The 179,432-nt window shown below is 44.2% G+C and carries 174 protein-coding genes, 10 tRNA genes, 7 pseudogenes, 1 riboswitch and 1 other annotated feature; of the genes and pseudogenes, 166 read left to right on the top strand and 25 right to left on the bottom strand.

Annotated features, from left to right (window positions below):
- The first annotated feature begins 211 nt into the window (after window positions 1-211).
- The gene (locus tag WBS51_RS05565; RefSeq protein WP_302702705.1) at window positions 212-1,138 is read left to right on the top strand and encodes an AraC family transcriptional regulator; all 927 of its coding nucleotides are present in this window, start codon (window positions 212-214) and stop codon (window positions 1,136-1,138) included.
- Between the two features lie 14 nt (window positions 1,139-1,152).
- Here the strand turns inward: WBS51_RS05565 and WBS51_RS05560 are convergent, their stop codons facing one another.
- Window positions 1,153-1,485: an antibiotic biosynthesis monooxygenase family protein gene (locus tag WBS51_RS05560; RefSeq protein WP_173748145.1), complete on the bottom strand. Its 333-nt coding sequence runs from the start codon at window positions 1,483-1,485 to the stop codon at window positions 1,153-1,155.
- Between the two features lie 241 nt (window positions 1,486-1,726).
- Between WBS51_RS05560 and WBS51_RS05555 the strand changes: the two genes are divergently transcribed.
- From WBS51_RS05555 to WBS51_RS05505, 11 genes are all read left to right on the top strand, one after another.
- Window positions 1,727-3,586 (top strand): sialate O-acetylesterase, encoded by a 1,860-nt coding sequence (locus WBS51_RS05555; RefSeq protein ID WP_173748147.1) that lies wholly within the window; start codon window positions 1,727-1,729, stop codon window positions 3,584-3,586.
- A gap of 4 nt (window positions 3,587-3,590) precedes the next feature.
- Entirely contained in the window at window positions 3,591-7,022 is a 3,432-nt protein-coding gene (locus WBS51_RS05550; protein WP_173748149.1) for a glycoside hydrolase family 2 TIM barrel-domain containing protein, read from the top strand.
- Window positions 7,023-7,214: 192 nt separating this feature from the next.
- Entirely contained in the window at window positions 7,215-9,197 is a 1,983-nt protein-coding gene (locus WBS51_RS05545; RefSeq protein WP_294460676.1) for an alpha-glucuronidase family glycosyl hydrolase, read from the top strand.
- A gap of 28 nt (window positions 9,198-9,225) precedes the next feature.
- Complete coding sequence (locus WBS51_RS05540; protein WP_173748153.1) at window positions 9,226-10,176, top strand: ABC transporter permease; 951 nt, start codon at window positions 9,226-9,228, stop codon at window positions 10,174-10,176.
- Between the two features lie 14 nt (window positions 10,177-10,190).
- Entirely contained in the window at window positions 10,191-11,066 is an 876-nt protein-coding gene (locus tag WBS51_RS05535) for a carbohydrate ABC transporter permease (protein ID WP_180211090.1), read from the top strand.
- A gap of 48 nt (window positions 11,067-11,114) precedes the next feature.
- Window positions 11,115-12,803, top strand: a complete 1,689-nt coding sequence (locus tag WBS51_RS05530; RefSeq protein WP_294460672.1) for an extracellular solute-binding protein — start codon at window positions 11,115-11,117, stop codon at window positions 12,801-12,803.
- Between the two features lie 99 nt (window positions 12,804-12,902).
- Window positions 12,903-15,797 (top strand): glycosyl hydrolase 115 family protein, encoded by a 2,895-nt coding sequence (locus WBS51_RS05525; RefSeq protein ID WP_294460668.1) that lies wholly within the window; start codon window positions 12,903-12,905, stop codon window positions 15,795-15,797.
- A gap of 100 nt (window positions 15,798-15,897) precedes the next feature.
- Window positions 15,898-16,905: an aspartate--ammonia ligase gene (asnA, locus tag WBS51_RS05520; protein ID WP_294460665.1), complete on the top strand. Its 1,008-nt coding sequence runs from the start codon at window positions 15,898-15,900 to the stop codon at window positions 16,903-16,905.
- A gap of 47 nt (window positions 16,906-16,952) precedes the next feature.
- A riboswitch (cobalamin riboswitch) is annotated at window positions 16,953-17,144 on the top strand.
- Window positions 17,145-17,278: 134 nt separating this feature from the next.
- Window positions 17,279-18,385: an ABC transporter substrate-binding protein gene (locus WBS51_RS05515; protein ID WP_294460662.1), complete on the top strand. Its 1,107-nt coding sequence runs from the start codon at window positions 17,279-17,281 to the stop codon at window positions 18,383-18,385.
- A gap of 13 nt (window positions 18,386-18,398) precedes the next feature.
- A complete protein-coding gene (locus WBS51_RS05510; RefSeq protein ID WP_294460659.1) occupies window positions 18,399-19,463 on the top strand; it encodes a FecCD family ABC transporter permease in 1,065 nt (354 codons plus the stop codon).
- Window positions 19,460-20,218 (top strand): ABC transporter ATP-binding protein, encoded by a 759-nt coding sequence (locus tag WBS51_RS05505; RefSeq protein WP_294460654.1) that lies wholly within the window; start codon window positions 19,460-19,462, stop codon window positions 20,216-20,218. Before WBS51_RS05510 ends, WBS51_RS05505 begins: the two co-directional genes overlap by 4 nt.
- Window positions 20,219-20,300: 82 nt before the next feature.
- Here WBS51_RS05505 and WBS51_RS05500 read toward each other — a convergent pair whose 3' ends face one another.
- The gene (locus tag WBS51_RS05500; RefSeq protein WP_173748161.1) at window positions 20,301-20,951 is read right to left on the bottom strand and encodes an SH3 domain-containing protein; all 651 of its coding nucleotides are present in this window, start codon (window positions 20,949-20,951) and stop codon (window positions 20,301-20,303) included.
- Window positions 20,952-21,049: 98 nt separating this feature from the next.
- The gene (locus WBS51_RS05495) at window positions 21,050-22,420 is read right to left on the bottom strand and encodes an MATE family efflux transporter (RefSeq protein WP_294460651.1); all 1,371 of its coding nucleotides are present in this window, start codon (window positions 22,418-22,420) and stop codon (window positions 21,050-21,052) included.
- A 158-nt stretch (window positions 22,421-22,578) separates the two neighbouring features.
- Here WBS51_RS05495 and WBS51_RS05490 point away from each other — a divergent pair, with 158 nt between their 5' ends.
- The 5 genes from WBS51_RS05490 (at window position 22,579) to WBS51_RS05470 (ending at window position 29,021) form a co-directional block, all read left to right on the top strand.
- The gene (locus WBS51_RS05490) at window positions 22,579-23,400 is read left to right on the top strand and encodes an FAD binding domain-containing protein (RefSeq protein ID WP_294460648.1); all 822 of its coding nucleotides are present in this window, start codon (window positions 22,579-22,581) and stop codon (window positions 23,398-23,400) included.
- Window positions 23,390-23,860 (top strand): (2Fe-2S)-binding protein, encoded by a 471-nt coding sequence (locus WBS51_RS05485; protein ID WP_173748166.1) that lies wholly within the window; start codon window positions 23,390-23,392, stop codon window positions 23,858-23,860. Before WBS51_RS05490 ends, WBS51_RS05485 begins: the two co-directional genes overlap by 11 nt.
- Window positions 23,857-26,145 (top strand): xanthine dehydrogenase family protein molybdopterin-binding subunit, encoded by a 2,289-nt coding sequence (locus WBS51_RS05480; RefSeq protein WP_291682537.1) that lies wholly within the window; start codon window positions 23,857-23,859, stop codon window positions 26,143-26,145. The genes WBS51_RS05485 and WBS51_RS05480 overlap by 4 nt, the downstream gene beginning before the upstream one ends.
- 145 nt (window positions 26,146-26,290) lie before the next feature.
- On the top strand, window positions 26,291-27,697 hold the full coding sequence (locus WBS51_RS05475) for an APC family permease (RefSeq protein ID WP_173748170.1): 1,407 nt from the start codon (window positions 26,291-26,293) through the stop codon (window positions 27,695-27,697).
- Between the two features lie 55 nt (window positions 27,698-27,752).
- Window positions 27,753-29,021 (top strand): M18 family aminopeptidase, encoded by a 1,269-nt coding sequence (locus tag WBS51_RS05470; protein WP_291682539.1) that lies wholly within the window; start codon window positions 27,753-27,755, stop codon window positions 29,019-29,021.
- 33 nt (window positions 29,022-29,054) lie between these two features.
- Here the strand turns inward: WBS51_RS05470 and WBS51_RS05465 are convergent, their stop codons facing one another.
- Window positions 29,055-30,113: an endonuclease/exonuclease/phosphatase family protein gene (locus WBS51_RS05465; protein ID WP_173748174.1), complete on the bottom strand. Its 1,059-nt coding sequence runs from the start codon at window positions 30,111-30,113 to the stop codon at window positions 29,055-29,057.
- Between the two features lie 179 nt (window positions 30,114-30,292).
- Window positions 30,293-30,531: a binding site (T-box leader), on the top strand.
- An 88-nt stretch (window positions 30,532-30,619) separates the two neighbouring features.
- Between WBS51_RS05465 and WBS51_RS05460 the strand changes: the two genes are divergently transcribed.
- The 42 genes from WBS51_RS05460 (at window position 30,620) to WBS51_RS05255 (ending at window position 68,937) form a co-directional block, all read left to right on the top strand.
- Window positions 30,620-33,268, top strand: coding sequence for a valine--tRNA ligase (locus WBS51_RS05460; RefSeq protein WP_294460639.1), 2,649 nt, complete (start codon window positions 30,620-30,622; stop codon window positions 33,266-33,268).
- 17 nt (window positions 33,269-33,285) lie between these two features.
- Window positions 33,286-35,367 carry an LTA synthase family protein gene (locus WBS51_RS05455; protein ID WP_294542425.1) on the top strand — a complete coding sequence of 694 codons (2,082 nt, stop codon included), beginning with the start codon at window positions 33,286-33,288 and terminating at the stop codon, window positions 35,365-35,367.
- Window positions 35,368-35,515: 148 nt separating this feature from the next.
- Window positions 35,516-36,823: a bifunctional folylpolyglutamate synthase/dihydrofolate synthase gene (locus tag WBS51_RS05450; protein WP_291682551.1), complete on the top strand. Its 1,308-nt coding sequence runs from the start codon at window positions 35,516-35,518 to the stop codon at window positions 36,821-36,823.
- On the top strand, window positions 36,810-36,959 hold the full coding sequence (locus WBS51_RS05445; protein ID WP_173748188.1) for a hypothetical protein: 150 nt from the start codon (window positions 36,810-36,812) through the stop codon (window positions 36,957-36,959). Before WBS51_RS05450 ends, WBS51_RS05445 begins: the two co-directional genes overlap by 14 nt.
- A 9-nt stretch (window positions 36,960-36,968) precedes the next feature.
- Window positions 36,969-38,441, top strand: coding sequence for a tetratricopeptide repeat protein (locus WBS51_RS05440; RefSeq protein ID WP_294460632.1), 1,473 nt, complete (start codon window positions 36,969-36,971; stop codon window positions 38,439-38,441).
- A gap of 124 nt (window positions 38,442-38,565) precedes the next feature.
- Window positions 38,566-38,901 carry an STAS domain-containing protein gene (locus WBS51_RS05435; protein WP_173748204.1) on the top strand — a complete coding sequence of 112 codons (336 nt, stop codon included), beginning with the start codon at window positions 38,566-38,568 and terminating at the stop codon, window positions 38,899-38,901.
- Window positions 38,902-38,913: 12 nt separating this feature from the next.
- Window positions 38,914-39,357 carry an anti-sigma F factor gene (spoIIAB, locus tag WBS51_RS05430; protein ID WP_173748206.1) on the top strand — a complete coding sequence of 148 codons (444 nt, stop codon included), beginning with the start codon at window positions 38,914-38,916 and terminating at the stop codon, window positions 39,355-39,357.
- Between the two features lie 8 nt (window positions 39,358-39,365).
- Window positions 39,366-40,079 (top strand): SigF/SigG family RNA polymerase sporulation sigma factor, encoded by a 714-nt coding sequence (locus tag WBS51_RS05425; RefSeq protein ID WP_173748208.1) that lies wholly within the window; start codon window positions 39,366-39,368, stop codon window positions 40,077-40,079.
- Between the two features lie 70 nt (window positions 40,080-40,149).
- Window positions 40,150-40,764 carry a stage V sporulation protein AA gene (locus tag WBS51_RS05420; RefSeq protein ID WP_173748210.1) on the top strand — a complete coding sequence of 205 codons (615 nt, stop codon included), beginning with the start codon at window positions 40,150-40,152 and terminating at the stop codon, window positions 40,762-40,764.
- Window positions 40,764-41,180, top strand: a complete 417-nt coding sequence (locus WBS51_RS05415) for a stage V sporulation protein AB (protein ID WP_173748212.1) — start codon at window positions 40,764-40,766, stop codon at window positions 41,178-41,180. Before WBS51_RS05420 ends, WBS51_RS05415 begins: the two co-directional genes overlap by 1 nt.
- Window positions 41,181-41,300: 120 nt before the next feature.
- Window positions 41,301-41,777, top strand: a complete 477-nt coding sequence (locus tag WBS51_RS05410; RefSeq protein ID WP_173748214.1) for a SpoVA/SpoVAEb family sporulation membrane protein — start codon at window positions 41,301-41,303, stop codon at window positions 41,775-41,777.
- Complete coding sequence (locus WBS51_RS05405; protein ID WP_294460625.1) at window positions 41,777-42,790, top strand: stage V sporulation protein AD; 1,014 nt, start codon at window positions 41,777-41,779, stop codon at window positions 42,788-42,790. The genes WBS51_RS05410 and WBS51_RS05405 overlap by 1 nt, the downstream gene beginning before the upstream one ends.
- Before the next feature lie 12 nt (window positions 42,791-42,802).
- Window positions 42,803-43,159, top strand: coding sequence for a SpoVA/SpoVAEb family sporulation membrane protein (locus tag WBS51_RS05400; protein ID WP_173748218.1), 357 nt, complete (start codon window positions 42,803-42,805; stop codon window positions 43,157-43,159).
- Window positions 43,160-43,482: 323 nt separating this feature from the next.
- Window positions 43,483-44,619 (top strand): 1-propanol dehydrogenase PduQ, encoded by a 1,137-nt coding sequence (locus tag WBS51_RS05395; protein ID WP_226853499.1) that lies wholly within the window; start codon window positions 43,483-43,485, stop codon window positions 44,617-44,619.
- 16 nt (window positions 44,620-44,635) lie between these two features.
- Window positions 44,636-44,983 carry an ethanolamine utilization microcompartment protein EutS gene (eutS, locus tag WBS51_RS05390; protein ID WP_173748220.1) on the top strand — a complete coding sequence of 116 codons (348 nt, stop codon included), beginning with the start codon at window positions 44,636-44,638 and terminating at the stop codon, window positions 44,981-44,983.
- 25 nt (window positions 44,984-45,008) lie between these two features.
- Window positions 45,009-45,464: a EutP/PduV family microcompartment system protein gene (locus WBS51_RS05385; protein WP_173748222.1), complete on the top strand. Its 456-nt coding sequence runs from the start codon at window positions 45,009-45,011 to the stop codon at window positions 45,462-45,464.
- Between the two features lie 24 nt (window positions 45,465-45,488).
- Window positions 45,489-46,058: an ANTAR domain-containing response regulator gene (locus WBS51_RS05380; protein ID WP_173748224.1), complete on the top strand. Its 570-nt coding sequence runs from the start codon at window positions 45,489-45,491 to the stop codon at window positions 46,056-46,058.
- Between the two features lies 1 nt (window position 46,059).
- Window positions 46,060-47,472 carry a sensor histidine kinase gene (locus WBS51_RS05375; RefSeq protein WP_173748226.1) on the top strand — a complete coding sequence of 471 codons (1,413 nt, stop codon included), beginning with the start codon at window positions 46,060-46,062 and terminating at the stop codon, window positions 47,470-47,472.
- 22 nt (window positions 47,473-47,494) lie between these two features.
- Window positions 47,495-48,922, top strand: coding sequence for an ethanolamine ammonia-lyase reactivating factor EutA (gene eutA, locus WBS51_RS05370; RefSeq protein ID WP_173748228.1), 1,428 nt, complete (start codon window positions 47,495-47,497; stop codon window positions 48,920-48,922).
- 60 nt (window positions 48,923-48,982) lie between these two features.
- Window positions 48,983-50,350 (top strand): ethanolamine ammonia-lyase subunit EutB, encoded by a 1,368-nt coding sequence (locus WBS51_RS05365; RefSeq protein ID WP_173748230.1) that lies wholly within the window; start codon window positions 48,983-48,985, stop codon window positions 50,348-50,350.
- Between the two features lie 13 nt (window positions 50,351-50,363).
- Entirely contained in the window at window positions 50,364-51,260 is an 897-nt protein-coding gene (eutC, locus tag WBS51_RS05360) for an ethanolamine ammonia-lyase subunit EutC (RefSeq protein WP_330489604.1), read from the top strand.
- A gap of 50 nt (window positions 51,261-51,310) precedes the next feature.
- Window positions 51,311-51,961, top strand: coding sequence for an ethanolamine utilization microcompartment protein EutL (eutL, locus tag WBS51_RS05355; protein WP_173748233.1), 651 nt, complete (start codon window positions 51,311-51,313; stop codon window positions 51,959-51,961).
- 53 nt (window positions 51,962-52,014) lie between these two features.
- A complete protein-coding gene (locus tag WBS51_RS15220; protein WP_173748235.1) occupies window positions 52,015-52,596 on the top strand; it encodes a BMC domain-containing protein in 582 nt (193 codons plus the stop codon).
- 3 nt (window positions 52,597-52,599) lie between these two features.
- Window positions 52,600-54,075, top strand: a complete 1,476-nt coding sequence (locus WBS51_RS05345; RefSeq protein WP_173748237.1) for an acetaldehyde dehydrogenase (acetylating) — start codon at window positions 52,600-52,602, stop codon at window positions 54,073-54,075.
- Between the two features lie 30 nt (window positions 54,076-54,105).
- A complete protein-coding gene (gene eutM / locus WBS51_RS05340) occupies window positions 54,106-54,390 on the top strand; it encodes an ethanolamine utilization microcompartment protein EutM (RefSeq protein ID WP_173748239.1) in 285 nt (94 codons plus the stop codon).
- 30 nt (window positions 54,391-54,420) lie between these two features.
- The gene (gene eutM / locus WBS51_RS05335; protein ID WP_173748241.1) at window positions 54,421-54,705 is read left to right on the top strand and encodes an ethanolamine utilization microcompartment protein EutM; all 285 of its coding nucleotides are present in this window, start codon (window positions 54,421-54,423) and stop codon (window positions 54,703-54,705) included.
- A gap of 61 nt (window positions 54,706-54,766) precedes the next feature.
- A complete protein-coding gene (locus WBS51_RS05330; RefSeq protein WP_173748243.1) occupies window positions 54,767-55,582 on the top strand; it encodes an ATP-binding protein in 816 nt (271 codons plus the stop codon).
- A gap of 2 nt (window positions 55,583-55,584) precedes the next feature.
- On the top strand, window positions 55,585-56,202 hold the full coding sequence (gene pduL, locus WBS51_RS05325; RefSeq protein ID WP_294460609.1) for a phosphate propanoyltransferase: 618 nt from the start codon (window positions 55,585-55,587) through the stop codon (window positions 56,200-56,202).
- A 15-nt stretch (window positions 56,203-56,217) separates the two neighbouring features.
- Window positions 56,218-57,033, top strand: coding sequence for an ethanolamine utilization protein EutJ (gene eutJ, locus WBS51_RS05320; RefSeq protein WP_173748247.1), 816 nt, complete (start codon window positions 56,218-56,220; stop codon window positions 57,031-57,033).
- Window positions 57,034-57,068: 35 nt separating this feature from the next.
- Window positions 57,069-57,824 (top strand): hypothetical protein, encoded by a 756-nt coding sequence (locus WBS51_RS05315; RefSeq protein ID WP_173748249.1) that lies wholly within the window; start codon window positions 57,069-57,071, stop codon window positions 57,822-57,824.
- A complete protein-coding gene (locus WBS51_RS05310; RefSeq protein WP_173748251.1) occupies window positions 57,821-58,102 on the top strand; it encodes a EutN/CcmL family microcompartment protein in 282 nt (93 codons plus the stop codon). The genes WBS51_RS05315 and WBS51_RS05310 overlap by 4 nt, the downstream gene beginning before the upstream one ends.
- Window positions 58,103-58,120: 18 nt before the next feature.
- The gene (locus tag WBS51_RS05305) at window positions 58,121-59,470 is read left to right on the top strand and encodes a 4Fe-4S dicluster domain-containing protein (protein WP_294460601.1); all 1,350 of its coding nucleotides are present in this window, start codon (window positions 58,121-58,123) and stop codon (window positions 59,468-59,470) included.
- A 3-nt stretch (window positions 59,471-59,473) separates the two neighbouring features.
- Entirely contained in the window at window positions 59,474-60,013 is a 540-nt protein-coding gene (locus WBS51_RS05300; protein WP_294460599.1) for a BMC domain-containing protein, read from the top strand.
- A gap of 58 nt (window positions 60,014-60,071) precedes the next feature.
- Window positions 60,072-61,298, top strand: a complete 1,227-nt coding sequence (locus WBS51_RS05295; protein ID WP_294460596.1) for an ethanolamine utilization protein EutH — start codon at window positions 60,072-60,074, stop codon at window positions 61,296-61,298.
- Between the two features lie 44 nt (window positions 61,299-61,342).
- On the top strand, window positions 61,343-61,777 hold the full coding sequence (locus WBS51_RS05290) for a cupin domain-containing protein (protein WP_173748259.1): 435 nt from the start codon (window positions 61,343-61,345) through the stop codon (window positions 61,775-61,777).
- Window positions 61,778-61,792: 15 nt separating this feature from the next.
- A complete protein-coding gene (locus WBS51_RS05285; RefSeq protein ID WP_291683185.1) occupies window positions 61,793-63,025 on the top strand; it encodes a GNAT family N-acetyltransferase in 1,233 nt (410 codons plus the stop codon).
- 130 nt (window positions 63,026-63,155) lie between these two features.
- Window positions 63,156-65,081 (top strand): DUF5107 domain-containing protein, encoded by a 1,926-nt coding sequence (locus WBS51_RS05280; RefSeq protein WP_294460587.1) that lies wholly within the window; start codon window positions 63,156-63,158, stop codon window positions 65,079-65,081.
- A gap of 107 nt (window positions 65,082-65,188) precedes the next feature.
- Window positions 65,189-65,914, top strand: a complete 726-nt coding sequence (locus WBS51_RS05275) for a tRNA threonylcarbamoyladenosine dehydratase (protein ID WP_173748262.1) — start codon at window positions 65,189-65,191, stop codon at window positions 65,912-65,914.
- A 17-nt stretch (window positions 65,915-65,931) separates the two neighbouring features.
- Window positions 65,932-66,843, top strand: coding sequence for a UDP-N-acetylmuramate dehydrogenase (gene murB / locus WBS51_RS05270; RefSeq protein ID WP_291683183.1), 912 nt, complete (start codon window positions 65,932-65,934; stop codon window positions 66,841-66,843).
- A gap of 8 nt (window positions 66,844-66,851) precedes the next feature.
- The gene (rapZ, locus tag WBS51_RS05265) at window positions 66,852-67,742 is read left to right on the top strand and encodes an RNase adapter RapZ (protein ID WP_173748266.1); all 891 of its coding nucleotides are present in this window, start codon (window positions 66,852-66,854) and stop codon (window positions 67,740-67,742) included.
- Window positions 67,721-68,680, top strand: coding sequence for a DNA-binding protein WhiA (gene whiA / locus WBS51_RS05260; RefSeq protein ID WP_294460584.1), 960 nt, complete (start codon window positions 67,721-67,723; stop codon window positions 68,678-68,680). The genes rapZ and whiA overlap by 22 nt, the downstream gene beginning before the upstream one ends.
- The gene (locus tag WBS51_RS05255) at window positions 68,677-68,937 is read left to right on the top strand and encodes an HPr family phosphocarrier protein (RefSeq protein WP_173748271.1); all 261 of its coding nucleotides are present in this window, start codon (window positions 68,677-68,679) and stop codon (window positions 68,935-68,937) included. Before whiA ends, WBS51_RS05255 begins: the two co-directional genes overlap by 4 nt.
- Window positions 68,938-69,024: 87 nt before the next feature.
- Here WBS51_RS05255 and WBS51_RS05250 read toward each other — a convergent pair whose 3' ends face one another.
- Window positions 69,025-69,822: a GNAT family N-acetyltransferase gene (locus WBS51_RS05250; protein ID WP_173748273.1), complete on the bottom strand. Its 798-nt coding sequence runs from the start codon at window positions 69,820-69,822 to the stop codon at window positions 69,025-69,027.
- Between the two features lie 155 nt (window positions 69,823-69,977).
- Here WBS51_RS05250 and WBS51_RS05245 point away from each other — a divergent pair, with 155 nt between their 5' ends.
- The 28 genes from WBS51_RS05245 (at window position 69,978) to infA (ending at window position 86,196) form a co-directional block, all read left to right on the top strand.
- Window positions 69,978-71,357, top strand: a complete 1,380-nt coding sequence (locus WBS51_RS05245; protein WP_294460577.1) for an aminopeptidase — start codon at window positions 69,978-69,980, stop codon at window positions 71,355-71,357.
- A gap of 92 nt (window positions 71,358-71,449) precedes the next feature.
- Window positions 71,450-72,562, top strand: a complete 1,113-nt coding sequence (locus WBS51_RS05240) for a hypothetical protein (RefSeq protein ID WP_294460575.1) — start codon at window positions 71,450-71,452, stop codon at window positions 72,560-72,562.
- A 403-nt stretch (window positions 72,563-72,965) separates the two neighbouring features.
- On the top strand, window positions 72,966-73,283 hold the full coding sequence (gene rpsJ / locus WBS51_RS05235) for a 30S ribosomal protein S10 (protein ID WP_003022820.1): 318 nt from the start codon (window positions 72,966-72,968) through the stop codon (window positions 73,281-73,283).
- A 141-nt stretch (window positions 73,284-73,424) separates the two neighbouring features.
- On the top strand, window positions 73,425-74,054 hold the full coding sequence (gene rplC, locus WBS51_RS05230) for a 50S ribosomal protein L3 (protein ID WP_173748279.1): 630 nt from the start codon (window positions 73,425-73,427) through the stop codon (window positions 74,052-74,054).
- 29 nt (window positions 74,055-74,083) lie between these two features.
- Entirely contained in the window at window positions 74,084-74,704 is a 621-nt protein-coding gene (gene rplD, locus WBS51_RS05225; RefSeq protein ID WP_173748281.1) for a 50S ribosomal protein L4, read from the top strand.
- Window positions 74,704-75,003, top strand: coding sequence for a 50S ribosomal protein L23 (rplW, locus tag WBS51_RS05220; RefSeq protein ID WP_111918166.1), 300 nt, complete (start codon window positions 74,704-74,706; stop codon window positions 75,001-75,003). The genes rplD and rplW overlap by 1 nt, the downstream gene beginning before the upstream one ends.
- A 128-nt stretch (window positions 75,004-75,131) precedes the next feature.
- A complete protein-coding gene (rplB, locus tag WBS51_RS05215) occupies window positions 75,132-75,977 on the top strand; it encodes a 50S ribosomal protein L2 (protein ID WP_173748283.1) in 846 nt (281 codons plus the stop codon).
- Window positions 75,978-75,991: 14 nt separating this feature from the next.
- Window positions 75,992-76,273 carry a 30S ribosomal protein S19 gene (rpsS, locus tag WBS51_RS05210; protein WP_003022807.1) on the top strand — a complete coding sequence of 94 codons (282 nt, stop codon included), beginning with the start codon at window positions 75,992-75,994 and terminating at the stop codon, window positions 76,271-76,273.
- A 22-nt stretch (window positions 76,274-76,295) separates the two neighbouring features.
- The gene (gene rplV, locus WBS51_RS05205) at window positions 76,296-76,682 is read left to right on the top strand and encodes a 50S ribosomal protein L22 (protein WP_003022804.1); all 387 of its coding nucleotides are present in this window, start codon (window positions 76,296-76,298) and stop codon (window positions 76,680-76,682) included.
- Window positions 76,683-76,693: 11 nt separating this feature from the next.
- Window positions 76,694-77,350, top strand: a complete 657-nt coding sequence (gene rpsC, locus WBS51_RS05200; RefSeq protein WP_173748285.1) for a 30S ribosomal protein S3 — start codon at window positions 76,694-76,696, stop codon at window positions 77,348-77,350.
- A 2-nt stretch (window positions 77,351-77,352) separates the two neighbouring features.
- Window positions 77,353-77,790 carry a 50S ribosomal protein L16 gene (rplP, locus tag WBS51_RS05195; RefSeq protein ID WP_003022799.1) on the top strand — a complete coding sequence of 146 codons (438 nt, stop codon included), beginning with the start codon at window positions 77,353-77,355 and terminating at the stop codon, window positions 77,788-77,790.
- The gene (gene rpmC, locus WBS51_RS05190) at window positions 77,780-77,983 is read left to right on the top strand and encodes a 50S ribosomal protein L29 (RefSeq protein WP_003022797.1); all 204 of its coding nucleotides are present in this window, start codon (window positions 77,780-77,782) and stop codon (window positions 77,981-77,983) included. The genes rplP and rpmC overlap by 11 nt, the downstream gene beginning before the upstream one ends.
- A gap of 38 nt (window positions 77,984-78,021) precedes the next feature.
- Entirely contained in the window at window positions 78,022-78,276 is a 255-nt protein-coding gene (gene rpsQ, locus WBS51_RS05185; protein ID WP_291683089.1) for a 30S ribosomal protein S17, read from the top strand.
- Between the two features lie 21 nt (window positions 78,277-78,297).
- Entirely contained in the window at window positions 78,298-78,666 is a 369-nt protein-coding gene (rplN, locus tag WBS51_RS05180) for a 50S ribosomal protein L14 (protein WP_022303899.1), read from the top strand.
- 12 nt (window positions 78,667-78,678) lie between these two features.
- Window positions 78,679-78,984: a 50S ribosomal protein L24 gene (rplX, locus tag WBS51_RS05175; protein ID WP_111918173.1), complete on the top strand. Its 306-nt coding sequence runs from the start codon at window positions 78,679-78,681 to the stop codon at window positions 78,982-78,984.
- A gap of 20 nt (window positions 78,985-79,004) precedes the next feature.
- A complete protein-coding gene (rplE, locus tag WBS51_RS05170) occupies window positions 79,005-79,544 on the top strand; it encodes a 50S ribosomal protein L5 (protein WP_111918175.1) in 540 nt (179 codons plus the stop codon).
- Window positions 79,545-79,566: 22 nt separating this feature from the next.
- A complete protein-coding gene (locus WBS51_RS05165; RefSeq protein ID WP_003022786.1) occupies window positions 79,567-79,752 on the top strand; it encodes a type Z 30S ribosomal protein S14 in 186 nt (61 codons plus the stop codon).
- Between the two features lie 294 nt (window positions 79,753-80,046).
- Complete coding sequence (gene rpsH, locus WBS51_RS05160) at window positions 80,047-80,448, top strand: 30S ribosomal protein S8 (RefSeq protein ID WP_111918177.1); 402 nt, start codon at window positions 80,047-80,049, stop codon at window positions 80,446-80,448.
- 252 nt (window positions 80,449-80,700) lie between these two features.
- Window positions 80,701-81,240, top strand: a complete 540-nt coding sequence (gene rplF / locus WBS51_RS05155; RefSeq protein WP_173748287.1) for a 50S ribosomal protein L6 — start codon at window positions 80,701-80,703, stop codon at window positions 81,238-81,240.
- 17 nt (window positions 81,241-81,257) lie between these two features.
- Window positions 81,258-81,626 (top strand): 50S ribosomal protein L18, encoded by a 369-nt coding sequence (gene rplR / locus WBS51_RS05150; protein ID WP_173748289.1) that lies wholly within the window; start codon window positions 81,258-81,260, stop codon window positions 81,624-81,626.
- Window positions 81,627-81,645: 19 nt separating this feature from the next.
- Window positions 81,646-82,155, top strand: coding sequence for a 30S ribosomal protein S5 (rpsE, locus tag WBS51_RS05145; protein WP_173748291.1), 510 nt, complete (start codon window positions 81,646-81,648; stop codon window positions 82,153-82,155).
- Window positions 82,156-82,168: 13 nt separating this feature from the next.
- Window positions 82,169-82,351, top strand: coding sequence for a 50S ribosomal protein L30 (rpmD, locus tag WBS51_RS05140; protein ID WP_087271709.1), 183 nt, complete (start codon window positions 82,169-82,171; stop codon window positions 82,349-82,351).
- Window positions 82,352-82,376: 25 nt separating this feature from the next.
- Window positions 82,377-82,817, top strand: coding sequence for a 50S ribosomal protein L15 (gene rplO, locus WBS51_RS05135; RefSeq protein ID WP_173748293.1), 441 nt, complete (start codon window positions 82,377-82,379; stop codon window positions 82,815-82,817).
- On the top strand, window positions 82,817-84,133 hold the full coding sequence (secY, locus tag WBS51_RS05130; protein WP_173748295.1) for a preprotein translocase subunit SecY: 1,317 nt from the start codon (window positions 82,817-82,819) through the stop codon (window positions 84,131-84,133). Before rplO ends, secY begins: the two co-directional genes overlap by 1 nt.
- Window positions 84,134-84,281: 148 nt before the next feature.
- On the top strand, window positions 84,282-84,926 hold the full coding sequence (locus WBS51_RS05125; protein ID WP_173748297.1) for an adenylate kinase: 645 nt from the start codon (window positions 84,282-84,284) through the stop codon (window positions 84,924-84,926).
- Between the two features lie 3 nt (window positions 84,927-84,929).
- A complete protein-coding gene (gene map / locus WBS51_RS05120) occupies window positions 84,930-85,685 on the top strand; it encodes a type I methionyl aminopeptidase (RefSeq protein ID WP_173748299.1) in 756 nt (251 codons plus the stop codon).
- A 10-nt stretch (window positions 85,686-85,695) separates the two neighbouring features.
- Entirely contained in the window at window positions 85,696-85,974 is a 279-nt protein-coding gene (locus WBS51_RS05115; RefSeq protein WP_173748301.1) for a KOW domain-containing RNA-binding protein, read from the top strand.
- Between the two features lie 3 nt (window positions 85,975-85,977).
- Window positions 85,978-86,196, top strand: a complete 219-nt coding sequence (gene infA, locus WBS51_RS05110) for a translation initiation factor IF-1 (RefSeq protein ID WP_003022750.1) — start codon at window positions 85,978-85,980, stop codon at window positions 86,194-86,196.
- Between the two features lie 88 nt (window positions 86,197-86,284).
- Here infA and WBS51_RS05105 read toward each other — a convergent pair whose 3' ends face one another.
- The gene (locus WBS51_RS05105; RefSeq protein WP_173748303.1) at window positions 86,285-86,689 is read right to left on the bottom strand and encodes a phosphate-starvation-inducible PsiE family protein; all 405 of its coding nucleotides are present in this window, start codon (window positions 86,687-86,689) and stop codon (window positions 86,285-86,287) included.
- A gap of 381 nt (window positions 86,690-87,070) precedes the next feature.
- Between WBS51_RS05105 and WBS51_RS05100 the strand changes: the two genes are divergently transcribed.
- The 7 genes from WBS51_RS05100 (at window position 87,071) to WBS51_RS05070 (ending at window position 94,251) form a co-directional block, all read left to right on the top strand.
- Window positions 87,071-88,450: a C40 family peptidase gene (locus WBS51_RS05100; RefSeq protein ID WP_173748305.1), complete on the top strand. Its 1,380-nt coding sequence runs from the start codon at window positions 87,071-87,073 to the stop codon at window positions 88,448-88,450.
- A 98-nt stretch (window positions 88,451-88,548) separates the two neighbouring features.
- Window positions 88,549-89,799, top strand: a complete 1,251-nt coding sequence (locus WBS51_RS05095; RefSeq protein WP_173748307.1) for a redoxin family protein — start codon at window positions 88,549-88,551, stop codon at window positions 89,797-89,799.
- A 107-nt stretch (window positions 89,800-89,906) separates the two neighbouring features.
- Window positions 89,907-90,620: a lantibiotic protection ABC transporter ATP-binding protein gene (locus WBS51_RS05090; RefSeq protein ID WP_291683006.1), complete on the top strand. Its 714-nt coding sequence runs from the start codon at window positions 89,907-89,909 to the stop codon at window positions 90,618-90,620.
- Complete coding sequence (locus WBS51_RS05085; RefSeq protein ID WP_173748311.1) at window positions 90,607-91,386, top strand: lantibiotic immunity ABC transporter MutE/EpiE family permease subunit; 780 nt, start codon at window positions 90,607-90,609, stop codon at window positions 91,384-91,386. The genes WBS51_RS05090 and WBS51_RS05085 overlap by 14 nt, the downstream gene beginning before the upstream one ends.
- Entirely contained in the window at window positions 91,383-92,144 is a 762-nt protein-coding gene (locus tag WBS51_RS05080; RefSeq protein ID WP_173748313.1) for a lantibiotic immunity ABC transporter MutG family permease subunit, read from the top strand. Before WBS51_RS05085 ends, WBS51_RS05080 begins: the two co-directional genes overlap by 4 nt.
- Window positions 92,141-92,827, top strand: a complete 687-nt coding sequence (locus tag WBS51_RS05075) for a response regulator transcription factor (protein ID WP_173748315.1) — start codon at window positions 92,141-92,143, stop codon at window positions 92,825-92,827. The genes WBS51_RS05080 and WBS51_RS05075 overlap by 4 nt, the downstream gene beginning before the upstream one ends.
- Window positions 92,818-94,251 carry a HAMP domain-containing sensor histidine kinase gene (locus WBS51_RS05070; RefSeq protein ID WP_294462858.1) on the top strand — a complete coding sequence of 478 codons (1,434 nt, stop codon included), beginning with the start codon at window positions 92,818-92,820 and terminating at the stop codon, window positions 94,249-94,251. The genes WBS51_RS05075 and WBS51_RS05070 overlap by 10 nt, the downstream gene beginning before the upstream one ends.
- 72 nt (window positions 94,252-94,323) lie before the next feature.
- On the opposite strand, the gene WBS51_RS05065 is transcribed toward WBS51_RS05070, so the two are convergent.
- The 4 genes from WBS51_RS05065 to WBS51_RS05050 all read right to left on the bottom strand — a co-directional run bounded on the left by WBS51_RS05065 (window position 94,324) and on the right by WBS51_RS05050 (window position 96,737).
- Window positions 94,324-94,396, bottom strand: a tRNA-Gly gene (locus tag WBS51_RS05065).
- Between the two features lie 3 nt (window positions 94,397-94,399).
- Window positions 94,400-94,470 (bottom strand) — tRNA-Gly (locus WBS51_RS05060).
- A 207-nt stretch (window positions 94,471-94,677) separates the two neighbouring features.
- Window positions 94,678-95,400 (bottom strand): type 1 glutamine amidotransferase, encoded by a 723-nt coding sequence (locus WBS51_RS05055; RefSeq protein WP_173748319.1) that lies wholly within the window; start codon window positions 95,398-95,400, stop codon window positions 94,678-94,680.
- Window positions 95,397-96,737: a MurT ligase domain-containing protein gene (locus WBS51_RS05050; RefSeq protein WP_173748321.1), complete on the bottom strand. Its 1,341-nt coding sequence runs from the start codon at window positions 96,735-96,737 to the stop codon at window positions 95,397-95,399. The genes WBS51_RS05055 and WBS51_RS05050 overlap by 4 nt, the downstream gene beginning before the upstream one ends.
- Window positions 96,738-96,982: 245 nt before the next feature.
- Here WBS51_RS05050 and WBS51_RS05045 point away from each other — a divergent pair.
- Window positions 96,983-97,055 (top strand) — tRNA-Phe (locus tag WBS51_RS05045).
- An 85-nt stretch (window positions 97,056-97,140) separates the two neighbouring features.
- Window positions 97,141-98,379: a serine hydroxymethyltransferase gene (gene glyA, locus WBS51_RS05040; RefSeq protein ID WP_173748323.1), complete on the top strand. Its 1,239-nt coding sequence runs from the start codon at window positions 97,141-97,143 to the stop codon at window positions 98,377-98,379.
- Between the two features lie 46 nt (window positions 98,380-98,425).
- On the opposite strand, the gene trxB is transcribed toward glyA, so the two are convergent.
- Window positions 98,426-99,358, bottom strand: coding sequence for a thioredoxin-disulfide reductase (gene trxB, locus WBS51_RS05035; RefSeq protein ID WP_226853496.1), 933 nt, complete (start codon window positions 99,356-99,358; stop codon window positions 98,426-98,428).
- 15 nt (window positions 99,359-99,373) lie between these two features.
- Window positions 99,374-99,688 carry a thioredoxin gene (gene trxA, locus WBS51_RS05030; protein ID WP_173748325.1) on the bottom strand — a complete coding sequence of 105 codons (315 nt, stop codon included), beginning with the start codon at window positions 99,686-99,688 and terminating at the stop codon, window positions 99,374-99,376.
- A gap of 240 nt (window positions 99,689-99,928) precedes the next feature.
- On the opposite strand from trxA, the gene WBS51_RS05025 reads away from it, so the two are divergent.
- From WBS51_RS05025 to WBS51_RS04845, 37 genes and pseudogenes are all read left to right on the top strand, one after another.
- The gene (locus tag WBS51_RS05025; protein WP_173748327.1) at window positions 99,929-100,903 is read left to right on the top strand and encodes a GTP pyrophosphokinase; all 975 of its coding nucleotides are present in this window, start codon (window positions 99,929-99,931) and stop codon (window positions 100,901-100,903) included.
- 133 nt (window positions 100,904-101,036) lie between these two features.
- Complete coding sequence (gene rplM / locus WBS51_RS05020; protein ID WP_173748329.1) at window positions 101,037-101,465, top strand: 50S ribosomal protein L13; 429 nt, start codon at window positions 101,037-101,039, stop codon at window positions 101,463-101,465.
- A gap of 16 nt (window positions 101,466-101,481) precedes the next feature.
- Window positions 101,482-101,874, top strand: coding sequence for a 30S ribosomal protein S9 (gene rpsI, locus WBS51_RS05015; protein WP_173748331.1), 393 nt, complete (start codon window positions 101,482-101,484; stop codon window positions 101,872-101,874).
- Window positions 101,875-102,350: 476 nt separating this feature from the next.
- Window positions 102,351-102,740, top strand: a pseudogene (locus tag WBS51_RS05010) (ParA family protein); the annotation flags it as partial.
- Between the two features lie 111 nt (window positions 102,741-102,851).
- A pseudogene (locus WBS51_RS05005) lies at window positions 102,852-103,892 on the top strand (PDDEXK nuclease domain-containing protein).
- On the top strand, window positions 103,885-104,313 hold the full coding sequence (locus WBS51_RS05000) for a hypothetical protein (RefSeq protein WP_173748368.1): 429 nt from the start codon (window positions 103,885-103,887) through the stop codon (window positions 104,311-104,313). The pseudogene WBS51_RS05005 and the gene WBS51_RS05000 overlap by 8 nt, the downstream one beginning before the upstream one ends.
- A gap of 57 nt (window positions 104,314-104,370) precedes the next feature.
- Window positions 104,371-105,220: pseudogene (locus WBS51_RS04995) on the top strand (hypothetical protein); the annotation flags it as partial.
- Between the two features lie 285 nt (window positions 105,221-105,505).
- Window positions 105,506-105,694: a helix-turn-helix domain-containing protein gene (locus WBS51_RS04990; RefSeq protein ID WP_173748370.1), complete on the top strand. Its 189-nt coding sequence runs from the start codon at window positions 105,506-105,508 to the stop codon at window positions 105,692-105,694.
- Window positions 105,687-106,373 (top strand): response regulator transcription factor, encoded by a 687-nt coding sequence (locus tag WBS51_RS04985; protein WP_173748372.1) that lies wholly within the window; start codon window positions 105,687-105,689, stop codon window positions 106,371-106,373. Before WBS51_RS04990 ends, WBS51_RS04985 begins: the two co-directional genes overlap by 8 nt.
- 8 nt (window positions 106,374-106,381) lie before the next feature.
- On the top strand, window positions 106,382-107,419 hold the full coding sequence (locus WBS51_RS04980) for a sensor histidine kinase (RefSeq protein WP_173748374.1): 1,038 nt from the start codon (window positions 106,382-106,384) through the stop codon (window positions 107,417-107,419).
- A gap of 109 nt (window positions 107,420-107,528) precedes the next feature.
- The gene (locus WBS51_RS04975; protein WP_173748376.1) at window positions 107,529-108,212 is read left to right on the top strand and encodes an ABC transporter ATP-binding protein; all 684 of its coding nucleotides are present in this window, start codon (window positions 107,529-107,531) and stop codon (window positions 108,210-108,212) included.
- Window positions 108,209-110,542, top strand: coding sequence for an ABC transporter permease (locus WBS51_RS04970; RefSeq protein WP_294462997.1), 2,334 nt, complete (start codon window positions 108,209-108,211; stop codon window positions 110,540-110,542). Before WBS51_RS04975 ends, WBS51_RS04970 begins: the two co-directional genes overlap by 4 nt.
- A gap of 298 nt (window positions 110,543-110,840) precedes the next feature.
- The gene (locus WBS51_RS04965) at window positions 110,841-111,200 is read left to right on the top strand and encodes a sigma-70 family RNA polymerase sigma factor (protein WP_173748380.1); all 360 of its coding nucleotides are present in this window, start codon (window positions 110,841-110,843) and stop codon (window positions 111,198-111,200) included.
- A gap of 151 nt (window positions 111,201-111,351) precedes the next feature.
- A complete protein-coding gene (locus WBS51_RS04960) occupies window positions 111,352-111,582 on the top strand; it encodes a MerR family transcriptional regulator (protein WP_173748382.1) in 231 nt (76 codons plus the stop codon).
- A pseudogene (locus tag WBS51_RS04955) lies at window positions 111,536-111,961 on the top strand (tyrosine-type recombinase/integrase); the annotation flags it as partial. The gene WBS51_RS04960 and the pseudogene WBS51_RS04955, both read left to right, overlap by 47 nt.
- Before the next feature lie 79 nt (window positions 111,962-112,040).
- Entirely contained in the window at window positions 112,041-113,114 is a 1,074-nt protein-coding gene (locus WBS51_RS04950; protein ID WP_173748384.1) for a PDDEXK nuclease domain-containing protein, read from the top strand.
- A 358-nt stretch (window positions 113,115-113,472) separates the two neighbouring features.
- The gene (locus WBS51_RS04945) at window positions 113,473-113,619 is read left to right on the top strand and encodes a DUF1016 N-terminal domain-containing protein (RefSeq protein ID WP_226853509.1); all 147 of its coding nucleotides are present in this window, start codon (window positions 113,473-113,475) and stop codon (window positions 113,617-113,619) included.
- A 74-nt stretch (window positions 113,620-113,693) separates the two neighbouring features.
- Entirely contained in the window at window positions 113,694-114,434 is a 741-nt protein-coding gene (locus WBS51_RS04940; protein ID WP_294462991.1) for an IS1096 element passenger TnpR family protein, read from the top strand.
- 759 nt (window positions 114,435-115,193) lie between these two features.
- Complete coding sequence (locus tag WBS51_RS04935; protein WP_173748388.1) at window positions 115,194-115,814, top strand: TetR/AcrR family transcriptional regulator; 621 nt, start codon at window positions 115,194-115,196, stop codon at window positions 115,812-115,814.
- A 30-nt stretch (window positions 115,815-115,844) separates the two neighbouring features.
- Complete coding sequence (locus WBS51_RS04930) at window positions 115,845-117,107, top strand: cation:proton antiporter (RefSeq protein WP_294462988.1); 1,263 nt, start codon at window positions 115,845-115,847, stop codon at window positions 117,105-117,107.
- A 119-nt stretch (window positions 117,108-117,226) separates the two neighbouring features.
- Window positions 117,227-118,960, top strand: coding sequence for an ABC transporter ATP-binding protein (locus WBS51_RS04925; RefSeq protein WP_173748392.1), 1,734 nt, complete (start codon window positions 117,227-117,229; stop codon window positions 118,958-118,960).
- Between the two features lie 99 nt (window positions 118,961-119,059).
- Window positions 119,060-120,241: a pyridoxal phosphate-dependent aminotransferase gene (locus tag WBS51_RS04920; protein WP_294462986.1), complete on the top strand. Its 1,182-nt coding sequence runs from the start codon at window positions 119,060-119,062 to the stop codon at window positions 120,239-120,241.
- 100 nt (window positions 120,242-120,341) lie between these two features.
- Entirely contained in the window at window positions 120,342-120,782 is a 441-nt protein-coding gene (locus WBS51_RS04915; protein ID WP_291683525.1) for a DUF1700 domain-containing protein, read from the top strand.
- 294 nt (window positions 120,783-121,076) lie between these two features.
- Entirely contained in the window at window positions 121,077-121,229 is a 153-nt protein-coding gene (locus WBS51_RS04910) for a hypothetical protein (protein ID WP_173748399.1), read from the top strand.
- Window positions 121,230-121,397: 168 nt separating this feature from the next.
- Window positions 121,398-121,730 carry a rhodanese-like domain-containing protein gene (locus tag WBS51_RS04905; protein ID WP_173748401.1) on the top strand — a complete coding sequence of 111 codons (333 nt, stop codon included), beginning with the start codon at window positions 121,398-121,400 and terminating at the stop codon, window positions 121,728-121,730.
- 45 nt (window positions 121,731-121,775) lie between these two features.
- Window positions 121,776-122,318, top strand: a complete 543-nt coding sequence (yfcE, locus tag WBS51_RS04900; RefSeq protein ID WP_173748403.1) for a phosphodiesterase — start codon at window positions 121,776-121,778, stop codon at window positions 122,316-122,318.
- The gene (locus WBS51_RS04895) at window positions 122,318-123,496 is read left to right on the top strand and encodes a THUMP domain-containing class I SAM-dependent RNA methyltransferase (RefSeq protein WP_173748405.1); all 1,179 of its coding nucleotides are present in this window, start codon (window positions 122,318-122,320) and stop codon (window positions 123,494-123,496) included. Before yfcE ends, WBS51_RS04895 begins: the two co-directional genes overlap by 1 nt.
- Window positions 123,493-124,092, top strand: a complete 600-nt coding sequence (locus WBS51_RS04890) for an XTP/dITP diphosphatase (RefSeq protein ID WP_291683524.1) — start codon at window positions 123,493-123,495, stop codon at window positions 124,090-124,092. The genes WBS51_RS04895 and WBS51_RS04890 overlap by 4 nt, the downstream gene beginning before the upstream one ends.
- A 40-nt stretch (window positions 124,093-124,132) precedes the next feature.
- A complete protein-coding gene (locus WBS51_RS04885) occupies window positions 124,133-124,612 on the top strand; it encodes a metallophosphoesterase family protein (RefSeq protein ID WP_173748409.1) in 480 nt (159 codons plus the stop codon).
- A 220-nt stretch (window positions 124,613-124,832) separates the two neighbouring features.
- Window positions 124,833-124,907: transfer RNA gene (locus tag WBS51_RS04880), tRNA-Pro, on the top strand.
- A 31-nt stretch (window positions 124,908-124,938) separates the two neighbouring features.
- A tRNA-Gly gene (locus tag WBS51_RS04875) sits at window positions 124,939-125,009 on the top strand.
- A 26-nt stretch (window positions 125,010-125,035) separates the two neighbouring features.
- Window positions 125,036-125,109, top strand: a tRNA-Arg gene (locus WBS51_RS04870).
- A 22-nt stretch (window positions 125,110-125,131) separates the two neighbouring features.
- Window positions 125,132-125,205: transfer RNA gene (locus WBS51_RS04865), tRNA-His, on the top strand.
- Between the two features lie 19 nt (window positions 125,206-125,224).
- Window positions 125,225-125,296, top strand: a tRNA-Gln gene (locus tag WBS51_RS04860).
- A 15-nt stretch (window positions 125,297-125,311) separates the two neighbouring features.
- Window positions 125,312-125,384: transfer RNA gene (locus WBS51_RS04855), tRNA-Lys, on the top strand.
- Between the two features lie 62 nt (window positions 125,385-125,446).
- A tRNA-Leu gene (locus tag WBS51_RS04850) sits at window positions 125,447-125,527 on the top strand.
- 115 nt (window positions 125,528-125,642) lie between these two features.
- Window positions 125,643-127,790, top strand: coding sequence for a putative bifunctional diguanylate cyclase/phosphodiesterase (locus WBS51_RS04845; RefSeq protein WP_342694051.1), 2,148 nt, complete (start codon window positions 125,643-125,645; stop codon window positions 127,788-127,790).
- A 90-nt stretch (window positions 127,791-127,880) separates the two neighbouring features.
- Here WBS51_RS04845 and WBS51_RS04840 read toward each other — a convergent pair whose 3' ends face one another.
- From WBS51_RS04840 to WBS51_RS04825, 4 genes are all read right to left on the bottom strand, one after another.
- Window positions 127,881-128,903 carry a DUF4179 domain-containing protein gene (locus WBS51_RS04840; RefSeq protein ID WP_173748413.1) on the bottom strand — a complete coding sequence of 341 codons (1,023 nt, stop codon included), beginning with the start codon at window positions 128,901-128,903 and terminating at the stop codon, window positions 127,881-127,883.
- Window positions 128,900-129,493 (bottom strand): sigma-70 family RNA polymerase sigma factor, encoded by a 594-nt coding sequence (locus WBS51_RS04835; RefSeq protein WP_294462035.1) that lies wholly within the window; start codon window positions 129,491-129,493, stop codon window positions 128,900-128,902. Before WBS51_RS04835 ends, WBS51_RS04840 begins: the two co-directional genes overlap by 4 nt.
- A gap of 71 nt (window positions 129,494-129,564) precedes the next feature.
- Entirely contained in the window at window positions 129,565-130,329 is a 765-nt protein-coding gene (locus WBS51_RS04830) for a polysaccharide deacetylase family protein (RefSeq protein ID WP_173748415.1), read from the bottom strand.
- Between the two features lie 138 nt (window positions 130,330-130,467).
- A complete protein-coding gene (locus WBS51_RS04825) occupies window positions 130,468-130,860 on the bottom strand; it encodes a DUF3783 domain-containing protein (protein ID WP_173748418.1) in 393 nt (130 codons plus the stop codon).
- A 179-nt stretch (window positions 130,861-131,039) separates the two neighbouring features.
- Between WBS51_RS04825 and WBS51_RS04820 the strand changes: the two genes are divergently transcribed.
- The 16 genes from WBS51_RS04820 (at window position 131,040) to WBS51_RS04745 (ending at window position 151,327) form a co-directional block, all read left to right on the top strand.
- Complete coding sequence (locus tag WBS51_RS04820) at window positions 131,040-133,910, top strand: BTAD domain-containing putative transcriptional regulator (protein WP_291683313.1); 2,871 nt, start codon at window positions 131,040-131,042, stop codon at window positions 133,908-133,910.
- 189 nt (window positions 133,911-134,099) lie between these two features.
- Complete coding sequence (hutH, locus tag WBS51_RS04815) at window positions 134,100-135,635, top strand: histidine ammonia-lyase (RefSeq protein ID WP_173748422.1); 1,536 nt, start codon at window positions 134,100-134,102, stop codon at window positions 135,633-135,635.
- Between the two features lie 92 nt (window positions 135,636-135,727).
- A complete protein-coding gene (locus WBS51_RS04810) occupies window positions 135,728-137,062 on the top strand; it encodes a Na+/H+ antiporter family protein (protein WP_173748424.1) in 1,335 nt (444 codons plus the stop codon).
- A gap of 532 nt (window positions 137,063-137,594) precedes the next feature.
- Window positions 137,595-138,377: a reverse transcriptase domain-containing protein gene (locus WBS51_RS04805; RefSeq protein ID WP_330489627.1), complete on the top strand. Its 783-nt coding sequence runs from the start codon at window positions 137,595-137,597 to the stop codon at window positions 138,375-138,377.
- A 119-nt stretch (window positions 138,378-138,496) separates the two neighbouring features.
- A complete protein-coding gene (locus WBS51_RS04800; RefSeq protein ID WP_330660239.1) occupies window positions 138,497-138,880 on the top strand; it encodes a group II intron maturase-specific domain-containing protein in 384 nt (127 codons plus the stop codon).
- 211 nt (window positions 138,881-139,091) lie between these two features.
- Window positions 139,092-139,253 (top strand): rubredoxin, encoded by a 162-nt coding sequence (gene rd / locus WBS51_RS04795; RefSeq protein WP_173748425.1) that lies wholly within the window; start codon window positions 139,092-139,094, stop codon window positions 139,251-139,253.
- A gap of 162 nt (window positions 139,254-139,415) precedes the next feature.
- Window positions 139,416-140,309, top strand: coding sequence for an aldose 1-epimerase family protein (locus WBS51_RS04790; protein ID WP_173748427.1), 894 nt, complete (start codon window positions 139,416-139,418; stop codon window positions 140,307-140,309).
- Between the two features lie 23 nt (window positions 140,310-140,332).
- On the top strand, window positions 140,333-141,166 hold the full coding sequence (dapF, locus tag WBS51_RS04785; protein ID WP_173748429.1) for a diaminopimelate epimerase: 834 nt from the start codon (window positions 140,333-140,335) through the stop codon (window positions 141,164-141,166).
- A gap of 48 nt (window positions 141,167-141,214) precedes the next feature.
- The gene (locus tag WBS51_RS04780) at window positions 141,215-142,561 is read left to right on the top strand and encodes an MATE family efflux transporter (protein WP_331520322.1); all 1,347 of its coding nucleotides are present in this window, start codon (window positions 141,215-141,217) and stop codon (window positions 142,559-142,561) included.
- A gap of 339 nt (window positions 142,562-142,900) precedes the next feature.
- Window positions 142,901-145,036: an anaerobic ribonucleoside-triphosphate reductase gene (nrdD, locus tag WBS51_RS04775; RefSeq protein WP_294462046.1), complete on the top strand. Its 2,136-nt coding sequence runs from the start codon at window positions 142,901-142,903 to the stop codon at window positions 145,034-145,036.
- Window positions 145,037-145,221: 185 nt separating this feature from the next.
- Window positions 145,222-146,508, top strand: a complete 1,287-nt coding sequence (locus tag WBS51_RS04770; RefSeq protein WP_173748435.1) for a cation:proton antiporter — start codon at window positions 145,222-145,224, stop codon at window positions 146,506-146,508.
- Window positions 146,509-146,573: 65 nt separating this feature from the next.
- A complete protein-coding gene (locus WBS51_RS04765) occupies window positions 146,574-148,337 on the top strand; it encodes a B12-binding domain-containing radical SAM protein (protein ID WP_173748437.1) in 1,764 nt (587 codons plus the stop codon).
- Window positions 148,334-148,987: an endonuclease III gene (gene nth / locus WBS51_RS04760; protein ID WP_173748439.1), complete on the top strand. Its 654-nt coding sequence runs from the start codon at window positions 148,334-148,336 to the stop codon at window positions 148,985-148,987. Before WBS51_RS04765 ends, nth begins: the two co-directional genes overlap by 4 nt.
- Window positions 148,984-149,694, top strand: a complete 711-nt coding sequence (locus WBS51_RS04755; RefSeq protein ID WP_173748441.1) for a 3'-5' exonuclease — start codon at window positions 148,984-148,986, stop codon at window positions 149,692-149,694. Before nth ends, WBS51_RS04755 begins: the two co-directional genes overlap by 4 nt.
- 129 nt (window positions 149,695-149,823) lie before the next feature.
- A complete protein-coding gene (locus WBS51_RS04750; protein WP_173748443.1) occupies window positions 149,824-150,816 on the top strand; it encodes an AIR synthase family protein in 993 nt (330 codons plus the stop codon).
- A 10-nt stretch (window positions 150,817-150,826) separates the two neighbouring features.
- On the top strand, window positions 150,827-151,327 hold the full coding sequence (locus WBS51_RS04745; protein WP_173748445.1) for a tRNA (cytidine(34)-2'-O)-methyltransferase: 501 nt from the start codon (window positions 150,827-150,829) through the stop codon (window positions 151,325-151,327).
- Between the two features lie 28 nt (window positions 151,328-151,355).
- Here the strand turns inward: WBS51_RS04745 and WBS51_RS04740 are convergent, their stop codons facing one another.
- From WBS51_RS04740 to WBS51_RS04730, 3 genes are read right to left on the bottom strand one after another with little or no spacing between them, the layout of a single operon-like run.
- Window positions 151,356-152,777, bottom strand: coding sequence for a sensor histidine kinase (locus WBS51_RS04740; RefSeq protein ID WP_173748447.1), 1,422 nt, complete (start codon window positions 152,775-152,777; stop codon window positions 151,356-151,358).
- A complete protein-coding gene (locus WBS51_RS04735; RefSeq protein ID WP_173748449.1) occupies window positions 152,774-153,478 on the bottom strand; it encodes a response regulator transcription factor in 705 nt (234 codons plus the stop codon). The genes WBS51_RS04740 and WBS51_RS04735 overlap by 4 nt, the downstream gene beginning before the upstream one ends.
- A gap of 14 nt (window positions 153,479-153,492) precedes the next feature.
- The gene (locus WBS51_RS04730; RefSeq protein WP_294462055.1) at window positions 153,493-155,871 is read right to left on the bottom strand and encodes an endonuclease MutS2; all 2,379 of its coding nucleotides are present in this window, start codon (window positions 155,869-155,871) and stop codon (window positions 153,493-153,495) included.
- Window positions 155,872-156,055: 184 nt separating this feature from the next.
- Here WBS51_RS04730 and WBS51_RS04725 point away from each other — a divergent pair, with 184 nt between their 5' ends.
- The 5 genes from WBS51_RS04725 to WBS51_RS04705 all read left to right on the top strand — a co-directional run bounded on the left by WBS51_RS04725 (window position 156,056) and on the right by WBS51_RS04705 (window position 162,034).
- Window positions 156,056-157,384, top strand: coding sequence for a S1C family serine protease (locus WBS51_RS04725; protein WP_173748453.1), 1,329 nt, complete (start codon window positions 156,056-156,058; stop codon window positions 157,382-157,384).
- Window positions 157,385-157,397: 13 nt separating this feature from the next.
- Window positions 157,398-158,369 (top strand): 3'-5' exoribonuclease YhaM family protein, encoded by a 972-nt coding sequence (locus WBS51_RS04720; RefSeq protein WP_291683306.1) that lies wholly within the window; start codon window positions 157,398-157,400, stop codon window positions 158,367-158,369.
- Entirely contained in the window at window positions 158,359-159,996 is a 1,638-nt protein-coding gene (gene rlmD, locus WBS51_RS04715; RefSeq protein ID WP_302702877.1) for a 23S rRNA (uracil(1939)-C(5))-methyltransferase RlmD, read from the top strand. Before WBS51_RS04720 ends, rlmD begins: the two co-directional genes overlap by 11 nt.
- A gap of 31 nt (window positions 159,997-160,027) precedes the next feature.
- Window positions 160,028-160,399: a TnpV protein gene (locus WBS51_RS04710; RefSeq protein ID WP_294580949.1), complete on the top strand. Its 372-nt coding sequence runs from the start codon at window positions 160,028-160,030 to the stop codon at window positions 160,397-160,399.
- Window positions 160,400-160,567: 168 nt separating this feature from the next.
- Complete coding sequence (locus WBS51_RS04705) at window positions 160,568-162,034, top strand: caspase family protein (protein WP_006859000.1); 1,467 nt, start codon at window positions 160,568-160,570, stop codon at window positions 162,032-162,034.
- A gap of 131 nt (window positions 162,035-162,165) precedes the next feature.
- Here WBS51_RS04705 and WBS51_RS04700 read toward each other — a convergent pair.
- Window positions 162,166-163,011, bottom strand: a pseudogene (locus WBS51_RS04700) (MobQ family relaxase); the annotation flags it as partial.
- 207 nt (window positions 163,012-163,218) lie between these two features.
- On the opposite strand from WBS51_RS04700, the gene WBS51_RS04695 reads away from it, so the two are divergent.
- On the top strand, window positions 163,219-163,674 hold the full coding sequence (locus WBS51_RS04695; RefSeq protein WP_118750212.1) for an Hsp20/alpha crystallin family protein: 456 nt from the start codon (window positions 163,219-163,221) through the stop codon (window positions 163,672-163,674).
- Window positions 163,675-163,749: 75 nt separating this feature from the next.
- Here WBS51_RS04695 and WBS51_RS04690 read toward each other — a convergent pair whose 3' ends face one another.
- The gene (locus tag WBS51_RS04690) at window positions 163,750-164,778 is read right to left on the bottom strand and encodes a LacI family DNA-binding transcriptional regulator (RefSeq protein WP_173750286.1); all 1,029 of its coding nucleotides are present in this window, start codon (window positions 164,776-164,778) and stop codon (window positions 163,750-163,752) included.
- Window positions 164,779-164,918: 140 nt separating this feature from the next.
- Between WBS51_RS04690 and WBS51_RS04685 the strand changes: the two genes are divergently transcribed.
- The 6 genes from WBS51_RS04685 to WBS51_RS04660 all read left to right on the top strand — a co-directional run bounded on the left by WBS51_RS04685 (window position 164,919) and on the right by WBS51_RS04660 (window position 171,155).
- Window positions 164,919-165,134 carry a hypothetical protein gene (locus tag WBS51_RS04685; RefSeq protein ID WP_342694052.1) on the top strand — a complete coding sequence of 72 codons (216 nt, stop codon included), beginning with the start codon at window positions 164,919-164,921 and terminating at the stop codon, window positions 165,132-165,134.
- On the top strand, window positions 165,058-165,939 hold the full coding sequence (locus WBS51_RS04680; RefSeq protein ID WP_330426800.1) for an ABC transporter permease: 882 nt from the start codon (window positions 165,058-165,060) through the stop codon (window positions 165,937-165,939). Before WBS51_RS04685 ends, WBS51_RS04680 begins: the two co-directional genes overlap by 77 nt.
- A 16-nt stretch (window positions 165,940-165,955) precedes the next feature.
- Window positions 165,956-166,849 carry a carbohydrate ABC transporter permease gene (locus WBS51_RS04675; RefSeq protein ID WP_118697337.1) on the top strand — a complete coding sequence of 298 codons (894 nt, stop codon included), beginning with the start codon at window positions 165,956-165,958 and terminating at the stop codon, window positions 166,847-166,849.
- A gap of 21 nt (window positions 166,850-166,870) precedes the next feature.
- On the top strand, window positions 166,871-168,550 hold the full coding sequence (locus WBS51_RS04670) for a type 2 periplasmic-binding domain-containing protein (RefSeq protein WP_294580926.1): 1,680 nt from the start codon (window positions 166,871-166,873) through the stop codon (window positions 168,548-168,550).
- Between the two features lie 25 nt (window positions 168,551-168,575).
- Entirely contained in the window at window positions 168,576-170,060 is a 1,485-nt protein-coding gene (locus tag WBS51_RS04665) for a glycoside hydrolase family 32 protein (RefSeq protein WP_173750285.1), read from the top strand.
- A 135-nt stretch (window positions 170,061-170,195) separates the two neighbouring features.
- Entirely contained in the window at window positions 170,196-171,155 is a 960-nt protein-coding gene (locus tag WBS51_RS04660) for a carbohydrate kinase family protein (RefSeq protein WP_118697282.1), read from the top strand.
- A gap of 153 nt (window positions 171,156-171,308) precedes the next feature.
- Here WBS51_RS04660 and WBS51_RS04655 read toward each other — a convergent pair whose 3' ends face one another.
- A complete protein-coding gene (locus WBS51_RS04655; RefSeq protein WP_294580956.1) occupies window positions 171,309-171,671 on the bottom strand; it encodes a DegV family protein in 363 nt (120 codons plus the stop codon).
- 119 nt (window positions 171,672-171,790) lie between these two features.
- Here WBS51_RS04655 and WBS51_RS04650 point away from each other — a divergent pair, with 119 nt between their 5' ends.
- Genes WBS51_RS04650 through WBS51_RS04640 form a run of 3 tightly spaced genes read left to right on the top strand, consistent with a single transcriptional unit; the run spans window position 171,791 to window position 173,919 of the window.
- Window positions 171,791-172,090, top strand: a complete 300-nt coding sequence (locus WBS51_RS04650) for a 6TM ABC transporter family protein (protein ID WP_302702874.1) — start codon at window positions 171,791-171,793, stop codon at window positions 172,088-172,090.
- Complete coding sequence (locus WBS51_RS04645) at window positions 172,074-173,612, top strand: glycoside hydrolase family 3 N-terminal domain-containing protein (RefSeq protein WP_294580922.1); 1,539 nt, start codon at window positions 172,074-172,076, stop codon at window positions 173,610-173,612. The genes WBS51_RS04650 and WBS51_RS04645 overlap by 17 nt, the downstream gene beginning before the upstream one ends.
- Window positions 173,613-173,640: 28 nt before the next feature.
- Complete coding sequence (locus WBS51_RS04640) at window positions 173,641-173,919, top strand: hypothetical protein (protein ID WP_226853748.1); 279 nt, start codon at window positions 173,641-173,643, stop codon at window positions 173,917-173,919.
- On the opposite strand, the pseudogene WBS51_RS04635 reads toward WBS51_RS04640, so the two are convergent.
- Together WBS51_RS04635 and WBS51_RS04630 are read right to left on the bottom strand one after the other, a co-directional pair.
- A pseudogene (locus WBS51_RS04635) lies at window positions 173,891-174,865 on the bottom strand (IS1380-like element ISRgn3 family transposase); the annotation flags it as partial. The gene WBS51_RS04640 and the pseudogene WBS51_RS04635 sit on opposite strands and share 29 nt — an antisense overlap.
- Window positions 174,866-175,106: 241 nt before the next feature.
- The gene (locus WBS51_RS04630; protein ID WP_173750064.1) at window positions 175,107-175,382 is read right to left on the bottom strand and encodes a DUF3892 domain-containing protein; all 276 of its coding nucleotides are present in this window, start codon (window positions 175,380-175,382) and stop codon (window positions 175,107-175,109) included.
- A gap of 316 nt (window positions 175,383-175,698) precedes the next feature.
- Between WBS51_RS04630 and WBS51_RS04625 the strand changes: the two genes are divergently transcribed.
- Together WBS51_RS04625 and WBS51_RS04620 are read left to right on the top strand one after the other, a co-directional pair.
- On the top strand, window positions 175,699-176,745 hold the full coding sequence (locus tag WBS51_RS04625; RefSeq protein WP_342694050.1) for an ATP-binding protein: 1,047 nt from the start codon (window positions 175,699-175,701) through the stop codon (window positions 176,743-176,745).
- The gene (locus WBS51_RS04620) at window positions 176,738-178,984 is read left to right on the top strand and encodes a S8 family peptidase (RefSeq protein ID WP_342694049.1); all 2,247 of its coding nucleotides are present in this window, start codon (window positions 176,738-176,740) and stop codon (window positions 178,982-178,984) included. Before WBS51_RS04625 ends, WBS51_RS04620 begins: the two co-directional genes overlap by 8 nt.
- Window positions 178,985-179,172: 188 nt before the next feature.
- Here the strand turns inward: WBS51_RS04620 and WBS51_RS04615 are convergent.
- Window positions 179,173-179,432: pseudogene (locus tag WBS51_RS04615) on the bottom strand (IS481 family transposase); the annotation flags it as partial.

Genomic DNA, 179,432 nt, shown 5'->3' with positions numbered 1-179,432 from the left:
AAGGATGTGTAAACAGAATTCCCATAGCCGAAAGAGAAAGCCAGCGCCTTGAGACGCTGGCCTAGTAACAAGGGCTTATAGCCCTAGAGCAAACCACCCGTTGGACGGGTGGTCATGATTAGGTAAATCTGTGAGATTTCATTATCCGGGCACAAAGGTACAGGAACTAAAAGCCTATTTGCAATAATATGTTGGTACAACATAAGAAAGTATGTTACAATCATGGCAGCAGAAAAAGGTGGTGGAAGAAACGATGATAGAAATATTAGACGGAATGTATGAAACCATTAACTACGGAGATTCTCTGGGAATCCGGCTGTTTCATAATGATGAATATGAGGATTATCCTGAACACTGGCACACCGGGATTGAGATGATTATGCCTGTGGAAAATGGTTATACGGTCTGCGCAGGCAAGGAAAATTATGAACTTAGAGAAAATGATGTAATTATTATTAATACCGGAGTACTCCACAGTCTGAAAGCACCGGAAACAGGCAAAAGAATTATCCTGCAGTTCAGTGCTTCTTTGCTGTATTCAGTAAAGGAAATGGAGACCCTGCTGGCTTTGCTGCCTCCCATTGTGTATATTCCTTATGATGCAAAGGACGAAAAACTGTATGAATTTGTGCGGAGCAGAATGGACAGGATTGTGACGGAATATGATGAGAAGAAGACGTTTCGGGAATCCCTTATCTATGCCCAGCTGATTGAAATGTTTGTGACTTTGGGCAGAGTGGTTATGGAAGGGCTGTATGAGAAAAATGAGATTGTGTCGGACGGTCAGGCGACGAAGCATAAGGAGTATATGGAGACTGTTATGGGAGCCTGTAATTACATCAACCAGCACTATCAGGAAAATATTACGCTGGAAGAGGTGGCGTCTGTCAGTGGGTTTTCCAAATTCCATTTCACCAGAATTTTCAAACAGTGTATGGATATGACGTTCTATGAATATCTGAACGAGAGACGGATTACTAAAGCGGAGGAGCTGCTCTATACCACTGTGCTCAGTGTGACGGACATTGCCATGCAGTCAGGCTTTTCCTCTATCAGCGCCTTTAACCGGACATTTAAGACCATGAAAGGATGTTCGCCCAGCGAATACAGAAATAAGCTGTTTGTTTCTAAAGAGTAATCTTTCCCGAAAGATTACTCTTTTATAAAAGCCTTATCTGCCTCCGGAATACCGGATTCCTCAGATATATAACGTTCTACTTTCATATGTAAGTCGTATTTTTCCCGAAGTTCTGCAATTTTTGTCATCATAGGGGAGCCATGATGAACATCTAATGCATGCTGGTCTTTCCAACTGTCAATTAAAAGCACGGTTTCCTTATCCTTCATGGGAAAAAAATATTCATATCGAAGATTTCCTTCTTCTGCACAAATAGCATCCACCACTCCGTTTGCAATCATTTCTTCTGCAAATTTTTTCGCATTTCCATTTTTTCCGCTGTAATAAATATTCACTGTAATAGCCATTTTTTTACCTCCGTTTGTTTCTGTCTGTTATTTATTTTACCATAAGGCAGGATAATCGTCTACTTTGCCGTTTTGCACAAAAACTAAATATATTTCAGCAGAAAAAAGCAAGAAATGCACAGAAAGAGGCAAGATTTCAGCGGTGTATCAGACAGAAACAGGATATGATAGAGAAAATGGAAAAACTATGCCGGAAAGGGAAAAGGTAAGACAAAGAAGAGGTTAAAGGAGTGTGGAATATATGAGTACATATGGAATCAGGCTTCCGAAATTGCTGCAGAAGGGCTGTGTCCTGCAGCGGGGAGAGAAAACCAGAGTCTGGGGCTGGTGTGACCCGGGACAGGAGGTGCAGATTCAGTTACAGGGAAAGAATGGAAGCGCTTTGGCAGACGCGCAGGGACGCTTTGAAGCATACCTGGAAAATCTGCTGCCGGGCGGTCCGTTTACATTAAAGCTGCAGGCAGGCACAGAAATGCAGGAAGTGACACCGGTGTATGTAGGAGATGTGTTTGTCTGCGCAGGACAGTCCAATATGGAACTGCCTATGAACCGGGTACAGGAGCGCTATCCGGAGGAATTTGCAAAAGGAGGATGTCCGGGGATTTTCGTTTATAAGGCTGTGGAAGACGCAGAGTTTACTGCGCCGCTTGAGGACCACCGGGAAGGGGCCTGGCATACCTGCATGGGAGAAGAATTACAGGATGTTTCTGCCTTTTCCTACTTTTTCGGAAAATTTGTGAAAGAAAAATATAAGATACCGGTAGGAATCATCAATACCAGTCTGGGAGGAACTCCGGCAGAGGCCTGGACAAGCAGAGAGGGGCTGCAGGATTACCCGGAGCTTTTGGCAAAGACCGCGTATTACCGGGACAAAGGCTTTCGGGAACAGTATCAGAAAGGACAGGACGAGCGGGAGAAGCAGTGGCACGAGGCTCTTGCAGAGCAGGAAACAAAGACGGCAGAGGCGCCCTGGCAGAAACTGCAGGTTCCGGGGATTTTCGCAGACCAGGGACTGGATCATTTTTCCGGTCTGGTATGGCTGAAAAGAGAGTTTGAGATAGCGGAAGGCGCAGGTGAGGCCGGGCTTTTGCGTCTGGGGACTTTGACAGAAAGCGATAAGACTTATATCAACGGAGTAATGGTAGGTGAGACAGGCTACCGCTATCCGCCCCGCCGCTACCAGATTCCCGAAGGACTTTTGAAAAAGGGAAAAAATGAAATTGCAATCCGCCTTGTGGTGCGGGAAGGAAATGGCAGGGTAACGCCGGAAAAGGCCTATGAACTTGTGACAAAGACGGGAGTGCGCATTCCTCTGGAAGGAACCTGGGACTGCCAGATTCGGGCGGTATCCCAGCCGGGACAGGAACTGATTTTCTTCAGCCGTATACCTTCGGTCATGTTTCAGGGAATGACGGCCCCCTGTCTGCCCTATACGGTAAAAGGTGCGGTCTGGTATCAGGGAGAATCCAATGACGTGGCGCCGGATTCTTATGAAGCACTTTTAAAAAACATGATAAGGGACTGGAGAGCGCACTGGAAACAGGAAAAGCTGCCCTTTATCATTATCCAGCTTCCAAACTGTGATGTGGATATTGCGCCGGGAGAGGCCTGGCCGAAAATCCGGCAGGCACAGAGCCGGGCAGGAGAACTTTGTGACACGGCGGTGACCGTGAATCTGGATTTGGGAGAAGATTATGACCTGCACCCATTGAATAAAGAAGGGGTGGCCCGAAGAGCCTTTCTGGCGGCGCAGAGCTTGATTTATAAAGAAAATGTGGTATGGGAAGGCCCTGTACTGGAGGAGATAAAACAGCAGGAAAGAGATTGGATACTACAGTTTGATACCAGAGACGGGAATGCGTTGGAGCCTCAGGGAAAGACGCTGGAACAGGTTTTTGAAATCATGGATGAAAAAGGAAACATACAGAGCGTACCGGGACTGGTTTGCGAAAACCGGGTGATACTGAAATGTCAAGATACAGAAACGGTAAAAGCAGTGCGGTATGCATGGAAATCCGCGCCGGGAAAAGAACTTCTGTACAACCGGGCGGGACTGCCGGCAGGGCCGTTTTGCAGAGAAACAGAAAGAAGGGAGCGTTAGGCATATGAGATTATTTAACGATAACTGGGAGTTCAGCAAGCAGCCGCTGCATACTTCTTTAGAGGAAATGGAAACACGCAAAGAGGATTTTCAGCCTGTGGGAATTCCCCATGACTGGCTGATTTATCAGGCACAGGACTTGTATGAGGACGGAACTGGCTGGTACAGAAAGCAGTTTTCCTGGGAAAAGAAAGAAGGGGAGCAGGTAGTTCTGCGCTTTGACGGTATTTACATGGACAGTACCCTTTATGTAAACAAAAAAGAAGTTTGTCAGTGGAAATACGGATATTCCACGTTTGAGGTGGAAATTACAGAATTTCTGCAGAATGGAGAAAATGAACTTCTGGTATCCGCAAACTTCCAGGCGCCCAACAGCCGCTGGTACTCCGGGGCAGGGATTTACCGTGATGTATGGCTGAAAACCAGAGGCAGGGAACATCTTGTGTCTGACGGTATCTATTTCAGTGGAAAACTTCTGGAAAACAACTGCTGGAATGTGGAAATCGAGACGGAAATTGTGGGCAGAAATCTTACGCTGGACTATGCGCTGCGGCGAAAGGGCACAGAAGCGTGGAGCATGCTCACGGGAAATGAAAAAAGTACAGAAGCAGACAAAGAGAGCAAAGTTCTCTTTCAGTGTACGGTACAAGACCCGGCTGTCTGGGACATTGCACATCCCCACTGCTATGAACTGCGGGTAAGGCTGAAAAGAGACGAAGAAATCCTGGACAGCCAGATACAGACGGTAGGCTTTCGTACCCTTGGGTTTAACCCGGACAAAGGATTTCTTTTAAACGGCAGAAAGGTGAAACTGCAGGGTGTTTGTGAACATCACGATTTGGGCTGTCTGGGAGCAGCTTACCACAGCCAGGCCATGAGAAGAAAGTTTGAAATTTTAAAGGACATGGGGGTCAATGCAGTGCGGACTTCCCACAATATGCCCGCTCCTGACCTTATGGAAATGGCAGATGAGATGGGAATTTTAATCGTATCGGAATCCTTTGATATGTGGGAATCTTCCAAGACACCTTATGATTACGCCCGTTTTTTCCCGCAGTGGTATGAACGGGACATAAAATCCTGGGTGAAGAGAGACCGGAATCACCCAAGTCTGATTCTCTGGAGTATCGGAAATGAGATTTATGATACCCATATCAGTGAAAAGGGCCAGGAGTGGACCAGAATACTGATGGACGAAGTAGAGAAATATGACCCGAAAAAGAATGCAGCCATTACCATTGGTTCTAATTATATGCCCTGGGAAAATGCGCAGAAGTGTGCAGATATTGTAAAAATTGCAGGCTATAATTATGGAGAAAAATATTACGACAAACACCATGCAGAACATCCGGACTGGATTCTTTACGGCAGCGAGACGGGGTCCATTGTACAGAGCCGTGGAATTTACCATTTCCCTTACCAGCAGTCTGTGCTGGCCGATGAAGATGAGCAGTGTTCTTCTTTGGGAAACTCCACCACAAGCTGGGGAGCAGAGTCTACGGAAGCCTGCCTGCTGGCAGAAAGAGACCACGAATTTTCCTGCGGGCAATTTGTGTGGACCGGGTTTGATTATATCGGAGAGCCTACGCCGTATCACACCAGAAATTCTTACTTTGGTCAGATAGATACTGCAGGATTTCCAAAAGATGCCTATTATATTTATCAGGCGGGCTGGACGGATTACCGGGAAAACCCCATGGTACATATTTTCCCGTACTGGGATTTCAACGAAGGGCAGTTTATTGACCTGCGGGTATGCTCCAATGCCCCGGTTGTGGAGGTTTTCTTCAACGGAAAGACCCAGGGAACCTTTTCTATTGACCATGAACACGGCACAGACCTTACAGGCCACTGGCAGCTTCCTTATAAGGAAGGAGAAATCTGTGCTATTGCCTGTGATGAGACCGGAAAAATCATTGCAAAGGAAGTGCGGTATTCTTTTGGAGAAGGCACAGAGCTCTGTGTGAAATGCGACCGTGAGGAGCTGAAGGCAAATGGAGAGGATTTGCTGTTTGCAGAGATCTCCGTAAAAGATAAAAACGGTTATCCTGTGGAAAATGCCAACAACCGGGTGCATATTTCTGTGGAAGGTGCAGGCGCACTGGCTGGTACGGACAATGGCGACAGCACGGATACCGATGGATATAAAGATTACAGCCGACGTCTGTTTTCCGGAAAACTGCTGGCTGTGTGCAAGGCAGGATGTGAGCCGGGAGTATTGAAGCTGACGGTTACTGCGCCGGGACTGAAACCTGCGGTGGTATCCATACCTGTGGTACAGGCAGAGGTCAGAGAAGGTATCAGTCCTCTGGCTTATCTGGCAGGGGAAGATTTGACAAAAGAAAAACCGGTTCCTATAGAAGAAATTCCTGTGCGCAATATCCGCATGGTGAGCAGCAATGGTCTGCATTTGTATGCAGAAAATCTGGAAACGGAGGTACAGGCTTATCTCTGCCCGGAAAATGCCACAGACCGGGAAGTGTTCTGGAGTGTGGTGGATGACGGAGGTATTCCGCTGAAAATCGCAGAAATTGAGCCGGATGGACGGAAAGTGAAGGTGCGGGCCAAGAGTGACGGCTCCTTCCGTCTGCGCTGTATGTCCAAATGCGGAACCGATAAGATACGAATTATTTCTCAGCTGGAGTTTATGATAAGCGGACTGGGAACGGCTTTTACCAATCCCTATGAGTTTGTCAGCGCCGGACTTTACAACTACAGCAAAGGCGATATCGGAAACGGCAATGAGCACGGGGTTGCCACAGCCAGAGACGGGGAGAGCCAGGTAGGCTTTCGGGATATTGATTTTGGCCCTTACGGTTCAGACGAAATTATCCTTCCTATTTTTGCTCTTACGGATGACCCTTATGAAATTCAGATTTATGAGGGGATTCCGGAAGAAGGCGGAGAGCTGATTGCGGATGTGATTTATCAGAAGCCAAAGATGTGGAATGTGTACCAGGAGGCAGTCTATAAGCTGAACAAACGGTTGAAAGGCGTTACGGGAATCTGCTTTGTGGTAAAAGAGAAGCTTCATATAAAAGGATTCCGGTTTAAGAAGTACAACCGGGCATGGCAGCAGGTGCCGGTGACAGAGTGCGACCGGATTTACGGGGATAGTTTTGAAAGACAGGAGGAGGCTATCTGCAAAATCGGAAATAATGTAACCATAGAATTTGAAAATCTGGAATTCGGAGACCAAGGGGCAGGAAAACTGATTCTGTGCGGCTCCACACCTCTGGAGAAAAATACCATCATTGTGCGGTTTATCAGTGATGGAAAGGAAGAACGGCAGATGCTGGAATTTGCAGGAGGACAGGAAACACAGGAGTTTGTCTTAAAACCGGTATATGGGACAAAAACCGTCAGTTTTGTCTTTCTTCCGGGCAGCAGCTTTGATTTCCGCTGGTTTTGCTTTAAAAAACAGGGCGAAAAGTAAATAATCTGCACAATATTTGCGCAGTACCTCAAAACATCACGCAATATCTGCATAAATTTTGGCAATAATAGGTGAGTGCCAGAGAAAAATATCACCTATAATATATCTTAGAAAAGCAAAAAAGTGTACAACATAACAGGAAAAATGAAATAAATCCGTGAAAGTTGAACAAAAGCAGCAGGAGGAAAAGAGATGGGATATGAAAGTGCATGGCTGTCTTATAAAGAAAACCATACGTTGAAAATACCCTGGAATGGCAGCAAGATTTATGCAGATACATGGGGAAAGACCATAGAAGCCGCTGTGACAGAACTGCAAAGAGCAGTGAAAGAAATCTGCGGTATGGATATGGGAATCACCGGACAGGAAGAGGAAGCAGGAATTCTTCTGAAAAAGGAGCAGGATAATGCTCTGGGAGAAGAGGGGTATAAAATACAGTGCCGGGACGGCAGACTGACTGTGACTTCCCAAGGGGAAAAGGGACTGCTTTACGGCAGCTTCGCCTGTATCCGTATGCTGCAGACCCAAGAAGAGTTTTCAGCGGAAGAAAAAACAGAGAAGCCTTCCGCTCCCCTCCGAATGTTGAATCACTGGGACAACATGGACGGTTCCATTGAAAGAGGGTATTCGGGAAACTCGTTTTTCTTTGAAGACAATAAAATTCTGGTAAATGAAAGAACCAGAGAATATGCCAGACTGGCAGCTTCTGTGGGAATCAACGGAGTGGTGATTAACAATGTGAACGTGAAAGACCGGGCAACCTGGCTGATTGATGAGGTTTACCAGAAGGAACTGCAGCAGATGAGCGAAATCTTTGAGACTTACGGAATTCAGCTGTTTTTGAGTCTGAACTTTGCAGCGCCTATGGAATTGGGAAATCTGGACAGCGCAGATCCCTGTAAGGAAGCGGTGCAGCAGTGGTGGAACGATAAAATGCAGGAGCTCTATACCAGACTTCCCAACCTGGGCGGCTTTTTGGTAAAGGCTGACTCCGAGGGAAGACCGGGGCCTTTCACTTACGGAAGAACCCATGCAGACGGAGCCAACATGCTGGCTGATGCCGTGGCTCCCTATCATGGAAAGATTATTTGGCGGTGTTTTGTTTACAACTGTCAGCAGGACTGGAGAGACCGGAAAACAGACCGTGCCAGGTCAGGATATGACAACTTCAGGCCTCTGGACGGACAGTTTAGGGAAAATGTTATCCTGCAGGTGAAAAACGGGCCTATGGATTTCCAGGTAAGAGAGCCGGTATCCCCGCTTTTCGGAGGTATGGAAAAGACCAATGAAATGCTGGAAGTACAGATTGCACAGGAGTATACAGGGCAGCAGAGACATGTCTGTTACCTCATTCCCATGTTTCAGGAAGTGTTAAAGTTCCGTACTTACTGTCAGGAAGACAGGGATACGGTGGAAGACATTGTGACAGGAAAAACCATGGGAAACACCAATTGCGGAATCGCAGCAGTGGTCAACACCGGAAATGACGAGAACTGGACAGGGCATGATTTGGCGGCAGCCAATTTCTTCGGATTCGGCAGACTGTGTTTCAACACCTCCCTTTCCGCAGAAGAGATAGCGAAAGAATGGATTGTCTGTACCTTTGGTCATGACAGGGAAGTACAGGAAAAGATCTTGCAAATGCTGATGATGTCCTGGAAGACTTATGAAAAGTATACCTCTCCTTTGGGAATCGGCTGGATGGTAAACCCCAATTACCACTATGGTCCCAATGTAGACGGCTACGAATATGACCGATGGGGCACTTACCACCGGGCCGACCACCTGGGGATGGGAGTTTGCCGGGGTAAAAAAGGAACCGGTTACGCACAGCAGTATCGGGAGCCAAATGCTTCCATGTATGAAAATGTGCAGACCTGTCCGGAAGAACTTCTGCTGTTTTTCCACTATGTTCCGTACACCTATCAGCTGAAGACAGGGAAGACCATGATTCAGCATATTTACGACACACATTTTGAAGGCGCCGAAGAGGCGGCCTATATGGCAGACCTCTGGGATTCCCTGGAAGGAAAAATAGAAACAAAAGTTTTTGAGCGAGTGCAGAAACGTCTGGCACATCAGAAAGAGCATGCAAAGGAATGGCGGGACCAGATTAATTCCTATTTTTACCGCAAGAGCATGATTCCGGATGAGAAGCACAGAACGATTTATTAAGAGAAGAGGAAGGAGACGTGGTGCTGATATGACAAAAACAAAAGAAAAAAAGCAGCCTAAAGTCAAATACAAGGAACATTCCCTGTTGAGACATGTAAGAAAAGAATGGAAACTGTATTCCTTTCTGGTAATTCCCATTCTTTACTATGTAATTTTTAAGTACATACCTGTAATCGGAAACATCATTGCCTTTCGCCGTTACCGGGGCGGTTCCAATATCTTAGGTGATTACTGGGTGGGATTCCGTTATTTTGAACAGTTTCTCACAGACCCGGATTTCTGGCAGGCTTTCTGGAACACCCTGCGGTTAAGTATCGGATACCTTCTGGTACGTTTCCCGGCAACCCTGATTTTTGCCCTGCTTTTAAATGAAATCAGAAAGAAATGGTGGAAAAAGACGGTACAGACGGTTTCCTACCTGCCTCACTTTATTTCTCTTGTTGTGCTGTGCGGTATGGTGAAAGAACTTCTGGCTTCTAACGGTCCCATTAACCAGCTCATTGCTTCTTTAGGCGGAGACAAAATCGCATTTATGTCAGAACCCGGATGGTTCGATGCCATTTATATCCTTTCCGGTGTATGGCAGGCGCTTGGCTGGGGCACCATTCTTTACCTGACAGCCATGACCGGTATTAATACCGAACTTTATGAGGCAGCCTCCATGGACGGGGCCAACAAATTCAAGCAGGCTCTTCACGTTACCATACCGGGAATCCTGCCAACCATTATGACGCTTTTGATTATGGATATCGGAGGCATTGTAACCTCAGGAAATATGCAGAAAATCTTGCTTTTGTACAATCCAATGACACAGAGCAGAGCCGACATCATCGGTACTTTGGTATACCGAATGGGTATCAGCCAGGGAAGCTTCAGTTATGCGTCTGCAGTAGGTTTGTTTGAAGGTCTTCTGGGGCTGATACTGGTTAGTATAGCCAACTTCCTGTCCAAGAAACTTACAGAAACATCCCTGTGGTAGAAAGGAGTGTAAACATGAATAGTATAAAACCATCAAAATCTTACAGAGTTTTTCAGGTATTTAATACAGTTCTTATGATTCTTATACTGTTTATTACCTTATATCCATTTGTATATCTGGTTGCACAGTCCTTCAGCAGCGATGCGGCAGTAAGCGCAGGCCAGGTTACCTTCTTTCCGGTAGATTTTACACTGGATACTTACAAGTACCTTTTAAAAGATGATTCTTTCTTTAAATATTACGGAAATACCATTCTTTATACTGTGGTAGGAACGCTTATTTCGGTTATCGGTACCGCGCTGCTGGCTTATCCGCTGTCCAAACCAAGACTGCGGCTGAATAAGTTTTTTACACCGTTTGTGGTATTCACTATGTATTTTACAGGCGGTATTATTCCGAACTATATTTTGGTAACACAGTGGCTGGGGCTGCAGGACAGTATGCTTGCTATTATTCTTCCGGGCGCTATCAGCACTTTCAACCTTCTGGTTATGAAGTCCTTCTTCGCAGGGCTGCCGGAAGAATTGGAGGAAGCGGCTTCCATTGATGGTATGGGCGTGTACGGTATTTTTGTAAAGATTATTCTTCCGTTGTCCAAACCGATTCTGGCAACTATGGCTCTGTTCTATATGGTAGGTATGTGGAACGAATGGTTTGCACCTATGATGTACCTGGATTCCAGAGATAAATGGCCCATTGCTCTTTGGGTAAGACAGCTGGTAGAAGGGGCAAACAATACGGAAATCGGAAGTTCTGCAGAGGCCAGCAGTGTACAGGCGACTTTAAAATCAGCAACCATGGTGCTGACATCCATTCCGATTATCTGTGTCTACCCATTTGTACAGAAATATTTTGTACAGGGTATGACAATCGGTGCAGTAAAAGGTTAATGAAACGGGCAGGACAGTCCGTTGAAAAATAAGAGGAGGAAAGAGTAAATGAAAAAAAGAGTGATTGCATTGACACTGAGTCTGCTTATGGCAGGCACTACACTTGCAGGCTGCGGCGGAAACAGCAGCTCTAAGGGAGAAGATGGCCCTACAATGTCCGCAGAAGAAGCCGACAAGGATTTGGACTACACCTACGGAGAGGGAGAAACCTTCCATTCTGACGAACCGGTGACATATTCTATGATGTTTTCTGACCATGAAAACTATCCAATGCAGGACGACTGGCTGCTCTGGAGCGCAATTGAAGAGAAGACAAACGTAACCTTTGACTTGACTACGGTTGCAAGAACAGACTACAACGATAAGGTATCCGCGTCTGTAAATAGTGGAAACGCACCGTATATTGTACCCAAAATCTATGATTCCAAGGCATACGAAGACAGTGGACAGGTTGTGGCTATCAGTGACTGGGTACAGTATATGCCGAACTACCAGAAATGTGTGGAAGAATGGGGCCTGGAAGATGACCTGAAACAGATTCTGGCCTCTGACGGAAAATATTACAGACTTCCGGGTATGTGGGAGACCACAGCAGGCGGCTATTCTTTCCTTATCCGTAAGGATGTTTTCGAGGCAGCAGGTGTGGACATGTCTACAGAGCCTACCTGGACCTGGGAAGAGTTTTATCAGGCATTAAAGAAAGTAAAAGAGTATACAGGCAGCGATTATGTATGGTCTGACCAGTATCAGTTTGGCTGTACCATGAACCTGGCAGCAAGCGTGTATGGTGTAACCGGCGGTAATTCCCAGGACGGCGGTGACTGGGGATTAAAGGACGGTATGAAATTTGACTTTGACAAGAATGAATTTTACTTTGCAGATACCACAGACGAGTACAAAGAATATCTGACACTGTTTAACAAAATGTATGAAGAAGGAATTTTAGACCCGGAGACCTTTACACAGGACAGTGCACAGGCACAGGCGAAATTCTACAGAGGCGAATCCTATGTGCTGACAGTAAACTATCAGCAGGTTGCAGATATTCAGTCTCAGAACAAGATGCAGGTAGACGGCGCTGATTTATACTTTATGACAACACCGGGAGGTCCGGAAGGACAGATGAAATTATCCAGTTATGCAGGACGTCTTGAGAATGGTATTATGATTACTACCAATGCGCTGGAAGAACTGGGCGAAAAAGAATTCATTAAAATGCTGCGTTTCATTGACTGGCTGTGGTACTCTGACGAAGGTCAGACACTCTGTCTGTGGGGTGTAGAAGGAGAAACTTATACCAAAGATGCAAACGGTACCATTACACTGAATCCGGATATTTACTTTAACGGCATTAATCCAGGTGCGGAAAAACAGTTAAACGTAGACTACGGTTTCGGCGGCGGTGTGTTCGCATACGGCGGTTCCAAGGAGTTACAGTACTCCAAATTCTCAGAAGGTGAGAAAGAGTGGAACGAAAGAATTGACGCCAATAAGGAAAATGCAAAACTGATGCCTCCGGTACTGGCTGATGAGCTGGAGAAAGAAGAGATGAACCTGATTAAGGTGTCTCTCATGGACTATGTCAATACCGCAGCACTGGAATTCATTTCCGGCAAGAGAGATTTAGACAAAGACTGGGATGCTTATGTGGCAGATTGTGAGAGCAAGGGAAGCACCAAATATGTAGACCAGGCAAATGAAATCTTTGAAAGAACAAAAGATACATTAGGTTATTAAGAAAGAGCAATACGCAGAGTAAGGGGCTGCCGCATAAGAATCAGGAGAACTTGAGGGTTATGCGCGGCCCTCTTTCTGTATACGGGAGGATGTAGGAGCATGGTAGAATTTTCCAGAGAAAAAGAAATGGTTTTTTGTATTCCGGCTGAAAAGGAGAAGGGAATTGTAAGAATTGCAGAGAAGGTGGCAAAAGATGTGGAAACGGTGGCTGGCTGCTGTCCGCTGGTTACAGGGGAGAGAGGGCTCTATGAGCAGGGGATTCTTGCGCTTTCTGCAGACAAAGGGGAGGTTTCCCTATGGCTGGAGAAGCAGTTTCCTGCCCTGGCAAAGGTCAGAGGAAAGCGAGAGGTATATGGCTTTTTTCTCGCAGACAGGCCGGTTCTGGGCATAGAAAATTGTCTGGTCATATATGGAAGTGACCGCCTGGGAACCATATACGGGCTGTTTCATCTGTCAGAGATTTTGGGAGTGTCTCCCTGCCATTACTGGGGAGATGTGAAAGCCCCTTCTTATGAAAAAGTATTTTTATGCAGTACAGAAGACGAAGAGAAATTACAGAATAAGGAAAAGCAGTTGTGTCTGTCAGTGCCGGAACAACCTCGGATTTCCAAAGAGCCGTCTGTGAAATACAGAGGATTTTTTATTAACGATGAATGGCCCTGTTTTGGGAATTGGACGTTTTCGCATTTCGGCGGCTTTACAGCAGAGATGTATGACAAGGTGTTTGAATATCTTCTGCGCATGAAGGGAAATTACCTGTGGCCGGCCATGTGGACGTCTTCTTTCCTGGTGGACGGGCCGGGAATGCAGTCTATGGAACTGGCAGATTCCTATGGAATTTATATCGGCATGTCCCACCATGAGCCGTGTATGCGTTCCAGTGAGGAATGGGACATGGTAAAAGGAGAGAAATACGGCAGGGACTGGAGTTATCTAAGTAACCGGGAAGGGCTTTTGGAATACTGGAAAGACGGGCTTCTGCGCAGCAGGGGACATCATGTATTTCCCACCATTGGCATGAGAGGAGAAAGAGACAGCAAGATGATGGGAGAGGCTTCTGTGGCGGACAATATCCGGGTGCTGAAGGACATTCTGACGGACCAGAGAACTCTGATTCGGGAATATCTGCAGGAGGAAGAAGAGATTCCACAGCTCTTTGCTGTGTATAAGGAAGTGGAAGATTATTATTTCGGGGACAACCAGGCAGAAGGACTGGAACACTTTGAAGAATTGGAGGGTGTTACTTTGCTGCTCTGCGAAGATAATTTCGGCAATATGCGCGCTCTGCCAAAAGAGGAGGAGAGAAGCCGCAAGGGCGGCTTTGGCATGTATTATCATCTGGATTACCATGGCGGTCCGGTTTCCTATGAGTGGGTGGCGTCAGTGCCTCTTACAAAAATCTGGGAGCAGATGACAGAGGCCTATGCATATGGCGTCCGGGAACTCTGGATTGTCAATGTGGGAGATTTGAAGTTTCAGGAATACCCGCTGAACTATTTTATGGAAATGGCCTATGACTTTGATACCTGGGGCAGCGCCCATCCGGAAAGCCCTAAGGCTTATACGGAAAAATGGGTTCAGCAGCAGTTTGGCCCGGAAACCTCTCCTGAAGAACGAAACAGCATAAAAAATGTGGTGGAGGAATATATCCGGTTGAATCATCTGCGCCGTCCGGAATCCTGCAGCAGTGAAGTCTATCATCCGGTACATTACCGGGAAGGCAGCCGTATGCGGAAACGGTGTGAGGAATTAGAGGAAACCAATGAAAGGCTGAGAGAAGCGCTGAAAGGAAGACGCTGTGAAGAGGCTTATTACAGTATGGTTTACTATCCGGCGGCGGCTTCTGCGAATTTGCTGCAGATGCATTTATATGCAGGATTTAACCATCTTTATGCGCGTCAGGGAAAAGCCATTGCCAATCTGATGGGAGAGAAAATGGAGCAGTGCATAGAGCGGGATGAAGCGCTGGCACAGGAGATGGCCGCATTTGCAGAAGGAAAATGGGCAGGTATGGAAATGGCGCTGCACATCGGGTTTACCAACTGGAACAGTGAGGACTGGAGATATCCGGTGCGCCACGTCCTGCGCCTGCCCCAGACACCCAGACTGGTGGTATCCCGCTGGGATGAAGAAGCACATTTTACCAATCAGTATTTTCCCACTCCTCTGGTTATTGAGGATTTTCTGGAGGAGAACAGCAAAGAAGTGGGACTGGAGATTGCCAATGGAGGACAGGGGGAAATCTGCTGGGAAATAAAAGAAACCTGCGACTGGCTTTTGTTTTCTGAAAAAGAGGGAAAAACAGCTTTACAGGACTGTGTTCTCCTGACTGTGGACAGGGAAAAACTGTCTGGCGAGGAAAAGACTTGTACTTTTTATGTGGTGGCAGGGGAAGAAAAGGTTCCGGTGTGTGTAAGGGCGAAAAGAGAGGAACTGCCTGCTCTGCCTGGGCATACAGCCATAAGCAGGAAAGGGATTTTTGCCATAGACGCGGTAAATTATGCGGAGAAAAAGGCCGGGGACTATAAGGGCGAAGCCGCTGAATATGGTTTGCTGACGGATTTTGGGAAATATGGAAGCGGTATGAAGGTATTTCCTGTGACAGCTGCCTTTGATGGAGATTTGCACGCGCCTTCTCTGACCTATGAGCTTTGGAGCAGGAGCGCAGGGAAAGGCAGGCTGCGCCTTTTTACATCTCCGGCTAATCCGCTGATGTACGGAGGAGAGCTGCGGGTGGGCATTTCCTGCAATGCCGGCGAGATACAAAAGCTTGTGCTTACAGACAGCAGGTATAAAGGCGGAGATAACGACTGCGCTGCCTGGGAGCGCGCTGTGCTGAACCAGGAGCATGTGGCAGAGATGGAAATTTCATTACAAGAAGGCCTCAACCGTATTACCGTGTACGCGGGGGAAGCGGGGATTGTGCTGGAAAGGCTTGTGGTGCTGGAAGGAGATGCGGAAATGGAGGACAGCTATCTGGGGATAGAAAAGTAATTATGGAAAAATTCCATATTTACATCTCCTGATTTTTGTATTAAACTAAGCATAGTATTTTAATGCTATAAAAACGTAAAATCTTACAGGAGGAAAGCACATGGGAAAAGTAATCATACCGGAAAATTATCAGTCCTGTTTATCCAGATACGAAACGCAGGAAGCAATCGGTGCCATTAAAAATCTTATGCAGAAAAAGCTGTGTATGGCACTGAAATTAAAGAGGGTGACTGCGCCGCTGTTTGTAGACCCGGCTTCTGGTCTGAACGACGACTTAAATGGCGTGGAACGCCCGGTTACCTTTGATATTCCGGACGCAGGAGTAAATGCACAGGTGGTACATTCTCTGGCGAAATGGAAACGTATGGCGCTGTACCGTTACGATTTTCATGTAGGTAAGGGACTTCTCACCGACATGAACGCAGTACGCAGGGATGAAGAACTGGATAATCTGCATTCTGTTTATGTAGACCAGTGGGACTGGGAAAAAATCATTACCAGAGAAGACCGGAATCCGGAATACCTGAAAAATACAGTGAATCGTATTGTGGGTGCCATCTGTAATGCCCTGGATGAAATTAAATACCAGTATGAGCATTTGGACACAGAGCTTTCCAGAGAAGTTTCTTTTATTACCACACAGGAACTGGAAGATTTATACCCTGATTTCACACCAAAGGAAAGGGAAAATGCCTATACAAAAGAGCATAAAACCGTGTGCATTATGCAGATTGGAGATGTGCTGGCCTCAGGGCAGAAACATGACGGAAGAGCGCCGGATTATGACGACTGGAAATTAAATTGTGATATTCTCTTCTGGCACGAACCTCTGCAGTGTGCGCTGGAGATTTCTTCCATGGGAATTCGTGTGGACGAAAAAGCCCTGGATGAGCAGCTTACCAAAGCAGGCTGTGATGACAGAAGAAATCTTCCTTTCCACAAAATGCTGCTGGAGGGAAAACTGCCTCTGACCATTGGCGGCGGTATCGGACAGTCCCGGATTTGTATGCTGCTTCTGAAAAAAGCCCATGTGGGAGAGGTACAGGCCTCTCTTTGGGATGAAGAGACATTGAAAGCCTGTGAAAAGGCGGGAATCGAAATTCTTTAACTTTCTTGCAACTTTTGCCGGAATGTGTTAGATTAAGGATGTTTAAACAAAGAATGGTTCTGTTGAGTGAATAATTTTGCGAAATTATCTGAAAAGGGAACGAAGTGAGAATCTTCGACGGTCCGGCCACTGTAAACAGGGAGTCTGCTTCAGAGACGCCATTGCATACAAATATGTGAGAAGGCAGAAGCAGATGAGGAGCTGTAAGTCAGGAGACCTGCTTGGCAGAAAAAGATGAAACTTCCGGGTAAAAGTGCACATCTATAAAACCGCAGGCGAGGGATTTGCGGAAGAAAAGGTCTGTTTTTCTTTTTACAGGAAAGGCAGGCCTTTTCGTTTACGCGGATGGAAAGGCGAAAGGAGCAGTACGACAATGAAGAAAAAAGCAGTATGCAGCAAAGTGACCGCCATTTTACTGGCCGCAGGTATGACAATGGGAATGACTGCCTGCCAGGGAAACAGCAGCGACAGTACAGAGGAACAGAGAAGAAGCGCGGAAAGTATTAAAGAAGACAACCAGGCAGAGAACAGTGCTTCCGCAAAAGAGGAAGACCCACAGACAGAAAATACGAAAAAGACGGAATATCCGCTGACGATTACCACTTACGGTAAAGATGGAAAGGAATACTCCACAACTTACGAAAAAGCGCCTGAAAAAGTGCTGGCTGTGTATCAGGGCTGTATAGAAACCATGCTGGAGCTGGGGCTGGAAGACCATCTTGCGGCCACGGCAGGTCTGGACAATGAGGTTCCCGAAGCACAGAAATCCGCTTTTTCCAAGGTGAAATATTTAGATGAATTTACACCCTCTAAGGAAACCGTTACCATGCTGGAGCCGGATATGATTTTTTCCTGGAGTTCTCTTTTCGGAGACAAAACACTGGGAGACGCACAGGAATGGATTGACAAGGGAACGAATGTATACATCAGCAGCAACACGGCAGTGGCAGAAAAATCTCTGGAGAATGAATATACGGATATTCTGAACATGGGAAAGATTTTCGATGTACAGGATAAGGCGGAAGGAATTGTAAATGAAATGAAGGATACCATAGCAACCGTGAAAGAGGAGACAAAGGGAGAGACGGAAAAGCCTTCCGTGCTGGTACTGGAATCAGGAAAGGACGGATTTACCAATTATGGACAGGACTCTCTTGCGGGAGATATGGTAACACAGCTTGGGGGAACACTGGCGAATCCGGATGGTTCTTCTCTCGGAAAAGAAGATGTGATTACCGCCAATCCGGATGTGATTTTTGTAGTATATATGCCATATTCCGGAGATGACCCGGAAACGGTGAAGCAGGAAAAGCTGAATGTACTCCTGGAGGACGAGACTTATGCAAGTCTGGATGCAGTGAAAAATCAGAGAGTGGTACCCATTATGCTCAGCGAAATGTATGCCAGTGCAACAAGGACACAGGACGGTATTGAAACCATTGCAAAAGGACTTTATCCGGATTTGAAATTAGGAGAATAGAGGTGCAGGTGCTGTGACAAAGAAGGGCTTAAAAACTTCTGCTTATAGGGTGGCTGTCCTTGCATTGGTGGCGGGGCTGGTATTTTCAATACTGGCCTCCATTACGTTTGGAAATGCAGATATTTCTATAAAAGAAGTGTATCGCGTTATTTTTTACGAAATTTTTCATATAGATGCTCTGTCCGAGTATTCCGGGGGAGCTGTGCATGATGTGGTATGGCTCATACGGTTTCCCAGAGTTCTTTTGGCTGCTGCGGTAGGAATGGCACTTTCCATTTGCGGTGTTGTTATGCAGGCTGTGGTGAAAAATCCGCTGGCAGACCCTTATGTACTGGGGGTATCTTCCGGGGCTTATCTGGGAGCGGCGCTGGCCATTATGCTGGGAGTTGGTTCCGCTCTTGGTGACAATGCGGTAGGTATTCTGGCCTTTGCAGGGGCTGTGCTGGCTTCTTTTGCAGTTTTGTTTATATCCGGCATGGGAGGCCGGTCAAATGCCGGAAAACTGATTCTGGCAGGTATGGCTGTGAGTTCGGTCTGCGCGGCTTTTGCCAACTTCATTATCTATATTGCCCAGGATAAAAACGCTACGGCAGAAATTACATACTGGAGTATGGGAAGTCTGGCTTCTGCAGACTGGGACAATATCCGGATACTGCTGCCCATGATACTGGTTATCTCTGCTGTGTTCTGGAGTCAGTACCGGAAGCTGAACCTTATGCTGTTAGGCGATGAAACGGCCATTACGCTGGGAACGGATTTGCATACAACCAGAATTTTTTGTATGCTGCTGTCTGCGCTTATGGTAGGCTTTACGGTATGTGCGGCAGGTATGATAGGTTTTGTAGGGCTGGTGATTCCCCATGCCATGCGTATGCTCTTTGGAACAGACCACAAAAGGCTGATTCCCTTAAGCGCTCTTTCCGGGGCGGTGTTTCTTATCTGGGCAGATGTAGTGTGCAGAATTATCCTGAAAAACGCAGAACTTCCGGTGAGTATTCTGATTTCTCTGATTGGAGCGCCCTGCTTTATTTACCTTATGGCAAGGAAATCCTATGGATTCGGAGGTGGACGGGAATGAATCTTTCAACGGAAAATATCCGCTTGTCTTATGGGGCACAGGAGATTTTAAAAGGGGTCAGCATAAACGGAAACACCGGAGAATTTATTGGAATCATAGGGCCAAACGGAAGTGGAAAATCCACGCTTTTAAAGTGTATTTACCGCATTTTAAAGCCTCATGCAGGACAGGTTTTTCTGGACGGAGAAGAACTTTCCGGTATCAGTATCCGGAATTCAGCAAAAAAAATGGCTGTGGTGGCACAGCACAATTATTACAATTTTGATTTTTCCGTTATGGAAGTGGTGCTTATGGGAAGAGCGCCTCACAAAAAGACCATGGAAAGAGACAATGCCAAAGATTTTCAGATAGCCCAAAAGGCCCTTGAGACCGTGGAAATGGAAGGTTTTGCGAACCGGAGTTTTTCTACTTTGTCGGGAGGAGAGCAGCAAAGAGTGATTCTGGCAAGAGCCCTGGCACAGCAGACGCCCTGTCTGATACTGGATGAACCTACCAATCATTTGGACATTACCCATCAGATACAGTTGATGAAGATTGTGAAAAATCTGAAGGTTACGGTGATTTCCGCTGTTCATGATTTAAATATAGCTGCCATGTTCTGTGACCGGCTGTATGTGCTTCAGGACGGGGAAATCGTGGGGCAGGGAACTCCCCAGGAAGTATTGACTGCAGAATTTATCAAAAAGATTTACCGTGTGGAAACGGAAATTGTATACGACAGTGCGGGACAGCTTCACGTACTGTTTCAGAAATAGTAAAGAAAAAGAGGCTGCCGCATTCAGTGTATAGCAAGAAGATTTCGGATTGCTGTACACTGCATGCGGCAGCCTCTTTTCGTCAATAGGAAATGTAATCCTGCCATACATATCCTGTCTGATTTTCATAAATAATCCGATACCAGCCATTCTCGCAGATACCCGTAACTCTTACAGAAGCTCCTCCGTCTAACTGTCCCAGAATTTCAGAACCGCTCTGCGCATCGGCCCGGACGTTTACACTGCTGACAATGGTGCCGGTGCCGCTGGTCTGTTCTACGGATACGCCGCTTGCCGGTTCGTCCTGTCCTTCGTCTTCGCTGGTAATAGCAGAGCCGCTGATACCGGTCAGGTTTTCCTCTGCCTTTTCAGCCAGGTTCAGGACACCGGAATTGTCATCTGTAGAGATAATTTTCCGTACCTTTGCCTTGCTGGCATCCCCGTCGGTTACTGCGCCCACATAGACAATGGTAACGCTGTTGCCGGGAATAATGCCGTTTTCCAGTTCCAGGCTGGCGTCAGAGCAGTTGTCAAAAGTCAGTTTTTCTCCCTTATCTGTTTTCAGAGAAAGTTCAGAGCCCGTGAAGCTGGTTAATGTACCGCTTACAGAAGCGGATACTGCATCCAGCTCCGCTTCCTCCTGGGCCTCTTTATCCTTGCCGCAGGCGGACAAAAAGAGAAATCCCATGGTGAAAAGCAGCAGGGCATATTTTTTTGAGAACTGTTTTGCCATAAACAAGACCTCCTGTTTGGTAGAATTTGAAAATAATATACAGCAAAATAATATATCAGTCAAATAACAAAATTATGACGCAAGGAAAAGAGAAACACTCAAGGCTGTGCTTCCCATTTTTCCAGATGTTTCCGAAAAATCAACAGAAACGCAATGGTGGACATGACAGCGCCGATACCGTCTGCAAGAGGCTGGGCATAAAAGGCGCTTTTGGCTCCAAAGAAGATGGGAAGTACAATGGTAAAAAGCATGTAATCTCCCTTTCGCCAGAGGGAAAGTACCAGGGCTGTTTTGCTTCTTCCAAGAGCGGTAAACCCATCCACAAAGACGTACTGGAAGCTGAGGGGGATAATCATCAGGGTGAAAACACCGATTCCCCAAGTGCAAAGCTGCAGCTGCAGGGCATCTTTGGTGAAAATCCGTATAAAGTATTCCGGCACGATTCTGGAAAGCAGGAACATCAGCGTGGTAAAGCACAGGCAGAGAATTAAGACATATTTTTCCGCTTTCTTTACACGTTTTATGTTTCTGGCTCCGTAATTGTAGCTTAAAATGGCCTGGGTGCCGCTGGAAATTCCCAGCATGGGACCGGTAATCAGCATCATGTAGCTTTGGACAATGGTGGCGCAGGTAATGAGAATATCGCCCTCTTTAGGGCCGCCGTATTTCTGAAGAACGGTATTCAGTACAATGATAATCACGCTGTCCGTAGCCAGAATCAGAAACGGGGAAATTCCCAGACCAATAATTTTTTTCACAATCAGGGGAGAAAATGTCTTCTTCCGAAGCCGCGTAATCTTTATGGGAATTTTCTTCCCTGTGAGGAAACAAAAAGCAAAGGCGCAGGAGGCAAACTGCGCGATAACGGTGGCAATGGCTGCTCCGGCAACTTTCATATCCAGAACGAAGATAAAAACCGGATCCAGAATGATATTGGTAACGGCTCCGATAAGAACGGTTATCATGCCTATGGCCGGAAAGCCCTGGCAGGTAATAAAATAATTCAGCCCGATGGCCAGCAGGGCAAAAAAGGTTCCTGCCGTATAAATCGTCAGGTAGGAGTCAGCATAGGGAAAGGTTGCAGGGCTTGCCCCGAACCAGTTTAGCAAATACCGTTTACTGACCAGAAACAGTACGGTCAGCACCGCAGAAAAAACCACCAGCAGGGCGAAGCTGTGAGCCAGTATGGACTCCGCCTGTTTTTTCCTTCCGGCACCCATGCGCATGGTCATGAGGATAGAACCGCCCAGGCCAATGAGCGTGCCAAAAGAAGTCAGTAAAGTGACAATAGGGCCGCAGACCCCTACGCCGGCCAGCGCAGCGTCCCCGATTTTCGGAATATTTCCGATAAACATACGGTCAATAATGCTGTACAAAACCGTAACAAACTGGGCAATCATGGAGGGAATGGCCAGTTTCAGAACCAGAATGGGAATTCTGTCTTTTCCCAAATCAGTAGTATGTGACATGTTCAAAATCTCCTTCTTTTCCTCTGTATCTGCAAAAAACAGACATAGACTGTATTCATTTTAATACGACTTTCGCAAAAAGGAAAGAGAAAATACTTGCCACTTCTAAAATCTCTGTATTATACTGGAGTTAAATGTAAAATCAGAGAGGAAAACCAATGTTAAAGATTAAAGAGTATGTAAAGGTAAAAGACCTGGAAGAGGCATATCTGTTAAATCAGAAGAAAACCGCCTGCGTACTTGGTGGTATGGTCTGGCTGAAAATGGGAAACCGCAATATCAGTACAGCCATTGACCTGTCCGGACTGGACCTGGATATGATAGAAGAAACAGAAGAGGAGTTCCGTATCGGAGCCATGACATCTTTGAGAACCCTGGAAACCCATAAAGGGCTGGAAGGGTACACACAGGGAGCCGTGAAAGAGAGTCTGCGCCATATTGTGGGAGTGCAGTTTCGCAACTGTGCCACTGTGGGGGGCAGCATTTTTGGCAGATATGGATTTTCTGATGTGCTGACCATGTTCCTGGCTATGGATTCTTACGTGGAACTGTATAAAGGCGGAATTGTGCCTTTGGAAGATTTCGCAAAGAAAAAGCCGGACAGAGATATTCTGGTTCGGGTGATTGTGAAGAAAAGACCGATAAAAACGGTTTATCTCAGCCAGCGAAACAGCAGTACGGATTTCCCGGTGCTGACTTGCTGTGTGGGACTTTTTGCAGACGGGGAAGCACGGGCAGTTGTGGGAGCCTGTCCCCAAAGAGCCGGACTGGTTCAGGATGAACAGGGGATTTTAAAAGATTTTTGCAGCAAAGATTTAAAAGCGCAGGAGCAGGCCGCAGTTTCTTTTGCACAGTATGCAAAGGAAAGGGTGAAAACAGGAGGCAATATGCGCGCTTCTAAGGAATACAGAAGCCATCTGGTGGGCGTTTTGGTGAAACGGGCGCTGTTGGCAGCAGGAGGTATGGACAATGGAAATTAAATTCTGGCTGAATGGCGAAAAAACACAGATACAGGCAGAGCCGGATGCGCTGCTTTTAGATGTGCTGCGGAGTTTAGGCTGCTATAGCGTAAAGCGCGGCTGTGAGACGGCAAACTGTGGGCTGTGTACGGTATTAATGGAAGAAAGGCCGGTTCTTTCCTGCAGTATGCTGGCAGCAAGAGCAGAAGGAAAGCATGTGGTAACGCTGGAAGGCATGCAGGAAGAAGCGAAAGAATTTGGGGATTTTCTTGCAGGGGAGGGCGCAGAACAGTGCGGCTTTTGCAATCCCGGTTTTATTATGAATGTGTTTGCCATGCTGAAAGAACTGGAAGACCCTTCTGAGGAAGAGATTCACGAATATCTGGCAGGAAATCTGTGCCGCTGCTCCGGCTTTATGGGACAGACCAGAAGTATTTTGAAGTTTTTGCAGTATAAAAAGGAAGGAGGCGCGCAGAAATGAGTTATGTAAATCAGCCTGTGAAAAAGAAAGACGCAGAGGCTCTGGTAACGGGACAACCGGTGTATACCGATGACCTGGCTCCAAAGGACTGTCTGATTGTAAAGGTTTTAAGAAGTCCCCATGCCCATGCCATGATTGAAGAAATCCGCACGGAGGCGGCAAAAAAAGTGCCGGGCATTGCCTGTATTCTTACTTATGAAGACGTGCCTCAGGAGAGATTTACCTTTGCCGGACAGACTTATCCCGAACTGAGCCCTTATGACCGTCTGATTCTGGACCGTCATATCCGGTTTGTGGGAGATGCGGTGGCCATTGTGGCAGGTGAAACAGAAAAAGCAGTAGACAAGGCCATGAAAATCATCAAAGTGCGCTATGAACTTCTGGAGCCCGTACTGGATTTTCATAAGGCGAAAGATAATCCGGTGCTGCTGCACCCGGAAGAAAACTGGGAATCCAAGGTGCCTGTGGGGGCGGACAATAAGAGGAATCTCTGTGCATCTAAGGTGGAAACGCTGGGAGATGTGGATGCTGTGCTAAAAGAATGTAAATATGTGGTGGAGAAAACCTATCATACAAAAGCCAATCAGCAGGCCATGATGGAGACTTTCCGCGCCTATACGTATCTGGATTATTTCGGCAGACTGAATGTGGTGGCTTCCACTCAGGTGCCTTTTCATATCCGGAGAATTTTGGGACGTGCCCTGGGTATCGGCGCTTCTAATGTAAGAGTTATTAAGCCCAGAATCGGCGGAGGCTTCGGAGCCAAGCAGACTTCGGTAGCAGAAGTGTATCCGGCTCTTGTAACCTTGAAAACAAAACGTCCGGCAAAAATGATTTTTTCCAGATATGAGTCCCAGATTTGTTCTTCCCCTCGTCATGAAATGGAAGTGTCTGTGCGTCTGGGCGCTGATGAGCAGGGGATTTTAAAAGCGATTGATATTTATACGTTATCCAATACCGGTGCGTATGGAGAGCACGGTCCTACAACGGTAGGGCTGTCCGGGCACAAGCCTCTTGGCATGTACGGAAATACAGAAGCATACCGTTTTGCTTATGACGTGGTGTATACGAACCATATGTCTGCAGGCGCTTACCGGGGTTACGGGGCGACCCAGGGAATCTTTGCTGTGGAATCGGCCGTGGATGAACTGGCAGAGCAGATGAATATGGATCCCGTGCGTTTCCGGGAAATCAATATGTCAAAAGAAGGCGGAAAATTTATCGGATACGACGGAAGTCCATGGGTAACCAGCTGTACGCTGGATCAATGTATGGAAAAGGCAAAAGCCATGATGGGATGGGACGAAAAATATCCCCGCCGGGATATGGGCAATGGAAAAGTCCGCGGTGTAGGGGTTGCTCTGGCCATGCAGGGTTCTGCCATTGCAGGCGTGGATGTAGGCGGCGCAACCATCAAGCTGGGGGAGGACGGCTCCTATACGCTGAGTCTTGGCGCTACGGATATGGGAACCGGCTGTGATACGATTTTGGCCCAGATGGCAGCAGATGTGTTGGAAACGGAACTGGAAAATATTGTAGTGTTTGGTGTGGATACGGATATTTCTCCCTATGATTCAGGTTCCTATGCTTCTGCAACCACTTATGTAACGGGAATGGCTGTGTCAGATGCCTGCGGACAGTTGAGAGAAAAAATTAAGGGGCTGGGAGCGGAAATGCTGGAATTGGCAGCAAAAGATGTGGATTTTGACGGAAAGAGAGTTTATGCACTGGATGGGGAAAGAGAAGTCTCTCTGCAGGACATTGCCGTAAGGGGAACCTGCGGAAACAATGAATCTCTCCATGTGACAGTGAACCGTTCTTCTAAAATTTCCCCGCCGCCTTTTATGGTAGGTATGGCAGAAGTGGAAGTGGATAAGGAAACCGGAAGTGTGGAACTACTGGACTATGTGGCAGTGGTGGATTGCGGAACCCCGATTAATCCAAATCTGGCAAGAGTGCAGACCGAGGGTGGTCTGGCTCAGGGAATCGGTATGGCCTTGTACGAGGATATCCAATATAATGAAAAGGGACAGCTGCGGAACAATTCCTTTATGCAGTATAAGATTCCCAGTCGTACGGATATTCGGAAAATCCGGGTGGATTTTGCCCCGAGTTATGAGAAATCCCACCCCTTTGGCGCAAAGTCTATCGGAGAAATCGTTATCAACACCCCTTGTCCGGCCATTGCCAACGCTGTGTATCATGCCGTAGGTGTCCGCGTACAGGAAATGCCCATAAAACCGGAAAAAATTGCCATGGCGTTAGCTGAAAATGCAAAGTGTTAAAGCGTGAAAATGCCGAAAAATACGGAGTGAGAAAGAAGCAGAAAGTGAAAAATGCCGAATGGCAGTTAAAATTTGACTATAATTAGACGCTTTTTTGAGTATAATCACAAAGCGTCAAAAAAATCATAGTTAAGGAGAAAAAGTGATGAGTAACCACGAAAGTGAAAAGAAGATTATGTGGTACAGTCTTGCTTTTATGGCCTTTTCCACTGTGTGGGGATTCGGAAATGTCATAAATGGGTTTTCTGAATACGGCGGCTTAAAAGCAATCGTTTCATGGGCACTTATTTTTGCGGTGTATTTTGTACCATATGCGTTAATGGTAGGCGAAATGGGAAGCGCATTTAAAGATGCCGGCGGCGGTGTCAGCTCATGGATTCTGGAAACAATCGGACCGAGAATGGCTTATCTGGCAGGATGGACTTACTGGATTGTGCATATGCCTTATATTTCACAGAAGCCGAATGGTTCTGTTATTGCGGCAAGCTGGGCTATTTTCAGAGATGCCAGAGTCAGCCAGATGAACGTCAGAGTTCTGGCTGTTATCTGTCTGGTATTGTTCCTGTTTGCAGTATGGGTAGCATCAAGAGGTATCGGAGTACTGAAGAAACTTACTTCTTTAGCAGGTTCTACCATGTTTGTTATGTCTCTGCTGTTTATCGTGATGATGATTGCAGCACCGGCTATTACAGGGGCAGATGTCAGAAATATTGACTGGTCCATCAAAACCTTTATGCCGACCTTTGACAGCAAGTTCTTCTTAAACCTGTCTATTCTGGTATTTGCCGTAGGCGGATGTGAGAAGATTTCACCTTATGTAAACAAGATGAAAAATCCTTCTAAGGATTTCTCAAAAGGTATGATTACCCTGGCCATTATGGTTACTGTGTGTGCTGTTCTGGGAACCATTGCCCTGGGCATGATGTTCGATTCCAACAACATTCCGGAAGACCTGATGACAAACGGTGCTTATTATGCATTCCAGACTCTGGGCGAATATTATCATGTAGGCGATTTCTTTGTAGTGGTATATGCCATTACAAACTTAATCGGACAGTTTGCAGTTTTGATTCTGTCTATTGATGCGCCTCTTCGTATGCTTCTGGACAGCGCAGATGAAAGATATATTCCAAAGGCTCTGTTCAAACAGAATAAATACGGTACTTATACAAACGGACACAAAATGGTTACCGTGATTGTATCCATTCTCATTGTCGTTCCGGCTTTTGGTATTGAAAGCGTAGACGTACTGGTAAAATGGCTGGTAAAAGTAAACTCTGTATGTATGCCTCTGCGTTATCTGTGGGTATTTGCCGCATACATTGCTCTGAAGAAAGCGGGAGACAAATTCCATGCAGAATACCGCTTTGTAAAGAATAAGACAGTCGGTATTGTCTTTGGTGTATGGTGCTTTGCCTTTACAGCAATCGCATGTATTCTGGGTATCTATTCCGAAGATACCTTCCAGCTGGTACTGAATATTGTAACACCGTTCGTACTTATCGGACTGGGCTTTATTATGCCGGTTATTGCAAAACGTACAAATAAATAAAAATTACAGGGGGATTGCGGCAGCAGTCCCCTGCTGTGTTTCAGGAGGTAGAAAGATGTATAAAGAAACAGCAAAAGAATTGATTCAGTTTATTGAGAAAAGCCCGACCTGCTTTCATGCAGTAGCGGTCATGAAGGAAGAACTGGAAAAGGCAGGCTATGTGGAATTAAAGGAAACGGATAAATGGACAGTACAAAAGGGTGGAAAATATTTTGTTACCAGAAATGACTCTTCGCTCATTGCCCTGGCTGTACCCGAAGGAGAGATGAAAGGCTTCCGCATTATGGCAAGTCACAGCGATTCTCCCAGCTTTAAAATGAAAGAAAATCCGGAAATGACTGTGGACAACAAGTATGTAAAGCTGAATGTGGAGCGGTATGGCGGTATGATTTGCGCCCCATGGTTTGACAGACCGTTGTCTGTGGCAGGACGTATTATTGTGAAAGAAAACGGAAAACTGGTGACAAGACTGGTAGACGTAGACAGAGATTTACTCATGATTCCAAACCTGGCGATTCATATGAACCGGGAAGTGAATGATGGATACAAGTACAATGCACAGAAGGATTTACTGCCTCTTTTCGGTGATATTGCGGCAAAGGATACGTTTATGAAGACGGTAGCCGAAGCAGCGGGTGTAAAAGCAGAGGATATTCTGGGACATGATTTGTTCCTGTATAACAGAGAAAAGGGAAGTATCTGGGGAGCAAATGAGGAATATGTTTCCATAGGACGACTGGATGATTTGCAGTGTGCCTTTTCTTCCTTAAAGGGATTCCTGGCAGGAGAGAAGCAGGAATATATGGGGGTACACTGTGTACTGGACAATGAGGAAGTAGGAAGCGGTACGAAGCAGGGGGCAGCGTCTACCTTCCTGTATGATGTGCTGGTGCGCGTTAACCGGGCTCTGGGAGGGGATTATGAGGATTACCTCAGATATCTGGCAGGCAGCTTTATGGTATCTGCGGACAATGCCCATGCAGTTCATCCAAATTATACAGAAAAGGCGGACCCGGTAAACCGCCCGTACTTAAACGAAGGTATTGTTATCAAATACAGCGCAAACCAGAAATACTGCACAGACGGCGTTTCAGCAGCCATGTTTAAGGATTTGTGCCAGCAGGCGGAAGTTCCCTGTCAGACCTTTACCAACCGTTCTGATATTTTGGGCGGTTCCACACTGGGAAATATTTCTAACACGAAAGTGGCATTGAATGCAGTAGATATTGGCTTGCCGCAGCTTGCTATGCACTCTCCTTATGAAACAGTAGGGGTGAAAGACACGGAATATCTGATTCAGGTGGCAGAGAAATTATTTGCATAAAAAATTAAAGAGAGACGAAAAGAAGTGGAGTTCCTATTGGAACTCCACTTCCAGCATAACAGGCTGATGGTCTGTGTAGGCGAAATCCGTATTGACAACAGAAACATCAGAAACGTTTAAATTATCAGACACAATAAAGCCGTCCAGAACATACACCTGAGAAGTTTCGTAAGAGCCGGTATAGGGGGCGTTTAACAGGCGGCAGGTAGGATAGCTGTCATCGGTGGCAAAAGAAAAATGTTCCGGAAGGTCGTCCTGACCGATAGTGCCGGGAACCCAGCTTTCGCTGTTGTGTATGGGATAGGTATCCATGCCTTCAAACGTCTGGTTAAAGTCGCCTCCTGCAATGACATAATTTCCCGCAGCGTATTCCTGAGCCAGTTTTTCTGCCAGCATTTTGCTCTGGGCTGCTTTGCCCTCCCCACTGTCATAGGCTTCCAGGTGGAAATTAATCAGAACCAGTTCAGCCTCGGTACCCTTTAAAGGAATACGGGTCTCCAGCATACACCGTTTCAGATTGCAGGTTTTCACCGGCCAGGAGAAGGATTCCGGCAGAGAGATTCTGGAAGCGGAAGAAGTATGTAAATCCGTAAGCGTTAAAATTCCGCTGTTTACCTTTCCGATAGGTGGCAGGGGATAGGGAACAAAATCGCATTTAAAGTTGTAAGCCAGCACACCGTCCATGTCCAGGATATTTTCGTAATACGTTTCTTCATTCAGATGATAAGAGCGTTTGGAATCGGTGTCTACTTCCTGCAGAAAATAGGCATCTGCAGGATTGGCAGAGAGAATTTCCCCAATGCCCTTTAAGTTGTCCTCTACCTGTTCCTGACTGTCCGGCTGTACTTCATGACCGCCGTCCATGAAGAAATCTTCGGTTTTATCCAGTCCTGCGTACCCTGTGTTAAAGGTCATCACGCGGAAGGTATCTTCATTGGAAATCGTACGGACGCCGGAAGGGGGAGTCAGCGTTTCCACGGCTTTTGGACGGTATTCCCGAATGGTCAGCCAGACAATGCCGATAATCAGCAGAATTACTGCAAATAAAAGCAGAATCCCCACGGCTTTCAGGATTTTTTTTGTTTTGCTCATATGGTTACCTCCTGAATATAAAGTAAAAGCACTTTATATAGATTTTATTTTTCTCCGCTCATTGTAACACAATGCACAGAAATTGAACATGGAAAGTAAGAAGAAAGCAGGAAGATTAGAAAGATTTTAGAATTTCCCGTCTTGACAAAGACGGGCTTTGTGCTTATGATATTTTTCAGAAAAAGGTGATGAGAAAGAGGAGTACGTCTTGGAAACCGGCAGAGAGGACAATTCACCGGCTGAAAGATTGTCTGGGAGGGAAGAGACGGAAGGTAGCTTTTGAACCGGGGAACTGAAGAATCGGCTTGATACAGAAAAAAGTAGAGAAAAGGGTTTGGTAGGTTTCCACGCGTCGTCTGCGTTAAGGGACTTCAGAGTGATAAATAAAGGTGGTACCGCGATGACAGTCGCCCTTTGTAACTATTTTTTGAAAGATGGTTATGGAGGGGCTTTTTGTTTGCAGAAAATTCCAAAGCAGTCTCCAATAACCGCAAAGAGGAGGAACTATGAGCAAAGAACTTGCAAAAACTTATGACCCGAAAGGGCTGGAAGACCGTATTTACCAGAAATGGCTGGACAACAAATACTTCCATGCCCAGGTAAACAGAGACAAAAAACCATTTACCATTGTTATGCCCCCGCCAAACGTTACGGGACAGCTGCACATGGGACATGCCCTGGATGAAACCATGCAGGATATTCTCATCCGTTTTAAGAGAATGCAGGGATACGAAGCCCTCTGGCAGCCGGGAACCGACCATGCAGCTATTGCCACTGAGGTAAAGGTAATCGAGAAGCTGAAAGAGCAGGGCATTGACAAGAACGAAATCGGAAGAGAAGAATTTTTAAAACATGCCTGGGAATGGAAAGAAGAGTACGGCGGAAAAATTATCAACCAGCTGAAGAAACTGGGTGCTTCCGCAGACTGGGACAGAGAGCGTTTTACCATGGACGAGGGCTGTTCCAAAGCGGTGCAGGAAGTTTTCATCAAACTGTACGAAAAAGGCTATATTTACAAAGGCTCCAGAATCATCAACTGGTGTCCGGTATGTCAGACCTCTATTTCTGACGCAGAGGTAGAGCATGAGGACCAGGACGGATTTTTCTGGCACATCAATTATCCGGTAGTGGGCGAAGAAGGAAAATTCGTAGAAATCGCAACCACACGTCCGGAAACCCTTTTAGGAGATACTGCAGTCGCGGTAAATCCGGAAGACGAGCGTTACAAAGACCTGGTAGGCAAAATGCTGAAGCTGCCGCTGACAGAGAGAGAAATTCCGGTTGTGGCAGACGAATATGTAGACAAAGAATTCGGAACCGGCTGTGTGAAGATTACTCCGGCCCATGACCCCAATGACTTTGAGGTAGGAAAGAGACACAACCTTCCGGAAATCAATATCATGAACGATGACGCTACCATCAATGAACTGGGCGGCAAATACGCAGGTATGGACCGCTACGAAGCCAGAAAGGCCATGGTAGAGGACTTAAAGGAGCTGGGACTTCTGGTGAAAGTAGTTCCTCATTCCCATAGCGTAGGAACCCATGACCGCTGTAAGACTACGGTAGAACCTATGATTAAACCGCAGTGGTTTGTCCGCATGAAGGAAATGGGCGAAGCGGCTATTCAGACTTTACAGGACGGTAATCTGAAATTTGTGCCGGAGCGTTTTGACAAGATTTATATGCACTGGCTGGAAAATATCAGAGACTGGTGTATTTCCCGTCAGCTCTGGTGGGGACACAGAATCCCGGCCTACTACTGCGAGGAATGCGGGGAGACTGTTGTGGCAGGAGAAATGCCGGAAAAATGCCCAAAATGCGGCTGCACCCACCTGCATCAGGACGAGGATACCCTGGATACCTGGTTCTCCTCTGCACTGTGGCCCTTCTCTACCCTTGGCTGGCCGGAAAACACAGAGGAACTGGATTACTTCTATCCGACAGACGTACTGGTAACCGGATATGATATTATTTTCTTCTGGGTTATCCGTATGGTATTCTCCGGTCTGGAACAGACAGGAAAGACACCGTTCCATCATGTGCTGATTCATGGTCTGGTAAGAGATTCCCAGGGACGCAAGATGAGCAAATCCCTTGGAAACGGCATTGACCCGCTGGAAGTCATCGACAAATACGGCGCCGACGCCCTGCGTCTGACTCTGATGACAGGAAATGCGCCTGGAAATGACATGCGTTTCTACTGGGAGAGGGTCGAAGCCAGCAGAAACTTTGCCAATAAGGTATGGAATGCCTCCAGATTTATTATGATGAACCTGGAAAAAGCAGAGGTTCCGGCAGACATTGATTTATCTGTACTGACCGGCGCAGACAAGTGGATTCTCTCCAAAGTCAATACACTGGCCAAAGATGTGACAGAGAATCTGGACAAATACGAACTGGGTATTGCCGTACAGAAGGTTTACGACTTCATCTGGGAGGAATTCTGTGACTGGTATATTGAAATGGTGAAACCCCGTCTTTACAGCGAAGAAGACACCACAAAAGCCGCGGCTCTGTGGACTTTGAAGACGGTTCTGGCCAATGCATTAAAACTGCTGCACCCATACATGCCGTTTATCACAGAGGAAATTTTCTGCACTTTGTGTCCGGAAGAAGATTCCATTATGATTTCTTCCTGGCCGGAATTTACAGAAGCATGGAATTTCACAGCAGACGAAGAAGCTGTGGAAATGATGAAAGAGGCGGTAAGAAGTATCCGTAATGTCCGCACAGGCATGAATGTACCGCCAAGCAAGAAAGCAAAAGTTTATGTAGTGTCTGAAAACGAAGGGGTAAGAGAAGTATTTGAAAACGGAAAAGTTTTCTTTGCCTCTCTTGGTTATGCCAGCGAAGTGCTGGTACAGGCAGACAAGACAGGCATTGCAGACGACGCGGTGTCCGCAGTGACCTCAGAAGCTGTGATTTACATGCCTTTTGCCGAACTGGTGGATATTGAGAAGGAAATCGAAAGACTGAAAAAAGAAGAGGAAAAACTGGAAAAAGAGCTTGCGCGCGTAAATGGTATGCTGAAGAATGAACGTTTCATCAGTAAGGCACCGGAAAGCAAGGTAGCCGAAGAACGCGAGAAATTAGAGCGTTATACCAATATGATGGAACAGGTGAAGTTAAGACTTGCACAGCTTCAGCCCTGATTAAGGAGAAGAACGCTATGAAAGAAATCAGAAAGATATTAAGTATTAAGTATCTTAATATGTTTTCCGTTCCGCTGCAGATGCTGGCCGTCTGCATCGGATACTTCTTTATCGAGGCAATTTCCAGACATTCCCTCTGGAAAGCCGTGGATTTTATGAAGGAACGCCCTCTGGTGTTCCTTTATAATGCCTTTTTAATTTTTACAACAACGCTGATTGTGTACCTGTTCAGAAGAAGAGTATTCTGGAGAACCATTCTTTTTATCTTCTGGATGGGGCTGGGGATTATTAACGGTGTACTGTTGAGCAACCGTGTAACTCCGTTTACGGGGCCGGATTTGCATTTGATTACCGATGCGTTTCAGATTGCGGACAGATATCTGTCCCCTTTCTTTTTCGTGGTAGTGGTCATTGTGGCAGTGCTGGCAGTTATCGGGCTCATTATCCTGTTTTTCAAAGGACCCAGATATCAGGGGAAAATGCGTTATAAGCTGAATATTCCTCTGATTGCCGTGGGAATTGCTGCTTTTGCAGGTACTACGAAGCTGGCGCTGGAAAAAAGGGTGTTATCGAATTATTTCGGAAATATCGCCTTTGCTTATGAAGATTATGGATATCCGTACTGTCTGGCTACTACAGTTTTCAATACAGGGATTGGGCTTCCAAGAGATTATTCAGAAGAAGCTGTGGAAAACATTGTGAAAAGCGAGGAAAGTCTGCCGGAAACGGGAGAGAAAAGACCCAATATTCTGTTTTTGCAGTTGGAATCCTTTTTTGACCCGGAACTGGTGGAGTATCTGAATATTTCCGAAGATCCTATTCCTAATTTCCGCAAACTTATGCAGGAATATTCTTCGGGGTATTTTAAGGTTCCTTCCGTAGGAGCCGGTACGGCAAATACGGAGTTTGAATCCATTACCGGCATGAGTATGCGCTATTTCGGACCAGGAGAATATCCCTACAAGAGTATTTTGAAGGAAACCACCTGTGAGAGCGCAGCGTACGTGCTGAAAAGTCTGGGATATGGAACCCATGCCATTCATAATAATGAGGCGAACTTCTACGGAAGAAAAAATGTATTTGCCAATCTTGGCTTTGACAGTTTTACGTCTGAGGAGTATATGTCAGAACAGGACGATACGAATCCCAATGACTGGGTGAGAGACCATAACCTGACCAAGTATATCCTGCAGGCCATGGAGTCTACAGAAGGGCCGGATTACGTGTATACCATTTCTGTGCAGGGACATGGGGATTATCCGGAAGAACCTGTGTTGGAAAATCCCAAGATTACGGTCAGCGGCGCCAGCAGTCAGGCAGAAAATTATAAATGGGAGTATTACTGCAACCAGATTTATGAAATGGACCAGTTTATAAAAGAACTGACCGATGAACTGTCCAAGCTGGACGAAGATGTGGTGCTGGTTATGTACGGCGACCATCTGCCCACCATGGGACTGACCGTTACGGATGTGAAGAATAAATACCTTTTCCAGACCGAGTATGTTATCTGGGATAACATGGGGCTGGAGAAGCAAGATAAAAACCTGGCCGCTTATCAGATGGCCGCAGAGGTCATGGACCGGGTAGGCATTCACGAGGGCAATGTATTCCGCTTCCATCAAGCCAGAAGAAATACTAAGAATTATCAGGTGGATTTGGAAATGCTGCAGTATGACATTCTGTATGGAGAGAAGTATGTCTACGGAGGCAAAAATCCTTTTGAACGGGTGAAAATGCATCTGGGTGTGGAAGATGCACAGCTTGACAGCATAGAGAAAATTTCCGACGGACAGTATTATATCAAGGGTAAAAACCTGACCCAGTCGGCCTTTTTGGAGGTCAACGGCGAACTGGTGGCAGCCAACTTTGTAGATGAGAATACGCTGCTGCTTCTGGATACAGAACTGAAGGAAAACGATACGGTGGATATTGCCATCCGAAGCAACAGTTCCACCCACAGAGTTCTCACGAGAACAGAGAAATATATTTATCATGAGCCCGCAGAGGGCAGTAACCAGGCTGTCCTGGAACCCATCCGCACCGAAGAGCCGGAGACGGAAGTGACAGAAGAGAGCCAGACGGAAAAGGAAGAATAAAGCGAAAAACTTTTTAGCAAACCGACATAATTTGCTTGCATATTGTCACCACTTCATTATAATGGTAAGTGACCGTACCGAAGGGTATGGCGCTCCATTACAGTGAAGTGGTACTTTGCATTAGAGGCAAAAGACAGGAGGAACTATCTTGTTTACATACGAAGAAGCAGTGGCTTATATTGAGAATATACCGAAATTTACAACGAAAAATAAATTAGAGCACACCAGGAAATGTCTGGACCTTCTGGGCAGTCCTGATAAAGATAGAAAAATTATTCATGTAGCGGGAACCAACGGAAAGGGAAGCGTCTGTGCTTTTCTGTCCTCCATGCTGGAACAGGGAGGATTTCGCTGCGGCCTTTTTACCTCCCCTCATCTGGTGAAAATCAATGAACGGTTTCAGATTAATGAAGTCATGATTTCAGACCAGAGATTTACAGAGGCATTTACGGAAGTAAAGAATCTGGCTGACCGTCTGGTAGAGGAGGGGGATTATCACCCCACCTATTTTGAATTTCTGTTTCTGATGGGAATGATTGTGTTTAAACAGGAGGATGTGGATTACATTGTTCTGGAAACCGGACTGGGCGGAAGGCTGGATGCCACCAATTCCGTGCTTTCTCCCATGGCCTGCGTGATTACATCCATCAGTCTGGACCATGTGGAATATCTGGGCGACACCATTGAGAAAATTGCAGGAGAGAAAGCGGGTATTATGAAAAAAGGAGTACCTGTCATTTTTGACGGCAACCGGAAAGAGGCGGCAGAGGTGATAAAAGCCAGAGCGGAAGAACTGGGCTGTCCCTGGTATGAGGTGAAGGAAAGCCGGCAGAAGCTGCTGAATTACACACCGGAGGGAATTCGCTTTTTGTCTGCTTCCGGGGTTTATGGCGAAACAGAGCTTTTCGTTCCATTTATTGCCAGATACCAGATGATGAATGCGGCACTGGCACTGGAAACCATGGGCGTGCTGAGAGAGGAGCATGGTCTGGAAAAAGAAACTCTGATAAAAGGCATTGGCGGCGCAAAATGGCAGGGGCGCATGGAGACCATTCTTCCGGGCGTCATTGTAGACGGCGCACATAACGAAGACGGTATCGCCAGATTTGTGGAAACCGTGTCTTATTTCCAGAAGGAGTATCCGATTACTCTGTTATTTTCTACTGTGGCGGACAAGGAATTTCCCGATATGATAAAGAGAGTCTGCAAAGGCCTGCAGTTTGCCAATGTGGTAACTACGGAAATCTGGGGCAGCAGAAAGCAGTCTGCAAAGGAACTGGCAGAACTGTTCCGCTTAAACGGCTGCAGTCAGGTGTTTGTAGAGCCAAATCCGGGGAAAGCCTTCGAACTGGCTTATGAAAAGAAGGGAGACGGCCTGTTGTTTGTGGCAGGTTCACTGTATCTGGCGGGGGAGATTAAGGATTATGTAAGGAGGAATATACATGATAAATTATGAGGAAGAACTGAAGAAATTCCAGCCCTGTCTTGATGTGGACGACGCAGAAGGGGCCATTTACCAACAGGATTTGACAGACGTCATAGATGTTCTGAAAGAAATGCTGAAAGAGAACGAAAGCACTTCGGATAAATAGGAGAAGATTATGAATTGTATTGTATGTCATGCACAACTGACGGCTTCGGACTATTGCCCAAAGTGCGGGTGCAATGTGAAGGCCTTGAAAAAGGTCTATGCCCTGTCCGGTCTGTATTATAATCAGGGGTTGGAAAAAGCCCAGATTCGGGATTTGTCAGGAGCCATTACCTGTCTGAAGCGAAGTCTGAAAATGAATAAGCTGAATATTCAGGCCAGAAATCTGCTGGGACTGGTTTATTTTGAAACAGGGGAAGTAGTGGCAGCTTTAAGCCAGTGGGTTATCAGCAAAAATATGATGCCTGAGGGAAATCCTGCTTCCGGGTATATTGATAAACTGCAGAAGAACGCCAACCGTCTGGATATGATTAACACCAGTATTAAAAAGTATAATCAGTGTCTGGAATACTGCAGAGATGACAATCCCGATATGGCGAAGATACAGCTGAAAAAAGTGCTTTCCAACAACCCCAAGCTGATTAAGGGGTACCACCTTTTGGCGTTGATTTACATGAAGGAAGGGGAGTACGAAAAGGCAAGAAAGCGATTAAAAGCTGCAGCCCGCATTGATAAAACCAATACCACCACCCTGCGGTTTTTAAGAGAAATCGAGGAACAGACCGGCCGTGCAACCAATCTGGATTCCAGATTTAAGATGAAGGAAAAGGAAGTGGAAAAGCAGGATGGAAGTGTGGTTTACCGTTCGGGAAATGATACCATTATCCAGCCTCCGGAGTACCGGGAAAAGTCGATTACCAATACTCTGGTAAATCTGGTTCTGGGACTCCTGGTAGGAGCCGCAGCCCTGTGGTTTCTGGTGGTGCCGGCCAAAACCCAGAAAATCAATCAGGAAGCCAACAAAAAGGTGGTGGAATATAGCGATAAAATGGCAACTTTGTCTGCGGAGTTAGACCGCATGCAGGAAGAGATGGACGCTTCTACAGATTCTGTCAGCACAGCGCAAAGCCAGATTGAGCAGGCAAATACAAAGGCTTCCGGCTACGAAAACCTTATAAAAGCATGGCAGGCTTACCGGGAGGGCAGCTACAGCACAGCAGCCAACGCCATAGAGGGTGTCAATGCAGAGTCGCTTTCCGTAGAGGCGAAAAGTATGTATGACAGTATGATGAGCGAAATCGGCAGTACCGTGAAGTCTAATTATGAAAATGAAGCGGCTTCTGCTATGGAATCCGGGGATTATGATACAGCAATTTCCAATCTGGAAAAGGCTTTGAACATCGGAGAACAGGATAGCGATACCATGTTTAACCTGGCTCAGGCTTATGACAAGAAAGGCGATACGGAAAATGCCAACAAATGGTATCAGAAAATCATAGACGAGTATCCGGGAACCGATACCGCCCAGGACGCTGCAGACTATATGCAGGCCAACGGCGGTCAGACGGCAGGAAACTCCGGGGATGATGACGCCAAGTCCGGGCAGAGCACAGGAGAACCTGTAACTCAGGACGGCGAAGAATAGAAAACAACAGAGAAACCTTGAAGAAAAGGGCGCATACGAAAGAGTATGCGTCCTTTTCTTCTTAACTACAAAGACAGACCTATTGGCACAGCAGGGAAAGTGATTGCAGAAAGGGGAAGAAAGAATGGAAGAAAACATGGTAAAACGGGGAAATCGGCTGATTGTCTATGTGCCCAGAGAACTGGATCATCATTTTGCAGAGCAGATAACAGAGACATTGGATCAGGAGCTGGAAAAGGGGATTGTCCGCCAGCTGGTCTTTGATTTCTCTGCCACAACCTTTATGGACAGTTCGGGAATCGGTATGATTATGGGAAGAAAGCGGCTTTTAAGCTGCTGCGGAGGCACAGTAAGCGCCATTCATGTCAACGATAGAATCTGGCGCATTATGCAGCTTTCCGGGATTTATAAACACATTGAAATCAGCCAGGAAGCGGTATGGAACCGCAAGATGCGATAGGAGGGGAGAAGAATGGAACATAAAAACAAAATGGTGCTGGAAGTGGAGAGCCGTTCCTGCAATGAAGGGCTGGCCAGAATAGCTGTGGCGGCCTTTGCCACTCAACTGAATCCTACTTTGGAGGAGGTGGCGGATATTAAAACCGCAGTGTCTGAGGCCATTACCAATTGTATTGTCCATGCATACGAGAAAGAAACAGAGCTTATCCGCATTGAGTGCTTCTGTCAGAATAAAGAACTGACAGTCATTATCCGGGATACGGGAAAAGGCATCGAGGATGTGAAAAGGGCCATGGAACCTCTTTTTACCACGAAGCCGGAACAGGACCGCTCCGGTATGGGGTTTGCCTTTATGGAGGCCTTTATGGACCGAGTATCGGTGGAATCCTGTCCGGGCAGGGGCACATCCGTAACCATGAAAAAAATCATCGGAAGGCAGAATTCGGTTTTTGAGTAGGAGGTTATATGGATGAGATTCTTGCCCTTATCGGGCGCGCGCACCAGGGAGATAAGAGAGCAAGAGAGATACTGACAGAAAACAATATGGGACTGGTTCACAGCATTGCCAGAAGGTTCCAGAACCGGGGCGTGGAGATGGAGGATTTGATACAGATTGGATGTATCGGTCTTTTAAAGGCCATTGACAAATTTGATACTTCCTATGATGTGCGGTTTTCCACATATGCCGTGCCTATGATAACCGGAGAAATCAAGCGGTTTTTAAGAGATGACGGCATGGTAAAAGTCAGCCGGTCTTTAAAGGAAACTGCGGCTAAAGCCTACACGGTCCGGGAAGAACTTTTCCTCAAGGAGGGGAAAGAGCCCCGGATGGAAGAAATTGCCCGGGAACTTGGAATCACCAGAGAGGAGCTGGTACTGGCCATGGACTCTCAGGGACAGGTGGAATCTCTGCAGAAAACCATTTACCAAAGCGAAGGAAATGAAATTTCGCTGGAGGACAAGCTGCCTTTGGAGGAAAACCAGCAGGAAATGGTGGTGAACCGTATGTTTTTAGAACAGGCCCTTGGAACTTTGGACCGCAAAGAGCGAGAATTGATTTACCTGCGCTTCTTTCAGGACAGAACCCAGAGCAGCATTGCGCAGCAGATGGGAATGTCTCAGGTACAGGTTTCCCGCATGGAGAAAAAAATTTTAAACAGACTGCGGGCAAATCTCTAGGCACAAAAAGGCATATTTTACGGAAAATCAGCCATACTAATCTCCAAAGCAAAAGCAAGGAGGCTGTCAGATGAGTGAAATTTTATATATACAGACAGAGAAAAATGTAGAAGTCTATCAGCCGGAGGTGTATCTGCAGGATGTGGCCAAGCTGGCCTGCGGGGATTCTAAAGTGTTAAACCGCAACAAAATCCGCAAAGTGTTTTCCATTCCCGATGAAAAGCCGGGGCGGTATGTGATTTCCGCGGCAGACCTGGTCTGCGCAGTGGCAAAAGCGGAACCAAACGTAGACGTGACTCATATTGGAGAAGCGGATTTTATTGTAACTTATGAAGGGGAAAATCAACCCAGAAAGTGGATAAGCTGGCTGAAAACAGTTCTGGTATGTGTATTGACCTTCTTTGGAGGCGCTTTTTCCATTATGACCTTTAATACAGATGTAAATATGTCTGGTTTGTTTTTTCAGCTTTACCGTCAGTTTACCGGGGAAATTTCCACGGGTCATACCATTTTGGAATTCTGCTATTCCGTGGGTATCGGTATTGGGGTAGTGTTCTTTTTCAACCACTTCGGACACAGAAAGCTGACCCAGGACCCAACCCCCATGGAGGTGCAGATGCGGGTATACGAAGATGATGTAAACCGTACCCTCATAGCGGTAAAAAACAGAGGAGGAAAACTGTGATGTGGCCCGGTGAAGCTGTGGCGGCAGCAGCGGCTTTCTGCGGCGGCGCTGTGGTAGCTACCGCGCTCGCCGCTTTTATTATTGAGCTGGGTATCATCCCCCGTTTTGCAGGAATCACCCATACAGCCAATCACATCCTTTTGTACGAAACCTGCCTTATGCTGGGCAGTTTTTTGGGAAATCTGGTATCCGTCTATGAGTTTTCGCTGCCTTTTGGTAAGATTTTTCTGGGAATTATGGCGCTGTGCTTTGGCATTTTTTTGGGAAGCTGGATTATTGCGCTGGGCGAAGTGGTCAATGTCTTTGCCATTATGTCCCGCCGCCTGGGTCTGAAAAAAGGAACGGCTCTCATTATCCTGTCCATAGCCCTGGGAAAGATTTTGGGAAGTCTTCTGCAGTTTTTTCTCTGGAAATAACCAGGGAAAACAAACTGGAATAAAAATCGAAAACCCGCACACACTAACTCAGAGTGGGAAAGCGTTCGTTTTCTAAGGACACAGTTCCTCTCTCAAAATACAAAAAGGAGGTATCCTCTCATGCCAACACCACAAAGTGAAGAGCAAAAGAGAAAAGCCAAGGAATACGAAGCATACGTAAAGAAAAAAACACCTACCCACAGCCTGCTTCTGAATATGGCAGGAGCCTTTATCATGGGTGGACTGATTTGTGTGGCAGGACAGGTGATTTTAAATATCTGCAAAAACATGGGGATGAACCAGGAAATAAGCGGTGCATGGACTTCGCTGCTTTTGGTACTGGCCAGTGTCCTGCTTACCGGATTCGGCATATATCCCAAGCTGGCAAAATGGGGTGGAGCCGGAACTTTAGTGCCCATTACCGGATTTGCAAATTCCGTAGCAGCTCCGGCTATTGAATACCAGAAGGAAGGACAGGTTTTTGGCATCGGCTGTAAAATTTTTACCATAGCCGGCCCGGTGATTCTCTATGGGATTTTAACCTCATTCTTTCTGGGACTGATTTATTACTTTCTGCATATGTGGGGGATTGTGTAATGGAACAGATGATAGGGAAACAAAGCATACAGTTTGAACGGGCCGTGCATATTTTAAGCGCAGCCTCTATTGTAGGAAAAAAAGAGGGGGACGGTCCTCTGGGGAAGTGTTTTGACCGGATAGGAGAAGCGGACGGACTTTTTGGCCGCAAATCCTGGGAGGAGGCAGAAAGCTTTCTTCAAAAAGAAGCGGTTTCCATGGCGATTGAAAAGGCGGGGATTGAGAAGTGGCAGCTGCGGATGATTTTTGCTGGAGATTTACTGGCGCAGACCATTGCCTCCTCTTTCGGTATTATGGGATTTCATACTCCGGTATACGGTCTGTATGGAGCATGCTCAACTATGGGAGAGGGACTTTCTCTGGCGTCCATGGCTGTGGCAGGAGGATATGGAGAATATGTGGCAGCAGTCACGTCCAGTCATTTTGCCAGTGCAGAGAAGGAATTCCGTTTTCCCCTGGGATACGGAAGCCAAAGACCTCTTTCTGCTACTTGGACGGTGACGGGAAGTGGGGCCTGCATTTTGGGAACAAAGGGCGGAAAGGCAAGGATTACGGGAATCACCACAGGAAAAATTGTGGACTTTGGTCTGAAGGATTCCATGAATATGGGAGCCTGTATGGCGCCTGCAGCCTGTGATTCCATTTATCAGAATCTCATGGATTTTAACCGGCTTCCAGAAGATTACGACCGGATTATCACCGGGGATTTGGGACAGGTGGGGCAGAGAATTCTGTTTGACTTGCTGAAAGAAAAAGGATTTGATATTGAGAAACAGCATATGGACTGCGGCATAGAAATTTTCGACGCGGATACCCAGGATACCCATGCCGGGGGCAGCGGCTGCGGCTGTGCAGCCGTTACTCTGGCCGGCTATATTCTGCCCAAGGTGGAAAAGGGGGAATGGAAGCGGGTGCTTTTTGTTCCTACGGGAGCGTTGCTCTCCAAGGTCAGCTACAACGAGGGAAAAAGCGTGCCGGGCATTGCCCAGGCTGTTGTGATAGAACATTGTTGAGGAGAAGAGAAGATGGATTATGTAAATGCATTCTGGGTAGGCGGGCTGATTTGCGCTCTGGTACAGATTCTTCTGGAAAAGACAAAGCTGCTGCCGGGAAGAATTATGGTGCTTCTGGTATGTGCCGGAGCAGTGCTTGGGAGTGTGGGATTGTACGACAAGCTGATTTCTTTTGCAGGAGCCGGAGCCAGTGTTCCTTTGCTGGGTTTTGGCAATACTTTATTTAAAGGGGTGAAGAAGGCTGTGCTGGAACACGGTTTTCTGGGACTTTTCATGGGAGGATTTACCGCCAGTGCAGTGGGAATTTCTGCAGCTTTGATTTTCGGATACGTCGCAAGCATTCTCTTCCGTCCGAAGATGAAGAATTAAGGTAAAGACGGGAAGCGTAAAAAGTAAAATTGTATGAAAAGAAAATGAAAATACGGAGAAAAAAGTAAGTTAGCTAACTAGTTTTCTGAAATGGATAAAAAGATATGGTGGAAATGTATATTAAAACAAAAAAAAGAGGAAAAAACTAAACAAAGTTGACAGAAGCACTTTCGTGTGCTACAATAACAGCAATTTAGGAGTATCTGCGACGCAGCAGGTGCGAATGGATTAATCTAAGAGCGTTGGAGTGTCTTGGTTTTTCGTATTGATTGGATGCGAAGGGAAAACCAGGCACTTTTTTCGTTTCAGAAAGGAGGATTACATTGGGAGAGTTTGTTTTAAAGACCCGGATTTTCATGGGGAAAGACGGGCTGGACGAAATTCTGCAGGGTGTCAGCCGGGCGTTTATTGTAACGGACAGGTTTATGCATGAAAGCGGGAAAGTCAGTTATCTGACAGAACCGCTGGAAGCAAGGAAGATTGCATATCAGATATTTTCTGAAGTAAAGCCTGACCCGGACATTGCTACGGTTACCAAAGGCATTGGAAAAATGCTGGAATTTCAGCCACAGGTTTTATTTGCACTGGGAGGCGGTTCGCCCATTGACGCGGCGAAAGCCATGAACTGGCTGTCCGTACAGGGCGGTCTGGACAAGAAGAGAATCTTCGTTGCCATTCCTACCACAAGCGGCACCGGTTCTGAGGTCAGCCGGTTCTCGGTTATCAGCGACCCGGAGCAGTCAGCGAAATATCCGCTGGTATCCGATGAACTGCTTCCTGACGCAGCGATTCTGGACGCTGAACTGGTACGTTCTGTTCCGCCGGCCGTTACGGCAGACACAGGAATTGACGTACTGACACACGCCGTGGAAGCCTTTGTATCCACAGGGGCCAATGATTTTACCGACGCTGCGGCTGAGAAAGCGATGAAGCTGGTCAGAAGCAATTTGATGAAGGTCTACAAAAATCCTGACGATTTGCAGGCAAGACAGGAGATGCACCACGCATCCTGCCTGGCGGGACTTGCATTCAGCAACGCGGGACTGGGACTGAATCATGGAATGGCCCATACCCTGGGCGCGCATTTCCATATTCCCCATGGACGGGCAAACGGTATTTTACTTCCCTATGTGATGGCATTTAACGCAGGCTGCCACGAGCAGCTGACGCCAGTGGCGGCGCGTTATGCCAGAATTGCCAGAGTGCTGAGGCTGGACGGACCGAGTATCCGCCAGAGTGCTTTCAGCGTTGTTCGTACCACAAAGCAGTATATGAAACAACTGCATATTCCTGACAGTATTGAAGCAGCGGGGGTTTCCAGGGAGGACTTTGACGCAGTGCTGGATGAGATGGTGGAAGCCGCTTATCAGGACGCCTGCACAAAGACGAATCCAAGAGCATGCTCAAAGGAAGATATTCGGGGCGTATTTTTAAGAGCCTATACGGGACGGCTGATTTAAGGGGAGGCAGACAGTCATGTATGAAGAAAAAAAAGAGAGAATTATACAGGAATTTGTTCCGGGCAAGCAGGTGACGCTGGCCCATGTGATTCCCCACCCTGTAGAAGCGCTGTATGGGAAAATGGGACTGATTGATGCAGAAGGCGCCATTGGGATTTTTACCATTACCCCCAGTGAAGCCGCCATCATCGCAGCAGATGTGGCAAGCAAGGCCGCAGACGTAAAAATCGGTTTTGTAGACCGTTTTAACGGATCCCTGATTATTACCGGAGACGTAGCAGGAGTGGAAGCCGCACTGCACGATGTCATGAGTGTGCTCTGTGATGCCATGGGATTTGCGCCTGCACCGATTACAAGGTCCTGACAGCAGGAAAAGGCAGGAGAGAAAGATGGATAGGAAACAAAAAAGGGTGATTCTCATCGGACGGTCCATGGCCGGGAAGACAACCCTGTGCCAGTACATAAACAATGAGGATTTGAAATACCATAAAACCCAGACCATTCAGGTGGTCAATGGAACTATGATTGATACACCCGGCGAATATCTGGAACGAACTTATTTAAGAGGCGCTCTTACCGTTACGGCCACAGATGCGGATTTGATTATTCTGGTTCAGCAGGCGGATGAGGAAGGCACCATGTTTCCTCCCGGATATTCCAGCACCTTTGCGAAACCCTGTATCGGAGTTGTGACAAAAAGTGACCTGGCAGGGGAAAAGCAGATAGAAGATGCAAAGAAATATTTGAGAAATGCAGGAGCAGGAAAGATTTTTGTTACCAGCAGCTATGCAGGAACCGGATTTGAAGAATTACTGGAGTTTTTATCCCCGGACAGCGGGGAATAAAGGGTACAAGGAAGGACAGGAGACATGCGAGTAATCATTGCAGACGATGAGCCGATTATCAGAATGGATTTAAAGGAAATTCTGGAAAAGGAAGGATATACAGTGGCAGGCGAGGCAGCAGACGGCTTTGATGTGGTGGAAATGTGCAGAAAGGAACAGCCGGATTTGGTTATCATGGACGTGAAGATGCCTCTTTTAGACGGGCTGACCGCCTCTAAGATTATTGCAGAGGAGAAACTGGCAGAAGCCGTAGTGCTTCTCACGGCCTACTGTGACCGGGAATTTGTCCAGGAAGCAAAGGAGGCCAATGTCAGCGCTTATTTTGTAAAGCCGGTAGATGAGAGAACTTTTTTGCCGGGGCTTGAGATTGCGGTAGAGAGGAACAGAACCATGAAGCGGCTGGAAAAGGAGTGTCAGAGCGTAACCAGGCGGCTGGAAAGCCGAACCCTGGTGGAGCAGGCAAAAGGAGTCATTATGAGTAAAAATGGACTTTCTGAACAGCAGGCTTATGACTACATACGCAACATCAGCCGGGAAAAGAATATTTCCATGAAAAAAGTTGCAGAGATTATTTTGATACGCAGAGGAAAATAGGATGCAGAAGTTGATACAGCAGCTTTGCAGGGAATACACAGACCTTTCAGAGGAGGAGATTCAGGTAATTGAAATGATGGCCCAAACCCTTCAGCCTCTGGCTAATCTGGAGGCAGCAGATATTTTTGTGGACTGCCCCTGCAAGGATAAGGACGCCATTGTGGTGGCAGAAGCAAAGCCGGAGGAAGTTCCCTCTGCTTACCGCAGCAGCGTGGTGGGCATGCTTGCAAAAGAGGAAAACGAACCGGCTGTGGCCCGGACTTTTCGTCTGGGAGTTGCCACAAAGTACATGAAAGCAAGGACACAGGAAAATAACTACACCATTCAGTCCGTGGAACCCATCAAGTACAATTCCCGGGTTATCGGGGTACTCATCAGAGAAAAACGCATTGCAGAGGATGAGGAGAACCAGGAGGAAGGAAAGAGTTATGAAGCCATTGAGACACCGCTGAACCATATGATTAACGAGAATGAATGGCTCACAGAGAGCATAGATGAAGCGCTTCTGCTGGTGGACTACAAGGGACGGGTGTCTTTTCGCAACCTGTACGCAAGGGAACTTTTTCAGAATCTGGGTTATGTCAGCGACATCCTGGGGCAGAAGTACAAAAATATCTGCCTGACAGAGTGGAGCGGCACCAAAGACAGCATGGAACGACTGAAGGAGGTTCACTGCGGAAACTATTATCTGCGGGTAAGGCAGATTCCCCTGATGAAAAAGGAGATTCCGTTTGCGGTGATTATCCGGGATATTACCTGGAATCGTGAGCAGGAGAAGAATCTGGTGCTGAAATCCGTTGCAGTGAAGGAACTGCACCACCGGGTAAAGAACAATCTTCAGACCATAGCTTCCCTTTTAAGGCTTCAGGCCAGAAGAGAAGAGCATGAGGAAACCCGGCGGGTGTTAAACGAAAGTATCAGTCGGATTTTATCCATTTCAGCCACACATCAGCTTCTTTCCCAGAGTGGAGAAGCCTGTGTCAGTCTTATGGAAGTCCTGGAAAATGTCAGGCGCAATGCGGTACAGCCTTTTTTGAAGTCAGATTTAAAACTGAATCTGGAAATTACGGGAGAAGACATGACAGTGGATTCTGAGATAGCGACTTCCGTGGCGCTGTCTGTCAACGAACTGCTTCAGAATTGCATGAAATATGCTTTTCGCGACAGGAAACAAGGGAATGTATCTGTTCGTATAGAAAAGGGAAAAGTGTACTCCAGACTTACCGTAACAGATGACGGCGTCGGTTTCGAGCCCGAAAACGTGCGGACAGGCAGTCTGGGACTGAACATTGTCCGTACCATGGTGCAGGACAAGCTGCACGGAAGCCTGAAAATCCGCTCTGACGAAAAGGGAACCGAGGTAAGCTTTGATTTTATCAACGAGACAGCAGACTTTATCAGTATTTCCAAGTGAATGCAAAAGGGAGGGATAGTCTTTGCAGGAAACAATACTAAGTGTGGGAATTGACATTGGGACTTCTACCACCCAGTTGATATTCAGCAGGCTGACCATAGAAAACCTGGCAAGCAATTATACAGTACCCAGAATCAGCATTGTAAACAAAGAGGTCTTTTACCGAAGCGGTATTTATTTTACTCCGCTGAAATCCCAGACGGAGATTGATGCGGCAAAGGTAAAGGAGATTATCCGGAAAGAGTATGAAAAGGCAGGCAGAAAGCCGGAGGATTTGCAGACCGGTGCTGTGATTATCACAGGAGAAACGGCCAGAAAGCAGAATGCCAACCGTGTACTGGAAACCCTCAGCGATATGGCGGGAGATTTTGTAGTGGCAACAGCAGGCCCGGATTTGGAATCCGTACTTTCTGCCAAAGGCGCGGGGAGCGACCGGCTTTCTGAAGAGAAGCGGGAGGTTGTAGCCAACATTGACATTGGCGGCGGTACCAGCAACATTGCGTTTTTTTATAAAGGCATACCAAAGGGCACGGCTTGTCTGGATATTGGCGGACGGCTTATCAAGGTGGAAAACGGAAAGATTTCTTATATTTTCCCCAGTATTCAGAAGCTGGCAGAAAGCCATGGTATTCAGATTCAGGTGGGCGACCGTGCCTGTGAAAAAACGCTGTACCGGGTTTGCGAATACATGGCCCAGCAGCTTGCCATGGCTCTGTACATAGAAGAACCCGACGGATTTCATGCAGGGCTATACACCAATAACGGAAAGCCTCTGCCCCGCCAGCCGGTGATTCAGGCCGTAACCTTTTCCGGCGGTGTGGCAGATTGTATGCTTCATGAAGAAGAGGAGGTGTTCCGTTATGGAGACGTGGGAATCCTCCTGGCAAGGGCAGTGAAAAACTGCAGTGCCTTTGAGAAAATCAAAATTTATCCTGCTGCGGAAACCATACGGGCCACGGTAGTAGGGGCGGGAACCCATACCACGGACGTCAGCGGCAGTACCATCCGTTATGCCAGAGAAAAACTGCCGATAAAAAACATTCCGGTGCTGAAGATTTCCGAGGAGGACGAAGAAAATCCGGTGCTCTTTGCAGAAGCAGTGAAGAAGGGATTGGCTTTGTATGAATCAGAAGGAGAACCGGAACAGCTGGCCATTGCTTTTTCGGGAAAGTATCATACCAGTTTCCGGCAGATTCAGGAACTGGCAGCCCTGGTGATGGAAGGGGCCGAGCGGGTGATAAAAGGACCGTATCCTCTGATTCTGGTCATTGAAAACGACATTGCCAAGGTTCTGGGGAACGCACTCAACGTCCTGATGGAGAGAAAAAAAGATGTGATTTGTATTGACGGAATCCATGCACAAAGCGGTGACTATATTGACATCGGCGAGCCTGTCGCAGACGGACATGTGGTGCCGGTGGTGACAAAGACGCTGATTTTTAATTCCTGAAGCTGGAAAGGGCAGAAGCCAAAGCAGCAGGGAACCATAGAAAAGTAGAGGTGAAATGAGTTGATTCTTAAAACTAAATTATTTGGAAAGGTATATGAATTTAAATCTCTTCGGGAAGTTATGGCAAAAGCCAATGAAGAGAAATCCGGTGACAAGCTGGCAGGTATTGCAGCAGAATCAGCAGAAGAGCGTGTAGCAGCAAAGGTAGTGCTTTCCCACATTACCCTGGAGGATTTGCGGAACAATCCTGCCGTGCCTTATGAAGAGGATGAAGTGACCAGAATCATTCAGGACGGTGTAAACGAGGCGATTTACAGAGAACATAAAAATAAAACCGTGGCAGAGTTCAGAGAATGGCTTCTGGATACAGAAACCACAGGCGATATGATTAAGCGTGCTTCCAGAGGTCTTACCAGTGAAATGGTAGCAGCTGTCTGCAAACTGATGAGCAACCTGGATTTGATTTATGCGGCAAAGAAAATCCGGATTTCCGCACACTGCAACACCACCATCGGACTTCCGGGAACCTTCTCTTCCCGTCTGCAGCCAAACCATACCACAGATGACCCGAAAGGTATTATGGCCTCTGTCATGGAAGGTTTAAGCCTTGGCTGCGGGGATGCGGTTATCGGTCTGAATCCCGTAGACGATTCTGTGGAAAGTGTAGCGAGAATTTTAAAGAGTTTTGATGAATTTAAAAATAAATGGGAAGTTCCTACCCAGATTTGCGTACTGGCCCATGTGACCACCCAGATGGAGGCTATTCGTAAAATGCATGCGCCCATTGATTTGATGTTCCAGTCTATCGCAGGTTCTCAGAAGGGAAATGAAGCCTTTGGTCTGACCGCAGCTATGCTGGACGAGGCCCATGATCTGATGATGAGAGAAGCCACCAGCACAGGCCCCAACGTTATGTATTTCGAGACAGGACAGGGTTCGGAACTTTCTTCCGAAGCTCATAACGGCTGGGACCAGGTAACCATGGAAGCAAGATGCTATGGATTTGCAAAGAAATACAATCCGTTCCTGGTGAATACGGTGGTTGGCTTCATCGGACCGGAATATCTCTACGACTCCAAACAGGTTACCCGCGCAGGTCTGGAAGACCATTTTATGGGTAAACTGACCGGTATTCCTATGGGCTGCGACGCATGCTATACCAACCATATGAAGACGGACCAGAACGATATTGAAAACCTGGCAACGCTTCTGGTGGCGGCAGGCTGCAACTACATTATGGGGGTTCCGGAAGGCGATGACTGTATGCTGATGTACCAGTGTACCGGTTATCACGAAGCGGCCAGTTTAAGAGAAGTATTCGGACTTCGCCCAATCCGCGAATTCGATATGTGGCTGGAAAAGATGGGATTCTCCAAAGACGGCAAACTGACACCGCTGGCAGGAGATGCATCAGTATTTTTGAAATAGGAGGTAGCATATCTTGGTAAACGAAAACGATTTAAGAACAATCATTGCACAGGTTCTGCAGGAAATGAATCTGGATTCCAATAAAGAAGAAAAAGAAACCGCGGTTACAGGCTGTGCGTCCTGCTGTAAAGAGCCGAAAATCGAAGAGGGCTGCATTCCTGATGTGACAGAAGTGGATATCCGCAAACAGTATCTGGTAGAGAACCCGGTAAATAAAGAAGCTTATTACGATTTGAAACAGTATGCGCCCTGCCGTCTGGGAATCGGCAAGGCGGGGGCAAGATATAAAACAGACCCGGTACTGCAGTTCCGGGCCGCACATTCCGCAGCACAGGACGCCGTATTCTCTGATGTGGACCAGGGTTTTATTGACAGCATGGGACTGTTTTCCGTAAAGACACAGTGTGAGAACAAAGATGTATATCTGACTCGTCCGGATTTGGGAAGAAAACTGAGCGATGAAGCAGTAAAAACCGTGAAAGAAAAATGCAAAATGCACCCAACGGTACAGATTTTCGTATCGGACGGATTGAGCTCTGCAGCCGTTGCAGCCAATGTAGGCGATGTGCTTCCTGCCATTGAACAGGGCTTGAAGAGTTACGGAATCGACACAGGAGTTCCTTTCTTTGTAAAATACGGCCGTGTAGGCGCTATGGACCAGGTTTCTGAAATTACAGGCGCTGACGTGACCTGTGTATTAATCGGAGAACGTCCCGGTCTGATTACCGCAGAATCCATGTCTGCATACATTGCATACAAAGCGACTGTGGGAATGCCGGAGGCCAGAAGAACCGTTGTTTCCAACATTCACAAAGCAGGTACCATACCGGCTGAGGCTGGCGCCCATATTGCAGATATCATTAAAAAGATTCTGGATAACAAAGCCAGCGGAACGGATTTGAAACTGTAAGACTTTATGGCAAGTGAAAATAAATTCAGAGAGTAAGAGGAGGAAAATCCATGAAACGAGACCCAGTAAGAGCTACAGTCCTTGCATCCAAAATTATCCCCAATGTGAGCCCGGATATGGCGAAAGAACTGAATCTGGAGCCGGGAATGAAATCTCTGGCCCTGATTACGGCGGACAGTGATGATGTTACCTATACAGCTCTTGATGAAGCAACGAAAAAAGCAGATGTAAAAGTGGTTTATGCAAAGAGTTTCTATGCAGGCGCTGCAAATGCAAATACCAAACTGGCAGGAGAGATCATCGGAATTCTGGCAGGTCCCAACCCTGCAGAAGTCAGGAGCGGACTGGAAGCCTGCGTGGACATGATTGAAAATCAGGCATATTTCATTTCCGCAAACGAAGATGATTCCATTATTTACTATGCACAGTGCATTTCCAGAACCGGTTCTTACCTTTCCGAAGGCGCAGGCATTCAGGAAGGAGAGGCCCTGGCTTATCTTATCGCCCCGCCTCTGGAAGCGATGTACGGCGTAGATGCCGCTTTAAAAGCAGCAGATGTAAAAATGTGCGTACTGTACGCACCGCCATCAGAAACGAACTTCGGCGGCGCACTGCTTACAGGAAGCCAGTCTGCGTGCAAGGCTGCCTGTGACGCTTTTGCAGCGGCGGTAGAATTTGTGGCTGAGAATCCTAAAGAATAAACAGGGAGAAAGCCGCAGAAAAGAACAGGCGGCATCCCTGGCGGAGGTAAAGCATGAATGCACTGGGAATGATTGAGACATACGGCTACCTTACGGCAGTAGAGGCTTTGGACAGTGCATTAAAGGCTGCCAATGTATTTTTGGTAGATGTGGTTCGGGTAAGAGGCGGTCTGGTGACTGTGCTTATCGAAGGAGACGTAGGTGCAGTGAAAGCTGCGGCAGATGCCGCAGCGGCTGCAGCCGAAAGAGTGGGAGAAGTGGTAAGCGTGCATGTGATTCCGCGGCCTGATAAGGACGTAAAGAGCATGCTCACTGCACACCCTGAACACCGGAAGAAAGCTGATATGGTACCGGAAGAATCCCCGGCAGAAGTATCAGCAGAAGAGCCGGAGAACACACCCGCCGAAGAACAGAAAGAGCAGCCCGTACAGAAGTCCGAAGAGAGCAGGACAGAAAATCCGGTTGAGGCAGAGCTGGTTTATACCAGAGAGGAAATGGGGAAGATGACCGTAGCCAAACTGAGAACTCTGGCACGGAAACTGAAACTCACCGGTCTGACCCCGCAGGAAATCCGCTTTGCCAAGAAGCAGGAACTGATTGAGGCTATCCTGAAAATTACCGGAGAAAAGAGGTAGATTATGCAGTTATATGACAAAGACCTTTTGTCAGTACAGGAAGTACGCGAACTGGTAGAAAAAGCCAAGTCTGCACAGCAGGAACTGGCAGCAAAAAGCCAGGCAGAGGTGGACAGAATCGTGAAATCTGTGGCACAGGCAGGCGTAAGAAATGCACAGCGTCTTGCAAAACTGGCACATGAAGAAACCGGATTCGGCGTAGAGGCTGACAAAGTAATCAAAAACGTATTCGCCAGCGACGGCGTATACCAGCACATCAAAGATATGAAAACCATAGGGGAACTGAGCCGGGACGAAGAACATAAAATTCGTACCATCGCAGTTCCGGTAGGGGTGATTGCAGGACTGATTCCTTCTACAAACCCTACCTCCACCGCATTGTATAAATCAGAGATTGCCATTAAAGCGGGAAATGCCATTGTATTTTCTCCCCACCCCAACGCAAGAAACAGTATTCTGGAAACCGTAAAGGTTATCCGTCAGGCCATTGCAGAGGCAGGTGGAAATGAAAATCTGGTATCCTGTATTACCATTCCGACCATACAGGCGACAGACAATCTTATGCGCCACCCGGACGTCTCTATGATACTGGCTACGGGCGGTTCGGCTATGGTAAGAGCCGCATATTCATCGGGAACTCCCGCTATCGGCGTGGGACCGGGAAACGGCCCGGCCTATATTGAGAAGACAGCAGATGTGAAACTGGCTGTGAAACGGATTCTGGATTCCAAAACGTTTGATAACGGCACTATCTGTGCTTCCGAGCAGTCCGTGGTATGCGAGGAAGGGATGCGCAGGGAAGTACAGGCCGAGATGGAACGACAGGGCGCTTATTTCCTGATGCCGGACCAGATGAAAAAGCTGGGAAGCTTTATTTTAAGAGCCAACGGAACCATGAATCCCATGATAGTGGGAAAATCTGCACAGGTCATTGCAGATTTGGCAGGAATTGAAATACCAAAAGATACCAGAGTGCTGGTGGCAGAGGAAACCGGCATCGGAAGAGGACACCCGTATTCCAACGAAAAACTGGCGCCGATTCTGGCTTTTTACACAGCGCCGTCCTATGTGGAAATCTGTGAACTCTGTACGGAAATCCTTCACTACGAAGGCGCAGGACATACCTTCTCCATGCACACGAAAGATGAGAGCATGGTAACTTATTTCGCACAGAGAATTCCCGCTTCCAGAATTATTGTCAATACCCCCAGCGCGCTTGGCGGTATCGGAGGAACCACAGGGCTGCAGCCGTCTCTGACCCTTGGCTGCGGCGCTGTAGGAGGAAGTGCAACTTCTGAAAATGTGGGACCGAAGCATTTGATGAACCTGCGCTATGTGGCAGAGGGGCTTTCCGAACTGGAAGACATCCGAAACAAGCTTCCGGACTGTTCCGAAGGTATCTGCAAACCGCAGAAATACGATGATATTGATATTGACGCAGTGGTAAGCGAAATTATCAGGCGTCTTCAGAATTCTTAAACATGAGAAAAGCAAAAGGAGGATATGAATATGGCAGCACAACAGGCACTTGGAATGATTGAAACAAAGGGATTGGTAGCGTCCATAGAAGCAGCCGATGCCATGGTAAAGGCAGCAAACGTGACTCTGATTGGAAAAGAGCACGTAGGAGGAGGTCTTGTAACCGTTATGGTAAGAGGTGACGTAGGCGCAGTAAAAGCAGCTACAGACGCAGGAGCAGCCGCAGCGGAGCGCGTAGGCGAGCTGGTTTCCATCCATGTAATCCCAAGACCACATGAAGAAGTAGAGGCAATTCTGCCATCTGTAAACAGATAATCAGAAACAGAACAAAAGGAGGATACGAATATGGCAGCACAACAGGCACTTGGAATGATTGAAACAAAAGGACTGGTAGCGTCCATAGAAGCAGCAGACGCCATGGTAAAGGCAGCAAATGTGACTTTGATTGGAAAAGAACATGTAGGCGGAGGCCTTGTAACCGTTATGGTAAGAGGTGACGTAGGCGCGGTAAAAGCGGCAACAGACGCAGGTGCGGCTGCAGCGGAACGCGTAGGCGAACTGATTTCCATTCATGTAATCCCAAGGCCCCACGAAGAAGTGGAATCCATTCTGCCCTCTCTTGCAAAATAAAAGCGGCCAGCACAGGCTGCTGGCTTTGTAAACAGCAGCGAGAGGAGGTGGATTACCTGATATGAAAGTGATAACAGAGGCTATATTACGCAGTGAACTTCGGGCATCTACCCCAGAAACTTATACTGTGCCGGAGGGAAAAATCCTCTCTCCGGCTGCAAGAGAATACTTACAGCAGTGTAAAATCCGCATTGAGGACGGGAAAGGGATCAAAACCGCAAAGAAAAGTCAGCAGACAGAAGAGCGGGAAGAAAAACCAGAGATGCAGGCCACAAAAGTTCTGCCTATGCCGGAGGTACAGGTGGAAAAGGAGGCAAAGCCGAAATTTGTGGATTATGAAACCGGCGCTTATTATTATGAGAAACCCGAGCATATGACCCATCTGTATGGCAACACACTGGTACCAAAAGACCATAAGCGGATTTTCTTCCGCGGCAAACTGGACAGTCTGGAAACACTTTTTGTCCTGAATCAGACCATTCTTCAGGAAATGGGAGAATCCCAGAAACTGCTTGATGATTTGCAGGACATTCTGGTGAGCCTGAGAGAAATGATGCGGTGTGATGTCATGGACGAACCTTTCCGCAGGGAATGCATCATTGGACTGAGCCATGCGGAACTGAGGGAACATTCTCATAACCCTATGAAGTTTTACAATGTAAAGCAGATGGTGCTTCCGGATTATACACTGGGCAAGGCTTATGCACTTCTGAATCAGCTAAGGGCAGCCGTCCGTGAAGCAGAAGTGGCAGCAGCAACCGCTTTTCATGAGGGAAGAAGCTACAATAGAGAAGATATTATTCAAGAATTGAACCGAATGTCCAGTGCCATGCACATCATCATGTGCAAGTATCTGGCAGAGGGCTATAAGGAGTAAGCATGGAACAGTTGATAAACAAAGTGCTGGACACCATGACAAAGGCCGGACTGGTAGAGGTAGAGGTTTCCGCCCGCCATGTACATCTCACAGAAGAAGATGTGGAAAAACTTTTTGGAAAAGGGCAGGTGCTGCATGAGAAGCGCCCCCTTTCCCAGAAGGGACAGTTTTTAAGCGAAGAGCGGGTGACACTGACAGGCCCGAAAGGGAAAAAGGAACGCGTGGCAGTGCTTGGCCCTGTGCGGAAAGCCACTCAGGTGGAACTTTCTGTCAGCGACTGCGTAGCCCTTGGGGTACAGGCGCCGCTTCGGGAATCCGGAGATGTGAAGGGCTCTGCCCCTATGATTATCGAAGGACCTGCCGGCAGTATTGCTATTTCCGAGGGAACCATTGTGGCGCACAACCACATTCATGTTCCCACAGAGGTGGCAAAAATGCTGCAGATTTCCGATAAAGAGCATGTCAGCGTAAAAATATTAAGCGAGCGTCCGGTAACCTTTGATGATGTCATTGTCCGCGTCAGCGATGCATTTAACTTCAGAATGCACATTGATTTCGACGAGGCAAATGCAGCGTCAGTCCGGGGATTTACCCTGGGTAAGATTATACGGAAACAGTAAGGAGAGCAGTTGCAGATGGATATCAGGCATGTGGAAGAATTTATGAGACGTGTGGCGGAATCAGAGACGAAGACCTTTCCTGCCAAAGGAAAACTGAAAGTGGGATTAGACCTGGGGACTGCCTACATTGTTCTTGTGGTATTAGATGAAGAAAACAATCCGGTGGCATGTGAGAAGCAGGCAGCCAGCGTGCTGCGGGACGGGGTGGTTGTGGATTATTCCGGCGCCCTGGACATTGTCCGCCGCTTAAAGGCAAAGCTGGAGGAAAGACTGGGCAGAGAGCTGATAAACTGTGCCATTGCCATGCCGGCCGGCACGGAGAGCAGCGCAAAAACCCACAGCTATGTGGCAGAAGGGGCGGGCTTTGAAGTCTCAGCCGTGTTGGACGAACCCAGTTCCGCCAACGCCGTGTATGAGATTCAGGACGGCGTTATTGTGGACATCGGCGGCGGGACCACCGGGCTTGCCATTTTAAAAGGCGGAGAAGTGGTACAGGTAGAAGATGAGCCTACAGGCGGCACTCACCTTTCTCTGGTGCTTGCGGGCAATTATCACGTTCCCTTTGCCGAGGCAGAGGAAATCAAACAGGATTACAGCAGACACAAGGAAATTCTTCCCGTGCTGAAAGCCGTGGTAGAAAAAATTGCCACCATCATCAACCGTTATGTAAAAGGGAAAGATATTGATACCATTTACCTGTGCGGCGGCACCTGCTGTCTGACGGGTATTGAAAAAATCATTGAAAAAGAGACAGGAATCAAAACAGTTAAGCCGGAAAATCCGTTCCTGGTAACTCCGGCCGGAATTGCCATGAACTGTCAGCCTGCATAAGACAGGCAGAAAAAAGCAGAAAGGAGGAGAATCGCGTGGACACAGAGTTGTTAAACGAAATCTGTAAAAGAGTGCAGGAAAAACTGCAGGCCATACAACTGCCTTCCATTCTGGTACTCACCGAAGAACACGGAACTATTTGCCATGAAACGCTGGAGAACACAGAACTTGGCAGATATTACCGCATGGAATGCGCTCTGCTTGCCGATTATCAGTGCAGTGTGAAGGACTGTGAGGCCGTGGTGCTCTATACCCTGTCAAACGAAGCGCTGGGAAAAATTTCCCATGGCATTTTTGACAATGGTTTCACCAGACTTCTGGGACAGGCGCTTTTAGAGGGAAAGAAAATCTATGCCGCAGAAGAAGGCATTGAGCTTTACGAATACCGGGATACCGCGCCCAAGGCTTTTTACGGACGGCTGGAAGCCAATCTGCAGATGTTAAAGGACAGCGGCCTGATGATTGCTGCCCATGAGCAGATACCGGATTTGATTCTGCACGGCGCGGACACAGAAGCCCCGGAGGGGTGTCCGGAAGAGCCGGCCTGCAGCCATGCAGAGGCAGCTGCAGACACGGACGGGGATTGTGCAGAAGAACTGCCGGAAGCTGTACTGGACAAGAAAATCATTACAGAAAAGGATATGATTTCTCTGGGAAATCAGCGGATAAAACGGGTGATAATCAGAGAGAAATCCATTTTGTCCGATTTGGCTAAGGAATATGCAGCAAAACATAAAATTCTCATAGAACGCAGAGACATCTCCTCAGGAAAGAGAGAACAGCGCCTATGAAAACAGGAAAAGTTATCGGAACCATCTGGGCAACCAGAAAAGAGGAAAAACTGGCAGGGCTGAAGCTTCTGGTCATTCAGCCGGTAAATCTGCTGGACGATAAACCCATCGAGTATCCCATTGTAGCGGCGGACATTATCGGCGCCGGAGTGGGAGAAAAAGTGATTTATGTAGGCGGAAGTTCTGCCCGGAATGCGGCAGGGGGAAGGGATATTCCCGTGGACGCCACTGTGGTGGGCATTGTAGACGACCAGGAAATAGAGGAAGACAGGATTTAAGCGGAAAGCGGTGAGGCAATGAGTTTCGTAGAAACCATCAAAGAAGCGGGAATCGTGGGAGCCGGCGGCGCCGGTTTCCCCACCTATGTGAAGCTGAATGCGAAAGCAGAGTATTTTATCATCAATGCGGCAGAATGTGAGCCATTGATTGAAACAGACAAGTATCTCTGCAGGACATTTCCCGAAAGAATTATCAGGACGGCAGTGCGGATTGCAGAACATCTGGAAGCAGAGCACTGTGTCATTGCCACAAAGGCAAAATATAAGAGAGAAATCGCTGCTCTGCAGGCGGAAATTGAACGTCAGAACGCCAGAGTGGAGATTTGCGGTATGAGAACTTTTTATCCCGCAGGAGATGAGCAGGTCATTGTACAGGAAGTCACAGGAAGAAGTGTTCCCGAAAGAGGGCTGCCTCTGGATGTGGGCTGTGTGGTAGATAATGTGGGAACCGTGCTTTCCATTGCAGACGCACTGGAGGGAAAACCTGTTTCGGAAAAGTACCTTTCCGTTACCGGCGCAGTGAAGCACACAGGTATGTATCATGTGCCCCTGGGAACCCCCATTACACAGATACTCGGTGACGCAGAACTTGCAGAACGGGAGTACGCAGTCCTTGTGGGCGGTCCCATGATGGGGAAAATGCTGAGAGAAGAGGAAGAAATCCGCAGAGCTGCGGTGACAAAGACTACAGGAAATCTTCTGGTACTGCCCAAAGACCACTATCTGGTAAAGAGAAGCGAACTGCCAAGAGAGCGTATGATTCGCCAGGCTGCGGCAGCGTGTATCCAGTGCAAAATGTGTACGGATATGTGTCCCCGTTTTATGCTGGGGCATGAAGTAAGACCGAACGTAGTCATGAGAAATCTATGGAAAGAGAGCATGCTCACCGATGCGGCAGAGTATGAAAAAGCGTTTGGCAGTGCAGTGAACTGCTGCAGCTGCGGCGTCTGTGAAATGTTTGCCTGCCCCATGGGACTTTCCCCGAGGAAAATGAATGAATACGCAAAAGGACTGCTGAGAGAAAAAGGCATCAATTCGCAGAAAAACATGCATCCGGAGGCCAGAGAAGCCATACAGAATCGCAAGATTCCCACAGAGCGGCTCATCGCCAGACTGGAACTGACCCCGTATGTCACACATGAACTTCCTGCAGAAAAAGAACTGGAAGTGAAAGAGTGCCGGATTTTACTGTCTCAGCATATCGGCAAACCCGCTCAGGCTGTGGTACACGAGGGTGAGTATGTGGAAAAAAACGATCTGGTGGCCCAGGCGGCGGAAGGTCTTTCGGTAAATATTCATACAGGACTGGCAGGGGTTGTAAAAGAAGTGACAGATACATACATCAGAATCTGTGGAGAGGAGGTATAAAGCATGGGCAAAGCAATCGGTATGGTGGAACTGTCCAGCATTGCAAGGGGAATTGAAACCAGCGACTTTATGGTAAAAGCCGCGCAGGTAGATTTGATACGCTCTTCCACAGTTTGTCCGGGAAAATATATTATCATTGTAGGCGGTGACACAGGAGATGTGAAGGTCGCAATGGAGGAAGGACTGGCAAAAGGCGGCGCTTATGTGGTGGATTCCCTGCGGATTTCCAATGTACACGAACAGCTGATTCCGGCGCTTACCGGAACCGTAGCCGTGGAAAGTCCGGGGGCTGTGGGCGTGTTGGAATTTTATTCCGTGGCTTCTGCCATTCTGGCGGCTGATGAAGCGGCCAAGGCGGCGAACATCACGTTAATAGAAGTGCGTATCGGCTATGCCATTGGAGGAAAGGGTTTTGTAACTCTGACCGGAGATGTAGGTGCAGTACGGGCTGCCGTAGCAGCGGCAAAACAGGATAAAGATTTGTATGTGGAAAGTACCGTTATTCCGCGGCCTTCTCCACAGGTTTTCCAGTCCTTGCTGTAACCACATTGAAAAGAGAAAAAGGCTGCAGCGTCAGACGGGGCAGCAGGAGGAGGTAAGTATGTTTCAGGAATTAATTGACAATATTACCAATGTCGAGGTTTTTACACAAAGTATGAAAGACTGGGTTTCCGGTTTATCTGTAAACTCAGTTATCATTTTAGTCATGATGATTTTTATGATTGTGGGCGCCGTGGATAAAATCCGGGGCAACAAACACGGATACGGAGAGCAGTTTGAAGAAGGATTTAACGCTATGGGGCCGCTGGCTATGGCTATGGCAGGTGTTGTTGCCGCAGCACCGGTACTGGCTATTTTATTAAAACCGATTATCGTGCCCATTTACGAACTGTTGGGCGCAGATGCATCTATGTTTGCCACCACGCTTCTGGCCTGTGATATGGGTGGATACCCCCTGGCTATGGAATTGGCAGGAACGGAAACACTGGGTAACTTCTCAGGCTTGATTCTGGGAACCATGATGGGACCTACTCTGGTATTTACCATTCCGGTAGCCCTTTCCATTATTAAAAAAGAAGACAGACCATATCTGGGCGCAGGTATTCTCGCCGGTATGATTACCATTCCTATCGGCTGTATCGTCGGCGGTCTGGTTATGAACATGACCCAGTACAAGATTAACATTCTGACTATTTTAGTAAACCTGATTCCGGTTATTATCATCGCAGGTCTCATTGTTCTGGGGCTGTGGTTTGCACCGGCAAAAATGATCAGCGGATTTAACAAATTCGGTACAGGCGTTACCATCGTTATTACAGCTTTGACAGCCATCGCTGTTTTTGAGTACCAGACAAAAATTAAATTTCCGTTGTTCAATATCATGGTAGAGCCAAACGCAGACGGTGTCATCCCTCTGGAATCCGGACTTTTGACATGTGGGCAGATTGCTATTGTGTTAATCGGTGCCTTCCCTATGGTACTCTGGATTACCCGTACGTTCGGCAAGGCTTTAAATGCCCTGGGCAAGAAATTCGGTATGGACGAAAACGGTTCTGCAGGTCTGGTAGCAACACTGGCCAACAACATTGCCATGTTTAATATTATGGATAAGATGAACCCAAAAGGAAAACTGTTAAACGTTGCATTTGCAGTCAGTGCAGCCTTTGTATTCGGCGATCACCTTGGATTTACCGCAGGTGTCAATTCCGAAATGATTTTCCCGGTTATCGTAGGAAAACTGGTGGCTGGTATTACAGCGCTGATTCTTGCTAATCTTCTTTCGCCGAAGCTGCTGTCCAAGGTACAGAGCACACAGACAGACAAATAGGAAGATAAGACAAAAAGAGCATTCCGAAAGGAGAGGTGACAGAAATGAACGTAAGTGAAGAACTGATTCGTGAAGTAGTAAAGCGGGTACTGGCGGAATCTGCCAAAGCCGAAACTCCCAAAGAAGATTTTGTAAAGGAAAAAGACCCCAGCGGAATCCTGAAAATTCAGACAAACACTGTAAAATGTGAGCCTTTTCAACAGGAAGGCGTGGCGCTGAAAGATGTGGTGACCCTGGAAGAAGCACCCAGAATGGGATGCGGCATTATGGAACTGGACCACACCAGCTTTGAATGGACGCTGACGTATGATGAGTATGACCTGGTCATTGACGGGGTATTGGAAATTGAGATTGACGGACGCGTGGTAACGGGAAATCCGGGAGATATTATTTATATTCCGAAAAATTCCCATATCCACTTCCAGACTCCTTCCAAGACCCGATATGCGTATTTCGTATATCCGGCAGACTGGCAGTAAAAAGGAGAGAGAAGCATGGATATTCGCTTTGTACGGCCTGAAGAAGAAGCGCAGCTTGCGAGAAATGTGGTGACGGGATTTCCCTCTAAAACGCCGGAGGCTCTGCTTCACAATATGGCGGGAGAATTGAAAAGCCCGGAGGAAGGGCGTTATCTGGGCTGCTTTGATGACAGTGGAAATCTGATGGGTTCTTCTCTTCTCATGGATTTTGAAGTGAATGTACGGGGAAAGCGGATGCAGATGGGCGGAACGGCTTATCTGTCCACCGGCTTTCTCCACAAGAAAGAGCACATCGCCAAAAATCTCGTCCGCGTAGGGCTGGGATTTTTCGCAAAGACGGGCAGAACCGTGGGTGCGCTGCACCCTTTTAACCCTGCCTTTTATTACAAAATGGGCTTTGGTTACTGCAATGAAACCATGATGTATTCTCCCCGTCCCCAGTATATCCGTTCCTACGGTGACAAATCCGGCTTGTCCTACGCAAAGCCTGAGGAGGAAGAGGAAATTCTGGAGTTTTACAGGAAATATGCCGGGAAAACCCACGGGGCGACCCTGCATCCCTTTATGGATAGGCATCGGATTTTTGATATGCCCTATGTGGTGGTGTGCAGAAGAGAGGGCAGAATCACAGGATATCTCACCTTTGAATTTGCAGAGGTAGAACACTATACAGATATGTATCATGACTTGGTTGTGCGGGAGCTTATCTGCGAGGACATGGAGACTATGAAGCAGTTTCTGACGTTCTTTGCCTCCCAGACAGACCAGATAGAACGGGTGCGGATTTATACTTATGAAGAATCTTTCCATATGCTGTTTACCAATCCGGACAGCGGGGAGAATCGGGCCTTTGACGGAGCTATTCAGGAAATCGGAAGAAGGAACATGGGGTATATGTTCCGAATTTTGGATTTGAAGGGCTATTTTGCTCAACAGAATCACGGTCAGCAGCCTGTAGAAAGAGAATTCACGCTAAAACTGCAGGTGGAAGATGACTTCATGGAACAGAATAACGGAAGTATTCTTCTCCATATACAGGAGGACAAGGTGCTTCTGACCCGTGACCGGGAAGCTGATGTGGTGCTGAAAACCAATATTGCGGATTTATCCTCCCTTGTTATGGGCGCCATTCCTCTTTCGGCTTTTTTGTGGACAGGAAGAATGGAGTGCAGCGACAGGAAATATGAGGAAGATATTCAAAGAGCCATTGGATGGAAGGAGAAGCCGAAAAACTATACCTATTTTTAAAATTCCAAGAAGTGTGTCCTGGGGAAAAGTTCCGGATACACTTCTTCTTTTGTGCTTGAAATACCTTTTAAATCAAGATATGATGAGAGATAACAACACTTGGAAGAGATTTTATGGGAGGGAACAAAATATGTCAGAATTACGGTTTGAATGTATCAGGATGCAGGGGGCTGATTTGGGGCCGGAATCTTGTGTGCCGGATTTATTGGGGGAACATATTTTACAGAATCATCTGGAATTTCGTCTGGATGAGGAGGATGAAATTTATGAGGGGTACGGGCGCAGAAAAAATGCCTATCCCTACCGGCAGTACAACAGTTATACCAGAAAGCTGAAAGAAAAAGAGATTTCCACGGCAATACTGGAAAATCAGTATTTAAAAGCGGTATTTCTGCCGGAATACGGAGGAAGACTCTGGGAACTGTGGGATAAGACAACGGGTACAAATCTGCTTTATACCAATGACGTTCTTCAGTTCAGCAATCTGGCTGTGCGGAATGCCTGGTTCAGCGGTGGTGTAGAGTGGAATATGGGCATTATAGGCCACACCCCTTATACCACAGCGCCTTTATATACGGCAGTCACAGAAACACAGACAGGGGCGCCGGTGCTGCGTATGTATGAATATGAGCGTATAAGAAAAGTTCCTTACCAGATGGACTTCTGGCTGGAAGAGGAGGACCGGGCTTTAAACTGCAGAATGAGGATTGTGAATGAGAGTGAGGAAGTCATTCCCATGTACTGGTGGAGCAATATGGCAGTTCCGGAATATGAAGACGGCCGAATTGTAGTTCCGGCAGAAAAAGCCTTTACTTATGCAGACGGCGCAGTATTCAAAGGGGATATTCCCATGGTAAATGGCGTTGATGTGACGGATTACAAGAAAATTCCGAAATCTGTAGATTACTTTTTCGCTATTGATGAAGAAAAGCCAAAGTATATTGCAAACCTGAATAAAGAGGGATACGGGCTTTTACATACCTCAACCAAAAGACTAAGGAGCAGAAAGCTGTTTTCCTGGGGGAATGGGCAGGCTTCTGACCACTGGCAGGAATTTCTCACAGACAAGGCAGGAAGATATGTGGAAATTCAGGCAGGACTTGGGAAAACACAGTACGGCTGTGTGCCTATGGCGCCTCACACAGCCTGGGAATGGCTGGAACAATACGGCCCGGTCACACTGCCAAAGCACATAAAAGAGAAATCTCATAAAGAAAGAGAAGCAGAATTAACAGCCGTTTTAGAAGTTGGAAAAAGAACAGCGTCCATGGAAGAAAAGCTGAAAGAAACCAGGCCCATGGCAAAGCGGAAGGCAAAGCTGGTGAACTGCGGAAGCGGATACGGTGCATTGGTCCAGAGAGGCAAATGGTCAGAACATCTGGAATTTTTAGCTGTGTCTGATTCTCTGAACATCTGGAAACACTTTTTTGAGACAGGAGTCCTGCATAAACCGGCTGCCGGAAATGTGCCGGATGAGTTTCTCATAGACGGAGAAAATCTGCAGTTCCTTGTGAATACACTGGAATCTTCCAATAAGGACAACTGGTATGCCTATTATCACGCGGGAATCGGATATTATCAGAAAGAACATTATAAAACTGCGGAGAAACTTCTGCTCCAGTCCTGTGACTTGGAGAAAAATCCGTGGACCAATCACGGGCTGGCCTGTGTCTGTTTGCTTACAGAACGCCCGCAGGAGGCGGCAAAATGGATACTGCAGGGACTGCAAATGGAAAATCAGAATGTATCTTACTTAAAAGAGGGCTTGAAAATTTTGCATCTATGTGAAGCATATAAAGAGATTGTGGACTTCTTTGAGAAACAGGAAAGCCAGGTACAGGAGATAGGAAAACTGAAATTTTACTATATTTCTGCTTTGCACAGACTTGGAGAAGACAGGAAGGCTTATGAAATTCTGGAACAAGACGGAGGACTGGTCATTGACGATATACGGGAAGGTGAGGAGTCCATTGCACAGCTCTGGAGTGAATTGTATGAAAACCTGCATTCCGTAAAGGCTGCGATTCCGTACCGCTATGATTTTAAAGCGTTTTAGGATATAGAAATTTAAGAAAACTCATCTATACTTTTATCAGGAACAATAGTATAATAGAAAAGATTACAGTCAAAATACGATATTATAATTACAGGAGGAAACGGAAAATGCTCCATGCATTCTCACGTTCAGAAGAACTATTAGGAAGGGAAGGGCTTCAGAAACTGGCTAATTCCCGCATTGCAGTTTTTGGTATCGGCGGAGTGGGCTCTTATGTGGTGGAAGCTCTGGCAAGAGCCGGGGTAGGCTCTCTGACTTTGGTAGATCATGATGAAGTCAGCCTGACCAATTTAAACAGACAGTTGGTGGCGCTGCGCTCCACAATGGGCAAAAAGAAAGTGCTGGTAGCAAAGGAGAGAATTCTGGATATTAACCGGGACGCGGTTGTCCATACTTACGACACCTTTTTTGGCGAGGAAACAGCAGATTTGTTTGATTTTTCAGCCTTTGATTATGTGATAGATGCCGTGGATACCGTATCGGCCAAGCTGCTTCTGATTGAGAAGGCGAAGGAAGCGGGAATTCCCGTGATTTCCTGTATGGGAACCGGAAACAAGCTGAATCCGTCCTGTTTTCAGATAGCGGACATCTCGAAAACCAGCGTGTGCCCGTTGGCGAAAGTTATGCGCGCGGAGTTAAAAAAGCGAAGAATCAAGAAGGTGAAAGTGCTGTTTTCCACAGAAGTGGTGGCAAAGAAAAAACGGAAAGAGCCGCCGCTGGAAGTCAGAAGCGGCAGCAAAAGACCGGTACCGGGCAGCGTCTCCTTTGTGCCAGGTGCGGCGGGGCTGATGATTGCCGGAGAGGTTATTAGAGACCTGGTATTTCAGAAATAAATAAAAGAGGTATTCAGATGGAAAATAAAATAGAAAATCGATTCTGCAGCTGTCTGGGAAGCGACAATGTGAAATGGAAGGAACCTATGAAAAATCATACGACCTTCCGCATTGGAGGACCGGCAGACTATTATCTCTGCCCCCACAGCACAGCAGAGCTGCAGAAAGTCATAGAAATTTGTAAAGAAGAGAATCTTCCTTTCTTCGTACAGGGAAACGGAAGCAATCTTCTGGTCAGCGACAGAGGGTACAGGGGAGTTGTGATTCAGCTTGGAAAAAACTTCAGTGATATGGAGGTAAAGGACGAGCGGATTCTGGTAAAAGCAGGGGCTCTTTTGTCAAAGACGGCAAAAGAAGCGTTGGATGCAGGTCTGGCAGGCATGGAAGCCGTATCCGGTATTCCGGGAACCATAGGCGGGGCGGTAATGATGAACGCCGGTGCTTACGGCGGTGAGATGAAAGATATTGTGGAGTCTGTCACTGTGCTGAACCAGGAGGGAGAACTTCTTACCCTGTCGGTGGAAGAAATGAAGATGGGATACAGAACCAGCATTGTAAAGGAAAAAGGCTATATTGTAGTCTCTGCTGTGCTGAAGCTGCGCCGGGGCCAGCGGCAGGCCATTCGTGAGCAGATGGAGGACTATAAGGAACGCAGAGTGACAAAGCAGCCTCTGGATATGCCAAGTGCAGGCAGTACGTTTAAAAGACCGGAGGGATATTTTGCAGGCAAGCTGATTATGGACGCAGGACTTCGGGGATTTTCAGTGGGCGGCGCTCAGGTGTCTGAAAAGCACTGCGGCTTTGTGGTGAATAAAGGAGATGCCACGGCCCAGGACGTATTGGATTTGATTCATGAAGTACAGAGACGGGTAAAAGAGCAGTTTGGAGTAGAACTGGAACCGGAAGTGCGGTTTCTGGGAGAATTTTAGGAGGAGCTATGCGGTTTGTAATTGTGACGGGCATGTCGGGAGCCGGCAAAAGTACGGCACTGAAAATGCTGGAGGATATGGAGTATTTCTGCGTAGACAATCTGCCTGTGCCGCTGATTGACAAGTTTGTACAGCTGATTCATGACAGCGGTCCGGGGGAAATCGAAAAAGTAGCCATAGGAGTGGACATCCGAAGCGGAAAATCTCTGGATGAACTGGTATCCGTGCTGGAAAATATTCAGACTCCGGGATTGGGAATGGAAATTCTCTTTCTGGACGCAGATGAGGATGTGCTGGTAAGAAGATATAAAGAGACAAGGCGCAGTCACCCTCTGGCCGGAAATGGAAGAGTAGATGACGGTATTCGCAGGGAACGGGAAAAACTGAGAACCTTAAAAGAATGTGCGGATTATATTCTGGACACCAGTAAACTGCTGACCAGAGAACTGAAGGCAGAACTGGAAAAAATCTTTGTGGAGAACAGGGAATTTAAAAACCTTATGGTAACGGTACTTTCCTTTGGATTTAAGTATGGAATTCCCCAGGATGCGGATTTGGTCTTTGATGTGCGTTTCCTGCCGAACCCCTATTATCTGGAGAATCTCCGTCCTTTAAGCGGGAATGATGCCCCGGTTCGGGATTATGTGATGAATTTTGAGTTGGCGCATACCTTTTCAGACAAACTGGAGGACATGATTCGTTTTCTGATTCCGAACTATATTACAGAAGGCAAGACTCAGCTGGTCATTGCCGTGGGCTGTACAGGCGGCAAACACCGTTCGGTAACCCTGGCGAATGAGCTGTACCGCCGTCTGGGCGAAAACGAGGAATACGGAATCAGAGTAGAACATAGAGATATAGAAAAGGATGGAAAAAAATGTCTTTCTCCGGAAACGTAAAAGAGGAGCTGCTTCGCCAGGAAGACCCTGCCAGACATTGCAGGATTGCGGAGCTGGCTGCCATTATTGCCTTTCACGGCGAGATTGTCCGTCTGTCAACCAAAAAAATTATTCTCAGGTTATCTGCGGAAAATGAAAGTATTATAAGAAAGTGCTTTACATTACTGGAAAAAACGTTTAAAATAAATGGCGAAGTTTCTATTGATAAAAGAATAGTCAAAAAAAACAACCGATTTACAATTGACGTAGAGGACCCGGAGGAAACTGTGAAGATTTTACAGGCTGTGAAGCTTTTGACAGCGGACAGAAGACCTATACACAGTGATACCCTGGTCAGCCAAATGGTTATTCAGAAGAATTGCTGCAGACGTGCATTTTTAAGAGGTGCATTTCTGTGTGCCGGCTCTATCAGCGACCCAGAGAAGTTTTATCATTTTGAAATCGTGTGTACGACTCCGGCGAAGGCCCTGCAGCTGCAGGAAATCATCCAGTCTTTTGAAATTGATGCCAAGATAGTAAAACGCAAAAAGTATCATGTTGTTTATGTAAAGGAAGGCGCACAAATCGTAGAACTTTTGGGACTTATGGGAGCAGGAGTGTCTCTTATGAACCTGGAGAATGTCAGGATTCTGAAAGGGATGCGCAACACTGTAAACAGAAAGGTGAACTGCGAAACAGCGAATATTAACAAAACGGTAAATGCCGCTGTGAAGCAGATGGAGGATATTATTTATATCCGGGATACCGTAGGTCTCCACAGACTGCCGGAAAATCTGGAAGAGACAGCTTTATTGAGATTGGAATATCCACAGGCATCATTGAAGGAACTTGGAACTTTACTGTCAATCCCTGTAGGAAAATCCGGTATTAATCACAGACTGCGGAAAATATGCAGCATAGCAGAGGAGCTCAGAGGAGTCAAGGAGGAACAAGTATGATTAGAAAGTCCATTACTATCGGAATCTCAAACGGTCTGGAGGCAAGACCTATCGCAATGCTTGTACAGGTAGCGAGCCAGTACACAAGCAACATTTACCTGGAAAGCGAAGCAAGAAAGGTGAATGCCAAGAGCATCATGGGAATGATGAGTCTTGGATTGGATAACGGGGAAAATGTAACAGTATCCGTAGACGGTGCTGACGAAGAAGAAGCTATGAAGAGCATAGAGGAATACCTGAGTAATAAAGCGAAATAATAGGAAGAGGAAAATATAAAGAGAATGTGAGCGGCCAGCCGGAATTCCATCTGCGAAATCCGGCTGGCTCTTTTTGCGGAAAAGTATCTACTTCTGTCCCTCACAGGGGATATTTTCGCCCCGTGCCACGGAATACTGCTGGCGGAACCAGTAAGTATAAAAATCCTCAAATCCCAGGGCTTCATATAGCTTTTTTGCAGGACGATTCCCTTGCACCACCTGCAGATAAGCAAAAGCCGCACCGCGCTGTCTGGAGGCTTCCAGCAGTGTTTCGCAGATAGCCCGCCCAATTCCTTTTCCGCGGAAGTCCTGGTGTACGTGAATGGCATAAAGCCCTACATAATCCCGGTCCAGAATACCTAGTCCCGTTCCGATGATTCTGCCGCTATGCCATGCGCATACGGCCAGAGTGTCCTTTGGAATGGCTGCATACATGGAAGGGACGATTTTTAAATGGGTCTCGTTTGTCATTCCTTTCATGGCAAATAGCCCTTTCAGCCACTGGTCTGAAATTTCCGTATGAAGGGTGATATTTGGATTCTGCTTTCCGGACGCCTTATATGCATACAGGCTCCGTGTCATTACCTCTGTTACATGAGCCATGAAATACCCGCGTTCCATCAGCCTCTGGTCAAAAGAACTGTCCAGAAGAGGGTTAATCTTGTAAATGGCCGGAGTTCCCCATTTTTCATAAATGTCCTCACAGTAATCCAGCTTGTCCTGTAAGGGAATAGAAGAATGGCCAAGCTGCTCAATACAGTTTGTTCTGTGCGTATAAAAATAAGAAAACCGGAGAATCCAGCCGTCATATATCTGCATTTGATAAGAAGGCCAGGCATTTAGCGAAAGGTCTTCCATGATTTTGATTTTCTGCTTTGTATCCATAGCGGTTTCCACCTTTTGCATTGCTATTTGTTTAAAGCATTAAACAGTAACATTATTATAATGGAAGCCGGGGGAAGAATCAAGACCTGTCTTGCAATCAGGAGAAAGTTGTAGTAGAATCGAGAAAGAACAGAAAATACAGGAGGCAAGATAAAATGAAAACAGAAAACGCTTGGAAAAAATACAGTGACAAAACAGAAGTTTTTGATTTTTGCGAAAAATATAAATCCTTTATGAGCACCTGCAAGACAGAGCGGGAATGTGTGACTGAAATGGTACAGCAGGCAGAAGCAGCCGGATACCGCAATCTGAATGAAGTGATTGAAAATGGCGAGAGCCTGAAGCCGGGAGATAAAGTATATGCCAACAATATGGGAAAATGCCTGGCTATGTACATTATCGGTGAAGAACCCATGGAAAAAGGTATGAGAATCCTGGGCGCGCATATTGACTCCCCAAGACTGGATTTGAAACAGAATCCTTTATACGAAGACCAGGAACAGGCACTTCTGGACACTCATTATTACGGCGGTGTGAAGAAATATCAGTGGGTGACCCTTCCTATGGCGCTTCACGGGGCTGTGGCAAAGAAAAACGGCGAAGTAGTGAATGTGGTTATCGGTGAAGACGGGGATGACCCGGTAGTTGGTATTTCCGACCTGCTGATTCATCTGTCTGCAAAGCAGCTCCAGAAAACAGCTGCAGAGGTCATTGAGGGAGAAAACCTGAACGTGCTGGTGGGAAGCATGCCTTTGGACGGTAAGGAAGAAGAACCGGTCAGGGCGCAGATTCTCTCCATTTTGAAAGAAAAATATGATATGGAAGAGGAAGATTTCCTTTCCGCAGAATTTGAAGTAGTACCGGCAGGTCCGGCCAGAGATTACGGTCTGGACAGAAGCATGATTATGGCTTACGGACATGATGACCGAGTTTGCTCTTACCCTTCCTTTATGGCGACTCTTGCACAGGACAAAGTAAAATATACCTCTGTGTGCCTGCTGGTAGACAAGGAAGAGATTGGAAGTGTGGGAGCTACTGGTATGCAGTCCCGCTTCTTTGAAAATACCACAGCGGAAGTGATGTATGCAGCAGGACAATACAGCGAACTGCTTTTAAGAAGAGCGCTGAAAAATTCCATGATGCTGTCTTCAGATGTAAGTGCAGCTTTTGACCCTAATTATCCGGAAGTGATGGAAAAGAAAAACAGCGCATACCTGGGACACGGTATTACCTTCAACAAATACACCGGCTCCAGGGGAAAAGGCGGCTCTAATGACGCCAACCCGGAATACATTGCGAAACTGCGCAAAATTATGGATGACAACCAGGTTTCCTTCCAGACAGCAGAACTTGGAAAAGTAGACCAGGGCGGCGGCGGAACCATTGCCTACATACTGGCCAACTATAATATGGAAGTCATTGACTGCGGTGTGGCAGTGCTGAATATGCATGCTCCATGGGAAATTGCAAGCAAAGTGGATATCTATGAAGCTTACAGAGGATACTGCGCTTTCCTTGCAGCGGAAACGAAATAATAAATTGGCACTATACATCTGTGCCGAAAAATGTTAATATAGATTATATTATGAAAACATGAAGGCAAAGTTGTAAAGTGAGGAGTACACAAATGTCAAAAATACTGAAAATTATAGTGAATCTGGTGGTTCTCTTTTCCATAATCATTGCAGCCGCTCTTCTGGTACCTCCTTTTGCCGGGGTGGATACGGTTATGAACGACAATACCGGAACAGATACAAACCTTCCGGTAGGTTCTGTGGCCTACGGAAAGAGCGTCAATGTAAAGAAACTGGAAAAGAAGGATAAGATTATCTATAACGAAGGTTCCAGCACCTACATTTATGAGATTCAGGATATGGATGCCAGTGCAGGCGTTTATCAGGTGAAAGATGTCTACAGCAAAAGCAGTGACACTGAAAATATCAACTTGAACAAATCTGTTCCTAAAGTTGTGGTAGTGGTTCCCTTTATCGGATATGCAGCTATCGCTCTTCAAAGCAAAGAAGGTTTGATAGTAGTAGGCGTGGGAATTGTTTTCCTGGTGATTCTCTTTATTCTCTCAGAACTGTGGCGAAAAGACAGGGATGATGAGGAGGAAGACGAAGATGAGGACGGCGATACGGACGAGGAAGAAGATGAGGATGAAGACGAAGAAAAACTCAGCTTCCGGGAACGCCGCCGTCTGAGAAAGGAAGAAAAGCGCCGCCGCAAACTGGCGAAGAAAGGACTTCTGGATGAGGAGGAGGACGAAGAACTTCCGCCGGCTTCCGCAGAGAAAGAAAGTCCGGAACTTCAGGGCTTTGATGATGCCATGAAGGATGCGATGTCTTCCATTGCTATGGGTGTTGCAGCGGTCAGTGAACCGGAGCAGACACCAGATGCTACCATAGTTATGCCGAATGCAGAAGAACTGGAAAAGGCAGCACAGGAAGCGGCAGCAGAGCCGATGGAAAAAACTGTGCAGAGCAGCACGGAAACAGAGCAGCCGGAAATTCCTGTTGAACCGGAGACAGAAATTTCTGATTCTGAGAACTATAATAATATAGAAGAAACAGAATCTGAAGAGGCCGAAGAGGAGATTCCGGTTGATGTAAATGCGGTACCGAAAAGTCCAAGCGTACAGGAACTTCTCGCCAAAGCACAGGCAGCAGGAGAAACTCCGGAAGTCAAGACCGACGAAGAAAATAAAGTTACATTGCTGGATTACTCAGATATTGTATAAGAAGAGAAAACTGTCCTATGGAACAGCCGTCAGGAATACAACAAATTCCTGATGTGCGTTACTGGGGCAGTTTTTTATGGTTCGGACAGTTCTTTGTTATGTATGGGAAAAAATACAAAAAAATATAAAAACTCTTGAAAAAAAGCTTGCATTTTGGAAAAACTTCCATTATACTAACAAGTGCTGTGACATGATAGCTATGAAGCGCGAGGTTGCTGTCAAAGACAGGTTTTCCGTGGAGCGAATGTCAAGTTAGGAAACTGACGACAAGTCACTGTATTACATCTAAAGACTTACCACTAAGGTGGGAGTGTGTGTAGAAATCAAGATGACACACACGGGAATGTGTACAGTCGCCGCTTGTCGTACTAATTAAAAGTGCGAAAAGGAGGAGACTTTTTTTATGGCAAGTCAAGTAATGAGAATCACTTTAAAAGCTTATGACCATCAGTTAGTAGATGCGTCAGCAGGCAAAATTATCGAAACTGTTAAGAAGAATGGAGCAACTGTTAGCGGACCGGTACCGCTTCCTACAAAGAAAGAAGTAGTAACAATCCTGCGTGCAGTTCACAAATACAAAGATTCCAGAGAACAGTTCGAGCAGAGAACTCATAAAAGACTGATTGATATCATTGCACCGACACAGAAAACAGTTGACGCTCTGGCAAGACTGGAAATGCCGGCTGGTGTTTACATTGATATCAAAATGAAACAGAAATAATTCTGTTTAAGGTTAAGAGAGATTATCCTTACAAGGTTGATATAGAAGCAATGCTTTAAGCATCCACTTATGTTGACTGTTTGTCTAGGATGATTGCACATCACAGTGTAATCCGCTGTAGATTCACAGGAGGTAAAAAGAATGAAGAAAGCAATCTTAGCTACTAAAGTCGGAATGACTCAAATCTTCAACGAAGACGGAGTATTAACTCCAGTAACTGTATTGCAGGCTGGTCCTTGTGTGGTAACACAGGTTAAGACCATGGACAATGACGGTTACGAAGCAGTACAGGTTGGTTTTGCTGACAAGAGAGAAAATCTTGTAAACAAACCAATGAAAGGACACTTTGATAAAGCTGGTGTTTCCTGCAAGAGATTCGTCAGAGAATTAAAATTAGAAGGCGAATACACATTAGGACAGGAAATCAAAGCGGACATCTTTGCGGCAGGCGACAAAATCGACGCAACTGCAATCAGCAAAGGTAAAGGATTCCAGGGCGCTATCAAGAGACACGGACAGTCCAGAGGACCTATGGCTCACGGTTCTAAATATCACCGTCATGCAGGTTCCAACGGTGCTTGTTCTGACCCGTCCAAAGTATTCAAAGGAAAAAGAATGCCAGGACACATGGGACATGTAAAAGTAACTGTTCAGAATCTGGAAGTTGTAAGAGTTGACGCTGAAAACAACTTGCTGTTAGTAAAAGGCGCAGTTCCGGGACCTAAGAAATCCTTAGTTACAATCAAAGAAACTGTAAAATGCGGTAAATAAGTTTTCGTTGGAAAGGAGGACCACATAAAATGGCAAACGTATCTGTTTATAATATGGAAGGCAAAGAAGTTGGAACAATGGAATTAAACGATGCAGTGTTCGGTGTTGAAGTCAACGACCACTTAGTGCATTTAGCAGTTGTTCGCCAGCTTGCAAATAATCGTCAGGGAACACAGAAAGCAAAAACACGTTCTGAAGTTTCCGGAGGCGGAAGAAAACCTTGGAGACAGAAAGGAACTGGTCATGCAAGACAGGGTTCAACAAGATCTCCACAGTGGACAGGCGGCGGAGTTGTATTCGCTCCTACACCAAGAGACTATTCCGTTAAGATGAATAAGAAAGAAAGAAGATTAGCTCTTAAATCCGCTCTGACAAGCAGAGTTCAGGAAAACAAGCTTATCGTTCTTGATGAACTGAAATTAGATGAAGTAAAAACAAAAGCAATGCAGAATGTTTTAAATAACTTAAATGTTTCTAAAGCAATGGTTGTTTTAGCTGACAACGATGCAAACGTAGTATTATCTGCAAGAAACATTCCTGATGTTATCACAGCACTGCCAAACACAATCAACGTATATGACGTGCTGAAATACAACACAGTAATCTTAACAAAAGCTTCTGCAGCAGCAATCGAGGAGGTATACGCATAATGGCAAACGTAAAGTATTATGATGTAATCCTGAAACCAGTTGTGACTGAAAAAAGTATGGCTGCTATGGGCGAGAAAAAATATACTTTCTTAGTTCACACAGATGCAAACAAAACAATGATTAAAGAAGCTGTTGAGAAAATGTTCGAAGGAACAAAAGTAAAATCTGTCAACACAATGAACTTAGACGGAAAGAACAAAAGACGCGGTATGACTTTTGGAAAAACTGCTAAGACAAAAAAAGCTATCGTTACATTGACAGAAGACAGCAAAGATATTGAAATCTTTGAAGGACTTTAATTTAAGTCTTTCGGTTACGAAAATATAGACAAGCAGTCGAGAAAAAATAATCCGATATTTGGCTGCGGCAAAGAAACACCAGGGCATGTTGAAAGCCCGATGGTGCAGTTATGAAAGGAGAGACAGTAATGGGAATTAAAACATACAGCCCATATACACCTTCCAGAAGACACATGACAGGTTCTGATTTCTCTGAAATCACAACTTCTACACCAGAGAAATCTCTGGTAGTGTCCTTAAAGAAAAATGCTGGACGTAATAATCAGGGTAAAATTACAGTTAGACACCGCGGAGGCGGAAACAGAAGAAAATACAGACTCATCGACTTCAAGAGAAGAAAAGATGATATCCCTGCAACAGTTAAAACCATCGAATACGACCCGAACAGAACAGCTAACATTGCTCTTATCTCATACGCTGACGGTGAGAAAGCATATATCTTAGCTCCAGAAGGTTTAAAAGTTGGTATGAAGATTATGAATGGTGCTAATGCCGAAGTAAGAGTTGGTAACTGCTTACCATTATCTGAAATTCCGGTTGGTACTATGATTCACAATATCGAGCTGTATCCGGGAAAAGGCGGACAGTTGGTTCGTTCCGCTGGTAACGGAGCACAGTTAATGGCAAAAGAAGGCAAATATGCAACACTTCGTCTGCCATCAGGTGAAATGAGAATGGTTCCATTAAACTGCCGCGCTTCTATCGGCGTTGTAGGAAATGGCGAGCACAGCCTTATCAACATTGGTAAAGCAGGACGTAAACGTCACATGGGTATCAGACCTACAGTTCGCGGTTCCGTTATGAACCCGAATGACCATCCACACGGTGGTGGTGAAGGTAAGACTGGTATCGGACGCCCAGGTCCATGTACACCATGGGGCAAACCGGCTCTTGGCTTGAAGACAAGAAAGAAAAAGAAACAGTCTAACAAGTTAATCGTAAGAAGAAGAGATGGTAAAACATTAGCTAAATAGTAGGAGGTAAGACAATGGCTCGTTCATTAAAAAAAGGACCGTTCGCAGATGAAAGCTTACTGAAAAAAGTAGACGCTATGAATGCTGCTGGCGATAAGACAGTTATCAAAACATGGTCACGTCGTTCCACAATTTTCCCTTCCTTCGTTGGACATACAATCGCTGTTCATGACGGAAGAAAACATGTGCCGGTGTATGTAACAGAAGATATGGTTGGTCACAAACTCGGTGAGTTCGTTGCAACCAGAACATACAGAGGACATGGAAAAGACGAGAAAAAATCAGGTGTTCGCTAATATTTGAAAGGAGGCTTTTATCATGGCAAAAGGACATAGAAGTCAGATTAAAAGAGCAAGAAATGCTAATAAAGATACAAGACCGTCTGCAAAATTATCCTACGCAAGAATGTCCGTACAGAAAGCTTGCTATGTACTGGATGTAATTCGTGGTAAAGATGTTCAGACAGCACTGGGTATCTTAACATACAACCCAAGATACGCTTCCAGCGTAATCAAAAAATTACTGGAATCAGCAATCGCAAACGCTGAAAACAACAACGGTATGAATCCGGAAAATCTTTACATTGCAGAGTGCTACGCTAACAAAGCACCGACAATGAAGAGAATTAAACCGAGAGCTCAGGGTAGAGCTTACAGAATCGAAAAGAGAAACTGCCATATTACTGTTGTGTTAGATGAGAGATAAGGAGGAGTATCATGGGACAGAAAGTTAACCCACACGGACTCAGAGTCGGAGTTATCAAAGACTGGGATTCCAAATGGTATGCTGAAGGCGATTTCGCTGATAACTTAGTAGAAGACTACAACATCAGAACATACCTGAAAAAGAAATTATACAGCGCAGGTGTTTCCAAGATTGAAATCGAAAGAGCATCTGACAGAGTAAAAATCATTATCTACACTGCAAAACCGGGCGTTGTTATCGGTAAAGGCGGTGCAGAAATCGAAAAAGTAAAAGTTGAATTACAGAAATTCACAGATAAAAAAGTAGTTGTTGATATCAAAGAAGTAAAAAGACCGGACAAAGATGCGCAGTTAGTAGCTGAAAACATTGCATTACAGCTGGAAAACCGTATTTCTTTCCGTCGTGCTATGAAATCTACAATGTCCAGAACAATGAAAGCCGGAGCAAAAGGTATTAAAACTTCCGTATCCGGACGTCTTGGCGGTGCTGATATGGCTCGTACAGAGTTCTACAGCGAAGGAACTATTCCGCTTCAGACATTAAGAGCAGATATCGACTATGGTTTCGCTGAAGCAGATACCACTTACGGCAAAGTTGGCGTAAAAGCATGGGTCTACAATGGCGAAGTACTTCCAACAAAAGGAACTAAGGAAGGGAGCGATAAATAATTATGTTAATGCCAAAAAGAGTTAAACGTCGTAAACAGTTTCGCGGTTCCATGAAAGGAAAAGCATTAAGAGGAAATAAAATCAATTACGGTGAATTCGGTTTAGTTGCAACAGAACCATGCTGGATTCGTTCCAACCAGATTGAAGCAGCCCGTGTTGCCATGACTCGTTACATCAAACGTGGTGGTAAAGTATGGATTAAAATTTTCCCAGATAAACCAGTAACAGCAAAACCAGCAGAAACACGTATGGGTTCCGGTAAAGGTGCCTTAGAATACTGGGTAGCAGTTGTAAAGCCAGGCAGAGTAATGTTTGAAATCGCAGGCGTTCCGGAAGAAACAGCTCGTGAAGCGTTACGTCTTGCGATGCACAAGTTACCATGTAAATGTAAAATCGTTTCTCGTGCAGACTTAGAAGGCGGTGATAACAGTGAAAATTAAAAATTATGTAGAAGATTTAAAAACAAAATCAGCTGCAGAATTACAGGAAGAATTAGTAGCTGCTAAAAAGGAACTCTTTAACTTGAGATTTCAGAATGCAACAAATCAGCTGGACAACACAAGCAGAATTAAAGAAGTTCGTAAGAACATCGCTAGAATCCAGACTCTGATTGCTCAGAAAGCAAACGCATAAGGAATTTATTCCTAGAAATAGAAAGGAGCAGCATAATCGTGGAAAGAAATCTTAGAAAAACACGTGTTGGTAAAGTTGTAAGTGACAAAATGGATAAGACCATTGTTGTAGCTATCGAAGACCACGTTAAACATCCTCTTTACGGAAAAATCGTAAAGAGAACATATAAATTAAAAGCGCATGATGAAGAAAACACATGCAATATCGGTGATACTGTAAAAGTTATGGAAACAAGACCATTATCCAAAGATAAAAGATGGAGACTTGTTGAAGTAGTAGAAAGAGCAAAATAATTTGTAAGGAGGAATCTAAGCATGATTCAACAGGAAAGTAGACTTAGAGTCGCTGACAATACAGGTGCAAAAGAAATCCTCTGCATCCGTGTTATGGGTGGTTCTACTAGAAGATATGCTAACATCGGTGATGTAATCGTTGCTACCGTTAAAGATGCAACACCAGGCGGTGTTGTGAAAAAAGGTGACGTTGTGAAGGCCGTTGTTGTTCGTACTGTAAAAGGTGTTCGTCGTAAAGATGGTTCTTACATCAAATTCGATGAAAACGCTGCTGTTATTATCAAAGATGACAAGACACCGAAAGGAACTCGTATTTTTGGACCAGTAGCCAGAGAGCTTCGTGACAAACAGTTTATGAAAATTGTTTCCTTAGCTCCGGAAGTATTATAGGAGGTAAGCCTGATGTTTAAGATTAAAAAAGGTGATACTGTTAAAGTTATCGCTGGTAAAGATAAAGACAAAGAAGGAAAAGTAATCTCTGTTAATCCGAAAAAAGGCGCTGTTCTGGTTGAAGGCGTAAACATGATAACAAAGCACACAAAACCTTCCATGGCTAATCAGCAGGGCGGTATTGTGAACAAAGAAGCTTGGATTGATGCATCTAACGTAATGGTTATGCATGAAGGAAAAGCTACCAGAGTAGGCTTTAAAGTTGAAGATGGTAAAAAAGTGCGTTTCGCTAAAACTACAGGAAAAGTAATCGATTAATAAGAGAGGAGGCCAATATAGTGAGCAGACTGAAAGAAACTTACAAAAATGAAATCGTAGATGCTATGATTAAAAAGTTTGGTTATAAGAATATCATGGAAGTGCCGAAACTCGATAAAATCGTTGTAAACATGGGTGTAGGCGAAGCCAAAGATAATGCTAAACTGTTAGACGCAGCAGTAGCTGATATGGAATTAATCACAGGTCAGAAAGCTGTTACAACAAAAGCGAAAAATTCCGTTGCGAACTTCAAAATTCGTGAAGGTATGCCAATCGGCTGTAAAGTAACATTAAGAGGCGAGAAAATGTATGAATTTGCTGACCGTCTCATCAACTTAGCACTGCCTCGAGTACGTGACTTCCGCGGCGTTAACCCAAATGCTTTTGACGGCAGAGGAAACTACGCTCTGGGAATCAAAGAGCAGTTAATTTTCCCTGAAGTGGAATATGATAAAGTCGATAAAGTAAGAGGTATGGATATTATTTTCGTAACTACTGCTAAAACAGACGAAGAAGCTCGTGAATTATTGACATTATTCAACATGCCATTTGCAAAGTAAGATAAATTAGGAGGGAAAATTCATGGCTAAGACAGCAATGAAAGTTAAACAGCAGCGCAAACAGAAATTCTCTACAAGAGAATACAGCCGTTGCCGTATCTGTGGACGTCCACATGCTTACTTGAGAAAATACGGTATCTGCCGTGTTTGCTTCCGTGAATTAGCATACAAAGGCCAGATTCCGGGAGTTAAAAAAGCAAGCTGGTAGGCCGAAAGCAACTTGGTGAAAGCAAGCCGCAAGGCGCGGCTTGAACCTTAGTGCGAGGCCGTTCCCGAACCTGGCTGTGAACACTTAGTGAGGCAAAGCCGAATTTAGTGTGAACGCTCATCTCGAACCTTAGCGAAAACGTAGTTTGAGCTTAGTTGAGAGATGTTTCCGCCAGAGTTGAGGGAACATACCCCTTCTTTAGGTGTTGGGGAGAGAATCTCCCTTATACCTGTCGGGGATTTTAAATAAAAAAATAATTAACATGAAAAGTCTAAATTATAGGAGGAAACTATCATGACAATGAGCGATCCAATCGCAGATATGCTTACAAGAATCCGTAACGCAAACACTGCAAAACACGATACAGTAGATGTACCAGCATCTAAAATGAAACTTGCTATTGCTGACATTCTGTTAAAAGAAGGTTACATTGCAAAATACGACGTTTTAGAAGACGGAGTATTCAAAACCATCCGCATCACATTAAAATACGGTGCAGACAAAAATGAAAAAATCATTACAGGTCTGAAGAGAATTTCCAAACCAGGTCTTCGTATTTACGCTGGAAGCCAGGAAATTCCAAGAGTATTAGGTGGATTAGGTATTGCAATCCTTTCTACAAACCAGGGAGTTATCACAGATAAAGAAGCTAGAAAACTTCATGTAGGTGGAGAAGTTCTGGCATTTGTTTGGTAGGCCGAAAGCAACTTAGTGCGAGGTCATTCATGAACCTTAACGAAACCGAGCCAAAGGCGAGAGTTGAGTTTAGTTGAGTGAACATACTTCCAAAAATCTGACAAACATCAGAATGTGTCCAAGCGAGTTTTTATTATGTCCAAGCGAGAGGATAACAGGACTTTGTCCTTTATCATAGATAAATAGTAATACTGAAAACAGAAGGGAACCATAATCGGCCCTTCCGAAAATCTAAGTAAGGAGGAAATTGGTATGTCACGAATTGGAAGACTGCCTGTAGCTGTTCCGGCAGGAGTAGAAGTTAAAATTGCTGAGAACAACGTAGTGACTGTAAAAGGTCCTAAAGGAACACTTGAAAAAGCGTTGCCTGTTGAAATGTCAATTAAGTTAGAAGATGGTCATGTTGTTGTTACTAGACCAAACGACTTAAAGAAAATGAAATCTTTACACGGTTTAACAAGAACCCTTATCCAGAATATGGTAACAGGTGTTAGCCAGGGATACGAAAAAACTCTGGAAGTAAACGGTGTAGGTTATAAAGCAGCAAAACAGGGTAAGAAACTGGTATTGAGCTTAGGATATTCTCACCCGGTTGAGATGGAAGACCCAGAAGGTCTGGAATCCAAAGTAGACGGAAACAAAATCGTTGTATCCGGTATTGATAAAGAAAAAGTTGGCCAGTACGCTGCTGAAATCAGAGATAAGAGAAGACCTGAACCATACAAAGGTAAAGGTATTAAATATGCTGATGAAGTTATCAGACGTAAAGTTGGTAAAACTGGTAAGAAATAAGTAAGGAGAGTGTAAAAATGGTTAGTAAAGTATCAAGAGCGAAAGTTCGCGCAAAAAAACATAGAAGATTACGTAATCATCTCAGCGGTACAACTGCTACACCTCGTTTAGCAGTATTCCGCAGCAATAATCATATGTATGCTCAAATTATTGACGATACAGTTGGAAAAACTCTTGTTTCTGCTTCTACAACACAGAAAGAAGTAAAAGCTGAGTTAGAAAAAACCAATAACGTTGATGCTGCAGCATACTTAGGTACAGTAATTGGCAAAAGAGCAGTAGAAGCTGGTATTAAAGAAGTTGTATTCGACAGAGGCGGCTTCATTTACCACGGAAAAGTTAAAGCATTAGCAGACGCAGCAAGAGAAGCTGGGTTAGAATTCTAATAAGGGAGGAAATGAACACATGAAACGTTCTATCATTGATGCTAGTCAGTTTGAATTAGAAGAAAAAGTAGTGTCAATCAAGCGTGTAACAAAGGTTGTTAAAGGTGGTCGTAACTTCCGTTTCACAGCTTTAGTTGTTGTTGGTGACGGCAACGGACACGTTGGCGCTGGTTTAGGTAAAGCAACTGAAATTCCGGAAGCTATCCGCAAAGGAAAAGAAGATGCTATGAAAAAATTAGTTAGTGTAGCAAGAGACGAAAACGGAAGTATTACACATGACTATGTTGGAAAATTCGGAAGTGCAGAAATGCTCTTAAAGAAAGCTCCAGAAGGTACAGGTGTTATTGCCGGAGGTCCAGCTCGTGCGGTTATTGAACTTGCAGGTATTAAGAACATTCGTACAAAATGTATGGGTTCCCGTAACAAACAGAACGTAGTTCTGGCTACAATCGCAGGTTTAAGCCAGTTAAAGACTCCGGAAGAAGTTGCAAAACTTCGCGGAAAATCTGTAGATGAGATTTTTGCATAAGGAGGATTAAAAAATGGCAGATAAATTAAAAATCACTCTGGTGAAATCTACAATCGGTGCTGTTCCGAAACATAAAAAAACAGTGGAAGCATTAGGTTTAAGAAAACTGAACAAAACAGTGGAAATGCCGGACAATGCTGCAGTTCGCGGTATGATTCAGCAGGTAAGACACTTAGTTAAAGTTGAAGAAATCTAATTAATATAAAGAAGGAGGTGCCATCATGGAATTATCAAATTTAAGACCAGCTGAAGGTTCTAAACAGAGCGATAACTTCAGAAGAGGCCGTGGACACGGTTCAGGTAATGGTAAGACAGCAGGTAAAGGCCACAAAGGTCAGAAAGCACGTTCCGGTGCAAAGAGACCAGGTTTTGAAGGTGGTCAGATGCCTTTATATAGAAGACTTCCTAAGAGAGGCTTCAAGTGCAGAAACTCTAAGGAAATCATCGCAGTAAACGTTGATATCTTAAACAGATTTGAAGACGGTACTGAAGTGACACCAGCAGCTTTATTAGCTTCCGGTGCTATCTCCAAGTTAGGAGACGGTGTAAAACTTCTTGGTAACGGAGAACTTACTAAGAAATTAAATGTAAAAGTAAACGCTGTAAGCGAAAGCGCAAAAGCCAAAATCGAAGCCGCAGGTGGAACAGTTGAGGTGATCTAATGCTCAAGACTCTTAAGAATGCCTTTAAGATAAAGGATATAAGACGTCGAATTTTCTATGTATTCCTGATGTTGATTGTGATTCGTATTGGTTCACAGTTGCCGATTCCGGGAGTAAATAGTGATTATTTTAAAGAATGGTTTGCGAGCCAGTCCAGTGATGCGTTCAATTTTTTTGACGCCTTCACCGGCGGTTCCTTTACCGAAATGTCAATTTTTGCATTAAATATCACCCCATATATTACTTCTTCTATCATCATTCAGCTTTTGACCATTGCAATTCCAAAGCTGGAAGAAATGCAGCGTGATGGAGAAGAGGGCAGGAAGAAAATGACTGCAATCACCCGTTATCTGACTATCGGTCTTTCTTTATTCCAGTCTGTTGCCATGACAATCGGATTTGGTAATAAAGGTCTGATTCCAGATATGAATTTCGGCAAAGCAGTCGTTGTAGTAACCTGTCTGACAGCAGGCTCGGCATTATTAATGTGGATTGGTGAGCAGATTACTGACAAGGGTGTGGGAAACGGTATCTCTATTGTTTTGATGATTAATATCGTCTCCAGAATCCCAAGCGATATGGTGACTCTTTTTGACCAGTTTGTCAAAGGAAAGACCTATGCAAAGGGTGCTTTGGCAGCCGTAATTATTGCAGCTGTTATCCTGGTTGTTGTCGTTTTAGTATTAATCTTAAACGGCGGTATCAGAAGAATCCCTGTACAGTATTCTAAAAAGATGGTCGGCAGAAAAGTAATGGGCGGTCAGTCCAGTTCCATTCCTTTAAAGGTAAACACAGCAGGTGTTATTCCGATTATCTTTGCCTCTTCTTTGATGTCTTTCCCGGTTCTGATTGCAAGCTTCATGGGAAAAACGGGGGGAACAGGCGTCGGAAGCCAGATTCTGAAAGGACTTACTTCCAGCAACTGGTTTAATCCGAGTGAACCCATATATTCTATTGGTTTGGTCGTATACATTGTATTAGTTATCTTCTTTGCATATTTTTATACATCTATCACTTTCAACCCTATGGAAGTGGCAGATGATATGAAAAAGCGCGGTGGATTTATCCCGGGTATCCGTCCCGGAAAACCAACACAGGAATATCTGGAAAAAATCTTGAGTTATTTAATCTTCATCGGTGCTGCAGGTCTTGTAATCGTTGCAGTCATCCCGTTCTTCTTTAACGGTGTGTTCGGCGCGAATGTTTCCTTCGGAGGAACTTCACTTATCATCGTGGTAGGCGTTGTTCTGGAAACATTGAAACAGATTGAATCCCGCATGTTGGTTCGTAACTATAAAGGTTTTTTAAGTGAATAAAAGATAAGTTTAGGAAGAAACCGTCGCAGAGAAAGCAGTTTGACTGCTTTACAGGGCAAGAGAGGAGTCACAAGACTGTGGTTCTTCGTTGCTGCGGCGGTTTTTGCCATATTCGAAAGCGAAGTATCTTTTTGAAAGGGGTAAGGGTATGAAAATTATTATGTTAGGCGCTCCGGGAGCAGGAAAAGGTACACAGGCAAAGAAAATTGCCAAAAAGTATGAAATTCCTCATATCTCTACAGGAGATATTTTCAGAGCCAACATTAAGAACAATACAGAATTAGGGAAAAAAGCAAAAACTTACATGGATAAGGGGCTTTTGGTTCCGGATGAACTGACTGTGGATTTGGTCATTGACCGTGTACAGCAGGAAGACTGCAAAAATGGATACATTCTGGATGGTTTTCCAAGAACCATTCCGCAGGCAGAGAGTCTGGATGCAGCACTGGCAAAAATGGGAGAAAAAGTGGATTTTGCCATTAACGTAGAAGTTCCTGATGAAAATATTGTAAACCGTATGTCAGGACGCAGAGCCTGCGTAGGCTGCGGCGCAACTTATCATATCAAATACAATGCGCCGAAAACAGAAGATATCTGTGATGTCTGCGGCGAAAAGCTGGTGCTCAGAGAAGATGACCAGCCAGAGACAGTACTGAAACGTCTGGGAGTATACCATGACCAGACACAGCCTTTGATTGAATATTATGCAAAGGCCGGCGTGCTGAAAGAAGTAGACGGCACCGTTGATATGGAAGATGTTTTTCAGGCGATTGTCAGCGTGTTAGGAGAGTAAAAGATGTCAGTAACAATAAAAACTGCCAGAGAGATAGAATTAATGAGAGAAGCCGGAAGACTTCTGGAAAAAGTGCACGATGAACTGGGCGCTTTTATTAAGCCGGGAATCAGTACTCTGGATATTGACCGGCTTGGAGAAAAATTAATCCGAAGTCTGGGCTGTACCCCTAACTTTTTAAATTATAATGGATACCCTGCTTCCATCTGTGTATCTGTCAATGATGAGGTTGTACATGGAATCCCGAAAAAGAACCGGATTCTGCAGGAAGGAGATATTGTAAGTCTGGATGCAGGTCTGATTTACAAAGGATACCATTCTGATGCAGCCCGTACCCATGCAGTGGGACAGATTTCACCGGAAGCGCAGAAGCTGATGGATGTGACGAAGCAGAGCTTTTTCGAGGGCATGAAATATGCGAAAGCCGGAAATCATTTGAATGATATCTCTTCTGCTATCGGCGGTTATGCAGAAAAATTCGGCTATGGTGTAGTTCGCGACCTGGTAGGACACGGAATCGGAACTCATCTTCATGAAGATCCTCAGATTCCTAATTTTCCCCAGAGACGCAGAGGAATCCGTCTGGTTCCGGGAATGACTCTGGCGATTGAGCCTATGATTAATCAGGGCAGAGCCGATGTAGAGTGGCTGGATGATGACTGGACCGTAGTAACCGAGGACGGTTCTTTATCCGCACATTACGAGAACACCATTCTCATTACCGAAGGTGAACCTGAAATTCTCACCCTGAGTAAATAAGGGAGGTTCTATGAGAGCATTTGTAAAAGGCATGCTGGCCCGTTCCAAGGCAGGGCACGATACCGGAAAACTGTTTGTAGTTATGCAGGCAGAGGAAGAGTTTGTGTATCTGGCAGACGGCCGGTGCCGGACCCTGGATAAGCAGAAAAAAAAGAGAAGAAAGCACATTCAGATTATTTACAGAATACCCGCCCTTCTTCAGGAAAAAATGGAAAAAGGCGAAGAACTGCGGGATGAAGATATCAGAAAAGCCATTAAAGATTATGAAAAGAATCAGCAGGAGGTTTAATTTATGTCAAAGGCAGACGTTATTGAAGTAGAAGGAACTGTGTTAGAAAAATTACCTAACGCTATGTTCAAAGTAGAGCTGGAAAACAAACATGTGATTTTAGCACACATCAGCGGAAAGCTGAGAATGAATTTTATCCGTATTCTTCCGGGAGATAAGGTGACCATTGAGATGTCCCCATACGATTTGAGCAAAGGAAGAATTATCTGGAGAGATAAATAAAAACGAAAAAAGAGGGGGCGGCGCTTTTGGCTGCAGACACAATTTCTGTGCTGCAGGCAGAAGCGCCGCCTTTTGCTGTTTCATGGACTTATAGTTTGTCGTACATCTTTTCTGCACTGTCACTGGTTTTCAGCAATAAGAATTTGCGTATGGAAAAAATAACGGCAATGGCCACAACGCCTATAAGGGTTTCCGTCATATTCAGATGTTCCACAACCATCTGCCTGGCGATAGCAAACATCAGAACTTCCAGCAGGTTTTCTGCCGTGTGTTTGGCCAGCATTTTTACGAACTCCACACCGATAAGAAGTGTAAGCGCATCGCCAAGAAATGCGGTAAACTGCTCAGCAGTGATTTCCAGAAGAGGAATTGTGATAAAATTATGTACCATGGGAATGATAAGTATCACAATTACAAGCAGTATGACTGCAGACAACAGAATTTCCGTATAGCGGGAAACCGTATAGATGATTTCATTCAGTTTTCGTTTCATATCCGAGGCAAAAGCTCTCCTTTCTGATAGTTTTGAGTTGAAATGAATTTGTAATAATTGATAGATCTATCATACCATAAGAAAGAGAGAAAACGAAGAAAAATATGAAAAGTTGGGAAAATTCCTGGCAGAAGTTTTGTAGATTTTTCCGTGAAAACCGTAAAAAACACAGGAAAAGCAGAAAAAAATCAGAGTTTAAAAAATGGAAAAAGATGGTAAAATAGCGGATTATCTGTAACAAAAACTTAAAAAAATCTAAGTTTTTACTTGCAAAACACCCGTTTCTATGATATTATATACAGGAAGTTTGAAAAATGTTTCGAAAATGTTACAGAATTTTGACGGAGTGTAAAAATTAATTTTGGAGAGGTACATAAAAGTATGAAAAAAAGATTATTATGTCTGTCACTGATTTTTGCTATGACAGCGGCACAGGTGATGCCTGTATCAGCTGCAAGAAAAGATGATTTACAGGCCGAGAAGTCTGCAACACAGAGTAAATTGTCAGAGGCTGAGTCAAAGGCAAGTAGTTTGGAAAGCAAAAAGAATGCATTAATGGGACAGATTGATTCCACTCAGCAGGAATTGGTAAGTGTTATTTCACAGATTGAAATTCTTGATGAGGATATTAAAGAAAAAGAAGCTGACATTGAAAAAACAAAAGAAGACCTTAAGAAGGCAGAAGCTGACCGTGACGAACAGTACGAAGCTATGAAGCTGAGAATTCAGTACATGTATGAAAACGGCGGAAATGATACATGGGCACAGATTTTATTAGAGTCTGACAGTATTGCGTCTATGCTGGCGAAAGCAGAAAATACAGAGAAGATGTATGCTTACGACAGAGATGAATTACAGAAAATGAAAGATATTGTTCAGGAAGTGACTGACCTGGAAGAAAAGCTGGAAGGCGAGAAAGCAGAATTGGAAACTGCTAAAAATGAGCAGGAAGGCATGAAAGCTTCTCTTCAGACGAAAGTGGACAATTTAAAAGCAAACGCAGAAGATTATGAAGCACAGATTGCGTCTGCAAGAGCACAGGCTCAGGAATACAAAAACTTGATTGAACAGCAGAACGCAGAACTGAAGAAAATTCAGGAACAGGAAGCGGCAGCAGCAAAAGCAGCACAGGAAGCGGCTAAGAAGAAAACACAGCAGAGCAACACAAATACAGGAAATGCTGTTACAGGCGGTACTACAACAAACAACAATGGTGGTACAAGCAACAATAATAATAACAATAACAATACATCTTCTACAGATGACAGCAGCAACGATAGCAGTGAAAACACAAACAGTGGAAATACCAATACAGATACAACACCGGATACAGATGCAGGAAGCAGTAACAGCGGAAGCACACAGGAAGATAACTCTTCTTCTGCACCGTCCTATGACAGCAGCACAGGCGCAGCGGTTGTAGCTTATGCAAAACAGTTTATCGGTAATCCGTATGTATACGGCGGAAACAGTCTGACAAACGGTATTGACTGTTCCGGATTTACACAGCAGATATTTGCGCACTTCGGATACAGCCTTCCGCGTACAAGTGATGCACAGGCAAATTCTGGTGTAGGAATTGATTATTCTGAATCTCGTGCAGGTGATATTATTGTATATCCTGGACATGTGGCAATCCTTACAGGAGATGGCGGAATCGTACATGCTTCCAACAGCGCTCCGTATCCAAAGGGTGGTATTAAATATACAGCGAACGCGTTATATCGTTCTTATATCGCAGTTAGACGTATTGTGCAGTAATTAGAAGATAGAAGAAAAGAATACATAAAAATAGAGAGCAGTTCTTTTGTTGAATTCAACACGGGAATTGCTCTTTTTTTGAAAGAAAGAGGTAAAATATGGGATTTTCTTTAGATGTCAGTGTGCCGGTTTTCACGGTGTTTCTGCAAGGACTTATCAGCTTTTTCTCTCCCTGTATTCTTCCCCTGATTCCCCTGTATATCGGCTATTTGTCAGGTGGAACAGGCACCATGGGCGAAGACGGGAAAATGCATTATAAAAAGAGCAAGGTGATGCTGCATACCTTTTGTTTTGTAATCGGCGTCAGTTTTGCCTTTTTTCTTCTGGGGCTGGGATTTTCTGCTATGGGAGAATTTTTTAAGAGCAACCAGGCTTTGTTTGCCAGAATCGGCGGGATTCTGGTAGTGTTTCTGGGGCTGTATCAGTTAGGGGTATTTGGGAGCAGCAAGATTCTGGGAAATGAGCGAAGGCTGCCTCTGAAGCTGAACGTATTGGCCATGTCCCCCATAACGGCGCTGCTTATGGGATTTACCTTCAGCTTTGCCTGGACGCCCTGTGTGGGACCGGCGCTTACCAGTGTTTTGCTTATGGCAGCTTCTGCCAGTACCCGTGGCATGGGATTTCTGCTTATTGGTGTGTACACAGTAGGATTTGTACTTCCGTTTCTGGCTGTGGGACTTTTCACCTCCACAGTCCTGGAATTTTTTAAAAGTCACGGGAAGGCCGTGCGCTATACTGTGAAAGCGGGCGGTGTTTTGATGGTTCTCATGGGAGTTTTGATGTTTACCGGAAAGATGAATTCCGTTACCGGATATTTGTCCGGAGTGCCGGCAGATACGGTTCAGGAAAAAGAGGAGAGTAAGACAGAAGAAGAGAATACATCTGCAGGTACAGAAGAAACTGTTACACCGGCTGTAGATTTTACGCTGAAAGACCAGTATGGCAATACCCACACCCTTTCAGAATATAAAGGGAAAACCGTGTTTTTGAATTTCTGGGCAACCTGGTGTCCCCCCTGTAAAGCGGAAATGCCTGATATTCAGAAAATTTATGAGGAATATCAGGAAAAAGGAGATGACAGCCTGGTGATTCTGGGAATCGCGGCGCCAAACTGGGGGCAGGAGCAGTCCCAGGAGGGCATAACAGCCTTTTTGGAGGAAATGGGATATACTTACCCGGTAGTTATGGATACCACGGGAGAAATGTTTATGGCTTATGGAATCAGTTCTTTTCCTACGACGTTTATGATTGACAAGGAGGGAAACGTGTTCGGATATGCCAGCGGACAGTTAAGCGAGGATATGATGCGAAGCATTATCCGGCAGACGGTGGAAGGGAAAAGAGAATAGAGAAGTTTTGCAGAAAAAATTCCATTGTTATGGTTTGGTTATTTTTCTGTGTTAGAATCCTTTCTGTAAATAGGAAATAAAGCTATTTACAGAAAGGATTTTATATTATGAAGGATTGGATTTTGGAGACCAGACATTTAACAAAAAGTTATAAAGGACAGCAGGCTGTCAGCGATATTTCTTTGAAGATTCCAAGAAATGGTGTTTATGGACTTTTGGGGCCGAATGGGGCCGGAAAGTCTACAACACTCAAAATGCTTACTGGGATTCTGAGGCCAGACAGTGGAGCGGTGATTTTTGACGGAAAGATATGGAAAAGAGAAATGCTTTCTGAGATTGGGGCTCTGATAGAAGCACCAGCACTTTATGGAAATCTGACGGCAAGAGAGAATCTTGGGATACATGCGACTTTAATGGGGCTGCCAAAGGAACGGATAGAGGAAGTGCTTGAGATTGTGGATTTAAAAGATACAGGGAAAAAGAGAACTGCCCAGTTTTCTATGGGGATGAAGCAGCGTATGGGGATAGCAATTGCTTTGTTAAATCATCCCAGATTGTTGATTTTGGATGAGCCCACCAATGGACTTGACCCTTTTGGCATACAGGAACTGCGGGAGATGATAGCTTCTTTCGGACGGCAGGGAATCACGGTGATTCTGTCCAGCCATATTTTATCTGAGGTATCTCAAGTCGTGGATGAAATTGGTATTATCAGCCAGGGACGCTTATTGTTTCAAGGTGTGCCGGATACGCAGGAGAATCTGGAACAGTTTTTTAACGAAGTCATTTTAAAAGGGGGAAAGAACCATGAAAGAGCTTAAAGCAGAACTTTTAAAATATCGCAGAACATTTACCGGAAAACTAATTGTGTGGATTCCTTTGTTCTTTGCTGTTTATGCCTTTGTCATTGGCATGATTATGGAAAATAGTTCACAGGCCCAGAAAATGGCATATACAGGAACAAGCTGGGCTGTGTTTTTGGCACTGGTTTTCAACTGGTGGTCTTTTCTGTTTATGCCCCTTGGTATGGGACTTTTTGGAACATTAGTGGCCTGGCAGGAAAAGCGGGCCGGAAACTGGCGCGTGCTGCAGATTCACGCAAACCCACCAAGACGGCAGTGGATCGCGAAAATCGGCGGAATGGCGGTTTATTCTCTGTTTTCTTCCCTGGTGCTCATATTGGTGACGGTGGTGACAGGATTTTTCACAGCGCAGGGAATTATGCCTTTTGCACGTATTGTGGCGGGCGCTCTTCTTTGCTGGCTGACTTCTCTCGCGCTGATTCCCATACAGCTTTGGGCAGCGGCAGCAGGTGGAATGTCCGTAAGCCTTGGTATGGGATTTGCGGGAATGTTTGCGGGGGTGTTTTTGGCACCTGAAAAATACTGGGTATTTTGTCCGTGGAGCTGGCCTGTGAGACTTATGTGCCCGATTATTGGGGTACATCCCAATGGCGTGCTGCTTTCGCCGGATAGTCCCCTGCGAAATGCTTCTGTTATTTGGGCAGGAACCGTCCTTTCTTTGGGAATATTTTTGGTACTTACACTTCTTACGGGAATTTGGTTTGAGAGGAGGGAGGTGGCATGAGAATCTTTGTAGCTGAATGGATGAAAACCAGACACACCATCCTTCACAGGCTGGTACTTCTGATACCTTTGTTTTGCTCTTTGGCAGTTCTGGGATATGCGGCCTACAGGAAAAACAGTTTTTCGCTGGCCTTTTTTTACCAGGGATTTTTTCTTATATGGTCGGCGGTGCTTCTCCCATTAGGTGTGGGAATTTTGACAGGTATTCTGGTTCATGAGGAGGAAGAGGCAGGAAATTTTTATGGATTGCTGCAGTGCAGTAGAAAGAGAAGCAGTTTATATCTGGGAAAATTTTCAGCAGCATTGGTTTTCTTGACAGGCAGTACCTTTTTGACTACACTGATAATCAGTACAGGGCTGTGTTTTCTTTTGCAGAAGGAAAGGGGAGTGGGGCTGTTTTTGACGGCTGCTTGTTTGGCCGTATGTGGAGTGCTCCCCGTTTTAGCAGTTCATTTGTGGATAAGTTTCGCATTTGGCATGGGAGCTTCTGTGGGAGTTGGGATTTGCGGCTTACTGCTGGCAGTTCTTCTGGGGAGCACATCTTTGGGAGACCATATCTGGTATGCGGTTCCGTGGACTTATCCGGTGAAAATGGCGATGTTTCCTATGGCCTTTTCTATGTTTCCGGAGAATATGCGCACAGAAGCAGAAAAACCCTTTGTACTGGCCTTTGCATTGAGTCTCGTGCTTAGTGTGCTTATTCTGGCAGGGAGCATGCTCTGGTTTGAAAAATGGGAAGGACGAGGTGGAAACCGTTGAGTAGAATTTTGATAATTGATGATGAGAAAGATTTAGTTTCTCTTCTGGATAAAAAATTGAAGAAAAACGGTCATGAGGTTTTGACGGCTAAGGATGGTGAAGAAGGTATGAAATTGGCGGCACATTTTCCGGATTTGATTCTTTTGGATATCATGATGCCCAAAATGAATGGATTTGAAGTATGCCGCAGTATCCGGGAACGGGTGTATTGTCCCATTCTGTTTCTGAGTGCAAGGCAGTCGGAGTCAGATAAACTCAAAGGTTTTGCCCTTGGGGGAGATGATTATATTACGAAACCCTTTGGTATACGGGAATTGATGGCAAAAATCGAGGCAAATCTACGCAGGGAACAACGTATGCAGTGTATACAGGTAGAAAGAAAGCGCACCAGACTGTACTTCGGAAATCTCACGCTGGATATGCAGGGGAGGAGTGTTCGGATTGGAGAAAAAGAAATTCCTCTTACCAGAACCGAGTATGACATTGTGGAATTTCTGGCCCTTCATGCAGGGCAGGTATTCACCAAAGAACAGATATACGAATGCGTATGGGGATATGATGGAACCGGAGATAATACAACGGTGGTAGAACGGATTAAAAAAATCCGGGGAAAATTTGCTGAAGCGGAATCCGGAATACAGTATATTTCCACAGTATGGGGGATTGGATATAAATGGAACTGAAAAAAATGTCGATTGTTGCTCAATTTCGTATGAATCTTGTGGAAATTCTTGTCTCTACGATTTTGACTTCGGTTTTGACGTATGTGCTGGCCGTTTTTGTGTTTTTGTTTGCAGAGGGAACAGGCAGTATTTATCCGGAAAATTATTATGAACAGCAGATACCTGAGATTGAGGAGTATCTGCAAAGACAGCAAAAGAGCGGAATGTCGGCGGTGCAGCAAGAGGAACTGAATAAACTGGTGCAGGGAGAAGACTTTTTTTATCAGGCAGTAGACCGTCAGGGCAAGTTTTTGTATGGCACTTATGAAGAAACGATTTTTTCTTCGGAAGAAGAGATGTATGAGAAAATAAATACAACGGCAAAAGTGGGAAATCATTATGTGTATATTGTGCCTGTGATTGACAGCGCCGGAAAAATCGATGGTGCGGTAGCGCTTGTTTATGGCTTGCGTCTGTCTGTGGTAAACAGTGGGAAAGCCTGGATAAGTATAGCGCTGTTTTGCGTTTTGAGCTGTCCTTTTTTCTATATGATTTTGTTTACCGCACTCTTTTCCAGAAGATTTGCAGGGAATCTGACGAAGCCATTGCGTATGCTGGAAGAAGGAGCCCGGCAGATAGAGCGGAAAAATCTGAATTTCGAGATTTCCTATGCAGCAGACAATGAATTGGGGCAATTATGCAGAGCCTTCTCTTCCATGCAGGAGGAATTAAAAAAATCTCTGTCCCGTCAATGGAAGATGGAGCAGGAGCGGACAGAGACGGTAGAAGCGCTGGCCCATGATTTGAAATCGCCCCTCTCTATTATTAAGGCTTATACAGAAGCTATGGAAGATGATACGGAGATAGATCAGGAGCAGAGCGCATACCTTTCAGTCATTGAAGAAAACATAGAAAAGAGTATTTCTTTGGTGAAACAAATGCAGTATACTTCGGAGATTACCTCTCCCGACATTCACATAGACCAAAATCAGGTGGACTTGCGGGAGTTCCTCTGGAAAAAACAAAAAGACTATGAAATACAGGCAAGGGAGAAACAAATTTCCATACAGCTTGTTTTTTCAGAGACTTTGCCAGCGCGGATAGAAACAGATAAAAAGAAACTGGAAAGGATTCTGGACAATGTGGTGTCCAACAGCATCGCGTATACGCCTTTGGGAGGACGGATTGAAATAAGGGCAGAGGCAGATGAGGAATGTATTTTTTATTTTATTGAAGATACGGGAAAAGGATTTACCTTGAAGGATATGGAAAAAGCCATGGAAAAATTTTATCGCGGAGATGAAGCACGTTCCAGCGAAGGGGCACATTCCGGTTTGGGGTTGTATATTGTTTGGCGGCTTTCTCAGGTGCTGGGCGGTTCGGTGGAAATTGGGAACAGAGAGAGCGGAGGTGCCTGGGTGAAAGTCTGGCACAGGTGGAAGTAGCTGCTTTTTCATAAATGAAAAAACCGGTCATAGGAAATTTGTTCCAATGACCGGTTTTTAAGAAATAAAAAAAGCGCGAGACGGGACTCGAACCCGCGGCCTCGACCTTGGCAAGGTCGCGCTCCACCAACTGAGCCACTCGCGCATAAGCGGGTGATGGGAATCGAACCCACATATCCAGCTTGGAAGGCTGGTGTTCTACCACTGAACTACACCCGCAGGTTATTTTGTTTTTGTCTTGCTCGCTTAAGACTTGTTTATCATACACCAGGAAGAAACAAATGTCAACACTTTTTTGAAAAAAATTTTTGAATTTTTCAAAAAGTGTATATAATACATATAATTTAAAAAACAGACGGCCTCTCGGAGGAAGAATGCCGCCTGTTTTCCGTATATGATTTTTTATTTTACAGGACTCAGCATAAATTACGGTTGCTTTACAAACCGTTCATAGATATAGCGGTTAGCCGCTTCCTCCTGGCTGTCATCCAGAGGAGACAGTTCTGCAGTTCCGTATTTCCGTTTCAGTGCATTGGAAAGCAGGTAATCGCACAGATGGGGATTTTTTGGCAGAAGGGGGCCATGGAGATAAGTTCCCACGACGTTTTTGTAGAGAACGCCTTCACAGCCGTCTTCTCCGTTATTTCCGTGTCCGTAGAGCACGTTTCCAAGAGGTTTGTTGTCTCCGATGTATGTCCGTCCTCCATGATTTTCAAAGCCCACAATGGGAAGGGCGAAATCCGGATTTTCCAGAACAATGTTGTCAATGAGTCTTGGGCTGCCCTGTTCTGTGTACAAATCCACAAGGGCAAGTCCTTCAATGGTACCTTCCTCGGTTTTGTAATAATGCCCAAGAAGCTGATAGCCGCCACAGACAGCCAGAACACTGCCGCCGTCTTCGACATAGGATTTAAAATTTTCCTGAATACTTCGCAGTTTACTGCACACAATCATCTGCTCCCGGTCAGAACCACCGCCCAGCAGCACAATGTCCAGGGAAGAGAAATTTACAGAATCCTCCAGGGCGAATTCTATGGTTTCCGCTTCAATGCCTCTCCACTCACAGCGTTTCATCATGCACTGAATGTTTCCACGGTCTCCGTACAGATTCAGAAGGTCAGGATATAGATGCCCGATAGTAAGTTTCATGATTTTCTGCCCTCCATTTTCTTCAAAATATTGTGTGTGGTGTAAAGTCCCGTATAGTTTACCAGAACGTATAAATTTTTCACACCGTTTTCGATTTTGGCGGAAATGGCTTTTTCAATGTCCGATTCTGCCTCGCAGGGAATGTCCACATATTTCAAACGAAGCTGCATGTCCCGGAAACGGATACCGCAGACCGTGATAGAAGCCGCATGGGTATCTTTTAATCGGTCAAAGTCCACATCCCAGAGCCAGGAAACGTCTGTGCCGTCCTGACTGTTGTCGTTAATGAGAATGATAATGTCTTTTGGTGTTTGGTCTGTCATCACTGCGGAAATGTTCTGGTTAAAACCTGCCGGATTTTTTGCCAGATTCAGCATGACCTTGGTTCCTCTAATCTGGAACAATTCGTTTCTGCCGAACTGTGGGGTGTAGTCCCCCAGAATTTTATTAAAATTGTCCAGAGGAATGCCTGCCACAGAAGCAGCAGCATATACTGCCAGAATATTGTATACATTATAAAAGCCCCGGTAATTGGTTTTAATATGAAAATCCTTTACATCAAAGGCAATGCCATTGGAAAGAGAAATGTTTTCTCCATCGTAATCCGGTATGGGGCGTTTAAAGCCGCATTTGGAACAGTAGTAATCGCCCAGCTGGCTGTAGTGATAAAAGTTGTACTGCATTTTCGCTCCGCAGCATTTGCAGAACTGTCCCTCCCGTATTTCCCGGCTGTTTTCTTCTGCAAGCACCGGGCGGCTGATGCCATAGGATACCCGGGCGTTTTCGTTTTCCAGAGCCAGGTAGGAGGAGAGAGAATCGTCTGCATTAAATAAAAGCTTCATTTTTGGGGCCATTTTCATGGCTTTTGACAACAGATTCATGGTAATGTCAATTTCCCCGTACCGGTCCAGCTGATCCCGAAACAGGTTGGTGAGCACCATGTAGTCCGGCTGAAAATGAGGGAATACGCGTACTGTAGAGGCTTCGTCAATTTCAATACAGGCATAATCCGCTTTTAAATGTCCCGTAAATCCTGCATTTAGCACAAAGGCAGAAACTACCCCGTTTAACATATTGGAACCTGTGCGGTTGCAGACCACTTTTTTGCCATTGGCTTCCAAAACAGAGGACAGAAGGTTGTTAGTGGTTGTCTTTCCATTGGTGCCGCAGACTACAAAGATTTCCTGCTTTACTTCTTTGGCCAGTTCTTTGAGAATAGGCGGATAAATGGCAAGAGCCGCTTTTCCGGCCAGCGTCACTCCCTGCTTTCCTGTGAGCCGGCAGGCGGTTTTGATGATGTGGGCGCTCCACACCGCGAAAAGTCTTCGTATATTCATAGTCAATTCATTCCTTTTGCTTTTTCACAACATAAATTGTGAGAATAGTATTGTGGTTTTTCATGATTCATTATACATAAACTGGAGAGAGAGTACAACTAAAATCAATGCCAGCAGATAGGGGAAAAAACGATCCCTTGAAAAAACTCCGCAAAAAAGAACGGAAAAATGAGAAAAAATGGTTGAAATTTCCCGGCGCATATGATAAGATTGCTTTGTTGCTGTAAGACAGCAATATACGAAAAGCCCAGATAGCTCAGTTGGTAGAGCAGAGGACTGAAAATCCTCGTGTCGCTGGTTCGATTCCGGCTCTGGGCATTTTTTTATAACCAAAATGTCTTTGTGTAGAAGACAAATATCTTTGGTATAAAGAATGATAAAGCAGAAAGGAAGGATGGAAACGATGTATTCATTGGAAGAAATCAGAAACACAGACCCTGAAATTGCAGATTGTATCTGCAAAGAGGTAGAGCGTCAGAATTCGCATATTGAGCTGATTGCCTCAGAAAACTGGGTGAGTAAAGCCGTGATGGCTGCTATGGGAAGCCCTCTCACCAACAAATATGCAGAAGGCTATCCGGGAAAGCGGTATTATGGAGGCTGTGAGTGTGTAGATGAGATAGAGCAGCTTGCCATGGAAAGAGCAAAAGAACTGTTTGGGTGCGAGTATGTCAATGTGCAGCCCCATTCCGGTGCACAGGCCAATATGGCAGTTTTCTTTGCTATGCTGAAACCAGGTGACACGGTGATGGGGATGAATCTGGCTCACGGCGGTCATCTTTCCCATGGAAGTCCGGCCAATTTTTCCGGTGCATATTTTAACATTGTTCCTTATGGAGTTAACGAAGAGGGTGTCATTGATTATGAAGAGGTACGAAAAATTGCCATGGAAGCAAAGCCGAAGATGATTGTTGCAGGGGCAAGCGCTTACTGCAGAATCATTGACTTCAAGAAATTCCGGGAAATCGCAGACGAGGTTGGCGCTTATCTTATGGTAGATATTGCTCATATTGCCGGTCTGGTGGCAGCAGGTCTGCATCCGAGTCCCATTCCCTATGCCCATGTGACCACTACGACTACGCACAAAACGCTGCGGGGACCAAGAGGCGGTATGATTATGAGCAGCAATGAGGTGGCAAAGCAGTTTAATTTCAATAAAGCAGTGTTTCCTGGTATTCAGGGAGGCCCCCTGATGCATGTCATTGCCGCGAAAGCCGTTTGTTTTAAAGAAGCTCTGCAGCCAGAGTACAAAGAATATCAGCAGGGAATTGTGAAGAATGCAAAGGCGCTGTGTGAGGGACTTTTAAAGAGAGGTATTCAGATTGTGTCCGGCAAGACAGAAAATCATCTCATGCTGGTGGATTTAAGAGGAACAGGCGTTACAGGAAAAGAGATGGAACATCTTTTAGATGAGGCGAATATTACCTGCAACAAAAATGCCATTCCCAATGACCCGGAGTCTCCTTTCGTAACCAGCGGTGTCCGTCTGGGCACCGCAGCCGTAACCTCAAGAGGTATGAACGAAGAGGATATGGATAAGATTGCAGAAGCTATTGCCATTATGGTAAAAGACAGAAGCCGTAAAGAGGAAGCAAAGAAAATCGTAAAAGAACTGACCGATAAATATCCATTGAATGCATAAAACCAATTGTGTGTGAAGTTTTGAAAACGGTCTTTGCAAAGCATGCTCAGTGGTTGGTCAGTTTGATTTTGTGAAAAGCGTCCTGCGCCGCAACGGCTCCGTCATTGGCAGCGGTTACCACCTGCCGCAGCACTTTTTGGCATACATCGCCGGCCCCGTAAAGCAGGGGAACGGAAGTTTCCATAGATTCATCGACCAGCATATAGCCCTGTTCATCCAGCACTCCCAGAGGTTTTAAGAAATCAGTTACCGGGTCTGCACCAATATAAGGAAAAATACCGGAAACAGGCAATATTTTTTCTTCCTGGGAAGAGATATCTGCAATTTTCAGACCGCTGACTTTTCCGTTTTCTGAAAGAACCTCTTTAGGAACAGCCTTTTGGATAATTTCAATTTTTGCATTTTCTTTTGCGGCATCTACGGCGATTTTGTCTGCTCGAAAGACGTCTCTGCGCATGATAAGATAGACTTTAGAAGCAAACTGTGTCAGATAAACCGCTTCTTCAAGGGCTGAGTTTCCGCCGCCGATGACAGCTACTTCCCGGTCACGGAAGAAAGCGCCGTCACAGACAGCACAGTAGGAAACACCGCGTCCGATATGTTCCTGTTCGCCGGGAATGTTCATGAGGCGTTCTTTCGTTCCCGTAGCCACAAGGACTGCCGGGGCTGCGAAAATAGTTCCGTCTTCGCAGACTACTTGTTTTTTTTCACCGTCCGTGATGGAAACCACTTTTCCGTATTCGTATACAGCTCCGAAGCTGGTGGAATGTGTGAACATATCCATGGCAAGCTGAGAGCCGGGTTCCTGCAGGATGCCGGGCCAGTTGCTGATTTCATTGGTTTTCAGCAGCTTGCCTCCCGGCGCACCGCTCTCTAAAAGAGCGGTTTTCAGTCCTGCCCGGGAAGCGTAGACGGCGGCGGTCATGCCTGCCGGTCCCGCCCCGATGATGATGAAATCGTATTCTTTTGTCATAGTCATTCGCCTTTCTCTTTTTTATAAAGCCTTTAATTTCTGCTCCAGAACGGGTTTCGGGAGAAAACCGATAGCGGAATCCTTCACTTCTCCGTCCTTTAAGAAAAACAGTGACGGTACGGTTGTGACATTCCAGGTTCTGGTAAGCTCCGGATTTTCGTCGATGTCTACTTTCACAATTTTATAGTCTGTCTGCTCTTCCTGAAGCTGTTCCAGTACCTGTCCCAGCATTTTGCAAGGGCCGCACCAGGTTGCAAAAAAATCTAAGAGCACCGGTTTTTCGGATTTTAGTACTTCTTTTTCAAATTCCTGTTCGTTTATGTGTAAAATTGCCATAATCTTAATCTCCTTTATGATTTATTTTTAAATTTGTGTTTGTTTTCTATGTTTGCAGTATAAAATAAATATTGATGTTAGTCTGTGACAAAGTCACACTTTTATGTAAAAGAAAATCATCGATTTTAGTGAAAAAACATTTACGAAGACCGTGGAAATTGATATAATGAAGAGAATCTAATGTTTAAGTCAGAGAAACTCTGTAATTGCCGACAGGTTTTCAGCAAAAGAGGAGAGTTTATGAAAGAAATAGAAGAGTTGTCCGGGCTTTTGGACCGGGAAGGAATCCAAAACCTGGGAAAAGAGCTGGGACATGCCATACAGAAGAAATTAGAAAAAAGCGGAATTTATTTTCGGATTTTTGCCAGAGTAAAGGAGGCGGGTTCTGTCTGGCACAAGCTGGAGTGGAAGAAGCAGGAGTATCTGGAACGGGATAAGAAGCTGCAGGATATCGCGGGAATTCGGATTGTGCTGTATTATATGGACGATATTCCCATCTGTAAGGAACTGTTGAAAAGCACCTATTCTGTCATCGAAAAGGACTCCCACGAAGACATTCCAAAGGTAAATGAATTTAATCCCCTGCGTATGAACTATGTGTGCCATATGCCGGAAGAATTTGTAAAGCGATTCCCGGAGGAGCTTTTTACCAATTACCGCATTGACAAGACCTTTGAAGTGCAGATTCGCACCACCTTTTCCGAGGGTTGGCATGAGGTAGACCATGACGTGCGGTATAAGCACAAGGAAGAGTGGGCGCAGCACTATGAATTTTCCAGAGAACTGAATGGAATTTATGCTACGCTGGAGGTATGTGACCGGAGTATGGTGAATCTTCTGGAGCGTTTGGCTTATCAGAATTATAAAAACAGGCAGATAGAAGCCATGATACGGAATAAGTACCGCCTGCGTTTTGAGAATCCAAGGATTTCGGTGCCACTGCTGGAATTTCTTCAGAAGGATACGGAACTGGTGAAGCGAATCTACCGTTCTCCAAGGGAAATTCCCATGCGTTTCTTTGCCAGCAGTCTGTCCGAGGGGATTCCCCTGACGGTGGACAATCTGGTGCTTGTGTGCAATGAATTGTGCCTGGGACAAAAAGACCTCGAAGACCGCACTCCCATGCTCATACGGGAAAGAACAGGACAATGGCAGGAAAAGCAAAAAATTTCTATTAATATGAAGAAATCTGTTGACACAGAGTTCTACTTATAATATAATAAATCAATGTGACGTGGATTGGAAATGCCTAGCCAAAAGCCCCGGTATGGTATGTTCAAAGGCGTCCGGTTTAATTGATTTATGATGATGAAAATATTCTATATTGTTGATAATAGGAGGTAAAACCATGAACACTTATATGGCTAATCCGGATAAGATTGAAAGAAAATGGTATGTTGTTGATGCTGATGGACAGACATTAGGACGTCTTGCATCTGAAATTGCTAAAGTTTTAAGAGGAAAAAACAAACCTGTTTTCACACCTCACGTTGACACAGGTGATTATGTAATCGTAGTAAACGCTGAGAAAGTAAAAGTTACAGGCAAGAAGATGGATCAGAAGATTTACTACAACCACTCTGAATATGTTGGCGGTATGAAAGAAACAACATTAAAAGAGATGATGGATAAAAAACCTGAAAAAGTTATTGAGCTTGCTGTTAAAGGTATGCTTCCAAAAGGACCATTAGGAAGATCCATGATTAAAAAATTACATGTATACGCTGGACCAGAGCACAAAAATGCAGCTCAGAAACCAGAAGTATTAACATTTTAATAGGAGGTAAATCACAGTGGCTAGTACAAAATTCTATGGAACAGGAAGAAGAAAATCATCTGTAGCTCGTGTATACTTAGTACCAGGTACAGGTAAAATCACAATCAACAAAAGAGATATTGATGAATATTTTGGATTAGAAACATTAAAAGTTGTTGTTCGTCAGCCATTAACACTGACAGAAACAGCTGACAAATTCGATGTTTTAGTAAACGTTCATGGTGGTGGATTCACAGGACAGGCTGGTGCAATTCGTCATGGTATCTCCAGAGCATTACTGGAAGCTGACAGCGAATACAGACCTGCTTTAAAAGCAGCTGGATTCTTAACTCGTGACCCACGTATGAAAGAAAGAAAGAAATACGGTCTCAAGGCAGCTCGTCGCGCGCCTCAGTTCAGCAAGAGATAATCTGCTGTTCAAACCGTATCAAAATGGTTCAAAAACCCCGGAAAATCAAGGTCTTCCGGGGTTTTACTATATCTAAAAGGGCTGATATAGTTTGACTAAATTTGGCTAAACGAGAGCCATTTTCACCCAATTTTTAGTGGTCCGCAAGTGGTTAACCGGCCAAAAAGAGGGCAAAAAGAGGGGCGAGTGGTTCCCAAAGTGGTTAACCGAGAGCCGATTTTTGGGGGGTTTTGGGGGGCGCTTTTCAGCCCTATTTCCCCTCGTTTTTGGCTGTGGCAGTTTGGCATAGTTTGACCTAATTTGAATAATTGAATATGAATTTGATACAGCACTCAGTATAATGACTGGGTGCTTTTTTCGTTTCAGGAATTAGCATTCCGGCGATAGAAAGAGCCGTCACTTCATTTTTCATTTTGGAGTGGCGGCTTTTTCTATTTTCAGAAGCAACAGCAACAATCAGAAATGAGGTGAAGTCAATGAACACGCAAATCATCGCCATCTCCAATCAGAAGGGCGGCGTTGGCAAAACCACCACCTGTGCCAATCTTGGAATCGGTTTGGCACAGGCCGGAAAGAAAGTCCTGCTGATCGACGGAGACCCACAAGGGAGCCTAACCATCAGCCTGGGCAATCCCCAACCGGACAAGCTGCCCTTTACGCTGTCGGACGCTATGGGGCGTATCCTGATGGATGAGCCGCTTCGTCCCGGTGAGGGTATCCTGCACCACCCGGAGGGTGTAGACCTGATGCCTGCGGACATCCAGTTATCCGGTATGGAAGTATCTCTGGTAAATGCCATGAGCCGTGAGACTATCTTGCGGCAATATCTGGACACGCTGAAGGGGCAATACTCCCATATCCTCATGAAATCTATCACTGGTGCTATTTTACTTTCTCTTGAAAATGGGATATACTAATAACTATGAAAATATATTCTGCCACTGAGTGTGGACAGTTTTTAGATAAGGAGGACGTGTATGAAAAATCAATTAACGCCAAGCAGTTCCATGATTCTGGAAATTCGAGAGTTGCTGGAAAATTCCAGAAAAAATGTTGCCCAACAGGTTAATACGCAGCTACTGACAACCTACTGGAATATTGGACGGATTATTGTGGAATATGAACAGCAAAACCAGGTTCGTGCAGATTATGGAAAGTAAACCTTAAAGGAACTTTCTAAAGAGCTGACACAGGAATTTGGAAAAGGTTTTTCACGATCCAATCTGCAAAATATGCGGGCATTTTATCTTGCTTATGAAAAATGCCAGACGGTGTCTGGCAAATTATCTTGGTCCCATTACTGTGAGCTTTTAAGCATTTCCGATGATAACAAGCGTAGCTTTTATGAAAAAGAGGCTGTCAATTCCGGCTGGTCAGTCCGGGAATTAAAACGACAGATTGGCAGTTCGTTGTATGAACGACTGCTTTTATCTGATGGAGATGCCAACAAGGAAAAGGTTCTTTCGCTGGCACAGAATGGAATTGAAATCAGACAGCCATCTGACATTATCCGTGACCCCTATGTGTTTGAATTTTTGGGTGTGCCTGAAAATAAGCCCATGTTAGAAAGCGATTTGGAAAAAGCGCTTGTCGCACAAATTGAAAAATTTCTTTTGGAGCTTGGGCGCGGTTTTATGTTTGTTGGAACTCAGCAGCGTGTGACTTTGAACAATACCCACTACTATGTAGACATGGTATTTTATAACAAAATTCTTCGTGCTTATGTGCTAATCGAACTGAAAACAAAAAAGCTCACACCAGAAGCCGCAGGTCAACTTAATATGTACTTAAACTACTATGCTGCGGAAGTCAATGATCCAGATGATAACCCTCCTATCGGCATTATCCTCTGTACGGAAAAAGACAGTATTGCGGCAGAATATGCTTTGGGTGGCTTGTCAAACAACATCTTTGCATCCCGTTATGTTCTCTATATGCCCAATAAGGAGCAGTTGATTGCTCAGGTGGAAGCTGTTTTGAAAAGCTGGAACGAAAAGAAAGACAACGACCATGAATGATAAAGAACTGATTGGGAAAGTACATTCATCTGTTTATCACCAATGCCAGCAGCGCGGCTATGCAGCTCCAGTGGATGTGTTGATGGAAATTGGCGTTCTGCCAAAACAAAAATATGAGGACTGGCGGTTCGGGCGGGTAGATTACCTGGAACGGGTCTGTACCGTCAATCTGCGCAAGCTCTCGTTTATTATGCACCAGATGCGGGTGTATGCACAGAAAACCGGCTTAAAGCCATCATTCTGCTATTACAAACAGTGGGGCGTAAAAAAGAAAAATGGTCAGGGTCACAAGCCGGTGATTCCGCTGCGATTCAGCAAAATCGGAAATCCTGAAATTGAAAAATGGTACGCCACTCATTTTGTGGATACCAAACGGATTGTAGCTCTAAAAGCACAACAGAATATTGAAATTTCAGATTGATCAAAGGACAGCTCTCACACAGCTGTTCTTTTCTTTTGGGGAAAGGAGGTATGACTTATGGCAACCACAAGAATCATGCCGCTTCATGTCGGCAAAGGCCGCACAGAAAGTCGGGCAATCAGTGACATCATCGACTATGTGGCCAACCCACAAAAAACAGATAACGGCAGGCTTATCACCGGTTATGCGTGTGACAGCCGAACTGCTGATGCAGAGTTTCTTCTGGCAAAGCGGCAGTATATTGCCGCTACCGGACGAGTGCGCGGTGCTGGCTGGGAAAAAGCAGCATACCTCACGAAAGAAAATGGTCGCACATACAGAGCCGCCGAAGGTCAACTTGCTGGTGGATATTCAGGCAAAATTGCAGGCAGGAAAAAGTGCTGGTTATGCTCGTTGGGCCAAAGTTTTCAATCTGAAGCAAATGGCGCAGACCATGAATTACCTGTCGGAGCATAACTTGCTGGAGTACGCGGTTTTGGAAGAAAAGGCTGCGGCTGCTACGGTACATCACAATGAGGTTTCAGCGCAGATCAAAGCTGCTGAAAAAAGCATGGCAGAGATTGCCGTTTTGCGTACCCATATCGTAAATTATACCAAGACCTGTGAGGTTTATGTGGCATACCGCAAGGCAGGCTACTCTAAGAAATTCCGGGAGGAACATGAGGAAAAAATTCTGCTCCACCAGGCTGCCAAGAATGCCTTTGATAAGATGGGCGTCAAGAAACTGCCCAAGGTCAAAGAGTTGCAGACGGAGTATGCGAAATTGCTGGAAGAAAAGAAAAAAATCTATGCCGAGTACCGGCGTTCCCGCGAGGAAATGCGGGAGCTTTTAACGGCAAAGGCCAATGTGGCTCGGGTACGGAAAATGGAGGTAGAACAGGATGTTGAAAAAGACCACGGTCAGCTGGTCCTGTTCAAAAGCGTTCGCAGAACGCGCAGCCACAGAATGAAATTCTGTGTTCAAAGGGGCTTGTAGGCGCTGCCCCTTTTTACCCGAAAATGAAAGGAGCCAGTGAGGAAACAGTCAAATTTCACTCACCTTAAGTATATTCTATCGTGCCGATTTGCACAAAGGAATAACCTTATTATGCCGGTTGATAGGATTGATTATGCTGATTTTTTGAGGATGATATTTCTACACACTTGTATTGTTCGAGAAAGGGAACTATAATACATCCTGTGGAGGTGCGAAATGGATTATATGACATTGAAAGAGGCCGCCGAAAAATGGGGCGTGACATCTCGTAGGGTAAATTATTATTGCTCTGGTGGGCGTATCCCCGGCGCTGTGAAGATGGCTGGCGTCTGGCTGATTCCTAAAACTGCGGAGAAGCCGATTGATGGTCGGACAAAACAAGGAAAGGAGCAAAAGCATGAGTAACATATTACTTCTTGAAGATGATCTGAGCCTGATTAACGGGCTTTCTTTTGCGTTCAAAAAACAGGGATTTGAATTAGTTGTTGCCAGAACTCTCAAAGAAGCAGATAGTTTGTGGACGGATGGAAAATACGATTTGCTGGTGCTTGATGTATCCCTGCCAGATGGCACCGGATTTGAATTTTGCAAAAAAGTGCGGCAAGTTTCCAAAGTTCCCATCATTTTTTTGACAGCGGCAGATGAAGAAATGAACATTATCATGGGATTGGACATTGGCGGAGATGATTATATTACAAAACCGTTTAAGCTGGGAGTGTTAGTATCCAGAGTAAATGCGCTGCTTCGTCGGGCAAAAGATTTCAGCTCCGCAGATACACAGCTGGAATCCAACGGAATGAAAGTGCTTTTGCTGCAAGGGCAGGTGTTTAAGAATGAAAAGCTATTGGATTTGACTGCCGCAGAATATAAGCTGCTATGTCTGTTTATGAGAAACCCGAACATGGTACTTACCAAAGAACAAATTTTAGATAAGCTATGGGACTGTGATGGGAATTATATTGACAGCAGTACCCTTACCGTATATATGAGGCGGCTGCGTATAAAGATCGAGGATAATCCGAGTGAACCGCAAATGCTCCTGACAGTTCGGGGAATGGGGTACAAATGGAATGTGACCCGGTGAGGTGGCCTATGAAAATATTTGCAAACAAAGAAATCAAAAAATTGTCTTTTGCAGTATCCGTTATTTGGGTAGCCTCCCTTCTGTTGACACAAGGGTTCTTATGGTTGTTCTATCAGCGGTTTTCTTTGTTCCTATTGCTAGTTTTCGTATTGGCAGGAGGAGCGATATTGGCGGTGGGTTGTTCTTATTTCAAAAAGCAAAATCAAGTCATGGAACAGGCAGTATCACAGATTCATGCGTATCTTGACGGCAATCACAATGCCCGTATTGAATGTGATGATGAGGGCGAACTATATCGGTTGTTTCATACCGTTAATTCTCTGGCGGCTGTCTTAAATGCTCACGCAGATAACGAACTCCGGGAAAAGGAGTTTTTGAAAAATACAATCTCGGATATTTCCCACCAACTGAAAACACCGCTGGCTGCTTTGAATATTTATAATGGTCTGCTTCAGGACGGGGATATGGAATTGAGTGCGGTAAAAGAATTTGCTGATTTATCCGAACAGGAACTTGACCGCATTGAAACGCTGGTGCAAAACCTGCTCAAGATTACAAAACTGGATGCCGGTGCCATTGTGTTGGAAAAGACCACAGAGAATGTGGCGGATATGATGCGGGATATTGAACTGCATTTTGCATATAGAGCCAGACAGGAAAAGAAGAAAATCATTCTGTCTGGCTCGGATCATCTTTCTCTTTTCTGTGATCGTGATTGGCTGTCTGAGGCAATCGACAATATTGTGAAAAATGCGTTTGACCATACGGAAAGTGGTGCTGTCATTGGCATTACATGGAAGGCGTTGCCATCAGGTGTTCAAATTGTGGTAAAGGACAATGGATGTGGCATCCACCCGGAAGATATACACCATATTTTCAAACGGTTTTATCGCAGCCGTTTTTCAAAAGATACACAGGGTATCGGTCTGGGCCTTCCACTTGCGAAAGCAGTAATTGAAGCACATGGAGGAGCAATCGAGGTAGACAGTGAGTTGGGCAGAGGGACAAGTTTCACGATAAATTTTCTGATTCCTACAAAATTGTAGGCTGATTGTAGGGTTACAGTAATATTTCAGTGCTATTCTTTCAATCGCAGACAGGAAAGGAAGCCTACCTGTCTGCATCGCAAGAACATAAGAAAGAGGTGTTTGCACTATGAATTTATTAGAGGTCAAGAATATTTGTAAGATCTATGGCAGCGGTGAAACCGCTGTAAAGGCGCTGAGAGATGTCAGCTTTTCTGTTCCCAAAGGAGAATATGTGGCAATCGTTGGAGAATCCGGCTCCGGTAAAAGCACACTGCTGAATATGATCGGTGCTTTGGATCTGCCGACTTCGGGAAAGGTGCTAATTGATGGCAAGGACATTTTTTCCATGAATGACCGAAAACTGACGGTATTCCGCCGCAGGAATATCGGCTTTATCTTCCAGGCGTTTAATCTGATTCCGGAGCTGACGGTGGAACAGAATATGATTTTTCCGCTGTTGCTGGATTATCAAAAGCCGGACAAGAGAGATTTGGAGGAACTGCTGACGGTTTTGAATTTGAAAGATCGTCGTAATCATTTACCCAGTCAGCTTTCCGGCGGTCAACAACAGAGAGTGGCGATTGGCCGCGCATTGATTACCCGTCCTTCTCTGATTCTGGCAGATGAGCCAACAGGAAATTTGGATTCACAAAACAGCAGTGAGGTCATAGCATTGCTCAAAGAAACATCAAAAAGATACGAGCAGACCATCATTATGATTACCCACAACCGCAGTATTGCGCAAACGGCAGACCGGGTATTACAGGTATCGGATGGCACTTTGACTGATTTTGGGAGGTGCCGTGAATGAAAAGCTATCTTAGTCTCATTCCGATTTCTGCAAAGGTACGCAAGCGGCAAAATCGTATGACTGTCTTGTGTATTATCATTTCGGTGTTTCTTGTCACAGCTATTTTCAGTGTTGCTGACATGATGATACGAACAGAAAGCGATTTTATGATAAGTAATCACGGAAACTGGCACATTGCAATAAAAAATATTTCACAGAACAATGCGAATGAAATCAGTAATCGTTCAGATGTTACAGCAGTTGGTGTAGCCTCTCAATTTAATTTTGAAGGAGAACAACCGTACCGAGTCAACGAAAAACGAACTGTTTTGTATGGCACCGATGAAGTCTATATTACTCAGATTTCAAATGGAATTGTAGAAGGAACATTTCCGGCGAACGATGAGGAAGTTATGCTTACACCTAATTCTGTAACTGCTTTAGGAGTACAGCTTGGGGATAGCGTAACCTTGCATACCCCTGCTGGAGATCGGACATTTACAATCTCCGGCTTTGGTACAGATGATGAAAGCTATTATAGCAATCAGACTTACTTGATAGGCTCTTATCTGACGCAAAGTGCATTTACTTCTGTTATGGCACAAAACGGAGTAACAAACAATGAGTTGACCTATTATGTGCAGTTTGAAAGTGCAGCGAAAGCGGCAAATGCAATAACAGAACTACAGACACAGTATCAATTATCCGATGGGAGTATTTCTGAAAATACCGGCGTTATGGGCATGGCTGGGCAAAGCAACAATACAGCGATGCAGAGTATGTACGGATTGGCAGCAATTCTATTTGCTTTAGTGTTGCTGGCAGGAATATTGATGATTTCTGGCAGTATGAATAGCATCATTGCGCAACGAACTCAATTTTTTGGAATGTTGCGTTGCATTGGTGCAAGTCGTCAACAAATTATCCGTTTTGTCTGTTTGGAGGCATTGAACTGGTGTAAAACCGCGGTACCTATTGGAGTGGTTTTTGGAACAATAATTAGTTGGATTATTTGTGCCACACTTCATTATGGAATTGGTGGAGAATTTTCTACAACGCCAGTCTTTCAGATCAGCCCTGTTGGACTTATCAGTGGCGTAGTTGTTGGAGTGGTAACAGTATTTTTAGCAGCACAATCCCCAGCAAAGCGGGCTGCTAAAGTTTCACCCATATCTGCGGTTTCTGGCAATGTAGGTAATAAATCTTCTGTTAAACACGCTATCAAGTTTAGCCTAGGAAAAATTGATAATTCACTTGGCATACATCATGCGGTTGAAAAAAAGAAAAACTGGTTTCTGATGACGGCTTCCTTTGCACTGACTATTATATTGGTTTTTTCTTTTTCTGTAATTTTAGATTTTGCAAAGCAACTTGTTCCATCGTTAAGTGTCACATCAGCCGATATATCATTATCCAGTTATGCAAATAAAATGGATATTGAGCGCAGCTTGGTCGATGAAATCAAAAAAATAGATGGGGTTGCAAATGCTTATGGAAGTAGCTATGTAGAAAACATTCCTGCAACATCTTCAAGGGCAGGAATAGACCATATCAATATTGTTTCTTATGATGATACACTTCTGGATTACTCAAAAGGTAGTATTGCGCAGGGAGCATTAGATGCAGTTTACGGGGACAGTAATAAAGTGGCAACCGTATTTAATAGAAACAATTCCTTGCGCATCGGTGATACCATCCAGTTTGCAGGTGAAGAAGTCGAGATTACCTGCGCTCTGTCACAAGGGCTATTCGGAGATGATTTGATTATTATTTGTTCGCAGGAAACATTTGACCGTATCATGGGCGATACAAAGTATGGTCTTATTGGAATTCAGTTAGATTCAAACGCAACTGAAGAAACGATAGCAGAAATTAGAAGCCTTGAAAACGATGATATTATCATTACAGATCAGCGTGAAGGCAATAGACAAAATAATGCTACCTATTGGGCTGCACGAATTGTTTGTTATGGTTTTTTAGCTATTATCGGAGTTATCTCGCTGTTTAATATCGTCAATAGCATCTCTATGAGTGTATCTGCGCGGATTAAGCAGTATGGTGCAATGCGAGCTGTTGGTATGGATAATAGGCAGCTTAAACGAATGATTTCTGCGGAAGCGTACACCTATGCAATTTCTGGTTTGATGGTTGGATGTGGCATTGGACTTCCTCTTAGCCGATTTTTATATAATCGCCTAATTACACATTATTTTGGAATTGAGTGGAGATTTCCTATCCTATGGTTTGGAATTGTCGTTGCCTTTATCTTTATATCTGCTATTGTGTCTGTCTATGCTCCTGCAAAGAGAATTCGCAATATGCCAATTACTGCAACCATCAATGAATTATAGTTTTATGTTTTAATCTGCCGCACGACGGCAAAAGAAAAAAAGCCGTCGTAAAGCAGAAACCCGACGACCCTCATGCAATCAGCAGGGGCGGCATTTTAGGAGGATGCTATATCGGCATTATCAAGCCTTGTAAACCAGTATAATCATAGGTTTTCTTGTCGCGCCAGTATCCCTTTGTGGGGAGCTGGAGTTTTTGCTTGCCGTTTTTTAGATAGACGAGCGGTTTGTTACCGCTGCCGTTCCCCGCCTTCGTTTGGTTCACCCGTCAACTGCCCGTGAATCGAAATGGAGGTACATAATGAAGAAAGTCAATCTTAGGGACTTATATCCCGATGTTTATAAAACCGATTACTTTGTAGAAGTAACAGAAGATGTGTTGGAGACAATCCGAGCCTCTGAGCGTGCGGAAGCTGCTTATGACCGGAGGATGTATCGCTATAAGGCGTACTACTCCCTGGATTGCGACAATGGCATTGAAAATGCAATCTTGCTGAAGCCCGCAACGCCGGAAATGCTTCTGGAGGAAAAGCAGCTGTGGGAGCAGATCTATGCCCGGTATTACTTAGGTATGCGCGTGAGCGAGATCGCCGCAGCAGAGAGTGTAGATCCAAGCCGTGTCTGTGACAGTATCCGGCGCGAGGACTGCACGGGGGCTTAAAGATACTTCTTCACGGCCGCCTAAAGACTTGGGGGGAACCCTGCGGCGCACAAGTAAAACGACGCTGCGGAGTTATGACAACCGCGCTAGCGTATTCATGTGATTTTGAAAGCACGATGATAACCTTGACAGATTGGAGGGAATATGGTCTATGGAAAAACTCATTACACGAAAAGAAGCTGCTGAAATCTTAGGAATCAGCATCGCAACGCTGGATGCCGCCCGTAACAACGGCTTGATTTCTTATGTGCAGTATGTTCAGAATGACTGTGTGTATTTTACTGCGGCAGGTCTCCAGGAGTATATCGCAAAATGTACGCACAGGGCAAAGCCTGCTGAGAGAAGCGAAAGAAAACTCCATATCAGATTATGTGATTGCTGACAGTAAAGGAGAACCGTTAGCTGCTTCACAATTTCAAAGGGTATGGCAGTATGTAGTTGTCCGATCCACTAAGCCACGGAATTACTATAAGTATGTAAATGGGGAGAGTATCAAATATACGGTTACTCCAACGCTGGGCATGACCCAGAAGAATCAACCCAAAATCAAATATACTCTGGACTTTGATGTGATACCACATCAGCTACGGCACACTTACATCACCAATCTTCTCTATGCAGGAGTGGACCCTAAGACGGTTCAGTACCTTGCAGGACGTGAAAACAGTAAAACAACTATGGACATCTACGCAAAGGTAAAGTACAATAAACCTGAAGAACTTTTTGGTGTAGTGAATCAGGCGTTTATACATGATAAATAATATATTTGAAATGCCAGTTTGGCCTATCAAGTTTTAAACAGGAATTGTCGCACACAGTATCTCGGTATGGATATGAGGGATGGATATGGATAAATTAATAGAAGTGGATGCTCAATATAGAGAGTGGATTTCCGAAGTGAGTAAACGCTTTCATCAAAGCCAGATTAAGGCTGCGGTGAAAGTGAATGATGAGATGCTTCGATTTTACTGGCAGTTAGGAAAAGAACTTCATGATAGAAAAGATACGTTCTCTTATGGACAGAGCTTTTACAAAACAATCAGTCGTGATCTGCGTAGGGAACTGCCGGATGTAAAGTCATTTTCGGAGACAAACTTACGATATATGCAGAAATTTGCAGAACTATATAGCGAAGTTTCAAATTTTCCCCAACTTGGGGAAGATTTCAGAAACGAAGAAATTGAGCCGCTTTTTGCAATTCCGTGGGGACATCATAAGATTATTATTGATAAGTGTAATGGAAATCCGAAAAAAGCAGTGTTCTTTGTAAATCAAGTGATTCAAAATAATTGGTCGCGCGCCGTATTGCTGAATTTTTTAGATACAGATCTTTATGAGCGGCAGGGAAAGGCAATCACAAATTTTAATCTGACACTTCCGGCCATACAGAGCGATTTGGCACAGGAAATCACAAAAGACCCATATAAGTTTGATTTCATTACCTTGACCCAAAGCTATAACGAAAAGGAACTGAAGGATGCACTGATGGATAATATTCAGAAGTTTCTTTTGGAACTGGGTAATGGATTTGCTTTTGTGGGACGGGAATATCGAATTGAAATTGGTTCAACAGAGAACTTCATTGATATGTTGTTTTACCATATTCGCCTACATTGCTATGTAGTAGTTGAGGTAAAGGTCACGGAATTTGAATCATCCTATGCTGGCCAGCTGGGAACCTATGTAGTGGCGGTTAATCATCAGCTAAAAACAGAGAAAGATGAACCGACGCTTGGCTTGTTAGTGTGTAAATCCAAGGATGATATAAAAGCACAGTACGCACTGGAAGCAAGCAGTCAGCCTCTGGGCGTGTCAGCATATGAATTGTCAAAACTGATACCGGAGAATTTTAAAGGTTCGTTGCCTTCGATTGATGAGATTGAAAGTGAACTGCGGAAAGATACGGAAGGCTGACAATAAAGGTGCCTAGCTATTCATAAAGAATCGGAACAATTTTGGTGGTTCGCACACCGGATAACTGAGAAGCAGAAAGCCGGAAAAGCCCGGAATGTCAAGGAAAAACAGCTCAAAAACTCGCGCAATACGGTCTCAAGGCAGCTTGTCGTGCGCTTCAGTTCAGCAAACGATAATCATACGTTTCAGAATGTACAATTTCAAAAAGAATTTCAACCTCTCAGGATTTCGGTCTTGGGAGGTTTTTTGTATGTATTTTAAACAAAGATAGTGGTATAATCTATATAGTTCTAGCTTGTTATTATTGCAACAGATTTTCTTGGGTGCAGGAAAATCATTAAATGAACAATATGAATTTGTGTCCGCATTGCTGACACAAATTAGTTGGACGAATCATTTGACAATTATGTCAAAAGCAAAAACTGTAGAAGAAAAACATTTTTATCTAACTCTTTGCATAAAAGAATCCTATTCTGACAGATCTGATAAAAGGATTGAAAGATAATCCATTTTTAGATTCGTACATCATAGAATTTCTTGAATAGGAAAGAACTGTAATAAGTGATTGGAGGGAAAGTTATGGGTACTCAAACAAAAGGCTTTTGCAAATATTGTGGAAAAGAATATACAAGAAGCGGAATACTACGTCATTTGGAAGCGTGTAAAGAACGAAAAAGTAAACTAGCAATGGAAACATATAAGAGAAAATGCAGATATTTTCAAATTGTCATTTCTGGTAAATATGCGAAAGCATATTGGTTAATTGTCGAAGTAAGTGAGAATACTACATTAAAGGAACTGGATCAGTTTATCCGTGATATTTGGGTGGAATGCTGTGGTCATCTCAGCGCTTTTACAATTCATGGGACGCAATATGAGAGCTGCCCGGTTACAGACAGATTTTGGGGAGAGCCATCTAAAAATATGAATTACCGATTAAAAGATGTTGTGAATGTTGGAGATTCTATTTCTTACGAATATGATTTTGGTTCAACAACGGAATTGATGCTGAGCATACATAGCTGTCGTGAGGGAGAGAAAAAGAAGAGAGAAATTATAATATTATCTCGAAATAATCCGCCGAAAATTCTTTGCAGCAATTGTGAACAAAATGAGGCAAAGTGGGTTAATCCTGAAGGGTATTGTGAAGGTGTACCTTTTTGGTGTGATAAATGCTTAGGTGCAGAAAATGAGGGTGAAGAGGAAGAGGGTTGCGATCGGCAATTTTTGGTACCGATTTGTAATTCTCCCAGAATGGGTGTATGTGGATATGCAGGAAGTGATAGATATCCAGATTTATTCGAGCCGGATAAACGGTAAATGAGCGGAGATGAATTGATTGTGGGTCGTGTAATGAATGTTTTGGGGATTCCACATGTGATATACCAATTGATACATACACAAATTATTCTAGATGGCTAGGAAGATTGAACAGATGTAGTCGTTGAGGTGTTCTGAGAATGAGAAGTCCTGCGTTTGTAACGTGTTTGCAACACCCTCTCTCTAAACGTTAATTTCAGTTCAGCAAGAGATAATCTGCTGTTCAAACCGTATCAAAATGGTTCAAAAGGCCCGGGAAATCAACGTTTGTCGGTTATAAGGAAGTATATTTTTCAATTTGGCGGTAGAGCCCCATTCAAGGGCTATGCCGTCTTTTCCTGTTTATTGGCTCTTTCTTTGATTTTGGTTTTGTACAGAGAGCCAAAATCTGTTCAGATACCGCTGAAGGTGCAGAATCTTCGCTGCCACTTTTCAGCAGATAAATCAGATTTCCCTCGTATTCTTTATCATCCAAACCAAAGGAAATATAATCGGATGGCTCAAAAAAGCTTCCATTACGCCGTCTGCCTTGGAAATACAAGGGTGTAAATCATCTAAACGGTAATCATACGTTTTTGGAATTACAATTTCAGAAAAGAATTTCAACCTTTCAGGACTTCGGTCTTGGAGAATTTTTTTATCAAATATTGACTGAGTGGTCAATATTTGATATCATCCATTTATAGACTATGTGGTCTATAAAAGGTTTCTTAGCGGATTTGCAGGGGAAATCGAGAAGGGAAAATAGGAGGCAGAGACATGCGAAAAGAAGAAAAGACAAAGCTTACTTATGAGAGAATTTTGTCAGCAGCAATGGAAGAATTTGGAACGAAGAGCTATGACAGCGCTTCCCTGACAACACTCTGTAATGAAAAACGAATTTCAAAGGGACTGGTATATCATAATTTTAAAAATAAGGACGAACTGTATTTAAAGTGTGTGGAAGAGTGTTTTAAGGAAATGACCGCATACTTTCAGAGTAAGGAATACAAGGCAGAGCATGTACAGAAAAGTCTGCATAACCTTTTTCAAATGCGGCAGCAGTTTTTTAAGGAAAATCCGTATCATTGCAATCTCTTTTTTTATACGGTTTTGCAGCCTCCAAAGCATTTGCGGGAGGAAATACACACACTTCGGCAGCCATATGATGAATTTTATGTAAACTGCTTTCGGGAATTGTTGCAGCAGCTGCAGCTGCGTGACGGGATAACCATAGAAGCAGCTATGGAATATTTCATGATTTTTCTGGAAATGTATAATGGATATTTTCAAAGCAAGTCCGGAGAAAAAGAGGATATTCCTGCTTTGATAGAAGACCATGAAGTAAATCTTTCTAAAATTTTAGATATTATGTTATATGGTGTCGCAAAAAGCGAATAATATTATGAAAAAACATGGAGGAGGAGACAGATGATATCTCTGATAATAAGACTATTAGCAGCTGTTGTACTTGCATTTTGGGCAGGAAAGCTGATATCAAAAATCAAATTGCCGTCCATATTGGGCTGGCTGATAGCGGGAATGATTTTAGGACCCCATGCGGTTTCCCTGATGAATCAGCAAATTTTAGACGCCCGGTGGTATCAGACAATGGTGCATATTTTAGAATGTGCCGTTGGTCTGATGATTGGTACAGAACTCGTGTGGAATAAAATCAAACGTTCCGGTAAAGCGATTGTGATTACAACATTTACACAGTCGGTTGGAACCTTTTTATTTGTATCCCTTGTTTTCGGAATTGTATTTTATTTTCAGGAGATTCCTCTGTACCTGGCCTTTTTATTTGGCGGAATTGCCCTGGCTACAGCCCCTGCCCCTGCCTTATCCATTGTGCGGGAATTTAAGACAAGCGGTCCGGTCACCAACACGCTGATTCCTATGGCAGCACTGGATGATATTGTGGGCTGTGTGATCTTCTTTACCACGATTGCTATTGTAGCAGGAAATCTTTCTGCAGGACAACTTCCGGCCTATATGATTGCGCTGGTTGTAATTCTTCCCTTGGTGATAGAGGCAGTCACGGGAATTCTAGCCGGCCTTATGTTAAAAAAAGAGAGAAGTTCTTCGGCTACCCTGGTTATCTTAATAGGTAATATTTTGCTTACATCAGGCGTTGGATTTTTCTTTAACAACGTGGTAATGCCGAAACCGGTTTTAAATTTTATGTTGATTGGTATGGCGTTTTCTGCCGCCTTTTCCAATATGATTACCGAGAAACGACTGGAACAGATTATGCAGGCTTTCAATCCATTCCTGGGAATTGCAATGATTCTTGTAATTCTGAATCTGGGTGCGCCGTTGGATTATCATTTGATTATGGGTGCGGGAATGTTTACGGCTATTTATATTGCCACGAGAGCCCTTGGTAAATATTTCGGCGCTTATTTCGGTGCAAGCATTACAAAATCGCCGCAAACGGTTAAGAAATATCTGGGATTTACGCTTTTGCCTCACTCCGGAGTGTCGCTGGTGTTTACGGGAATTGCAGTTTCTGTGCTGAGCGGCCCTGCGCCGGAATGCGCTCAGATTATTCAGGGAACTATTGCGGCTGCGGCTGTTATCAATGAAATCATTGCCGTGATTGCCGCGAAAAAAGGGTTTGAATGGGCAGGCGAATTTGGGAATGGTGCTGCAGCGGTAAGAGCACCAGAAGAGGGGATTTGTCACGAATAATTTAGCACATATGGAATGGAAAGTTAAGGAATGACCAGAGTGAAACATCATTGCCAAACCCGTATACCTGCCGTATACTAAAGAATGTACAGCAAAATTTTTACAAAGGAGACATAACCATGACAAAAACATTAAAACGTCTGGCAGGATATTACAAGCCCTATAAAGGACTTTTCTTTTCCGACCTGTTCTTTGCCATTCTGGGGGCCGGAATTACGCTGGTGATTCCGTTGATTGTGCGTTACATCACCAGCACCATTGTTCATCTTCCGGCAGAGACAGCCACAGGTATGATTGTAAAACTGGGAATTTTTATGATTGTGCTGGTGCTGATAGAAGCATTCTGTAACTTTTATATTGCCTATTACGGTCACATTATGGGAGCGAGTATTGAGCGCGATATGAGAAATGAGATTTTCAGCCACTATCAGAAACTCTCTTTCGCCTTTTATGACAACCAGAAAGTAGGCCACCTGTTATCAAGAATCACTGCAGATTTATTCGATATCAGCGAACTGCTCCACCACGGCCCCGAAGATTTGGTGATTTCCATTATTAAATTTGTGGGAGCCTTTGCCATTCTGGTGTTTATCAATGTGCGTCTGGCCCTGGCAGCCTTTTTCTTTGTTCCATTTTTGATTCTTTACGCTATTTATTTCAATAAAAAGATGAAAAAAGCCTTTCGGGAAAACAGAGCCAGAATCGCAGATATTAACACCCAGATTGAAGATAGTCTTTCCGGTATCCGTGTGGTAAAATCGTTTGCAAATGAGAAGGTGGAGATGAAGAAATTCCGGCAGGGAAATGAAAGGTTCGTTAATTCCAAGAAACTCAGCTACAAATACATGGGAACTTACAACAGCGGTATGGGGGCTTTTACCACACTGATTACGATTTCTGTGCTTCTGACCGGGGCTTTCTATCTTACCAAAGGAGCCATGCCGGTGGAAGATTTGGTAACGGTACTTTTGTATATCAGTAACTTTACGGACCCGGTGAAAAAGCTGATTACTTTTACCGAGCAGTTCCAGAACGGATATAGCGGTTACTCCCGTTTCCTGGAAATTATGGCAGTGGCTCCGGATATTCAGGACGCGCCGGAGGCAAAAGAGGTCAATGACGTAAAAGGCGCTATTGATTTTGAAAATGTCTCTTTTGCCTATGAAGGAACGCAGGAAAAGGTATTAAGTCATGTAAACCTCAAGGTAAAAGCAGGGGAGTATGTGGCCCTGGTAGGAAGTTCCGGCGCAGGAAAAACTACACTTTGCAGTTTGATTCCCAGATTTTATGATGTGACGGAGGGAAGCGTGCTGCTGGACGGTGAGGATATACGGAATCTGAAACTGCAGAGTCTGAGAAACCAGATAGGAATTGTACAGCAGGATGTGTATTTGTTTGCAGGAACCGTTATGGAAAATATCCGGTACGGAAAACCGGACGCTACAGATGAAGAAGTCATTCGCGCCGCAAAGGCAGCCAATGCCCATGAATTTATTACAGAACTGGAACAGGGTTATGACACGGATATCGGACAGCGGGGTGTGAAACTCTCCGGAGGACAGAAACAGAGACTTTCCATTGCCAGAGTTTTTCTGAAAAACCCGCCTATTCTGATTTTTGATGAAGCCACCTCTGCGCTGGATAACGAAAGTGAAAAAATTGTGCAGCAGTCTTTGGAAAATCTGGCAAAGGACAGGACCACGTTTGTCATTGCCCACCGGCTTTCCACTATTCGCAAGGCTCAGAGAATTCTGGTGCTTACGGAGGACGGTATTGCCGAGGAAGGAACTCATGAAGAACTGATGAAAAAAGAGGGAATTTACAGCAGCCTGTATCAGCTGTCTTTTGCCTGAAGAATCAAAAAATTGTGCATTGCATCACATTAAAACGTTGATGATGGAAAGGAAAAGGCGTATAATGGAGGATAAAACACAGGGAAAGGAAGCAATGCCATGATAGCAGATAAAATGAGAGAACTTGTAAAGAACAGTTCCGCCATTCGTGCCATGTTTGAAGAAGGAAAGAAAATGGCAAAGGAATACGGTGCAGAGAATGTCTATGATTTCAGCCTGGGGAATCCCAATGTTCCGGCGCCGCCACAGGTAAAGGAAGCCATTTTAAAAGAACTGGAGGAGGCAGACTCTCTGATGCTCCACGGATATATGAGCAACAGTGGGTACGAAGATGTAAGAGAGGTGGTTGCCCGTTCTTTAAACCAACGGTTTGAAACTGCCTTTGCCCAGAATAACATTGTGATGACCGTAGGAGCAGCAGGCGGATTAAACGTCATACTGAAAACTCTTTTGAATCCCGGGGACGAGGTGCTGGTCATTGCCCCTTATTTCGGAGAATACAATTCTTATGTGGCAAATTATGACGGAAAAGTAGTGGTTGTAAGCCCCAATACAGAGACTTTTCAGCCTAATCTGAAGGAGTTGGAAGAAAAGATTACAGAGAAAACAAAGGCTGTGATTGTAAACTCCCCCAACAATCCCACCGGAGTAGTGTATTCCGAGGAAACCATCAAGCAGATGACAGCAATTCTGGACAGAAAGCAGAAGGAATTGAAAACAGACATCTATCTGATTTCAGACGAACCTTATCGGGAATTGGCCTATGATGGTGTGAATGTGCCATATTTGACGAAATATTACGCCAATACCATTGTGGCCTATTCTTTCAGTAAGTCCCTCTCCCTTCCCGGAGAACGCATTGGATATCTGGTGATTCCGGATCAGGCGGCCGACGGGAAAGAGATTCAGGCTGCCGCCAATGCAGCTACCAGAATCCTGGGCTATGTCAATGCTCCGTCTTTAATGCAGCGGGCCGTGGCCAGATGTCTGGATGCAAGAGCAGACGTGCCTTATTACAACAGAAACCGGGAAGTCCTTTACAATGGATTAAAAGAACTGGGATTCGACTGTATTAAGCCTCAGGGGGCATTTTACCTGTTTGTAAAATCTCCGGTGGAAGATGAAAAGATGTTCTGCGAAGCTGCGAAAAAGCACCGTATTCTGCTGGTGCCGGGCGCGTCCTTTGCCTGCCCGGGCTATGTGCGGATTGCTTACTGCGTGTCCTATGAGACCATTGTGAACGCCATGCCTGCTTTTCGGAAGCTGGCCGAAGAATTTTAGAAAAGTTTTTAGAAAAGTTCATTGTTTTTAAGGGAAACTATGATAAGATGATTCTGTAGAGGGATATTGTAAAGGTATAACGAATAAGAGGATTGATGTTATGAATAAACAGGAATTTTTAAAAATACTCAGAGACACTCTGCAGAGTCAGCTGTCTTCCCGGGAGACAGAAAATCATGTGGAATATTATCGGACTTATATAGAGGAACAAATGCGGGAGGGAAAGACAGAAATAGAGATTCTGGATGTGCTGGGAGACCCCAGGCTGATTGCCAGGACCATTCTGGAAACCTCTTCTGCAGGAAATGCTTATCAGAAGCAGGAATACACTTATCAGGAAGAACCAAAAGAAACGGCAGGAGGAAATCGTGGTGCCGGCAAACTCACTGAGCGGTACAGACATACCCTGCGTATCCTTGCCGGAGTGTTTATTGCTCTCCTGGTGCTTATTCTGGTAGTGCGGGTAGTAACGTTTCTTTTACCTGCAGTTCTGGCTGTGGCGGCAGTCCTTTTTGTCCTCTCATACTTTAAAAAGAGATAGGGAAGAGCGTTTTCGGACAAAGAGAAACGCCCGACAGGGGAGCTGCCGGACGTTTCGAGGGGAGTATAAATAATTAAATAAGGGGTTATAATGTAAAAAAAATTTTTGAAGGGTAAATTCTTTTTACAACCCATATTATAATATAAAAGGAAAAAAAATGCAATAATATTATTTTTTTCTTATAAAATTGTTAAAAAATAGGAAATATAATTGTGAAGGATTCGCCGCATATTTTTTGTGATTACAGGGATACTAAGACTGTAATCAAAAAAATAAACCAGGAGGTAAGAACGAATGGCTAAGAATTCTAACAACACAAATAAAAACAAAGCAGGTGCTTCCAACACGAAAAATACCTATGCACAGAACAACGGAAGTCAGAACTGCCATACTTCTGATAAGGCATCTGACAAAAACGCTGCAGACAATATGAACAGAAGCAAATAAAGAAGCGTAACACCCCTTTTGAGACGAGAATGCCGCATAAAGCAGTTAGGGGGAATATGGATACTTTTTCATATTCTCCCCAGCCCTTGGTGCGGCATTCTTCTCTTTTTATAAGCGAAATGCTTTTTTACTACATATGATATAGTAAAAATAAAAGGAAGTAAACATATGCTTAGTATTGATACCATTGCGGCGCAGGAATTGGATATATATGTAAATAGAAGCGATACCATAATTATAGATTTAAGGGAGCGCGACGTCTATGACAAAAGCCATTTTCGCACAGCGGTAAATGTGCCCTATGAGGAACTGGAAATCTGCAGGAAATTTCCCAGACAAAAGCTGCTGATTGTATACTGTGAACGAGGAAGCACCAGTCTGTTTGCAGCCAGAGCACTGATGAAAATGGGATTTCGGGTAAAGTCCGTGGTAGGTGGAATTCGATGTTACCAAGGTTCTAACTTGTATTTTTCCACAGAGCATAGTAGAATAAAAAAATAAACAGGGACCGGTTTTAGCCGGTCCGGGACAAAGGAGAAAAAAGATATGAAATATATGTTTGCGTCAGATATTCACGGGTCACAGTATTATTGCAAAAAAATGCTGGACGCTTATAAACAGGAAAAGGCAGACCGTCTGGTGCTGTTGGGAGATTTGCTTTACCATGGACCGAGAAATGACTTGCCAAAGGACTATGCTCCCAAGCAGGTGATTGCCATGCTGAATGAAGTGAAGGAAGAGCTTTATGTTGTCCGGGGCAACTGTGATGCAGAAGTAGACCAGATGGTGCTGCAGTTCCCCATTATGGCAGATTACTGCATTATTATGGATAATGAAAGAACCATTTATGCCAGCCATGGACATGTATATAATGAAGACAACCTTCCGCCAATGAAAAAAGGCGACATTTTTGTGCATGGACATACCCATGTGCTGAGAGCCGAAAAAAAGGAAAATTACACAATTTTAAATCCGGGCTCTGTTTCCATACCTAAGGAAGGAAATATTCCTACCTACGCTGTGTTGGAGGACGGCCTGTTCAGTATCCGTGGATTTGACGGAGAAGTAGTGAAGGAGTTAAAGCTTTGATGAAAACGTTTGAATTGATTGCACCCTGCCATTTCGGGCTGGAGGCGGTTTTAAAGAGAGAAATTCAGGATTTGGGCTATGAAATCAGCGAGGTGGAGGACGGAAAGGTGACTTTCTGGGGAGATGCCGACGCCATTGTAAGGGCCAATGTATTTCTGCGCACAACAGAGAGAATCCTTTTGAAAGTGGCAAAGGTAAAAGCTGTAACCTTTGAGGAACTGTTTGATAAAACCAAAGCCCTGCCCTGGGAAGACTATATTCCGGTAAACGGGAAATTCTGGGTGGCTAAGGCCAATTCGGTAAAGAGCAAGCTGTTTAGTCCTTCGGATATTCAGTCTATTATGAAAAAAGCCATGGTGGAACGTTTGAAATCTGTCTATCATGTGGAATGGTTTGAAGAGGACGGGCCTTCCTATCCTGTGCGTGTGGCCTTTATGAAAGACGTGGCAACCATTGGCATTGATACCACAGGGCTTTCTCTGCATAAGCGGGGATACCGCCAGCTTACCAGTAAAGCGCCGATTACGGAAACTCTGGCGGCGGCTCTTTTGAAGCTGACCCCGTGGAATAAAGAACGAATTTTAGTAGACCCTTTCTGCGGCAGCGGTACGTTTCCTATTGAGGCAGCTATGATGGCGGCTAATATTGCGCCGGGAATGAATCGAAGCTTTTTATCTGAAGACTGGAAGAATCTGATTTCCAGAAAATACTGGTACAATGTCCATGACGAAGCCAGAGATTTGATGAATGTCAATATCGAGACTGATATTCAGGGCTATGATCTGGACGGAGAGATTGTAAAAGCGGCCAGAGAAAATGCCAAAAGAGCCGGAGTGGAACATTTGATTCATTTTCAGCAAAGAGATGTAAAAGATTTAAGTCATCCGAAGAAATACGGTTTTCTGGTGACAAATCCCCCTTACGGCGAACGAATTGAGGAACGGGAAAATCTGCCCGCCCTTTATGAGACGATTGGAAAGAGTTTTGCCGGACTGGATGCCTGGTCCATGTATCTGATTACGGCCTATGCAGATGCAGAACGTTATATTGGAAGAAAAGCAGATAAGAATCGGAAAATTTACAATGGTATGATGAAAACGTATTACTATCAGTTTCTGGGGCCGAAACCGCCCAGAAAGAGAGAGAATTTGGCGGCAAAGGAGATGGGTGAGAGATGAAGAGAATGATTTTTGCAACCGGAAATGAAAACAAAATGGTTGAGATAAGAGAGATTCTGGGAGATTTGCCCTTGGAAATCCTTTCTATGAAGCAGGCGGGAATCCGTGCAGATATTGAGGAAAACGGCACAAGTTTTGAGGAAAATGCGCTGATAAAGGCAAGAGAAGTCTGCCGTCTGGCAGGTGAAATGGTGCTGGCCGATGATTCCGGTCTGGAAATTGATTATCTGAACGGGGAACCGGGGATTTACTCTGCCCGGTATATGGGAGAGAATACTTCCTACCGTGTAAAAAATAAAAACCTTATGGAGCGTCTGGAAGGGGTGCCGAACGAAAAGAGAACAGCGCGGTTCGTATGCGCCATTGCGGCTGTTTTCCCGGACGGAAAAGAACTGGTGGTAAGAGGAACTGTGGAAGGTATCATCGGATACGAAGAGCGGGGAGAAAACGGCTTTGGCTACGACCCTATTTTCTATCTTCCCGAGCGTGGACTGACTACTGCAGAACTTCCGCCTGAGGAGAAAAACAGTATCAGTCACAGAGGAAATGCTCTGCGCAAGATGAAAGAACTTCTGGAAAAAGAAAATCTGCTGTGATTTTGAAAAAAGAATAAGTAAAATAGAAGGATAAGCAAGTATGAAAATATTAATTGTCAGTGATACCCACGGACATTCGGAAAATCTGGAAAAAGTTCTTGAGCAGACAGGCCCTCTGGACCATTTTATTCATCTGGGAGATGTGGAAGGGCAGGAAGATTATATAGAGGTTATTGCAGGCTGCCCCGTACATATGGTGTCCGGAAATAATGATTTTTTCTCGGATTTACCCAGAGAAGAAGAGTTTTGGATTGGAGAATACCATATTCTGATTACACATGGACACTATTACGGTGTTTCTGTGGGGACAGAACGCCTAAAAGAAGAGGCTATGCTGCGAGGTATTGACATTGTCATGTACGGGCATACCCATCGTCCGGAGATAGATATGGAAGATCAGGTAACGGTTTTGAATCCGGGAAGTCTGTCTTATCCGAGGCAGATAGGAAGAAGACCCAGCTTTCTTATGATGGAAATTGACGGAGCGGGAGAGGCACATTATACGATTCATTATCTTTAGAATTGTTTTTTACAGGCGGTCAATCCAGGAGTCGGGGAGGCGCAAACAGTCGTTTTCCCGGCGTCCAGATTCCTGAAAAAAGCGCGTCAAAAGCATCACCAAAATTTCATGAAAAATTTTTAAAAAAATTTTAAAAATAGTGTTGACTTTTCTGGGACGACATGGTATATTATATTTCGTCGCCGGGCAAGAGAGTTCGGAAGACAAGAAAACATCACTTCGGGGTGTGGCTCAGCTTGGCTAGAGCGCCTGGTTTGGGACCAGGAGGTCGCAGGTTCGAATCCTGTCACCCCGATTGTTTCAAGACAAGAAACGCATGATTTTGTGCGGGTGTAGTTCAGTGGTAGAACACCAGCCTTCCAAGCTGGATATGTGGGTTCGATTCCCATCACCCGCTTTCATGAAACTTAGATTTCATGGGATGTGTTTGTAGCTCAGCTGGATAGAGCAACGGCCTTCTAAGCCGTGGGTCGGGGGTTCGAATCCCTCCAAGCACGTTTTGCATAAGAATGCAATATGGTGGGTATAGCGCAGTTGGTTAGCGCGCCAGATTGTGGCTCTGGAGGCCAAGGGTTCGAATCCCTTTATCCACCTTTAGCCGTAAGGCGGTCTTGGGCTATCGCCAAGCGGTAAGGCACAGGACTTTGACTCCTGCACTCGCTGGTTCGAATCCAGCTAGCCCAGTTAAGTAGTATATATGGAGCATTAGCTCAGTCGGTAGAGCACTTGACTTTTAATCAAGTTGTCCGGGGTTCGAATCCCCGATGCTTCACTGGAAGTTCAAATCCAAGCTGGGTTTGGACTTTTTTTCTTCAAAAGATAAATATGGAATATGCGGATATGGCGGAATTGGCAGACGCGCCAGATTTAGGTTCTGGTGTCTACGACGTGCAGGTTCAAGTCCTGTTATCCGCAGTAAACAGCAAGGGTGTCGCAGCAAGCATCAGAGTGATGACTGAGTGGCACCCTTTTTACAGTGGAGAAAGAGCGGGGGCAAAGAAGTGGAAAAAGAAAAAAACGGGGAAAGACTTTGGCATGGTGGATTCTGGCAGTGGTGTTTGTAGTTTTTGGCGGTGGATTGTGCAATACAGTGCTGTTTGGAAAAATGCTGGACAAAATAGCAGAAGAGTATGTGTCAGACAATAATCAACAGCTGGCCGCCCATATATCTTATCGCTTGAAATCAGGAGAAGAATTTATCAGTGATTTTGCAGATAGCTTAAGTCGAATGCCGGAATTTCTGCTGACAGAAGGGCTGCTGGAGAGAAAGAAAGAGTCGCTGGAACTGGATAAGCTGATTCTGGTGTCTGAGGATGGAACACTTTTTCCAGCAGTAGAGGATTATGCGTATGTGAAAGACTGGATAGAAGAACACCAGGAAGCCTGGAAGGAGTCGGTAGTTTCTTATGTAAAAGATAAAAGCATTCTTTTTTCTGCACCTGTCAGAAAAGAAGGAGAACCGGTCAGGCTGCTGCTGGGAATACAAAGTTATAAGGATATACAGTCTTTGGTAAACCAGACGGATTATCTGGGGTATGGCATCAGTATTCTGTTGGATATGGACAATCGGGAACGTATGATTATGGAAGGTGATTCTTCTATTTCCATAACCGATAAGGATGTAAAAAAGCTGCTGAAAAAGGCGGAAGTACAGGGGAACTGTGTATATCAGAAAGAACTGCCGGATACTGGGACGGTGTTTGTGAGTGTATGTGAGGTGGAAGGCACAGACTGGGAACAGGCGGCGATTATTCCTTCTAATGTTTTATTATCCCAAATTGGCGTTTATATGGATGGTTATATTGCGCTGTTCTTTCTAGTGCTGATTTTATTTCTGATATTGATATTTTGTCTGCTGAAAGAAAATAAAAAGAAAGAAAAGCTGTTTTTGATAGATAATCTGACGGGAGGATATAACAGAGGAGGATTTTTGGAGCAGGCGGAGAAAGTGGCAGACAGCAAAGGGGGAACTTTCTGTATTGTGTATCTGAATGTTGTGGATTTCCGCTATATCAATGAAAGTTGGAGTGAAGAGGACGGAAACAAAACGCTGCAGTTTGTGTATCAGAACTTTGCGGGAATTTTGAGAGAGCAGGAATTGATTTGCAGAAGCGGTGTGGATCACTTTTTCTTGTTTTTACAGGAATCGGAAGAAGAAATTATTTCCAGGAGAATCCAGACAGAGATTGAAAAGATAAACAGCATGGTAAATCAGAAATTTAGCGGATATCGGATTGATTTCACCGTAGGGGTATGCATGTTGGAAAATTCTCAAGAAGTCAGTTCTGTGATGAATAAAGCTGTCTATGCCAGCAAAATGGGAACAGAGCAAAACGTCTGCAGCTTTTTCAGCGGCAGCATATCCGGAAAATTTGACAGGGAGAAATGGCTGAACAATATGTTTGAAGAATCGCTGAAAAACCACGATTTTCAGGTTTATCTTCAGCCGAAAGTATCACCGTCCCACAGCCAGCCCTGTAAGGCAGAGGCTCTGGTTCGATGGATTCATCCGGAGGCGGGGATTATCAGTCCGGCAGATTTTATTCCGCTGTTTGAAAGAAATGGAAAAATATGTAAGCTTGATTTATATATGTTTGAAGAAGTATGCGGTCTGATGAGCCGCTGGATTCGGGAAGGCAGGACTGTGACGGGGATTTCTGTCAATCTTTCTCGATATCATTTGAAGAGTGCGGGAAGCGATGTGTGGAAAAGCTATCAGGAGGTAAAAGAACGCTACGGTATCCCCGACGGGGTCATAGAGTTGGAACTTACGGAAACGGTATTTCTGGAAGATAATCAGCTTTCTTTTGTGAAGAATATATTAGACCATTTTCGTGCCTGTGGATTTACGGTATCGCTGGATGATTTTGGATTTGCCTATTCGTCGCTTTCTCTGCTGAAGGATTTTCAGGTGGATATTTTGAAGCTGGACAGGGAATTTTTTGTTAATGAAAATGAGAAATCACGGAAAATTGTGGAAAACATTATTCGTCTTGCCCACAGTTTGGGGATGGATGTGGTAGCAGAGGGAATCGAGCAGATGGAACAGGTAGAGGTACTTCGAGACATGGACTGCGATTTCATTCAGGGATATGTGTATTCAGCACCTCTTCCAGTAGAAGAATTTGAAGTATGGAGGGAAAAATACCAAAGGCAAACAGCAGATATGAACTGTTAAAAAGATGGCAGTGACATGAAGAGCAAATCGGAAGCATTTCGAAGTGCTGTTTCATGCCGCTGCCTTTCTATATCTGAGAAATCAAAACCGCTATTTTACAGTAACAGTAAAGCTGTCCCCTGCAGGCTGGTAGTCATTGCTCATTTGTCCGCTCTCCTGGGGCATTTTTGCAATATACGGAGTGAGTGTCAGAGTCTGTGCATCGTCACTGACATAGCCGTTCTCCAGAGTGTCCACCTCCATGCAGCCTATACCTGTATGGATGGTGCGTATGGAAAATTCTACCGGATTGCCAAGGTTATCCTCTCCTTTTAGGAGAATATGATAGGCGGGAACCGTATCCGGTGTAGAGGTTTTAAAGTAAATCCGCTGTCCCATGGCATTGGAAGAATATTTGTAGAAGCGGATGGCGGTTTTATCCGGCAGAGTTATGGTGGTATCCAGGGAAACTGTATAAGTGGAAGCCATCAGGTCTTTTCCTGTAGCGGTGAAGGAAAAGCTGCCAATACTTTTGCCGCCCATGGAATAGTGCAGTTCAATATCCAGATTTTGAGAGGCATCAATAGAATCAAGAGACATTCTCCTGGAAGAAACCAGGTTATAGTCATCTGCCTGCTCCGTTCCGCCGCTGGCGCCCCAGGAGACCATTTTGCCATTAATAAAGACATTAACATCTGCAAGTGTACCGCCCTGTTCCAGAAAGTTTTCATTCTTTTGGGGCAGAGTAAAGGTATCCGAGATGTAAAGGATGTTTTCATCTAATACCACATCATTGAGAGTAACCGTATATCCGTCTTTGCTTATGGATTTTCCTACCATGGTACGGTAAGGGGACAAATCCTTCTGAATTCCCAGAAGCTGGGAAAGGTTGTAGGTGACAGTCTTCATACCGGCGTATGCTATAAACTGTGCAGGAGGAAAAAGCAGAGAACCTCCAAGAATACACACAATCGCAGCAGCAGCCACATATTTTTTACGGCTGCGGCGGGAAACACGGCGGGAAGAAAATTGTTTTTTCCATTTTTTCATTTCCAAATCAGATACCTGAGGAATTTCATAGGAATCCGGTTGATTATCGATTTCGTTTAAGAGGGTATAAATCTGTTCATTCATAAGCGAGGGCTCCTTTCTCTGTTTGCAGAAAACAGGCTGCGAATCCGCTTCTTTCCTCTGGAAAGGCGGTTGTAAATCACAGGTTTAGCAAGACCGGTGGACTGGCTGACTTCCTCCATATTTTCCTCTTCTATGTAGAGTCGGAGGAAAAGTTCCCGGTCTTTGGGTTTTAAGCAGGCAAGTATCTGTTGGGTTTCCTCTGAAAATTCTTCCTCTACGGCCTGAAGTTCTGCAGAAAACTCTGCCTGTATCACGGGCTGTCCTGTTTCTTCCATAGCCTCCCAGCTTGTTTCCAGCATACGAGAGGCATATTTTCTTTTGCAGTCCAGCGCTTTTAATCTTGCAACCCCTGCAATCCAGTTGGCAAATGGATTTCTTTCCGGGTCATAAGCGTCAATATGGTTCCATACAGCAAAGAAGACATCGTTTTGACATTCTTCTTCGTACTGAGGCAGACTCCCCAGATAACGGTGCACCACAGCTTTTACCAGACCGCCGTAATGCAGCATGCAATATTCCAGTGCTTTTTCATGTTTCCGGCAAAGCAGCGGAATAAAATTTTCTTCCGTGACTTTCATGGCTGTCATCATTCCCTTCTGTATTTTGTCTTATACTATATATTCGTTTCTTTTTTTGCATTTTCTATCATTTTTTGAAAAATTTAATTCTTATCCGGGATTTGCCGGCCTTCGTGGTTCATGTGGTAGTTTTCCCTGTAAATCAACTGGGAAATGGGGACAAATTCATAGCCTTTATCCTGAAGAGTGGTAAGAACGGCATCCAGGGCGTCTTTGGTGTATTTGGCGCCGTTGTGGCAGAGAATGATACTGCCGTTGCCGAGATTCTTGCTTTCTGTAACCCGTTTGACAATGTCGTCAGCACCGTAATCTTTCCAGTCCAGGGAGTCAATATTCCACTGGATGGGGTAATAGTTATTTTTACGGGCATTGCTGACCACTTCGTTGTTGTAATCTCCGTAGGGAGGACGGAAGAGGAACATATCGTAGCCAGTCAGTTCTTTTACCTTATTATGTACGGTCATCAGTTCCCGGGTCTTTTCTTCATCACTTAATTTCGTCATGTATTTGTGATTTTCGCTGTGATTGCCCAAATCATGCCCGGCTTCGTATATTTTTTTTACATCATCAGGATAGCTTTCTACCCAGCCCCCAGTCATGAAAAACGTGGCTTTTACGTTATGTTTGGCCAGAATATCCAGAAGTGTTTGGGTGTCTTCGTTGCCCCAAGCCGCGTCAAAGCTGATAGAAATCTGTGGTTTTTCGGTTTCCACACAGTAAATCGGAAGTTCCCTGCCCCCGACAGTGCTGCTTACGGAGACAATGTCCGGAAGGAGGGCAGAAGCGCACAGAAAAAGCAGGCCCGCAAAGGAAAGTATCACAGCGGTATTGAGTAGTTTTTTAGACAAAAGGAAATCCACCTTCAGAAGATTGGTTATCTACAGTTTATGACACAGAGGGGAGAAAAAGAACCGGGGTCCATAAGACCCCGGCAGTCCATATTTACTTTCGTTCTCCAATTCCCTATTATTATAGAAGAAACCCGTTTATTCTTCCTGATGAAGTCTCTGGTGTTCCTCAATTAATTCCTGAAAAAGCTGGATAAACGTCCAGAAACTGTTTTGGGCAGTCAGGATGGCTTTCAGTGCTACCTGGGGAATTTTGCCGTTTTTCATGGCAGCCAACAGGGTATCCAGATTTTCCTCGGAAAAATAACATAAGACCATGACTTCCTGAGAGATGCCGGGAAGTACTTCCAGGGGAGAAATCTTCTTCATAGGAAATCCCTTGACTTTTGCCAGATATCCTACGGTCTGCTGAAAATGGGCCGGCGTGACAGGCATCAGGGAAAAGCCCATACGGTTTATGGATTTTTCCAGCAGTCTGCGCTTGTCCTCCTGCCCGTTGTCATAGTAAAGTATGGTTGGTTTGCGGTTCATGTTATGTCCCCCTAATGCGTATGTGATACTGTAATCATATACTTTAAGAGAAAATTTTTCAACGGATTTTCTGAGAAATTTCAAGAAAGTTTTAGACGAATTTTTTGCGCTTTGCGTATGTTGACATTGGACATGGAGATTAGTATACTTAGGGGTATATAGAATGTGAGGGATAGAATTTGGATAGAATCAAAGTACATCTTTTGGGCAGACCATATGTAGAAGCAAATGGGGAAAGAGTGAATTTTCCTTACAAGAAAGCAGAAGGATTTTTCTATTATCTGTGCGTGAAAAAGACTGCCACAAGAGAAGAAATTATTTATGTGCTCTGGGGAGCGGACAATGAAAATGTAGGACGGAAAAATCTGCGGGAAGCTGTCTATCAGATAAAAAAACTGTTGGGAAAGGAAATACTGGTGACTGCGGGACACACCAGCATTTCCCTGAATCCGGAATGTATGCCCGAGATTGACTGGGACAGCATTACAGAGGAGAATATTCTGGAACATGAGGAAGAAGGTTTCCTGTCTCATTTTCATATTAAAAACAGTTATGAATTTGAGGAATGGGTGGATGCCATGCAGGAGCAGTACAACCAGTCTTTTATTAAGTCTGTCCGTCAGAGACTTTATGAGGCCGATGCGGTGAAGGATATGTCTCAGATACAGAAATACAGCAACATCCTGTTAAAGCATGACCCTTATAATGAAAAGCTTTATCAGGAGGTTATGGATATTTATGCGTCCGGGGGCAATTATAATATGGCCATTAAGCTGTATTATGATTTGGAAAAAGTGCTGGAGGAAGAACTGGGAGTAGAGCCTTCACCGGAGGTTACAGAATTGTTTCACCGTATTTTCAATGTGAAGGGAAATATTGCTGTGGACAATGGCAGCTGGAATTTGCCGTTTACGGGAAGGACAGAGGAAATTTATCGTATCAGCGAGTGCCTTACCGGTTCAGGGAAATGGCCGCATCCCCAGTGTGTTGCCATAGGAGGAGAAGAAGGCGTGGGAAAATCCGCCCTTTTGGAAAAGACCAGGCAGATGGTAAAAGGGTATCAGATGGTGTCTTTGTATGCGGCCTGCTATAAAGACGAAAGCGAATTTTTCCTCCGTCCCTGGAATGATATTTTCTGGGAAATCGAGCAGTGCATGGAAAGCGGGCTTCTGGAACGGGACATTACGGATGATGAAAGAGGAAAACTGAAAAAAGTGCTGAAGGGAATTCTCTCTGAAGGAAATGAAAAAATGGGACGACTCACCTATCAGATTATGGAACAGTCGGTGTTGGAAATGTTTCGGCGAATTGTGCAGCGTCATAAAGTAGTGCTGTTTTTTGACGATATTCAGTATATGGATCAGATGAGTTTTCAGCTTTTGAATCGTGTACTTCTCACCATGGGCACGGACAGGATTCTGCTGATGTGCACCTATAGTCAGGACAGCGATACAAAGGTTATGGAATCCCTGGAAAAACTCATGAAAAAGGATTGCCTGCAGGTTATTGCCTTAAATTCGTTTACAAAAAAGGAAACCGATGAATTGCTGCACAGGTATTTGCCCCAGCTGGACAAAGAAGAGGAAAAAAGGGAAAATATTTACCGGATGACAGACGGAAATGCCTTTTTCCTTATGGAACTCATGAATCTCATTAAAGAAAAGGGCTATACCCTGGAAATTTCCCCTAAGGCCACCAATGTCATTAAGGCCCGGCTGGCGGAACTTCCCCCGATGGAGACAGAGGTTTTGGAGTGTCTGTCCCTTTTTCCGGAGAAAATCAGTATTGAGGAATTGGAACTTCTGCTTCCGGGCTTAGACCGGCTGACTTTGATTCAGGTCCTGGAACGGCTTCAGGAGAGGCGGCTCATTAAGGAAATACTGGTGGGCTGGAATATTTATTATAAGTTTGTCCACCGGATTTTCAGAGAATATCTGTATGAGCGGCAAAGTGTAGGCAAGCGGCGGATGTACCACCAGATACTGGCGGAATATTATGAAAGCCAGGCGGAGACGAAAAAAAATTTCGAGTGTCTTCCAATGATTATTCACCACTATGAGAGATGCCATAACCAGGTGAAAACATATGAGTATAAGATAAAATACCTGAAAGAATACTATACCATTGTGAATGAGAATTTTCCTGTACTTCATTGGGAGATTGAATATGGCGATGATGAATTTGGCGTTACGGCAGGGGCAGGGGAAATGCTGGCTCTGGCAGAAGAGGTCATTCGTCTGGAGGACAATTCTCATCAGGCACAGGAAATGAAAATGGAAATGTATTACGTCAAAGGGCGTTACAAAATCGCAGTGGGAGAGTACAATACAGGAATTTCCTGTATTGTAAAGAGTATGGAACTGGCAGAGAACCTGGGAGAAAAGAAAATGCTGCTGAATAATTTCAAGCAGATGATTTTCTATGGTATTCAGGTGGAGGATTTGGCTCGAGTGGAGGAATTTGTAAACAGAGGACTGGAGCTTTTGGAAAAAGAAGAACAGCCTGCAGAGGAAAAAGGCGTTTTTACCAGGCTGAAAGGGTGGTATCTGCTGCATAAAGGCGCATACGAAGAGGCGGAGAAAACGCTGAATGAGGCTATGGAACTTTTCCGCACCTGCGCAGAGGAAAAAGAGCATTTCCGCATGAGCATTGCTGCCTGCCACGGATATCTGGGAGATATTAAGAGAAAGCAGGAGGATTTGGAGGCAGCCGTTGTCTGCTATACAAAGGCAGTGGAAATGGGAACCGGAAAAGTAATCACCAACGGTCTGGGGCAGTTTTATTCCGGTTTGGGACAGATTTTTTATTTGCAGCAGCAGGATAAGCTGGCAGAAGAATATCTGGAAAAAGCCGTTTCCTGTCTGAAACGCCATGGATATTACTGGGGACTGGAGAGAGCAGAGGCTTACATGGCTATGCTTCTGTGGAGAGAGAACAGAAAAGAAGAAGCCAGAGACTATTACCGGGACAGCAAAGAGTTGTCAGATAAAATCAAAAATCCCACAACCATGCGGCTTTTGGAAGAGATTCAGTCTTACATTACCGGGTGATTTTATTGTGTTAATATAGTAAAGTTGTACACTTGTATCGAAGCAACATGCTTTGGGGATGTGGATAAATACAAGCGTTCTACAAAACGTCTAAAAATACATTATGCAAAATGACATTTATTGACGCTTTTTTGACACCTAAATCTGTATAATTCCACATATAATATATATAGGAAAAGAGGGTGCGATATGAGTAATATTGTAATCACGGGAAAAGACCTGACACTGGAGCAGATTGCTGCTATTTGTCGTGGTCATGCGAAAATCGAATTAGCAGAAGAAGCAAAACAGAACATCATCGAATCCAGAAAGGTAGTTGATGACCTGGTTGCGGAAGAAAAGGTTGTATACGGAATCACTACCGGATTTGGTAAGTTCAGTGATGTGGTGATTTCACAGGATCAGTGTAAAGCACTTCAGAAAAACCTGATTATTACACATGCGGTAGGTGCCGGAAATCCGTTCTCAGAAGATATTGCAAGGGGCATTATGCTTCTTCGTATCAACAATCTGGTAAAAGGATTCTCAGGTATCCGTCTGGAAACTGTACAGACCATGGTTGATATGCTGAACAAAGGCGTGACAGCATTTATTCCGGAAAAAGGTTCTTTAGGCGCTTCCGGTGACCTTGCACCATTGTCTCATATGGTTCTGCCAATGCTGGGACTTGGTATGGCTTATTACGAAGGCGAACTCCTTCCGGGCGCAGAAGCAATGAAACGTGCAGGTATTCCTACAATTGAATTATCTGCAAAAGAAGGTCTGGCTTTAAACAATGGTACACAGGCTATGACTTCTGCAGGTTCTCTTGCACTTTATGATGCATTGAACTTACTGAAAGTAGCGGATATTGCTGACGCTCTTTGCTTTGAAGCACAGAACGGTGTGGTAGACGCCTTAGACCACAGAGTACATGATGTACGTCCGCACTCCGGACAGCTTGCTACTGCAAGAAACCTTCTGAAATTGCTGGAAGGCAGCAAAAATACTACACGCCAGGGCGAAATCCGCGTACAGGACGCTTATTCCTTAAGATGTTCACCGCAGATTCACGGCGCAAGCAAAGACGCCATCAACTATGTATTAGATAGAGTAAATATTGAAATCAATTCTGTAACAGATAACCCGATTATCTTCAAGGAAGACCGTGCAGGTATTTCAGGCGGTAACTTCCACGGTCAGCCAATGGCGCTTAGCTTTGACTTCCTTGGTATCGGTGTAGCTGAACTGGCAAACGTTTCTGAAAGACGTATTGAGCGTCTGGTAAACCCGGCATACAGTGATTTGCCTGCATTCCTTACACCGCACGGTGGAGTTTGCTCCGGTTTCATGATTGTTCAGTACTCAGCAGCAGCATTAGTATCTGAAAACAAGGTTCTTGCACATCCTGCATCTGTTGACAGTATTCCGTCTTCTGCAGGTCAGGAAGACCATGTATCCATGGGTACCATTGCAGCAAGAAAAGCTGGAGAGATTGCTAAGAACGTAAGACGTGTTCTTGCTATGGAATTGATGGTTGCCTGCCAGGGTATCGATATGAGAGGAAATAAAGGCCTTGGTAAAGGTACACAGGCTGCTTACGATTTAGTTCGTAAACAGGTGGCAACCTTAGATGATGACCGCGAATTATACGGTGATATCAACTACTGCGAAGAAATCATTGAAAATGGTTCTCTGATTAAAGCAGTTGAGGAAGCTATCGGTCAGGCAATCGAAACAAGATAAAGCAAAATTTATATTGCGGGTGCGGTGCCGCGGCGTTTGGAGAGGGACCCCTTTAGCGGCGGCATCAAGGTAAAAAAGAGGGAGGTTTATTTATGGAAAATTTACTTAATCCTGTTATTGTGGCAGTGTTACTTCTTTGTGTACTCTGCCTGTTGAAAGTAAATGTACTTTTATCCATGTTAATTTCATTATTTGTTGCCGGACTTATCGGCGGACTGCCCATTGTCAGCAGCGGTGATGAAGCAAGTATTATGAGTTCTGTAGTGGCCGGTTTCAGCGGCAATGCAGAAACAGCATTGGCTTACGTACTGCTTGGTACTTTTGCTTCTGCTATGGCTTATACCGGTATCACGGAAATCCTTTCCAAAAAAATTGCAAAAGCAGTAGGCGGAAATAAATGGATTCTGTTGACTATCTTACTGGTTATTGCATGTGCATCCCAGAATATCATTCCGATTCACATTGCATACATCCCGATTCTGGTTCCGCCATTACTGGCTATGATGAACAAGATGAAACTGGACAGACGTGGAGTTGCATGTACTATCGCTTTTGGTCATAAAGCACCGTACATCGCAGTTCCTATGGGATTTGGTTTGATTTTCATGGGTATTATCCGAGATAATATCAACGATAATGCGAAAGATTTTGGCTGGAAAGTTACTGTTGGGGATATCACAAAAGTAAACTGGATTCTTGCAGTAGCTATGGTTATCGGTCTTGCTATCGCCGTATTCATTACATACAGAAAGCCTCGTGAATACAAAGATATTCAGCTTGAGGGTGTACATGAAACAGAAGATTTGACACTGAAATATGAACACTGGGTAACACTGGCCGCTATCGTCGTTGTAGTTGCACTTCAGATTATCTACGGTTCTCTTCCGGTGGCAGCTCTTGGGGGTCTTCTGGTTATGTTTATCTTCCGTGCAGTAAAACCGAAAGATATTGACGAGCAGTTCCAGGGCGGTATTAAATTAATGGGATTCATTGCATTTGTTATGTTGGTAGCAGGTGGTTTTGCAACTGTTCTGCAGAATACAGGTGCTGTAAATGAACTTGTTAAGAGTGCGATTTCCTTAATGGGCGGAAATAAGTGGATTGCAGCAACGATTATTACTTTAATTGGTCTGTTGGTAACCATGGGTATTGGTACTTCTTTCGGTACAGTTCCTGTACTGGCAGTATTATACGTTCCGTTATGTCATGAGATTGGTTTCTCACCGGCAGCAACAATCGTTCTGATGTCGGCAGCAGCAGCGCTTGGAGATGCTGGTTCACCTGCATCAGATACCACGCTTGGACCAACCTCCGGTCTGAACGCAGATGGTCAGCATGACCATATTTGGGATACTTGTGTACCGACATTCTTACACTTCAATATCCCGCTGATGATTGCAGCAATCGTTGCAGCTCAGTTCTTATAAGAGTAAGACGTGGATGTTCGATAATCTGATTCGGCACCCGTTACACTTATATATATAATAGATAGCAATCGTCTATTGTTACATCATGCAGGAAGAATCTGTTCCGTCGCCTGCGGAGCAGATTCTTTTGTCGTGCGCCTTGCGGCGCACGTCACTAAAGGGTGCAAGTCCCTAATCCGCCCTAGTAGTGGGAAGGATACAGCCAATGACAAGGGTGTCCATCGTGAGGTGGAATCTGAAGGAAGTCGGATGGCAAATCTCTGGTCTGACGAACAGAAATCACATCAGGCTATAGTTAAGGATAAGGTTGCGACACAAACTGAAGTCCTATAACTACCCGGAATTAACTATAGTAAATGTGGCAGATACATGGAGAGAAAGTGACGTGTGGTACCAAGGGAGGTCTCGTCAGCGGATGGAAACAGAGTATGAAATCCGTGAGTAACAACGAATGGCGAGAAGTCAGCAGAAGCCATAGTAAACCGACGGTTGCAAACGTCGGCGAAGGGCTGAACTTTAGGAGACACAAGCAATGAATGTAACTGAAAGTGGATTTAAGAACAGACAACTTCATATAGAGGACTATCTGCAAATGGTATCTGCGGAACAGAAAGAGTATGCAGAAGTGTTCGACTACTCTAAGATTACTGAAAAGAGCGGTGTCATCACAGACTATTGGACGAACAATCTTTTGGATTTGATTTTGCGGAAAGACAATCTTAACAATGCCTATAAGCAAGTCAAAAGAAACAAAGGGAAAGGCGGAATTGATGGAATGCAGGTGGATGAACTTCTGCCATTCCTAAGAAGAAACCAAGAAGCCTTAATCCAAGAGGTAAGGGAAGGAAGATATAAGCCTAACCCAGTTCGCAGGGTAGAAATACCCAAGGAAACAAAAGGCGAGTTTCGAAAGCTGGGAGTTCCTACTGTCGTTGACAGAGTGATTCAACAGGCGATAGCACAGGAACTCTCACCAATCTTTGAGGAGCAATTCTCAGAGAATAGTTTTGGATTCAGACCGAAAAGAGGAGCACATGATGCCCTTAGACAATGCCAAAAGAACGTAAATGACGGCTATGTATATGTAGTGGATATGGGCTTGGAGAAGTTTTTTGATACCGTATGTCAAAGTAAGTTAATAGAGGTATTGTCACGAACCATCAAGGATGGAAGAGTGATTTCGTTAATACAAAAATACCTGAATGCGGGAGTGATGGCAAACGGGAAATTCGAGCGAACAGAAGTCGGAATGCCACAAGGTGGACCATTGAGTCCGTTGCTCAGCAACATATTATTGAAGGAAAGTTATTTCTGAAAGTAAACAGGAAGAAAACAGAGGTGGCTCACATCAGCAAGGTCAAGTATCTAGGGTATACCTTTTATAGATACAAAGGCAAATGCAGATTCAGAGTACATCAAAAGTCAGTAGCCAAGATGAAAAATAGAATTCGAGAACTTACTGATAGAAACAAAGGTATTAGTAATGCAGAGCGAGAAAAGAAGTACCAAGAGTATGTGCGAGGATGGGTGGAATACTTTAGACTAGCAGATATGAAAGGACTTCTCAAAACAACGGATGAATGGGCAAGACGTAGAATCCGAGCAGTTTATTGGAAACAATGGAAGAAAATCAAAACAAAGTATCGAATGTTGAAAGCATTGGGAATGGAACATTGGAGAGCGAAGGAACTTGTATGTAGTAGAAAAGGATATTGGAGAATGGCGAAAGTCTTGAATCAAATCTTTTCAAAGAAAATAATAGCCAAGCTAGGATATACATCCATGCTTGACTATTATCTGGTAGTTTGTGAAAACTAAAGAACCGCCTAGTACCGAACGGTATGCTAGGTGGTGTGGGAGGACGGTAAATAAAATAATTATTTACCTCCTACCCGATTTTGAAAAAATTTTTAAAAACTTTACAAAATTAGTCTGGAAACTTTTGAGAAACTGTGGTAGACTGAATAAGAACTGAAGAATGAATTTCAGAAAATGTGAAAAAATAAATTTTAACAGGAGGTATTTAACCATGAAAAAATATGTATGTGAACCATGCGGATATGTATATGACCCTGAATTAGGAGACCCGGATAACGGAATCGAACCGGGAACAGCTTTTGAAGACCTTCCGGAAGATTGGGTATGCCCAGTCTGTGGTCTTGGAAAAGAAGAATTTGTAGAGGAAGACTAATTCCATATACAAGCAGCAAAGTCTGTTAAAGAACAGGAAAAGGAGAAATTTCCCACAGAGGAGGTTTCTTCTTTTTTGCTTTTTGGCAGAAATCTGTTTGCGAAAAAGGCGAAATTGCTTTAATATAGTGGTAATGGATTTTTATACAGGAGGAGTACAGGGATGATTTACACAATTAAAAATGAAAATCTGGAAGTGTCTATAGAAGACCTGGGGGGACAGATGTGTTCCATAAAGGATACAAAAGGAAGAGAATACTTGTGGCAGAGAGATGAGAAATACTGGGGAGACAGCGCTATTAACCTGTTTCCGTACATTGCACGTTTGACACAGGGAAAATATACATATCGGGGAAAAACCTATGAAATGGATATTCATGGATTTCTGAAAGATTCTGTTTTAAAGGTAAAGGACAAAACAGCAGATAAAATCGTATTTTCTTTACGGGACAGTGAAGAAACTTACCGGCAGTATCCATTTCACTTTGAACTGAAATTGAAATACCAGCTGCAGGGAAAGGAACTGAAAGTGACTTACAGTGTGAAGAACAAAGACAGAAAGAAAATGTACTTTGGTATAGGCGGACATCCCGGCTTTTTGCTTCCCTGGGAAGAGGGACTCTCTTTTGAGGACTATGATATTGCGTTTGCTTCCTCAGAAAATATGATGCGGGTAGGCATGTCAGAAGACTGCTTTGTAACCGGAAAGGATGAAGCCTTTCCACTTGACGAACAGAAGCGGCTGCACCTGCGGCATGATTTGTTTGACCATGACGCCATTATCTTAAGAAATGTTCCCACCCGCCTGCGTCTGGAAGCAGAAAAAGGAAGTGTGGGACTGGAGATGGAAACAAAGGGGCTTCCCTATCTGGGCATCTGGCATATGCCCCATACAGATGCGCCTTATGTGTGCATAGAGCCATGGAGTTCTCTGCCGTCCCGAAAAGATGTGATTGAGGATTTGGAAACCCAGGAAAACCTGCAGATACTGCAGCCAAAGGGGTATTATTCCGGATTTTTTAAATTGAAATTGCAGGAAACATCAGAAAGCAGATGACAGGAGATTGGAGGAAACGGAAGATGAAGTTTACGAAAATGCAGGGAATCGGAAATGATTATGTGTATGTGAATTGTCTGGAGGAAAGGGTAGAACATCCTTCTGAAACAGCTATAAAGGTCAGTGACCGTCATTTTGGCATTGGTTCAGACGGATTGATTTTAATCAAACCATCTGAAAAAGCTGATTTTGAAATGGAAATGTACAACGCAGACGGAAGTCAGGGAGCCATGTGCGGAAATGGTATTCGCTGTGTTGCAAAATATGTGTATGACTATGGTCTGACTAAAAAGACTCAGATTTCTGTGGATACCAAAAGCGGAATCAAGTATCTGGATTTGACGGTGAAAGACGGAAAGGCAGTGGAAATCAGGGTGAATATGGGAAGGCCCATACTGGAAGCAGAGAAAATTCCTATGAAGTATCCCCAGTCTCCGGTGATTGCCAAACCTTTAAACGTAGGAGAAAACATTTATGAGGTGACTGCGGTATCGATGGGAAATCCTCATGCTGTAGTGTTTGTGGAGGACGTGCAGAACCTGGATATTGAAAAGGTGGGACCGGACTTTGAAAAACACCAGGCCTTTCCGGAGAGTGTGAATACGGAATTTGTCCGTGTTCTGGACCGCAAAACGGTGGAAATGCGGGTTTGGGAGAGGGGCAGCGGAGAAACTCTGGCCTGCGGAACAGGAGCCTGCGCTGTGGCCGTTGCCTGCGCTTTAAACGGTTACACGGAAGATGCAGTCACCGTAAAGCTTTTAGGGGGAGATTTGAAGATTGCCTGGGACAGAGAGGACAATCTGGTTTATATGACTGGCCCGGCCCAGGTGGTATTTGACGGAGAAATCCGGCTTTAAATAAAAAAACAGGAGAAAAAGATTAGAGAAATGGTTTTAAAAAGAAGTATGAGCCTTGAAGATAAAAGGTTTTATTCCAATGTAGCCCGTCTGGTTATGCCTATGGCGATTCAGAATCTGATTAACGTAGGTGTAACCTCTACGGATGTCATTATGCTTGGAAAGGTAGGGGAGACAGCGCTTTCCGGCGTTTCCCTGGCAAATCAGGTGTATTTTATCCTTTCCCTTTTATTTTTCGGACTGACTTCCGGGGCTTGTGTGCTGACGGCACAATATTGGGGAAAGAAGGATACCAGAACCATTGAAAAGGTTATGGGTATGTCTTTTCGGATTTCCCTTTTGGCTGCTGCAGTCTTTACTTTGGCAGCACTGGTGTTTCCGGCTCTTTTAATGCGGATTTTTACCACAGACCAGGCTGTCATTGAGGCAGGGGTCAGCTATCTGCGGATTGTGGCATTTTCCTATATGCTGTCTGCATTTACCAATGTGTATCTGAATATTATCCGCAGTGTGGAGAAGGTGGTTATCGCTACCGTTGTGTACGGTACGTCTCTGCTGGCTAATATTATTTTTAATGCAATTTTTATTTTCGGACTTTTGGGAGTCCCGGCAATGGGAGCAGCAGGCGCAGCGCTGGGAACGCTGCTTGCAAGAACCATAGAAGTGCTGATTGTGGTTTTTTATGCAGTGAAGATGAACGATGTGGTGAAAATTCGCTGGCGGGATTTCTTTGTAAAAGACAAAGCCCTGGGAAAAGATTTCTTTACCTATGCCTTTCCGGTGCTTTTAAACGAACTGGCATGGGGCGCGGGTATGGCGGCTATTTCCGCTATTGTGGGACATCTGGGCAGTTCTGCTGTGGCAGCTCACTCCGTGGCGCAGGTATGCAGACAGCTTTCTATGGTGATTGGCTTTGGTATTTCCAGCGCAGCGGCTATTATGATTGGAAAGGCCATCGGAGAGAAGAAAGAGGAACTGGCCAGAGAGTACGGAAGGCGCTTTGTAAAGATTGCTGTTTTATGCGGTATCGGCGGGGGACTTCTGATACTGGGCATTTCGCCTCTGGTTAAAAGCCTGCTGAATCTCACCCCTCTGGCCAAAAGCTATCTGACGGCTATGATGCTGATTATGTCCTATTATGTGGTGGGGCAGTCTGTGAATACCACGATGATTGTGGGGATTTTCCGGGCAGGAGGGGACACCCGGTTCGGGTTGATTCTGGACGTGAGCGTGATGTGGCTTTGCTCTATCCTGGGCTCTGCAGTGGGGGCTTTTGTTCTGGGGATTCCCATGCCCTGGGTTTATATTCTGCTGTGCAGCGATGAGATTATCAAGATACCGTTTTCGGTGTACCGCTATAAAACGTATAAGTGGCTGCGAAACGTTACCAGATAAACGAAATATTACAGGAGAAAATAGAAAGTACCCCTTGACAAAAATGAAATTGTGCACTTTCAATAATGTTGTGCCGAAAACCGGTTTCCATAAAACGAAAAGAGGGAAAAAATCAGGAAAAGAAAAACTTTTTTTGTCAGGTGACATTTTGTCGAAGTATGTTGAATACGGGGATAATAGAGGAAAGTGGAGAATATTAGTACAGAATTGTGCAATATTCCCACTTTCTTTCCTGTGTGAAAAGTGATATACTGTGGAATACAAAATGTTGTGAAATGAAAAGTGAAAAATATTATACTATACCAGATATAGTGTTTTAAAGTGTATGAGGTGAAAGTGATGATGTATGTAGTTAAGAAAGATGGTACGAAAGAGGATTTTGATGTTCAGAAAATCGTGAGGGCAGTGAACAAATCCGCATCCAGAATTATGTATAATTTCAAAGAGGATGAGGTGAAATTTATCTGCCGCTATGCCCAGGAAAAGGCGGATTCTCTGGATAAAGAAGAGATTTCCATTCAGGATATGCACAATATTGTGGAGGGGGCTCTGGAAGAAGTCAATCCATCTGTTGCAAAGAGCTACAGAGATTATCGCAATTATAAGCATGACTTTATTCATATGATGGATGAGGTGTATACCAAGAGCCAGTCCATCCGCTACATTGGGGACAAGAGCAATGCCAATACGGACAGCGCCCTGGTGGCTACCAAGCGCAGCCTGATTTTCAATGAACTGAATAAAGAACTGTATCGGAAGTTCTTTATGAACCGCAACGAACTGCAGGCCTGCAAGGACGGGTATATTTATATTCACGACCAGTCTGCCCGTCTGGATACCATGAACTGCTGTCTCTTTGACGTGGCTAATGTGTTAAGAGGCGGCTTTGAAATGGGAAATGTGTGGTACAATGAGCCGAAGACCCTGGATACGGCTTTTGACGTTATGGGAGATATTGTGCTCAGTACGGCAGCCCAGCAGTACGGCGGCTTTACCGTGCCGGAAGTGGACAAGATTCTGGCCCCTTATGCGGAAAAAAGCTACGAAAAATATAAGGAAGAATTTCTTGCTTATGTAGCCCCGGACTGGGAACTGGCAGAGGAGAGAGCCGAGCAGTATGCTGTGGATAAGGTAAAGAGAGACTTCGACCAGGGCTGGCAGGGAATAGAGTATAAGCTGAATACGGTGGGATCTTCCAGAGGAGATTATCCTTTTGTTACCGTGACTCTGGGACTGGGTATGAAGAAATTTGAGAAAATGTGCAGCATTTCTCTTCTGGAGGTTCACAAGGGCGGACAGGGAAGAGAAGGTCATAAAAAACCGGTGCTGTTTCCAAAGATTGTGTTCCTCTATGATGAGAATCTTCATGGAGAGGGCAGAGAAGGGGAGGATGTGTTTGAGGCAGGAATTTCCTGTTCTGCCAAAACCATGTATCCGGACTGGCTTTCTTTAAGCGGCAAGGGCTATATTTCCAGTATGTATAAAAGATACGGAAAGGTTATCAGTCCTATGGGCTGCAGAGCCTTTTTAAGCCCCTGGTACGAAAGAGGCGGCATGACTCCGGCAGATGATAAGGACGTTCCTGTATTTGTGGGACGGTTTAACGTGGGCGCAGTCAGCCTCCATCTTCCCATGATTCTGGCAAAGGCCAGAGCCGAGAATAAGGATTTCTACGAGGTGCTGGATTTTTATCTGGAAATGATTCGTCACCTGCATATTCGTACTTACGATTATCTGGGTGAGATGAAGGCGTCCACAAATCCGCTGGCTTACTGTGAGGGCGGTTTTTACGGCGGCAACTTAAAACCTTCGGATAAGATTAAACCGCTTTTAAAACCGATGACTGCTTCTTTTGGTATTACGGCATTAAATGAACTGCAGGAGTTGTACAACGGTAAATCCATTCGCGAGGACGGCAAGTTTGCCTTGGAAGTACTGCAGTATATCAATAAAAAAGTAGAGCAGTACAAATATGAGGACGGCAATCTGTATGCCATTTACGGTACTCCGGCAGAGAGTCTCTGCGGCCTTCAGGTAGAGCAGTTCAGAAAGATGTACGGTATCGTGGAGGGGGTTTCTGATCGTCCGTATGTGAGCAACAGCTTCCACTGCCATGTAACAGAGGAAATGACTCCCATTGAGAAGCAGGATTGCGAGGGCAGATTCTGGGAACTCTGCAATGGCGGCAAAATTCAGTATGTGCGTTATCCCATTGGATACAATGTAGACGCCATTCGGGCACTGGTGCGCAGAGCTATGGATTTGGGCTATTATGAGGGCGTGAACCTGTCTTTGGCTTACTGTGATGACTGTGGTCATGAGGAGCTGGAAATGGATGTGTGTCCGGTATGCGGTTCCACCAATCTGACCAAAATTGATCGTATGAACGGCTACCTTTCCTATAGCCGTGTACACGGAGATACCCGTCTGAATTCTGCTAAGATGGCGGAAATTGCAGAGCGGAAATCTATGTAAATATATGCGCTGTCCCAGAAGAGGAGAAGAGACAGAAGTCTTCTCCACCTCTACAGGAACAGCGCTCTTTTTGTGCAAGAAATATACGGTGTAGTGTAAAGGTTTTTCCTTGGATTTTCTGACAAATTGTGATAACATAAATACAGTTTTAAAAATCACAGTGTGGGGATTTGAGGAGGGAGAATATGGATTCTTATGGGTATTTACTGGATTTGGCACTGATATTGCTGACTACAAAGGCGTTTGGGCTTCTGACTCGGCGCATCAGCCTGCCGCAGGTAGTAGGGGCGCTGCTGGCAGGGCTGCTTTTAGGGCCGGCCTGTTTGGGAGTCTTACATCAGACGGAGTTTATTTATCAGGTATCAGAAATCGGTGTGATTGTTCTGATGTTTTGTGCAGGACTGGAGACGGATATCGATGAACTGAAGAAAAGCGGAAAGGCTTCGTTTATTATTGCCCTTTTGGGTGTGATAGTGCCGCTTCTGGGCGGTCTGGGAGTAGCAGCTTATTTTAACCGCCCGGGAATGTTAGAATCTGCCGCCGGAACCAGTCTGATTTTGCAGAATGTTTTCATTGGTGTTATTTTAACGGCAACCTCGGTAAGTATTTCGGTGGAAACCTTAAAGGAAATGGGCAAGTTAAATACCAGAGCGGGAAATGCCATTTTAGGGGCGGCCATTATTGATGATATTCTGGGAATCATTGCCCTTACAGTTATTACCAGTCTTGCAGATTCATCTGTAAATGTATGGCTGGTGTTCGGAAAGATTCTGGGATTTTTTGTCTTTATCGGTGTGGGCGGATATATCATTCATGTCCTGTTCCAGAAATGGGTAAAGGGATATGAGCGGGATTTGCAGCGTTTTGTCATTCTGGCGTTTGTTATCTGCCTTGTATTTTCTTACTGCGCAGAAGAATTTTTTGGTGTTGCAGACATTACAGGAGCTTTCTTTGCCGGGCTGATTATTACAAAAACAACTCATACCAATTACATTGCAAGAAGATTTGGGATTTTGTCTTATATTTTCCTGTCTCCGGTATTTTTCGCCAATATTGGTCTGCAGGTAGAACTGCCGAAAATGAGTGCCATGATTGTGGTGTTTGCAGTAATACTGGTGGTAGTGGCAGTGCTGACGAAAATCATTGGCTGCGGTCTGGGCGCAAAAATGTGTCATTACAGCAACCAGGACTGTATCCGCATTGGTATGGGGATGATTTCCAGAGGCGAGGTGGCATTGATTGTGGCTGCCAAAGGAAATGCCATTGGCCTGATGGCTCCGGATTTGCTGGGACCGGTTGTTATTGTAGTGGTGATTACCACCATTATTTCCCCCATTCTTCTGAAATTGACTTTTAGAGAGAAGAAGGGAGAAGCAGAAGGCACAGATTTTGTGGAAACGGAATTAATCCGTCAGGTGCAGGGATTTGAAGAAGAGGAACAACAGGAAAAATCCAGATATGTAAAAAAATAGAGAAAGAGAAAAGGGGCTGCTGCGTGTTTCATGCATCGGCTCTTTTCGGATAGAGGAGAGAAAATATGAAACTTCTTTTGGCGGCAGTCAATGCCAAATATATTCATTCCAATCTTGCAGTATACAGCATGAAGGCATACTGCAGAGCATTTGCAGACCACATAGAACTGGCGGAATATACCATCAATCAGCAGGAGGATGAGATTTTAAAAGATTTATATCGGAAAAAACCTGAGATTTTGTGCTTTTCCTGCTATATATGGAATATTTCTTTTATAAAGGAACTGATTCGTAATGTGAAGAAAATCCTGCCGGACACGGTGATTTGGGCAGGAGGCCCGGAGGTGTCTTACGACGCAGAGCAGTTTCTGGAAGAAATGCCGGAGGTTTTCGGCGTGATGTGCGGAGAAGGAGAGGAGACCTTCCGGGAATTAACACAATATTATGTAAATTTAGAGCGGAACACAGAAAAAGGGACGGAACTGGAAAAGATAGACGGTATTGTTTTCCGAAAGGGGAAAGAGATACAAAAAACGGCGCCAAGGGCCATTCTGGATATGGATACACTGGTGTTTCCCTATCAGGATATGGAACTTTTTCATCATCGGATTATTTATTATGAGAGCAGCAGAGGGTGTCCCTTTTCCTGTAGTTACTGTCTTTCTTCTATAGATAAGAAGCTGCGTTTTCGGAGTACGAAGCTGGTGAAACAGGAGCTGCAGTTTTTTCTGGATAACCAGGTGCCTCAGGTAAAGTTTGTGGACCGGACATTTAACTGCAAAAAGGAGCATGCACTGGAAATCTGGCGTTATATTCAGGAACATGACAATCAGGTGACGAATTTCCACTTTGAAATTGCTGCAGATTTGCTGACCGAAGAGGAAATTGCCCTGATACACACCATGCGTCCGGGACTGATTCAGCTGGAAATCGGGGTGCAGTCTACCAATGAGGACACCATAAGGGAAATTCGCAGAAAGACCAGTTTTGAAAAAATTTCCCAAAAAGTAAGACAGGTGCAGGCCGGAAAGAATGTGCACCAACATCTGGATTTGATTGCGGGGCTTCCGCTGGAAGGGTATGACAGTTTCCGAAAATCGTTTGATGACGTCTACGGATTGAGGCCTCAGCAGCTCCAACTGGGATTTCTGAAGGTTCTGAAAGGTTCTTATATGTATGAGAAGCGGGAAGAATATGGCTGTGTGTACAAGCAGAGAGAGCCTTATGAGGTGCTTTCCACAAACTGGCTGTCTTACGGAGAAATCTGCCGTCTGAAAGGCATTGAAGACATGGTAGAGGTGTATTATAACAGCGGACAGTTTACCCGTACCATAGAGGCCCTGGAGAAAGAATTTTCAGACGCCTTTGCCATGTATGAAGCTCTGGCAGATTTTTATGAGAAAAAGGGCTATTTCGGCATTTCCCATACCAGAATCCGGAGATATGAAATTCTCCTGGAATTTTTAGAAGAACAAGGAAAGGAAGATTTGGCATATTTCCGGGAACGGATGGTTTTTGATTTGTATGCAAGAGAAAATCTGAAGACCAGGCCTGTGTGGGCAGGAGAACAGAAGCTTTACAAAGAGCAGATACAGAACTTTTATCGGAAAGAGGCAGAAGAACCCCGGCTTTTGAGGCAGTATGGGGGATATCAGCCAAGGCAGTTGGAAAAAATGACACATTTGGAGGTCTTTACTTATGATGTGTTGAGCCAAAAACGGGAGAAAGGGCAGTATCCGGTTTTATTTGACTATAAAGAACGCAGCCCCCTGACCCATGACGCAAGAGTCTGTGCTGTGGAGTTTGAGCAGAGAAAGGAGGACGTATGACAAAGAGGACAAAGGAAATTCTGGAGAAGCTGGATGAGGTTTATACCAGAGAATACAAATGCTATCTGAATCACGAAAATCCGGGACAGCTTTTGATTGCCACCATGTTAAGCGCCCAGTGTACGGATGCCAGAGTCAACATTGTCACAAAAGATTTGTTTGTGAAATATCCGGATATGGAGGCTTTTGCAAAAGCAGATTTAAAGGAGTTGGAGCAGGATATTAAGCCTACGGGATTCTATCACAATAAGGCAAAGAACATTATTGGCTGCGCCCAGAGAATCTGTCAGGTATACGACGGAGAGGTTCCGCGCAGTCTGGAGGATTTAACCAGCCTGCCCGGTGTGGGAAGGAAGACGGCCAATGTGATCCGGGGAAATATTTTTCATGAGCCAAGTGTGGTGGTGGATACCCATGTAAAGCGGATTTCCAAGCGGCTGGGACTGACGAAGGAAGAGGATCCGGAAAAAGTGGAAATGGAACTGATGAAGGTTTTGCCCAAGAACCACTGGATTCTCTATAACATTCAGATAATTACTTTTGGACGGCAGATCTGCTTTGCCAGGTCGCCCAAATGCGAGGAGTGTTTTCTTACAGAATATTGCAGGGAATACAAAGAAAAACAGAAGAAAAGCAGGAAAAAAACATGAGAGCATATGTGACACTGGATTTGGAAACGACAGGTCTGGAACCGAGAAAAGACAGAATCATTGAAATTGGCGCCGTGAAGGTACAGGGCGGCATGGTGACAGGAGAGTACGCTACACTGGTGAATCCCCGAATGGAGATACCGGAGAGAATTACGGCCCTTACAGGCATTTCAGACGAAATGGTGCAGGGAAAGCCGTATGTACGGGAAGCGCTGGAGGGGCTTCTGGAGTTTTGTGAGAATCTGCCGCTTCTGGGGCATAACCTGATGTTTGACTACAGCTTTGTGAAGCACAATGCAGTCAATCTGGATATGGACTTTGAGAAAGAGGGCATGGATACGCTGAAGCTGTCCAGGATTCTGCTGCCGGATTTGCCCAGCAGAAGTCTGCAGAACCTGCGGGTACACTACCAAATTCCACAGGGGGATGCCCACAGGGCTTTAGAGGATGCCCGTACTACTTATAAACTTTATGAGCGGCTGCGGCAGGAGTATGAAGAACAGCATCCTGAACTTTTTTGTCCGGTTCCTCTTTTCTATAAGGTGAAAAAGCAGGGGCCCATAACTCCGGCACAAAAACGATACTTGCAGGATTTGATAAAATATCATAGAATAGACCTGAATGTGGAGGTGGAGAGTCTGACAAAGAATGAAGCTTCCAGACTTATTGATACGATTTTAGGCACTTATGGAAAGATAGAGAGGTAAAGGATTATGAATAAAAAAAATTCCGGGAAAAAACAGATAGTTGCAGGGATTCTGGCGGTGTTTATGATTCTGGCTATGGTGCTTCCCATGATAGCGTATGCTTTATAAGAACAGACGGAGGGACAGACCATGAAAATAGGGAAACTGCCGGAACCAATGCTGATTCGTTCCGTTTTAAGAGAAGTTGGACACAGAAGAGAAGAAATCCTGGCAGGACCGGCTGTAGGCCGTGACTGTGCGGTGATGGAACCCAGGGAAGGAGAAGTTTACGTGTTTTCCTCCGACCCTATTACCGGCACCACAAAGGATATGGGGAAACACAGTGTTTATATTACTGCCAATGATTTAGCGGCTGCCGGGGCAGAGCCAGTGGGCATTATGCTCACCATTTTGCTGCCGCCTAAGACAGAAGAGAGAGAGCTGAAAGAAATTATGCGGGGAGTGGAATCTACCTGCAGAGAACTGAATATGGAAATTATGGGCGGCCATACAGAGATTACCGATGTGGTAAAACAACCGCTGCTTTCCCTTACAGGTGTAGGCAGAATGAAGAAGGAACAGATGATGGAGCCCGGAGGCATAAAGCCGGGACAGGACATTGTGATTACCAAATGGATTGGATTGGAAGGTACCTCTATTGCGGCCAAGGAAAAGGAAAAACTGCTTTTGGAACGGTTTGCGCCGCTGTTTGTGGATACGGCCAAAGGGTTTGACCAGTATCTTTCGGTGCTGCCGGAGGCAAAGATTGCCGGCGCGTGGGGCGTTTCTGCCATGCATGACATTACAGAGGGCGGTGTGTTCGGCGCTCTGTGGGAAATGGCCTCAGGCTCAGATGTTGGACTGGATATCGACTTAAAGAAGATTCCGATTCGCCAGGAGACGGTGGAGGTCTGTGAGGTGCTGGGGCTCAATCCCTATATTCTCATGTCCAGCGGTTCTATGATGATAGCAGCCCAGGATGGACATGGCCTGGTAAGAGAATTGCATCAGGCGGGAATTTTTGCGGCAGTGGTGGGAAAGGCTACGGCAGGAAAAGAGCGGATTTTGCGAAACGGAGAAGAAACCCGGTATCTGGACAAGCCCCAGAGTGACGAATTGTATAAAATCTATCAGAAGGATTGAGGAGTAAGAAATGGCAAAGCTGAATATTGTGTTATTTGAGCCGGAGATTCCTGCTAATACGGGAAATATCGGAAGAACCTGTGTGGCAACGGGTACCCGCCTGCATTTAATCGAACCCTTGGGCTTTAAACTGAACGAAAAGGCTATTAAGAGAGCAGGCATGGATTACTGGAAAGATTTGGATGTGAAAACTTATGTAAATTATCAGGACTTTCTGAATCAAAATCCCGGTGCCAAAATCTATATGGCAACCACCAAAGCGCCTAAAACTTATGTGGACGTCCAGTATGAGGAGGATTGCTATATTATGTTTGGAAAGGAGAGCGCGGGAATTCCGGAAGAGATTCTGCTGCAAAACCAGGAGACAGCTATTCGTATTCCTATGATAGGAGAGATTCGCTCTTTAAATCTCAGCAATTCGGTGGCGATTGTGCTGTATGAGGCTCTGCGCCAGAACCATTTTGACCATATGCGTCTGGAAGGACATCTGACGAAATACGAATGGAAATAAAATAGAAGAAAAGCACAGAGGAGCAGGATTACCGCTCTTCTGTGCTTTTTTGCAGGGTAAAAATAAATTCGGTCCCCACGTCTTCGGTGCTGATGACATTGATGTTCTGCTTGTGGGAATTGATGATCTCCTTTACAATGGCAAGCCCAAGCCCGGTACCTTTGCGGTCCTTGCCACGGGAGGAATCAATTTTATAGAACCGATCCCAGATTTTCCCCAGACTGGCTTTGGGAATACCGCAGCCCTTGTCCTTCACGGAAATGAAAACCGTATCGTGTTTCAGGGAGGATTCCACTTTAATCACAGACTCCTCCGGGCTGAATTTAATGGCATTGTCAATGAGGTTATAGAGTACCTGCTGAATCTGTCCCATATCGGCCCGTACAAACAGGGTCTGGCCGGTCAGCAGAAGTTCGATGGAAATCCGTTTCTGCCTGCAGGTGCCCTCAAAGGATTCGGCAGTGCTTTTTATGATACTGTTGATGTCAAAATCCGAATAATCCAGCTGCCGTCCCTTTTCATCCAGATTGTTCAAAGTCAAGAGACTTTGGGTCAGCTTGTAGAGGCGGTCGGTTTCATGCACCACGATTTTCAGGTATTTCTCCTGCATTTCCGGAGGAATGGTACCGTCTAAAATAGCTTCTGTATAGCCCTTGATGGAGGTCAGGGGGGAGCGGAAATCGTGGGAGACGTTGGCAATGAATTTGCGCTGATAGTTTCCCGTCATGTCCAGTTCATCGGACATATAGTTCAGCGTCCCGGCCAGATATCCCAGTTCATCCTCTTTTTCCAGAGGGATGTTGTATTTCAGATTTCCCGCAGCAAAGGCATCCGCCCCCTGTATGATTTTCCGGAGGGGGCGGTAAATCATGAGAGAAAATACCGGAATAATAGCCATCATAATGAGAAGAAACAGGAGAAACAGAATGTAAATCATGTTCATCAGAGCGTCATGCTGTTCCTGCAGGACACGCATGGGAAGGTGCATGGCTACATAGCTCTCCACAGACATGTTTCTGGTGACAGGCACCATGACGCTTAAATGCGGTTCGCTGAACTGGTGAAAAAAATCCCCGATCCGGTAGTAGGAACCGCTGGCTGTTCCGGGATTAAAGCCTGTAATGATAGGGAAATCCTCTGTTTTTGGTTCCGAAGCGGTATTCAGCAGAATTTCGCCCTTGGGGCTGATAATCCAGACGTCACAGTGGCGGTAAGAGGCCAGAGTGCACAGATTTTCATACAGCTGGTTGTCTCGTTCCTCATCATTTTGGAAATACTGCACATCATGACTCTGGGCAATGGTGGTAGCTTCCTGATACAGTTCCCCGCTGTACACGGATTCCAGATGTTTCTGCACCTGACGGTTTCCCACAAAATAAATGGTGCAGAAGCCCAACAATCCCAGAATGACAATGGCAAGCACATATTTTACATAGAGAAATTTTTTCATTTGTTTTTGACCTCGAATTTATATCCGATACCCCAGACTGTGGCAATGGACCAGGCCGGGTGGTCTTTGATTTTTTCCCGGAGACGTTTGATATGCACGTCCACGGTGCGGGTGTCTCCAATGTATTCGTATCCCCAGATATGGTCTAAAAGCTGTTCTCTGGTAAAGACCTGATTCGGTGAAGAGGCCAGAAAATACAGAAGCTCCAGTTCCTTTGGCGGCATATCCAGCTGATTTCCATAGTAGATAACAGAATAATTCGTCAGGTTAATAGCCAAATCCGGGTATTCCACATATTTTCCGGAAGGCTGGGTGGAGGGCGCCACATTGGGCTGATAACGTCGAAGCACGGCTTTCACCCTGGCCACCAGTTCTTTGGAATCAAAGGGTTTAATCATATAGTCGTCCGCCCCCAGTTCCAGTCCCAGCACCTTATCAAAAATTTCGCCTTTGGCAGAAAGCATGATAATGGGAACATTGGATTTCTGGCGGATTTCCCGGCAGACCTGATAGCCGTCCATACCGGGCAGCATCAAATCCAGAAGAATCAGGTTTGGGGCAAAGGAGGAAAAAGCGGATAAGGCTTCTTCCCCGTCATTTACAATTTTAGTGTCAAAACATTCTTTGGTGAGATACAGAGAAATAAGCTCTGCAATATTGTTGTCATCGTCTACGATGAGAATTTTCTGTTTTACTGCCATGCTGCAGTCCCCCTCTATTTTTTTAATTCTACAATGGTCACGCCTGCATCTCCTTCTCCAAATTCTGCAAGATGGAAATCCTGTACATATTTCAGGCGCTTTAAGTAGTTGTGTACGCCTTTTCTGAGGGCGCCGGTGCCCTTGCCGTGTACTACCCGGACACTGCTTAAGTGTGCAAGGTAGGCGTCGTCCAGATATTTGTCCAGTTCGGCAACGGCTTCGTCCACGGTTTTTCCAAGCAGATTGATTTCCGTGCGCACGGAGGCGGATTTGCTCATTTTAATCTTTCCGGCGCCGGTGCGCTGCAGGGAAGGCGAGGTGATTACCGGTTCGTCAATCAGCTGCAAATCGGACAGAGATACTTTGGAACGGAGAATACCCATCTGGACAAATACCATGCCCTTGGCATCCGGTTTGGAACTGATAGTGCCTTTGACATTCAGACTTAACACCTTTACAGCGTCTCCTAAAGATACGTCTTTGGCTGTCAGGGTGGATTTTTTCTTTTCCGGCGTCTTTAAAGCCATTTTCTTTGCGGTTTTGTCCATTTTCTTTCGCAGTTCGGAACGTTTCTGCTCCAGTTCTCTGGCTGTCATGGATTCCTGACCCGCTTTGTTGAAAATTTTCATGGTCTGGTCCGCATATTCCTTGGCTTCCCGTAAAATCCGGTGGGCTTCTTCGTTGGCTTCCTGGAGAATCCGGTCTTTTCTCTGTTCCAGCTTGTCTTGTTTGGTTTCCAGCTGTTCTTTCAAAGTCTGGATTTCTTCTTTGTACCGGGCAATTTCGGCCTGCTCGCTTTCAATCGTCCGGCGGCTTTCTTCCAGAGAGGTGAGCACATCTTCAAAAGATTCGTCCTCCTGGCTGATTTGTTCTTTGGCCTTTTCAATAATATAATCCGGCAGTCCCAGCTTTCCGGAAATGGCAAAAGCATTACTCTTTCCCGGTACGCCGATAAGCAGGCGGTAAGTGGGGCGCAGGGTTTCTACGTCAAATTCGCAGGAGGCATTTTCCACGCCCGGCGTAGAAAGGGCATAGACCTTCAGTTCGCTGTAATGGGTGGTTGCCATGGTGCGGACTCCTTGTGCGTGAAGATGGGAGAGAATGGCAATGGCCAGAGCTGCGCCCTCAGTAGGGTCTGTTCCGGCGCCAAGCTCGTCGAAAAGCACCAGAGAGTCCCGGTCTGCTTTTTCCAGAAAACGTACCACATTGGTCATGTGGGAGGAAAAGGTACTGAGAGACTGCTCAATGCTCTGCTCGTCCCCGATGTCCGCATAAACCTCCCGAAAGACACTGAGACGGGAATGGTCAAAGGCAGGAATGTGAAGCCCGGACTGCCCCATTAAGGTCAGAAGTCCTACGGTTTTTAAAGAAACGGTTTTACCGCCCGTGTTGGGGCCGGTTACTACCAGCAGGTCAAAGGTTTCGCCCAGACGGATGTCAATGGGAACTACTTTATGTTTTTCAATAAGAGGGTGGCGTCCCTTTTTGATGTCAATAATGCCCTCTGTGTTGAAAAGGGGTTCTGTTGCATTCTGGGCTTTCGCCAGAAGGGCTCTGGCAAAGATAAAATCCAGCTGTGTCAGGACTTTTAAGTCATCATCCAGCATTTCCAGACTTTCCGCAGCTGTTTCACTGAGGCCTGCCAGAATCTTTTCGATTTCTGTCTGTTCCTGAATTTCCAGTTCCCGCAGCTCGTTGTTCAGCTTGACAACAGCCATGGGCTCTACAAATACCGTAGAACCGGTGGAGGACTGGTCATGTATCATGCCGGGAATCTGTCCCTTGTGCTCTGCCTTTACGGGGATACAGTAGCGACCGTTTCGCATGGTAACCACTGCGTCCTGCAGGTAGGTTCTGGCACTGCCGCTTACATAGGAAGAAAGCTGGCTGTGGATTTTATCATTGGTATTTTTCATGGTTCTGCGCACCTGTTTCAGTCCTGCACTGGCGTCGTCAGCAATCTCTTCTTCTGAGAGAATACAGCGGCGGATTTCCAGTGACAGAGGCGTCAAAGGCTGCAGAAGTTCAAAGAGAGGGTCTAAGGAGTCCCCGGTATCATTCTCTGTTTCTCTGCGGGAATAGGCTTTGGCCCGGTTGGCATTTTCCAGAAGGCTGCAGATGGAGAGCAGTTCCCCGGTTCCCAGAGTGCTGCCGATTTCCAGCCGCTTTAGGGAACCCCGGATGTCCCGGACGCCGCCAAAGGACAGAGAGCCTTTCTGGTATACACGGGACAGGGCGTCTGCGGTTTCCTGCTGCATGGCTTCGATTTCCGCCAGATTGTCAAGCGGCGTCAGATTCCGGCAAAGTTCCTTTCCCATAGAAGAAGAGGCAAACCCTTCTAAAAGTTCTGTGATTTTATTGTATTCTAAAGTTTTTAATGCTTTTTGATTCATAGTATTCACCTTATCCAGTTTTTTAAGATTCCGCTTCCTATTTTACATGAAAACAGGCAGAAAGAAAAGGTTCTGAGGGGGAATTTTTGTGGGATGAGAGAGAAAATTTTGTGTAATCTTCATAAAAAGTTCATAAACATTCGGTATAATAGTACAAAATACAGTCTAATGCGGAGTGTTGAACATGGACGAAAAAAAGAATGAGGGACAAACAAATCAGGAGAAAAAGGAAGAGAACTCCTATGAATTTCTGAAAGAAACGATTAAGGCGAAGCCTTGGAACAGGAAGAAGCTGGCAAAGCAGGTGGGAAAACTTCTGGCTTCGGGAGCCGTGTTTGGGCTTGCGGCGGCTGTTGTGTTTTCCGTAGCAGCGCCGGCTATGACCGGTAAAATTCTGGAAAAGAAGGATGCCAGCAAGGTTACGTTTCCCCAGGAAGAAGACCAGGAGGAAGAGGAAAAGAAAGAGGGGGAAGCCGATGCGCAGAATGAGGAACTGCCGGAAAGTCAGGGCGGAGGGGACGCCTCTGCTCCTGTGGCACAGGACATGACCCCGGAGGAATACAAGAAACTGTATGGGGATATTTTTGCCACAGCGGATGAAGCGGAAAAAGCCATGGTAACGGTAATTGGAAATAAAAATGATGAGGATTGGTTTCAGACGCCTTACGAAGAGCAGATTTCCGGGATTCTGGTGGCAGAGAGCGGGCAGAATTATTTTGTGCTGACGGAATACCGGATTGTGGAGAATGTGGACCGTATCCAGGTGGTCTTCTATGACGGCACCGTGACGGATGCCAGATTCCAGAAGGCAGACCAGAATACAGGGCTGGCAGTGCTGAAAATTGACAAATCCGGTCTGGACAGTTCGTTAAAGGAAAAAATTGCCGTTGCACCGCTGGGCGAGTCCTACAATCTGAAGCTGGGAGAACCGGTTCTTGCAATTGGAAGTCCTATGGGGTATAGTGATTCTGTTGGTTATGGAATTGTGACTTCTACTTCAGATACAGTGTCCAGAGTGGACGCGCAGTATGGACTTCTCACTACAGATATTACAGGCAGCAGTCAGGGAAGCGGTGTGATTTTAAATCTGGAAGGGGAAATTGTGGGGATAATTGCCCAGAGCTTTGGCGGGGAGGAAAACGGAAACCTTATTATCGGGCTGCCGATTTCCCAGATAAAGGATTTGATTCAGACACTTTCCGATGAAAATAAGGAGATGGTGTATCTGGGTATCACGGGAGAAGACATTACTGCGGAAATTTCCGAGAAAAAGGGAATTCCGGTGGGGATTTTCGTAGAAAAGGTAGAGGTGGATTCTCCGGCTATGCAGGTGGGAATTCAGAACGGAGATGTGATTATAGAGCTGAACGGTGAAAAAGTAGAAACGGTAAAAGGATATCAGCAGCAGTTAAAATCCTGTAAATCCGGGGAAACCGTAAAGGTGAAGGCCATGCGCCAGGGAACAGAAGGATATGTAGAAGTCTCCTTTAACGTAACATTAAAAACAAGGTAGAGAGGATATGAAAATGAAATTTATTAACGAGCTTCACGAAGGGGAAAAACTTTCCGGAATTTATTTATGCAAACACAAACAGGCAGCAGTGACAAAGAACGGAAAGCCTTATGAAAACGTAATTTTACAGGATAAAACAGGTACCATTGACGCTAAAATCTGGGATCCGAATTCTCTGGGCATTGATGAATTTGACAGCCTGGATTACATTGACGTGGTGGGAGATGTAAATTCTTTCCAGGGCAGTCTTCAGGTGAGTATCAAACGTGTGCGCAAAGCCGCAGAGGGAGAGTATGAGCCGGGCAATTATCTTCCGGTGAGCAGCAAAAATGTGGATTCTATGTATGAAGGGCTGTTAAGTTATGTGGCAAGTGTGAAAAACCCTTATCTGCACCGATTGCTGGTTTCCTTCTTTGAGGAAGATCAGGATTTCGCAAAGGCATTTCGCGGCAATTCAGCGGCGAAAAGTGTGCACCACGGCTTTATCGGCGGTCTGTTGGAACATACATTAAGCGTAGTCAGCCTGTGTGATTATTACTGTAAGGTCTATCCGATTTTGAACCGGGATTTGCTGCTTACCGCAGCCATGCTGCATGATATTGGAAAAACAGAAGAATTAAGTCCGTTTCCCATGAATGATTATACAGATGACGGACAGCTTCTGGGTCACATTATGATAGGGGCGGAAAGAATCCATGATAAGGCAGGAGAAATCCCCGGATTTCCAAAGAAACTGGAAAGTGAGCTGAAGCATTGTATTCTGGCTCATCACGGGGAGTTGGAATACGGCTCGCCAAAGAAACCGGCACTGCCGGAAGCCCTGGCGCTGAATCTGGCGGACAATACAGACGCGAAGATGGAAACCCTGACTGAAATGTTTGCGTCAGCAGGGCAGCAAAAAGAATGGATTGGTTACAACCGTCTTTTTGAATCCAATTTCAGAAAATCCAGTTGTGAGCAGGAAGGCGGCGTTCATGGAATTTAAGAAGAATGATACGGTAACACTTTATATAGAAGATATGGGACACGACGGAGAGGGCATCGGAAAGGCGGATGGCTATACGCTTTTCGTGAAAGATACCGTGATTGGTGATAAGGTAGAAGCCAAGATTATGAAAATGAAAAAGAACTATGGCTATGCCCGTCTGATGAAAGTGCTGGAACCCTCTAAAGACCGTGTGCAACCCCGCTGTCCCGCGGCCAGAGCCTGCGGGGGCTGTCAGCTGCAGTTCCTTTCTTATGAGAAGCAGTTGGAATTTAAGAAAAATAAGGTGAAGGGAAATCTGGAGAGAATCGGAGGCTTTGAAAATATCTGTATTGAGCAGGTGATTGGTATGGAAGAACCCTGGCGGTACAGAAACAAAGCCCAGTTTCCTGTGGGCAAAAATAAAGACGGGGAAATCATTACCGGCTTTTATGCAGGCAGAACCCATTCCATTATTTCCAATAAAAACTGTTATTTGGGTACAGAAGTGAATGAGCAGATTCTGGAGGAAGTTCTGGTTTACATGAAGGAGAATCACATAGAGCCTTACGATGAGGTTTCCGGTACCGGACTGGTTCGCCATGTCCTTATCCGCTGCGGCTTTAAGACAGGGGAAATTATGGTCTGTCTGGTTCTTAACGGAGACGCTCTGCCGAAAGCGGAGAAGCTGACGGCGCGGCTGCAGGAGATTCCCGGCATGACCAGTATTACCTTTAATGTGAATAAGAAGAGAAATAATGTGATTTTAGGTGATAAAATTGTGAAACTGTGGGGGCAGGACTACATTTCAGACTATATTGGAGAAGTACAGTATCGAATTTCTCCCCTTTCCTTTTATCAGGTGAATCCGGTACAGACGGAGAAGCTGTACAACACGGCCCTGGAGTATGCGGGGCTTACCGGAAAGGAAATTGTGTGGGATTTGTACTGCGGTATCGGGACGATTTCTCTTTTTCTGGCACAGAAGGCCAAGCAGGTCTATGGTGTGGAGATTGTGCCTGCGGCTATTGCAGATGCCAAGAAAAATGCGGAAAGAAACGGGATTGCAAATGCGGAATTTTATGTAGGAAAGGCAGAAGATGTGCTTCCGAAAAAATATGAGGAGGAAGGTGTTTCTGCCGATGTGATTGTGGTAGACCCGCCTAGAAAGGGCTGCGATGAGGCGCTGCTGGAGACTATGCTGAAGATGAATCCGGAGAGGATTGTATATGTGAGCTGCGATTCTGCTACCCTGGCCAGGGACTTAAAGCGGCTGTGCGCGGAGAAGTATGAGGTGAAGAGAGTAGCGGTGTGCGATATGTTTCCGCAGGGGGTGCATGTGGAGACGGTTGTTCTTTTGTCCCAACAAAAACCAGATGACACGATAGAGATCGACTTAGACCTGGACGAGCTGGATGCCACCAGTGCCGAGTTGAAAGCAACCTATCAGGAAATCAAAGATTATGTGCTGAAAGAATTTGGCTTGAAGGTTTCAAGTTTATATATTTCTCAGGTAAAACGCAAATGTGGAATTGAAGTGGGAGAAAACTATAATCTTCCAAAATCAGAAAATGCAAGAGTTCCACAATGCCCGAAAGAGAAAGAAGATGCTATCAAGGCTGCCCTGAAATATTATGCGATGATCTAAGGACATCGCTGATTTCAAGGAGGAATAACACATGAAAAGCACATTTGAAAAAATGGGTGGAACCTACACACTTGGCGCAGACGGAATTTACTATCCGAATCTTGTCAGTACAGATGAAGAAGCGCATTATGGGAAATACGGAATGTTGCGGAAACCATATCTGAAAGAGCATCGTCCGGCAATGTATTCACTGTATATGTTGGAAGACAGATTGACAGAACATCTGAATGCGGTGGACGATGAAACACAGGAGAAAATGGATATTCTGGTGAGTCAGATGATGGAGAAGCAGGGCATTACGGAAGAATTGAAAGCTCGTGACCAGATGGAATGGGTTAGAGCGGTAAATAATGTCCGGAATGCTGCAGAAGAGATTGTGTTGAAAGAATTAGTGTATATTTAAAGCGTGGAAAGCTCCTTCGGGAGCTTTTCAGTGTTTGTAAGAGTTTATATAGAAAATGGGCTAAGAAGGTGGTATGATCAAAATAACAGATTAAAATTTATATTAAGAAATGAATTTAAAATTTTTAATTATGAAATAAAACGTAAGATAATTTCAGAGGTGAGAATAATGGATAGAATTGCATTAGTAATCGGTAATTCTGATTATTCAAATGTAGGGAAATTGAATAATCCTAAGAATGATGCTGACGATATTGCTAGTATTTTGAACAAATTAAATTTTGATGTTACAAAAATAATGGATGCAAATTTAATAGATATTCAAAAATCTGTTAATGATTTTTTACAGGCATTAGATGAATATGCTGTAGGGGTATTTTTTTATGCAGGGCATGGTATGCAAATCGACGGTAAAAATTTTATCGTTCCTATTGATTTAAAGTTAAGTGATAAAAGCAAGACAATGGTCTCTTGTTATTGTTTAAATTCGCTGTTAGAAGGTGCATCTTCATATAAGGGAAAAACATTAATATGTATATTGGATGCATGTCGAGATAATCCTTTTGCTATGGGGAGGGGATTTTTAACAGGCTTTGCGCCATTTAATAATCCACCTAAAGGTACTATGATTGCTTATTCTACAAGCGCTGACTGTAGTGCATTTGATGGACAATGTAGTAATGGATTATATACACAAGTTTTAAAAGATGCTATGCTTATTCCAAATTTGAAAATTGAAGAAATGTTTAAATTTGTTAGAAATAAAGTGTCAGAAATATCAATTAGCCAATACGGAGAAGAACAGCTTTCATGGGAATATTCTTCGTTAGTGGGAGACTTTTATTTTTCTGTTACGCCACAACCAGTCAATGAACAGGTTACTGATGAGAAAATATATGAATTCATATGTGCTCGTCGAAAATCTTATGAGAATGCTTCGGATAATATTTATGATATTGAATGTTTGCCATATATAGATGCCTATAATAAATATCATATACCAATTATTAAAATTTTACGTGCATATTCAAGAGTAGATTATTCAAAAAGAGGATTTCAGTTTTCGGATGCTACTATAGATCAGTTAAACAGCAATTATTTGTCATCATGGGGATTTATACAGAAATATGGTAGATGGTATTATAAAAATCATTACGTTGAGATGGGAGATTTATTGCCATTGCCCGAGGAATTAGAACCTAAACAACCTATTAATGGAAAGGAATTGAAGATTGAAGCTTCATTGAGCTGGAAAATGAATGATGGAAAGATAAGATTTCAAGTATCTTCTAATATTCCAGAGGAAACCCCATTAATGTTTACATTACGTGGCAAAGAATATACAGCTCAATGTAAATCTGTAGCAGGTAATAGAATTTCAATAAGTGAATGGTTTAGTGACAGAGGTAATCCTATGAAAAATGGATTTTATACTATAGATGTGTCATGTCCGATATATAGTGTATTGCCAGAAAAGATAAAGAAAATATTTGGTGAACGTAATAGAAATATATGTGGACAATATGTTAAATTTGAACCAGTGGGAGGAAATACGATTCATTTTTCGTATGGATTAGTTCTTAAAAATAGTAAAGTTCAAGTTATTGATATGCAACAAAGAATCTCAGCATTATAATGAATGTGGTTTTATACAAGAAAACATGGCAGATTGTAACTGGTTAAAGTGAATTGGGCGTATGGAATTTTTAAATCCATACGCCTTTTAAACAAGAGAGTTGTAAGAGCATATTATCTACTCGATGATGATTATAACTCCATATCATATGATCTTTTCTTAGCTCTGGCAGGCTGATTTCGCCGCATCTCCTGTTTCCTCTGATGTTCAAGTTCCCAGGCACGATGGGAAAAAACATCAGGATCTTCCACATTGAGATAATCTACCTCATTGGCTGCAATATCACGACGGTGATAGTCATAATATTTACCGAAAGTACCTTTGAGCTGTTCGATTATCTTATCCCGAAAATCAGGACGTATCTGGATTCGGTTGTCCAGCAATTCTGTATACTGTTCTGGTTCAGGACGAAATTTTTCTTCCCGGAAAGCGGCGGCATCTTTTTCAAGCTGTTTTTTGAGCGAGATGTCTTGAGAATCCAGGATATCAAGATTGTTATTCATCTGGTCATATTTTTTGGATAGATTCGTCATATCTTTATCGGTAGAGCATTCTGCCTGGAAGATTAGCTGCTCTTTCCTTGATTTCAGTTCTTCGATTTCTTCGGTAATAGTGGTAAGCTGCTGATTTAATTTTATATGCCGGATGGGATTCAAAATACTGGTTTTATCCTTTTGCACATTCAGTTCTTTCCGTTCCGTAACTTTAGCTTTGAGTTCCTTTTTAACTGTGTTGTATTTATTCAGTATTGGATTGAAATGATTCATCCAGTCATGGATCACTTCTTTTTGCATCTCATTATGAAGTAAATGATACTGTATAAAAATCATATGATTGCGGATCGCTTCTAACGTTTCAGCTATTATTGGAATAGACTTTTCTACAGCTTCAGCCAGTTTTGCTACCTTTGCTTTTAATTCTCGGAGCATTTTGTTACCCGCACGAATCTGACGGTTGATTTCACAGCGGTCTGCTACACATGGCTGTCATGGCGGCAATCTGTGGATTGAAAGATGCACATTGAATGATTGAGAAGTTGATTCATTTCCGTCAGGTAATGTATGATCGTTAAAGACTCGTGATACTGCCCGGAGGCTTCGGGCGGTATCCTTAAAATAGATTAGTAAGTAACAGTCGAAAGACTTAAAAATAGATTTGTTTGTCATGAAAAGGAGCGATGACTTATGTTGATGCCTAGTATTTTTGGAGAAAACTTATTTGATGATGACTGGATGGACTTCCCGTTTAAAGATGAGTTCTGGGGCAAGAAGAATCCGCTTTATGGTAAACATGCGCAGAACATGATGAAAACGGATATCCGTGAAACTGATGGCAGTTATGAACTGGATGTGGATCTTCCGGGATTTAAGAAAGACGAGATTAAGGTTCAGCTGAAGGATGGTTATCTGACACTGTCAGCAGCCAAAGGTCTTGATAAAGATGAACAGGATAAGAAGGGCAACTACATCAGACGTGAACGTTATGCTGGTACTTTAAGCAGAAGCTTCTATGTTGGTGATGCAGTCAGTGAAGAAGATATCCATGCGAAATATGAAGACGGTATTCTGAAACTTTCTGTTCCGAAGAAAGCACCGAAAGCCGTTGAAGAAAAAGATGGTTACATCGCAATCGAAGGTTAACTTCCATTGCTTATTCTCCCCCCATATATAGCCGGGATCGGAAAGGATCCCGGCCTTTTTTACATGAGAAATAAATTATTCTGTTGTATTGCGGCGAATTAATATAGGTGTAATCTGTTTATGGATGGGTTCACCCAATGGTTTGGGAACACGCTTTTTCTGTTCCTCCATCTGCTGGACCAGAAGATCCATGGCAGTTTTTGCAATCACATCGATCTGCTGTCCGATGGTTGTGATCGGAAGGATTGCCTTGCTGGCAATCGGAGAATTGTCAAATCCAACAATCTCGTAAGTGGAAGGAAATGTCCCGTATTTTTGGAAAATTAAATTAAGAAACATATTAGCATAGGTATCGTTCGCAAGAAAGATACCTTTTTTTTGATCGGGGTATTTTGATTCTATCTTATTGAAAATCTCTCGGATTACATCCAAAAGCTCATGATAAGAAGCACCTTTTACACTCAAATCTATATCATATGGCACATGATATTCTTCACAAGTTGCCTGAAAGGCCCAGATTCGGTCATAAGCCGGAGCGGATTTATTCACATTGACATTTATGTGAATTAATATATCACATTTATCTCGAATCAACAGAGAAGTAGCCTGAAGTGCTCCCATATAGTTGTCAGTATTGACGCTGCTGATATGTTCTGCTTCGCGTTCAATTGCGATGACAGGAATCTGGTAGGAAGCGAGTTTCTCAGATGGAAGAGTGTGACTTAAAACAATCAGTCCTTCAATCTGATAAGACAGAAGTTCTTCAATATACTGTTGTTCTTCTTCTGCGCCATGTTCGCTGACGAAAACAAGAAACTTATAATGATAATCACGGTAGCTGGAAAGGAATTGTGTCAGCATCTCAGAATAATAGTGCAGGTAAAGATTCGGAACAATGATTCCAATAAATTCACTTTTTCCATTTGCCAGAACTTTTGCCAGCTTATTCTTTTTATATCCAAGTGTGTCAAGAGCTTGTGAAATCTTTTCCTGGTTTTCCAAGGTAAGAGAATCAGGATGATTGAAGTATCTTGATATTGTAGTTTTTGAAAAATTGGTGTATTCCGCAATATCTGCAAAAGTTACCTGTTTCTTTTTACTCATAAAAGTTGAATCTCCTTCAATATGATGGCTGACGGTTAATAATATTTTTCAGTATAGCAATTTTGATGGAAAAACGCAACGATAAAATAACTGATTACGTAACCGGTTATTTTAGTATACAAAAGTGTTGACAGAAAGAAATGGATATAGTAATATCAAATCATAAAATAACCGGTTACGTAACCGGTTCTCATAAAATCAATGGAATGGAGGAAGAAGTGCATGAAAAGAATGCAAAATCAAGCAAAGTCCGTAAGCAAGCGAACGTGGAGAGAAAAGATGACTTATGTGAAGAAAAACTGGCAGTTATATCTTTTTTTCCTGATGCCAGGACTTTTACTGACAATTATTTTTAAGTATCTCCCGATGGGAGGTCTTCTGATTGCTTTTGAAGATTACAATGTAATAAAAGGAGTTCTTGGTAGTCCCTGGGTAGGGCTTGAGTATTTCAGACGATTCTTATCTTCACCAGATTTTATGAACTATCTGATGAATACGTTGAAATTGAGTATCTATGGATTACTGTGGGGATTTCCGGTTCCAATCATTCTTGCATTGCTTCTGAATCGTATTCGTAAGACCGGAATTAAGAAGAAAGTGCAGCTTTTGATCTATATGCCAAACTTTATTTCAGTCATCGTGCTTTGTGGTATGGTTCGTATGCTTTTATCTCCTGTAGGCCCACTGAATAAAGTATTAGGAATCAGTACAAACTGGATGACAATGCCTTCTGCATTCCGGACAATTTACATTGCAAGTGGAATCTGGCAGACCGCAGGATGGGCATCTATCATGTACACAGCAGCACTGGCGAATGCCAGCAAGGAGCTGGAAGAAGCAGCCCTCATGGATGGAGCGAATCTTCTGCAGCAGATCTGGTATGTAGAATTGCCGGCAATTAAGAATATCATTGTAATTCAGTTTATTTTGCAGGCTGGAAATATCATGAGTATTGGTTTCGAAAAAGCTTATGCTTTACAGACAGATATGAACCTTCCGGCATCAGAAATCCTGTCTACATATGTATACCGTATTGGACTTCTGAATGGAGACTATGGATATTCGACAGCGGTAGGTCTTTTCAATTCAGTTGTAAATGTTATCTTGCTGATCTTTGTGAACTGGGTTGTTAAGAAACTGAATGATGGAGAAGGATTATAGAAAAGAGGGAGAAGAGATGGAGAAAAAAAAGAGAAAATATTCAAGGACAGACAAAGTAATCCTTGGAATCGGATTTACTATTCTTGGTTTATTCGTCCTTTCTATAGCGATACCGATTATTTATGTAGTACTCGCATCCTTTATGGATCCTACTGTTTTGAATAACCAGGGATTGAGTTTTAACACCAAGGACTGGACATTAGACGCATATCGAAGAGTATTAGAGAACGAAATGATCTGGCGTGGATTTTTGAATTCCTTCCTGTATTCACTTGCATTTGCAGTAATTTCTGTTTTTGTGACATTACTGGCTGCGTATCCACTGTCAAAGAAGGAATTTGTAGGAAGAGACTTTTTCAATGTTATTTTCCTGATCACAATGTTCTTTGGTGGTGGAATGATTCCTACATTTATCCTGATCAATCAGCTGCACATGGTTAATACAGTGTGGGCAATCCTGATTCCAGGAGCATTTAATGTATGGAATATGATTCTTGCCAGAACTTATTATCAGTCAATCCCGACAGAATTAAGAGAAGCATCTGCGATTGACGGTGCAAATGAGATCCAGCATTTCTTTAAAATCATGCTTCCGGTATGTAAGCCAATCATCGCAGTACTGGCACTCTGGTCTTTTGTTGGAATGTGGAACAGTTATTTCGATGCAATGATTTATCTGAATGATGCAAATCTTCAGCCATTACAGCTGGTACTCCGTTCCATCCTGGTACAGAATACACCACAGCCTGGAATGATCGCTGATATTCAGAGTACAGCAGAAATGGCAAAAGTAGCAGAACAGCTGAAATATGCAACGATCGTAGTATCAAGTTTACCACTGTTAGTAATGTACCCATTCTTCCAGAAATACTTTGATGAAGGAATTATGGTCGGATCGGTAAAAGGCTAATAAGAAAGGAACGATACAGATATGAAGAAAAGAAAAGTAAATGCATTGCTTGCAATTGTACTGTCCCTGACGATGATGGTGGGAGTTGCAGGATGTGGAAAAAAGCAGCAGCTTGAGGCTGAAATTGATCCGGGTACACCTGTATCGGAGGTGCAGTTTCCATTAAAGGAAACTGCAGAGCTTTCCTTTATTACAAGTGCACCGGCTACATCAACACAGGATCCGAATGAACGAGTAATTTTTCAGCGAATGGAAGAGCAGACCAATGTTCATATTGACTGGACTTGTTTTGTATCGGATCAGTTCTCTGATAAGAAGAATCTGGCGCTTGCACAATTTGGAAATCTGCCAGATGGATTATTCAATGCCGGAATGAGTGATTATGATCTGTTGCGTTATGCAAAACAGGGGATTATCATTCCGCTGGAAAATCTGATAGATAAATATATGCCGAATTTACAGGCAGTGTTTGAAAAATATCCAGAATACAGGACAATGTGCACCGCACCAGATGGACATATTTATTCCTTCCCATGGATTGAACAGCTTGGTTTTGGGAAAGAAGCCATTCAGGCAATCGGAGATATTCCGTATATTAATAAAAAATGGTTGGATTATCTAGGACTCGAGATTCCGACAACAACAGATGAACTGGAACAGGTATTGATTCAATTCCGTGATCATGCAGATGAGCTTGAAAAAGAATTTTCGATTGAAGGTGCTGTGATTCCAATGTCATTTATCATCAATAATGGTGACCAGGATCCGGCAATTCTGCTCAATGGATTTGGAGAAGGCTATGGAGATACAGGAGATCATTTCGCTGTAACGGACGAAGGAAAAGTTATTTATACAACCGTTCAGGAAGGATACAAAGAAGGAATTGAGTGGTTACATAAACTTGTAACAGAGGATCTGGTCGACCCGGAAGCATTTACACAAGAGTGGTCTACTTATGTCGCCAAAGGAAAGAATCACCGCTATGGTCTCTGCTTTACATGGGATATCGCCAATATTGATAATAATGAAGATTATGTTATGCTGCCGGCTCTGACAGGACCAGATGGTATGCGGAACATTACAAGACAGAATAACAGTGAAACAAGTGGATATGATCGTGGAAGATGTGTTCTTACATCCAGCTGCCGTAACACAGCACTTGCTGCTGCATGGATCGATCAGATGTATGCACCACTTCAGTCACCGCAGAATAACTGGGGAACTTATGGAGAGAAGGATTCCTTTAACATTTTTGAACTGTCTACCAATAAAGATGGTGGAGAAATGCTGAAACACATGGATCTGGGGGATCAGTCTCCGGTAGAAGTACGTGAAGCACAATCTGTAAATGGTCCTCTTGCAGTTCTGAATGAATATTATGACGTCTATGTAACACAGCCAGAGGATGCAAAATGGCGTCTGGACAATATGCATGAAACTTATTTACAGGATATGAACAGTAAATATGTTTATCCAAACGTATTCATGAGCATTGATGATACCAATAAAGTATCTCAGTATGATACAGATATCAAAAAATATGCAGAACAGAAGAAAGCAGACTGGATCCTGAATGGCGGAATTGAAAAAGAGTGGGATTTTTATCTGAAGAAAATGGAACAGTATGGACTTTCTGATTATATTTCAATTAAACAGAAATACTTTGATGAGTATCAGAAGTCGTTGAGTGAAGAAAAATAACGATACAAACAACAGGAGAATTTTCATGAGTGAGATGTTAGAAAAGGCTAGAAAATATGAAGCTGAACAGGGGCTGCAGATAAAAGCAGAGGATCGACCGGCTTTTCATGTGAGTCCATATGTTGGATGGATGAATGATCCAAATGGTTTTTCCTGCTATCAGGGAGAGTATCATTTGTTTTACCAGTATAATCCATATGATACACATTGGAACAGTATGCACTGGGGCCATGTGGTAAGTAAAGATCTGCTTCACTGGGAATATCTTCCGGCAGCTCTGGCACCGGATGAAGATTATGATAAGATAGGATGTTTTTCAGGAAGTGCAATAGAACTGGACGACGGCAGACAGCTGCTGATTTATACTGCTGTAGATCAGGAGACGCTTGAAGATGGAACGGCAAGGGATATTCAGACACAGGCAGTGGCTGTTGGAGATGGAAAAAATTATAAGAAATATGAAAAGAATCCGGTTCTGACAGCTAAAGACTTGCCGGAAGGTGCAAGTAAAGTGGATTTCCGGGATCCAAAGATCTGGAAAGAAAAAGATGGGTACTTCTATTGTGTGATCGGAAGCCGTCCGGCAGATGGAAGTGGACAGATTCTTCTTTATAAAAGTGCAGATGGATTTGAATGGGAATTTGTCAGTGTACTGGCAGAAAATAAAAAACGTTATGGAAAGATGTGGGAGTGTCCGGACTTTTTCGAATTAGATGGAAAACATGTTCTTCTGACAAGTCCACAGGACATGTTGCCGGAAGGACTGGAGTTCCATAATGGAAATGGGACCTTATGTATCATCGGAGAGATGGATCCGGAGACACATACCTTAAAAGAAGAGACAGTACAAAGCGTCGATTATGGAATGGATTATTATGCAATGCAGACTTTGCTTGCACCGGATGGCCGTAGAATTATGATTGCCTGGATGCAGAACTGGGATACGACTGCTCATCGTTGTAATGACTCAAAATGGTTTGCGCAAATGAGTCTGCCGAGAGAAGTGTCTGTCAAAAACGGAAGACTTTATCAGACTCCGATCAAAGAACTCGATGCAATGCGTAAAGACAGAGTTGAGTACAACGATGTAGTAATAGATAATGATGCGATCACATTAGACAAAATCGAAGGACGAACTATAGATATGGAACTTGTGATACGTCCGGAAGATAAAGAAAATGTGTATAAGAAATTTGTATTACGTTTTGCACAAAATGAGAAGTTTTATACAGAATTAAGTTTCCGCCCGGATGAGTCTGTCCTGAAAATTGACAGAAAATTTTCAGGAACCGAACGAGCATTAGTTCATCAGAGAAGGTGTCTGGTAAATGGCGATGCCAATGAATTAAAGCTTCGTGTGATCTTGGATAGATTCAGTGCTGAAATATTTATTAATGACGGTAAGCAGGTTATGTCTGCTGTTATATTTACAGAACAAGAGGCAAAAGGAATTTCATTCTTTGCTGAAGGTGCAGCTAAAATCGATATAGTGAAATACAATCTGGTTTAGGACAAAAATTATATTGAAATTGAAGATGCATGGATAATGATAGGGGATTCCTGAAACGGGAATCCCTTTTGCATATAGGAGCATAGTATCAATGCTAGAAGAAATGTCGTTTTTTGCGGCAGAATGGAGAATATGATGAAAAAATATGATGTAGTGGCACTTGGAGAATTGTTAATTGATTTTACAGAAAATGGAAAAAGTAATCAGGGAAACCCACTTTTTGAGGCAAATCCAGGAGGCGCACCCTGCAATGTACTTGCAATGCTGACGAAACTAGGACATAAGACGGCATTCATCGGAAAAGTAGGTGAAGACTTTTTCGGAGAACAGCTGAGAGATGTGATAACAGAAGTAGGGATTGATGCAAAAGGATTATGTACAGACAAGGAAATCCATACAACACTGGCAATGGTGCATACTTATCCGGATGGAGACAGAGATTTCTCATTTTATCGAAATCCGGGAGCAGACATGATGTTGAATAAAACGGAAGTTCAGGCAGAACTTATTAAAGAAACAAAAATCTTCCATTTCGGAACATTGTCTATGACACATGAAGGAGTACGTGAAGCAACAAAAGAAGCAATCCGTATTGCAGAAGAGTCTGGTGCAGTTATTTCTTTTGATCCGAACTTACGTCCACCTCTTTGGAATTCTTTGGATGAGGCAAAGGAACAGGTATTATATGGATTAGCACACTGTCATATTCTGAAAATTTCAGATAATGAGATTCAGTGGCTGACAGGTGAAGAAGATTATACTGCCGGGGTAAACTGGATTAGAGAAAGATATCAGATTCAGTTGATTCTTGTATCTATGGGGAAAGAAGGAAGTCGTGCATACTATAACGGAACGATGGTAGAAGTAAAACCGTTCCTTCAGAAAAATACAATTGAGACAACAGGAGCAGGAGATACATTCTGTGGTTGTGTATTACATTATATTTGTGAACACGGAATGGAAGGTTTAGATGAAAATAAACTAAAGGAAATGTTGACTTTTGCAAATGCAGCAGCATCTGTGATCACAACAAGAAAAGGAGCATTGCGTGTAATGCCGACGAGGGATGAAATTCAGAAAACATGTGAAATGTGAAGATGACATTCTGAAACTTTCTGTTCCGAAGAAAGCACCGAAAGTCGTTGAAGAAAAAGATGGTTATATCGCAATTGAAGGTTAACTTCCATTGCTTATTCTCCCCATATATAGCCGGGATCCGAAAGGATCCCGGCCTTTTTGTGTGAAGAATTATGACTGGACCAGTTCTCTGTCTTTGCCGATAAAGAAAAGGGCAATTGTATCAGGACCGACATGACTTCCGGTGCAGAAGTCGTAAGATGTGTTGATAAAATCACGTATGTTGATTTTTTCTCTTATTTTATCCATGATATAAAGAGAATCTTCGTAAGCGTCGGCATGTGCAATATCGATGATCTGTTCTTCAGGTTTTATAATATTATCACAAACCAGATTGATCAGAGTATTCAGGGCTGCTTTACGTCCACGGACATTTTTATAAGTTACAATATAGCCATCTTTGTTTCTTCTGAGAATAGGCTTGATTTTGAGAACATTTCCGATAGTGGCTATTAATGTGACAAATTGTAACACCAAATTTAAAACATTTCAATAGCTTATGCTGACCAGAATCACGTACCAAATCTTTACGTGCGTTCGACTTGAATTTATGCTAAAATAAGAGAATAAATAAGAATCAGGAGCAATAAGAAATGAACCAGAAAGATTTTAAAAACAAAAGTGAGATGCAGATATTCCTGTCATATTTTAGACCACACAGGAAGCTGTTTTTGCTGGATATGGTATGTGCTCTGGCAATAGCAGTAATAGATCTGGCATTTCCGTTTATTTCTAGGTGGTGTATGTACAAGCTGCTGCCGGATAATGCGTGGAGGACATTCTGGACGGTAATGGTCGTTGTGTTCTGTGCGTATATCCTGCGGTCAGTTTTTACCTATACTATTACTTACTGGGGACATAGCTGGAAAAGATGTTGTGGAAGTTTATTATAACCCGCCATATACCAATGGAGGAATTGAGAAATCAACGGCAAATCTTATTGGATATGAGAAAACAAATGAATTGAAACCAGGTGAATCACAGACGGTAACAATTTCTTTTACAGCTGAGGACATGGCTTCTTATGATTACCTGGAAAATGGATGCTACGTGCTGGAAGCAGGAGATTATGAGATCAGTATCAACAGCGATTCTCATAATGTGATCGATTCTGTTACTTATACAGTAGATGAAGATATTGTTTATGATGAGGCAAATCCACGTTCGACAGACTTGACTGCTGCTGTAAATCAATTCGGTTATGCAGACGGACATCTTACCTATTTATCACGTAAAGATGGCTTCAAGAATTATGATGAAACAACAGCTGCACCTGCGAGCACGTCTATGCCGGAGGATTTAAAAGAGGGATTTATTGTAACTTCCAACTATGAAATGCCGGAAATTCCAGATGCCGAAATGCCTGTGACTGGTGCGGATAATGGAATGAAACTGACGGAGCTTCGCGGTGCAGATTATGATGATGAGCGTTGGGAAACACTTCTGGATCAGCTTACAATTGATGAGATGCAGAATATGATCGCCCATGCCGGATTCCAGACTGCAGAAGCAAAAAGCGTTGAAAAAGTTGCTACTGTTGACTGCGATGGACCATCCGCTGTGAGCAATAACTTTACAGGTGCAGGTTCTGTAGGATTCCCGTCAAATGTTATGATCGCCTGCACATGGAATAAGGATTTAGCTCATACATACGGATATGATATGGGAAAAATGGCTACAGAACTTGGTTGCTCTGGATGGTATGCACCATCTATGAACCTTCATAGAAGTGCATTTGGTGGGCGTACATATGAGTACCCGTCAGAGGACCCAATCATTGCAGGAACTATGTCTGCACAGGTTGTAAATGGTGCTGCTGAGAATGGTGTTTATGCATATATGAAACATTTTGCAATGAACGAGCAGGAGACAAACCGTTGGATTATGATCTGCACTTGGTCAAATGAACAGGCAATGCGTGAACTGTATTTGAAACCATTCGAAATCTGTGTAAAAAACAGCAATATTACAGCTACAATGTCTTCCTTTAACTACATTGGAAATGTGTGGGCTGGCGGAAATTACGAACTGCAGACAACGCTTCTCCGTGATGAATGGGGATTCAAAGGCTTTGTAGAAACCGACTATTTTGCTGGTGCATTTAACATGAATGCAGATCAGGTAATCGCAACTGGCGGTTCCTGCTGTTTGTCTACATTTGATGTAGGAACAAACTTTGTTACAGATACATCTGACCCATCCACAGTTCAGTATATGAGAACTGCCTGCAAGAACATTATGTATACTGTTGTGAACAGTAATGCATATGCTGGTGAAACATCTTTAACACTGGCATTGTGGATGAAAATCATGGTTGGTGTGGACGTGGCAGTAGCTGTTATCCTGATTCTTCTGGAAGTAGTTCTGGTGAAGAAATATAAGAAGAGAAAAAGTGTGTTAATTGTTGTTGAGTAATAGATAGTGATGAATTCATGAAGATGCAATGCTGTCTACATTCAACGGAGAAGAGAACAATGTAGCCAATCCGGAGCATCCAACATCTGTACTTCAGATGAGAAATGCCTGCAAAAATGTCATGTATACAGTTGTAAGCAGCTGGGCTTATGATGGAAAACACAAAGAAACAGGTATGGAAAACTGGAAGAAAGCAGGAATTGGTATCGACGTAGTAATAGCACTTTTCATAGCAGGAATGGAAGTATTGGTAATCAGAGGATATAAGAAAAGAAAGAATACTTTGGTGAGGAATCCATGTTTGTGACAACAAATGTGTACATGTAAACCATCTGGTTTTCCGGCTTTTCAACCTTGCAAACCACACGCCTTTCATAAGGCCATGGACCTGCTTTGTACATGAATTCACCATAAACTACCGCATAATCAACTTTGTTATTCCTGGTGATTTCATCAAGCTCATCCACAAGATGGGATGCTTTTTCACGGAGAATACCATTCTCCTTCAGCCGGATGACATAGCTTGTGCCATTTTCCTCGCACTGCTTGTAAAGGTCAGGCGTAGCAAAACCGCTGTCACCCCGAAGCAGAATTTGGATTGTTGGATAATCATTCAGATATTCATCAAGTATCAGTTGCAGGAAGTCAACCACTCCAGTGCAGGAATACTGTGTTCCATCACGAAGTTGGATTTTTATCAGATCCCCAGTCATTCCATCATAACAGACAAGTGGATGGTATCCATTGCTCTGATAATGAAAGTTAAAGGCTCGGCCTTCCTGTTTGCCGTATGCATCAAGAAGAGTGGAATCCAGATCCAGAATAACAGCCTGTGGCATCTGAATACTGTAAACTCTTTTTCGAAGTATTCTGCCAATCGTAAGGAATTGGTTTAAAGTATCTTCATCCATACGGTTAAAGAATCTTGATACCGTAGGTTGTGATGCTAAAGCATCTTTATTTAGTACTGCTTTAAATACTGGGTCATTTGTAAGTTCATCTGAAGCATCATCTTCAAAATAACCTGCAATAATCATATAGATTATCTGAAGGAGATTCTCCTTGTCAGTGTGATATCTAAATGATGCAGAATCATTAGTCTTAAATGAGCGACTGAAAAGTTTATCAATGTCAAGTTTACTTACGAATTCTTTGATAAGAAGCAGGCCTGCATCGGAGGATAAATCTCCTCCATCAAAATTTATTTTAATCTGTCTATTGCTTTCTAGTGATAAGGTGTTTATAATACTCATGAAGGGCTCCTTTGTTTGTATTATTAATGGCTTTGAACACCTTAATTTTATCACAAATGGATGCTCTTTTTTTATTCACTTGATAAGTGAAAAGCAATATTCAATTAAAATACAGCAACTATGTGGCTTTCAGCCACTTTCACGGCTGTGCCGTGAATAATCTAGGTTTATTATAGAAATTGCAAACACGTAGATGGCATCTTTCATCTACGTGTTTGATGTAAATATTGCTTAGTATGGATTAGTTTCTTGGCAATTTTAAAAGATTATCATTCGGAGTATCATTTGGCTCTGAACGAACATATTTTTCTTGATTACTGCTGAGTGCAGGGATTAAGTTTGGATAAGGATAAATGTTTACCTGAATGGAATCAGGGTTATTTTTTAGGTAATCATATAAGGATTCTTTAGCAAAGTATCCTGGGTTAGTACATCCTTCTACGTAAATTTCGGATATTTCAGTTGTATTGTTGGACTGTGCACATCCTGTTTTCATTTTTATTTTTGTTGCTTTCATTTTTTATTTCCTTTCAAATTTTTTTGTGAATATTCTATATAAACAATAAGAAAAGAAATCAAGTCGAACAAAGGTTTTGGTTGTCTGGGAAATTGTTCTGTGTTAAACTTACTTTGGATGAAGTACATTTGTACACAGAGGCCAGTATTCTATTCGCTTAGATGCTGGTTTCTTTTTTATTGAAATTTTTTATTTGTTTTAATTTCATAATCACTATAACACGACTTAACAAAAAAAGTCAATTTAAATTTTGTCCCAATATTGACAAAAATGTCCCGTGGAGATATAATTAAGAAAAAGACAGGGGTGGCACATTATGAAGAAGAAAAGCATTCTTAATTTGATAAAATATTATTCAGAAGAAAATGATGCAGGTTTTAGAAGTGAAGCATATGAGATTGCAAAAGACTTTGATGAATCAGGAGATTACCAATTAGCTGAGTATATTATGGCATTAATGTCAAATGCGAATACATTTGTACCTCAAATGAATGAAAGTGACTCAGCGTTATTTGAAAAAATTGAATCATCTGGAGATAGTTTATGGCTTCCAGATTCGGTCACACAGGATATTCTTGGAATTGTACATGCAGTTGCACATAAAGCTGGAATAAATAAATTCCTATTTCAAGGATCGCCGGGAACAGGGAAAACGGAAGCGGTCAAACAATTGTCTCGTATCTTAAATAGAGATATTTATATGGTGGATTTTGCTGCTGTTATTGATAGTAAATTAGGGCAGACACAAAAAAATATTTCTTCTCTATTTAAAGAAATAAATAATTTTGTTCATCCAGAAAATGTAATAATACTATTTGATGAAATAGATGCAATTGCACTAGACAGAACTAATACAAATGATTTGCGAGAAATGGGAAGAGCGACATCTTCTATGCTTAAAGGAATGGATTATATGGATGAAAGAGTTGTACTAGTTGCGACAACCAATTTATATGAACATTTCGATAAAGCTTTAATTAGAAGATTTGATTCTGTGATAGATTTCAACAGATATACAAAAGGAGATTTAATGTCAATCGCAGAAGAATTTTTAAATAAGTTTTTAGTAAAATTTAAATTAGCAAGTAAGGATATCCGCTTATTTCGTAAAATCATTGGATTGATGGAACCAATTCCATATCCAGGAGATTTAAAAAATTTAATAAGGACAGCGGTTGCGTTTAGTGATCCTGATGATGGAATGGATTATTTTAGACGATTGTACTATGCAGTTAATGGTAAACAGCCTCAAAATTTGAAAGAATTAAAATCTCAGAAATTTACAATTAGAGAAATAGAAATTTTATCGAGGATTCCTAGGAGCACTGTAGCTAGAGAACTTAAGGAGAGCATGGATGAATGATATATTACAACTTAGAGGACAGTTTCAGAAGCGGAAAAATGTGAATGGTTTTGGACCGACGAATCTTCCAAAAGGTTCAAAAGTTACAGCTGAGCATGTCGGAAATATGAAACAACAGTTAAAACAATTAGAGAACTATTGGAAAAATGAGATGACGATAGGTGGAGTTCTAATCAGCGTTCATTATAAGTGCATTGTTGCAAAGAGCAATAGGTTGCAGATTTTGCTTGGAGAAAAAAGTTCACATCCCAACATGTCAATTAGAGGGGCAAAATTTGTGGATGAGAATAACGCAAAAAATGAAAAAGTAAAGAAGCATGTTTTTACGTATTTTATTTCTTTTGAAGCTTTGCGGAAATCAATACAATATTTAGAAAAATGTGAATTGGTTCTAAATGAGTATTATAATGGTGAAATAACAGATAAAGATACCCAATTAATAAATAGTGGAAAATATAATGTAAATATAATGGCTAAATCTAGTTTTTTAAGAGTAGTTGTAGATTCTAATTATGTAGAAAGTTTTAGATTAGATCGTGTAGATGAAACAATCAAAGATAGATCAATTGTAACGATTTATAAAACAGGAGTAAATACAGTAGAATTATTAAGCAAATTTGGCATTGATATGATACATGCTAAAATGATTGATGAAACAACTCTTAGACTTGACGGTAGAGAAATTCAGATTTTGCAAAATAATGCCCCATATTTGATTGCAATGCATGTTAGAGATTTAGCAGAAATTGTTATAGATGAAGATATTGTGAAAGATGAATCAGAAAGTTTAATATCGATTCCAGAACCCACAAATGAACCAACAGTTGGTGTTATTGATACTCAATTTGACAAAAGGGTATATTTTCATAATTGGGTCGTTTCACACAATATGGTTGATCCGAACATCACAATTACTACAGAAGATCGTTTCCATGGAACAGCGGTAACTTCAATAATTGTGGATGGACCAGCGTTTAATCCAAAACTGGATGATGGCTGTGGACGATTTAGGGTAAAACATTTTGGAGTAGCAACAGCAGGTGGATTCAGTTCGTTTACAATCCTTAAAATGATTAGAGATATCATAGCGAGTAACAGAGATATTAAAGTATGGAATCTTTCATTAGGATCGGCGATGGAAATCGATCCCAATTTTATATCGCCCGAAGCAGCAGAGTTAGATAAGATTCAATGTGAGTATGATGTTATATTTGTTGTCGCAGGGACAAACAAAACAAGAAAAATGACAGGAACTGTGAAAATAGGTGCTCCAGCAGATTCACTTAACTCATTAATAGTTAATGCTGTTGATTTTAACGGTAAACCAGCTTCATATACAAGGGTAGGACCGGTACTATCTTTCTTTTATAAACCAGATATTTGCTACTATGGGGGAGATAAACAGGAAAAAATTACAGTTTGTGAACCTTTAGGCATGGCAACAGTATGTGGAACTTCATTTGCTGCACCTTGGATTACAAGAAAAATGGCATATCTTATCCATATCGTAGGATTAAGCAGAGAAGTTGCAAAAGCACTGATAATTGATTCGGCAGCAGGATGGAATCGTCAGGATAATAAATATTTTGCCATGGGGTATGGGGTTGTACCAAAACGTATTGAGGATATTACACATTCCAAAGATGATGAAATTAGATTTATTATGAATGGAACCATTGATGAATATGAAACATATACGTATAATATTCCAGTTCCACAAGATATGAAGGCACATCCTTTTTTTGCAAAGGCAACATTGGCATATTTTCCAAAAAGCGATAGAAATCAGGGTGTAGATTATACAAGTACAGAAATGGATCTCCACTTTGGAAGAATAATTGAAAAAGATGGAAAAGCCATGATTAAAGCTATAGATTACAACAAACAAGCAGATGAAGGAATTCAAAATATTTATGAAGAAGATGCACGTAAACTGTATCGAAAATGGGATAATATAAAACATATTAGTGAGGCAATTAAAGAAAATGCAAGGCCTCGAAAAGCTTATTCAGCGGGAATGTGGGGATTGAGTATTAAAACGAAGGAACGACTTGTTCCAAAAGCAGGAAGAGGATTACAATTTGGTGTGGTTGTTACGTTAAAGGAGATGAATGGTATAAATCGTATTGATGAATTTATAAAATTGTGTATGGTAAGAGGATGGCTTGTCAATAGAATCGATATAGAAAATCAGATTGATGTATACAGTAAGGCAGAAGAAGAAATTGAATTTGAATAGAAAATTCAATGAAATAAGTAAGTGTATGGTTTAATGATTGTGCTGAGGAATGGGTATCAATTATTGAAAATGATTTAAATATTGGTTTGGACGACGATGAACATGTTGAAAGTATCGTGTTGCTTTCAAAACTTAAATCAAATAAGTTGAAGCATATCAATGTGGAATACAAGTAAAGAATATTGACATGGATGTAGAATTTCCTTTATGGCTGATTTCATAACCGACATCAGGTTGATAAAGTTATCATGATAGAACACATCAATTCCGGTAATGAAGCGGCTGGCATCATCAATCAGGGCAATGATATAGATCCGGTGTTTTTTGCCATCCGAATCTGTAAGGCGGGGACCGACGCTGCTGTCCCCGCACCAGACCTCATTGATATGAGGGCGTTCATAGCGGCGCATATCCTTGTTCGGTGTCTGCCGCAGTTCCGACTGAAGCC

The sequence above is a fragment of the Blautia acetica genome, from assembly GCF_038739805.1.
Classification (GTDB): domain Bacteria; phylum Bacillota; class Clostridia; order Lachnospirales; family Lachnospiraceae; genus Blautia.
Note: the sequence above shows the minus strand (reverse complement) of the source record. Positions and strands in the feature narration are given on the sequence as shown.

Coding starts and splice junctions, on each gene's coding strand:
- WBS51_RS05565 (WP_302702705.1), top strand. CDS start 212: ATGTTACAATCATGGCAGCAGAAAAAGGTGGTGGAAGAAACGATGATA.
- WBS51_RS05560 (WP_173748145.1), bottom strand. CDS start 1,485: ATGGCTATTACAGTGAATATTTATTACAGCGGAAAAAATGGAAATGCG.
- WBS51_RS05555 (WP_173748147.1), top strand. CDS start 1,727: ATGAGTACATATGGAATCAGGCTTCCGAAATTGCTGCAGAAGGGCTGT.
- WBS51_RS05550 (WP_173748149.1), top strand. CDS start 3,591: ATGAGATTATTTAACGATAACTGGGAGTTCAGCAAGCAGCCGCTGCAT.
- WBS51_RS05545 (WP_294460676.1), top strand. CDS start 7,215: ATGGGATATGAAAGTGCATGGCTGTCTTATAAAGAAAACCATACGTTG.
- WBS51_RS05540 (WP_173748153.1), top strand. CDS start 9,226: ATGACAAAAACAAAAGAAAAAAAGCAGCCTAAAGTCAAATACAAGGAA.
- WBS51_RS05535 (WP_180211090.1), top strand. CDS start 10,191: ATGAATAGTATAAAACCATCAAAATCTTACAGAGTTTTTCAGGTATTT.
- WBS51_RS05530 (WP_294460672.1), top strand. CDS start 11,115: ATGAAAAAAAGAGTGATTGCATTGACACTGAGTCTGCTTATGGCAGGC.
- WBS51_RS05525 (WP_294460668.1), top strand. CDS start 12,903: ATGGTAGAATTTTCCAGAGAAAAAGAAATGGTTTTTTGTATTCCGGCT.
- asnA (WP_294460665.1), top strand. CDS start 15,898: ATGGGAAAAGTAATCATACCGGAAAATTATCAGTCCTGTTTATCCAGA.
- WBS51_RS05515 (WP_294460662.1), top strand. CDS start 17,279: ATGAAGAAAAAAGCAGTATGCAGCAAAGTGACCGCCATTTTACTGGCC.
- WBS51_RS05505 (WP_294460654.1), top strand. CDS start 19,460: ATGAATCTTTCAACGGAAAATATCCGCTTGTCTTATGGGGCACAGGAG.
- WBS51_RS05500 (WP_173748161.1), bottom strand. CDS start 20,951: ATGGCAAAACAGTTCTCAAAAAAATATGCCCTGCTGCTTTTCACCATG.
- WBS51_RS05495 (WP_294460651.1), bottom strand. CDS start 22,420: ATGTCACATACTACTGATTTGGGAAAAGACAGAATTCCCATTCTGGTT.
- WBS51_RS05490 (WP_294460648.1), top strand. CDS start 22,579: ATGTTAAAGATTAAAGAGTATGTAAAGGTAAAAGACCTGGAAGAGGCA.
- WBS51_RS05485 (WP_173748166.1), top strand. CDS start 23,390: ATGGAAATTAAATTCTGGCTGAATGGCGAAAAAACACAGATACAGGCA.
- WBS51_RS05480 (WP_291682537.1), top strand. CDS start 23,857: ATGAGTTATGTAAATCAGCCTGTGAAAAAGAAAGACGCAGAGGCTCTG.
- WBS51_RS05475 (WP_173748170.1), top strand. CDS start 26,291: ATGAGTAACCACGAAAGTGAAAAGAAGATTATGTGGTACAGTCTTGCT.
- WBS51_RS05470 (WP_291682539.1), top strand. CDS start 27,753: ATGTATAAAGAAACAGCAAAAGAATTGATTCAGTTTATTGAGAAAAGC.
- WBS51_RS05465 (WP_173748174.1), bottom strand. CDS start 30,113: ATGAGCAAAACAAAAAAAATCCTGAAAGCCGTGGGGATTCTGCTTTTA.
- WBS51_RS05460 (WP_294460639.1), top strand. CDS start 30,620: ATGAGCAAAGAACTTGCAAAAACTTATGACCCGAAAGGGCTGGAAGAC.
- WBS51_RS05455 (WP_294542425.1), top strand. CDS start 33,286: ATGAAAGAAATCAGAAAGATATTAAGTATTAAGTATCTTAATATGTTT.
- WBS51_RS05445 (WP_173748188.1), top strand. CDS start 36,810: ATGATAAATTATGAGGAAGAACTGAAGAAATTCCAGCCCTGTCTTGAT.
- WBS51_RS05440 (WP_294460632.1), top strand. CDS start 36,969: ATGAATTGTATTGTATGTCATGCACAACTGACGGCTTCGGACTATTGC.
- WBS51_RS05435 (WP_173748204.1), top strand. CDS start 38,566: ATGGAAGAAAACATGGTAAAACGGGGAAATCGGCTGATTGTCTATGTG.
- spoIIAB (WP_173748206.1), top strand. CDS start 38,914: ATGGAACATAAAAACAAAATGGTGCTGGAAGTGGAGAGCCGTTCCTGC.
- WBS51_RS05425 (WP_173748208.1), top strand. CDS start 39,366: ATGGATGAGATTCTTGCCCTTATCGGGCGCGCGCACCAGGGAGATAAG.
- WBS51_RS05420 (WP_173748210.1), top strand. CDS start 40,150: ATGAGTGAAATTTTATATATACAGACAGAGAAAAATGTAGAAGTCTAT.
- WBS51_RS05415 (WP_173748212.1), top strand. CDS start 40,764: ATGTGGCCCGGTGAAGCTGTGGCGGCAGCAGCGGCTTTCTGCGGCGGC.
- WBS51_RS05410 (WP_173748214.1), top strand. CDS start 41,301: ATGCCAACACCACAAAGTGAAGAGCAAAAGAGAAAAGCCAAGGAATAC.
- WBS51_RS05405 (WP_294460625.1), top strand. CDS start 41,777: ATGGAACAGATGATAGGGAAACAAAGCATACAGTTTGAACGGGCCGTG.
- WBS51_RS05400 (WP_173748218.1), top strand. CDS start 42,803: ATGGATTATGTAAATGCATTCTGGGTAGGCGGGCTGATTTGCGCTCTG.
- eutS (WP_173748220.1), top strand. CDS start 44,636: ATGTATGAAGAAAAAAAAGAGAGAATTATACAGGAATTTGTTCCGGGC.
- WBS51_RS05385 (WP_173748222.1), top strand. CDS start 45,009: ATGGATAGGAAACAAAAAAGGGTGATTCTCATCGGACGGTCCATGGCC.
- WBS51_RS05380 (WP_173748224.1), top strand. CDS start 45,489: ATGCGAGTAATCATTGCAGACGATGAGCCGATTATCAGAATGGATTTA.
- WBS51_RS05375 (WP_173748226.1), top strand. CDS start 46,060: ATGCAGAAGTTGATACAGCAGCTTTGCAGGGAATACACAGACCTTTCA.
- eutL (WP_173748233.1), top strand. CDS start 51,311: ATGAAACGAGACCCAGTAAGAGCTACAGTCCTTGCATCCAAAATTATC.
- WBS51_RS15220 (WP_173748235.1), top strand. CDS start 52,015: ATGAATGCACTGGGAATGATTGAGACATACGGCTACCTTACGGCAGTA.
- WBS51_RS05345 (WP_173748237.1), top strand. CDS start 52,600: ATGCAGTTATATGACAAAGACCTTTTGTCAGTACAGGAAGTACGCGAA.
- eutM (WP_173748239.1), top strand. CDS start 54,106: ATGGCAGCACAACAGGCACTTGGAATGATTGAAACAAAGGGATTGGTA.
- eutM (WP_173748241.1), top strand. CDS start 54,421: ATGGCAGCACAACAGGCACTTGGAATGATTGAAACAAAAGGACTGGTA.
- WBS51_RS05330 (WP_173748243.1), top strand. CDS start 54,767: ATGAAAGTGATAACAGAGGCTATATTACGCAGTGAACTTCGGGCATCT.
- pduL (WP_294460609.1), top strand. CDS start 55,585: ATGGAACAGTTGATAAACAAAGTGCTGGACACCATGACAAAGGCCGGA.
- eutJ (WP_173748247.1), top strand. CDS start 56,218: ATGGATATCAGGCATGTGGAAGAATTTATGAGACGTGTGGCGGAATCA.
- WBS51_RS05310 (WP_173748251.1), top strand. CDS start 57,821: ATGAAAACAGGAAAAGTTATCGGAACCATCTGGGCAACCAGAAAAGAG.
- WBS51_RS05305 (WP_294460601.1), top strand. CDS start 58,121: ATGAGTTTCGTAGAAACCATCAAAGAAGCGGGAATCGTGGGAGCCGGC.
- WBS51_RS05300 (WP_294460599.1), top strand. CDS start 59,474: ATGGGCAAAGCAATCGGTATGGTGGAACTGTCCAGCATTGCAAGGGGA.
- WBS51_RS05295 (WP_294460596.1), top strand. CDS start 60,072: ATGTTTCAGGAATTAATTGACAATATTACCAATGTCGAGGTTTTTACA.
- WBS51_RS05290 (WP_173748259.1), top strand. CDS start 61,343: ATGAACGTAAGTGAAGAACTGATTCGTGAAGTAGTAAAGCGGGTACTG.
- WBS51_RS05285 (WP_291683185.1), top strand. CDS start 61,793: ATGGATATTCGCTTTGTACGGCCTGAAGAAGAAGCGCAGCTTGCGAGA.
- WBS51_RS05280 (WP_294460587.1), top strand. CDS start 63,156: ATGTCAGAATTACGGTTTGAATGTATCAGGATGCAGGGGGCTGATTTG.
- WBS51_RS05275 (WP_173748262.1), top strand. CDS start 65,189: ATGCTCCATGCATTCTCACGTTCAGAAGAACTATTAGGAAGGGAAGGG.
- murB (WP_291683183.1), top strand. CDS start 65,932: ATGGAAAATAAAATAGAAAATCGATTCTGCAGCTGTCTGGGAAGCGAC.
- rapZ (WP_173748266.1), top strand. CDS start 66,852: ATGCGGTTTGTAATTGTGACGGGCATGTCGGGAGCCGGCAAAAGTACG.
- whiA (WP_294460584.1), top strand. CDS start 67,721: ATGTCTTTCTCCGGAAACGTAAAAGAGGAGCTGCTTCGCCAGGAAGAC.
- WBS51_RS05255 (WP_173748271.1), top strand. CDS start 68,677: ATGATTAGAAAGTCCATTACTATCGGAATCTCAAACGGTCTGGAGGCA.
- WBS51_RS05250 (WP_173748273.1), bottom strand. CDS start 69,822: ATGGATACAAAGCAGAAAATCAAAATCATGGAAGACCTTTCGCTAAAT.
- WBS51_RS05245 (WP_294460577.1), top strand. CDS start 69,978: ATGAAAACAGAAAACGCTTGGAAAAAATACAGTGACAAAACAGAAGTT.
- WBS51_RS05240 (WP_294460575.1), top strand. CDS start 71,450: ATGTCAAAAATACTGAAAATTATAGTGAATCTGGTGGTTCTCTTTTCC.
- rpsJ (WP_003022820.1), top strand. CDS start 72,966: ATGGCAAGTCAAGTAATGAGAATCACTTTAAAAGCTTATGACCATCAG.
- rplC (WP_173748279.1), top strand. CDS start 73,425: ATGAAGAAAGCAATCTTAGCTACTAAAGTCGGAATGACTCAAATCTTC.
- rplD (WP_173748281.1), top strand. CDS start 74,084: ATGGCAAACGTATCTGTTTATAATATGGAAGGCAAAGAAGTTGGAACA.
- rplW (WP_111918166.1), top strand. CDS start 74,704: ATGGCAAACGTAAAGTATTATGATGTAATCCTGAAACCAGTTGTGACT.
- rplB (WP_173748283.1), top strand. CDS start 75,132: ATGGGAATTAAAACATACAGCCCATATACACCTTCCAGAAGACACATG.
- rpsS (WP_003022807.1), top strand. CDS start 75,992: ATGGCTCGTTCATTAAAAAAAGGACCGTTCGCAGATGAAAGCTTACTG.
- rplV (WP_003022804.1), top strand. CDS start 76,296: ATGGCAAAAGGACATAGAAGTCAGATTAAAAGAGCAAGAAATGCTAAT.
- rpsC (WP_173748285.1), top strand. CDS start 76,694: ATGGGACAGAAAGTTAACCCACACGGACTCAGAGTCGGAGTTATCAAA.
- rplP (WP_003022799.1), top strand. CDS start 77,353: ATGTTAATGCCAAAAAGAGTTAAACGTCGTAAACAGTTTCGCGGTTCC.
- rplN (WP_022303899.1), top strand. CDS start 78,298: ATGATTCAACAGGAAAGTAGACTTAGAGTCGCTGACAATACAGGTGCA.
- rplX (WP_111918173.1), top strand. CDS start 78,679: ATGTTTAAGATTAAAAAAGGTGATACTGTTAAAGTTATCGCTGGTAAA.
- WBS51_RS05165 (WP_003022786.1), top strand. CDS start 79,567: ATGGCTAAGACAGCAATGAAAGTTAAACAGCAGCGCAAACAGAAATTC.
- rpsH (WP_111918177.1), top strand. CDS start 80,047: ATGACAATGAGCGATCCAATCGCAGATATGCTTACAAGAATCCGTAAC.
- rplF (WP_173748287.1), top strand. CDS start 80,701: ATGTCACGAATTGGAAGACTGCCTGTAGCTGTTCCGGCAGGAGTAGAA.
- rplR (WP_173748289.1), top strand. CDS start 81,258: ATGGTTAGTAAAGTATCAAGAGCGAAAGTTCGCGCAAAAAAACATAGA.
- rpsE (WP_173748291.1), top strand. CDS start 81,646: ATGAAACGTTCTATCATTGATGCTAGTCAGTTTGAATTAGAAGAAAAA.
- rpmD (WP_087271709.1), top strand. CDS start 82,169: ATGGCAGATAAATTAAAAATCACTCTGGTGAAATCTACAATCGGTGCT.
- rplO (WP_173748293.1), top strand. CDS start 82,377: ATGGAATTATCAAATTTAAGACCAGCTGAAGGTTCTAAACAGAGCGAT.
- secY (WP_173748295.1), top strand. CDS start 82,817: ATGCTCAAGACTCTTAAGAATGCCTTTAAGATAAAGGATATAAGACGT.
- WBS51_RS05125 (WP_173748297.1), top strand. CDS start 84,282: ATGAAAATTATTATGTTAGGCGCTCCGGGAGCAGGAAAAGGTACACAG.
- map (WP_173748299.1), top strand. CDS start 84,930: ATGTCAGTAACAATAAAAACTGCCAGAGAGATAGAATTAATGAGAGAA.
- WBS51_RS05115 (WP_173748301.1), top strand. CDS start 85,696: ATGAGAGCATTTGTAAAAGGCATGCTGGCCCGTTCCAAGGCAGGGCAC.
- infA (WP_003022750.1), top strand. CDS start 85,978: ATGTCAAAGGCAGACGTTATTGAAGTAGAAGGAACTGTGTTAGAAAAA.
- WBS51_RS05105 (WP_173748303.1), bottom strand. CDS start 86,689: ATGAAACGAAAACTGAATGAAATCATCTATACGGTTTCCCGCTATACG.
- WBS51_RS05100 (WP_173748305.1), top strand. CDS start 87,071: ATGAAAAAAAGATTATTATGTCTGTCACTGATTTTTGCTATGACAGCG.
- WBS51_RS05095 (WP_173748307.1), top strand. CDS start 88,549: ATGGGATTTTCTTTAGATGTCAGTGTGCCGGTTTTCACGGTGTTTCTG.
- WBS51_RS05090 (WP_291683006.1), top strand. CDS start 89,907: ATGAAGGATTGGATTTTGGAGACCAGACATTTAACAAAAAGTTATAAA.
- WBS51_RS05085 (WP_173748311.1), top strand. CDS start 90,607: ATGAAAGAGCTTAAAGCAGAACTTTTAAAATATCGCAGAACATTTACC.
- WBS51_RS05080 (WP_173748313.1), top strand. CDS start 91,383: ATGAGAATCTTTGTAGCTGAATGGATGAAAACCAGACACACCATCCTT.
- WBS51_RS05070 (WP_294462858.1), top strand. CDS start 92,818: ATGGAACTGAAAAAAATGTCGATTGTTGCTCAATTTCGTATGAATCTT.
- WBS51_RS05055 (WP_173748319.1), bottom strand. CDS start 95,400: ATGAAACTTACTATCGGGCATCTATATCCTGACCTTCTGAATCTGTAC.
- WBS51_RS05050 (WP_173748321.1), bottom strand. CDS start 96,737: ATGAATATACGAAGACTTTTCGCGGTGTGGAGCGCCCACATCATCAAA.
- glyA (WP_173748323.1), top strand. CDS start 97,141: ATGTATTCATTGGAAGAAATCAGAAACACAGACCCTGAAATTGCAGAT.
- trxB (WP_226853496.1), bottom strand. CDS start 99,358: ATGACTATGACAAAAGAATACGATTTCATCATCATCGGGGCGGGACCG.
- trxA (WP_173748325.1), bottom strand. CDS start 99,688: ATGGCAATTTTACACATAAACGAACAGGAATTTGAAAAAGAAGTACTA.
- WBS51_RS05025 (WP_173748327.1), top strand. CDS start 99,929: ATGAAAGAAATAGAAGAGTTGTCCGGGCTTTTGGACCGGGAAGGAATC.
- rplM (WP_173748329.1), top strand. CDS start 101,037: ATGAACACTTATATGGCTAATCCGGATAAGATTGAAAGAAAATGGTAT.
- WBS51_RS05000 (WP_173748368.1), top strand. CDS start 103,885: ATGAATGATAAAGAACTGATTGGGAAAGTACATTCATCTGTTTATCAC.
- WBS51_RS04990 (WP_173748370.1), top strand. CDS start 105,506: ATGGATTATATGACATTGAAAGAGGCCGCCGAAAAATGGGGCGTGACA.
- WBS51_RS04985 (WP_173748372.1), top strand. CDS start 105,687: ATGAGTAACATATTACTTCTTGAAGATGATCTGAGCCTGATTAACGGG.
- WBS51_RS04980 (WP_173748374.1), top strand. CDS start 106,382: ATGAAAATATTTGCAAACAAAGAAATCAAAAAATTGTCTTTTGCAGTA.
- WBS51_RS04975 (WP_173748376.1), top strand. CDS start 107,529: ATGAATTTATTAGAGGTCAAGAATATTTGTAAGATCTATGGCAGCGGT.
- WBS51_RS04970 (WP_294462997.1), top strand. CDS start 108,209: ATGAAAAGCTATCTTAGTCTCATTCCGATTTCTGCAAAGGTACGCAAG.
- WBS51_RS04965 (WP_173748380.1), top strand. CDS start 110,841: ATGAAGAAAGTCAATCTTAGGGACTTATATCCCGATGTTTATAAAACC.
- WBS51_RS04960 (WP_173748382.1), top strand. CDS start 111,352: ATGGAAAAACTCATTACACGAAAAGAAGCTGCTGAAATCTTAGGAATC.
- WBS51_RS04950 (WP_173748384.1), top strand. CDS start 112,041: ATGGATATGGATAAATTAATAGAAGTGGATGCTCAATATAGAGAGTGG.
- WBS51_RS04940 (WP_294462991.1), top strand. CDS start 113,694: ATGGGTACTCAAACAAAAGGCTTTTGCAAATATTGTGGAAAAGAATAT.
- WBS51_RS04935 (WP_173748388.1), top strand. CDS start 115,194: ATGCGAAAAGAAGAAAAGACAAAGCTTACTTATGAGAGAATTTTGTCA.
- WBS51_RS04930 (WP_294462988.1), top strand. CDS start 115,845: ATGATATCTCTGATAATAAGACTATTAGCAGCTGTTGTACTTGCATTT.
- WBS51_RS04925 (WP_173748392.1), top strand. CDS start 117,227: ATGACAAAAACATTAAAACGTCTGGCAGGATATTACAAGCCCTATAAA.
- WBS51_RS04920 (WP_294462986.1), top strand. CDS start 119,060: ATGATAGCAGATAAAATGAGAGAACTTGTAAAGAACAGTTCCGCCATT.
- WBS51_RS04915 (WP_291683525.1), top strand. CDS start 120,342: ATGAATAAACAGGAATTTTTAAAAATACTCAGAGACACTCTGCAGAGT.
- WBS51_RS04910 (WP_173748399.1), top strand. CDS start 121,077: ATGGCTAAGAATTCTAACAACACAAATAAAAACAAAGCAGGTGCTTCC.
- WBS51_RS04905 (WP_173748401.1), top strand. CDS start 121,398: ATGCTTAGTATTGATACCATTGCGGCGCAGGAATTGGATATATATGTA.
- yfcE (WP_173748403.1), top strand. CDS start 121,776: ATGAAATATATGTTTGCGTCAGATATTCACGGGTCACAGTATTATTGC.
- WBS51_RS04895 (WP_173748405.1), top strand. CDS start 122,318: ATGAAAACGTTTGAATTGATTGCACCCTGCCATTTCGGGCTGGAGGCG.
- WBS51_RS04890 (WP_291683524.1), top strand. CDS start 123,493: ATGAAGAGAATGATTTTTGCAACCGGAAATGAAAACAAAATGGTTGAG.
- WBS51_RS04885 (WP_173748409.1), top strand. CDS start 124,133: ATGAAAATATTAATTGTCAGTGATACCCACGGACATTCGGAAAATCTG.
- WBS51_RS04840 (WP_173748413.1), bottom strand. CDS start 128,903: ATGAATGAACAGATTTATACCCTCTTAAACGAAATCGATAATCAACCG.
- WBS51_RS04835 (WP_294462035.1), bottom strand. CDS start 129,493: ATGATGACAGCCATGAAAGTCACGGAAGAAAATTTTATTCCGCTGCTT.
- WBS51_RS04825 (WP_173748418.1), bottom strand. CDS start 130,860: ATGAACCGCAAACCAACCATACTTTACTATGACAACGGGCAGGAGGAC.
- hutH (WP_173748422.1), top strand. CDS start 134,100: ATGAGTAATATTGTAATCACGGGAAAAGACCTGACACTGGAGCAGATT.
- WBS51_RS04810 (WP_173748424.1), top strand. CDS start 135,728: ATGGAAAATTTACTTAATCCTGTTATTGTGGCAGTGTTACTTCTTTGT.
- WBS51_RS04805 (WP_330489627.1), top strand. CDS start 137,595: ATGAATGTAACTGAAAGTGGATTTAAGAACAGACAACTTCATATAGAG.
- WBS51_RS04800 (WP_330660239.1), top strand. CDS start 138,497: ATGAAAAATAGAATTCGAGAACTTACTGATAGAAACAAAGGTATTAGT.
- rd (WP_173748425.1), top strand. CDS start 139,092: ATGAAAAAATATGTATGTGAACCATGCGGATATGTATATGACCCTGAA.
- WBS51_RS04790 (WP_173748427.1), top strand. CDS start 139,416: ATGATTTACACAATTAAAAATGAAAATCTGGAAGTGTCTATAGAAGAC.
- dapF (WP_173748429.1), top strand. CDS start 140,333: ATGAAGTTTACGAAAATGCAGGGAATCGGAAATGATTATGTGTATGTG.
- WBS51_RS04780 (WP_331520322.1), top strand. CDS start 141,215: ATGAGCCTTGAAGATAAAAGGTTTTATTCCAATGTAGCCCGTCTGGTT.
- nrdD (WP_294462046.1), top strand. CDS start 142,901: ATGATGTATGTAGTTAAGAAAGATGGTACGAAAGAGGATTTTGATGTT.
- WBS51_RS04770 (WP_173748435.1), top strand. CDS start 145,222: ATGGATTCTTATGGGTATTTACTGGATTTGGCACTGATATTGCTGACT.
- WBS51_RS04765 (WP_173748437.1), top strand. CDS start 146,574: ATGAAACTTCTTTTGGCGGCAGTCAATGCCAAATATATTCATTCCAAT.
- nth (WP_173748439.1), top strand. CDS start 148,334: ATGACAAAGAGGACAAAGGAAATTCTGGAGAAGCTGGATGAGGTTTAT.
- WBS51_RS04755 (WP_173748441.1), top strand. CDS start 148,984: ATGAGAGCATATGTGACACTGGATTTGGAAACGACAGGTCTGGAACCG.
- WBS51_RS04750 (WP_173748443.1), top strand. CDS start 149,824: ATGAAAATAGGGAAACTGCCGGAACCAATGCTGATTCGTTCCGTTTTA.
- WBS51_RS04745 (WP_173748445.1), top strand. CDS start 150,827: ATGGCAAAGCTGAATATTGTGTTATTTGAGCCGGAGATTCCTGCTAAT.
- WBS51_RS04740 (WP_173748447.1), bottom strand. CDS start 152,777: ATGAAAAAATTTCTCTATGTAAAATATGTGCTTGCCATTGTCATTCTG.
- WBS51_RS04735 (WP_173748449.1), bottom strand. CDS start 153,478: ATGGCAGTAAAACAGAAAATTCTCATCGTAGACGATGACAACAATATT.
- WBS51_RS04730 (WP_294462055.1), bottom strand. CDS start 155,871: ATGAATCAAAAAGCATTAAAAACTTTAGAATACAATAAAATCACAGAA.
- WBS51_RS04725 (WP_173748453.1), top strand. CDS start 156,056: ATGGACGAAAAAAAGAATGAGGGACAAACAAATCAGGAGAAAAAGGAA.
- WBS51_RS04720 (WP_291683306.1), top strand. CDS start 157,398: ATGAAATTTATTAACGAGCTTCACGAAGGGGAAAAACTTTCCGGAATT.
- rlmD (WP_302702877.1), top strand. CDS start 158,359: ATGGAATTTAAGAAGAATGATACGGTAACACTTTATATAGAAGATATG.
- WBS51_RS04710 (WP_294580949.1), top strand. CDS start 160,028: ATGAAAAGCACATTTGAAAAAATGGGTGGAACCTACACACTTGGCGCA.
- WBS51_RS04705 (WP_006859000.1), top strand. CDS start 160,568: ATGGATAGAATTGCATTAGTAATCGGTAATTCTGATTATTCAAATGTA.
- WBS51_RS04695 (WP_118750212.1), top strand. CDS start 163,219: ATGTTGATGCCTAGTATTTTTGGAGAAAACTTATTTGATGATGACTGG.
- WBS51_RS04690 (WP_173750286.1), bottom strand. CDS start 164,778: ATGAGTAAAAAGAAACAGGTAACTTTTGCAGATATTGCGGAATACACC.
- WBS51_RS04685 (WP_342694052.1), top strand. CDS start 164,919: ATGGATATAGTAATATCAAATCATAAAATAACCGGTTACGTAACCGGT.
- WBS51_RS04680 (WP_330426800.1), top strand. CDS start 165,058: ATGACTTATGTGAAGAAAAACTGGCAGTTATATCTTTTTTTCCTGATG.
- WBS51_RS04675 (WP_118697337.1), top strand. CDS start 165,956: ATGGAGAAAAAAAAGAGAAAATATTCAAGGACAGACAAAGTAATCCTT.
- WBS51_RS04670 (WP_294580926.1), top strand. CDS start 166,871: ATGAAGAAAAGAAAAGTAAATGCATTGCTTGCAATTGTACTGTCCCTG.
- WBS51_RS04665 (WP_173750285.1), top strand. CDS start 168,576: ATGAGTGAGATGTTAGAAAAGGCTAGAAAATATGAAGCTGAACAGGGG.
- WBS51_RS04660 (WP_118697282.1), top strand. CDS start 170,196: ATGAAAAAATATGATGTAGTGGCACTTGGAGAATTGTTAATTGATTTT.
- WBS51_RS04650 (WP_302702874.1), top strand. CDS start 171,791: ATGAACCAGAAAGATTTTAAAAACAAAAGTGAGATGCAGATATTCCTG.
- WBS51_RS04640 (WP_226853748.1), top strand. CDS start 173,641: ATGCTGTCTACATTCAACGGAGAAGAGAACAATGTAGCCAATCCGGAG.
- WBS51_RS04630 (WP_173750064.1), bottom strand. CDS start 175,382: ATGAAAGCAACAAAAATAAAAATGAAAACAGGATGTGCACAGTCCAAC.
- WBS51_RS04625 (WP_342694050.1), top strand. CDS start 175,699: ATGAAGAAGAAAAGCATTCTTAATTTGATAAAATATTATTCAGAAGAA.
- WBS51_RS04620 (WP_342694049.1), top strand. CDS start 176,738: ATGAATGATATATTACAACTTAGAGGACAGTTTCAGAAGCGGAAAAAT.